Here is a 230,686-nt window from a genome sequence, read left to right on the forward strand (position 1 = left end):
ACTCGTCCAATATCGCTAAAGCCAGCCCCTTGTTTCCACAAATCAAAAACAAGATTTCTCTCATCATTAGTGAATGTGCGCTTTGGTCTTGTCATCAAATAAACTCCGCCAAATCAGTATATTAGTATAACTGTTGCGTTGTTCACTTGAATCTACAGCGGCCTTTTTTAAAATCTCGACTTCCTCCAGAAGGTTTTCGTTTTCCTGCTTAAGTTTCGAAAGATCACTTTGATCTTCTTTCTTTGGGCGCCCTCTCCCCTTAAAAGCCTGATCACCCTTGCTATCCAATTGTTCTTTCCATTTGTAGAGCTGATTGCGACGAAGACCGAGTTCTCTCGCAACTTCGCTTGGAGTCTTATCTGACTCTTCCATCAACCGAATAGCTTCTTGTTTGAATTCCTTGGTATAAGTCTTATATGGCTTACGTTTTCTTGTCATTTGAACACTCCTGTAACGACATAGTGTCGCTATTTAAAAGTGTCCGTCAAACTGGGGGAGGTTCAGTCTGACCCCATTGGTTTTTTTGTTTTCATCAAAAACGCTACTCCCCACCCAACAGTTAGCCCGACAAGAACAAATAGCTCGGGTAAGATCACCACCCAGAGGTCCTCAATTGTTAGCGAATTCCCAACAAAGGTTCTAAATAAAACATTTCTCTTGAATATTTCCAAAGCTCCAAAAATTAGAATATAAACAGACCTTTTGTTAGAAAGAAAAATTATAACAATCCCTGCCAAGCCATAATTTAGAACTAACGGAATTGCTTGTATCCACAACATGTCGTAACCAGAAAAAGGTCTATCTAATATAAATAGTTTCGTAAAAACCATTTCCGTGAAAGAACAAAAAAATGACAAAATAATAAATATAATTATCCATAAAAAAATATTCTTTAAAAAAACCACAATACGCATTTCTATGTTTCTTCCATTTTAACGATTCCACCGCCAAACATAGGACTATCGATTAGACCACCATTCAAATGCGTCTCGACAAGCCAATTCAGCTAGCAATTCATTATACGCTCTAAGCCCTCTAGACATGGAACCTTCAAAAGAAGTAGTTTTATGCTCCTTTTCCCATCGTTCCAAAATCACATCTTCTTCCTTACCATAAAAATCAACAACACCACAATCTACACAATAACCCCAGGACACTTCTTTTCCATGTAACTCATATTTAACAAGCTCAGTAATTGTTTTATGAAAATAACAGTTAGCTTTGGCAGGCGTATAAATCATTAATGGTATACTCCAAGGCTTCGCCGCGCTCTGAAGAATTAGTTCCACTCTAATATTCCACTCCTCATTTATTTTTTCGCGAGAGACTTTCTGTGAAAACAGATCAGGAATAGTAATCCCACCTATCTCCTCGCAATACAAACCCAATCTATCTGTTAAAGTGAGGGGATTTGCAAATGCATAAGCATAGGTATTCAACCCTCCTTTTAGACCGATCGGATCACTTTGTAAATATCGGCCTAAACTAGGATCATAATCTCTAAAATAATTTTGATGTAACTTAGTCTCTTGATCATAATACTGGCCCGGGAACCGTAGGTTATTTATTACTTGATTAGTCAAGACATGCGCTTGACCAAAAACCTCGTAGCGAGCCTCCCATACGACTGAACCATTAGCAGCTAACAGTCGAACAGGTGTTCCTATTTGATCATTCTGATAATAATAGTACTTACCTTCGACAGTGCGCTGAAACAACGGAGCCGACCCTTGTTTTCCATAGGGGCCATATTGGTATTCTTTAATTAGGGAACCATCAGCATCATATTCAGCGGCAAGCCCCTGCTCCGTGTATAAGTAAAAAACCGTCGTATTCATAGAGTTTTTTCGGATTCGTCGACCATATGAATCATAGGCATATTGTGCCACTGTTATGCCATCCTGATGAACCTCTATCAAACGCTCCTCTCTGTTATAGGTATAGTTGGTAACTATAGGTGTATTATTCTCTGTATCAGCACCAATATATTCCTTCTTAATGACGTGCCCATTGTCATTGTAGCTCCAACGCCATTCACCCCCTTTTTCAATCAACTGGTTTCTAGCGTTATATGTCCCGGTTACTGTCTTTGAGATCTCGGAACCAACCGCAATAGTTTCGTGACTGACACGGTTACCAACGCCATCATAAGCAAACAATTCCGAAGTTGAATTAAGCCCTACGCCTTCAGGGTAGCTAGAAGTAGTTATCCTGCGCTGTTTATCGTAGCTAAAGCTATAGTCACCATGCTCAGTTTCGATTGATATGACATTTCCTTGAGTATCGTAACCATAGAGCGATTTTCCAAGTCCATTGCTCGCTGCATCAAAAATATTCTGTTGTTTCTGGCGTTGGAGGTCATCATATTGATACCGAACAACTGTGCCACCTGGAAGGGTCAATGTTTGAGGTAGTATCCAATCAAAATCACTATAAGCTACAGAACCTATGCCCGGTATAACAACTGCTTCGAGCTGATTATTTTTATTATAGTGATAGCTATAAGTTATTCCTTCAGGATTGGTATAGCTCTTTTTTAGCCCGTTGGGATAGTAACTATAACTGTAATTTTTCTGAAAACTTCCATAATCAACAACAACATTAATTAATTGGTCAATATCATTATATTTATATATTTCACTATGAGCAGATATATCAGAAGTCAACCCACTAGAAGCACTACCTACTCTCTGACTGTAGCCTGTATATTGACCACTTTCATTATAGGAATACTCAACCACTTTTATTGGGGAAGAGTTATCCTTATGTGCGTAAAGCTTACTTCCAACTAGTCGATTAGCATTGTCATAATTATAAGAAATTTTTTCGTCACTAGGATTAATTTCAGCTATTAAACTACCTAGCTTGCTGTATTGATAAGTACGTGAAACAGTATTTCCACTATCTCCATTCCTAATTTCCTCAGCTATCTGATTATTAAGAGTGTAGGAATAATCAGTACGACCTTCTTCGGGGTCAATAACACGAATAATATTATCTCTAGAATCATATTTATAAGAAGTAATTCCTCCAGACACATCCGTAAACCGAATTAACCGATTAAATATATCATACTGTCGAGAATCACTATTTTCTTTCTCTCCACTACTCCCGATCAAATTATTATTAACGTCATAGCTAAAGTTATTAGTTACATCTATTTCTTCGGCTCGAATAGTTCTATTTATAATGCGATTACGGCTATCATATGTAAAAAATTCATCGTAACTTGGTGTATGAATAGCACTTAAGCGTTCGTTCTGATAACTATATTTAAACTGATTTCCCATGCCATCAGTATGGCTGGCCAAACTGCCTTGGTCATTATAGCCTATAAGACTAGAATTAGAATTTGCATCAATAAAAGCAGTAAGACGATTACTCGAATCATATTCCAATATAGTACGCTTGCCTGCCATATTGGTTATCATAAGAGGAAAACCTGCCGCATTGGTAGTGAAAGAGCTAGTACTGCCATTAGCTTTAGTCAACTGTTCCAAATTACCGGCCTTATCATAACGGTAGTGCTGCCCTTGAGAGAGTGGATTAACATCGCTAAGCCGATTTCCTACAGCATCGAAACTTCGTAGCCAGTAATTGGTTTCTGCATCGGTTATTCTAAAAGAGTTTCCCAGTGCATCAAATTCTGAATAGCTGGTCACATTGTCTAAAGGATCCGTTTCCTCAACCATATTCCCCCGATCATCATACTTCCACCGAGTAACCGCCAACTCGGTCCCACCCGCAACAGACTCCCCTGTAATCATTTTGATAAGCTGCCCATACCCATCATACTCATACCGAGTAGTCCGCTGCTCAGGCAACCCCTTAGCCTCAATCAGCGCCAATAAATTCCCGGAATCATCATACTGGTACTCAGTAACAACTCCCCGAGCATCCGTTTCTGTTAAAGGAAGACTGAAACGAACGTCATAGGTAGTACTTTCACTACTCCCATCCGGATAAGTCTTACGAAGCACATTCTTAAACTGATCATACTCAGTAACGGTCTTGCCACCCCGCGGATCGGTATCCACGGTCTGGGCCACATAGGTCAGTGCCCCACTACCCACCTGAGACTGCACGCCACCACTTTCCGTCGCATAACAATTTTTGCTCACCAATCCACCACTTAAGGTAGTGACAACGGTAATCCCATAGGAGTAGCTGTAGTTATCAACTAGGTTGGCAACGCCAATTGAACCGTCGGATAGGATCACATCTCGGGTAGTCCGCGCATCATTGCCCAGTCCAAAGGAAACCAGGGTTCCGTGCTCGTCATACTCTTTTTCCTTAACGACCCCAGTAGCATCGGTTTCACGGTGGATAAAGACCCGTTTATCTTCATTAAATGAGGTTTCGTAGGTGCTTCCGGCGCCATCGGCGTTGGTCATTCCTTTCAGTTCGCCACCCTGATCCCGAGAAAAAGTACAGGTCTGACCCCCTGCTGAAATGCTGACAGCATCAGCTGCAGCAATACTGGGGCTCATGTTATAGGTGGTAGCTTGCCCTTTGGCATCACTAAAGCTGCTCAACTGACCGTTGCTGTCGTAGGTAAAGCTGTAGCGCTTACCTCTGGGGTCATCGATACCGATCAGCTTGTCTTCGCCGTCGTAGTGGTAGAGCACATTACGACCACTGTAATCGCTGACTTTTGCTATTTGGTATTCACCGGGTTTTGAACCGGGTTCCCAATCGAAGTTAACGACAACATTACCGTGATAATCGCGGACAGCGCTGATTTCACCTTGTTCATTACGATCTACACTGACGGTTACTCCATTGCGGTCGCTGTAGCGCACCATAGGAATACGGGTTATCTTGCCGTTATCATCTCGCTCTACGGCGTAGTCGATCACATTACCTTTGCGATCTGCCCAGCGATATTCGTCCTGCTCTTCCCGGTAAGTGATGGTGTAGATCAGCTGATTTTCATAGGTGGCGGTTGATTCCCCGACAATACGGGGATAATAGGAATCGATCCGGCGAAAGGACGATGGATGCTGATCTTCAACATTGATCCATGCCGGTTCCAGATCAGCCCAGCGCCGGTTCCAGATCCACTTGCCATCCTCCCAGTAACGAGTCGTGCGGACAGTTCCACCCAATACCTTTACAGTTAGATCGGTAAAGGTCTCATTGATCTTGCCGGTGGCAAAATTGGGCGGTGCATTATCGGATGTAATACCGCCCACAGCTAACGCCTCCAGGCTCAGCAACCCAGTAATGATTACTGTAGCTATGCGGATCAATGTCTGTTTTATCATAGGTTTTGAAACTGTCCTTGTAGTTGGCTATCCGGCAATACTGGTGCCGTCAATAGAGGGGCTTAAAAAAAGAGGGGTTAACGCGGCAACAAAAGAAATACTCATAGCGATCAGCCAAAACTCCATGGCAAGTTTCCAATTAAGGCAAGTATCGAAAAGTGCATCCCGTGCAGCAAACGCACGACAAATGTATCTAAATTAATCGATTTGTCAACAGACTGAAGGGACTTTAATGTCTCTTACAAGAGAAAACAAGGCTCCGCTTAGATAAAAGTTAGAAAACTTGGCGACAGGTTTAAACGCTTGGTGTTTGCTCTCTGAAGTATGTGTATTGATCGCTCTGCTGCTGATTAGCACCGCCACCTCAGCTTACAGTTGTCGCTCGCCAATTACCCAGGTATGGCGCAGGGTTCCGTTATTTAAAAGAGAGTAGAGGCAGGACTAATATTGGTAAACCGCAACTTAGCTTGTTTTACCAGTGTGTAGATTTTTCAAACGAACCTGTGATTTTTTTATGTGTTATTGACAGTTCTCTTATGGGATTTTTTTAACTTGTTGATAAATATCAAATTTATTTTTTGGCATGGCTTGTGCCTTACCAAAGTAAGGTCGCTGCAAGTTCTGTCATGCTTAAATGGGTTTGTTATGACGACCGGGTAAGGCTAAGGAACCTATGAATAAGTCCATTGTGTTCTCTGTTCAGAGGTCCCCTGATGCCGATCATCTGGCAGAGGCTAACTGTCTATTAAGGAGAGCGTTATGGGTGTTGAAGTCAGTGGTGTTTTAGGAATTCTGATTCTTATTTTGGATATTTGGGCGATTATTCAGACGTTACAAAGCTCCACAACAACCGGGCGTAAGATACTCTGGGTACTATTGATCTTGTTGCTGCCTTTTGTTGGTCTGATCCTGTGGTTCTTCTTAGGACCAAGGGGGATGAGGGGGGCTTAGCCGCATAAAACCGGCAGCAATATACAGGGTAAGCTCGACGCGATATGCTGTTATTCCAATGAAGGGGTTGTTTTTCCCCTACCGATTTTCTCACACATGGAGGCTGGATAGAGATGATTGAACCGACTCATTCCATTAATACATTGTTCGAGCAGCTGGGTTTACCGGCTGAATCTGATCAGATTGAAGCGTTTATCAGTAGCCATCAACTACAAGACGGAACCCTGTTGCATGAAGCACCATTTTGGACGCCTTCTCAATCCTCATTTTTACGGGAGGGGCTGACGGCTGATGCTGACTGGGCCGAAGTGATTGATGAGCTTGATGCCCGGTTACGAGCTTAGTTTTTATGTGCCAGTCCATTCTGCTGATTTACAACCCAGCATCAGGATATCTAATCAGCAATATGCCTGACAATGCAAAGTTCTTCTTTGAAGAACAGCTGGTCCAGCATTGTCAGGCGAATAAGATTTCATTGACCCTGCTGAGGTTGGATTCGGCGACTACTGAATCGATAGCTGGCTGCCTGCAACGCTTAAAACCTGATCAGGTATGGGTGGCCGGAGGAGATGGTACGGTCCTGAGTGTGGCAAAGGAGACGGTCCTGCTTGGTATTCCGATTGGGGTAATACCTTGCGGAACCATGAATCTTCTAGCCAGAGATATGGGTATGTCTCTCGATGTAGAGCAGGCCATCAAGCAGTTATGCAATGCTGAAGTACGAAAGATTGATATGGCAGAGCTCAATGGTCAGCCGTTTTTATGCCTCTCAAATATAGGTATGTCGACCCGATTAACAGATCAGCGAGAACGATTACGCAAGAATCCTGGGTGGATGCGATGGCCCTTAATGCTTTGGTATATGATTAAATTTATGTTCGCATACCCAACTCTGTGTGTGCATATCAAGTTGGGGGATCAGGTCCATAGTGTGCGCACCCGTTCCATATCAATCAGTAATAACTTATTGGCTCCACAAAGCTCATTGGTTCCTGAGCGGAAGAGACTTGATTGCGGAATACTGGGGATTTATGTTGCCAAAGATAGTTCAATTTGGTCGTTACCCCGACTGATCCTCCGCTTATTCAGCCGAAACTGGCAGCATGATAAGGATCTGGTGATCTTCAAAGCCGATAAGGTCCGGATTAACTTCCTTAAGCCAAAACAGCGCATTAAGGTAATGAGCGATGGAGAGCTGCGTTCAGAAATCCCTCCTTTAGAATACGAGTTAAAACCGGCTGCGCTGAAAATACTGCGACCCATTGAGCAATTATGAGTATCATCGCGCATATATCCGATCTTCATTTCGGTCGAGAGCAAATGCCTGTGATTCAGGCTCTGCTGCGCTCCTTGCGAGAGCATAGCCCTGATTTGGTTATAATAAGTGGTGATTTGACTCAGCGAGCCACCCATCGGGAGTATCAACAGGCTAAAGAGTTCCTGGATAACCTGTCGTATCCCTATATGGTCGTACCTGGAAATCATGACCTTTCAGCCCATCATATTATTGAACGTTTTATGTACCCTTGGCGAAAGTGGCGGCGTTATATCTCAGAACAGCTGGAATCGGTGGTGGAGAAACCGGAGTTTGTTGCCGTCGGAGTCAATTCTGCTCGTCGTCTGGGGTTTTACTTTGACTGGTCGAGAGGTCGTATCAATCAGACACAGGTTCGTCAGGTATTAGAGAAGTTTAAAAACACCGCTGACCCGTGTTTACGCATTGTGGTTGCACATCATCCATTCTGGTTGCCAAGCGCCAGTTTACGTCGACATTTGATCGGTGGGCGCGATGAAGCGCTGGAAGCATTTAGTCATGCCGGAGTTGATCTGGTACTGGGCGGACATATTCATCTGCCATTTATGAAAATACTGAACGGTGTATTGGTCTCCCATGCCGGTACAACGGTTTCTAATCGACTGATAACCGGTCAGCCTAATAGCTTTAATATGATCTATGGGAACCATATATCATTGCAGTTGGAAACCCTGGAGTGGGATGGTGATGAATTCAGCCTCCGCCAGCGGCAGTGCTTTAATAAAAAGGCAGAGGGGTGGGCCGCTGGAGCCACCCAGTAAATTGCATGATTCCGCCCTGTCTGCGCCACCTCTGCCACCTCTTCAATAGTCATTGTTCGACCACTGCTGACGGTATAGCGCTATGGCTGGTCTTGCTGAGTCTGATGGCAATCGGTAATCATTTTGACAGTACTAATTTTGGCAGTTAGGATTCTTGCGCACTTCCAATAGTTGATACGTTGTTGTCGTCAGGATCCGTTCTTTGAGTCGTTCATAGAATCGGTTAAGTACAGGTTACCAATTGAAGGAAGCTTTAATGTTTTTCCGTATCTTTGTCATGCTTTTCTTTGCTGTAACAGGCTTGTTTTCCAGTCTGTCATTGCAGGCACAGCCTCGGGACTATTGGATGGTTGATGAGTTTCTTTCGACGCATCCTGGTCAGCGGGCCATCAGTCAGCACTTTGCTGATCAGGTTCGTAATGCAGCCCAGCCGCTGAGGGCTAATTCAAACCGGCCAATCAGAGTCTCTGTGATTTATCCGGGGGAGCAGGTTTCAGATTATTGGCGACGCAGTGTCAGCTCATTTGAGGCGCGGATGCAGGAGTTGGGCATTAAATATACGTTACGCAGTCATTACACCAAACCAGCGGTTGCCTTAAGAGAACAGGCAGAGCAAATTATCGGGGCATTGGAGGAGGAAGCTGATTTCCTGATCTTTACTCTGGATGCCCGTCGTCATCGTAGTATTGTTGAACGTATTATTGCGGCAGGAAAACCGAAACTGATTCTTCAGAACATAACTACGCCGATTAAAGCCTGGGGCGAACAGCAGCCTTTTATGTATGTGGGTTTTGATCACGTAGAAGGGACCCGGCTATTGGCTGACTGGTATCAGGAACGCCTGCCTAAGGCTGAAAACTATGCCCTTGTTTACTGGGCGCGAGGTTACGTCAGCGAGGCGCGCGGCGATAGTTTTATCGACTTTATGCGAAAAGGATCAAACATTCAGTTGTCCAGTGCCTATTACACAGATGCTTCCAGAGCCAGTGCCTATCAGGGGGCCAGCAAGGCTATCACAAAAGAGCCTGATCTTGATTTTATTTACGCCTGCTCTACCGATGTCGCCTTAGGGGTCAGTGATGTTATCAACGAATATGGCAAGCAGGGGCAGATTCTGGTGAATGGATGGGGAGGAGGCAGTGCTGAGCTGGAGGCCTTAAAGGCAGGGCGTTTGGATGTGACGGTTATGCGGATGAATGATGATAATGGTGTTGCCATGGCTGAAGCCATCAAGCTCGATATTATTGGACTCGGGCATCAGGTACCGACAATCTACTCGGGAGACTTTGAACTGGTGACCAAGGATACCCCGGCCAAAGAGATTGAGCGTCTTAAGCAGCGTGCGTTTCGCTATTCCGGTGTGAACTGATCATGCCCGTTCAACAGACAATGCCAGTACCAGTGCGACAGATAATGAAAGAACAGCGAATGGCGTTATCGCGACAATGACAACTGTTTTATCTAAATTAAAGCTGCCGCTATTCCCTGTTATATTGTTTCTTACACTGACCTCCTTTCTGGCGGCGGCAGCGATTCAGTTATGGTCCACATCGAAAATTGCCGAGCAGACCATTGATAATGAGATCCGCAATCTAACCAAGCAAACCCACACCAGCCTGCAATTGTTTTTTGACAATCAATTGGGGCGTGCTGAGTTGCTGATCGGGCATTTTGCCAGTGATATGCCGCTGACTGAGTCTGTTTTTAACCTGCAGCGCCTGGATGCTGCTGATAACCTGGACCGACTCTATAACTCCAGGACCGGAAGCAATCTGGAGTTGCTGTTCCTGATGCTGGACGATAACCAAGTCTGGGTGGATGCCAGCTCACCTTTCTTTAGTAATTTAGAAGCCTTAGAGGCGTTACATCTGAATCGATTCAGTTTTGGTCGCTGGTATCTGTTCGAGCTGCCGGTGGCTAATGAGCCTCAGATTATTGCCTTGCGTAAAGAACCGATGATCGATACTGAAAGCGGTCAGGTCATCGGCTCGTTAGTAGGTGGATTGGTATTGTCAGGAAATTTACAGATGATTAATGAAGCCCGGCGTTATATCGGTCTTCCTGGAATTGCCCTGCGTTACCGAAACAACTTATTGGCTGAAAGTACCGATAGCGCCTTAGGATTGGAAAATCATTTCCAGAAGATAGGAGGGAATGTTGTAGAGGCCTTCAGTCGCCAAGGACAGTTTGTCGTTGGCAGCTATTTTCTTCAGCTGGGGAATGAGCTTTCTGAGCTGGAATTTCTGACTTTAATTTCCTCAGACTCCTTTCAACAACTTAAAGACAGCTATATCGCCAAGGGACTGACCCTGACTGTAATGATTCTGATTATTTCGCTGATCACCAGTTATTTGATCATAGTAATAGCTGTTCGTCCTCTGTTAAAACTGATAGGTCAGGCGAAGAATACGATCTATCACGGAAAGGACATGCATGCGGAGCAAGGGCTGATTAATGAATACAACACCCTGGGACGTACCCTTAGCCAACTGATTAACTCCTTTCATCGTCAACGAGCCTCCTTGCAGGTTGTCAATGATGAGTTGGAAGATCATGTTGATCAGCTAAAGCGCAGTAACCGTGAGCTTGACAGTTTTGCCTATGTCGCCTCCCATGATTTGAAATCGCCGCTGCGGGGAATAGAGCAGTTGGCCAGCTGGATCGAAGAGGATCTTGGTGAAAACGCACCGACAGATACGGTTCAGCACCTGAAGTTAATGCGCAGTCGTGTCGATCGAATGGAGCGACTATTGGATGACTTGCTGACCTATTCGCGGGTCGGGCGAGCCAAAGCCGGATTAACGCTGGTTGATACCGGAGCTATCGTACAGGAGAGCTTTGCTTTCCTGGCTCCGCCTCCCGGGTTCAAACTGCTATGTGAAGGGGATTTTCCGACCCTTAATACCCTGCGGGTACCGTTTGAGCAGGTACTGCAGAATCTGATCGGCAATGCCATCAAGCACCATGGTGGCGAACAGGGGCTTATTCAGGTTGAAGTAGTGACAACCGACAAAGGCTATCAGTTTACGGTGACAGATGACGGACCAGGTATTGATCCAAAGCACCATGACCGGGTGTTCGGCATGTTTCAGACATTACGCCCGCGGGATGAAGTGGAGGGCAGCGGTATCGGTCTGGCGCTGGTCGAGAAAATAGTGAATTTGTACGGAGGTGAAATCACTCTCTCCTCCGATGGTGAGCGTGGTACCCGCGTTCGTTTTACCTGGCCCAACGAAGAAACCCTAAGGAAACAGTTAAATGAGTAGTACTGTTGAAAAATACAACCAAGCATCGATTTTATTGGTTGAAGATGATGATGTCGATGCGATGGGCGTAGAGCGGGCGTTAAAAAAACTTAAGATCCTCAACCCCCTGTATCGGGCACGTAATGGCGTTGAAGCACTTGCCTTGTTGCGCGAGGAGGATGCCATCCCACGTCCTTATCTGGTGTTACTGGACCTCAATATGCCAACCATGAACGGGCTTGAGTTCCTCAGCGAGATTCGCAGTGACGAAGCGCTGACCGATTCAGTTGTGTTTGTATTGACCACTTCCAAAGCCGATGAAGATAAGACCGCTGCGTACCGTAAACATGTGGCTGGTTATATCCTCAAAAAACAAGTAGGTGACGGATTCATCGAAATGATTAAAATGTTGGACCATTATTGGCGGGTAGTGGAGCTACCCCATTCACAACCAAAAGAGATTTAAAATATATGAAGCTGCTACTCATTGATGATGACCAGCTTGACCGGATGGCCGCTATCAGGGTGCTCAGACAGTCTGCGCAACCGATTACAGTCGTTGAAGCGGCTACAGCAGAGGAAGGAATCCAACAGTTAGAGGACCATCATTTTGATGCCATTCTTCTCGATTACCGGCTGCCGGATACCGATGGCCTGGACGTGCTGCGATTGTTGCGTATCAACCGTGGTACCTCGATTATCATGCTCAGCGGCTGTGAGGATGAAGAGCTTGCTGCCCGCTGTATCGAAGCTGGGGCTCAGGACTTTCTCTTAAAACAAGAGCTTAACTCCAGACACCTGTTGAGGTCTATCGCCCATGCCCGACAGCGCCACGGGTTGGAAATGGAGCTGCGCAAAAGCCATGAAAAGCTGCGGGAGCTGGCTCAACAGGACCAGTTGACCGGGCTGCATAACCGCTATTACTTTGAGAAGCAGCTGCGGGAGACGATTTCCCGAGCCTATCTCTGTAGTGAGGAGCTGGCGCTGCTATTGCTCGATCTCGATAATTTTAAAGTCGTCAACGATACGCTTGGGCACGATGCAGGAGATCAGTTACTGCGGATCGTTTCTTCTCGATTGGCCAGTGTTGTTCGGGAAGGGGATCTGTTGTGCCGGTTAGGAGGTGATGAATTTGCTATATTGGCACACCACATTGATGAAGATGAGGATATTAATCACCTTGCCCATCGACTGATGGAGGTATTGTCAGACCCCATTGAATTACGCGGATCTGAAATTCACGTGACCACGAGTATTGGCGTTGCCAGTCTGTCCGTTTGCAGTGAAGGGACCGAAGGGCTGATGAAATGCGCCGATATTGCCATGTACCGTGCCAAAGATACGGGTCGTAATCAGATTCATCACTATACCTCCATGTTGCATCGAGATATTCAGCAGCGAGTGCAGGTTGAAAGGGATCTGAGAAAGGCGGTAGAAGAACAACAGTTTGTCATTCATTATCAGCCCCAGGTGACGGTAAGCGGAATGATTGTCAGCGTCGAGGCCCTGGTCCGCTGGCAGCATCCTCAGCGAGGTTTGCTGTATCCCGGGGACTTTATCGGAATTGCTGAGGATTCGGGACTGATTGAACCGATTGGTCGCTGGGTGCTGCAAAATGCCTGTCAGCAACTGGCCAGTTGGAAGCACCGTTTGACTGCATCGGGGCAGCAGTTGAGCCTGGCGGTTAACCTCTCTTCAGTACAGTTAAGAAAAGATAACTTGCTGCCGGCGGTGAATGAGGCACTGGCTACCAGCGGACTGGCTCCTGAAAACCTGGAGCTGGAGCTGACGGAAAACATGCTTATTGAGGAACCGGAGAAAGCGGCTGTCGTGCTGGAGCAGTTAGCTGGCCGAGGAGTCACTATCTCGGTGGATGATTTTGGCACCGGGTATTCCTCCCTGAGCCATCTGCGAGTATTCCCGATCAGTACCTTGAAAATTGATCGATCATTTGTTCAGGAGATCGAGCATCGAGAACAGGATGCCCGGTTCTTTAAAGCGGTGACATCATTGGCGAAGACGATGGAACTGACCGTGGTGGCGGAAGGTGTCGAAACCACCTCACAGGCGAAACTCTGTCTGCAGGCAGGTTGCGACCGTCTTCAGGGCTATCTCTTTTCAAAACCAGTTCCCCCTGCACGGCTGGAAATGCTGCTCTTTTCCGAAGAAGAGGCAGATAGCATGTTCGAATTGGCTCCGCTTCCCTGTTGATTCTGCCTTTGTGTTGATACTGTCTTTGTTGATAGCGGCTTATGGGTAATTATAGGCGCGTTTTAGTATCGTTAAGCCATCCGTTGGCTGCTGTGAGAGTCGTCGGACAAGCATCGTCGGAACAGATAAAGCACTATTGTGAAGACAGATAAAGCACTACTGTGAAGACAGATTAACGCATTATAGTGAAGACAGTTAAAACAGTGGAACAACCGCAGCAAAGTGCTGTCCACTGGTTTTAGAACTCTGTTTAAATCATGCTGTTAAGTCGATAAATTGAAATCAATAGCGTTGAATCCGTTGCGTTACATCGGTTGCACTCAATAAACGGATCCTTATCAAGGATCCTGTTATCAGCTGCGTTGTCTGTAACGGACTTATTAAAATGGCGACTGATTGAAGCTGTTGAGCCAGAAAGTAAGGGGAATATCTATGAAGTGTCCACATTGTGATGTGTTGCTGCAAATGGCAGATCGACAGGGTATTGAAATTGACTATTGTCCGCAATGTCGAGGGGTTTGGTTAGATCGCGGGGAGCTGGATAAAATTATTGATCGGGTAACGGCAGAGACAGTTAATCCATCGGTCGCCCCCCAAAACCAACAACCGCCTCAGGGGTATCAACAGCAGGGATATCAGCAGCCGCAAGATTATCAGCAAGGACATAGCCATAAACAAAAATACGATCATCATAAGGGTTACAAGCAAGGCTATTACAAGCATAAGAAACGCAAGTCTGTGATCGGTGAAATATTCGATATTTTTGATTGATCAGCGATACAGATATCGTCTGTACGACAGAAAAAAGGCTGTACATTGATGAGAATACCCACTTGGATGATTAATCGACGGTGGGTATTAACTCTTGATCAATCGACTTCCCTGTAGCAGTGCAGTGACAGGCCAAGAATGGTGAAATATATATATCATTTTTCATCTTAGTGATGTTGCTGACCGTGCCTATGTTATGATGAGGCCATCTCTGAGCGAGCGTTAGCGCTTTAAAGGTTTTCAAAAGGCACAGATTTTCAAAGGTATCGTTTCTCTGATGGCTTCCGTAGCAGACAAGAAAATACAAAAGTCGAAAAAATCAGGTTCTCTGAAACCTGGACCGAAAAAAGCAGATGCTAAACAAGAAACCTCTCTGGACCCGGACAATATACGCATTGGTCTACAGATTCGTGACCTGCGTAAATCCAAGCGTGTCACGCTGGCGTCTTTGGCGCAGCAGGTTAATAAATCAGTGGGTTACCTTAGCCAGGTAGAGCGTGGGGTTTCGGCATTACCCATTCCGGTGCTGCAAGCAATAAGCACGGCGCTTGATGTCCAGATCAGTTGGTTTTTTCATGGCGATAATGAGGCTCCTGCAGAGGAACAGCAGTATATTGTTCGCAGCGGGATGCGACGGGCGCTGAATTTTACCGGTATGGGTATCAGAGAGGAGTTACTGAGCCCTCGTCTGAGTGGTCAGTTACAGATGGTTATGACCACTATAGAGCCTGGAGCCAGTGGTGGCAGTGAACCCCGTCAACGTAAAGACGAAGAGGGCGGCTTTGTACATTCAGGCACCTTGGAACTGACGATTGGTTCGCAAGTGTTTACCCTGAATACCGGAGACAGTTTTGCTCTGTCGGGTGATGAGCCCCATTGGTTTCGTAACCCCAGTGATAAATATACCGAAGTGATCTGGGTGTTGGTTGATACCTATTAAGTCCCCCCTATAAAATTCAGAGGCTATTGGTGCGGCCTGATGTTCGGTGAGAGTCTATTCATCCAAATAACCACCACCAGTTGGCAGCGAAAATCACCTGATAATCGTAATTGCCTGAAGCCCATCGATTTTTCTGCGGGCTTCAGGATCGTTGACGGATATGTTCAGTCTTGTCCTAGCACTTGATTTTTTCCATAGCAGGGTCATAGAAAGAGCGAAGTGACGGAGTGACCCGGTAGCGCTCACACTCTACTTCGATTTCGAATGTTGTGCTCTCCAGCCAGTCTTTGGTGACTCCTTCTTGATGTTCTACATATCCCATTGCTACGGTTGCGCCCAGAGTATGGCAGAACATACCGGCTGTCGTTCGCCCAACTATTTTGCCGTTAGCAACAATGGGTTCCTCGTGATAGCAAAGAGGCTCTGGGTTTTCGAACAAAAACGCAACAAAGCGTTTTTTCAGAGGCCCTTCTGCTTTCTGAGCCAGCAGTGCTTCCCGGCCAATAAAGCCGCCTTCTTTGTCAAAATCAGAGGCGAACCCTAATCCGGCCTCCAGCGCCGTATCCTCGTCGGTGATATCATGTCCCCAGTGACGGTAGCATTTCTCCATCCGCAGTGAATTCATGGTGTGATAACCATAGGGCTTAATGCCGTATTCTTCACCGGCTTCCATAATGGCTTCATAAACACTCGGGGCATATTCCGTCGGGATGTAGAGTTCCCAGCCCAGCTCACCTACATAAGTAATGCGCGACGCCCTGACAATGGCGTAATGAAGATCAATCTCCCTGGATGTTGCGAAAGGGAAGGCATCATGAGACAAATCAGCTTTGCTTAGTTTGCCAAGCGTGTCTCGTGAATGTGGTCCCATTACCGTGATGACTGCATAGGCGGATGTCATGTCTGTGATTGTTACCAATCCATGCTCAGGTTTATTACGGCGCAGCCAGTCCAGGTCCCGATTCTGACAGGCGACACCGGAGACAACCAGAAAGCGATCCTTCGCCAGCCGGGTGACCGTCACATCGGCTTCGATACCACCGCGATCGTTTAGCCACTGGGTATAGACCATCCTGCCCACGGGGACTGAAACGTTATTGGAACAGACTCGATTCAGGAAGCTCTCGGCATCTGGGCCTTCCAGCTGATACTTTGAAAATGAACTCTGGTCGATAACGCCGACAGCATTGCGCACCGCATCGTGCTCAGCTTTGTTGTTCTCAAACCAGTTCTGTCGCCCGAAGGAGTATTCGTATTCAGCTTTTTGACCTTCGTTAGCGAACCAGTTCGCTCGTTCCCAACCATTTTCAACGCCAAATACTGCCCCTTGCGCTTTTAGTTGCTCGTGCAATACAGAACGCCGCACGCCGCGAGCCGTCTTAAACTGTTTAAAGGGGTAGTGTGTTTCATAGAGCAGTCCCAGTGATTCAGTGGTTCGCTCGTAGAGGTAATTCTGAGTACCCTGAAATGGCATATTACGGCGAATATCCACATCCCATAAATCTCTGGGGGCATGGCCTTTCTTGATCCATTCAGCCAGCATTTTACCTGCTCCACCAGCAGACTGAATGCCTACTGAGTTAAAGCCCGCAGCAACAAAATAGTTGCGCAGTTCGGGAGCCTCTCCGAGGTGATAACGGTCATCAGGGGTAAATGATTCCGGACCATTGAAGAATACCTGCAGACCGGTACGCTCCAGGATGGGAAGGCGATGCATGGCCGCTTCCAGATAGGGCTCAAGGTGTTCGAAATCATCCGGTAACTGATCAAAACAAAAGTCCTCGGGAATACCGTTCATGCCCCAGGGCTTGGCGCCAGGTTCGAACATTCCGACCAGAAGTTTTCCTGCATCTTCTTTGTAATAGCAGTATCCATCCATATCCCGCAGGGTGGGCAATCCGTGCTGCAAGTCCGGCATGTTTTCGGTGACAACGTAAAAGTGTTCCGCACCATGCAGCGGTACGTTGATGCCAGCCTTTTTACCAAACTCCCGTGCCCACATCCCGGCGCAGTTGACGACGTATTCGGCCTCGATATCACCCCGTTCGGTGATCACTCCGGCGGCCTTGCCATCCCGGACTTTCATGTCCAGAACTTTGGTATTCTCGAAGATTTGAGCACCGCCCAGCTTGGCACCCTTAGCCAGTGCCTGGGTGACGTCGACGGGGCTGGTCATACCGTCCATCGGCAGATGAATTGCGCCGATAACATCGTCGATATTGAGCAGCGGCCACATTTCCTTGGCATGCTCCGGGCTGATCACATCACAGGGAAAGCCTGCAACCTTAGCCATGGAGGCACCGCGTTTTATTTCCGCCAGACGCTCCTTGTTGGTAGCGATGGTCAAGGAGCCATTGCGGACAAAGCCGGTTGCCTGACCTGTCTCCGCCTCCAGTTGCTCATAAAGGCTGGCGCTGTAGTTGGCCAGCATCGACATACTGTAGGTGGCACGTAGCGTCGGTACCAGGCCCGCCGCGTGCCAGGTGGTGCCACAGGTGAGCGTTTTACGTTCCAGCAAGACTACATCGGTAAAACCGAGTTTTGTCAGATGATAGGCGATGCTGCAACCGATAACGCCGCCGCCAACAATGACGACCTGGGCAGAGGAGGGTAGTTGTTTGGACATTCTGCTTTCCCCTTTTCGGGTGTTCTTAAAAATCTGAATGCTGTTCTTAATCATCTAAGCGGTGAGCCGGTGGCAAAACCGTTACAGCGGCCAGCGAATATTGTTTAGAGTATGAGTATTCTAGAAGACGACAGTTTTGTTGCCGTGTATCAGGACCCTGTCCTCAAGATGGGCACGTATTCCTCGCGCCAATACTGTTTTTTCCACGTCTTTTCCAAGCCGGACAAGATCCTCCACACTGTCACTGTGACTGACTCTGACGACATCCTGATCAATAATCGGTCCTTCATCCAGCTGCTCAGTGACGTAGTGACAGGTTGCGCCAATCAGCTTGACCCCTCGCCGGGAAGCTTGATGATAGGGCTTGGCTCCGATGAAAGAAGGCAAGAAACTGTGATGAATATTGATGACCTGATGACGGTATTTTTCACAAAGTGCCTGGGGTAAGATCTGCATATAACGCGCTAAAACGATATTGTCCGCACTGTATTCCTCGACCAGACTCTCGACTTTTGCGAATCCGGGTGCCTTGTTGTCTTTTTCGATCACTACATGATGAAAAGGAATGCCGTACCATTCCACCAGCCCTCGCATATCGTTGTGATTTGAGATCACGCAGGGTATTTCACAATGCAGATCTCCACTTTTCCAGCGATCCAGCAAATCAGAAAGGCAGTGAGAGCCCTTACTGGCCATGATGATCATTTTCTTTGGTTGTGCACTGTCGGTAATCTGCCAGTTCATCTTCAGCTCTTCTGCCAGAGGTGTGAATTTGTCCCGCAGGGAGTCAATGTCGAACGGCAGGGAGTCCGCTCTGATTTCCAGTCGGGAGAAAAACCAGTTGCTCTCTTCATCCGAATGGTGCGCGGCTTCTGAAATCCAGCCACCACTGCGGGTAATGACCTCACCGACACGGGTAACAATGCCTACACAGTCAGGGCAGTCGAGGGTCAGGCGATAGGTATGATTCATCTTGGTTTCCTCTGGATCTCTGTCAACCACAGCCGCAGAGATCCTGTTATCAGGGATGTTGTACTGGGATTGTTGTACTGGAATTTTTGTATTAACGTTTTTTATCAGGGGCGAGAGCTGAGTGTTAGTTCATCTGGGTCAGCTCAATGCTTTCGAGCTCAGGCAGTGCCGTGAATAGATCCTGATGTAGGTTGTAATCAGCCACGTTGAAAATAGGCGCTTCATCATCATTTTTAATGGCAATAATGACAGTGGTTTCAGGCGCCAGAAGATGTGTTATCTGCTGCTCAGTGGTTAGTTTGGCTAGCACCGGTGCCAGGTTTTCAGGAAGCTGATGAGCCAATGCCGGGATTTCGGCTGCCACAACACGGCTGACCTCTTCAAGGGCGATTTCATCGAATAGATTCATTGCCATTTTTACATTTGTCAGCTCAACGTCAGAATTATCGGCCTTTACACGCACCTTGAGGTTGGCGTCTACCACCCTCTTTACTGCTACCTGTTCTTTCATTTCGACCTCAGTGAGATGCTTTTTATAGGTATTAGTTTATCGAAATTAGTTCAATTATGAAAAAATAGAAATAAATTTCATTTATGTATATTTATATAAATATTATGCCTGTGTCAATGAATTGTTAGCATGGGTCTATCAGTATTCTGCCAGTTATCACTGGTGAGATATGCAGGAAACGGTCTGAAGACACTTTATGGCGCTACCAAATAATAACGGGATCGATGATCTACTTTTTGTAGGTATTTGTTACCGAAAAGTTACTTATTTAATTGTTTAATAAGATTTTTGTTGAGGGTGAAGGTCTGCTGTTAAGGTCTTCCTTATTTTAAAATCGAACAAAAAGTAGACAATTTTTGCCAGATTGATTGCTAATCAGAATACCATTATGCAGTGATGTGAAAAAATTATAATAAAATTCACAATAGTGTATAAGTATCCAGTCTACTACCCTTTGTTGAACCTAATGAGTTGCTGGAGTACTCCGTGGTTTACACTGAGCGGTCTGTAAACCACATGTCAAAAGCTTTCCAGCAGGCAATGAAAGATATCTCCATGACGTTGAAAGTCGGTTTATAGTGTTGGCTCAGTGGCGCTCATTCCAGGTAGTGGTACCTTTGGAATGGAAGCTGTTGCCAGGCAAGTCGCCAGCAATAAGCAGTGTCCTGTTATCCGAAACGGTTGGTTCAGTTACCGCTGGAGCCTGATTCTGGAAACGGGGAGCATCCCTTCAGCCTGTACTCTGAGGAAGGATCGGCCGGTGGAAGCTGTTTTGTTGTTTTTGGGCTGGGGCGTTTTGAGCTGGTTCCTTTAGGAAAGGGCAACTCGTAGTTACCAAGCTTCAAGTATTACTTTAATAATTGGTCATTCATACGCTGTGAGTATTGGCCTTGTGCTGGTCCTTATGGCAACATTGCTGAGGTATCAATAGAATATCAGTGTGCTGACGGATATATCGCGCATACCTCGGCATGGAAACACGGATGCGTGCTATTCCGCAGAAGGGAGGCTGTTAATATCTAAAGCAAACCTCATAATTTCAACTTGTTATACTGATATTTGCCGATGCTATAGATTGGTGAAGCGCATGTGCGCGATATAAAATTATTATGAATTTAATTCGATGCATAGGAAGGGAGATATATGCACATACTAATCGGACTAATTACAGCAATAGGCGGCTTAATCTGGGCTTTTCACAGCCTTCAAAGATCCGGCGTTGATCTCAATTCTTTCAATCCATTTTTTTGGATTCGTCGCCGACGTTGGGAAAAACAACTAGGTACGAAGGCTGCCCACAATCTGGAAAGGCCAGTTGAAGCAGCTGCGCTTCTTTTGATTGGTGTGGCCAAAATTGAAGGTGAAATAACTAGAGAGCAAAAAAGAGAAGTTATTTCAATATTTGAGAATGAATTCAACATGGACAAAGAAAATGCTGCTGAGCTATTTTCTGCTTCATCATATTTATTACAAGACGTCACTGATATTCAGGTTGAGGTCAAAGCTATCCTAGCCCCCTGCAAAGATAGGTTTCAGAACGAGCAGTCTACCTCCTTTATTTCTATGCTTAAACAAGTAGCAAGCATTGACGGAGCTCCAAATGAGCAACAAAACATGTTAGTGAACACGGTGAAGCAGGAGCTATTTACTAAACCAATGGATGTTAAAGGTTGGTGATAACTACTTCTTTATATTTGATGAAAAATTACGAATGGTAATGCATCCAATAAAACCCTCATTTGAGGGGAAAGACTTCTCCTACGTTTAAGACTCAAACGGAAAGCCCATTTTTGCACATTTTTATCAGCTGTTGCTTCTACAGATTCTGGAACTTCGATCTACTGTTGGCCTAGTCTCAGATGTAAGAAACCAACAAAAAATCGCTGTCTTCAAACGATATGACAACTGGGATTGGATTATTGGTACATCTGTATATGTTGATGACAAGTGCTAAATGACAGACTTGGCTGAGAGCTCTATGATTATTGGAATTTAAATAACCATTGGCGGTTTGTACGAGTGTTGCTTTACTCAGGAAAAAGTCTAGCAAGAGAGCAATTTATGCTGATAGTTAGTACACTAGACACAACTGCTCTTTGATTCCAGTACCTTCTATAATTAAAGGAAGCTTCTCTATGAAATATGAATCAGATGAAACAACCTCTTCAGTTGATGCTGTTCATTTTTTTCTTATTGTTTTGGGGACTGTCTGTCTTACGCCTGGCGTACTAGCGATATATCAACCGGAGCTATTGCCTCGTCAGCTTGGTACAATGTCAGAGTTGGTTATTGATAATAGTAAGTTGTTAATAATATTGGGTGTTGTATTTTTTGCTATTAATATTATACGTTCTTCACTGTGCAAAAAATTAAATAAATAGAAGGTTAATTAGTTTTTTAATAAATCACTCTCTGAGATTGATACACTGCATCCCGGTATCAAGCTTATCTGCGATAATAGGGGGCTTCGACAAACTTTCGGTGAGTGTCTAAGCCAATGAAAACTATGCTACTGTTACTTATACTGAACGCTGACTGGTAATGGATTCAGTATCACCCTGGTTTTCAGTTAAGCTAACCCAAGAAATGAAGGTTAGCGCGAATTCAACTCCCAAGTGCGACACTCTCCTGTGCAGCTTGAAGCAACTCTCGAAAGACTACTTCTGGCTGCCTAAATCCCAGGCATTTCCTTGGCCTCAAATTTAATTGTTTTTCGGGGGGATTACCCAATGGTATTTTGTACTTTTTAACGCTAATCCTGCGCTCTCGAACCTTCTTTTGGGCATGAAAGGATCATAGCCATTACCCGTACCGTTTCGTCCAAGCTCCCGATAGACGGTTGAGCGATGAACATTAATGGTTTTGGCAATAGTGGCAGGCCGATAACCCTGCCTAAGGAGAACGGATATCTGGTATCGTTTACCTTCGGCCAACTGCTGATAACTCATGGTGATACACTTTTACTTTGGCGAGAAGAAGCGTACCACTGTCAGAAGTTGGCTACCTCTTACCGTTCAACCATGAGTGTCGCACTTATTATCTGAATCCCCGCTTAGCTATCAAATAAAAGACAATTGTTAGAATTATAGATGAGACAGCGTATGCAGGGAGAGTGGTTTTTAGCATCAATAAGCCACTTTCTACTCGCTGTTCTTCATGAAGAAAAGGGGTCGCTTGCAAATTAAACGAATAGTTAAAAATAGCAAAATTTATTGTGAAAGTTATCACAGCTAAGACTACATAAATTAGAAAAGTTTTCATATAAAGTAGCCTATTTAACTTCTCAAAACCAGATTTCATGGGAATTATTTAAATCACTAACTCTACCAAAAAATTCAAGAATACTTCTTGTAAACATTGATGAACTAGTTATTTCATCTTTATTCCAGAGATCTATATGATCTCCACTTCTTTGGTCGAAAGATTCATTTCCTCGTTGCCAATAATTCTTGAAAAAATTATTCCCGTTCGACCATTCAACTTTTCTTGAAACGAACTAGAGTTAATTTTTTCAAGTTTTCCTAACCAACTAAAATTAGACGTCTTCAACCAGTTTGCCATTTCTTCTGCAAGCAGAATATGTCTCATTCCCGGATGTGACCAGCATTTTTTAACTTTACTTCCCGAAGTAGAAATTCCAGACTTTATTAAAGCGTCACTTAAAGAAATCGCACAGTAGTTTCCAAACGGCCTGGTACTTGTAGCTTGTTTGTTTTGACACCTGGCCTTTATTAGGGTTTTGTCTGGAAAATTATTCCATAGCTTGTCGAACGTAATCACTTTATTCCCTTAAACTGAGCCAATTGTAGGCTTCTTAGCTTGTCTATATAAATGCTCGCCTAACAATCTCAAAACGAATTTAATAAGTCAATAGCTATCAATAATATACTCTATGGTATTAAAGTTACGCGAATATGAGCAGCCCTGACCAACAGTTGTTGAAGAAAAAATCGAGCCATAGAGCAATTAACGCCAATATTAATACATTAGAAACAATTGCTTTATGACACCGGTATACTGCGTCTAGGTATCAAGGTTATCTGTGATACAGGCGACTTCAACAAACTCTTTGCGAGTGTCTAAGCCAGTGAAAACTATGCTATTGTTACCTATACTGACCTCTGGCCAGCATGCTAATAGAAGGTGCGGTATGGCCTTGGCTTCCAGTTAACTCAAGTATTGAGGAGATCTATGCGAAATTCCCGTTTTTTTGTAATGGTAATACTTTTCATATTTATTGCTGGCTGTGCAGCTAAGAAGAATTTCCGGGTGACCTGTGCATCTGAACTGGATGTAGCTTGGAAAGAGCTTGATATTGCAAAAGCAAAAGGATTCTCAGGAACTGTAAGCTATACAAAGGCTGCGGGGCTTCTTTCGCTAGCTAAGTCAATGCAGACCGTAGAGAATTTTGATAATTGTGTAAGGCATGTCAAAGATGCAAGATACTATATCAAGCAATCTCGGCTGGGGCGTTGATACTAAATAATTTATGGTGAGTTTGTGTTTGGCAAGCTCACCATATGGGCATAGTAAAGCTGTCACTTTGTTTGTAAAAAGGCCGCAAACAAATCGTTCATTTCACCAAACCATTGAGTAAGGCGTCGAAGCTGTCAGAAAAGCTTTCCAGCTCTTGGTGAAAGGGGACTCAGCTTCGCTAGACTCGACGAAAAGAAGTAAGCCTCAGCCGGTCGAGGAAACAGCTGTTCTTTGACCTCGATACTGATGGTATCACCGTACAGTATAGTAAGCTTAATATGTTCGTTCTTTATACCAAACTCCTTTTTGGGCTGGTTGGATTTTTTGAAACTCAATAGGAAACTCTTGTTTGGTTATTGAGCATTCATCAAGGCATCGTTTAGAGTCAACGCGATAGGTTGTACTCGCATATTTTGGTTTCCATTGTCGATTTTTAATTTTTCCTACGGCTCCATCGTTATCCCAGACTTTAAATGCAGTCTTAGCTGATACGGGATGACACAGTTTTAGCGCTGTAATTTTTTCGATCTCTCCAATCCCAATATAAAAGCCAATAAGGTTAGATATTAAATCTTCTTGGCTAAATCCACTGTCAGTTGCAAAGCTAAGTACGGTTTGGAAGTTTTCAAATCGGTGCGATACTTCCATAAATATTGATAGTGCTACTCGCTTTTTCTGTTCAATAGTTAGGCCTTTCTTTACGAAATAGCGACCTTCTCTTCCAGGCTTTCCTATATAGCCAGCATGATCCTGACGAAACCTTACTTCAAAGCCAGCTGAACCATCTGCGAACTTGAAGCGAGGATCTGTTTTACAACTGCCAGGCATCCCGAAGTAATGGGCCATTGTCATAACACTATTAGCACCATAGGGAGTGCGTCCACAGCGTGGATCTATTGCTTCAGAACTTTCATTTATTAGTTGTTTCCAAAGGTTTTCTGCTCCAATCTCCATTCTTGCATTTGTAGGATCAAGATGCCCTAAATCTATCCAACCAGCTTTACAGGTATATATCAGCCCGTACCGACGTTCCAGGTTACTAGTGATAGTTCCATCTAAAATATCCTTCCGTGAACTCATTTCAAAATCCTATAAATGTTATATTAGCTTTTAGATTGTCTGTGCCCTTTTTCTTTGAAAATATTGCAGAAATAACCCTTTTCTGTTTATCGGTTTTTTCGCAGATGAAATAAGCTTCTTGAGGAGGAAATCTGCATATAAAATCAATAAATTCAAGTTCTTGGGTCAGGTGTTTTTCAGAATATTTGGTAGGGTAGTCAACTATGACAGCTGTACGTTTAAGCCCGTCAGCTGCTCCGACCTTATACAATGGTTCTTTAATTGCACCAAGTATTGGAAAACTTTTTACTTCATTATCTACCTTAAGAAAATACGCTAAGGAGTTTTGATTGAATCCTGAAGGTTCCCAAAAGTAATAAACTGAATAGCTCCAAATTATGCATATAGCTAGTGCTATACTTGAGCCGACTATTTTAGCTAAATTCATATGTCTCTTTAAGCAGAAAAATTATATGTGCATTTGATGATAGCCCGTGCATCTATCGCTTTTACTCAGATACCTATAAAGATCTGGGTCAAGAGTCCCGAGATAAGAACACTATAGTATTTAGCTACGTTAGAGTCAGTTGGGGGATGATTGGTTTCAAATGAGCTATGCATAGGATCTATCCATTGATTGCAAGGGGTTAACTTCCGTGATTAGATGGATTGCGAGCTAAGCTATCAGTTGCCCGCGTTACTTGCAAGAGACTGAAGATATTTTATACAGAAAGTATTGTAACAAAATTGAAGGAATTTATTGTTGGATACAGCGTTCTATGAGATAGGTAAATTTAAATTTCATGTAAAAATATAAATGAATAGCCAGGTTTTTATTAAAGTAATTAAGTTTTACAATGTATAAATTAATCATTACAGTTTTTGTCTGCTGTAGTCTGTAAGTATTAGCGTAATACTCTATGAATATCGAGCAAAAGATAATTAAGGCATTCGGTCTATCTTCAGATATTGTTGTTTCTGATGATTTTATTGAGAAAAATGATGATCTCATGTGGCTAGAGCGAGAAATTGATTATCTAATCTATGTGCCTAGTTACATGTTGTGGTGTGTAAGGCATAAAGAGTATAAAGGGAATATAGTCTGTGACAGAACAATTAGTGCCCTTGCAGAGTTTGGCCGCTGTAAGAAGTCGGATATAGCTCATTTAAACTTTAAAGATCTCTGTAATGAGAGGCAGAAATCTGTGGTATCGGAGTTTTTAAGTTGGGCGCTTGTTCATTTGAAACTTTGTAATGAGGATACAATAATTAGGTCTCTCAAATATTGGTAGCGATCTGTCAGATCGCTGAAATTGGCATGTGTGATATATAAGTGTTAACGCTAATAAGGATGATCGAGTGAGTACGATACCGATAGAAACATCAGTCGTATCAGGTGTAGTGATTTCAACTTCAGGAAACGAAACCAAGATTTTACTCATGAAGCGAGCAAAGGAAGGGTTTTGGTGTCATGTTGCGGGAAAGATTGAGAGCAATGAGGCGGCTTGGCAGGCTCTGGTCCGAGAACTTAAAGAAGAAACCGGACTGATGGCGGAGGAGCTGTATACAGCTGAATACCTCGAACAATTTTATGAATCCAAAAAGAATGTGATAACGCTTATTCCGGTATTCGTTGTCAAAGTGTCGTCAGATAAAAAAATAACTCTCAATGAAGAGCATAGCGAGTTTCGTTGGTGCTCCTTGCAAGAAGCAAAGTCTCTTGCGCCTTTCCCGAATCAGAAAAAACTATACGATCACGTATGGCAGTACTTCGTGGAAGAAGAGCCTTCAGAGCTTATGAAAGCAGGTGGAGAGTTAACACATATAAGCACTGGGGCACAGTAAAGCTGCGCGGGTGTTTGAAGCGTTAGGGCTGCGCGAGTATGATTCGAATTGCTCTGTTCAACAGACAGTTGGACCAATGGCTGCAATCGTCATTTGAATGGCTGTTTCTTTGCAGGTTTCTTAAGCACGGCGGACATACAAGGAGAGTTGATGAATCTTAATCAAGTTACCTTAGCGGTACAGAATATGGATAAAGCAACTGAGTTTTATCGGGCTTTAGGCTTCACCCAAATTGTTGACACAGAACATTATGCTCGTTTTGAGTGTCCAGAAGGAGAGTCAACATTTTCACTGTATCTAGAGACAGAAGAGTTTAAAAATAGCAGTGTTATCTATTTTGAGCACGAACAACTTGATGACTGGGTCATGGAACTAAAATCAAAGGGCATCAAGTTTGAACAAGAACCCACAGATCAACCTTACTTATGGCGTGAAGCTGTTTTAAGTGATCCGTCAGGTAATAAGATAAAACTCTATTGGGCTGGGGATAACCGGCTAAATCCTCCCTGGCGAGTAGAAAAAGGGCCTGATCATAAAGGCTGATGATTCGATGAAACTTCGGCTATTGAGCTCTTGCGATATTTACGAATTACTTCAATTTGAAGTCAAAAATCGATTGTGGTTTGAATCACATATAGAAAAGCGAGATCCCGATTTCTATTCGATAAAGGGAGTTTCTGCACATGTTCAAGAGTATATAAGCTATTGTGAGTCAGCTAGGATGTATGCCGGAGTGGTGGAGGAAGGAGGAAAAATCATTGGGCGGGTCAATTTGAGAAACTTGGATTCTAAGGGCGCTGAAGGGATGCTTGGCTATCGGGTTTCGCAGCAAGAAAGTGGCAAAGGTGTTGCCAGTTTTGGTGTTGAAAATATTCTAAATATCTCTAGAGAACAGTTAATGCTACGCAGTATTAGAGCAAAAGTTTCTGTTCATAACACAGCATCTCAACGGGTCTTGGAGAAGTTCGGCTTTAAAGATATAGGAATCCACCTAAATTCAATAAATGTGGGGGCAAGAAGGTTAGACACCATTGAATACCTACTTAAACTCGCTTAATAAGTACCGCTAGGAATGATGTCTGCTTTGACCTTTGTTTCGGTACTAAATCCGCTGTTAATGATCAAAAATCTAAGGACTTCTGGATGAGTAAAGAAAACTATCGGCAGGAGCTGATAGAGAAAATTGAAGTTCCTGTTCAGCAAGGACAGATAATGGCTGGTTTGGTGAAAACCACTTATTTGTCTGCAGGTGAAGGACCTGTTGTCATATGTTTGCATGGAGCGGGGGCTGGAGCTGTGACCTGGTATCCGTCAATTAGTGTTATCGCACAAAATTTTCATGTAATTGCGCCGGATATAGTCGGCTATGGTGAATCTGATAAACCTGATGGGGCTTATGACCGCCCTTACTTTTCAGCCTGGCTAAAGGAATTTATGTCGGCACTGGAAATCTCTAAAGCACATATCGTCGGCTTATCTCAAGGAGGAGCCGTTGCTCTCCAGTTTGCTCTGGATAATCCTGAGATGGTTGATAAGCTTGTCTTAGTTGATTCCGGTGCACTCGGCGCCCAGCCGTCTGTTTTACCCTTTATTGGCATGATTTGGTTGAACAGCTTTCCGTCCCTGCTTGCAAATCGGTTTTACTCTCGCTACATATTACATAACCCAGATAACCGGGATCCGAATCACGGATATTATTCTGTTGAGGTGATTAAGCGTGAGGGCGGTAAGAAAGCCTTCACTCAGGGCAGGGGAGCTGCCGTATCAGCAATATCAGAAGACTCCCTTGGGCAGATACAAAGCGATACGCTAATTATCTGGGGAGAAAAAGATCGATTGTTTTCAATCGAGCATGGTGAAGCAGCAGCTCGCATGATACCAAATGCGACATTCCATCCAATTCAGGATGCCGGGCATCTACCGTTGATGGATCAGCCTGAAGCCTTTAATAAGGCTCTCCTTGAGTTTTTGAAAGAGAAAAGACAGGCCCTGTGAAAAGCCAAGGTATCAACAAACAAAGTCTGTGTAACCATGGCTGTATACTTCTAGCTGGATCATAGGGACTTACTTGCCGGTTTTCTGGAGTTATTCAAAGCTGCTGCTAAGCGGATAGAAATCAATAGGCTATACTGTGTGTTGCCTTGGTTATGGTGTAAAACCTGATATAAAGAAAGCCCAGCGGCTGTGTACTCATCTTTTTTTTGTTTTCCTGAAAGAATGATAGTGCTTCTGGCTAAGTTGATTGGATGATAAAACTATTACAGGATGTTGCTATGTTAAAATATTGCTTGATTCCATATGGTCGATTGATTTTCTGCATATTAACTCTTAGCTTGTTAGCGGGTTGTCATTCGAGACATTCAACGATAAAACCGCAAGAAACCCCTGATAAATTCTATGCCGCATACAGTCTGTTTGCACCGGCTTCGAACGGTGACACTCTTTTGTATGCCCGAGTTATCGTTGGTGGTATTAATGTGAGCTGTCCTGAATTAGTGGGTAGCGACAACAGCAATATAACCATGTCGGTCAGGGGCTTTCATCCAGACCTGAATGCTCATAGCCAAAATTTTCCTGTAACTGTATGTGAGGCGATTATCGTCTCTGATGTCTCATATTCGGTTGCTTCAAGTTCTTTACAGATTGATGCTGTTACTTTAAACCCTTCTTCAGTGCTTGTTTATGGTGATACCGGTTGTAAGGCATCGGTTTGTAAAAAGGGAGAGTCGGCCAGTCCTTTCGATCAACTGGCCCAGTCAGGGGCAAATGCCAATGCAGACCTTATTTTGCATATGGGAGATTATAACTATCGTGGAACCTCTGGCAGTATAAGAAAAAAACCAACCGAAATTTATGCTTACGATGCCGGTGATGGTGGATATGAAGGCGCAGCCTGTGGTTTCGTGCAGAGTGACTATTACAGTCAAAATGCCAGTGATAGTCCTAAGCCTGATCGTTGGCAATATTGGCAAGATGACTTCTTTGAGCCTGCGAAAGAGTTGCTGTCGACTGCACCCTGGGTCTTTACCCGGGGGAATCATGAGCTTTGCAGTCGGGCCGGTGTTGGCTGGTTTTATTTCCTGGGTCCCGGTTCTTCTCTTGACGGTGGTATTCCGCAGCTAACCTGCCCTAATCAGGGCCTTTTGGATTCTCCGGCCAATGGGGCTGTGAACAATATTTCGATGATTCAACCCTATTCTGTTTCGCTTAAGCCGGTGGATCTATGGGTGATTGACAGTGCCAATGCCTGTGATGCGAGCGCTGGCAATCCATTAACGGCACAGTACAGCATGCAGTTTGAGCAGCTTCAAAAAGGGGTTGCCACTAGCGCTAAACCAGTTTGGATGCTGACACATCGGCCAACTTGGGGGGCTTCGGTTGCAAGCGTCAAGAATGGTGAGTCAGCGCCAGCAATAACAGCAATTAACATCATGATGCAGGAAGCATTGCGAAATACATCTTCTGCTCAATTTCCTGAAGCGCTTCAGCTTCTGCTATCGGGCCATATGCATCTCTTTCAATCCGTAAGTTTTCTGGAAAAAAGCGCTGAAAGACCTGCGCAAATAATAGTAGGTAATAGTGGCGTCAGTTTAAATAAGTCACCCAAAGGAAATTATCAGTCGGTCATTGATGGCGAAGAAGCGAACATTAACCAGCTGAATGAATATGGGTTCCTGTCAATACTGTTAAACCCCGATGGCTCTTGGGCAGGTGATATTCTGAATCTTTCTGGTAGCTCCATTGCTCGTTGTAACAGTGAGAATAGATTAGAGGGTAAACCCGTTTGTAGCATTAATGATTAGTGACAACAGAGAATGAAAAAGGGTGTCACAGTGCAATTTCACCGGCTTCAGCAAGCTTGACCGGTGAATACCACTAGCATGTATGTACTGCGAGGAGTTATGGCGATATAGAAGGCTTTGTCGCGACTAAATTAACCAGGGTTTCTTCTCTTATCGGCGATGGCTTAATGCCGAACCAGTTTTCCATGATCCCCAGATCTTCTCGGCTCCACCATAAATAGGGATATGAGATAGATGAGTCTGGCAAATCAAAACCGGCCTCTCTAATCATTTCTAAATATTGTACGGCAGTTTTCTGTACATCCATTGGATGGCGAAATAACAAGCGTATTATCCATGAATGAATATATCTTCGGGTAGACTCGGCAAATAGCATTACACCACCCGGCTTAAGGACGCGGAAAAACTCTTTAATAGCTGATTCCTGATCGATAAGGTGGTGAAAGGTTTGGTGACAGAATAGTAAGTCCACGCTGTTATCTTCCAAACGCAGACTTGAACTTGAACCTTGAATGAGATGGACCTTGATACCTTCTATTTTGGCCTCTTTATCCGATCTTTCCAGCATCTCTGGGTCAATGTCCATTCCAACTAATTTATTTGGGCAAAAACGATCATGTAGTTTTTTGAGAGAGCGGCCATATCCGCAGCCAACATCAACTACAACATCATAAGACTCTTTACGTTTTGGAATGAGTCGTTCCACATCTTTTAATGCTCGTTCCAAAACTTGCTGTGTCCAAACATCTGTCCGTAAAAACCACTTACCAAACTCTGTTTCTGGTACATAGGGTTCTACTATTTTTTCTGACAGGGATGTGTTCATGTCATCTCTTAGGGCAACTGAGTAATTTATAAAAAGGCAAGAAACATGAAGCACTTCTTGCCAGATAGAAAAGCCGCACAAGCATTAAATATACTTTCGAGCGTATTTTGCGATCTTGGAGTGAGGTGTTTCCGCTGCTACTTCAGTGAGCAGGGTCTGGTAACTTCCATTTCCATTCTGACCAATTACTTTGCAGAGCCAGGCAACGGTATCTTGTTCCTGTGCATCTAGTGGTTTTTTATACGATTCATGAATCAGTTCAGCCGACTTCTCTAAAAGCTGAGAGGTTGATCTGCGTTCGTGAAACAAGGCTCGGGCAGCCATCCTTTGGACAAAGTGGTCTCTGTTATTGAGCATCTTTAGGTAGATGGCTTCATCAATTCTTAAGCCTTCTGTACTTGTTTGGGATTGTTCAATTGCATTATGCCAAATGCCGTAGTTAGGCAAGTCTGTTAGTGCTTTCCTGGCGTGTTTTTTTACTTCCCAGGGCTCGGATATATGAGTCAGTTGGGTAATATAGTCTCGGTACTTTTCATTACCGCTGTATCCCAGAGCACGGACATAGTAGGTTGCCAGTTTCTTCTGACGAGGTGACAATTCCTCTTCTGGTGAAAGCAGCTCGACTAATCTCTGCTCAATGACGTCATATAATGCTGGGCTGGAAATGCCGCTCCATTGCAGTCTTTTCAGAGCGACAAGCTTTGTTTTCTCATTTTGCGATGATACTTTATTCAGCAGGTAGTCAACGTATTCAGCCTCGGTACTCATGGCTGAGACAGTTCCCACCCATAGCAACGAAAGCGTTATTGCCATCCATATTTTTTTGATCATTATTCAGGTTTCTCCTTTTAAACCCAGTGTTTAAATATCAGCGACGTATTTATGCCACCAAAAGCGAAATTGTTACTCATAACGTATTCAGTACTGATCTCACGACCTGATCCCATAAGATAATCCAGCTCCGCGCACTCTGGATCGGGGTTGAGCAAGTTTGCTGTACCATGAAACCAGCCCTGATTCATCATTTCTATAGCTGTCCATGCTTCCAAAGCTCCGCAGGCACCTAGAGTGTGGCCAGTGAAACTCTTTAAAGAACTTATAGCTATCGGCTTACCAAACACCGCAGCGGTTGCATGGCTCTCTGCAATATCACCACGCTCTGTTGCTGTACCATGAGCACTTACATAGCCAATTTCGCTTGGTGAGATTCTGGCCTCTGCCAGTGAAAGGCGCATTGCCTTTTCCATTGTTTCAGCGGATGGTTGAGTGACGTGACTGCCATCGGAATTGGTACCGAAGCCAACAATCTCTGCATGTATTTTTGCACCGCGTGACAGTGCATGTTCCAGTTCTTCCAGAATCAGCGTACCGCCACCTTCTCCGATCACCAGTCCATCTCGGTCTTTGTCGAATGGTCGAGGAGAAAGATGGGGCTCATCATTGCGTATACTGGTCGCATAGAGGGTATCGAATACGGCTGCTTCTGTTGCGCATAGACCTTCGCAGCCCCCTGCTACCATTATTAACTGTTGTCCATGTTTGATTGCTTCATAGGCATAGCCAATACCCTGACTGCCTGAGGTACAGGCGCTGGAAGTTGTAATAACGCGTCCTTGTAAACCAAAATAGACACCAATATTCACCGGGGCGGTATGGGCCATCATCTTAATATAGGAGTTTGCGTTCAGGCCATCAGAAGACAGATTGAGCAGCATGTTGCCGAACTCACCGAACGCATCGGTGTCTCCCACAGAAGATCCATAAGCGACTCCGACTGCACCGCTGTGGAGTATATCCTCTCCCAGTATCTCAGCATCCTTTAGCGCCAGTTCTGTACTCCGTACACCAAACTGCGCAACTCGTCCCATGCTACGTAATTCTTTGCGTTTATAATGGGCGGGCATTTCAAAATCGGTTATCTGGCCACCCAGGCGAGTATTCAATCCATCGTATTTATCCCAGCTGTCTATACGGGATATTCCCGTGACTACACTCCTCAAAGCGCTTTGCATTGAATCCCAGTCATTACCAATCGGCGAGAAACCGGCCATTCCGGTTACAACTACACGCTTCATTAATACATTCCACCATTAACAGAAATTACTTGTCGAGTAATGTATGCAGCATCCTCAGACATCAGAAAACTGACAGTTCCAGCCACTTCTTCAACCTGACCAACACGCTGCATAGGAATCATTTTTAGCGCTTCATCTAGCGGCAGATCATCTGTCATTTCAGTATCAATCAGCCCTGGTGCAACACAATTCACGGTAATCTTTCGCTTGGCCAATTCAACCGCTAGTGCTTTGGTCGCCCCAATAATCCCGGCTTTTGCGGCGCTGTAATTTACCTGTCCCCGATTCCCCATTTCCCCGGAAACGGATGAAAGAGTAACGATTCGACAGGGCGTCCGACGCCTGATCATTGGCATAATGACGGGGTGAAGTACGTTGTAGAATCCATCAAGGTTGGTTCTTAAAACCAGATCCCAGTCTTCACCTGGTATAGCGGGGAATGCGTTATCTCTGGCAACTCCGGCGTTACAAACTACTCCATAATAGGCTCCGTGCTGCTCAATATCTTTTTCAAGAACATCACAGCATTGTTTGCGATCAGATATATCGAATTGTAATATGCGTGCTTTGCGTCCATACCCTGTAATTTCCGAAGCTACTGTCTCTGCGCTATCACGATTACTGCGGCAATGTAGTGCTAGATCATACCCTTCTCTTGCCAGACGCAGGGCTATTGCTTTTCCGATACCTCGGCTGGAACCTGTTACCAAAATTGTTTCTGTCATGAATTCGCATCCTGTAAAAACTGATCAGCATCGTCAGGCTGAAAAACATTAAGGTTTGCTGAGGCTTCTATACCTTCACCCTGTAGCAGGCAGCTAAACGCACTGAGGCCATTATCTCCCTGTAACTCGCGTCGTACTTTTATTGACAGTGTTTGTCCTATAGGGAAATAATCGGTTGTACAGCGATATTTACGTGTACCTAACAAGAATCCAAGTTTTGGCTGATCTCCACTTAAACGCTCCTTGGAACCAGAAAAAGCACCGATTGCCTGTGCAAGGTATTCAAGCCCTATCCATGCGGGGACCCCCCTTTCATCAACAAACATTGAGTCAGTTGTAATCTGAACCTCAGCGTGCAGCCAGTCTTCGCCATATTCGACAATAGTATCTAAAAGACTCATCTTTCCTGAGTGTGGAACGAGTTCTTCTACGCTAAATTTCGGCATCATTGAATACGTCCCAAGAGCAAAGAGATATTATTTCCACCAAAGGCGAAGGAATTACTTAAGGCATATTGCGGGGGAGCTGTTAGTTTGGTTTTTGGGGTTATTAAATTAAGGGGGGGAAGTTCAGGGTCTTTAACACCATCCCAAAGGTGGATGGGTAGTAAAGAATCAGTCTTAGTGCTATTCAGTGTCAACCAGCATATGCCTGCTTCTACGGCCCCTGCTGCACCCAGAGTGTGCCCTGTAAAGGGTTTGGTTGAACTGCAAAGGGTGTGTTCGCCAAAAACCTGACTGATTGCTATGGATTCCATTTGGTCATTCAAAGCTGTTGCAGTGCCATGCAGGTTGATATAGTCGACTTCAGCGGCAGAAATAGAGCCGTCTTTCAATGCCGCTGTCATGCATCGTATAGCTCCGGCTCCTGTAGGGTCGGGTGCTGAAATATGATGGGCATCGGAGCCTTCGCCAACGCCTGTCAGTTCGATTCCAGAGGCTTCAGTGGTGATTAGAAATAATGCCGCTCCTTCGCCAATATTGATCCCATCTCTGTTTTTGCTGAATGGATTGCAACGATTTTCACTGACCGCTTCAAGTGATGAAAATCCTTGTACGGTCAGATGACATAAGGTATCAACACCTCCAGCAATGACGGCATCACAAATACCTGCACGAATTAAGCGTCTTGCTGTTGCCAGCGCTTTTGCTCCGGAAGAACAGGCTGTCGATATGCCATAAGCAGGCCCTCGTACATCAAGTATCTGAGCGATGAACTGTGCGGTTGCTCCCATTTCTTGCTGACTGTAATTGTAGTCAGGCGGCAAATTTCCGGTCTGTATCCACTGTTTGATAGAAGACTCACATTCGGCAATGCCGGAAGTACTGGTACCAATGACCACGCCAACTCTATGGGGGCCAAAGTGCTGGATGGCTGCGCTAACGTCGACATCCATTTGCCTGAGAGCCGCCAAAGCAAACTGGTTGTTGCGGCTGTACCACTTATTATCTGGCAGAGGTATCGGTGGCAACTCTCCATTGTACATCCCGAGAGGGAGAGGCCTGCCTGCACTATAGTTGTCAGTTATCGTGAGTTTGGCCTCCTTTGCCATGAGGTTATTTTTAACGGATGCAGCCGTATCACCTGCAGAGCAAAGCATTCCCAATGTATTGAGGTAACATTTTTCGGCGGTCATAAATCCATTTTCTCCAGCATATGGATCTTCACGGAGTAATCACGAAGATAGTTTTTTACGTCTATCTTTTTCGATTGATAGCTGACTGTCAGCACTGTCCCGGCTGAAGTCAGAAGTGTTCGTTGATATTCAGTAAAATTCAGATCCCAGCCATCACTTTCCAGATAGTGACTTTTAATCGAAAGCTCAGGCCAGAGTGCGAACTGAATAACAGCAAGAATTTCTTCACCGGGAAGATCAAAAGCTGCAAGACTGTCTTGTGTCAGTTTTTTGCCGTCATACTCCAAGGAGAATAGCTGTTGTCCCGTCGGCAGGACAGCGATTAATTTCAGTTGATGTGACAGTAATCTTGTAACGACCAAGAACTGCTGTTGCCTCCCGCGGGACTCCATTGTAACTGCTTGTTTAATCAGCATCGCTCCAGGGCCTTCTGTCGTGGGCAGTAGCTTTAAGTGTTCTGGCGCAGGTGCTTGATAACCAATAACACTGCAGCCATTGAGGCTGAGTAAAAGTATCAAGGAGCAAGTCAACCAATACAGTTTTTCTGCCATCGGTTTAAAAACAACATGCTGTTTATTAAGTGTATTAGTATGTTTCTTTATTCTGATCATATTTGGCTATCTGTCCTGTTGTTTTTTCGCGCAGTCGGAGTCAGTAGCCAAACAAAAACTAACCCCAGCAGTACGGTTAATCCAAAGTGATGCAAAACCGGTGTATCGCTTAAGGCCAGTAAGCCAAACGCCAGCAAGCTTGTGTATGTAGAAAGAGATACTGCTAGCCAGGTGTGGGCTGCTTCATCTGTTTCAAATAAGAAAATTCCCATATCAAGGCCTATACCTAAAACCAGGATTAGAGCCATCAGGTGAAACAGGTTAATCCCTTGCTCTAGCTGTAACAGTATTGCAAGAGAGAATATTGATGCCAGGAATGGAGGCATTACTATGCGCCATACCTGAGTTTTATAGCGTAAGGACAAGACTAATAGAACACAAAGGTAAGCGATGATGACCCAAGTAAGAATTTGTCCACGATAATTGCCCATTAAGTCGGAGATGTTCTGGACTTGATCAACATAAAATATTTCGGGATCGACATCAGTTAATGAAACTAGCTGTTCCTTTGTCTCGTGACTTAAGTCTCCGGAAAAGCGAATAACGGTTGCTGCTGATGTTTCAGACTGTAAGACTATCAGGTCTTTCCAGTTTTTAGCCCCTCGGTGTTGTTGCCAAACTTCTGGAGTTAGTTGCTGTTCCACGTCCTGCTCAAAATTCAATCGAGCGGTGTCTAAACCCTTGTCGGAAACATTGAATATTGTGTATAAGGGTTTTAGCTGTTGGTCATACAGTTGACGAGCAAGAATGGTATTTTCAGTTTGACGTTGCAGTGACGGCAGGACTTGGGAAAGAGCTTGATAATCATTGAGTTGCCCATTTTCTTTCAAGCGATTCAACTCAATGGAGATTTGTTCCTCCTTTTGCAGACAATGTTCCAGTGAGTCGGCGGTAATCAAAATAAACTGGGAACTGCTGCTGGTTTTCAGTGCTTGCTGTATCCGTTTCTCCTGGGCTAACAGGTTGGCAGGGGAGGTTTGCAACAGGCGGATATCATCCAGGCTGCTGCTGTTCCAAAGTGCTTGAATTGCTATACCTGAAGAGGCAAGTAAAAGCAGCATCAGCAATGGATTGCCTTCAACCCGGGGAATACGTTTACGGAGTCGATCCAGTGTTAGTGCGGCCTTCAACGGTTTTAGAGGGTCTTGCTTTGTCAACAGGGGTAAACAGAGTACAACAGTAAGCCAGGATGCAGATAACCCAACTACCGAAAAAACTGCCATTTGACGTAAGCCGGGAAATGGAGCCAATGCCTGCGCTGCATAAGCTACTACGCTGGAAAACAGTCCCAGCATTAAACCGGGCAACAGTCTTCGCATTATCTGATTATGTGGTGAGACAGATCTTTCTGTTAAAAAATGCAGTGCGTAATCTATCGATACGCCAACCAAGCCTGCGCCAAAGGCAAAAGTAACCAGGTGCACCCGATCAAAAACGAGCATAGTCACGGCAGCAGCTGAGATACAGCCTATTGATACGGTAAACAGCAACAACATTAAGGGTTTAAAGCGGCGAAAAACACAGAGGATAGCGATGATGATCCCCAATAGCGAGCCCAGGCCAATCGTCGATATTTCTTTACTGGCCTGGTTAGCGCCCGCTGCTGCATGTAACAGCATCCCTGACATATCAATGGAGACTGCTGTTTTATCCAGCTGATGTTTCTGAATCGCTATTGTTTCCAATACTCTATGTTGCACGTCAGGCGCGAAGGGGTCGCTGGCAAGCGCAGCAATAAGCATATAGGAGGGTTGCTCTGCCCCTACGACTTTGAGTAATGAATCAGATACCTGTAGGTCCAGATTACTGAAGCGCTGTAAAGATAGTTCGTTGAAAAAGCCAAAAGGGTCTTCGATAATTGAACTGCCGCCTACTGAAATAGGACTATATAGTCGGTGCAGTGCTCGCTGTTTAATCTGTATATAGTCTTCTGTCAGCAACAGTTTTCTGGTGGTTTCATCGATAACTGAGAAACGAAAAGGGTATAACTCATCTTGATATTTTGAGGTCTCGCTCTCATTGATCTGCCAGGTTACTTCGGAGATATCGGGGAGTACGATTAAACTTTCTGCCAGTGATTTGATCGCAGTACGGGCAGTTTCTTCATTTTTCGCAGAAACCAGCAGAATTATCCGTTTAGAGAAGCGTTCAGCCATTTGATCTATTGCTCGCTGGATCACCGGCTGTTGTTCAGATTCCGGCAATAATGCGAGGATACTGGAATCAAATGCTGGTCCCTGTCTGAAGGCTAGAAACACAACAATAATAACCAGCAATATCCAGCTGGTTGCTGCCCAACGGTGGGAGGAAATACGTTCTTTCATTGATTCAGTCTGTCGAATCGTATGGTCGTGCGATCACCACTTTTTTCGTGAAAGATCAGTTCACGCAGCAAAGTATCACCTTTTAGTTCAACCAGGCTGATAACCTGTGCCATTGTTCTGTCGGTGGGGAGCAGTTTTGCGTACCAGTTTTTACCGTTGATCTCTCCTGACAGCTCAAAATACATCGCCAGATTGTTCCATTCGGCTGCCAGTGCCGAGAAGAATATTTCACTAAGAATTCCGGCTATCGGGTTTGAGTTTGTATCCAGCCGCAGGAGTTCTTGATCTCCCTGTTTATTGATGATGGCAGAAGGTGTCATAACCAGTTCATTTTGAATAGGCTTCAGAGTTTTCCACTGAAGCATCTGACCCTGATGATAATAAAAGAGTCCTGTTGAAATCAGCGATGTATCCAGTGCACTAAGGTATTTCTCTTGAGTAAAATGTCCGCTAAGCTGTTCTGGTGCTTCGGATACATTATCAAGTTGTTTGAATGTCAGTTCTGCGTATGAGGCTGATGACAATAACAGCAAAAAGAACAGTAGATATCGATTCACCGTGCTATCCCCAGTTTATTAAATAGGATATCAGGAGATGCGTAGAGCATTTCACCACTTGTATGATCGACGGCTACCTGAACTGTATGTGCTCTGGTCAATCGTTGACCGGTTTCCTGATCCTCAATTAGATAGTTCACCTTAAGCCTGTTTTCCCATTCTGTAAGTGTTGCCTTGACACAAACTATTTGCTGGAACCGCAAAGGTTGAGCGTAACGGATTCGAATATCAATTACTGGCCATGCGTATCCAGAATCTTCCATTTGTTTATAGTTATAATCGATTTTATCCAATAGCGCACAACGCGCTAATTCCAGGTATTTTACATAGTGTCCGTGCCAGGCCACACGCATGACATCGACATCATGAAAAGGGATCTCGATTACAACTTCAGCTTCTATCACTAGCTCATTCCTATAAAGCGCGTGTGCGCAGACTGCTTTTACTTAGTGGTTTTTTGCAGAGGCATCAGGATTACACTGCTTCGAACTGCTTCCTCTTAAGGACGGATCCGTTAAATAAGGGGATGTGTCTTCAGTCCAGAAAGGGTAGAAATTAAACCATTGTAACGGGGCCTTTATACAATAGTGTTCCAACCGATCAGTATAATCTTGTACGGCGCTATTGATCGCCTGTGAGCGTTCTCGGCGTGGAAATTTCAACTGTTCCGTGAGCAGTTCAATATAAATGTGATATCGGGTTTGCTGCTTCAGGCAGAACATTAAGTATACGGGGCACTTAAGCAATGCAGCTAAGATAAAAGCACCTTGGGGCATTGGAGCTGTTCCACCAAGGAAGGTTGCTTTTGAAACCCGATTTTGTCCAGTAACAGGTGTTCTGTCTCCGGCGATGATGATGTATTCGCCGGCTTCGATTCGTTCTGACAAAATCATTGCAGTAGCTGGAGATATTTCGGTTACCTGCAGCATTTCTACACAAGCACGAGAATTAACCTTTTTGATCAGAGTATTGAATTTGTCTGCGTGTTGGGTATGGACCAGAGCGGTGAGTCGAATATCAGGTAACTGATTGGTCAGGGCGCTACAGATTTCTGCATTGCCCAAGTGAGAAACAATAATTATTCCGCCTTTATCATCACTGCCTATTTTATTAAACACAGTGGGGGTTTCGAATACGACTTCATTCTTACCAAAGTGTCCCATCCATGCTAAAAATTTATCCAGCAATATCTCTCCAAACATCATGAAATGTTTGAATGATGATAGAGAAACTCTGGAGGCAGGTGGGATAAAGGGGGTTACCATGCTGAGGTATTGTTTTGAAGCTTTGCGAGCTTCTTTGCGGGTTAAATAGTAATAGGCCATTACTGGAACCAGAAAAACCCGGAAGCCCCGTTGGCCAAAAATTCGGTACACGGTCAGCAGTATTCTCATACCCAAAATAGTCCCTGCTTCACTTGCTTTGGACCAGTGATTATTGGTGTTATCCATTGATTCGTTCCCAGATGATTTTAGGGAAACGTCTTAGCATTCCGAAAAACAGTCGTGAGTGCATTAAGGATATGAGTAGGTTGTCGCGCCAAATATCAAAATGGGATATTCCATCAAGAGGATAATTGACTCGAGTGGGAAGGTTCTTAATGCTACCTCCACGCCATGACCAACGTACGATTACCTCTGGATCAAAATCCATTCGATTACCGCACTTTTCTTCCTCAATAAGCTGTACTACATCTTTCAGGGGATAAACTCGGAAACCGCACATGGTGTCGCGAATTTCAAAAGAGAGCGTGTTTATCCATACCCAAATATGGGTTAGATAACGACTGTAATATCTGATTGTAGGCACAGATTGATCGTATGTGGGATAGCCTGTTATCAGGCTGTCAGGGTTGTTCTTGCCAACTTCCAGAAATGTGGGAAGGTCCGATAGATCATGTTGGCCATCTGCATCAATTTGAATAGCATGATTATAACCATCGGCAAGCAATGCCTTGAGTCCGGCCTTTACGGCAGCTCCTTTGCCACCATTACACTCTAAACGAAGCAATTTAACATGGTCAGAGTGCTTTTGACTGAGTTCAATCAATAGATCCCGACAAGCAGGTCCACTACCATCATCAACCAACAAGACGGGGCAGCCGTAGCGGAGGACATTCACTACTGTTATCCCAACGGCCTCTTCGTGATTGTAAACGGGAATTAGTACAGCTGGATTAAATTCCATATTGTTCATCCTATGCCCATTTAGCCAAAGCAAATGCGACCACTGGAGTGCACACCGTTCTGTGATGCATACTGAAACCTGAGTTTATTCTGCGTTTCATCATAGGTTAAGTTTATGGAGATTTGCTGCCCAGGGGGAATAACCTTCTGAAATTTAATCGCTTCTAAACCTTCAAAACTGCCTGTCACAGACAGCAGTTGACGTCCAAAGGCTTCGGCCCAGTGTACCTGAGTAATTCCTGGTAATATCGGATTGTTGTCGAAGTGACCGTCGAAGTAAATCAGCTCAGCAGGTATATAGCATTGTATTGTTAGCTGATTATCTGAGACTTGCTGGTGAATGATTTTCGGCCATTTGACGGGTTCGTCAATAAACATGGATTGCAGTATATCCAACGGTAGCTTTCCTTGTTGGTTGTAAGGCAGCTGTTCAACAAACCGCCAGCGGCGTGGCAGGATCACTGCTTCAAAATGTTGTGCCAATATCCCTTTGAGCGTTTTGATGAGAGGTTTGCGTCCATGTGATTTCAGTTGCCGCCAGCCTTCACTGGTTAACTCGATTACTGCTGCCGTTTCTACTCGCTTACGTTCTACCGTCAGCGCTTTGGCATTTTTTACTAAGGTGTTTTCTAACAGTTGCTGCTCTATAGCCGTTAGAGAGACCCGTTTGCCTTCTATTTTAACAATGCGGTCGACTCGTCCTATGAGTTTAAATTGATTAGAACGATTGAACTCAACACGATCAGGTAACGAGAAACTATTTGCTGTACCAAGATAAGGTGAGGTTACACAAAGAGTTCCATCAGTATCAGGAGCTAAGCTGACCTTTGGTAATGGTTGCCAGAGGGCGTCAGTATGATGCTCCTGCTGGGTTCGCCACGCGATAGCTCCCGTTTCGGAGCTACCATATATTTCAAAAATCTGAGCATTCAAAAGCTGACTGACAAGCAGGCTGTCTTCTCGTTTGAGTGGTGCTGCTGATGAGATTACATAGCGGCAGTGTCCGGAAAGTGACTTCCAATTCATTGATACATTGAGCCTGCCCAAATGGGAGGGGCTTGAGATCAGAGAAAATGAACGATGTGGCTTGGCTTGGTGCAGAATGTCTTCTGGATACTGGCAAATTTGTCGTGAAAATGCTTGCCCTACGCAGAAGGGCCAAAGCAGACGAAACATCATTCCATAAATATGCTGATGTGAAACGGTGGCTAGTGTCACACTCCCGGGTAAACTTGGCCACCTTGACTCCAGAACTTCTATTTCCTGCTCTAACTGAGCAATGGTTTTCCCTATTGGCTTTGGTTCTCCTGTGGATCCTGAGGTGTAGATTTCAAGGGCTAAAAATTCAGGCATTAGGGTACGCCATGGCTTTAAATCCGATCGACCCTCAGGAATGTCACACGCCGTAATCGCCTCACCAGGAAACTCTCCAACAAAACCATCAACATGGGTGGTTAGGCGCTTCAGGGTACCTGGTCGATTATCACCGGGAGTGCATGCTGTACGTTTTAATTGCCACAATGCGAATAGAATCGCGAGAAATTCAAAAGCATCGCTGTGATACAGAGCCCAACGAGATCCTTCATGTTTGTTCAGTGTTTCGAACCAGCATTGTACGCGAAGCAGGAAATCTTCAGTTGTCACCGTACTATCAATGTGTCTCGTACTATCAATGTGTACCGCAATAATATTGTTTGGGGCGGCGGTCAGCCAATGGGACAATGGCGTTATTTTTGCCATATCAACCTCGTATTACGCGCTGGCGAAATAACCACTCACCGGCAGCTAGACTGCCAATAAGAAGGTAAGCTATAAATCCGTTGTACAGCAGCCAGGTTTTATCGGTTGCCCATAGGGCCGTGATTGCTGCAATCGTTCCGTTTAGCAGAAAAAATACGCTCCATAACCAAGTGACTTTACGGGTATAGGCCATGGCTTCAGGAGATAGATTCGGTTCCTTTATTCTCGCCAAACGTTCGACAATAGGAGGTGGAAAGAACAGGCTACTCGCAAATAAGGATAGGAAACCAAGGTTCATCATCACCGGGTAAAATTTCAATCCCAGTTGATGTCCCCATACCAGAGCAATGGCAACTACTCCTAATAGAGTTGCAATGACTATTTTTCGATCAGCGGACTTGGCTCCAATGGCCCACCTTAGACCCAGCAGGGTCAGTAGTACGGGCAGTAGTGCGCTGGCATCGTAATGTTGTAGTCCCCAATAGACTAGAAATGGGTAACTGAGAGACAGGGCAATGGCTGCTATTTTAAGCAGCTTTCTCATAAGTCGTCATTAAGTAGTTTTTGCACTTCGAGCACGACATCCTGAACGGTGCGGACGTTCTTAAAATCTTCAGGCCGAATTTTCTTACCGGTCCATTTCTTTAGTTCAACCACAAGATCTACGGCATCAATACTATCAATATCCAGGTCTTGATAGAGGTGTGCTTCAGGAGAGATCTGCTGTGGTTCAACTTCAAATAACTCTTCCAAAATAGAGACAACTCTGAGATAGATTTCTTCTGAAGTGTTCATTTATATCTCTTATTTTGAGCGGTGGGATTCAACGAGTTCAACTAAAGCATTAATGCTGGAAAAATATTGGCGTGTTTCCTCAGAATCAGACTTCAGTGTGATGCCGTATTTTTTTTGTAATGCGAGACCAATTTCCAGGGCATCAATGGAGTCCAGACCCAGTCCCTCCACAAAAAGAGGCTCATCATTGATAATTTCACTCGTATCAATGTCCTCCAGGTCCAGAGTCTCGATAATCATCTGCTTTAGCTCTAGGTGAAGATTACTCATATAGTCTGAGTTCCTTATTAAAATATTCACTTAAGTCACTGGTTAGTGCTCGTGCCCCGATGGACGGGCACATATTTTCCAAGTACGGCGCAACTTTTATTCGATCTTTTACCTGGACTTGAAACCGAACGCATTTGTCAGGAACTTTATACCAACGATCATTCTTCGTTAGGGTTGCCGGGCTGCATTCTATCAATACGGGAGTGATATCAGCATCGGTTCTTACTGCAACATTTGCGGCCCCTCTTTTGAGCTGAAGAGGTTGCATTGGGTTTGATCGAGTACCTTCTGGGAAGATGATCAATGCATGGCCTTTTTCAAAAGCTTGTGCTGCCGCTTCCATCACGTCAATTGTTCCATCGTTGATAATATAACCGGCAGCTTTGATCGGCCCTTTTGTAAATAGATTACGGACAAGCGCCCCTTTCACAATACAGTTGGCGTTGGGAACCATGGCGATTAAGAATATCACATCAATCAGCGAAGGATGATTGGCCAATATCAATTTGGCACCTTTCAACTTCTCTATATTTTCTATCTGATAGGTTAAGACCCCCAGCGTTCTCATCAACCCGATATATATTCGAAAAGAGTAATGGATGATTTTCTGCGCCTGGATTTCTCTTCGTAATTTTCCGCCCGGTAACAGACATAAAGCCGGAAGCACCAGAATGAGGACCAGGAAACCTCCCAAACCAAAGACGAGAAAACTAATCAGTGTTCCTATCCAGCGCCAGCAATGATTAATTCTTGAGAGTAACATCATTTAACCTTAGCTATTCGCCAGCTAGCTCCGTTTAGTTGTGAGTCTGTTGCGCTGGATATGTCGGTCAACAGTTGAAGAAACCTTAAAGGTTCTGAGTTTATTTGTTTTAATTCTGAGTTAATTGGTTTAGATACCGAGGGGGGCTCTATTATATCGTTTATGTTGCCGCACTGCTCAATACTGTAACTATCACCGGTTGTTTGGCTCAGAATCATTGCGATCGCATAGGGAAACTGATCTCCTTTGGTGAAGCGGGAAAATGGCTCAGGTAGCGGCATATCGTACACTACGCATAGAACTCTTGCGGATACCTGCAACTGACCAACAGCTTCTAACAGCGCTTGTAGGACAAGGGCCTCCATCGCAGAAATGGACGTGATTTCACTTGTATCTTTACGAGCTATTGAAAATAAACCACTCACCGCATTGTGGACTGCCAGGCTAAATCCTGTTGGTGACATGGGTTCATCTAATCCCATATCTTTCTGTAAGGACAATGATAACTCTGTATCTCCATGTCGAGACGCAAAAATACTGGGTATGGATTCACCGTCTTCTAATATAGGAAGTATGGCACCCATGGCACACTTTCCGAGGGGGCTAAAGCGTCGACGTAACAGGGGAGGGATCTGTTTCAAGGATACTTTGCCAAGGGGAGAGTCGATTCTCTCAGGATGCAGCAGCCAGTCTCTCCAGGCTTCTTTTGTTTGAAGTCCGGGTGCCATTGCAGCCCAGGACTCAAGTCTAAATTCTATCACTGGTTACAAACTCCTGCTTAATAACGTATTGGCTGCACCAGTGGGTCACCCGTTTCTCTGTAACGATAGCAATATATTTTTTTTGGGCAGCAAAAAAGAAGCATGAACTTCAACCAATTTAGCTAAGGAACCTGTGAAATAAGTCCATTACATTCTGTTATCGGGAAGCGCAGAGAATTTTCACCGATCATCCTTTCTTATGCAAGCGGTCCCTCCGTTGAATCAATGACTGATGACACATATAATCCGACAGGCCGAGGAACCTGCGGATAGGTTTTAAGGGGGCTATGAAGTTATCATCTCCGGTATCAAACCGTTTTTTGCGCACCTAGCCGTTTTAGAGTCAGTATGGGACGGAATGGAATTTTTTATAGGTTTGCTAATGGAAACAATAATTTAAACATGGAGTAACCAGAAGTGAGATATGTAACATTATTTTTGGCAGCAGCATTGTGTCTGATTGCACCAGAAGCGTTTAGTCGTAATACTAAACATATGCTCCCTATTCAGGAGGCTATGCAATCAGCTGATTTTAAGGAAAAACTGGATCCGAATATAAGTTTTTATTTTGGAAATCAAAAGCATCCAAAAGTGGTGCAGTCTTTTGGTAGTTTCTCTAGCAATAGGAAAACTAATGCTTTTAATAAGAGTGATGAAGAGGCCTGTCGATGGGTGTTGCTTTCTGCGTTAATTTCTCTTCAGGATCGTGTAAAAAAGGAAGGCGGTAATGCTGTTATAGAAATAGCCAGTTACTATAAGAAAAACACCTATAGTAGCAATACTGAATATGAGTGCCACGCTGGTGCTCTGATGGCAGGCGTCGCGTTGACCGGAAAAGTTGTAAGACTTGAGCGATAGAGGCATTCATCGTCAACACTCGATTCGGGTTTGGTTAGGTAGAAATTCTCCAGCCAGTGTCGACTGTTTGGAAGAGGCTTTGCCTCTTCTGTCTGAATCTGAATGTAACCGTTTTAACAGAACAAAAAGTAGGATAAAAAGGTTAGAGTATCTCCATAGCCGCTGGCTAATGCGTATGGTTTTAAGTTATACGTTCAGCAAACCTGTTGATTACTGGTCTTTTGTTGAGAGACAGGACTCCACACCCCTGATTACCAATCTACCCGGCAACTGGTATTACAGCCTGAGTCATAGTAAAGGCCTTATGGCGTTTGCTTTAGGCCAATATCCCGTGGGTATTGATGTAGAGTTAATCAAAAAACGTGATTTTGATAAATTGGCAGAGTATGCGTTTAACGCTGATGAGAGCGATCTAATTAGGTTTATTCCTGAAAAATCTCAACGACTATTCTACAGGGTTTGGTGTGCCAAGGAAGGATGGTACAAAGCGTTGCAGCCCAAACAACAGGCCGCAACAAGTATGCGAGATCTATCATACTTGGCGCTTGTTATGCGAGAGACTCCCTGGAGAGTTTACGAAAAACAAATTTTTGATTACCAGCTCTCGCTTGTTACATCCGTGAAATTACAAGATATCGTTCTGGATAGAACATTTTTGCTTGCCTGAAGTGGCAGTTATTCTCCAAGCTTATTTTAAAGCGCCTATCCTTGTCTTTATTTGCTCTGAAGATTCATTCTGAAAGTGCAGTAATATTTCTTCTGGACTTAGCTCGACATCATACAACTTGAACTCATCCAGTTGACCGGAAAAATACCTTGAGCCGGAGCGCCATTGGCCGAGTCCCAGTCTGAATTCCTGGCCGGTGTCAAAGTATAGTGGGGTGCTTGCAGGGATGGGGTACTGGTAGGTTTCGTTACCATTTAAGTATACCCTGACTGTTCTTTCTGATTGGTTATAGGTCAGCGCAAGGTGTGTCCAGATTCCGGGCTGAAGTCTGATATCTGGATTGATATGCTTTGAGTTGAGGTAAAAAAGCAGCTTACCTCTGTCATCAATGGTTAATGAAATGTCTCCCTGTCTGTTCAGGCGAGGGCGTCCAAATGCTTCGCTGCCCGCACCAAAGTCTGTCATATTAATCCAGACCATCAAGCTCAACTCACCCGTGCTTTCTATCCCGTTCATGGGATCAGGGATGATAATTTCATCACGGATATCATCAAAGGAAATCGCTTTTCCAACTTTCCCTTGGGGGAGATCTATATTGCCGTAAAGTATAGCGGAAACATTATTCATGGCATCCATTGCGGGATTGTCAGGGTTATCAAATGTTAAATGGAACAGTGGCGGTGTCAGGTCTTTATCAGTATCGTTATCTGAACTATCTCCGGTGGCAAGATTATTTTGGGTGCAATCCCACTGATTGCCTTCTGACATATGAGTGATGCCAGGGTCTGCAAGATCTACATAGGTAGGCAGTGCTGTGGAACATACCCGGTTGTTGTTGATCTGTGCCTCATCGGTACCGGTATGAAGTCTGACTAAATCTACCGGGCCATTGACGCTGGCATGATTCTGCACGACCCGGTTATTGTCAGCCTGCTCCGGTTCGTTTTTTCCCTTAGCGATGCTGATCCCGGTCCAGTTGTTGGTTGGATGGTCCTGTACTAGTTGATTGTTGCGAACGGTTGAGTGATGGGAGGCGAGTCCTATTGCAAACTGATTTAGTTCACCGCTGGCTTCTACACGATTGGATTCAAAGAGAATATGGTTAACCTGTTCTCCTACTTTGCTCGTCCCCGGACCGATACTGACGACGATATCAGTGTTTGATTTAAATAGATTCTCCCTGATGAGCACCCAGTTGGTTGGATAGTTCTCTGCCGACTGTACCGGATTTATATCGCAGTCATCAAGGATTACACAGTCTCCCTGATTATGCAGTTTAAGTGCGTGTTTGTTAGGCGCGGGTTCTTCGAAGGTGTTGTGAGCGATGACCGATTTGTGCGCCAGAGGGATTCTTAAAACATGTTCTGCTCGTTTGGTAACAGCATCGCTCATCTGAGTGCCCATGATCATATGCCGATGAGCCGGTAAATAGGCAATGTTGCCACCTGTTTTACAGTTATTATTGGTCAGGGTTTCGAGTAGTTGTAATTTATACTCAGCCCATTGTTCATTCCAAAGCGCTTCAGCTATGGGGGTGTTGCGGTCACCTGTATGCCAGTCCGGTAATACCGGTCTATCACATTCGTTACTGCCTGGATCATCGGCTGCTGATTGTCCTGCCCCCATCTTTTCAAACTTGGAATTGAAGATGCTGATCAGGTTGTGGGGAACTGTTTGTCCGTAAGTTCGGCCTATAATTGCGGTATCGAACCCCTGTATGGTTAGCCGGTCAAACAGCAGCTGGCTGGCGCTTCCGTACATATTGATTGCGCGATTTCGATCACCACATAGGTGATTGATGGATAAATCTGTGATTTTTATGTCGGTAGAGCCATCTGACAGAATCAGTAAGTCTGCGGCACTGCCTGCTCCCAGCATTTCGAGCGTCGGTGCATTGTCACAACGCTCATGGGTGTTAGAAGTACAGGTGCCGTAGGCTCCTAAAGTGGCCCCATTGGCGTTATCGAGAGAAATACTATTGAAGAAGGTGAAGGTTTCACCTCGTTTAAAAAGCAGCCGAGTATTAGTACCGATAAAGGGGGCCAGTTGCTCCGCAGAGAGTAATGTTCGACTGTGAGATTCAACTTCAGTGCGGCAGTCCCAGCTCTGTTCATAATCCAAATATTCAAATGTACTGTTGTGATCGTAACTCAATGCGTACTCTTTGTAGGGATTCCATAGCCGCTGCTGTTTGCGCTTGCTCCCCTGAAACTTTCCTGCTGCCAGCAACTGAGTTATGTCAGTGTTTGCAGTAAGCTGAACCAACTGAGCGCCGTAGGGGCAACCGGAATAATCTCCAGACCTAGAAAAGCACACTGTTTGTTCGCCAGGGTAAACCTCATCCGGATGTAAAACTTCAACTGAAACTGATTGTTCCACCGTATCAAAAGCGCTTTCAGGGCTGGAAATCTTTACTCGAATTTCATAATTGCCCGGTGACTCAAAAAGGTGGGCTGCGATAAAGCCGTTGTCAGTATTTTTGGATTGCTGGCTTGTCGACCAGTACTGATTATCGCTGTCACCGAAGTTCCACTGATAGCTGACATCACGGATAGGGTCCAGAACCTGACCGTTATGAATGACCCTTGATGCGTCAAAGTGAATGGCCAAAGGGGCGACACCTGTCGTTTGAGAAGGGATAATATCCATGATCTCTGGTGGCGCCGCATAAACCTGCCCGGCGGACGTCAATACAGAAGACATTAATACTGCCAGAGTTAAAACAGCAGGCGTTAAACTAAAGAAAGTACAACCAATAATATGCCGTATTTGTTTTGCCATTATCAGAGTCTTTTTATTCATTTGGAGTGGATCAAGAGTAGGAGAGCTCATAGCTGTTTTCAATTAAACTCACCAGAGTCATGATCTTCATCAACAAAGAAAGCCAGGGCAGCCAGTCGTTACGGGTGGTGCATACTGAGAATGCTGAAAAGTTACCGTTTTATCAGCACCTGCTGTTAACCCGGGTTACTGGGTTATTTCGTACATAAATTCTAGCGGGTTGGTGCAGGGCCGCTGGTCTCACGAATAATCAGATCGGCATCAAGCTGCATTCTGTGGATGCCTTTCTCTTGGTTTTTGATGCACTTAAGTAGATATTCGGCAGCGTATTTGCCCATTTTTTTTGCTGGTACATCAATGGTCGTTAATCCAGGGGAGAGCGCCGCGCATATCTCCAGATTATCAAAACCTGTGATAGAGAGTGATTCCGGCACGCTGATACCAAGATCCCGTGCTGCGCTGAGTGCTCCCAGGGCCAGAATATCTCCACCGCAAATGACTGCGGTAAATGGATGACCGGAATTGACCAGATCCTGAAATGCCAGTCTTGCATCATCGACACTGAAACGGCATTCGCGAACCAGTTCCGGCTTCAGTTCCAGTCCCTGCTGTTGCAGAAACTGGCGGATACCGGAAACGCGTTGAGTGGCGCGGTCATTTCGAGCCTGAAATCCTGAGATAACTGCAATGTCTTTATGTCCTTGAGCCAACAGGTATTCGGCGATTCTGCGGCCAACAAGGCTATTGTCGAAACCGATACAGCTGTATTTGGATTGCGGATCGTAAATCCACAGATTGACTACTGGAATGGAGTGTCTGTTGAGTAATTCATACACGCCTGGATGGTGTGTTTCACCGATCATGACCATTCCGTCAATTCCACGACTGATCAGTGTTCGAGCTTCGTTGAGTTCTTCATCTGAGTTGTAATTGCTGCTGGCCAGCAGCAATGTGTAATTGGCTTCTTTTAAACCTCGTTGCAGGTAGTGAATGCCCTTGGCGAAGATACCGTTGTCGATCGTCGGGACAATGGCACCGATCGTTTGAGTGCGCCTGGACGCCAGGGCGCGTGCCGCCCCATGAGGTGCGTAACCCAATTTAACGATGGCATCATTAATTTTGTTCCGGGATTTTTCTTTGACTTTATCCGGTTGATTGATTGCCCGAGAGACGGTGGCCGTTGATACACCAGCGGCCGTTGCTACATCCTGCAGGGTAGGGAGAGTTTCGTTCATATCGCTCCTATTTGTCCGGCACTATGATAGCAAAATATCTCCGCGGCAGTGAGCGGATTATCACATTTGCAGCGCAGACCGGTTTGATGGTTTTTTCCAGTCACGATGGGGTTTTCAACAACTCTCCGGCAGGATCTGTGTTGCTGTTTTTTAAACCCGTTTGTTCACAAATATAGCCCAATATATTTGGTTTTTGATTTACGCTTACAAAAAGTACAAAAAATATTTTTGTTTTTAATAACAATCATTTGTTAGTAAATATTAGAGTTTTTGCGATATTTTAGAGTTGTTGATGTTGACAGAGTGCTTTTTTTGGAAGCAAAATGTAAGCGCTTTCATTTAGAGTTGAAATTACCGGATTGGACCTGATTCCCCTAGCTGGCAAGCGATTTCGACCCTGGAGATAACATGATCATGCTGCGGTCGGGCTGGGGCTTTCAGTGCCTTCAATATTCAGCAATAACAGATGACAGACGGTTGAATGAGACTCATTTCAAGCGCAAACAATAACAAGAGGTACCGATGGAATATTTAAAGAATGCGGTTTCGGAAGCGGTCGTTGCCGGTGAAGATGAGCAGATACAGCTTGCCGTCAAATCGATGCTTGAACGAATCCAGCAAGAAGGTGAGTCAGCGGTCGCAGAGCTTGCCTTACAGTTCGACAATTGGCAGGGGGGCTTTGTGCTCTCTGAAGAGAAAAAGCAAGCCCTGATCGCAGAAGTTCCTCAAAGTGTCAAAGATGATATTGATTTTGCCCATCGCCAGATTAAGCGTTTTGCACAAGCACAACGAGATAGCCTGAAGTCGTTCGAAATTGAAACAGAAGCGGGAGTTCGATTAGGGCAGCGGGTATTGCCGGTGCAGTGTGCTGGCTGCTATGTACCCGGGGGACGCTATGCACATGCGGCTTCTGCGCTGATGAGTGTCGCCACAGCAAAGGCAGCTGGCGTACCCTTTGTTGTTGCCTGCTCACCTCCCAGAGGCAATAGTGTAAATCCGGCGGTTGCTTATGCTATGGACCTTGCTGGCGCCGATGTGATTCTGGAAATGGGTGGTGTGCAGGCGATTGCCTCCATGGCCTACGGGTTATTTACCGGTAAACCGGTGGACATTCTTGTTGGTCCCGGTAATGCCTATGTGGCAGAAGCGAAGCGTATGCTATTTGGTGCTGTGGGCATTGATGTCTTTGCTGGTCCTACCGAATCCGCCATTATCGCTGATTGCAATGCAGATCCTATGACCATTGCTGTTGATTTGGTCTCTCAGGCAGAACATGGTCCTAACTCGCCGGTGTGGTTGTTTACCGACAGCCGTGAGATTGGGGAAAAAGTTCTGGAAATAATGCCTCATGTCATCGCGGATATGCCCAACGCCGAAGTTTGTGAAGCAGCCTGGCGTGATCATGGTGTGGTTATTCTGGGTGAGAGCCGTGAAGAAGTTGCGCGTATCAGTGATCAATATGCCTGTGAGCATCTGCAGATTCTGGCGGATGATCTGGAATGGTGGAAAGAGAACCTTAATAACTACGGTTCGTTGTTTTTAGGGGAGGGCAGCACTGTATCCCACGGTGACAAATGCTCTGGTACCAACCATATTCTTCCCACTAAAAAAGCGGCTCGATACAGCGGTGGGCTTAATGTCCAAAAATTCATGAAGGTGCTGACTTATCAGGAACTGGATGAAAGCGCCAATATCGTTTTCAGTGCTGCCGGTTCACGAATATCACGTACTGAAGGGATGGAAGGCCATGCCCGGGCCTGTGACTGGCGTCTGCGTAAATACTATCCCGATACCCAGTGGGACTTTAAGGTTTACGATCAGAAACGTTATTGCTGAGGTTGAAACCGTGAAGATATTTGAAAAATCCTTTACCCAGCAAGAAGCGATTCCTGAAGAGGGAATCAATGCTGCGGTGGCAGTGATGCGCACTGGTCGCTTACATCGTTACAACACCCTGGAGGGAGAAAAGAGCGAAACGGACCTGCTTGAACTGGAGTTTGCTGATTATCTGGGGGTGCCCTACTGCCTGGCATGTTCTTCAGGTGGATATGCGCTGCATGTTGCCATGCGTGCAGCCGGTGTTAATGCCGGCGACAAGGTACTTTGCAATGCCTTTACCTTAGCGCCCGTTCCCGGGGCTATTCATAACAGTGGTGCCGTACCGGTACTGGTGGATGTTGCTGACGATTACTGTATCGATCTCGATGATCTGGCCGCCAGGGCGGAGGAATCCGGTGCCCGGTTTCTGATGCTGTCTCATATGCGTGGCCATATTGCAGATATGGATCGGGTGATGGCCATTTGTGCTCGTTATGATCTGTTCCTGATTGAGGATTGCGCTCATACCATGGGGGCGAGCTGGAATGGTCAAAAAAGCGGCACCTTTGGCGATATTGCTTGTTTCAGCGCGCAAACTTACAAGCATGTCAATTCTGGAGAAGGCGGTTTCCTGACCTGCCGGCACCCTGAAGTTATGGCCCGAGCGATTATGCACTCAGGCTCCTATATGTTGTTTGAGAAACATTTTGCCGCACCTGCCAAGGAAGTCTTTGAACAAATTCGCTTTGAGACTCCTAATTATAGTGGCCGTATGGACAACTTGCGGGCGGCGATATTACGCCCTCAGATTGCCGGTCTGGATGCTCAATGTCAGCGTTGGAACCGGCGCTACAGTATATTGGAAAAACAACTGAGCCGATGTTCAGCCATCAGTATACCTGTCCGACCTGATGCCGAACGGTATGTTGGCAGTTCTATTCAGTTTTCGCTGCCGGGGTTTAATGCTGAGCAAGTGCTGGAAGTCATTAAGCGATGTGCTGACAGTAACGTGGTGTTGAAGTGGTTCGGCGATGAGGACCCTAAAGACTATACCAGTCGCTATGACAGCTGGCGCTATATCGAAGCGATGCCGACATTGCCTAACACCGAGCTGATTTTATCAACCTTGCTGGATATGCGTATTCCGTTGACTTTTAGCGAGGACGACTGTGAACAGATTGCTCTGATTATCGATGAAGCGGTGATGGCATCCTGTCGGTAATCGATCACTAATAAAACATTCAGAGACTGCTTGGTCTTTTTGTATAACAAGCAAAAAAAACTATCACAACAACAATAAGGTGAAACCAATGAAACAAAAGAACACATTATTTAAAGCACTGTCATTGACCGCTGGATTAGTTTTTTCGGTCAGCGGTTTTGCTGCCACCAGTTGGAACATGGCAGTTGGGGACGGAGGTGGCAGTGCCCAGGAAGCTCTGGGTCTTAAGTTTACGGAGTTGCTTTCACAAAAAACCAATGGGCAGTACAGTGCAAAGCTGTTCGTTAATGGCCAACTGGGTTCTGAACAGGCGACAGTAAATGATGCCGCACTGGGAACTCTCGATCTTTCAATCATCGCCAGTAACAACCTTTCACCCTTTTCACCCTCAATGGGCATTCTGTCCCTGCCGTATATCTTTGAGAACATCAATCAGGCACAGAAAGTTGTAGAAGGGCCAATCGGAGAGCAGCTCACAAAGGATGCGATCAAGAATGCCAATGTTCGAGTACTGGCCTGGACCTATTCCGGTTATCGGGTCTTTACCAATTCCAAGCGCCCTGTTAAGAAGCTTGAGGATCTTAAAGGGCTGGTTGTCCGTGTACCCAAAAATGAGATCATGATCGATACCTATAAGTCCTGGGGTATCAATCCGACACCAATGGCCTGGTCTGAAACCTTTACTGCTTTGCAGCAGCGGGTCGTGGATGGGCAGGATACGCCTTATGCTGCAATCTACTCCATGAAGTTTGGTGAAGTGCAGAAGTATCTGACTGATATTCACTACCTGTTCCTGCTGGAGCCGCTGATTATTTCAGAATCCTTGTTCCAGGAACAGTCTGCTGAGGTTCAAAAAGCGCTAACTGAAGCGGGCAAGGAAGCAACAGCCTACAGCCTGACCTGGTTACAGGATAAGGAAGCAGGTATTAAGAAGGAGCTTGTTGAAACCTATAAGATGCAGATTGATGCCCTTACGGATGAAGCCAAGTGGATTGAAAAAGCTCAAAAAGCAGTTTGGCCAAAGTTCTATGAACAGGTTGGCGGCAAAGAGAAAGTCAATCAACTGCTTCGTTCCTTGGGACGTAAAGAAGTCTAATTTGATCAAATCAGTAGCCTTTCAGATGTGCTGATTGGGATAAGTTCAGTTAATCCTGATAACTACATTCAATCTGAAGGTACCTGTCCTATTTGACTGCTTCTCGGTAGTTTTCGTCAGGCTGAATGCGTCCAGGCGTTTCTACTGAGAAGCATCGTCTTCTCATCTTAGCTGATCTGGAACTCCGTGATGGACTCTCTCTGTCGCCGTTCTTTGTTGCTATGTATTAGTCTGCATTACCAAATGGAGATATCCGTTATGGGCGCTGTGGTACATTTTTTAGATAACGCCGAAACCTATTTATGCCGAACCCTGTTGGCAGTTTTTGTCACTCTCCTTTTTGCACAAATTGTTTCTCGTGAAGTTTTTGGCTATTCCATTGCCTGGACCGAAGAGTTATCGGTTTATATGTTTGTCTGGTTTGTTTTTTTTGGTGCCAGTTATGCTGCAAAGCTATCTGCCCACAACCGTGTCACTTTCCAATATAAGCTTATCCCTCAAAAACTCGCCACTTTATTAGAAGCCCTGTCTGATATCGCCTGGATTGGCTTTAACCTCTATTTTGTCGTGCTGAGTTACGATTTTGTGTTTAACAAAATGAACCTGTTCTGGAAGTCCCAAACATTGGGGGTTCCGATGAAATACATTTACTTGGTACTACCCATTGCTTTCACGCTGATGACCATTCGAATTATTCAGGTGAATTACCTCAAGTTCGTCAGAGGAGTTGATATACAGGATCCTGAATCTCAGGAGCTGGATGGGCTGATAGAAACCGGTCTTGAAAATAAGGCTGAGAAATCAGCGGTTTGACTTTGGGGATTCCACATGACTGAAACATCTATAGTAATAATTCTCTTTGGCTCGTTTTTGGGCCTGCTGCTGATTGGCGCGCCGATTACTGTTTCTTTAGGGCTTGCCGCACTGGCATCCTTTCTTTACCTGGACCAGAACCCGATTAAGTTTGTCCAGATTGCATTTAATTCAGTCGGCTCATTTCCGTTAATGGCTTTACCCGCATTTATTCTGGCCGGTGCTTTAATGGAAGCAGCGGGTATCTCAAAACGCTTGGTAACACTGGCTGAGAGCTTTGCCGGGCCGGTGACCGGTGGCATTTCAGCGGCGACAGTCATGGCCTGTATGTTCTTCGGCGCGATCTCCGGTTCGGGGCCTGCGACAACGGCGGCCGTGGGAATGTTAATGATTCCTGCGATGGTGAAACGGGGTTACGATAAAGGCTATGCGTCTGCCGTAACGGCATCTTCCGGGGGGCTGGGGATTGTTATTCCACCTTCGATACCGATGGTTATCTTTGGAATTTCAGCCTTAGGGATGACCGTTCCCGTAGAGGCTATTGCTAAACACGGTCCTTTCCAAAGTGTATCCATTCCTAAGCTGTTTATTGCCGGGTTTTTACCGGGACTGGTTATTTCGGTGAGCCTGATGGTGCTGAATTACGTACGCTGTAAGCGCCTGGGTTATCAGGGGACGGCAGAAGGCTGGTCGTTAAGTCAGATCCGAGGGGCTTTCCGCGCTGGACTTTGGTCTGTTTTGGCTCCACTGGTTATTCTTGGAGGTATTTATTCCGGGTTCTTTACTCCGACTGAATCAGCCATTGTTGCTATTTTTTATACACTGTTTGTAGGTTTGTTTATTCATAAGGAATTAAAGTGGAAAGACCTGATACATTCTTTGGAAACCACCACTTGGCTTTCCGGTCGGGTTTTACTGATCCTGTTTACCGCCACTGTTTTTGGTCGTCTGTTGGTTGAAAACCAAATACCGGCGATGGTGGCTGAATCCATGCTGAGTCTGACTCAGAACCTGTATCTGATCTGGCTGCTGATTATCGGTTTTTTGTTGTTTGTTGGTATGTTTATGGAAACATTGGCTGCAATCATGATCCTGACCCCGGTGTTACTGCCCGTTACCTATAGTTTGGGAATTGATCCAGTGCATTTTGGTATTGTTATGGTCTGCAGCCTGTCCATCGGTTTTTCGACGCCTCCGCTGGGGGAGAACCTGTTTGTCGCTTCAGGTATATCGGATACCGCCCTGGAGGAGGTGACAGCAAAAGCATTGCCTTTTGCGTTAGTCTCGACACTAGCGGTGATTGCTATTGCTTTTATTCCACAGATTTCACTTCTGTTACCGAAATTATTGGGATATTAGCGAAATTAAAATTGACGAAGAAGAAGGAACCCGATGAATCATTTTTGGAATTAATTGCCTGATAGAACTTCCTTATTATGACCAACCTCAGCCGCAGGGATCTTTAACTGGATAAAACCACTGGTTGAGGTCTAGTCTAAACATAGAGTTTGTGCTCGGTACAGATAAACTCAATGCAGATAAAAGAGCCGTAGACTGTGTAAATAATTGACTATCTAAGTGGTTGACTATCCAAGTGGCTGTCAAAAAGGGCGAGCGTATCGTTAGCGATATTCGCGAATGTGATCAGGATTCTGGCAACAATGCAAAACGACCTTTGGCTTTGAGCAAGCCCGAAAGCTCGATTGGGCGTGTTCTTATGGGGTGGTTTTCCTTTCTGTCAATTTTTCCTTTAGTTATTGTTGCGATCTTTAGTTACCAACAAACCCGAGAAAGTCTGTTGCAGCAAGCAGCTGAAATGTTGCAGCAGTCTTCAGGGTTAACAGAGCTGTATATTCGAAACTGGTTTGATTACCGAAAGACTGACCTGCTTCATCAGGCGGAGTTTCAAAGTAATGCTCAGCTTCTGCAGAGATTAATAAAAGGCTGGAAGCGAAGTGGTCTGGATTTATCGGAGTATGTTGATAGTGATGATTGGGCCCTTCAGGTTAAGGCCGGTCAGGAAACATTGGTTACGTTTACTCAACGGTATGATTATCTGTATGACCTGTTCCTGATTGATCGGGAGGGGAATATTCTCTTTACGGTGGCTCGAGAATCAGATCTTGGAACAAATCTGCAATGGGGCTCCTATTCCAAGACCCGCTTTGCCATGGCGTTCAGAAATACTCTAGCAACAGGAAAGGTGACTTTTTCTGATTTGGAACGCTACCTGCCGTCCAATAATGCTATTGATGGATTCCTGACTACCCCCCTTTTAGATCAATCGGGTGATCCAATTGGCATATTTGCCATGAAGTTGCGGTTTCATCGGGTTGATCGATTGTTATATAACCAGGAAGACAGGAATTTAACCCATTATTTGATTGGTGAGGATGGATTACTGCGAACGGCTATCGGTGACAGCCAGCAGGAAGTATTGAGTCGGCGTATATCCACGGAAATATTTAAGATGCATCGGCAGCTGCATCATGGAATAGAGGGAGTGGTGGAGACTCCAGATAAAGCACAGTCCTATCTTGGGCCAAACGGTCAGGCAGTCATTGGGTTGCATAAAGAGATTAAACTTCCGGGGACCAGCTGGATACTGATCAGTGAACTTAACGAAACCAAAGTGCTGGAGTTAGCTAATTTATTAGGCATAGTCATTCTCGGATTTGTGGTAATGGTCAGTCTGGCGGCGATTGGATTTGCTTTTTTTCAGGCTCGAAGATTTGTCCAGCCGATTGTTCAATTGGCCATTGCTGCTAATCGTGTGGCTAAGGGGGATACTGGCATGCAGGTGGCGGTCAGCAGTCGCAACGAGATCGGTATGTTGGCAGATGCTTTCAACCACATGTTATCCGAACGGCAGGGACATGAACGGATCCTTAAACAAAACCATCTGAAAACTCAACAGGCTTTGGCCAATTTGGATGAACAGAGGTACGTTCTGGACCAACATGCCATTGTTGCTGTTACGGATTTAAAGGGAACGATTACTTACGCCAACAAAAAGTTCGCGTTAATCAGTGGCTACAGTGTTGATGAGTTAATTGGTCAAAACCACCGTATTCTCAACTCCGGTAAACATACTCGACAATTCTGGAGGGAAATGTACCGAACCGCATGCGCTGGAGGGATCTGGAACGCTGAGGTTTGTAATCGGGCAAAAAATGGAGAGCTTTATTGGGTTGATACAACAATTGCAGCTTTTAAAGGTGAAGGGGGCAAACCCCAGGCCTATATCGCTATTCGTACCGATATTAGCTGTATCAAACAGTCTGAACATGAACTGATTATTGCCAAAGAGGCTGCCGAGCATGCGGCGCAGGCAAAAAGTGAGTTTCTTGCAGTCATGAGCCATGAAATTCGAACTCCAATGAACGGAGTTTTAGGAATGTTGGGGTTGGTGCGACAGAGCCGATTAAATCAGGACCAACGACGAAAGCTCAAATTGGCCCACTCCAGCGCTCAGTCTCTGCTGACACTGATCAACGATATTCTCGACTTTTCGAAAGTGGATGCAGGAAAGCTGGAGCTTGAAGAGATTGATTTTAACCTGCGTCGCCATCTGGATGAGTTCGCTGGAGCAATGGCTTATAAAGCTCATGAAAAAGGTCTTGAGTTAATACTGGATACCGCCTCGATAGGGGTTGAGCAGGTTAAGTCGGATCCGGGAAGAATTCGTCAAATCCTGACTAATCTTGTCGGCAATGCGATTAAGTTTACCGAGCAAGGTGAGATTGTCATTCGAGCGAATCTCAGCACCAAGGATCAGACGGTTATATTCAGTTGCAGTGTGTCAGACACCGGTACCGGAATTGCTGAAGAGACACTGAATGGCTTGTTTGATCCCTTCACTCAGGCTGATGCGACCACTACGCGTAAATATGGAGGGACCGGACTCGGTCTGGCTATTGTTAAGCGGCTTTGTAATCTTATGGGTGGAACCATCAGTGTTACCAGTGAGCCGGGACAAGGAAGTTGCTTTACCTTTACGCTACCCTTGCAGCTTGGTGAACAGCCGCAGCTTGCCGTTCCATCAATTGATTACAGTGGCTTACGTGTATTGGTGGTGGATGATAATGAAACTAATCGGGAGGTACTCAGAGGGCAGTTAGAATTCCTGGGTGTCCAGGTTGTGGAAGCGGCCAATGGGCCGGAGGCTTTGGCGCTGTGTGAATCCTGTGATCTGAAACGGCCTTCTCAGAGCCCTGAGCGACTTTTTGATGCCGCTTTGCTCGACTTGCAGATGCCGGGTATGGATGGTGCGGAATTGGGTAAAATTCTTCAGACGAACCCTCAGTATCGTCCCATGAAACTGGTAATGATGACCTCTCAGGCCCATCGAGGGGATGCCAAGTTATTTTCTGAACTGGGATTCAGCGCCTACTTTCCAAAGCCCGCTACAGCTTCGGATCTTACGGATGCGCTCGCCGTGGTTGTGGAAGGGGGAGAGGCGCTGCAACAGGCTTCTCCACTGGTGACAAAACATTACCTCAAAACACTGATACCGGCTGAGAACGGAGCCATCAACCGAAGCGATGATAAAAGCCCTGTTTGGCCGATTAATTCTCGACTACTGATCGTAGAAGATAATTATGTGAATCAGGAAGTGGTCAGTGGCATGCTGGAAAACATAGGTCTTTATTCGGACCTGGCTGCAGATGGTGTTGAGGCTTTAGAGTCCCTTAGACAAGCTCCTGACAGCAATCCCTACACACTGGTCCTTATGGATTGTCAGATGCCAAGAATGGATGGCTATGAAGCCAGTCGTCAAATTCGACAAGGGCTTGCAGGAAATCGTTATAAAACACTTCCGATTGTTGCGATGACAGCCAATGCCATGAAAGGGGATAAGGAGAAGTGTTTATCTGCTGGAATGAGTGACTATCTGGCGAAACCGCTGGATAGCTCTCAGCTCAAAACTGCACTGATCACATGGCTGATAACTGATTCAGCTTCTACAATGGCTGACGCAGAGACTGTATCGGCAGATAGTCAACAGATTGCTTCTGTCGATTCAGCTGATGATAAAGTTGAATTGACTCCTGTTTGGGATAAAAAGCGAGCCTTAGACCGAGTTGAAAACAATGAACAGAGTTTGCAGCGATTGGTCTTATTGTTTTTAGAGGATGTTGATCCTTATACTGAAAAACTGCGACAGCAGATTGAAAAACCAGATCTTCGATCCTTGCGTCAGTGGTTGCATACGGTCAAGAGTATTGCTGGAACCCTGTGCTGTTTGCAGGTACAGCATAAAGCTATGGCATTGGAGCAACAGATCAAGGTGCAAGAGTCCACTGATATTCGAGAGGGGTTAGTGGATTTGCTGGATGCATTTCAGCAATTGGTTAGTGTGCTTGAGCAATACCTCATGGTAGAGCCATCAACTGAGGCAGAGCAGTCAACTATATCAGAGCCGTCAAAGTCCGTGACGCCTGTTAAATCCTATGATAACAAGTCGCTGCGACAGCTGTTTTCAACGCTTGCCAGCCGCCTGCAGAAGGGGGATTATATTGATTGTTCAGAGTTGGGTCTAATGGCAGGAGATACTTTTTCTGATCCTCTTGAGCTGTTAATTCAGGATTTATTAAAACAGCTGAAGTTATTCGACTCCGATGGAGCATTAGCCTCTATTGAAAAGATACTTTTTCTGCTTGACAGGCAAGGGTCTTAGGGAACCTGCATACAAATCCCCTGATCGATAGGGCTCAAGGCACTATCTGCTGGTTCGATAAAGTGATGTTTAATCCAGGCCGCAGGAACGCTGAATGAAAGATAAATCTGTGGTTCTTATTGTCGATGACAGGCCTGAAAATATTCAACTTCTCGCCAGTTGTCTGAAGACAGACTACCACGTAAAGGTTGCTACCAGCGGTGAGAAATGTCTTGAGCTGACGAAAAATCATCCAGAACTGGATCTGATTCTCCTGGATGTAATGATGCCTGGTTTGAATGGCTATGAGGTGATCCGCAAATTAAAAGAAAACCCTGAAACAGAGCCTATACCTGTCATATTTATTACGGGTAAGGATGGGGAGAAAGAAGAAGAGCTTGGTCTGGCTCTGGGGGCCGTTGACTACATAACCAAGCCCATTCGAACTGCAATTGTCAAAGCCCGAGTCAAAACCCATACAACACTGAAACGTCAGCGTGATCAGCTCTCGATCCTGGCGATGTGTGATCAACTGACGGGTCTCTACAATCGACACTATCTGGTTGAAATGGCTGGTCAGAAAATTGCCCGTGCATTACGTCATCATCATCCATTGAGTTTTCTGATGATTGATATTGACCATTTTAAATCAGTGAATGATCGATTTGGTCATGCTGAAGGGGATCGAGTATTGCAGGCTGTAGCGACAGCCTTGCAAGAGAGTTGCCGTAAAGAAGACGTGGTTGCGCGGTTAGGAGGAGAGGAATTTGTTGTCATGCTGGATCAGAGTGACATTTCTCTGGCCATTGACAAGGCTGAGCAGCTTAGAAAGCAAGTGGAAGATTTAAACCTGGATGAGCGGTCGGTTACCGTCAGTATCGGAGTCTCTGTTTTGGAAGACTTAAGGGATACTGGTGATAAGACGGATAGTCGTCAGAAAGATACTCTTGATCGGATAATTAACCGTGCCGATAAAGCGTTGTACCAGGCAAAAGAGCAGGGACGTAACCGGGTCGCGGTTTATCAGGGCGCTGGGTCTGTTTGACAGCTAACGGACGTTGCAAGCAGTAACTCGAACTGCCATTTGTCGATTTGGCTTCACCTGAGTGTTTTATATTATATGTCTTATACTTGTAGAACGGTGGAGGCTATGCGTTGAAGGTGGTGTTGCGTTGTTTCATGCTTCCGGGGTTTTAGCTCTTCAAGCCACTGGGGCAGAATATGGGAATTGATTCGACACTGGTTCGAATGAGTGGAATGGTCTTAATGTGTTTCTGCCTGATGTTTTCCAGTGCCTGGGCAGAAGATCAACCTCTCAGAATTCTGGCTGTACACTATCCCCCCTATGAGTTTGAAAACCCTGTTGATGGACTGAAGGGGTTCGATGTTGAAGTGGTTGAAGAAGCCTTCATGCGGTTGGGAAAGACGGCTCGGGTTGAATTTTTACCCTGGGCAAGAGCGGTTGAAATCGTTTTTTCGGGGCAGGCTTTGGGATTGTTGAGCTGTGCGAGAAACGTCGCCCGAGACCCCCACCTGTATTATTCCGATCCTATCAGTTCTTCTTCTGCAGGTTATTTTTTTCGTCGGAACATGCCGGACCCTGGTTTCAAGTCGCTTGAGGAGTTACGGGGAGAAAAAATAACATCAGTGCTGGATTACTCTACTCAACAGGAGTTAGAGCAGTTAGATATTGATCATTTTGCTGTACGATCGAACAAGCTGGCGCTCAACTTGTTAGTGGGTAAAAGGGTTGATTTTTATTATGGCTCCAAAGAAGCGAATGAATTTATAGCTAAGCAGGTTGGGATACTGGACCAAGTCCAGTTTCGTCCTTTAAGAACCAATGAATTTCATCTCTGTTTCGGCAAGAAATGGCCGCGAGTTGAGGAGCTGATGAGTAAATTTAATAGTGCTCTTGCGCAGATGAAAGCTGATGGCAGTTACCAGATGATCCACGATAGATATTGATAGATCAATATCTATTATCTCTTGCCGGAGGGAGCCGATATATCCGAGCAACTACTTCTTTTTCGTCTCATCTTTTTCCGGCAAGGGTACAATCACCGTAGGTATTCGTGATCGGCGTAATACGCTTTTGGCAACGCTACCCAAAAAGGTGTGCATCAAGCCTTTCTCGTGGGCTCCCATCACTATCAATCCGCAGTTAAGTTCATTGGCTCGTTTAAGAATAGTCTCAGCAGGGTAGCTTTCGACGACCTCAATCGATGCTATTTGCTCACGGACTGCTTTTTCGGTTGGCGCCAGAACATCCCAAAAGTAATCCTGCCTTTTTTGCAGCAGTTCTTTGGCATGATCGATACGGTGGTTAAGAAATTCGTCGCGACTTTTTGAGCTCATCACATAAGACTGAAGGGTAATGCGAGCATCATTTGAAAGCTTCTCGACGACATGCAGAATATGGACTTTAGCGCCGGTTTTCTTTGCCAGGTAGGCAGCATATTTAAAAGCGTAAGAAGCGTTTTTTGAAAGGTCTGTGCAATACAAAATTGTTTCTATATCGGGCAGCATGATTGCTTCCTCATGTTTTTGATCAGAGCTTCAAGCCAGAAGAAGCACTGATCATCTTCCTGAATAATCTGGATGGCTCTATCAGGTCAGGCACAACCGATAAGCCATCCGTATGGTCAGCTAGCGAATCAGTATCCAAATAACCTTGGCAGGTAAAGAGTAATCTCTGGTATGAAAGCAATGACAAATACCGCGACTACCATTGCACCGGCAAAGGGTAACGTCTTAGAGGTAATGTCCTCCAGGGCCGTATCGGAAATCCCTGAGGCTACAAAGAGGTTTTCTCCCAGCGGAGGTGTTGCAAAGCCAATTGACAGGCAGCAGATCAGTACCACACCAAAGTGAATGGGATCAATACCGAGACTATAGGTCACTGGCAGTAATACCGGCGTCAGGATCATGATTGCTGCCAGTGTTTCCATAAACATACCGACAAACAGCAGAAAGGCTATAATCATTGTCCAGATGAGATAGGTATTCTGAGTCAGGCTTAGCATGGATTCAGCCACTATGGCAGGAATCTGGTTTTCAACCAATATGCGGCCAAACACTGTTGCGGTAAATAAAATCAAAAGGACTCGACCGGACAACCAGGTCGTTGTTTCCAATGAATGGACCAGATCTTTCCACTTCAGTTCTTTGTGAATAAACCACCCAACGACCAGGGTATAAAAAATTGCAACAATGGCTGACTCAGTGGGGGTAAAGAAGCCTGAGTAGATTCCCCCGAGAATAACCAGCGGAGCCAAGATCGACCAGAATCCCGTTTTGAAGGCCGCTTTTATCTGGCCAACCGACCAACCGTCTGAAGTACCCATATAGCCCGCTTTTTTACAACGGAAATAATTCAGCGTCAGCAAGCATCCGGATATAACCATTGCGGGCAGAAAGCCAGCAATAAATAGTTTGCTGATAGAAACGGTTTGAAAGGTGCCGAATTTTTCAATGGCTTCTGGAGGGACTGTGAGTCCAATCGCGGATATGCCAAAGATAACCATCGGAATTGAAGGCGGAATGACGATACCCAGCCCACCTGCGGATGCTGTTACAGCGGCAGCATAACCGCGGTCATAGCCGCGATTGGCCATAGCGGGGATCATTAACATTCCCACTGCTGCTGTTGTTGCTGGACCCGAACCGGAAATGGCACCGAAAAACATACAGGCCAGTACCGTTGCTGCTGCCATTCCTCCAGTGAAGGGGCCTGCAAAACTTTCCGCTAAATTTACCAGCCGTTTTGATATCCCCGCCGCCTCCATCAGGGCTCCTGCAAGTATGAATGCCGGTAGTGCCATCAATGGGAATGAGCCCACTGAGGTAAATGCAATCTGTACCATCTTGATTGGATTCTCTTCCAGATAGATGAAAGAGGCCAATGCTGATACGCCCAGGGATACGGTAATTGGCGCACCCAGTAATAACAGCGCAAGAAAGGTTCCGAAAAGGACCAATGCAATGCTTGATTCAGCCATGTGTCTACTCCGCTATATCAGCGACTTCACTCTTAATTTAGATTCGTTAACTTAGGTTCTTTAACTTAAATTCTTGACGGTTCTATTTCTTGTCGGAATCGTCGCCTTCTATGAGCGAGTCCAGTTCCATTGACTCTGGATCACGAATGTCGACACCTTTGACCAGTTTGTAGTAGTTGACCTGAATGACACGAATAGTCATTAAGCTGAAGGCGATAGGCAGAATCAGGTAGATATACTTCATGGGGACGCCCAGTGTCTGAGACTTCCAGAACAGATTCATCCTGTTGAAGACAAAATCATAGGCAAGGTAGACAAAGTAGCAGTTGAACCCTATCCAGACCAGGTCGGCAATCGCTTCGGAAATTAATGCCACCCTTGGAGGAAACAGTTTGAAATGAAAAGTTACTCGGTTATGAGCGGACAGCTTGGCTGCATAGCTGGCACCAAAGAAAACGAACCACACGAACATGTAGACGGCTAATTCTTCTGTCCAGGAAAGAGAATGAGAAAATATTTCTCTTGATACTATCTGTGCAAACAATATGCAGACAAATATCGCCAATAATGTTCTGCAAATGTAGCTCTCGATATTATCAAGAAAGTGAATGAAACCTGCTTTGGACATGATTCGGTCTCCTGTTAATCTGCGGGTCAGAAAGCTTTTCATCCGGGAGTTAACCGGCGATATCGCACTGTTTGTCGGCGCTGCCGGGAGGTATCTGAGCCTAGGAGGCTGTCCGAGAATAGACTGACCTACGTTGCAGGAAAGCACTGGTTCTCTAATTCCGGGTAAAAAAAAGCACTCTGGCCAAAGGCCCCTGTGGTCAGGAGCTTTCTTCATTACAGCTCAGAGTGCTAGATTTTGCTATGGCTATTTGAATAACAATAGTCATTTGCTTTAAGTACTTACGTTATCAGTTACAGAGTCGTTAATATTGAGCCTGTAACTGACAGGGTAAAACAACCGAAAGCAATTTATCTAACGTAAAACAGATTGCTGATTAAACTGCGTCACGACCCAGAGACTTCAGTACCGCATTCAGCTTCTCTTTACCACCGATGCTTTCGTAGAACTTAGGCCATACCGCCTTGGTTGCTTTCTCGATCCACTCCTTTTCACCGTTAGCAGGATCGTCAATCTGCATTCCACGCTTAACCAGCTCTTCTTTGATCGCTGCTTCAGATTCAGCCAGGAATTTTGCGCTGTACTTGGTAGCAGCTTCACCGGCATCTAAAATAGCTTTCTGAGTGGCGGCGTTCTGATCCTGGAAAACAGCTTCAGAAACGATCAGTGGCTCAATGGAGAACAGGTAACGAATGTTGGTGATGTACTTCTGTACTTCATCAAACTTCATGGAGTAGATAGTCATGTACGGATTGTCTTGACCGTCTACTACGCGTTGCTGAAGAGCAGTAAAGGTTTCTGACCAAGCCATTGGCGTTGGGTTGATGCCCCAGGCTTTGTAGGTGTCGATCATGATTTCGTTTTTAGGTACACGGACGACAACACCCTGTAAGTCTTCAAGGGTCTTGATTGGCTTTTTAGAATTACTCAGTACGCGGAAACCTGAGTAAGTCCAACCAATGATACGAACACCAGCATCACGAATAGTATTTTCAACCAACTCCTTACCGACAGGGCCCTGAGTCAGCTGTACGGCTTCGTCCAGGCTCTGAATCATGTAAGGTAGCGTAAATACACCAACCGTTGGTGAGAATGGAGTGACGTTGTTGATTGCTAGAATGGAGAAATCAAGGGTACCAATGGAAGCGTCATTAACCGTATCTTGCTCGCTGCCTAGTTGGCCGTTCAGGAAAAGGTTTGCAGAGTGCTTACCGCCGGAACGCTCTTTCAATTCCTCTACGAACTTTTTACCCAAGGCCTCTTGTGGGCTTCCACCGCCGTCACCTACCGCAATCTTAAACGTCTTAGCTTGAGCTTGCAGGCCGACACCAGCTGCAAACAACAGGCCTGCGGTTAGAGACAGGGCTTTTACAACTTTATTCTTATGATTCATAAGTAGCTCCGGATTTTAGGTCTATTCGCTATGGGTGCGAGGACTTTATTATTTTTGACAGCCATTGTGTCTTTAGTTGCAGGGTGTTGTTTTAACCACCTTACATTATGGCTGAGAAAGCCATCCCATACATAATGTCACTGATACGGCTTTTGAATCTGGCGTCGGTATTATGCGGGTGGCGCCAGACCACATTCAGAAACATGACAATCAATTGGTTTGATCGTGGTTTTATCTTCAACCCTGACGTGTTTGTTTTTTAGGACCACTTTGAAATCACCATTGGGGCCAGGAAATGCAGAGATTGGAACCATCTGGACCCGTGTCATTATTGAAATGTTATCCGCTCAGAGAATATTAATAAAAATCCATATAAAACATCTAATTAAAATCAGTTTGTTTGTTGGCTGCTTTGGCTTTGGGCAAAGAGCGAAGTATGGAGAAGATGCTTCTCTTTAGTTTGAAGAATGTTAAGTTTTTATCTCAGGTGGCCATCCCTGGTTTTGCTGTCTGGTTACCCATCCGGCAAATGGTTGTCATTATTTTCCAGTTCGGTAATTTTGTCCGCAATTGCCCGGAAGAAGCTTCAGATATCCGCGATCTTGGAGTTTCTGCCGGGTAGAGAATTCCAAACCTGAGTAAAATATCCGGTTCAAACCTGATCTTGATTACCGGTAGCAGTCTGTTACAGTGCGGACTGTTGGTTTGGGCTCTGGTCTGAAGTCCCGGACCGCTGGTGTAGGATCTATCTATCATAGAACATACCAGTACTACTGTGTATTAGCTGAGTGAGTGATTTCATGGTTATTGAACAGTCCGTTGAGCAGCAAGTTCGACAATGGCTTGAACAGGTTGTGGTTGGTCTGAATCTATGTCCGTTCGCTGCCAAGCCTTATAGAAATCAGCAAATTCGCTTCAGTACTACTGAAGCCGCTGATGAAGAAGCGCTATTGGTTGATTTGCAAGCAGAGCTGATGCTTATTGATCAAGCTGACCCTGAAGAGATTGAAACAACACTTCTGATCGTCCCTCGTATGCTGACTGACTTTTCCGATTATAATCAGTTTCTGGATTATGCCGATGCTCTGGTAACCCAAAGTGGTTGGGAGGGAGTGTTCCAAATTGCCAGCTTCCATCCCGATTACTGTTTTGCCGGTGTAGAATCCGATAACCCTGAAAATCTTACAAACCGATCTCCTTACCCGGTTTTGCATATTATTCGTGAAGCCAGTTTGGAGCGGGCACTGAACCACTATGCTGATCCGGAGCAGATTCCTGAACGCAACATTCAGTCTATGCGTTCTTTGACTGCCGAACAAAAACGGACACTGTTCCCATATCTGTTTAGCTGAACCTGTCTGCTAATGCCTGTTCGTCCATAGCAAAAGCATTTACCCGGCAACTGGCGAAACAGTCCAACTATTACTGGCTTTTGTGACTTTTAATATGTGACTCTTAATATGGTGCCTCAATTATAAATCCGTAGAAGAGATAAATACCTCTCTACGGATATCAGAGCTATGAATATAAAATAATCTTTATCAGTCAAACCATTGGTCTGCCCGATAGGGTTTCCTTTTCTGTCGATTGTTCTGAGCCTGATCTTCGGTTCCTGGCTCAACGCTGGTAATACAGTCCGTACTACAGAACACAATATCACCGTTAAGGATGTCAAAGACTCGCCAGTAGCGTCCAGAGCCTGCCGGCGCATTTATGGTATGGATTCGGCCATTATAATACAGAGTGACTGTTGCATCGGATGTGGCGATGGATCCGTTGCCACTAAAGTGATGAACATAATAAGTGTAATCCGTACTTGTTGAAACCTCATCGATACTTATCGTTTCAGGCCCGAAACTAGTTACATCATCGACATCCAGATTAATACCGGGTGCAGTAGGGCTGGCAAAATAGACATGTTCGCTGTCTGCCAACAGGTGCGAATCCAAATCATCAGGATCTTCTCCCCAGGTTAAAACCACCCGGGCCGCCCCATCACTGGAGAGACTGGAAAGATAGATGAACTCTTCAATAACCTGATCACCGACAACAGAAAATGATTCGTAAACAGTGGTATATCCTTGCTTGGAAACTTCCAGTGTATAATGACCTGCAGGTAACACCAGATCAGTGATTCCTGTTTCCCCGTCGGTGCTGGTAATAAAGTCTACATAATCTCCGGCCGGGTTGTTTAAACCTTCACGTATCAGGAAGCTGACATCCGAAAGGATGTTGGTGGGGTCTTGAGCATCGGCTACGGTTAATTTAATTGTGCCGATTGCTCCTTCATCCTGAGCCAACATTATCAGTACGTTAGGGAGCGTTTTGGTCACATTGGGTAATATTTCAATTCGGTAACTGGCAGGTTCATAAAAGTTTTTTGTAAAGCTAACATCATAGGCGCCGGGTGCTAAATCGGGAGTTGAGAACTTTCCAAACAAATCAGTAGTTGTTTGTTTTACCGTCGTTCCTGCGGGAGTGTTAATGTCAACCTGTACCCTATACAGACCGCTACCATCTTCCTTTATAGCGGTACCATCAAGATGTCCTACCATTTCATTAAATGGGCAGTCGGTGGTGGACCAGACAGGATCGAAGGATTCGTGTAGCTCCACAGCTTCGGAATTACTTAGCGACAATGACTGGGCAAGTACGTCATCAATAGCCAGTTCACTTGATGATCCCGCTGACAAATTGATTTGGCAGGTCATTTTGGGATCTGCTGTCCCATCGTAAGTTGCATTAATGTCAAATTGGGCATTATGGCTTAGATTGATTCCAATTCCAGGGCCTTCAATCTTAAAAGTACCAACAGCCGGTATTTCCACTTCGGCTTCGTAAAGGGAAATGAATACAGCCAAGCTGACTTCTGTCTCCCCATACCCTCCACCTGTGACCGTATATTCAGGGGTAACGTAATCAGTTACAGGTGAAAAGCTGGTGATAGGGGTAAATATAGAAGTATCATAGTTAAAACCAGCCTGGGCCGGACCATCAACTCGATATCCGTATTGTAGTTGTCCTTCCGCACTCATCCCCACTGAAGCGCCGATTACGGGTATTACTTTAACATTGAGCAGCAGGGGAATATCGCTAATTGTTAATACCGTTGTTTCATCAACGATGGGAGCAAAGGTTTTGTTAAACTGGCGGCTATAATCGTAGGGAGCATCTACCGCTAGATAAGCTTCTGTCTTGTAATCTGAAGTTGCGACAGCATTCATTTGGCTAACCGTGGCACCGCTAACATTGAGATCCAGAGAGAGATCAAACGCTGCGTCCATGGAGATATCTGCGACTGTGGTGATACTTGCGTCTAATTGATGTTCCAGGTGAGAATCAAAATGAAGTCTGCTGGTCTCATCATTCTGGCTACCTGACTCATTGAAAAGACTGATACTAAGATTCAATAGAGCATCAGGGTATGCTGCTTGAATAGATGCTAATTCGGTTGTGAGGGTTAGTTCTTCGCTTTCTTCCTCTGTTGCCTCTTCAATGTTAATAACTTTTCGAATGAAGCCTGTTTCGTTATCTGGTGTGACCCCGACAATGATATCGCCGATCGCAAACGCTGGTGCTCCTACACCGGTTACGATTAACGAGCTTGTATCAGTAGAAGGGGTAACTGTATAGCTGGTGTTGTTATCTATCACCCAAGTCGTATAGCCATGAGCAATCTGATTTGCTGGGATTAAATTAGAGCTATCGATCCCTTCAACCACCATTTCCACGTCGGTAAGTTGATCGGGGGCAATATTATGATCATATTCCAGAAATATTAAGATTCCGGCAATAATATCATCAACCTGTTCTTTAGCAGCATTGATTGAAGAACTTGTTGTGTCGACGGTAGCCAGAACATTTTCACTGCCCTCTAAACTGTTTTTATTTTCAACTTCCAAGGCTTCCAGTATGTATTGTGAAACAGTGACGCGATTATTGACGATGTTCTCGTCAGTTCCACTTGCACCATTTAGAATGTCGACGGCTATGCTTTGGAGTGTTCGTTGCTGAGTTTCCAGTAGTTGCTCGTAGAAAAGAAGGCCATCCTCTTCAGGATCCCGATTAAAAAGCTGCTGATAAAGGTTTGTAACCAACTCACTACTGGTTAGTCGTCCATAACGAGTCTCAAATTCGTTGGAATTACCAAAAGCCTCAATGATGGCCTGTAAATTACCATTTTCATCATTCAGACGCTGTGACCAGTAATTGAGGCCTTCAACATCAGGTGCTCTACCGTAATAGGCAATATAGGCCTCAATGACTTGAATATCGTTATCTGAAAAGTCTCTAGCTTCGGCAATTGAAACTACTGAGGCAGATATAAGGCAGAAAATACCAAATACCAGACGGATCAATGTGGACATGACTTTTCCTCTGTCAGCTAATACTCCTGTTTTAGCGTTTGAGCTGCCGTAAAGCAAGGACCTTGATCAATGATCTTGTTGAAAAAGTGGGTAATGGTACGTCTGCTTAGCAGGATGGAGCGGTAGGGCTTCTCGTTTATGATAAAACTCGTATATTGGTAGGGAGATATTAGTCAGAAAACAGATATTTACTACCTGGGGGCGTATTAAGTTGCTGTGGATATTCAGTCAGTTTTTTTGTTAGTTGGAGAATATCCACTTATCGCAGTCAGGAAGTTTCTATTTTGACATAATGGGTGGTTGGTTTATTTATTCTCTGGCTCATCTGCCATTGCTAACCTTGCAGTGCCGGAATACTGATATTAACGGCCTGCGCGAGGATCTGTTCGACAGATTGCCCGGCAATAGGAATCTCGATGCAGTGAAACTGGTTGTTTCCTTGATTATCTTGATACTCAATATAGACAAATCGCGTGCGGTGAGGCACTTTTTCCCCGTCTTTTCGTTTACCTTCTGCAAACCAGATCCTTAGCGGTCTCAGGCTATGTCTGTGACTGCGGCAATAGGTTTTTTGCCAACAGGGGGCTGGAACAAATAACTGCTCAAAATCCTCTGCTGAAAGGTTATGTGCTTCAAACATGAATGGCTCCCATCATCATTGACTGACTATTGTGTGATGAGAACTGACGTAAGTGGGATTCACCTGATTGGTTGTCTGAATCGACCACATCGCTTAATAGAAGATAGGTTACAGGTATCTTCTTGAGCAAACCACCTTACCCAGGCGGGCAGGTTGGTGAGGACGTCAGCCCTACTCTCGATGTTACTGTCTGGAGTGTACTCTAGTGAGTTTTTACCCAACTTTCAACACTAAGATAGAAAAAAATCCACTATGCCGTCTTTTTGGTGTTTTAATAAAACTCGCTGAAGTAAATCTCCTGCCGTCTTTTGTTATTGAGTCGTTTCAGCGGCTCAACCGTTCCATCAACGGGTAAAAAAACGAAATTGTTTGCAGGTTTCTAACGATTAAGGTGCATGACCAGGTACAGGACAGTGCAAGGCAGCTGAGTTGAGGCTGAGTGACTGAACGGCTAATTAGTGAAATTTGCCCTGTAACCAGCTCGGCAGTGTAAGAAAGGGTTATATACACTAATTTTATGGCAATCTTTGATGGACGCAGAGAGACTAACGGCGCTAGTCTAAAAGTAAGGCACCTCTGAATATCTGCTGTTAGCACCTGTCAGATATAGCAGGAGGTCAGTAATAGTTTCAGGGTTTTAGAAAGGGAATAAATATGTTTGAGAAGCTTGATGAACCCCGTCTTGATCCGATCATCAGTTTGATGAGTGCGTATAGGGAAGACCTGCGTGCTGAAAAGATGGATTTGGGGATCGGGGTTTACCGTAATGATGAAGGTATCACTCCAGTAATGAGCGCGGTTAAAAAAGCTGAACAGGAGCTGATGGATAATCAGTTAAGCAAAGGCTATGTGGGATTGGCGGGTGATGAAGCTTTTAACCAGAGCATGATTGATTTATTGCTCGGCGGGACTGCCGCCGAGATGCGGGCATCTGCTCTGCAAACTCCCGGTGCCAGTGGAGCCTTAAGGCTATTGGGTGAGCTGATGTATCAGGCTAATCCCAAAACTACTATTTGGGTAAGTAATCCCAGTTACGTTAATCATCAGCCGGTCATGGAGGCTGCGGGGTTAAAAGTTGCTTTTTATCCTTACTTTGATCCGGTCAGTAAACAGCTGGACACTGAAGGAATGATGTCCTGTGTAGAAAAACTGGGCCCTGATGATGTTCTGTTGTTGCATGGCTGTTGCCATAACCCCACGGGGGTGGATATCGAGCTGTCCCATTGGCAGATGATTGCTGAAATGTCGCAAAAACAAGGTTTTTTGCCTTTTGTTGATATTGCGTACCAGGGTTTTGGAGATGGCTTGGAGGCGGATCGTGCAGGGTTGAAGATTCTGGCAGATAACGTTGATGAGCTTTTGGTTGCTACCTCCTGTTCGAAAAATTTCGGGCTTTACCGGGAGCGCACCGGTGCAGCTGTTCTGGTCGGAAAAACCAAATCTGAGGCGGTTAAAGCACGAGGGCTTATGTTTGAAATTGCCCGTGCTACCTATACTATGCCACCTGATCATGGTGCTGCAGTAGTTACCAAAATCCTTAGTCAGCCTGAACTGAAAACTCTGTGGGAGGCTGAGTTAAACCAGATGCTGGCGCGTATAAAAGATCTGCGAACAGGTTTAGTGGAAGCTTTTAATCAAGCCACTGGAGACAACCGGTTTGATTATTTTGGCCGTCACCGAGGGATGTTTTCCATGACCGGGCTGTCTGCCGCTCAGGCCAATGCATTGCGAGAAGATCACGGTATTTATATTGTCGGGGATGGTCGGGTTAATGTAGCAGGATTACAAAAAGATCAGATCGACTATCTGGTTAAGTGCTTCTTGGCTATTGGAGCCTGATCACAGGAACGAGCAGAGGGCAAATCGTATGTCGGTTTGCCCTGCATCTGACCGCTCTGGAGCCCACAGAGAACTTATTCATCGGTTTCCTACAGGAGAGCAAAGGCTCTAGCGCTATTCCCGTTCCGCTGCCCGTTCGAAATAATCCAAACCTTCAACAAAATCAGGCAATGTCTTTAATATGTGCAAAAGGGCAAAGAGGATGGCCCCATGATGGGCGCCTAGCTTAAAATCTTCAACCGATTGTAGTTCTCGTATTGTCTCTGAAACACCTGTGTAAAGAAAAATCAGGCCAACAGCAATATTAATGTATGGGTTTTCGACAATACGCTTAAGTATTCTCAGGGCTTTATAAGGCACGTTATTTCCCTATTAATTTGATTTCCAATGTTTTTCTGGTCTCAGGAGTACAGGGACAATTATAGTGGATAGTTTGACTCAGTGGGATAGCTGTCGTGGAATAGCTGGGCCTATTTCTGCTGGCTCAAAGCTTCGAGCATTCCACTAGTTTAAGCAGTCAAGGATATCCAAAGGGTTGTTAACAGCATATACCTGGACAGCCTTCTCTTTCCCTCGCAGAGTCACCTGTTGGGTGGGAAAGCGACTGAAATCAATGTCCGTATGTTCGATTACAGCAGTCGAAACCACCAGCGTACAGTTCAGGGTTTTAGTCTGGCCTTCGAGCCGAGCTGCCGCATTAATATTATCACCGATTGCAGAGTAGTTAGGGGATGAGGGGGGGCCCATTGTACCAACAATGGCTTCTCCACAGTGGATGCCAATACCGATACGAAGAGGTTCTTTAAGCTCATCAACCAGCTCTTGATTGAGTTTATTTATCCTGACTTGCATATCGATGGCGCCCCGCAACGCATCCCGGCAACCCTGACTTATTCCCCGATCGAGACCATAAAGGGCCATAAGTCCATCACCCGCAAATTGTGCGTAATGTCCATGGCTGGCCTGCAGGGCATCGGACATTTCCAGGAAGAATCGATTGAGGATAAAAAGTACGTCATAGGGCAAACGTTGTTCACCCATTTTGGTGGAACCGCGAAGGTCAACAAACATCGCCAGTACCTCACGCTCATCCCCATTGACTCCTCCCATTTGGGTTGTATTTTCTATGCCCAGCTGGGGGGGCAGCAATGGAGTAATCTTAATATCCTGCTGTGGCCGAGTTTGACAGGCGAGTCGAACATTCGGCGCCGCCGCGATTCGGTCCAGTGCATCTTGCTCCAGTGCTGTCGGTTGCTGCAGTTCGTTGTTTCCGGCGTCGATTCTTACTCTGCAGGTAGTGCAGCGACCGCGACCGCCGCAGATTGATGCATGAGGAATGGAATTCTGCCTGATGATTTCCAGAATACTTTGTCCGGGGGTTCCTTTGAGTATTTTCCCGCTGGGGTGTTTGATTAGAATGGATCCTGACTCTGGACCAGGACGGTCTCTGATCAGCCGAGCCATCAGTGTTATAAACAACAGGCTGTAAAACGTGATCAAAATCCCGTTATGTAACAATTCCCTTGGTGTCCACGAAGGGGATGTTGAGCTGTCGTAATTATCGCTATAGCTTCCGTTATTGTAACCACTGCTGTTGTTACTGCCATAGATGTCACTATAGCCAGAGGTATTTTCTGAATCGTAACTGCTTTCGTAGTCGTTCGGGTAAGTTAAACCATATCCTGAGGTGGTTGCTTGTGGTTGCCATAGATTCAGTTCAACGCCTGCACGAGCTAAGGAAAAAACAACCAACAGAGGGATGACTATGACCAGAGGATAAAGATAGAAGGAGCTCTTTCGGTACCATGATTTGAGTCGAAAGAAAAAGTGTAATCCAATCAGTACATGGCTCCAGACAATAATTAGTAAAATAAACTGTCTGGTAGACAACCAGGGGTCCGTTAAGATGCCTGAGAGAATTGATTCATAGTTCACATCCTTGTTCATCAGTACTCGTGAGCCCCAGGTAGCGGCTACATGTCCGGCCAACAGCGGTATTATCGATAATCCCAGAATGAGTTGACTGAGCTCCCAGGCCGGGATTCGTAAAGTTGTTCGTCGGTACAGTGAGATTAAACCCAAGCTGAAATGTGTCAGAATTGACGTGTATATCAGCAACCCTCCCAGCCAGCTGCGCCAAAAGGTTGTAACCACTTCACGCATCGATTCCATTGCCCCCAGGGAGATTAAGCCAAGCGTATGGTTGCTCAGGTGAACAATGACATAGGTGGCCATTATCAGTCCGGTGGTAATGCGTAAGCGTCTTTCCAGTAATGTCAGTCGATTTATCTGTGCCATCTATCACCTGTAAATTCCACCGTCTGTAAATCCGCAGTGTACGAATATCTTCCTGATGATTGTCTGGAATCATAGCGTAAATACACAAGAGTAGAAGTGCTTAACCTGAATGCTGAGGATTCGAGCAGCCTGTTCAAGACCAGACTCTCTGGTTTTTCGACGGAGTATGATGCGTTTTTTTGAATGTGTCGGATACAGTGCTCTTGGTGTCTTTTGCAGATAAATACAGGTTGCTTGTTTTTGGCTTACTTAATTCAGGCCTGAAAGTGCTCGCTGTGAGTTATCTGCATGACCTGGGGCTTCCAGTCAGTGGAATGTGAGAATCCAGATAACTGTGGAGTACTTCATACCTTTGTGCTTTACACACTTGCTTTGACGAGATTGCCTGGTACGAAGCGATTGCTACGGAGAGAATAATCAATGAATAAAACGCTTGTATTGACTCTGATTGGTGAAGATCGACCCGGGCTGGTTGAATTGGTGTCACAGTTAATTGCTGAACGGCAGGGGCAGTGGCTGGAGAGTCAGTTTTCACGTCTGGGTGGAAAGTTTGCCGGTATTCTTCGGGTGTCGGTGCCGCAAGAGCATGGGGCTGAGCTGGAGAAGGGGCTTCGTGCTTTGGTTGGTCAGGGATTACGGATTGTCATCGAAGAAGGGCAACAGTCGGCGGTTGAACCCAGCTATCCTCTGCAGTTACGTTTTGTTGGCATGGATCGCTGTGGTGTTGTTGCAGAAATCAGCGAGATGCTTAACCGTTATGGTGTCAGTATACTCAGCCTTAACAGTCATTGCTCTCCTGCGCCTATGAGCAGTGAAGTTCTGTTTCATGCCGATTTTGATGTTCAGGTGCCTGTTTCTGTCAGCTGTGAGCGATTAAGTGAGGCATTGGAAGCACTGACACCAGAACTCATGGTTGATCTTGAACTTCCCGAGGCTGTTTAGTCTTCAATTATTCTGGCTGTATTCGTCATTTAGCTGTTGTCGGGAATGACGAATACTGAGTTCAAGTGCAACTCCCTGGTTTTATAGACTCGGATTTACAACATAGGCTGGGAGTAACAACATCAGTTAGACATCGTTGTTGATCAATCGGTCGACTATCTATGCCTGGTATCTGTTAAATCCCTTTAAATCAGGTTTCTTAGGATTGCTGTTTATTGGTTTTGAAGCCGTTACAGCTCGGTAATGTTCGCTCTGATTTCCTCTATACCTTCTCGAGATATGATTATTAGCGCTTGCTTTTATTGCTGAAATGGCGGTTTATTAGTACATTGTGGTTTTGCTTTATCTCTTGGATAGCTTACGTCGACTAAGATAATAGTCATCGCTCAGAAAGGGAGAGGTTTGTTGATGAGGGTGGACTATGAGTAATTTGATGGCCGGGCTATTTCTACTGGCAGTGTCTGTACCTGCTCTTTGCCAGCAGGTTACGGTTGTTACTGAAGACTTTCCACCCTACAACTATGAAGAGGACGGCACAGCGAAGGGAGTTTCTTCAGAAGTTGTTCAGGCTGTGCTTGATGAGATAGACATGGAAGCGGTCTTTCATTTTTATCCTTGGGTTCGGGCGTATCGAATTGCGTTAAATAAAAAAGATCATCTTATTTATTCTATCGCTAGAATTCCAGAGCGTGAAGATATGTTTCACTGGGTGGGCGCTATCGCTCCTTATAATACTTCTTTGTATAAATTAAAATCCAGAAAAGATATTGAAATAAATTCTTTGGATGATGCTAAGCCCTATACTATTGGAAGCTCTCGAGCTGATGTTATTACCTCTTATCTGGAAGACAAAGGTGGGTTTGATCTGGATATTGTTACTCGTGACTCTCAAAACCTGCATCGGCTGTTGCTGGGACGAGTTGACTTGATTGCCTATGATGAGGCCTCGCTTGTATACAAGGTTCAACAGGAGGGGCTGGATATTACCTTATATGAAAGGGTTTTCCGATTAGAGGATTTGTCAGACGATTTATATATGGCATTTGGAAAAACCTCAGATATTTCATTAGTTAAAAAGTTTCAAGATGGTTTACGCTCAATAAAAGATAAAGGGATATTTGATAAAATTCGTCAAAAGTATTTTCTACAGTAAATTAATCTAAGCACATGTAAAATTGTTGCGCTGAATACTTCTAATGTCTGTGATATAACGATTTCATAAATATGTCATCTGTGACCCTTATGGTGATTGCTCCTATTTTATGAACTGGAGTCCACAGATGTTTAACCGATGTTTTCCGCCGACCATGCTGGCCCTGTTGGTTGCTGTAACAACTGGAGTACATGCTCAGTCCTTTAACCGTATCAGCAGTTTTCCAACCAGTCTCAATTTGCCTGAAAATGCGCAAAGTATGCAGGAGACGTCGGCTGAGATAATTACTGCTTCAACGGATGGTAAGACCCTTATTTACTCTGATAGCCCTCTTGGAGGAATCGGTTTAGTTGATATCAGTAACATAAAGGAACCTCGTCCGGCTGGGTTTGTGGCTCTGGCTGGAGAACCTACTTCTGTCGCTACTGCTGAGGGGGTTGTGCTGGTGGGGGTCAATACTTCCAAAAGCTAACTCAGCCTTCCGGCTTTCTTGCTGCGGTTACTCTTGAAACCTCCAGTATCAGTCGTCGTTGTGATTTAGGCGGACAGCCAGATTCCGTTGCGGTTTCAAAGGATAGTCGTTTTGCGGCGGTTGCTATTGAAAATGAACGAGATGAAGACCTGAACGAGGGAGCCATGCCGCAGCAACCCGCTGGATACCTAAGTATTATTCCGTTGCTGAAAGGGATTCCGCAGTGTGATCAGATCCGCCAGGTTGAACTGACAGGACTGGCGGCTACCGGAGCAGATGATCCGGAGCCGGAATTCGTGGATTTTAATGACCGCAATGAAATCGTTGTCACGCTACAGGAAAATAATCATATAGTCATTGTCGCTGCACAGAGCGGTGCAATCTTGAATCACTTCTCAGCTGGAAGTGTCGATCTTAACAATATCGATACGGTTAAGGACGGAGCGCTGTCTTTTAATGGTAGTCTGACAGGGGTGCTTCGGGAGCCGGATGCGGTGAAATGGCTGGATGAGAATCGATTTGTCATTGCCAATGAAGGTGATTTTAAAGGGGGGGCTCGTGGTTTCACTATATTTCACAAGGATGGCCGAGTTCTCTATGAGTCAGGAGCTGATTTTGAACATCGTATCGTACAGGCCGGACATTACCCTGATAAGCGGTCTGGCAAAAAAGGAGCAGAACCGGAAGGCCTTGTCGTTGCTGAATTTGGTCAGCAACGGTACATTTTCGTGTTGTCTGAAAGGGCTTCTGTGATCGGTGTTTATCGTGATACAGGTGCAGATCCGGAGTTCGTGCAGTTATTACCTTCAGGCATTGCGCCGGAATCTGCCGTGGCTATTCCATCACGTAACATACTGGTGAGTGCAAATGAGAAGGATTTGATTAAGGACGGTGGTGTCAGAGCCCATGTCATGCTTTACCAGTTCTCACATCAGGCTCCCAGTTATCCACAGCTTATTTCTGATCTGGGCAGTGACGGTCAGCTGATTGGCTGGGGAGCGCTTTCCGGGTTGGCTGCTGACCCTTCTATAGCCGGGAAACTATATGCAGTTAACGACAGCTTCTATAAGACTCAACCAACGATTTATACTATCGATGCAAACCAGCATCCGGCGAGAATTACCAAAGCCACCCGGGTGACGCGTAAGGGCAAACCTGCTGAAAATCTGGATCTGGAAGGGATCACTTCCGATGGTAGCGGTGGATTCTGGTTGGCATCTGAGGGCCGTACAGATCGGGCCATTCCTCATGCTATCTATCATGTGACAGCCGAAGGAGAAATTGACCGTACCGTTCCATTCCCAACTGAGCTGTTGCAGTACGAAACGCGCTTCGGCTCAGAAGGTGTGACTCTGATCGGGGATACACTTTGGCTAGCTATTCAGCGCCAGTGGAAAGATGATCCTGTGGGAACGGTTAAACTGGTTGCTTATAATCTGGTGACCAATCAGTGGGGAGCTGTCCGTTACCCGACTGAACCCGCCAGTAAGGGCTGGGTTGGATTATCAGAAATTACTGCTTACCAGGACAGTGTCTATATCATCGAGAGGGACAACCAAATAGGGGAGAATGCTCGGCTAAAGCGGCTTTATAAAGTAGCGATCAATGAACTCAGGCCTGTTTCACTGAACCAGGAATTGCCTTTGGTCCATAAGCAGCAGGTGCGGGATTTTATACCCGATCTTAAAGCGAATGGGGGTTACATTACCGATAAAATTGAGGGTTTTACGGTTGATTCAGCAGGAATCGGCTATGCGTTGACCGACAACGATGGTGTTGATGACAGCTCCGGCGAGACGTACTTTTTCTCGACCGGAAAACTATAACTTGTCGATCACAGAGCAAAGCCAGACTGGCTTTGCTCTGTTCAGCTTGTTTCGTTGGAATCGCTGTATAATTTAAAAGCGCTTTCGTTTTTCAATTGTCTGACCTACTGCTGCCGGGCTGCGGCGATAGCAGCAGCTTTATCATTGGCAGCAGTTTTGTTGCTATGTATCAGGTGATTAGTTTTCAGCGTGCCAGTCTTCTTTTTCCTCAAAGTGTTTGCGCTCAAAATAGTCATCCATACAACGACGAACGTCCAGGTGATTTTGATTACGTGTTCTATTACGAGACGAGTCAAACTCATTCTCATCACGGTTTGTTCTGGAATCAATTTCTTCAAAACGACGGTAGGTTTTACCCACTTCAACATCCTCACAGGAATGAAATTTACCTGTTACTAGATACCTGACGAAAAACGTTATGTACAACAAATCTTTTTATTCGTGACCAGTGGGTTTATTAATAATCCGTGAATACCTGACTTTTCTTCCTTAAATCAGAGTTGGTCAGTCTTTTCTATCTCAATCAGACTTGTATATATTTGATACCCTATTGATGGAAGGGTAAAGGCGGGAGTGAAGCGGTGAAAGTACTCATTGTTGAGGATGAGCAGGGAATTGCTGACAATATTATCTATGCACTCAAGCAGGAAGGCTTTTCTGTGGAGCATATTCTGTTAGGGCACCAATGCATAAGTCGTCTACGTAGTCAGCTTTTTGATATGGTGATTTTAGATGTAGGTCTCCCGGATATCGGAGGGTTTGAAGTTTGCAAACAGATACGTACCTTTTCTGAGATCCCCATTATTTTCTTAACGGCTCGTGATCATGAAATAGATCGGGTTGTTGGATTGGAAATTGGTGCAGATGATTATGTCACCAAGCCTTTCAGTCCGCGTGAGCTGGTGGCTAGAGTTAAGGTTATTCTAAAGCGTTTGTCACCCCGAAAGCATGTCCCTATAGCCGATGAAGCCGAGCAACAGACATCTGCGTTGTTTAGATTATTGGAGGAGCAAAAGAAAATTGAGTATTGCGGCCTGTCTCTTGATCTTACCCGCTATGAATTTGGATTGCTTCAAACCCTGTTGGCACAACCTGAACGGGTGTTTAGCCGAGAACAGCTAATGCAAAGCGTTTGGCCAGACTCCTACGCCAGCTTTGATAGAGTTGTTGATACCCATATAAAAGGGCTAAGGGCAAAGTTAAAGCAGGTTAACAGCGAGTTGGACCCGATTAAAACCCACCGTGGCCTGGGCTATAGCCTCTGTTTAAATGGTGGGGGTGGAAACACTAAAAAGCCCGTCCCTGTGTCAGAAAGCAACAGCAGCACCAAGCGTTGATTGTACCGAATTGATGGGATTCAGGTGTGTACAACCAGAGCGTATTGAGTGGATGGGAAGGAGGCAATGGCGTTGAGTTCAAAAATAAGCTTTCCTAAAATCAGGTTCAGTTTGCGTCTGTTTTTCTTTTTCTTCCTGTTGATTGGTATCGGGCTGTTTCTGCAAATGAATACGTTAATCAAAGAACTGAAGCCGGGTCTTCGCCAAGCTGCGGAAGATACTCTGGTAGATAGCGCCAATCTGCTGGCTGAGTTGGCGACGCCTGATTTTATTCAGGGAACTCTTAGTCAGGGGCATTTTGACCAGGCTTTCAAAACGTTCAAACAGCGGAAATTTCGAGCGAAGATATGGACTAAAACCAAAACCGATAATCCGTTAAGAGTTTATATTACCAATGCTCAGGGAATTGTTGTTTATCACAGCGAAGGTCAATATACAGGTGAAGATTTCTCTGCCTGGAACGATGTCTACAAAACCCTGAGGGGACAATACGGGGCCCGCAGTTCCTTAAGAGATCCTGATAACCCTCTTTCATCGGAAATGTATGTTGCTGCACCGATTAAAGTCGGGGAACAGATTCTTGGGGTCTTAACCTTAATAAAACCGAACCTTTCTTTACAACCTTTTCTGGAAAATGCCCAGGGTAAACTAAAAAGACAAGGGCTTTGGTTGATTGTTGCGGCCCTTGTTTTAGGGTTGGCGTTAAGCTTCTGGTTGAGTCGATCCATTAATAAACTCAGTGATTATGCGCTTAAGGTCAGCCAAGGAAAGAGTGTTGTGACCTTACCTGAAATGAATGATCTGGAATTGCATAATCTGGCTCAGGCAATGGCAAGTATGAAGTCTCAACTGGAAGGCAAGGACTATGTTGAGAAGTATATTCACAGCTTAACCCATGAAATGAAAAGCCCTGTCGCTGCGATAAAAGGGGCAGCGGAGCTGTTGGAAGATAACTTGCCTGTTGCTGACAGGCTTTATTTCGTTACTAATATTCAAAGGGAATCTCAGCGCCTGGAGGAGCTGATTTCACAATTACTGAATTTGGCTGAGTTGGAAAATCGCCAGGTCTTATCCCAGCTAACACATATCAATCTGAAAGCGCTTATCGAAGAGCTGGTGAGTGGTCTTGAACTGAAACTGTCGGAGAAACGACTTCAAGTATCTGTTGTCGGTAACGGCAAGGCTGATGGGGAAGTCTTTTTGATACAACAGGCGATTGAAAACCTGTTGTTGAATGCGATTGATTTCAGTCCTGATGGAGCAAAGATAACGGTGACCTTGAAGCAGCATGGCAACCGGGTGCTGATACAGGTTGAAGACCAGGGACCGGGCGTACCTGAGTATGCTGAGTCTCGGGTTTTTGAGCGATTTTACTCTCTTCAACGCCCATTATCGGGAAAGAAGAGCTCTGGTTTGGGCCTAAGTTTTGTCAAACAAATCTGCAATTTACACCAGGCGACTTGTCGTCTGAGCAATGGCTCAACAGGTGCTCTGGCTGAAATCAATTTACCGGTTTGGCAGAAATCACATACAAACCACACAGAACACACATAATTCTCTCAATTTCATCTTTTATTCTGCCCTTAAGTAGTCATAAGTGTGGAGAGCCAGGATGAAATCTACGTTAGCAAAAAAAATCATATTCTTAGGGTTCAGCTGTGCCTTGGCTGCCCTGGCCTTGACGGTGATTGAAAATCTGATTTCAGATCGCCTGATTTATCAGGAACAGGCAAAGGGTAGCGTGGCCAACAGCTGGAGTGGTGCCCAGCAGCTATCGGGACCGCTGTTGGCGGTCCCTTACAAATACAGAGTGACGACACAGCACTGGAACGAAAAACTCGGTAAGAATGTAAGATCTCAAGCCATTAAAAGTAGCATGCTGTATATCATCCCGGATAGGTTGGAGATAAATACTGATATGACTACACAGGAGCGTTACCGGGGAATCTTTTCGTTTCCTGTGTTTACCGGTCAACTCAAGGTGAGTGGTAAGTTTGACTTGGCTCCGTTGCAGAAGCTTAAAAACAGGCTCGACCTTGTTGAAGCCGGAGTCCCCTTTATAGCGGTGAGTGTCAGTGATATTCGAGGAATCAACAATAAGCCTATGTTGACCTGGCAGGGAAGGGAATACAGCTTTCGATCCGGTAGCCGGCTTGCCTTTAATCCCCAGGGTGTCCATGTGCCGCTGGAAAATATAGGCACCGCTCCCGTTGAGTTCAAGTTTGAATTGAGCCTGAGAGGGATGGATACCCTGTGGTTTACTCCTGTTGGTAAGGACTCTAAAGTTAATCTGTCAGCCAGTTGGCCCCATCCTAACTTTGTCGGTCAGTTTCTGCCTGCTGAACGTGTTATTGAAGATGGGCGTTTCAATGCCAATTGGCAAGTCTCTGAGTTTAGTAGCAATATCGGTCATGATGTTGATAGCTGTGAGAGAGGGAACTGCGGTGCCCTTGTTGGAAATCGCTTTGGTGTCAGTCTGAACGAGCCGGTCAATATTTATCGTCAGGCAATTCGATCAGCAAAATATGGCATGTTGTTTGTTGGTTTAACTTTCATCAGCTTCTTTATCTTTGAGGTATTAAAACGATTACAGATTCACCCTATTCAGTACACACTGGTGGGATTGGCATTGTCCGTTTTTTATTTGCTTTTGATCGCTTTGTCCGAGCATTTGAGTTTTCTCGTTGCTTACGGTATTGCAACGTCTGCCTGCGTCTGTCTGTTAACTGCCTATGTGACCGCTATTATCAAAAGTTTCAAATGGGGAGTCGGGTTTGGCGGTTTTGTTGCTGTCCTGTATGGATTACTTTACGTAATCCTCAGTTCTGAAGATCACGCTCTGTTGTTGGGCTCTTTGTTGGTGTTCTTGGCGCTAACCCTGGTTATGCTCTCCACCCGCCATCTGGACTGGTATCAGGTCAGCGGATGGGCTGCGGATAAAGCTAAAGAACAACTCAAGAAGGCAGCGCCAATATCGGTTGATTAAGGCAAGCCATCCTCTCTGAATTAGCTGATAGACCTGAATCATGATTAAGGACGGCCTATATCCTGTTTTAGGACGAAAACAGGGGGGTTGTAGAGCGACACTGGAAGCTCTTTTTCTCTGAGTAAATTACTGAGCGATGGTGTCCTGATGAGTAAAAAAAGATGGTTTCATTCCGGTGTAATAATGATCTGTTCATTGTTAGCCTGTGGGTTGTTGCTAAATCCTTATCGAATGGTTTATGGGAGTTCAGAATATAAGGCCCCAGGTCAATCTCTACACTCAAATGTAGGTATTCGAGAGATGACTTTTGTTGATCTTCATCGAGATCGGGTATTGGAGAGCTATATCTGGTTTCCGGTAGCAGTATCGCAGACCGATGAGTACAAGATTAACAAAGTCTTTCGTGGTTTTAAGGCGGTAAGAAATGCGGACATAACGGGAGAGAAGTTACCGTTGATCTTATTGCTTCATGGGACATCCGGTAACAGAAACAACTTGCACTGGCTTGCGACAACCCTTGCCAGCCAGGGTGCGGTTGTCGTCGCTGCAAACCATCCCGGCAGTACAACTGGAGATGCTTCTCCAGAAACAGTTATCAGAATGTGGGATCAGCCTGCTGATATTCGTTTCCTGATTCAGGACATTATCAAATCTGATATAGGTCGTAAAATTGATCAGGCAAAAATTGCAGTTATCGGGTTCTCGTTAGGGGGCTATACCAGTATGGCGTTGGCTGGAGCGCAGCTGGAGTTTGAGCGTTTCCCACAGTTTTGTCGACATAATGATATAGGTGCCTGTCGGTATTTCTCTGAAGTCTTGATCGCGCTGGATCATGATTTCTACTCAAAGGCCAACCAGGTGCAAAAGGATGTTCGAGTGACAGCGGCAGTAGCGATTGCACCAGGGTTTACTGAATCGATGACTGAAGATTCAGTTGCGCAATTGGCTGCTCCTGTCTTGATGATCGCTGCAGAGCAAGATAATCAGATACCTGTTATCAGCCACGCCCGTCCGTTGAGTCATAAAGTTACTGAATACTACGAAATCGCCGAGGCAGGGCATTTCAGCTTCTTGCCCGAATGTTTGCCGGGAGCTATCGAATTATTAGCGGAAGAGGGAGATGAGTTCGTTTGTACTGAACCAGGGCAGAAATCACGAGCCAGAATTCACCAGCAAGTGAGACGCCGAGTCACTGATTTCTTAAAGGCTCAAGGGTTGTTGGAAGCCAGAAATTGATCAGGCACTGAAGCTATTAGCAGTATGTTGAAACAGGCCAAGGGACTGGAGCCAAGCTCAGGGGCTTCAGACCTATGGGTCGGCTCTTTCTGTCTTTGTAATCTCCTGCTGGCTGGCGCGCCATGCACTTGGACTCATTCTGGTAATCCTCAGGAATTCCCGATTAAAGTTGGACTTAGTGAAAAAACCGACCTCCAGCATTATTTCCGTAACCCGTTGATCTGTGTCCTTTAACCGTTCACAGGCTTCCTTAATACGAAATCGATTGATGTACTGGGATACATTAAGCTCAGTAGCCTGATTAACCTGCTGAGAAACCTTACGCGGAGGAATGCCCAGTTTTCTGGCTAGTTTGGCCAGATTCAAATTTGGGTCCCGATAAAGCTTCTGGCGTAGAATCTGTTCCTCAATCCGGGGCATTAAATCTTCTTCTGCTGGCGGCTCTTTTGGTGAGTCCAACGGACCTTGGCTGTTTATTTGTGCAACGATGATTCTTTGATCTTCTGTATCTTTGTGAGACATGTCTATGGTGGAGGATGTTGCCATCGATGCTTTAGTGGATGGAGCCGGTCCGGTGTTGCTGCTAATGCTAAGGGCAATGGCTAGTATCAGTATCATCAGGGTGCTTGAAGCCGTCGCCAGAACCAGCGATGCCCCTTCGCTTTGAAGACCTCCATCGAATGCAATAACCAAGTCCACAAGCGCAAGAAGAAGGAGCATGATAGCGATTATGCGCCAGACCCATAGAGTGTACCCGGCAGCCTCTAGCCGTACGATGGTCAGTGAGTCTGCTCCGGATCTGGTTTTCCAAAAAATGAGACAACCGTAAAAGAAGTAGCTGGCGAACAATAAAGCATCTACATATTTCGGTGACAATAACAGGCTGATCAAGACCAGAGCGACAGGTATTGAGTGCAGGAAGAATATGTTAGCTGGGGCAGCAAACTTATGATGGTTACTTTGCTGACTCAGGGTTAACAGTGAAAGATAGGCCAGTATGGGGATGAGAGTAGCCGTAACCGGTTGAATCCATTTTAATTCGGTGAGTGCAAAGCTGCTGCGCAGACCTACAAGCAACGCTTGCAGTGCGCACACCGCCAGTAGAACGAGAAATAGCCTGGAGCGTGCGCCATGTTTCCAGATATTAGCGATTAGCAATAGACAGAATAGAGAAACAAAATAGTGTATGGGGACGGCCAAAAACTTATACCCTTGTGTCGAAGCGCAACTGTAGCGATTATAACTCTACGTATTATTCGCTAATTATATGATAAATATAATAAATGTCAGTATTTCCGGGGGCTGATCAGCAATGGATGTTTATTTCACGGTTCTCTATATCAACACTTAACTGTAAAATCCGTATTTTTTATCATTTTTAACGGGACAGCGTAATGGGCAGAGCCTACCAAAACCGCAAAGAATCGATGGCCAAGACGTCTGATGCCAAAGCCAAAGTCTATAGCAAATATGGCCGTGAAATCTATGTGTGTGCTAAAGCTGGCGGCGTGGAGCCAGAGGGTAATCTGGCGTTACGAGGGCTGATTGACCGGGCGAAGAAAGATCAGGTACCAACACACGTTATCGAAAAAGCCATTGATAAAGCCAAAGGTGGAGGCGGTGAGGATTTCGCCACTGCACGCTATGAAGGTTTTGGGCCTGGGAGTTGTATGGTAATGATTGAATGCCTGACCGACAATCCCAACCGTACTTTTGGTGATGTGCGCCAGTGTTTTACCAAGACCAAGTGTAAGATTGGCACTCAGGGCAGTGTCAGCCATATGTTTGATCACAGCGCTATTCTGGCCTTCAAGGGGGACGATGAAGAAGCCGCACTGGAAGCGTTGATGATGGCTGATGTTGATGTTAGTGATATAGAAAATGAAGACGGTATAATTACTGTTTTTGCGCCCAATACCGATTACTTCAAAGCCAAGAGTGCACTGATCGAAACCTTTGGTGAAATTGATTTTGAAGTGGATGAAATTCAGTTTTTGCCACAGACGACAACACCTATCAGTGGTGATGATGTTGCCATGTTTGAGAAGTTTTTAGATATGCTCAATGATGTGGACGATGTGCAGAACGTTTATCATAACGCAGAGCTTTAAGTTCCGTCGCTGGAACGCCTGATTCAGGTAAGGCCTTAGTCTTTGCTTAAAAAGCTAAGGCCTGCTCTCTGGTAGCTATTTAGGAACTTCTTCTCGCCCCACGACGAGAGCGTCGCTCCCGAGCAGCGCCGCTTAGAGATCCTCCCGCAACACTCAGATCTCCACCAAGCTGAGCTTTTGCGCCGCTGGTAACTTCTCCCAGGGTTTGTTCAAGAATGCTCAGGTCGGGTTTAGGACCCGGCTGATAGCCGTCCAAGGCGTCACGCATGGCCGCTATATGAGATGGCGTGGTACCGCAGCAACCGCCAATGATTCGAGCGCCAGCGTCCGCCACCAGGCGTGCATATTGCGCCATCAGTTCAGGTGTGCCGCTGTAAACAATCTTGCCATCGACATATTCGGGAATGCCGCAATTAGCCTTCGCCACCAATACCGGGTCAATCTGATTCTGCTCGGCGGCGATTTTCATATTCATAATTGCCGCTACAACTTCTGAGGCACCGATACCGCAGTTGGTTCCACAGGCACTGGGAGGCTGTTCGAATTGAGTCCCAAGCTGAACCAGCTCAGCGGGGGTGACTCCCATCATCGTACGACCGTTGGTATCTATGCTCATGGTGTAGACCACAGGTAAGCCTGTGCTGACTGCTGCATCGTAAGCGACTTTTGCTTCTTCGCTAGCGGAAATTGTTTCTATCCAGAGTACATCCGCACCCCCTTCCTTTAATGCCTCAGCCTGTTCTTTAAAGGCAGCGTAGGCATCATTGTAGGTAAGAGTACCGGTGGGTTCGAAGATTTCACCGGTGGGACCCATGGAACCGGCTACAACAATGTCCCGCTCACAGGCGTCAGCTTTCTGTTTAACGATTTGTGCAGCAGCGTGGTTCAACTCAGTTACGCGGTTTTCAGCGTTGTGGAGTTTCAATCGGTAACGGGTGCCACCAAAGCTGTTGGTGAGCAGAATATCTGAGCCAGCATCAATAAACTGCTGACAGAGATCTGCAATTCGCTCCGGGTGATCGATATTCCACAGTTCAGGAGCATCGCCGGTTTGTAACCCCATGGAAAACAGGTTTGTACCTAGTGCACCGTCAGCAAGTAGGTAAGCGCGTTCTTTTAACAGTCGAGTAAACAGGTTTGACATAGCATAGTTCCCGCAGTCCGGCGTTCGCAGAACCGGATACTCTATTCAGAGTGCTTTCTGAGTACTGTTCCAATAGCGTCCTGATAAGTTCTGTTATCGTCAGCTGGGCTGATCAGGGTTGCTCTCAGTTCTTGCTGCATCCTGCTTGCTGGTCGTTTCAGGGATGGGGTACCCGACAAATCGGCTCCAATCGGTCAGCATCGCTTTAAAGTCGTCCAGGCCGCATTGTGCGAAGGATTCTGAGTCGTAATAGTCCATGTTGTCAGTAAGTTCATCGTCTGAGTAAAACAGAGTATGGGCTTGAACAACGGCTTCATCTCTTGTGAGCTGGAGCCTGTATTCCGCTCCATCCAATTGATAATCCCATGATTGCTGCTGCTGGAGTTCTGTAATTGCAGTGTATAGCTTTTGAATGCGTTCCTGGTCGCCACCCAGTTCTGTTGTTAGCCAGCTTCCCAGAGCCTCATGTCCCATAGGAAAGTGAGCGACATAACTGCCAACAAAATCTTTAGTAAATTCGTAATCCATACCACTTTCCAACGATGATAATCAATGCAGTAACTCTAAGGCTTGAGTCCCTTAAGGGCGTGTCCAGGTTTCTGAAATCTGCTGGTTACAGGCAACTGTGCAGATAAATAGAGTTTAACAGTTTGTTTTCTTCTGCTGTTAATTATCGGTTCCAGGCTATCGCTGTGATGTCCGGTCAACCTCTTTTTATAGTCATTTTTTCAGGCGGCCCTGCCTCCGATCTGAGCTGTTTTATCGTCTGCTGCGAACATATCGGGTTTTGTCGGTAGTGCAGATAGCGATAGTTTGAGGTGATTGTCTGGTTCTTTGCTAAGCTCAATGTTATATGCTGAGCCTCCATGGATGGTTTTTGATCCGTCTAAAGAGAGTTTCGTATCAGTATGCGCTTCTATATACCGCAAGGACCTTACCTACCTGCCAGCAGTGTGTTGCTGTTGGGAATCAGCTTTACCTTTATTTTGGTCTGGACGGATTATCTGGCTGACAGGGACGCCAAAGATCAAATGATGCAACGGCATGTAATGATCTACAGTAATGCCACTGAGCGAGCTTTTGAACGCAGTCAGGCGGTTGTTGAAAATCTGGTGGCACTGTTTTATTCCAGCTCCACGGTCTCTCGTGGTGAGTTTGATACCTTTAGCCGTAACCTGTTTAAATATCACTCATCTATGCAGGCCTTGGAATGGATACCAAAAGTGCCTTTTAAGTTACGAGAACATTATGAAATTCTTGCTCAGCAATATTATCCTGAATTTCAGTTTACCGATAAGGATGAGCAAGGGAATCTGATTAGAGCCGGGCATCAGGACTATTATTACCCCGTATTTTACCTGGCACCCTATGCCGGCAATGAGCGGGCACTGGGTTATTCCCCGAGTAAGCTTGATGTGCGGGATATAGCTATGGAAAAGGCATTATCTACCGGGCAGACCTACAGTAGCTCTAGGGTGCAACTGGTCCAGGACGAGCAGCCGGATCAGTATAGTCTGTTATTGTTTTCTCCCGTATTTAAGACTCAATACCCGCCGGCGACGCTTTCTCAGCGTGCTGCCGAATTAAGAGGCTATATTCTCGGCATTGTTCGAATCAGCGATTTGATTGATAACGCGCTGGGCAATCACGAGTCCTATCCAATGTCGATGGCGCTATCGGATATGGACGCAGCGGAAGGTAACTCATTTTTGTACCTGTATCAGGGAAAGCAAATTTCAGTTGCTGGTTCTCAGGAAGCTGATTCTCAAGATGGCCGCCCCCCTCGTTTTTATTCGCAGTTGCCTGCTCGCCTTCAGGGATCAGATCAGATTATCACCCGAACGTTGAACCAGTTGGGTCATCGTTGGACATTGGCTTTTTATCCAAAGGAGGGGGCCTATGAAGTGAACTTGAAACATAGCTTTTTGATATTTTCCCTAGGGACTCTGCTCTCATTGGTAATAGCCTATGGGACCTGGCTGTGGAGTCGCCGTCAAATGCAGCTGCAGTCCCAGCTGACAATGACAGTCGAAGAACAGGGTCTGGCACTGAAAGTAAAGGACAAAGCGTTGTTACGCCATAATCGGGCGTTAATGGGACTTACCAGTAATCCAAAGCTGTTACAGCAAAAGCTTGATGATTCTTTATCGGATATCACTCGTATCGCTGCAGAAACCTTAGGAGTAGAACGTGCGAGTGTGTGGCTGCTATCTGACAATAAACAATCGATCCGTTGTTTTGATCTATATGAATTGGCTGCTGAACGGCATTCCAGTGGAGTAGAAATGCACCGGGAAGATTACCCCCAGTACTTCGAAGCCATATTGAAGAACTCCAGCATTGTGGTTAATGATGCATTCCAAGACCCCAGAACCCGTGAGTTTGGTGATTCATATCTAAAGATCATCGATATTAAATCGATGCTGGATGTGCCTATTCGTCGTAATGGTGATGTGGTTGGGGTTTTATGTATGGAGCATGTGCATACCAAAAGATGCTGGCTGGTGGACGAAGAACATTTTTGTCACTCCGTCGCAAACTTTGTATCACTGGCCATGGAGTCTATTGAGCGCCGGCAGACAGAGCAACAACTGCAGGAAAGTAGTGAGCGTTTAGCCATTATCAATGGGATTGCTACCAATGTCAGTGCTGGAATGAGTGTCAAGCAGGTTATTGGTGCAACCTTGGATCGTCTACATCTTCGCTTCCCCCAGCTTCGTGTCAGCTACTCAACTATCTCGGAAGGTGGGCTGCTTTCTGTAGAAGACAGTCGATCTCCATCCCATATGCCGGACATCTCTGGGGTTAAAGCAGATCTTCAACGGGCAAATCATTATCTGAAATCGCTACTTAAGCGTCAGATGGTATTGGTGACTGATGTCCGTCAGGATCCGCGCCTATCATCGCTGAAAGAGGTGTTAGCTGCAGGCAATACGCGAGCACTCCTTGATATGCCGCTGCTGCATAGCCAGGAACTGGTGGGGATGCTTTGCCTTGATTCCAGCACGACTCATTTCTGGAACGAAAATGAAATACTGACTCTGCAGGAAATTGCTGAGTACCTGGAATTTGCCGTACGTGAGGCAATGGGGCAGGAAGCCAGAGAAAAGGCCGAACATGCTCTTGAGCAACATAAGGCTAATCTGGAACAACTTGTTCATAAGCGCACACAGCAGTTGGAATATCAGGCTGAGTTTGAGCGTCTGATTGCAAACCTCTCAACTCAGTTTATACGCTTACCGGCTGATCAGTTGGAAGCGGCGATTATTGATGCCCTGCAGGTGATCGGAGAGTTCTCTCAGGTTGATCGCTGTAGTCTGGCCCGTTGGAATAATGATGATCAATCGTTAGTCAAAGATTTTGAATGGTTATCTGAAGGGATAGATTCAATTTTTCCTGAGGATAAGCGAATTAATATATCTCAGATGACCTGGCTGGTTAAACGCTTACTCCGAAAAAAACCGTTGTACTTTTCAGATTTTACCCAGATGACTGTCGATACTAAGGATGCTCAGCGGTTTTTTGAAGGGAGGGAAATCCGGTCTTTATGCATGATTCCTTTGCTTTACGGGATGAGCCTGTTTGGTGTACTGGTCTTTTCAACACAGTCCAAAAAACGAACCTGGAGTAATAATGACCTCATTCTGCTGAACCTTATTGGAGAGATGCTGGTTAACGCATTTGAACGGAAAAAGTATGAAGAGGCGCTGAAAAACTCGGAACGGTTGTTACTTCTTTCAAACAAGAAGCTCGAAGATTTGGTGACCGTTGATAGTTTGACCGGAATTGCCAATCGCCGTTTCTTTGACTTGCGCTATCGGTCTGAATTTCATCGAGCTCAGAGATATGGATCTTCGCTGGGAATCATTTTTTTAGACATTGACTACTTCAAGCAGTATAACGATGACTTTGGACATCTTGCCGGCGACAAGTGCTTAACGCGTATCGCCAAAATTCTGAGCCAGCAGTTTCAACGGGCAACTGAAGTCATCACAAGATACGGCGGTGAAGAATTTGTCGCCATTCTCAGCAATGTTAATTTTGACGAAGCTGTTAGTAGCGCTGAGCGAGCGCGTCTAGCCGTTGAAGAGCTTGGTATTAAACAAGGGCCCAGCTGTCCTCTAGATACCGTGACCCTCAGTTGTGGCGTATCCCTCATGACTCCTGATGTGAGCAATTCTAAAGAAGAGCTTATAAAAAATGCAGATTCGGCCCTGTATCAGGCGAAAAAATCTGGACGTAATTGTGTGAAAACTGCTGTGGAATGATAAACCTTTAGAGATTGGGGGTTGTTGTTGCTACCGGAAGACTTCCCGCTCTGATGCGAAGGCTGTTTCTATCTGTAAAGGAGGGTTTCTGTTAGTATCCTCTATTGTTATCAACGTTGTTTCAAATAAGGGTCATAGAGTGTCCAAGTTTTTCTTTAAAGGTCGCATTGAAAAAAGAGAAGATTATGAAGGTAAGGGGTTTAATACTAAGCGGGCCGAAAAGCTAGGTACTGAGAAATTCCCGTTGTCGCTTACAGTTGTCACTGAAGCGCGTAAAACCGAGATAGAAGCAATTCTGGAAGAAAATTCACTCTACGGTGATATCGCTGTCAACGAGGAAGCAGAAGAGAATATTGTTGAACTTGAAGTAGTGCTCAATAAGCCTAAAACCATGGTGCTTGAAAAAACACCTAATCGAAACGACCCCTGCTCTTGTGGCAGCGGCAAAAAATATAAGAAATGTTGCGGCTGATGAGCCTTTTTTCTAAGCAGTATCTTCACTCTCCAATCTGATTTAGTTTTTCCATCCGAACTCCTCTGGATTCAGTTTAGGTTTATAAACTGAATTCAGTGCTTTATGCCGTTAGTATAGGTCCAGATGAAGGCTTTGTTTTATTAAACATTCCAATTCAAGGTCTATTTGATTTTTTTGAGTAAAGTATAAGCTGAATTCACAGCGTGAAATATATCTATTTATCCTCTGGTTTTTCAAATTTATTTCTTATTGTTTTCTGAATACGATCTATATTTAATAAAAACCAGAATGTTAATCCGATCATAAATCCAACAAATGAAAATAGAGGAAATGCTGTTGAAAGGCTATAGGTTTCACTTCCAAAACCACGGAAAAGAGAAATCATAAACATAGGAATATCCGCGATTAATATGCCTCCGATTGTCAGTGAAAATATATTTATTTTGTTTTTCTTTAATAATAATCGATAAAAGCGATAGCCAATAAAAAACTCAAAAAGGTATACAACGGGAAGACCAAATATAACAATAGCCAACACTAAACCCATATAGTTTGCAAAGCCGGATTCCATATTGAAGCCAGATATATCGGCAAAGAATGCATAAAAAATAAATGCGAATGGCATGACCAAGGGGGCTAGAAGAAAAGCTCTATTTTCACGAGTCATAACGTTATATCGTCACCTATTGCTAACAGGTTACACCTGTCTATAAATACGGGTCGAAGTTTTCGGTGCTTATAATCAAGCCCTTGTGGACCATTGTATATTATTGTCAGCGGGCTTGGCCATAATATATGTAAGGGTAAAGGTCATTCTGTGAAGTAGAAACGCCAGCCAGGGCTGTTTCCTCCCGTATCGGCTGGCATTGCACTGATCGTTGAATTAACTTAGGTACCTTATAGGACCTGCAAATAACCAGGGCTGGTTACTCTGCAAGAGGTTCTTGCTGGGTTGCACAATGGATACTTCCACCGCCGCTGGCAATGCCGTCGATCGCAATTTGTTCTATTTGATGATTGGGGAATGCTCGAGCCAGCTTCTGCCTTGCTGCACTATCTGCTTGTTTGTCACCAAATTTTTGCATAATGATGGCACCGTTACAGACATAGTATCCAACATAACCTGCAGCAAAATCTTTTGTTCCAAATTGGGTGTTAATATCCCAGGGGGTATCTAGAACTATAAGCTCAAATGCATTGCCATTGGCATCGCTGGATGATTTAAGTATCTCTATGTTTTCCCGAGTGATTTGATAATCATAGGAGGAGCTGTCCATATCTCGGCTGACCGCAACTACGCCAGGTCTGATAAAGCGAGCATAAAAATCGGTATGCCCATCGGTAATGTCTTTGCCTTTGATTCCTTTCAGCCAAATGATTTTTTCTAAACCGAGGAGTGTCTTTAGTTCGTTTTCGACTTCTACCTTCCCCTTACCCGGGTTGCGGTTATCATTAAGAATACAGCTTTCGGTCATGATCGCTGTACCCGCACCATCCAGCTCAAAACATCCGCCTTCTAAAATCAGATTGGATTGAATACTCTTTACCCCTGCGGTTAAAGCAACGAAGTCAGCCACTTTGGCATCTTGTTCGTAGGCTTGATCTTCGCCCCAGCCATTAAAATTGAAGTTAACCGCTGACTTTTGGCCTTTTCCGTTTACTACGAAGGCTGGACCAGTATCTCGCATCCACAAATCATCCATGGTGAACTCAATCAGCTCAATGGGATAAGGGTGGCTGTCCAGGCCATTAAGAAGTTTTACCGCGGTAGCGTAGTCCTGCTTTCTGACGAGTAAGGAAACCGGTTCATACTTGGCAATAGATCGGGCGATTTCAGCCAGGTTTCGTTGAACTTCAGAAACCTGCCTGTCTTCCCAGATATCATAACTGGCTATAAATGACATCCAGGTTCGTTTATGGGGCGCGCTTTCATCAGGCATATACCAGTTGCCGGAATCGATTTTTGTTTGAGTTTTTCCGTTGGCATGACTGATGTATACACCGCTGGCCATCAGCGTCAGGGACTGAAGAAAAAAACGTCTTGTAAACATATCACTTACTCTATCAGAAGCAACTGAGTGCCGGTTCTCTGGTATCTTAGTCTCGTCGACAACATAAGAAAAGCGGGGCGTAAGAACGATTTATTCGACATCCAATGCTGTTGGGAATGAAGCTATGGGCAGTTGGACATTTATTCGCCAATGGTGATCTGCGTTCAATGATTTTGTTCTTGAATTTTTTGATTTATTCAGTTAATGCCGTTGTTATGGCAAGTAGAAGAGGAAAAATTAAAGAACACAAGCCAGTATCCATCATCTATGATATAGGCGTTTTGATAGTAAGTTTGGTGGGTTATAGTGCATTTATGCATTTTTATGGCGACTTACTTTGGGATGCCGGTTATGTAGTATTTTGTTGGAAGTTGATATCGGCCATTGCATCTATTGTCGCAGGTTCCTTAGCCCAGTGCGCTTTTTCAGCTGACCATTTTCTAATAAAATTCAGATTTAAGAGTGAGTTTTTTATTAGCTGCTGGATTAAGATTAATGGATATAGGTCACCAATATAGAGAAGACATATGGATTTGGTTTTGATACACGGAATGGGAAGAACACCGCTGTCGATGCTTCTTCTACGTCATCGCTTAAATCGCTTGGGATTTAATCCTCATTTGTTTGGTTATATCCCCGCACTCGAATCACTACAGCGTGCGACGGATAGATTAGTCGACATGCTTCACTGTAAAATAAGTCACAGGCGATATGCTTTAGTGGGTCACTCTCTTGGAACAGTGATCATAAGAAATGCGCTGCCTCATCTTATAGATAACCAGCCCTCCGCTTGTTTCTTTCTGGCTCCACCAATGGTTGCCTGCAAAGCTGCTAAATTTTTCTCCAAATTCTGGTTGTATCAGGTTCTTACTGGTGAGATGGGGCAATTGTTAGCTCAGGAAACGTTTATGGTACAACTGGAACTGCCTCGAAATGCCAGAATCTATGTAGGTACAGGTGGCCCAAGAGCCTCATGGCTGCCTTTCGGTCAGGAGGTCAATGATTGTATTCTTTCTGTTGGCGAATCCTGTGGACCATACACCGATGGTGTGGTTAAGGTTCCATCGACTCATACCTTCATTATGTCTTCACCAGTCGTTGCAAAAGATATAGCTGCTTCATTAAAGAATCTAGCCTGTTAAAGCTGGTCACTGATCTTGTTACCAACTTAGCATTATTCCCACCGCTGAATTTCAGGGATGCTTATCGTAATGCTGAATGGCATCCATTTAATCATTCTATTTTGCATCATCAGAGATCCTACCTTACTCCTTAGCTGGCTAAAAAACTCTGCGATTATAGGGTGTTAGTACCTAGTCAGGGATGTTCGGCAGTAAGGTGATTCTGATGGCTGATCAATCAATATTTATCGTAAGTGTTTCAAAAATTTCCAATAGGAAATTTTTGTTGACTGGTATTTCCTGTTGATATAACCTGACTCTACTGGTCATAGCAGTAACAATTGCAGGTTATCGATCCATTTTTTCCGGGATAGAAGCTGTCGTATTAAGAATATTGCACCGAAATCATCGAAACAGGACTATAAGCCAGGAGTGTGTCCATGACAGAACAGCAAGACCAAACTCTTAGCCTATCGAATGCATACGGCGACTGTTATCGCGTTGGTTTCTTGCTGCTGTCTAACTACTCAATGGCCAGTGTTTCTTCAGCTATTGAGATACTTTGTGTTGCGAACCAGTTGAGTAAAGAGCGTCTTTACCAATGGCAAATACTTTCCAGTGATGGTGAAAGAGTCTGTGCAGCTAACGGACTGGGTATTCATGCAGATCAGTCTGTATATGATGTTGATCTAACTGCCTTAGATGTCATTATCGTCTGTGAGGATGGACCTGGCTCTGAGGATCGCAAACTGATTGATTGGCTAAAGCAGGCGAATCGCTATAAGGTCAAGCTGGGCGCTTTTGGTACCGGCAGTCTCTTATTGGCCCGTGCTGGATTACTGGATGGTTACCGTAGTGCAATACATTGGGACTACCTTGTTTCCATGTGTGAACTGTTCCCAAAGATAAAGGTTTCTCCAACTCTCTTTGTTATCGACAGGGATCGTTTTACCTGCTGTGGTGGTAATAGCTCTCAAGACCTTATGTTGGAAATTATTACCCGTCGACAAGGTGTTGAACTCGCTTCGGCTATATCAGAACAAGTGGTATATGAACGGGTCAGAGGCCAGGAGGAGGTGCAGCGCATCCCGCTTCGTTCTCAATTAGGTAATACGCAACCGAAACTTACCGAAGCACTTACCTTGATGGAAGCAAATATAGAGGAACCGATGAAAGTGGGGGACTTGGCAGGTTACGTCGGCATTTCATCCCGGCAGCTGGAGCGAATGTTCCAGAAATTTCTGAATTGCAGTCCGTCTCGATACTATATGGAGTTGCGGCTGTCGCGTGCCCGGCAGCTGTTGGTGCAGACAGATAAATCCATTGTGGAAATAGCCATTGCGAGTGGTTTTGTCTCTCCCCCCCGGTTCAGCATCAGTTTTCGTGAGTATTTTGGAATTACACCTCGCGATGCTCGGAAGGCTTTTCTGCAAAACAGCAGTGCAAATTTGGAGCAGAATGCAATTCTTTCTTAAATTGTTGCACTGATTTTTCTAGTCCAGCGCCGTTGCTTGATTAGGTCTGGTAATAAGTGGTAGCTGAGCTGGGGGATTGATTACAAACAATCCCACCCTCATGTATCTGCTTTATTCTTTCATCTCGATTTCCCACTGATATAATTTTTTACTTCTTCTGATGAATTAAAATATTTTTCGTCGAAGTAATATTCCTCATTGTTGTGTCTAATTAAATTATCCATATAGTTGAATGAGTAAGGATATTTGTTGTTGTCGATTTTGATTTTATCCTTAATTAAGTTTTTGTTTTCTTTTTGAAGAGCATTCAACTCATAGGATATGTTAGACAGTTTTTCATTGTAGGAAATCATTAGAAAAATTGGCCCCGTAGTTACTATTGCTGCAAATATACCAGCTACAATGCCAGCCAAGGTACCGGTTATTATACTATGCTCGAATCCTTCATATGTAGCAGTCGCTATTATTACAAAAAATATAAATGAAGTTGCAAAGTTTAATTTATCTATTACGAAATTTTTAATCATTGTTGATAGCCCTATCTGTGATATTTTTTCACTAAATAAACATAGGAGTTAATATTATAAATACGAAAAAAAATGTTCCAATGAAATTAACACCTCCTTTTTTTCGTAGATAAGCTCGTTGCTTTTCATCTTCATCTGATGCGTATTCTGACCATGTGGAGATTTTTTTAAATTTCTTATAGTACCAATAATTTCCAAATTTTCCTATTAAAAAACCATATATAAAGTGTGATGTGACACGCCACCTAACCAACTCTATGTCTGATATATGGGCGGTGTTGTTTAAATAATAAACAGCTATCACATCGGAAAAAAATATAAAAATAACAAATAGTAGTGGTTTATATAATTTTCGGTATATTAACCATGCAGGCCCAAAAAAAGCTGCTGACCAATTAAATCTAAAAGATTTATGTCCATCACTGCCACAAACTTCCCAGGTTTTAAGATAATAATCTTGATTTTTAGAAACAAATGCAGCTATTCGCGAACCTTCCATATTTTCCCTTAGAATAAAAGCGAGATTAATGTTATCTTTTTTACGCTAGCAGATTTTTCTGTGGTCCGATTAAATTTCAACTAGTGGGTTAGTTCCGCATAAACTCTTCGTCCCGTTTTATTATTGAATAAAATTTCAGTATATTTAATAAATTTAAATATCGGGGTTTAGGAAGCATAAATCATATAAATAAACTGGTGATTTGTATAAGTCATCAAGCTGAACGGTTTTTTTCGGTTGCTGAGATGGTAAAGAAAAATTATTACTTATTAGAATGCAGGAAGTAATATTTTCAGATATCAGTTTTTTAGCGATAGAAATCATTCCTTCAGGGTATAAATAGCATACTATTACGGAGGCACTGGATAAATCTGCTTTAAAGAAGTTTTTCCGATAGATCTTAAGGTTGTTGAGACTAAGAATTTCTTTAATTAACGATGCTATCAGCCAGGGAATTAACGATAGTTCATAACCCACAATTTGTCTCTCTGGGTATTCTTTCGCCAAGGGTATGAGTAAGTTACCCCAGCCACTACCCAAATCAAATATGGGACCGGTCCCGGTATCCTTGGTTAAGTGAATTATTGCTTTGCGTGCTTTCTTTGAGCTTGGCATGGGTGATATACCCAAGGTCAGAGTACTCCAAACGATGGAAGTGCCTGTAAGTATTGTGACGGCGACTATTACTATTTCGAATGTTGACAAAAGGATGTTCTCTTCACTTGTGACTGTTGTATAGGAATTCTTGCATAAGGTTCAAAATAGAAGTTTCTATATGTAATCAATTTTCTTTCTACTGTACATTTATGTCAATGGAAAGACCCTATTTTGTTCTTAAAACTTGAAGTAGTGAATAATTTTTTTGCTAAACCCCTATGATTATAGATCTTGAAACTTTTGATGGGATCTGATTTCTTTGGTTTTTTGCTGGTATGTTTGAAGCAAAAATTAATTACCGTGTTCTGTTGATAGCTTTATTTTGCCTTGTCGGGCGAGTAACTTTGCTCAGCGCTGCAAAGTAACTAAAACGTGCTTTCGTCGTAACTTGTAGCGAAACAGCCTCTTGTTATTTGCAGGTGCCGATATTTTGGCTGTTTTAGAGCGAACGTGTTTGTAATGATCGACTAGTGTTGCTCCGTGGTAGACGTAGACTACGATGAAAAGAGGAAGGACATTAATCAAAAACTATCCTTCCGTTCCGTTTTCAAGAATCATTTATAAGCTAATATTGTCATCTGATAGTGTTTGAATAAGCACCTCCAGTGAAGGCTGCCCACTCCACTCACTGATTGATCCAAATGGCAATAAAGTTTGATTTAAGTTGGTTATTCGATATTCCCAGCCACTGGAGTATGGATATTTTTTTTCATATTTATCTCCTCTATAAGTACCAACTGTAGTTATAAAAACCATCCTAACACTTCCATTAACTTCAGAATTTTTCGTATTGTAAGTTGCTAAAATACGTTTAACTACGCCATTAGTTATATAAGTTGGTGGCATGCGGGTACTTAAATTTCCATAAGGTCCTATGGGGCCAGAGCCACCCATTACATGTGCTGCTGTTAGTGTTGTTTCTTCAACTCGTTCTCCAAAATTATTTGCTTGAGAAATTCCTTTCATTGCTGTGTTAGCCATCGAAGCATGGATAGCACCTGCAATAAATCCAGAGGCTACATTAGTTATTATTTGCGTAGTCATAACCTGTGTCGTTCCACTAGGTGTTAATTGCATACCCACTTGTGAAGCTTGTTGATTGATTGCACCGACTGATGCGACACCCATGGCAACGCCGGTTGTAGCTCCTAACGAAATTCCTTGGGAAACAGCTTCCTCCGTTCTATACGATACTTTTCCAGTAATTGATAAAGGTTTTCCTGAAGAGTCTTTAAGAAAACCTGCTGTTCGAGGAGAAAAATCAGCACCTAGAGCAATGGCTTGACCAATCCTAATATTATGGTTATGTGAAACTAATGCATCTAAGGCCCGTGCATTGGCTTCTACTATAGGGTATTCGGCTTCAAAAGTTATTCTATCTGGAGATCTGTCCAGAGGAATGAATCCCGTTTTATCAGAACCCACTATTGATGCTATCTCCTCCAGTTCAGTAGGTGTGAGTGGTTTATCGGAAATTTTTTTATAATCGTATTTATTTTCTTGAAATAACGGTGGTCCGCTATATCCTTCGGGAGGTCCCATAGTGCCACACGCTGAAACGATAATAGATAAACCAAGCATGACATATACTTTCATTATTTTTAGATCCGAAAAGTAAAGTTGTTTAATTAAAACCCAGTGAGATATTGTAATATTATTTAATCAATAGTAAATATTCGAACAAATATATTCTAGTTTGTTGATTTTGCGCCGTAGAAAAATATAAACTAATTTCGATGGGGTCTGACTCAATCAGGATTCTATGTTTGCAGCTCATTAATGCTTAATCAGTTTTTAGTCGAGATAAGATCAAAAATATGTTCTATACGCAATACAGAAGCCTTTTCATAGACGACTCCATAATTCGTGTCTACTTCATATATATGGGCAGATTTTCGACCCAGCATAGGCTCATACAATCTATACGTGAGGCCATGTGCAACAGGATTTCGGACTTCAGTGTAAAGCGTGTTAAAAACATTCTTTTCTTCAGCAGTTAGTACACTCTCTGACACAAGATCTATGTTTATTATATGATCTTCTCTATCCATTAGATTTTTTAGCTACTCCTCGACATTGCTTGAGCCAGGAACAAAACCTTCAGGATTTGATGTCTCCCGCATAGGCTGGCACAAGTATTATATTTCTTGTCCATGAAAAACATTAGCGAATCACGAAAAATATCCGTTTCGATAGCTTTATGAAATATTACATTCCCCAACAAAATAACACTGAATAGATTTTATTTACCGGATTCAATATAAACTCCTAAATACATAACAGTATATTCAACGTCACACTGACGTAATAAAACACATCAAATTTGCAAGCTGACATGATCTAACCCACACTTCACAAGGTAATAAACCAACCAGCTATGACAAAAAACTGAGAAGAGAAAAACAAAAGAAAACAGCAGTACTCCCTTCCACCTAATTCAACCAACCAGAACAGCAAACCAAAGCAACCAATACACCCCATAGGTTACTAACACATATAAATCATGCAGGAATTTAGCCCCGTAAACCAGTCCTTAATCGAAAGTTTCTAATGTAAACAACCGTTTTCTTGATATGACTCAAGCAAGGCAATAGGGAATTGATAGAGAAAATATCTACGCCCAATAACCATGGAGCAACTCAAGCCTTGCAGGATAAACAGGTTCGCTCTAAAACAGCCAAAGTATCCACACCAACAAACCACACCCATATAAAAGGCTGTTTTAGCCATAAGCAAAGACACTTACCCACAGGTCGGAGCAGCTTCAAAACTCGCCGTCATAAACTCGTTCGCTCGAGAACAGCCCCTCTAACAAAACTATCCACAACTCATTTAATCAAGGGGCTGTTTCGCAACAAGTTACGACGAAAGCGCGTTTTGGTTACTTTGCAGCGCTGAGCAAAGTTACTCGCCCGGCAAGGCGAAAACCAAAACCTCAACAAAACTAGGTAATCCAGAATGACTCAAAACTAACCAGCAACACCAAAAACCAAAACACCAAAAATCAGTGCTCCCGAAAATACCGATAAGCCAAAACCCCAACCCCCAAAGCAACCACCATAGAAGCCAAAGAAACCCCATAAACAACAACTTCATACCAGAGCATATGCCTAACCTCCCTCAACCCCAGAGCGACTACCAGCAACCAAACCCCCAGTTCCCCCAAAACACCGATAAACCAAAACAAACACCACCAAGTTACTCACAACCCCCACAATTAACCCTGTAATCCCGGTCAATTCCTGCAATGGAAAAGGTCCCCAGTTCCAAAATCCCGTCACCAAAGCCCCAACCAACATGGCCCAAAGCGCCGCCTTAGAACAGTACACCTCAAAAAACACCCCTAGCACAAAAGGAATCAATATCGTCGGGGCCCAGAAGGCGTAACTCATCAACAACGCATCGACAATGGAAGTAGCATAGAGTGCAAACAAAACCGCACCCAAGCCAATTCCCAGATTAACCCCACGCTCCAACCAGAGCCGATGCTGTTCTGTGATATCCGGGTTAATAAAACTTTGATAAATATCCCGAACAAAAACCACCGCTGATGAGTTCAGGTAAGAATCGGCAGTAGACATTACCACCGCCAGTAATGCTGCCAGAACCAGGCCCGTTATACCCACAGGTAGGGCGCTACGTATCAATGCCGGTAAAGCCTGATCAGCGGAGATGTTGGGATAGAGCACCAGAGCTACCAGACCAATGGTGGAAGTGATGAAGTAGAATAAAAAGCCAAAGCCACCGGCGATGGTATATCCGATACGCGCATTGCGGGCATCCGGTGCTGCCAGGGCTCGCTGTGTATAAGGAGGCACCAGGGTTTCACCCAATAAAAAGGCAACAAACAGGCCGAAAAACAAAAGTGGGCTGTAGTGGCCCATGAAGGAAAAGTGAGCCTGGGGTAACTGTTTAATCAGGGCGCTGGGACCACCGGCTAATTGGATGCCGATAATCAGGGTAAGAGGCATAAAAAACGCTAACATCAGAAACTGGATAACGTCTGTTTGAATGACTGCCCAGATGCCGCCTACGGTGGAGTAGAGCAATACCAGAGCCATGCCGATGATAATACCGGTACTAACCTCGACACCGAGCACGGCATTAAACACGGTGCCGATGGCCAGTGCCTGTGCACCAAGGATACCGATACAGTAAACCATTGAGAAAATACCGGTGATCAATCGTGAGGGAGCACCGTAGTGATGGGCCATAATATCCCCGACGGTATGGGCTCCGGCATAACGTTTCAGTTTTGGTGCGATATAGAGTCCTGCTAACACGGTGGCGATGGGAAATGCAGCGGCGGCAAACATAAAGGCATAGCCTTCAGTGAAGGATTTTCCGGCTCGTCCTAGTGAGGCTCCTCCCCCCAGAAATGAGGCTGCCAAGGTAGCGAACAAGATTGGCCAGGTGATGCGGTTTCCTGCTACTGCAAAGTCGTCACTGGTTTTTACCCGTTTGGCGCTACGATAACCAATAAAGATAATCAGTAAAAAATAGGCGGCCAGACCGAGTAGATCCAGTGTGTGCATTGCTTAACCCCGGTTATCTAGTATTGATTTAAGATCAGCAGTTTTTGCCTTAGTGTAACTGATGGGGGAGGGCTTTGCTGGATAGCGATGGAGAATGATACGGATTATCAGTGAGTTGGCGAATTTTCACCAACTCACTTGATGGTATTTCTGGCTAGTTTTACAAAGGATGGTTTGTGGATAAGTCCAGGTATTGTTATTACCAAATGTGGTTATTAACTGCCAGATGAGAGCCTGAGCCGCTAAAGTTTAACAATCAGTTTCCCGGTGTTTTCTCCAGTGAATAACATATTTACACCCAGTTTTGCGCTTTCCAGACCCTCAAGGATATGCACTTTGCTGTTGATTCTGCCTTTGTGCAGATAGGGTAAGATCCCTGAAACCAACTCCGGGGTACGGTGAAAATGATCAGTGATGGTGAAGCCCTGAACTTTAGCTCTGCGTTTAATCAGTGGAATCCAGTTTGGTCCCGGAGCTGGTGTTTCACGGTTGTAGTCAGCGATCATGCCGCAGACAGCGATACTGGCAAACTCATTGAGACGTTCCATCACATGTTGCTGTGTTTCACCACCGGTGTTCTCAAAAAACAGATCAATACCATTCGGTGCCATTTTATTCAGCTGCTCCGCGATATTGTCAGTCTTGTAGTTAATTACCCCATCCAGACCAAGATCCTTGCTTAGCCAGTCACATTTGTCCTGGTGGCCAGCAACACCTATTACCCTCAGGCCGTCGGCTTTTGCCATCTGAACCACGACGGAGCCCACTGCACCTGCCGCTCCGGTAACAACCAGAGTTTGACCGGGTTTGGCATCGAGTATATCCCTATAACCCAGATAGGCGGTTAATCCTGGCATGCCGAGTACTGATAGTGCTTGCTCAGGGGAGACAGATGGATCAATAGGGCTTAGTCCTTCGCCGCTGGATTTTAGTAACTCTGTCCAACCTGTCATTCCGGAAACTTTAGTGCCTACTGGGTATTCATTATGTAAAGACTCTATTACCTCTCCGTAGCCTAAGGAGCGCATCACCTCACCAATAGCAACGGGTGGGATATAGCTGTTGGGGTCAGGGCTGACCCAACCCCGCATAGCAGGATCCAGGGACAGGTGGGTGACTTTAACCAGAAACTCACCATCTTTCAGCGCTGGTTTTTCCAGTGACTGGGTGCTGAAGGTTTTTTCATCAATTTGTGCACTGGGGTACTGATCCAGAATGATTGCTTGATAGGTCATATGCTCGTCCTAGGTAAAATTTTGGATAAAACCTTGTGGATAAATATTAAGAACAGTATATAGATTGCAAAATTGACAATATATTGGTCAAAATAAGAAACATATTTGTGATAATTGCAATAATTGGTGGGTTTGATGATTATATTGCCCAGCCAAGTTAAAGGGTTGTACTGACGCAATAGGAACAGATAAGCAGGATGAACTTAATGGATATCTTCAAAGCGATGACTACCTTTGTCCGGGTTGTGGAAGATGGCACCTTTAGCGCTGCTGCGGACCGGCTACAGACTCCCGTATCCAGTGTTTCCAGGCAGGTTAGGGCGTTAGAAGAGCATCTGGGAACGGAGCTGATGTTACGCAGCACCCGAAGTTTACAGTTGACTGAAATCGGTAAACTTTACCTCAATGAAACTCGTCAGATACTGGAAGGCTTGTCTCTTGCCGAGGATTTGGTGGCAAATTATCATCAGGTACCCAAAGGGGTTCTAAGAATCAGTGCAATGCCTAGCTATGGAGAGCAGGCAGTTGTACCTCTGTTGGCGGAATTTGAGCAGTTATACCCTGAAATTGTTATAGATCTGGAATTGACAGATCAGCTAGCCGATTTTAATCAATCCAATATTGAATTGGCTTTTCGTGGGGGAACCTTGCCGGATGAGCGGCTTGTCGCTCAGCAATTGGATGATAATCGTTTCTATCTCTGTGCCTCTCCGTCCTATCTTGAATACAACGGAATACCGCGTCAGGTCAGTGATCTTCAATATCATAAAGCGCTGCTGTATCGGGCACCTCATCAGGTTATGCGCTGGCTTGCGATAGACAACAATAATTTTCAGACCGTATCGATTGAGGAAGTACTGATTACCAATTCAGCTTCGCTGCTGATGCAGTCGGTATTGGCAGGAAAGGGACTGGCTATGTTACCCCTGTGGGGAATTCGTGAGTCCTTGCGCCAGGGCGATATCCAATTGGTTGAACTTGAGCAATCAATAACTGCGTCGCAAATCGGTACTGCTGGTATTTATATGCTATACCAGCGGCTCAGATACGAAGTGCCTAAAATCCGAGCCGCTGTGGATTTCTTTAAAAAACGATTAACCGCCAGCTGTGACTAGTTTAAGGAACCTGCGAATAAGTCCGTTATGTTCTCAGGTTCCTTAGCTTTCTTGGTGCCGCAGGGTAGATCGACCACTCATACCCTGTACTTATTAGGGGATTCCTTATTCACAATTTCCGGGGGTATGCCTGTTTACAACTTGGGTGTAATCCTCCGTACCCTTTGATCAGCGGGGCTTTCCGCCATTTGTCCAATCTCGCAGCATTAAATAGTTTAAACCAGCTCCTGAGCTTGTTTTCTATAATACTGAGCTTTGACAACGAGTTCTTGTGGGTATAGATGACAGTTATCCCCAGCAATAGTAACAGCGTGACAACGGCGGAAAGCTTGTCGTTATTGTTCACATATTTCGGGGGCAGGATTGTGAGCAACTTGGGTGTAATAGGCTGTATCCCTTTATTCATAAGGCTTTCAAAGGATTGATTAAATTACATCCAGCCTCTATTTGGCGGTATTTCAGTTCCGCTTAATCTCAAATGTAAAGAGCAAAATAAGCTGTTTTTGACCTTTTAATCAGGCGCTGACTGATAGTTTGGAGTTTATCAACATGTCTTTGAAATATTGGCTGAGCGATTGTGTTTGAACTGTTAATTCATATGCACTCTGGAGATAGTATTGTTGTGTTTATACACAAATACCGGGAGCAGTCGTGTTGGTAACCTGGGTGTAAACCTTTCAATCCCTTTAACCATAAGGCCTTCCGGCATTTGTTCAGAATTGAAGCAGGTGATAAGTATGTTATTTCCTTTATGCACAAATGTCGGGAGTAGGAGTGTTGGTAAGTTGGGAGTAACCGGCTGAAGCCCCTTAATCATGGGGCTTTCCAAGGTTTGTTCAGAATTGAAGCAGTATCTGGTTAGTCCCTGTTCTTTACACACAGAGGTTGTCAGTGGAAGTCTGAATAACTGCCAGACTACCTCTTTAACAACTGGATGACTTCGTCAAAGACTGCGTTATCAAGCGATCGATCGATATCAATGGCCAAATTATTGCGGTAGTAGGTACTTAGATCCAGTCCAACCCCCAGAGCGTAGAGCTCTACCTCGCCCCGGGCTTCTATCAGTCCAGCAACCTGTTGCAGATGGTTATCCAGGTAATGTTCGCCGTTGGCTTTATGGCTGGCGCTTTCCATCGGACAGCCATCGGAAATGACAAACAATATACGCCGTTCTGCACTGCCTTCCATTAGTCGACGATGAGCCCATTGTAACGCTTCGCCGTCAACCCCTTCCCGAAACAATGCTGATTTCAACATAGCAGCGAATTCTGTCCGCCCTCGTCGCCAGGGTGTTTTAGCATCCTTATAAATCATGTGAAGGGTTTCGCACAAGCGGCCAGGGTTCTCTGGCAGTCCTCGTCCGAGCCATTGTTTTGCCGGTTTCCCACCATTCCAGTTATTAGTGGTAAAGCCTAATACTTCAGTGCTGGCACCAGCCTGTTCCAAGGCACGGCAAAAAGTATCGACCATCATGGCTATGGATTCGATATGTTCTTTCATCGATCCTGAGCTATCTATCAGAAAGCTTACCTGACAGTGATTTTGCGGTGTAATCAGTTCCTGTCGAAACAGTCGGCGTTCGGAAGGGGAGGTAACTAACTGGGATAAACGCTTTGCGTCAAGATGGCCTTCTTCGTGACCAAAGCTCCAGCCCCTTCGATGGGGTGTGGATAACAATCTTGAGAGCTGACGGGCGAGTCGCGGTACATTAAGCCCCTGATCGTTAATACGAAGATCAAGTTGTTCACGCAGTTCCTTTAACTGATCGTTGCGGACCATCGATGCGGCGATGACTTCGCGATCAAATTCACGGCTATACACCTGATAAGAATCTACCTGCTCTTTCAGCAGACGTTCATCTCGGTCGGTCCAGCGATTGCCGGGGGCTTGAATATCAGTGGAGTCATCCATTGGATCGAGCATTAACCGAAAACGTGACTTCTTTTCGTCATCTTCCTTAGTGTCCGGCTTATCTGGATTATGTTTCTGCTCGGCATCAATGGCATCGTTGATAGCGATAATGATGTTGGCAATATTCAGCGCGTGATGGGCAAACTTTGCCTGATTATAGCGTTCTCGGCGTAATCCAAGCAGGTCGGTTCCAATTGCCGGTGCCAGTACAGCACGCTGTTGTTCAATCAGGTCCTCTGTTTCTTCTATGGGAGGGTTGCCGGTGAGGCGAGACCAGACCATCTGAGCGACGGTATAAATCATCATGCCAAGCTGATTTTCAGTCATCCCTGTGTTGTGAAAATCACTGCACCAGGTACAAAATCGTTGTTCTACGTTGCGCTTCATTCCCGGGTGAGAAAGGTCAACCAGTGATTCGACTCTAATCTGTTCCATCAATTCAAACAGTAGTTGCGAAGCGTCTCCTTCCGGCATTTTTTCCAGATGGAATCGATGATCGCTGTACTTCAGACGCAACGCCATCCCGTCAGCGGCACCTCGATGCTGGCCAAAACCGGATTCGCTGTCAGGTTGCAAGTGAGGCGCGCGAAGAGGAGCCAGTTGCCCGTTAAGTTCGAGGCGATGGCCGCGGAAACGAATTCTTGCTTGTCCTGAGAAGGCTCGGATACTGGCAGCGCAAAGCTCTTCTATCTGTTGTTGGCGTTTCTCCAAACGAGGGGAAGGGGGACGACTGGCAACAGCCGCAGCGTGAGGCGGTTGTTCCGGGTGCCAACGTTGAGGTGCAGGATTTGCCTGCGACTGGCTGTTTGCTGTCGCAGGGGAGGTGTCTGAAGGGGTCGTCATCAGACTGCTTTTAGCTGGTGAGACTCTGCCAGCTCCTGGTCAAAGCAACGTTGGAAATATTCGGCAACAACAGGGCGTTCTGCTTCATCACACTTGTTGAGGAAGCTGAGGCGGAAAGAGAGCTCTGCGTCTTTAAATATCTCATTATTTTCAGCCCAGGAAATCACCGTACGGGGAGACATCAGTGTGGATAAGTCTCCGGCTGCAAAACCATTTCGGGTCAGTTCTGCTACTGCGACCATAGCATCAATTAGTTGCTGGCCTTGATCGTTGTTGAGTGTCGGCACACGAGCCTGGACGATATTTATTTCGTCCTGACGAGGCAGGTAATTAAGGGTCGCAACAATGTTCCAGCGATCGATTTGAGCCTGGTTAAGTACCTGAGTACCGTGATAGAGGCCATTCAAATTGCCCAAACCAACCGTATTGGAAGTGGCAAAAAGACGAAATTGTGGATGAGGTCTGATAACTTCATTCTGGTCTAACAGGGTAAATTTTCCATCCCGTTCCAGGATTCGTTGAATAACAAACATAACGTCGGGACGGCCCGCATCGAATTCATCAAAAATCAGCGCCACGGGACGACGCAATGCCCAGGGTACAATCCCTTCCTGAAATTCGGTTATCTGCTTACCTTCTCGTAATACGATGGTGTCTTTCCCAACCAAATCCAGTCGACTGATATGGCCGTCCAGATTAATGCGAACGCAGGGCCAGTTCAATCGCGCAGCCACCTGTTCGATATGGGTCGATTTACCTGTTCCGTGCAAACCCTGGATCATCACTCGGCGATCCTGGGCAAAGCCTGCCAGAATCGCTAAGGTGACTTCGCGATTGAAACGATAGGCGGTGTCAATTTCGGGAACATGATCATCCCGTTCACTGTAGGCCGGTACTCGAAGGTCTGAGTCGATGTCAAAGATCTCCCGAACAGAGACCATTCGATCAGGTTGTTGAAGCTGAATATCGGACATCAAGATTTCTCCGGAGCGGGAACGAATAATTAGTCAGCTCTGAATAAACGCTTCGTTTATTTGACAGAGATAGCGTTGCTTATTCTAGGTGTATTTGGAACCCGCTGAAGGGGCCAGATGGAGGGAGGTTATATGGCCAGTGGGCCAGATTCCGCACTCAGGTGTGTATGACGCGAATAATTGCAATTGAGATTGATCACTTTTGCTACTGCTTTTAGCCCGCGGGGAAGATAGGCTGCAACGAGAATGCTTCAGAGATGCTAGTTATCCATGATTATTTTTGCCCGCTGACTCTGATCGGAGTTGTTGGATGAAAAACCGGTGCCAGGGGAACCTAACCGTGAGTAGTTTAAAACATACCTTAGAGCCTTGGAGTCATGAAGAAGAGGGTATATGCCTTAGGGGTTGGATGACTCCTGACTGTGGGCGAAATGATCGACCGGTGATTCATTTCCTCCATGGAACGGGTTTGTCCAACTTAACCTATTGGCCATTCTTACAACACTTTGAAAAAGACTATGATCTTTTCCTGAATTCAATTGAAGGTCATGGTGACAGTGACACCGGCTCCAGAAGAAATTCCCATGAATGGAATAGACTGGCAGATCGATGCTTCAGAGCCTATCAATCTCAGCGGGCAAACTGGGGCTCCGTGCCTGTTATTGGAATGGGGCATAGCCTGGGAGCGATACTGACACTGCTAATGCAGGAAAGATCGGTAATCCAGGATAAATCGGTACTGCAAGACGAGGCCACAGTGCTGAAAAGGCCTGCCCGTCATTTTGACCAGTATATTTTGCTGGACCCGGTGATTTATCCTAAACCACTGATTGCGACAATGAGGATGTTGAGCGGCCTGCGGATGAGTAAACATGTTCCCGTCGTGCGTAAGGCCCATCAACGTCGTCATCAGTGGCCGAGCCGGGATGCGGCCTTAGATAATCTCAGGGGGCGTGGTGCCTTCAAAAACTGGTCGGAAGAATCATTGGTTGCTTATATAGATCACGGCCTTTGCGCCTCTACGGACGGTAGCTGGCAACTCCGTTGCTCTCCGTGGTTAGAGGCCCGTCTGTTCGCTGGTTATCCAAAAAAACTCTGGTCTGCTATTACCCGGTTACCTCAGGGTACAGAAATTATTCACAGTGAAGATACCTATTCCTTTATTCCACCCACTGTGCGTAAAGCTGAAAAAGCCAACCCTAACATTCACTTATCCGTCTCTGATGGAGGTCACTGCTTTATGCAGGAATTTCCTAAACGGTCCTATCAGCAGGTTGTTGATCTTATACGTTTCTGACCTGCTTGCTCTGATTAAAGGTTTCTCAGGCGCTCATTTACTGAATAAAACTATCCAGAAATTCAGCGACTAAGCGGAATGTGATTAGAGAGTCAGTTAGGGGATTGAAACCAGTGATCCTCTATTTTTTTTAATTCACCGGTTTTGATCAAATGTCTTTTACCCTCGTCAAAGTCATTGAGAATCTCTTGTGCTCGAGGATTACTTTTAAGGGCCACCAGGTACTCAGCGGTAGAGTCAAAGACCGGTAGCTTCTTATAAGTGTTTTTCCAACCGGCATTTTTAAGAGCATAATCAGTAATAAATTCATAACTGACGATACCATCGACTCGACCGGCATCCAGCATCTTGAAGCCCTGTAAGGTTGAATTAAGTTTTAACTTATGGACCTTCTTAAGGTTATTCCACTTGTCCCCGAAGTTAAAGCCGCGTCTTTGGCCGATGGTGAGACCCTTTATCGATTCCAGACCGCTCCACACAATAGGGCTATCCTGCCGTACATAAATGCGGAAGTTCGCCTGATTTATGGGTTCTTTTGAGTAGAGAAATATTTTTTGTCGCTCGCTGTTTTTACCGGTAGGAAATAAAATATCTTTGTTGCCAGCACTGACTAATTTTATTGCTCTCGCCCAGGGGGATACGTTCAGTTCGATGCTGTAATTCATCCGGTGAAAGCTGGCCCTGAGTACATCCCAGCTGTAGCCCTTTAGAGCGGCAGAATCACTTCCCGGTGGGATCTGTTCCAGGGAGTTTATTGGCTGAGTAGTAAAACAAAAGGGGGCGTAGTCTTCGAGTGTTGCTACCGAAACAGTCTTTTCCTGAGCATGAGCCAGGGAAAATAGAAGCGGAAATATCGACAAAACAATAAAGGTTTTGTGGAGCAAAATGGCTTTCCTTTCTTAGTCAGTCGTTCTTTGTGGCCGCGATCTTGGAAAATGCCACAATTCTCTGCTTACTATAGGAGACGCTGTTTTCGCTTGTCAAAACCAATGTTATCAATCATGGTAGCGTCAAAGCTCCTGTTGCAGTGTACGGCTCTGATGTGAGCAGGAGCATGGCTCTGAGATTATAAACAAAGAAAACCCTAACTTTTAGCCATGGCGTTTATCGGGATCTGCTGCTGTGGTCGAATCGGCAAATGGACTACAGCGGCAAAGATACCTAGACCAGCGCTGATCATCAGGGCCAGGTCGTAATTACCGTTTAAATCAAAAAACCAGCCTCCTAACCAGGCCCCAAAAAATGCACCGATCTGATGACTGAACATGACCAACCCAAACAGGCTTGCCAGTTTTTCGGTGCCAAAATACTGGGCCAGAGCGCCACTGGTTAACGGGACGGTAGATAGCCAGAGCATGCCCATCAATACTGAAAAAAGGTAGAAACTTGTGGCTGTCTTTGGCATCAGCATGAAGATGATGATCGTTAGTGCCCGGGCTCCATAGATGCCCGATAGCAGATAGGGCTTGTGATAGCGTCCACCGAGCCACCCAGCCAGCAAGGTTCCCGCCACGTTGATCAGGCCGATCAGGGCCATGGAATTGGATGCAATGTTGGCGGGTAATCCACAGATAGCCACCAGGTTAGGCAAATGAACGGAGACAAAAGCCACATGAAATCCACAGACAAAGAAACCCAGTGCCAGCAGAACGAACCTGTGATCACTGAGTGAAACAGGTTCAGGCTGAACACTTTGTTGATGTTCAGGTCGAGAGCGGAGGACTGGGCTGAGAGCAATCATCAACAGGGCTATCAGGGCGAACAGCCATATTGCAGCGGTCCATCCGAACAGAGCGCTGATTTTTTGAGCGATCAGAGCGAATATAAACTGACCGAAAGAACCCCCAGCGCTGACGATTCCCAAGGCAAATGAGCGTTTTCGTTCACTGACATGGCGGCTGACGGCAGCGAGTACCAAAGGAAAAGTGGTAGCTCCGGTGCCTATCCCAATCAGAATTCCATTACTCATGTGGTATAGCCAGGGGTCCTGAGTGATGGCAAGTAAACCCAGACCAAGTGCATAAATGAGTCCGCCTACTGCTAAAACCCGAGCTGTTCCATAGCGCTCAGCGGCGAGTCCGGCAACGGGAGATACCGCTCCCCAGATCAGGTTTTGAACAGCAAAGGCCAGTGACAGTTCGCTTAATGATAAACGTAGGTGAACGGCCAGATCTGGCAGAAATAATCCCAGCGATTGGCGTACTCCCATATTAATAGCCAGTAAAGAGAGTCCGGTCAGGATTATCAGTGCCACCGAAGATGAGGGCTTGTTTCTGTCTGGGGTTGTGGATGTGCTCATTATTGAAACCGTCAAATGGGGGCAATTTTACGAATTCTTCTGGAAAAGGATTTGTGATACAACTGATTTATTCTGCCTTATAAGATAGAAAAACTATTTTATGAATATAAAAGATCTTCCACCATTAAGGGCTTTGGTGATTTTTGAGGCTTCCGTTCGCCATAGTAGTTTTAAGCTTGCGGCGGATGAACTCCATTTAACTGCCGGTGCTGTCGGCCAGCAAATTCGTAAACTGGAGGAATCTCTTGGGTTATCCCTGTTTAATCGTTTGCCAAGACAGGTTCAGGTTACCGATTCAGGAATGATTTATTACCGGCAAATCGTGCCGGCGCTGGAACAAATCTGTAGCGCCAGTCGTAGTATTCGGACTCAGCGTCGCAGAGGGGTCTCGGTGACAATGGTGCCTTCGATGGCGGCCAAGTGGTTAGCACCGCGGCTTAAGGATTTTGTCACTCGTTATCCGAATGTGGATGTGCATATCAATGCCACTCAAGTCCCCGTAAGCTTTGAGCAGGAGGGGGTGGACCTGGGCATTCGCCATTTTGATGGAAAAGACCCGGGTTTTGAGTCGGTGTTGTTATTGGCGGATGAGGTTCGAGTGCTTTGCTCTCCCCGTTATGCGGCTGAACAAGGTTTAAGGCAGGCGAATGATCTGAGTCGAACAACCTTGCTGCATACCAGTATCCATCAGAGCTGGAGTGCCTGGTTTGATCGTTTTTCAACGCTTGAGCCGAAGGATTATGAGCAGATCCATGGAATCTGGTTTGACCAGGGGATGTTAGCTATAGATGCTGCCTGTCGCCATCAGGGGGTTGTCCTGACTAACGAGTTACTGGCGCGGGATGAACTGCTATCGGGGGATCTTGTTGAGCCCTTTCAGGCGCGTATGCCGCTTAATAGGGGCTATTACCTGATTTATCCAAAGCGCAGGAAACTTTCAGATGCTGCTATTGCATTTCGAGACTGGCTGTTAGAGGAATTTCACTGAGAGGCCATTGATCAGCGGTGTTGCTCAAGCCCATCCCCCATTGTCGCGTAATGAGGAATGGGCCTGTGTGGTCAGCAGGTATCAGCTAAATACGCTGCAGGTAAGAAAGCCCTTAGTGTTTGTGTTCATGACTGGTAACCAGCTTTAGTTGGGGGGCTGGTCTTTTCAGATCGTGGCTGTCTTGACCGGGAGCAGGTATTTGCGTCCAGGAATTTTCCCCTTTAACGCACTCCTGGGTGGTACTCAGGTGCAATACCTGATCTGCTTCACCGGCAACTTTTCCACGAAAGACGAATTCGTCATAGTGACCGTCTTCCAGGTTGCCACCGCTCCAGATAATTTCCCGAACATCTTCTGTGATAGTCTTGCCGTAATAGTCGAATGGTGTATCGAGCTTTTTGGATACCGTTTCTAACTTCCAGCCGGGTTTCGGCATTGGTTTTACACGACGTAATTCCAGCGGCAGCTCGATCCGAACCACCTGTGTAGCGCTGCCCTCGCAGCCATGACCAATCCGCATCACCCCTTTATAGGTACTTCCTACTTCTGCTGACGGGGTCTCCAGAGAAGCGTGGGCAGAAACAGAACCGGAAAAACTCAGGCCCATAACAGTGGAAGCCAGGATAGCAGTAGTTAGCTTTTTCATGTGTTATTACTCGTCCAGTATTCATCAGTGGCAGACTGTTGCCAGTCCAGCCGGTAGCAACTGATAAGGAGGCTGCCTGACAGTCGCGCAAGGCAAACTTGTCCTGATAAAGCAGTCGTTATCAGATTATCGAAATTATTCCTGTCGATGTTTGATGTGCTACTAACTGAAGGGTGGTGCTCGTACCCGAACCGAGCTGACCCGATGATAGGGCTGAGCACTCCTAGGATTCGGGGGGAAAGGAGCGCTGCTACCTTTTTCCAGAGCAGCCAGGTCTGTATCAGGAGGTATAGCGGAAGCGAATGCCTGTCCAAGAGAGCATACAGGGCACTGAAATGAGTTTTGTTTTGAATCAGTGTCCTGCTGTTCTGAAGAATCTATCAGAATCTGTTGCAGCCCTTGCAGGGTACAAACCCAAACAGTCTTGCCGTTACTGTCGGTTTTTTGAATGGGGGCCGTCAGCAGTGGCAGTCCGGCCTGCACCAGGACCAGCAATAGAACAAGGGTAAGTGCCTGCTTTGCGTGGTTACTGAGGGTCACTCTGTGTATTGCCGACGGTCGGGGCATCTGCTTGGCTATAACTCGGTGTCAAAAAGTAATGGAAAACGCATACTGGGAAATAAACGCTACAATATTAATGCTTTAGTTATTTGATAAGCAACTGAATAATCTTGGCGGATTGAGTCATGTCATCTGACTGTTTTGTTGGCTGGTTGCTTATCTGTACTCAACTATGCTCTGGTCGGGTTCTCGTTGGACCTATAATTTTCCATTCATTGGCCTTTGTGGACCCATCGCTGGCTCCCTAGCATTGATACTCTTATTACTAACAAAAATAATGGTTCGCTCGAGGCCTTTCCAGGGACTTTCGCCTGGTGATGCTTGGCGAGTGCAGGACAGGTTGGTGAATTACGCATGAATACCCTGAAAACCGGTATGCCTTTGACAGATGTCTATGATCCCTCTGAGGGGCTTCAATCTCGGCAGCAATCTGGCTCACAGCCTCTGCCTCAGTTCGAAGATCACGACGGCCAGCAGACCAAATACACCACCTGTTATATGTGTGCCTGTCGTTGTGGTATCAAAGTAACGGTGGAGAACAATCAAGTCCGTTTTATCCAGGGCAATCCTGACCATCCAGTGAATAAAGGTGTTCTCTGCGCCAAGGGTAATGCCGGTATTATGAAGCAGAACTCTCCGGCGAAGCTCAGCAAGCCGTTGCGCCGTAAACCCGGCAGTGAGCGCGGTGCGGGTGAGTTTGAAGAAATTTCCTGGGATGAAGCTCTGGATGTGTTAGAAAAACGTCTGTCTCATATTCGTGCTACTGATCCTAAGAAGCTGGCCTATTTTACCGGCCGTGACCAGATGCAGGCATTGACCGGCATGTGGGCATCTCAGTTCGGCACGATTAACTGGGCGGCTCACGGTGGTTTCTGTTCCGTTAATATGGCGGCAGCGGGACTCTATACCATGGGACATGCTTTCTGGGAATTTGGAGACCCGGATTGGGATAACACCAAGTACTTTATGATGTGGGGAGTGGCGGAAGATCACGCTTCAAACCCGATCAAACTGGGTATTAAAAAGCTTAAGGAACGGGGTGCCAAGTTTGTTGCGGTGAATCCGGTTCGTACCGGCTACCAGGCGGTGGCCGATGAATGGATCGCTATCCGTCCCGGAACCGATGGGTTGCTGGCCCTGTCCATGATCCATGTGCTGCTTAAGCATCAATTGGTGGATGATGAGTTTCTGATTCGTTATACCAATGCTCCTCAGCTGGTAGTGAACACACCGGGACAAAAAGGCGATGGGTTGTTTTACCGCCGTGCTTCAGAGGATGAGGACGCTGTTCAGGTCTGGGACCTGCAGAATGAAACCTTTGGTGATGCGAATGTGGCGGATATCACTCCCGCCTTGTTTGGAGAGTTCAAGGCTCCGGATGGCACGCCCCTGCGAACCGTTATGAGCATCTTAGTGGAGAAGTACCAGGATGATCAATATGCCCCTGAAAACGTAGCCGAGGAAGTTGGCGTCAGCGCAGCAGATATTGAGCGTCTGGCGCTGGAAATTGCTCATGTTGCCTTCAAAGAAACCATTACTTTAGATGTGGAGTGGACTGATTGGGCTGGCCGTAAGCAAACCCAGTTTGTCGGCCGTCCGGTCTCCATGCATGCAATGCGTGGTATCTCCGCTCACTCCAACGGTTTTCAAACCTGTCGTGCCATTCATCTGTTGCAAATTTTACTAGGAACTATCGACTGTCCGGGCGGGCATCTGGCCAAACCTCCTTTCCCCAAGCATATTCCACCGGGCATTAAACCGGCTAAAGAGATGGCTCCGAACACACCGTTGAAATCACCACCGCTGGGTTTTCCTACCTGTCCTGAAGACTTGGTGATCGACGCCGATGGTAAGCCGTTGCGGATTGACAAGGCCTATTCCTGGGATGCACCGATTGCCAACCATGGGCTGATGCATATGGTGATTAAAAATGCCGTGATGGGTGATCCCTATAAAATCGATACATTGATGCTGTTTATGGCGAATATGGCCTGGAACTCCAGCATGAATACCGCTGAAACCATGGAGATGTTACGGGCCAAAGAGGACAATGGCGATTACAAGATCCCGTTTATTGTCTGCTCTGATGCTTTCCATTCAGAAACAGTCAATTTTGCCGATTTGGTGTTGCCGGACACGACCTATCTGGAGCGCTTCGATACGATTTCCATGCTCGACCGTCCGATATCTGAACCCCATGCGGCTTGTGATTCCGTGCGAATTCCTGTGATAGATCACAACCAGACGTCGGGTCGGGATGTTCGCTCCTGGCAGGAAGTGATGATCGAAATGGCTGGACGACTTAATTTCCCAGCCTTCACCAAACAGGATGGCAGTCGTAAATATAAAGGTTATAAAGATTTTATTATCAATTTTGAGAAAGAGCCGGGAATTGGTTTTCTGGCAGGATATCGTGGTAGCAATGGTGAAAAATCCCTGCGAGGTGAACCCAATCCCAGGCAGTGGGAAGCCTATGAAGAAAACCACGGCTTTTTCGAACACCATTTGGAACCTTCGCAGCGTTATTACCGTCATGCCAATCGGGATTATCTGGAGCTGGCGAAAGAAGCGGGCTGGGTAGGTTCTACTAATCAGATTGTCATCGAACTCTACAGCGAAACGCTGCAGCGTTTTCGTTTGGCCGGGCAAGGACTTTATGAGGGCCCAATGCCTTCTGAGCCCCAGCACAAAGAGCGTTTAAGTACCTACTTCGACCCATTGCCGTTTCATTATGTGCCGCTGGAGGAGCAACGGATTAATACGGCAGAGTATCCGTTCCATGCGGTCAATCAGCGGCCGATGTTTATGTACCATTCCTGGGACAGTCAGAACGCCTGGCTGCGTCAAATCATGTCTCAGAATTTTTTGTTTATGAGCCGTGTTGCCGCTGAGCAGCAAGGAATCAAAGATGAAAGCTGGGTCTGGGTGGAGTCCCACAACGGTAGGATCCGGGTTCAGGTCAAGCTGATGGAAGGCTGCAATAACAGCACCGTCTGGACCTGGAACGCTATTGGTAAACAGGCCGGTGCCTGGGGATTGAAGAAGGATGCCAATGAATCCCAACAGGGTTTTTTGATGAACCATCTGATCTCTGAATCCTTACCGCAAAAGGGCGACAACCTGGACGGTATTACCAACTCTGACCCGGTTACCGGTCAGGCGGCCTGGTATGACGTACGGGTAAAAATTACTCCGGCCGCTGATGGTGATACCGGGAGCTGGCCGAATTTTGAAGCCATCAAACCACTGCCGGGGGCAGAGCCTTCACCAGAGATGATCAGTTACAGCAGCCATAAGAACGTTAATTTGTTGCGCTCGCTGAAGGATATTTTGACGCGGGGTGAAAAATAGCGCGTCCGGGCTGAAACCGTAGCGTTTTGGTCCGTTTTAAATACTCGGTAAGCCTGGCTCATTAGGCGAATAATAAAATCAATCCCGTGGCCATTTTCATGTCGCGGGTGAGGATAATAAGTATGAAACTTGGTCTTGTCGTTGATCTTGATACCTGTGTCGGTTGCCACGGCTGTGCCACGGCCTGCAAGCAGTGGAATACCTCGGGTACTATTGGCCCTTTGTCCGATGAAAATCCTTATGGCAGGGACCCTAATGGGGCCTGGTTGAATCGTATCCGTACTTATGAAGTGGATGACAGCCCTAACAGTAAAACTGTCAATATGCCCCTTTCCTGTATGCACTGTGAGGACGCTGCCTGTGTCACGGTTTGTCCGACCGGTGCTTCCTACAAGCGTGAAGAGGACGGTATTGTATTGGTGGATCAGGACAAATGTATGGGTTGTAATCTGTGCTCCTGGGCCTGTCCTTACGGCGCCCGTGAGCTGGACCCTGATCAGGGAACGATGAAGAAATGCACACTCTGCGTTGACCGTATCTACGATGAAAAACTGCCGGAACAAGAACGTAAACCTGCCTGTGTATTGACCTGCCCGACGAAATCCCGATTGTTTGGTGATTTCGATGATCCTGATTCTGAAGTCAGTGTGGCGGTACGTGAGCGCAGTGGTAAGGCATTGATGCCGGAATTGGGTTACAACCCCACCAACAAATACCTGCCGCCACGCAATAAGGCGGTAGTGCAGACCTATGAAGTGGATAAATCGGTGATAGGGACGTTGAAGTCCTGGGCTAACCGGGTTATCGCTCGCTAGCGCTCAATCACACAGAATAGCAACGTATTTGTGGAGTAAGACATATGCATCCGGCATTTTCAGTATTGATTTTTACCGTGGCCTCCGGGGCCGGTTATGGCCTGCTTGCGCTATTGATCATGGGTCATTTGATGGGCATGACCCAGTTGCAAGACAACACTGTGGTACTTACGGCTGGGAGTTTATCCCTGGCCCTGATTACAGGAGGATTGTTGACATCCACCTTACACCTGGCCAATCCCAAAAACGCCTGGCGTGCTTTCAGCCGCTTTAAAACTTCCTGGCTATCGCGGGAAGCGGTGTTTGCGATACTGGTTTACCCCTTTGCATTGACCTATCTGCTAAGCAGTTGGGCCAGCGAAGAACTGAATTTGCTGACTCAGTTGGCGGGTATTCTAACGCTGATTTTATCGATGATGACGCTCTTCTGTACCAGTATGATTTATGCCAGCCTGAAAACTATCCGTCAGTGGAATACTTCATTGACACCGTTAAATTATCTGGTACTGGGTTTGATGTCGGGCTCCTTGTTGCTGGTAACGGTTCAGGGGCTGGTACAGGGCAGTGCGGCACAAAGCTTACAAAGTCTTGCGTTGCTATTAGTGGTGTTGGGAGCCTCAGTTAAACTGATTTACCTGTTCTGGATCGGTAAGCCTGCTGGATCAACGATTAATACGGCAACAGGTTTTACCCAGGCTAAAGTTCGGTTGCTGGACGCGGGTCATACAGCTGACACTTTTCTGACCAATGAGTTTGGCTATGAGGCGGGAGCAGATAAACTGTTGCGGCTGCGAGCTGCGATGTTGGTGCTGGCCTTTGTTGTGCCCTTTATCCTGATGACACTGACTAGCACCGTGATGATGTTGATAGCAGCTTTGCTGGCACTGGCTGGGTTGCTAGTTGAACGCTGGTTGTTTTTCGCTGAGGCGCGTCATGTGGTGCGATTGTTTCATGGGGATCAAGCCACCTGATCGGACGGCTGTCTTATCAAGACAGCCTGGGGTTATCATCAATAGTCCCTGGCAGTGTTATTTCTTCCTCTGGCTTTTCTTTGCGTAACTCTCTACATTTATAATGAGTTCATGAAACTTTTTAGTCCGCTATATTAGGGCTAAAGAGGTCAGGCTAGAGTTTATAGGTACAGATATGAGGACCCAGCTTAGCGTTCAGGGTACTTTACTTAGACGCATTGTAAAGGCGGGATTGCTGATATTGGTGTTGTTATCGGCGATAGCTCCAGCTTATGCGGATAAGCTTGTTGCTGTACAGAACCCATGGCCTCCCTATCTGGGGCCAGAGCTGGAAGGTCAGGGGTTATCTGGACAAATTGTTCGAGAGGCTTTGCGTCGTCAAGGTCATGAGCTGGAGATTCGTTTTCTTCCCTGGGCCAGAGCCCTGCGTATGGTCAAGAATGGTGGGGCTGATTTGCTGGTGGCGGCCTGGTGGACACAGGAGCGATCTGAATACCTGCGATTCAGTGAACCCTACGTGCAGAATAATCTGAAATTCATTAAACGAAAGAGTGATAGTTTTGAATACGCTGGACTTCAGAGTCTGTCCGGAAAGCGTTTGGGGTTGATTAGAAGCTATGGTTATGGGGATGAACTGACCAATGCCAAAAATTACCATAAGGTTGTGAATCTGGATCTGGTAAGCAATATCAGGATGCTCCTGGCTGGCCGTATCGACTTGACTTTGGAAGATGAACTGGTAGCTCGATATACCATGTATCAGGAAGACCCTGTCTTGTTGAATACAGTGTCTTTTACCGAAAGGGCGTTAAACTCCAAGTGGCTTTATGTTGCCTCAGGGCTTCGCCATCCCAAGAACAAAGAATATGTTGCCGCATTTAATCGCGGGTTAAAGTCGATGCAGGAGGACGGCACCCTTGAGCGGTATCTGCAGCAGTTAACGCCCGCCCAATAGTTGCTTTACGTCCAAACTGCTAAGTAAGCTTGTCTGCTGTTATTTCAATGCACTCGTTACCACTGCTGCAGGTTGGCGCGAAGCTCTTCTATTTTAGCAATCACCACAGTTTCAAACTGGTTGAGCTCATTCATCAGCTGTTCTTTATTATGGGGATCAGGTTGTTTGTTGCGGGTCAGGTTGTCCAATTCTGATATGGCGCTTAGCAACGTAGTATCGATGGCGGGGCCGTCATTGGCTGCTGTTGAATCAGTTGTGGGGGAAGTGAAGCTAAATTTTGTGCTTTGGGGAAGAATTGAGTTTTCGTTGCGCTGGAAGTAAATCTTTAGCTCATCCGCGCCTTGGTTCTGCTTTAGCGTATAGCGTGTCACTTCATCCAAACAGGTGATACCCATTGCCGTTAATGTTGGGAATAGAGACATAATAGATTCCTTACTTTGGGGCATATTGTTTTGTTGTTTTGAGAGAGCGGTTTTTTGACAACGTCAAGCTTTGAAAACATCAAGCTTTGACAACATCGAGCTTTGAAAATCTGGAGTTCCTGAGTCTGTTTTCATCGGTCAGAATAGGGCGGCTTTAATTCTGGCGATAGCACCAGTTCAACAGAAAACATTAAGCCAGATCTCTTAACCTGATCGAAGGGGCTTTCAGCTTGGCTCCAAACTGTCAGGTTGACTGGACCTAGCAGAAACTGCAACTATCCGCCTATATTGGCCGTTATCAAGGTCGGTATGAATTCGGCTTCGTACTAATAAATGCTCCCATGAATCAATGTCGCTACGAACAGTATTCGTAGTGATAGGTGTCAAAGGGACCCGCAGTATCAGGAGGACCATCCCATGTCAGAAAAGAGCACCGTCGAGATTCAGTTAAGCGAAGAAGCTCAGCAACTTTTTGACGCCTATCAGCGCTATACCAATACAACTCCAGAAGCCTATATCGACGCCCTGGTGGTGAAAACATTACCTACATTAAGGGCAATGGTGGAAGCATTTGATGAAGCTGAAGAGCCGGAGGCTGTGATGGAACTGTTTGGTAAAAAAATGGCCGCCGAAATGCTCAGGCAAAAAGAGGCTGCACAGCAGGGAGTTGTCAGCAGCTGATTCAGACTAAAGTGTTTGTAAAGAAAGGGATTGCAAAAAAGGGACTGTAAAAAAAGAGTGTAAAAAGAACCTGCAGAAGTACCAACCTGAACGACCTTGGCCCAGTCGTTCAGGTTTTTTCAGGGATCGCTGACAGATCTATTCGCTGCCGATAACCCGTTACCTATTTGAGCGCTTCTATCTGATCGCGAATCTCGCTAATCTTCGATTGAACCACTTTCTCAAGATGATCAAGGTTTTCGATGAACTGTTGTTTCTGATCAACCACCGTTGGTGTTTCAGGCTGTGTGAGACGCGTCAGTTCGGCAATAGCCTGTTGTAGTTTCGGGCTGCTGTCTTTAAGTTGATCCCAGCCAGCCAAACCACGAGATTGCATCGGTACTGCAGAGCGGGCCCGCACGAAGGTGAATTTTTTACTGCGTGATAACAAAGAGGCTTTCGGGCGTTTGTAATAAACTTTGAGAACGTCAGCTTGATGCTCGCGGCGAACGCTAAAGCGCTCGACATTTTCAAATGAAGTGATGCCCATATCAGTGAGCGTCGGATAATCGGACATATCTAGATCTCTCTTCTATAAGTTAGCGCTGGTTCAAGTCAGCGAACAAATCCCCAAAAATAACCAAAATGGCATAAAAAAAACCGGCGGCAAATAATCTTGTCTGTCGGTGATTGCATCTGTTGTAATTATTTTGGAAAGAGGTCCAGCCGCTTGTTGCCGAGCCTACAGAGAGATGCCTGTGCGGGCATGCTACGCCTGACCCTGTAAGGGAGTTCCTGCTATCAGTTTAACTCCTCATTCACATTAGCTCTTCATTCATCGAAAAGCCAGATTTCTGGAGTTTGAATTCAGGGCAGGCGGCGATTATAGCGGTAAGTTTTACCCTTGTTAGAGCCAGGCTGGGTGGTTGTCTGGTGCCAGAGCATTTTGATGCTTCAGGTCATTTCAGCAGGAATACAAGAGACCTCGTTATTTTTTATAAAGGTAATTATGTTGTTGTAGAGCCTGATTAAGCATACCTGTGGGAACTAATTCAAAAGTAGGTTTGTCAGAAGTTGATGTGTTTTGAGCTGGATGCCAAAATAGGGAACGGGAGCGCTGATCAATCGCAGCGTTTTGTAACACTGCTTGATCAGATATTTATCAGGAATCCATGTCTATAGCCCTGAATAAGCAATTGCCGATATTTTTGGCACTTCTTTTAACCACCCTTTTTTCGATTGGTGTGGTTAAGGGTGCAGATCTTGTCGACGTTCGGGATCATTGTGCTTCAGCGCAAATGAAGCATGAGCCAGTGTATGGTCATGGCTCGCCTGAAAATATCAGTGCTGACAAAAAGGAGTTGACCGCATCAGGTTATTGTAATCACAAAGACCTGCACAGCTGTGCGTTGCAGTGTGCAGCCAGTGGTAGTGTTACAGCTGTGTTAATAAAGGAGCTTCATGAGTTACCCCCTCAATCGGGGATCTTTACACTCGATCTTGTGGCTGCTCTCCCTGAGCCCCTGCCGGAATCTATTCATCGACCACCCCTCGTTTAGACTCACCCGCTGAACTCTATGGTCCGAAGTTTGTTGTACCCATAAAATCTAAACGAGATTAATCTGATGTTTTTTCGTCTGTATTCCCGTCCGCTTTTTTGTCTGCTAGGGGCAATTGGTTTTCCAGTTATTGCATTATTTTCGATGCCTCTCAGTGCCGCCCCGTTAGAGGGCATAAGTGATGCATTGCCAAAATCAATTGTTTCCGCCAAACCCTGGTATAGCTTCAAGCAACTCAATGAAGGGGCAAAAATATACCGTAATAATTGCGCCAGTTGCCATGGAAACCAGGCACAGGGAGCGCCTGATTGGCAATCAAGAGATAGCCTTGGCCGAACTCAGCCACCGCCTTTAAATGGTAGTGGGCATGCCTGGCACCATCGAATCAACGAGTTGTTTGAAACGATCAAATATGGAACGGTAAATAGAGGAGGTGGTATGCCTGCATGGGGAAAGGTTCTCTCGGATCAGGAAATAGTATCAGTTATGGCTTGGTTTCAGTCCCGTTGGCCGAAGCAGCTCTATAAAAACTGGGTTGATCGCCCCCACCATTAATCACTTCCCGAAAGAAAGCTGGCCAGCGCTGGCAGATATCGGAATAAGTGTCAGATACAGGTTAGTTTTATGAAATGCACCTCAGGTTTTGTTCTTCAGTCTATAGCGCTTACGGCGCTGTTATCTTTAGCGTTGGTTTCCTCATGGGCCAGTGCACATAGCGGCGCCACCGGTATAGTCAAAGAACGCATGGACGCCATGAAAGATATGAGTGATCAGATGAAGGTTATGGGAGATATGATCAAGGGTAAACAAGCCTTTGATGTTCAGGCCTTTATAGATGGCTCAGCCATTGTTGCTAAACATAGTCCTGAAATACCGGGATTATTTCCGAAAGGCTCAGGAGGTCATCAGTCTGAAGCCCTGGCTAAACTTTGGAACGAGTGGGAACGGTTTGAGGTCAAAGCGAAAAGAACTGCCGAAGAGGCTGATAAGCTGAGTGAACTATCAAAAAGTGGCGCAGATCAGAACGCACTTAGAAAGCAGTTTGTAATGTTAGGAAAAAGCTGTAAATCCTGCCATAAGGACTATCGTAAGAAAAAGAAACAATGATATCTAAGCTCAGTAACTGGTAATGAGTAGTAAATATTCAGCCAGTATCCACGAAGACATGGAATAAATGATGATAAACAGATTTGTAGATAGGTTTTCCCTGGCCAGGAATAGACGGCTGGTTGCTGTAGGGGTGATTATTTCCTCACTTGTTGCATTTGTGACAAGCGCTGGGGTGGTAAGGGCGGATCAGCTTTCCCCTGAGATGGAACGTCTGATTGAGCAGCGTGTGGAGCAAGGTATAGATGATGCCCTAACAGGGGAGTCCTTTGACCTGCGTGTTGAACAGGCTATTTTAAAGTTTATTGAAAAGCAGAATCGTGCGCGGGCGCAGCAACAGCAAGGCGCTGCGCAGCAAGCAGCGCAAAATGTTGCTAAAGTGGATGCCAGTACCGACTTTATTCGAGGAAATCCAGATGCCGAATTCAGTCTTATTGAATATTCTGATTATGAATGTCCTTACTGTAAACGGTTTCATGTAACTGCCACTCAGTTTATCCAAAATAATCCTGAGGTTAATTGGGTCTATCGGCACTTCCCGCTGGATTTTCATAATCCTGGTGCACAAAAAGAAGCCGAAGCGGCAGAGTGTGCCGGGTACCTTGGAGGGAATGATGCCTTTTGGAATTATTCTGATCAGATTTATCAGCGCACTCGTTCTAACGGCAAAGGATTCCCTGTGTCTAACCTGGTTCCTTTAGCCGCTGAGTTTGGGCTGGATCGTAGCAAATTCGAAGCCTGTCTGGAGTCTGGTCAATTTCGTGACAAGGTGTTGGCCCAATTAAAAAATGGTCAACAGTCTGGCGTAAGTGGTACGCCGGGTAACTTCTTGCGTCACCGAGCAACGGGCTTGACGATCCCGATCCAGGGTGCACAACCACTGGAAAATCTTCAGCGAGCATTGGCCCTGCTAAAGTCTCAGGTTGATGCCTAATGGGTATTTACTGATCTTTGATTAATACATCTCTTTTGAGCGAGCATGCGTTTGACGGCGAGTCTTGCGTAAGCCCGTTCAAGTGGGAAGTTTCCTAACAGCTCCATTGTCTGCTGCATTTAACCGATGCCCATGCTGTTATAGCTTGACTCGAATATCAAAATTGGTGAGTATTTGATCCATGCGTTTGGTTGTATGTAAAAGTCCACTTCTTATCATGGTTATGATTGCTGCCATGCTATTCCCCATACTTATGGTGGAAGGGGTCGTGGTACTTGAAAATCAACCGCTCCATCAACACAGAGCTGGTGATTCTCTGCTGGCTTCGGACGATTTCCATCATTTAGTCCATGCCGATGTTCTCGAATCCACAGAAGACCGGTCGACTAATGTGGAAGATTGTCATCACGTCACATCTCTAGGTGATTGTACGACTCATTGTTCCACCAGTTCCTGCGTTTCTCTGTTAATGGGCTTTGGTACTGGCTTGGTCGCAAAGCCTAAAACCGTTCCTATTACCCTTAGGGCATCGCGAATCCCCGATCCACTCCCCAATTCAATTCTTCGCCCACCACTCGCTGCCGTCTGAGTTTGCGGTATTGTTTCTGCACTCATCGATCTGCGAATTAAATCTCAGCGAGATCGACATATGACTGTTCGATTCGGTGTGGTGGGAGATATCCCTCATATCAGCCTACAGTTGTTTGTTTACCGTAACTATGGTGATACTTGGCATAAGGGTTAATGATGCGTTATCACCGACCAGACAAATAGTTAGTCATACACTACAAAAAAATTATAGATATTAGAGAAATTTAATATGAAAAAACTACTGTTCTATGTGATCCGTACTCTTAGCGTTTTTTTGTTACTTTCCGTCACCGTAGTTCCTTCCTGGGTATATGCTCATGGTGGTGCTACCGGTGTCGTCAAAGAGCGAATGGATGCTATGAGTGCCATGGGTGATGCAATGGAAATTATGGGAGACATGGTCAAAGGTAAGCGGCCATTTGAATCTTCGGCATTCTTAGAGGGAGCAAAAGCAGTCATTGACCATAGTGCGAAAATAACAGTCTTGTTTCCTGAAGGAAGTTTAAGCGCCAAGTCCGAAGCGTTGCCTAAACTCTGGACCGAATGGGATCAGTTTGTGGTTATGGTTAAACGAACCGAAAAGGAAGCTGACAAACTGGCGGCTTTGGCTGAAAACGGAAGTGACAGTCGAGCCCTGAAAAAGCAGTTTGTGAAGCTGGGTAAGAGTTGTAAATCATGCCACACCGACTATCGGAAGAAGAAAAAAGAGGAGCACTGACAGTGAAAAATAGACTTTTTTCAGTTCTGTTGTTGATTTCGACAATACTCCTGTCAGTCACTGTGATGGCAGAGTCTGAATCTGAGCAGGATTCTGTTAAACGAGGTGAGTACATCTTTGCCCTGGGGGGCTGTGCATCCTGTCATACCAATACTGAGGGGGACGGAAAGCCGCTAGCAGGTGGCTTAAAAATGGAAACTCCTTTTGGTGTTTTTTATACACCCAATATTAGTTCTGATTCGAAACTAGGTATCGGAAGCTGGTCAGAGCAGGATTTCATTAAAGCAATGAGAAAAGGTATTAGTCCGGAGGGTGACCATTACTACCCTGCCTTTCCCTATACGTCTTATGCCAAGATGACTGATCAGGATTTGCTTGATCTAAAGGCCTTTTTGGATGTACAGCCTGCTGTCTCCGAGCTGTCCAAGGAGCATGAACTCTCATTCCCTTTTAATCAACGTTCGCTAATGGCTATTTGGAAATGGTTAAACTTTGATAATAGTGAATTCAAATCGAATCCAAAGAAAAGCACTTCCTGGAATAGAGGCGCCTACATTGTTAACGGTCCGAGTCACTGTGTCGAATGTCATACCCCTAGAAACCTGATGGGTGGCTTGGATACAGATGAAGGTCTGGCGGGCAATGAGGACGGTCCTGATGGTGAAGCAGTACCCGCATTAATAGCGAGTAATAACAAAGAGTTTGGTGATTGGGACGTATCCGACATCATTTTCTCATTGGAAGTGGGGATGAAGCCTGATGGTGATTTTCTCGGAGGATCCATGGGGCACGTGATTGAAAACACCACGTCCCGGTTATCGGAAGAAGATCTGAAGGCGATTGCGGAATACTTGAAAAGCCCGGAAGGTTAACAATGGAGTCAGGAGGGCCTGAGGCATCAGCCGCCAGCCATTCTAGCTATTCATGGCGGTGTTTTACAGATAATTGCGGTGTTAGTTACAGCGGGTGAAGTTGAGCAAAGTTGGAGATCAGGGATCATATGAAAGAAAAATTCAAAATACTGAACAATTCAAAATTTTTATTTGCTGTGCTTGCCAGTACTTTGTTATTGGCGGCCTGTAGCCCACCAAGCGAGGAGGAACGGTTACAGAATATGGGCTTACCCCCCAGTGATTTTGTCGCTGATGTCAGGAAAGGAAAAAAGCTGTTTGAAGCCAACTGTGCGGTATGTCATGGCAAAAAGGCGTCGGGTACTACTCAAGGGCCACCGCTGATTCATAAAGTCTACAATCCTTCGCACCATTCTGATCTGGCGTTCTATCGGGCGGTTAAAGATGGTAGTCGGTCACATCACTGGAACTTTGGTGATATGCCAGCGCAACCGCAGGTGTCACCTGAACAGGCGGGTCATATTGTTGGCTATGTACGAAAAATTCAGAGAAGTGCCGGAATTAAGTGAAACTGAATAGGACTAATTGGGTCTATTTGCTGTAACTGAAGAAAGAGGCCGTCGTGGTATTGGTTGGTCTCTCCAGTGAACTGCTGTCTACTTCAGCACATTGCAGACGGACATGAAAACCGATTGCTTAATAGAATGCCATTGTTGATAGAAAACAATATGCTCAATAGTATGAGAAAAAGATTAGGTGTGAACGTAGTATTGCTGATGGCATTAGTCATCGGCAGCACTAATCTATTTGCCTCTCATTTGTTGATGTCTCCCCTGATAGAATCTCAGAGCCTGGAGCTTGAATACGATCAGTTTGATAACAGTACTGTGACGGGATCCGCTGAAGGTCAATGTAACAGTGATGCTGATAGTCAATGCAGCAACAGCAATGATAATCATTGTCTCAGTGGTTGCTTTGGTAATACTCTGTTCAGATTTACGGTTGATAGCAGTTGGTATCAACCCCGTGTTATTCATGAAATTTCAGTGGTCAACAACACTCATCCCGCGTATAGCGCTCCTACCTACCGACCTCCAATTGCTTAGTCGACCATCCGTTATTTGAAGACAGTTTCCAGCAGTGCTGGCGACCGTCTGTTATTACGAGTACTCCTCAAACGACTTATTTGATGTCGTTTGCGACCAAAGCATAAAGGGATCGATCCAATCTAAGAGTCTGTTCAATATGGCTGGCTTATTGTCATGATTGGTCCTGTTAGGAGATGTATCTATGTCTTGTTGTGACAAGAAAAACCATTCTGATAAACAGGTGAGCGGCTCTCAAGCCGACCATAACGAATCTAAACCCTGGTGGCGCAGTGGCCATAACCTGATGATGGTGGGTTGCGTGGCAATTATGGGCTACGTCATATTCAGTTCCGGCCCTGAAAAGACCAGTTGGTTCAGCTATCTGTTATTGCTGGCTTGCCCTCTAATGCACCTATGGATGATGAAGGCTGGTGTCGGGTGCCATGACGACAAGAAGCACAGCAAAGAGGCGATGACCAAAGAGAAGCCTGAAGCCGGCCCCCTTCCTGATACGGATACCGATGGAAGAGCGGGTGATTCCGTGAAAGCTTTGCAACCGGCCAGAGTCGACGTTGCAAAACCTCAACAGATTCGACGCGAATTCTAGGCCAGGGAGGAAATCATATGAAATTCGTAAGAACTAAACTTGAAAGTAGTAATACCACCGTCAAACATTCAGCGTATCGCTATATCGCATGGGGTATAGCTACAGGATTGCTTGCTGGCTCTGTACAGGCTGCCCCAATCGTCTATATTCCCACCGGTTCTGGCAATAGTGTTGCCGAAGTGGATGCAGCGACGGATTCTGTCATCAGGCAATATCCTGGAGTAGATAATCCTCATGGGTTAGTTGCTACGCCTGATGGCGAATATGTGATTACCGCGAGCCTCAAGGAGGCAACTGAAGGGACGGAAAAGGGCAAAAGTAATTTGTTTATGGTTCACCCTGCCCATGGACATGTGATGCAGACTGTAGAGGTGGAGGGCTGGTCTCATCACCAGGCAATCACTCCGGATGGTCGTTACGTATTGTCCACTCATCCCACCAGAAATCAGGTCAGCGTACTGGATGTTGAAAGCAGTGAGATTGCAGCAACAGTGAAAACAGGAGCTGGGCCATATTATCTGGTCGTTACTAAGGATGGCAGTAAAGCCTACGTCAGTAATGCAGGAGCGGGCACTGTCGATGAAATTGATCTCAGCAACTGGTCGATCAGCCGTACTCTGGAGGCGGGACCTGGACCCAAGCATATGACGCTGTCAAAGGATGACAAAATCCTCTATGTCAGCAACAGTGCTCAGGGCAGCATATCAGCGATTACGCTGGATGGAACACAGCCGCGCCAGCAGCAGCAAGTTGGCAAAAACCTGCATGGTCTGGATATCAGCGATGATGGACGTAAGCTGTTTGTTACCAGCCAGAAAGAAGACAAACTGGTGGCTCTCAATCCAGACTCTGGAGAAATTCAGAAAATTTCCTTATCCCCTCGGCCCTATCATCTGAACAGTGTCGAGGGGACAGGCAAGGTCTATGTCACCAGTCGCTCCACGCCCCAAGTGTGGGTGATTGATCAACAATCGATGGAAGTCATTCGGACCTTTGAATTGCCCGCGGGTGAAGGACATCAGATGGCTATCGTTAAAGAGCAATAGGTTCACTACAAACAAACTTTGATGGGAGCACCAGGGGTGCTCCTGTTAACGGCATCCATGAAATGCAACCAATGAAATGCAAGAGGAGGTAGTCATGCACGATTACGGATTTATGGATAATGGTTGGGGTATGGGGATTGGAATGATCCTTATGCTGGTGATCGGAGGGCTGGCCATAGTGGGGGTCTTCGCCATACTGAGGTGGATCACCCAGTCATCACGAAATGAGGGTAGGCAGTTATCTGAGTTTGCCGAAGCCAGTCTGAAAGAACGCTATGCCAAAGGTGAGATTGATCAGGCCGCCTATCATGAACAGCTTGGTGAGATACGAAAGGAGTGACTGAGCGGCTACTTAATACTGATAAGTGAGCTAAGTCAAAACGCATCAGCGTTGCGCTGGTAACCTCAAACCGAATGCATAGAATCGGAGCAGGTGGCAACGATAGCTCTGCATCTATTTAGTCAAAAGTTTTTCTCTATGTGGAGATACGATGATGAAGCACTCAACTGGAATGACTAAGCGCAATCTGTTGAAACTTGCGGGTTCCAGCTTGCTACTTTCCGCCTGTGGTAAGCAGACGGACAAAGTGGCTGGCATCCAAAATGTCACTAAGATTGAATACGGGGATGAGTGCCGGCTCTGTGGCATGCTAATCAGCAATTTTCCCGGCCCTAAAGGCCAGCTTTTTGAACGGGGCTATGATCAGAATATGAAGTTCTGTTCCACCAGGGACATGTTCGCCTACTGGCTTGATCCAGAGCACAGTCATAATATTCAGAGTGCTTTTGTCCATGATATGGCAGTGACCCCCTGGGATCTTGCCGATGGAGACCGCTATATTAATGCCCGAACGGCTATTTATGTAGTCGGGCATAACCGCAGGGGAGCCTTAGGGCCGACACTTGCCAGTTTTTCCGATGAGGCTGCGGCGCGAGTGTTTTCCGATCAGTTTGGAGGTCGGCTCCATTTGTTCGATCAACTGAATTTGGCGCTGGTTTCTTCGATGATGAGTTAATCTCATTCATTCAGATCAGGTTCTACGCTATCGCTTTAAGGGTTTCTACAGAGGAAATAGTTCCATGAGAATATCAACGGTTTTGACACTTGTTTTCACGCTGCTGGTCAGTGGCTGGAGTTTCGCTGAAAGCCGAGAAGACGTTGCTTGGAAAATGATTAAACAAGGGGCACTGGTTGTTGATGTAAGGACTGATCAGGAGTTTGTAGGAGGTCACTTGGATGACGCTATCCTAATTCCTCATCAGCATTGTGCGTCAGTTTGCTAATCTGGAAATTCGCAAAGATCGACAGATCGTATTGTATTGCCGCAGTGGTCAGCGGGCTGGTATTGCTGAAGCCGCATTGCGACAGGCCGGTTATACAAACCTGCTCAATGGCGGTGGTTATTCTATGTTGATCAGTCACTTGAATTAACGTTAATGAGAATTCGTATGTTGAGAAAAGCAACCGTCCTTTTGCTTGCAATAAGTCTATTGCAAGCCTGTTCTGACCAATTTGATCCTTGGCGTCAGGATTCGGATACCGGGCGTTGGTACAGCAAAGAACAAGTGGAACTGGGGGCGAAGGTCTATCAAGCAAACTGTGCCGTGTGTCATGGCAGTAATGCCGAAGCTACCCCGGAGTGGATTAAACCGGATGCAAATGGATTGTATCCACCACCGCCTCTAAACGGCACCGCCCACGCTTGGCACCATCCGTTTCCCATACTGAAGAAGACAATTGAAGAAGGTTCCGCAGGCCGTATGCCCGCTTGGAAAGGAAAGTTGAGTGAACAGGAAGTTGAATCGGTTATCGCCTGGTTCCAAAGTCTTTGGCCCGATCGGGGATACCAGTTGTGGCAGCAACGGCATAAAAAGTGAGGACATGCTGGAACATTAGATCAAACTCGATTCATCGATTCAAATACGGTTAATTCTCCATGCTCTGTTTTGAATCTACAGCCTGAAGTCGACTTCAGGTTAAGCGATACAAAAAAGTTCCTGCAGTATTCGGCCCAGGCAATCATAGTCGGTTTATATGTTGCCTCGTTGTTGTTGCTTCGACAAATAACTCCAACTCAGCATAAAGGCCCCCAGCAGAATCATCGGTGTCGACAGCAATTGCCCCATGGTGATCCAATCCGCCAAAACAAAGCCGATATGGGCATCCGGTTGCCGGAACTGTTCAACAAAAAAGCGGAAGCTTCCGTATCCCAGCAGGAACAGTCCTGATACTGCCATTCTGGGTCTTGGTTTTGATGAGAACCACCAAACAATGGTGAACAGTAGCAGCCCCTCAAGGGCAAATTGATAGAGTTGTGAGGGATGCCGAGGTAGTGTTCCTGCTCCAGGGAAAACCATAGCCCAAGAGGCATCTGTTACCCTCCCCCAGAGTTCGCCGCCAATAAAATTGCCGATGCGACCGGCTGCCAAACCCAAAGGTACCAACGGAGCGGTGAAGTCGGCAACTTCGAAGAAGCTCTTGTTAATCTGACGTCCATACAGGAAGAGCGCCGTAGTAACTCCTAAAAGACCACCGTGAAATGACATACCCCCCTCCCAGATCTTGAATAGCCACAGGGGATTGGCCAGAAACTGCTCGAAGTTATAGAACAGCACGTAACCGGCTCGACCGCCGAAGATAACACCGACTGCGGACCAGAAGATCAAGTCTGAAACCTGCTGCTTGCTCCAGGTGGCGTCAGAGCGACCGGCACGATAGTTAGCCAGCCACCAGGCGGCTCCAAAACCGACCAGATACATCAAACCATACCAGTGGATTTTGAGAGGCCCGATAGCCAGCGCTACCGGGTCGATATTGGGGTAGGTCAACACAGAGTATGCTCCTTACATGGAATAGCAATGGATTAAGAACGCGCAACAATCTATTTTCCGGGTGGTGGTTTGCTGCAACAAGCGGGTACATGCCTGGCGTTGTCGAATATGTTCTGGTCGAGAAACTCGTAGTAACTCACTTTGTTGCGGGTCCACCAGTCATTTGTGATGAAAGTATCAAAGTGGGAAAGAACGGCTTTTATCTCCTTCAGGGGACCGGTTTTGATCGACGCGTCGTAGCTGATGTTCAGAATGCAGATAGTTTTATTGAACGAAAAGAATGCGTCGTCTACTTCGGCAAGCTCCATTAGCTGCTCAACAATCTGTTTTGTTTCTGACTCTTTCACGCTCTGCAGTTTCAGAGATCGTTTCACCAAATAGTTTTCGTGGATGCCGGTTTTGTGAGTCTTGATCGCCATAATGGTCACTCCTCGAATTTGTGTATCTGTTTTACTCTGCTGTTACTAATTATGCTTAAGCTCTTAAGGGGACCTGTAGTACAGGAACTATATCTTCTTCAGATGGCTGACAAAGTCAGCCACCTCCGGTACGCCGATCAGGGTTTGGTTGGCTCGTATCTGGCCGGTGTTATCATAGAAAATCAAAGCAGGTGGGCCGATGATGTTGTAATAATCGTAAAGTGTTTTGGCAGCATCGTCGTTGGCGGTTACGTCGACCTTAATCAGGCTGAAACGGCTGAACTGTTGTTGAACTTGGTCATCGACGAATACAAATGCCTCCAGCTCTTTGCAGGTAATACACCAATCGGCGTAGAAATCCAGCATCACCGGCTGTCCCGCCAGTTTCGCGGCGTCTAGTCTGGGTTGTAGCTGCTCCAGTGACGTGACTTTGGCAAAAGGGGCTTGCGGTGTCCGCTGTCTGGTGCCGCTGGTAATACTGTTACTGTTACTGTTGCTGAAACCTGTGCTGAGCACAGCCAATGGTCTGATTAAACTACTGCCGCCTGCGGCCAGTCCTATCAAGAGACTGAGGCCGTAAACCAGCAGCAATAAACCGGTGCCCTTGCCCAATCGAGCGGCAATTGAGCTGCCTATCGGTAACGAGTCCAGTGCTTTCATAAAGATTGCAGTGAAAGTTAGCAGTGCACCCAAGAGTCCCATGATGACTGCCGGTGGTAGAATTCGATCGAGCATCCAGATTGCCATCAGTAACATCATTACCCCAAAGGCAGCCTTTATTTGTTCCATCCAATGTCCGGCCTTAGGGAGTATTTTTCCAGCGGAGGTACCAATCAAAATTAATGGAATACCCATTCCGATACTGAGACTGAACAGAGCGGCTCCTCCCAGATAAGGGTCACCGGTCTGGCCGATGTAGATCAGCGCACCGGCAAGGGGGGCTGCGACACAGGGGCCAACAATCAGTGCTGACAATACGCCCATAGAGGCGACTCCGGTAAAGCGTCCGCCACGTTGACGACGGCTGAGATTCGCTAGCTTATTTTGCAGGGCAACCGGTACCTGAAACTGAAAAATACCGAACATCGATAGGGCGAAGAGTATAAACATCAGACTGAATAGACTGATAATCCAGACATTCTGAAAGGCGGCCTGGATATTGGCACCGAATAGGCCGGCAATAACCCCGGCAATGGTGTAGGTCAGCGCCATAAACAGCACGTAGACGCAGGAGTAGAAAAAGCTCCTACGAGTATTCGTGCCCTGATTTGCGCTACTTGTTGCAGCCGCACCTGCCTGATGGCCGACAATCACTGATGAGAGGATTGGTATCATCGGAAAAATGCAGGGTGTTAGCGATAGGGCTAGACCGGCAAGAAAAAATAGCCCTAGTGTGACCAACAGGCTGCTGGATTTCAGGGCATCGGCGAAACGGCTTTGATCGGTTAGGGAAAGGTCAAATCCGGCGTTGTTGGACCAGAATGAGTTCGATTGAGGCGCTGACAGTTCCGACGTTGATAAAGAGTTTTGTAGCAGTGGCGCTTTGCCTGGGATACCGCTGAGGGTTACCGTCTTTTTCTCCGGTGGGTAGCAGATTCCTCCCTCCCAGCAGCCCTGATACTCGACCTTAAAAGTCACATCGGTATTTTCACCATTGAGTGACTGTAATGCCACCAGTACCTCCGCACCGTTAAAATAGACCCAACTGCGGCCGTAAATGGCATCTTCCTTTTCAACGGCCTCGGCTTTTAGAATATCCACTACCTCAATAGTGTCTCCGGTATGGATCTTGATTTTGTCGCGGTACAGATAATAACCGTCCTCCGGCATCTGCCAGATTAGCTTTAGCAGCCCCGGTTTTGGTTGGCTATAACTGAATTGATAAGCCTCATCGACCGTCAATGGAGTCACGCCGCCGACGCTGGTGCTCTGGAGGTTGCTATTGCCGAAGCTGCTGACGAGATTGTCCCACCAGCCCGCTTGAACTGGAGCTGCGACGAAAGCAATTATCAACAGCAACAACGGGAGACACTTGGCTACGGGTCTTTGAAGAATGGTGATAGTCAATTGTTTATCGTGCCTCATTTAATTTGAACCTTTTTTACATCACTTTTTGCTGACTCTGCATTTCTTTGATCCCGCTCAGGATTGCTGGTTTCAGATTCACCGGATACATCACCTGAATTCTTGGCCATCAGCCACATACCCAGGATAATCAGTACTATGATCAATCCGTTTAACCACAGTGACTGGTCCAAGGTTGATTGGCCCAAGTGAGCGAGCATAAAGCTGGCTGGGAGAATGCCAATGGCGGTGGCTAATAGAAAACGCCAATAAATAATTGGGGTGATCCCCGCTGCATAACTCACCAGATCAAAAGAGATAAATGGAATAAGTCGAGACACCATAATGGCCAATAGTAGACGGTTTTGATTCATGGTTTCCCAGTGTGGGAATCGCTGCTGCAACCAACCTCTGGCGGCGTTGTAACCGAGTGAACGTGCTATCCAGAAGGCTACTGAAGAGCCCATAAGTGATCCGAGAAAGACATATAGAGTGCCTTCGTAGTGACCATAGAGAGCTCCAGCCGCCATGGCAATAGGAGCGCTGGGTAGTGGACTGAATACTATCGCCAGCGCCAATATTCCCATCAGAAGCAGTGGTCCAATCATTCCGGCATCTTTTACTAATGCAGTTACTTTTTGCTGATCAAATTCGGCGAGAAAAGTGCTAAGGGACGCGAATGACAAATCTCCCCAGAGCGTAATCAGCAGCGTAACTACAATTGCCGGCAGTAACCATAAGCTGGTGGTGAGGGTGATAGTGCGGATACTCATTATTTTCTCTTGATCTGTACAGGGGGTTTATTACAGCAGTGGACATCTTTCCGACGAGCATTTGCTTGAGAGTTTTTGTCGACGAATCGGTACCAACCGATCCGAAATTGCCGCCAGCGGTTGTTATCTAACGTTGCTCCCATTTTTTCCAACACAGATAAAACTTGTTCCATCTGCAGTTGGGCCGTGTCGTAGCGCATAACCAATTGGCGATCATTTTTCAAATGGACCTGTTCCATTCCGGGCAGTTCTTTTAACTCCTTGACCAGGGTTTCGGCATGTTGCGGCGAAAGTAGTAGCTGCAGTTTTCTGCGATAACTAAAAGCTGATGAACTGGAGGCCGTGTTTTTGGTGTCGTTCATAGTGTGAGTTCATTTTAAAAACGAGTTTAAAGAAAGCCGTATTACTGAAATAGGGGGACATTGAGTGGTTATCAACGAGCGCGGCTATAGACCCATTACTTGTCAGTGGAGGCCGTTGCTGGCGTCACAAATACAATGTCAGCGCTGATTAATGGGTCTTTTTCGGAGGATGATAGGGGCGTGACAGCAGCGTTTCTGCTACCGCTAGGAGCTGAACGCCGTAGGCTGGCTGCTGGGGTATGAATACCTGGTTTGGCTGCACTATCAATGAGAACAAGGTGTTACAGCAAACCGAACAACCGGAATCCGCTGCTGTGCAGTCGGTCTGTAATAAAGTGAAGAAAGGGGGGGCGTAGGGGGCAATGCCATCATCAATGATAGTATTTTGCACAACGGGTACACTTTTATCCATGGTTGTGTCCATGGCCAACCCATGGGCTTGCGCAGCGAGGAAAAACATCGCTGTCAGCCAGATGGTTAATAACCGGCTCAGGGCTGTCCGAAAACCTCGCACCTTCATGGTTGCCAATACTCTCGTGTACCAATTGTTGCAAATGAGGCAAACAATTATGACTAAAGTTCCGTCTATTAGGAATATTTGTCCGATATGTGTTCTCTGATGTAGTGTGCCCCAAACTAAATTTTTAGTTCATGAGTTTGATCAATTTGTAACAAAAAAGAACAGGTGGTCTCATAAATACTGAATGTTCTCGTCAGATTGTTAGTGTACAGGCTGCTTATGAATGAAGAATCTTTGGCCATCCGGACAATAGTGCCGCTTGGCTAATTGAATAGTGATTCCATGTTGGAAAAATCGATCCTTGAAATTCTGATTTTATCACTGCTGTTTGGCGTTGTTGGTTCAATCGAGCCTTGTGCTCTGAGCTTGCATAGCTTATTTGTGCGCACAGTCAGCAGTATGGGTCGGTTATCGAAAATTCGTGAATTACTGATATTTTGTACTATTCGGATATTTACTTCAGCATTGCTGGGAACTTCCGTGGCCCTAATCGGATATGGGTTGTATCGTTTTCAATATGGGCTCTTCAAACTGTTGGGTATGGTTTATCTGGTGGTCGGGATGTTTATGTTAAGCTCCGCGCTACGGAAGAGGCTACGCCTGTTCCGAATGCTCCCGTCACACTTCCCGGAAAAATATCTGAGCACGGTTACAATTGCGATTCTTGCGGGAGTATCCATACCGGCTTGTGCACTGCCACTGCTTGCGCTGCTCCTGGGGCAAGCTCTGCTTCTGGGGGACATTCTGCTTGGATTCAGCTCCTTGGTGTTGTTCGGTGTCGGATTATGTCTGCCGTTGGTTTGGCTGCTGGTGTCGAAGCGAGGGGAGTTCCTGGCTAGCAAACTAGCCCAATGGAGCAGCCGATTCAGAGGACTGGTTGCAGTGCTGGTGATAGTGTTGGGAATCGGCATGCTGTGGAGTGCTGGTTTTTGGGTTGCTGGTTGATACGGACGTTTCAACTTCTGTCAGAGTCACAGACCTCTCTATTATTGTCGGAAAAAGCACTGCCAGCTTGGTGCTTTGCTCTGATGATTCCAAGGTTTGAATCTGAGCTTCAGTCCTTGCTTTCTGGAATCAAGCCAATTTACTAGGTTTGATCTATGTTAAGGCTCAACTTATTCAAAGAGGTTTACTCTTAACTTAGAAGATGCTGGATTTTTGTTTGAACTTACCTTCGTTGCGCCGTTCTAACCAAAGCGAAGCCGGAAAGAGGATAAAATGAAAAGCAAAGCGGCCGTAACACTGTCGATTTTGTTTACCAGCATAATGATGGTGGTGGCGCTAGTCGCTGTTCAGGTGACTATACCTGCTCATTTTATACTGTCAGCAGAAGGAACGGTTCAAGCTCAAGTGTTGGGGCCAGAAATTGTCGGATCGAATGTAACCGATGATGTAAAAAGTGATCCTGCTTGTGTTGGTTGTTGTATCGACAATTGTAGCTCCTGTTCTGGAATGCACCCGGCTCCAACAATCCCGTCTGGGTCTTTATCCGCCAATCCCGCTGAAAAACAGCGGCTATTGTTGCCCTCAAACAACTGCCCTTATTCTTTCCATCAACCTAGTCTACGACCCCCTATAGCTTTCGTTTAAGGGCAGGCCGCTCTTTGCATAATTCGCTGGTGCTCAAGTACCTGCGTATTGAGCGCTTCCTGTCGTTTAGTGATCCTGTGTTCTGGTTTTTCGTCGTACAGAGCCAGGAGCCACCAATTAGACACATTATTCGGAAGTTTTCGAGGGCAAAATGGACAGTAAATCCTATCAAGTCGAGAGCCATTGTGATGACAGCGTGGCTAGGTCAGTCATCAAGGCTCAGGAACTGATCATTGAAGGCGCAGGCTGTGCCAGCTGCGTTGGCAAGATTGAAGGGGCATTAAAAAAGGTGAGTGGTGTTGAAGATGCGGTGATGAATTTTACCCAGCGAACAGTGACCGTGACCGGAAGTGCCTCAATGAATACCTTGATCAAGGTGGTTGAAGGGGCTGGGTACATCGCCAAAAGCAGTGATTCAGAGTCAGAAAATGACCTGCTGGAGGAAAAAGAAAAAGCCGATTGGGCCTATTACAAGCGTTTGATGCGGGAGATGACGATTGCGCTGTCACTAGGTGTCCCGTTGATGATTTATAGCATTGTCGTCGGCGAAATGACTGTCACCACAACCCTTGAAAGACTCGCCTGGTTAACCGTAGGCTTATTGACTCTAGGGGTGATGTTTTTTTCCGGCAAGCATTTCTATATAGGGGCCTGGAAGTCCTTTGTAAATCATAGTGCCAATATGGATACGCTGATTGCTTTGGGAACCGGAACAGCTTGGATTTATTCTATGGTGGTTGTGTTCTTCCCTCTGGTTGTGCCGGAGATGGCTCGGCACGTCTATTTTGAAGCCACTGCTATGATTATCGGCTTGATCGACCTTGGGCTGGCGTTGGAAGTCAAGGCCCGGGGCAGAACCTCTGATGCGATCAAGCGTTTGATCGGATTGCAAGCAAAAACCGCGCGGGTGATTCGAGACGGTAAAGAACTGGACATCGCTATTGAGCAGGTTCTTCTGGATGATTTAGTTCGAGTAAGGCCCGGTGAAAAGATGCCGGTTGATGGTGTTGTAGTTGAAGGCCATACCGCCGTTGATGAATCGATGCTAACTGGCGAGCCGATGCCGGTGGAAAAAACTGAAGGAGATGAAGTGGTTGCCGGCACACTCAATAAGAGTGGGAGTATTTTGTTCCGGGCAACACGGGTCGGAAAAGATACTGCGCTGGCCCAGATCATCAATATGGTCAAGCGGGCGCAGAATTCCAAACCGCCGATCGGTCGCCTGGCGGATATTATTTCTGCTTACTTTGTTCCGGTGATCATGATCATTGCAGTGTCCAGCGCTCTGATGTGGTTGAACTTCGGACCCAGTCCGGCGGTAGCCTTCGCCATCGTCTCGGCCACCACAGTGCTAATTATTGCCTGTCCCTGTGCCTTAGGGCTGGCAACGCCGATGTCGGTGATGGTAGGAGTGGGCAAAGCTGCTGAGGCCGGGGTGTTGATTCGCAACGGTGAAGCGCTGCAAACCGCCTCCAAAATTACCGCGATGATTCTGGATAAGACCGGCACCATTACCGTTGGTGCGCCCAAGGTCACCGCTGTCCACTTGGCTGGGGCAGATAGTGAGGATCAAGTTCTGCAGTTGGCGGCCAGTCTGGAGGTTGGGTCAGAACATCCGCTGGCGCTCTCTATCATTGAATCGGGACGGGAACGCGGCCTGGAGCTTGCTTCAGTCGATCAGTTTCGAGCTATTGCTGGCCATGGGGTCGAAGGTATGGTCGGTGGTCAACGTTTGTTATTTGGCAATCAGAAGCTGATGGATAACGAACAGATCGACATCAAAGGGTATATCTCTGTGGCTCAGGCCATGGCAACAGAGGCGCAGACACCGATGTACTTTGCCATAGATGGTTCCCTCGCTGCGATTATCGCAGTATCAGATCCAATCAAGAAGGATTCCATCTCTGCGATCAAGCGTCTGCAAAACAATGGTATCCGTGTGGTGATGCTTACCGGTGATAATCGTGCCACAGCCAAGGCGGTCGCCCAGAAAGTGGGTATAACAGAATTTTTTGCCGAGGTACTACCGGAGCACAAGTCCGATAAGGTGGCTGAATTACAGATGGCCGGCGAAATTGTCGGTATGACTGGCGATGGTATCAACGATGCGCCGGCTCTGGCTTTGGCCAATGTAGGTTTTGCCATCGGTACCGGTACTGATGTCGCCATCGAAAGTGCGGATGTCACATTGATGCGGGGATCACTACATGGGCTCGCCGATGCCATCGCCGTCAGTAAAGCCACCTTGCGAAATATCAAGCAAAACCTGATAGGCGCTTTCATCTACAACGTTGCCGGGGTGCCCTTTGCGGCTGGAGTGCTTTACCCATTCTTTGGGGTATTGCTGAGTCCCATCATCGCAGGAGCGGCGATGGCCTTTTCATCTCTCACGGTGGTGAGTAATGCCAACCGTTTACGGTTGTTCAAAGCTGAGGAGCACTAAAGCAACGTCTTTAGGAGATAACAATATGGTGATTATTAATATTGTGGGACTGTTACTGATCGGACTGATTGTCTGGTGGTTCTGGTTATATAAGCCCGCAGAAGTACGAGCTGAGGAAGGTGTAATTACCGTCATAGTGGAGGACGGTGCTTATCAACCGTCGCGCATCAGTTTGCCCGCCGGGCTGCCTGCAAAAATTTGTTTCCTACGCAAAGATGCATCCCCCTGCGCAGGGACTGTGGTATTTGCTGATTTTAATATTAGTGAAGAGCTGCCACTGAACAAGCAAAAGGAGATTAACTTGCCGGCGATGACTGCGGGGAATTATGACTTTACTTGTCAGATGCAGATGTATCGCGGGGCATTACTGGTTGAATAGTGGCGTTGGACATGAGACGTAGAATTAAATTTTATTTGTCGAGGTTGTCATGACTAAACAACGTGAGGTTTTTTGGTTTACACCAAAGGGTATTGCTGCGATAGGGCTTATTGGCGCAGTAAGCTATTTTCTTTTTGTTGAGCATCAACAACATATATTTTCCTTTTTACCATTTTTGATTCTGTTAGCTTGCCCGCTAATGCATATATTTATGCATCGAGGCCATGGAGGTCATGATCATAAAGATCACCGGTCAGACAAGGGATCGTTGGATGAAGCATACCGTCGTGGATTGGAAGATGGAAAGGAAAAATCAGACCATCAGAACCACGACCATAGAGGAAAATACTGATGCATGGTGAATCTGCTTATGGTCTTTGGACGCTGGTAGTTTTAAATTCAGCTATTTTTATATTCTTCGCTTTTAGTTTTGTTAAACCAAAAACAAAATCTGACTGGCGAAGCTTAGAGGCATTTTCTGCATTCATTGTTGCGTTATTTACAGAGATGTATGGTTTTCCACTGACTATTTATTTCTTGTCTGGCTGGTTGACCGAAAATTATCCTGGAGTTGATTTTTTTGGCCCATGATAATGGGCACCTTTTACATACACTATTTGGATTTGAAGGCAATCCGCACTGGGATCCACTGCATCTCGTGAGTAGTGTTTTTATCGTATTGGGATTTTTTCTTATTTCATCTGCTTGGAGTGTCCTCCACAAAGCTCAGCAGGCACATTCTTTAGCAAGTAGAGGTTGGTATTCCAGGTGTCGTCACCCTCAGTACGTTGCATTTATTATGATTATGTTTGGGTTTTTACTGCAGTGGCCAACAATTCCTACGGTGGTGATGTTTCCAATACTAGTTGTTGTTTATGTTCGTTTGGCTAAACGCGAAGAGAAAGTGGCGATTGAAGAGTTTGGACAAGAATATATTAATTATATGAATCGAACGCCAGCATGGGTTCCTAGTTTTAAACGTTTTAATAAATTTTAAGTATTTTAAATATATGAGGATATTGTTATGAAAAATATAGTAACTACCTTGGTTTTATCTGCTTTGATTTCAGTACCAGCTTTCGCGGATGAAAAACATCACCTAGGAGATGATACAAGATCCGGTGCCATGCAAGAAAGCGGCGCAGGCATGGGAATGATGGGCATGATGAGCCAAGAGCAAATGATGAAAATGCATGAACATATGCAGGAAATGGGAAAATTGATGACGGATATTAAACAGGAGGATGATCCGATAAAACATTCGGCGTTAATGCATAAGCATATGGAGAGCATGCAGGAAGGTATGCACATGATGGGTGGAGGGATGATGAGTGAACAATCAGATGTGAAGAAAGGTCAAAACATGCCGTTGATGGGCATCGAAAAGCGCATGGGTATGATGGAAGAACGGATGAAAATGATGCAGATGATGATGAACCAGATGATGGAGCATACGGCGGAAGAAAATAAATCACCAATGAAATAGCGTTAATCAGTCGACTGTTCGGCAGAGCGTATTATGCACTGCCGAAGTATGCCAGTAGTTGTTGCTTTAATCCCTGATCGCTCTGAGGGCCAGAAGATCAAAGGATCTTTTCATTGTTTCCATTGCTGTGCTGCACGATGAGCAATGATATTGCTGGTTGTCGAAAAATTGAAATATGGAGGAGAATAAAATGCAGATAGAGACCATTAAAGATGTCCTTGCGTGGACCAGAGAACTGCACCGTTATTTGCAGAAGTGTATACATCATTGTTCAGAGAAAAGTAAAAGTGATCGCCAGATGATGCTACTGAATTATCTGGCGGAGCACGAAAATACCCTTTGCGATGTTATTGAGAAGCTTGAAGCCTCTTCGGACGATAAGGCATTGAATACATGGTGCATCGAATATGTTGATAAAAGACCAATTTCACCTCATGGTGAGTGTGAAGGGTCTTTTTCAGAGATGAAGGTCGATGAAATTATGGCGGAGGTTTTCCATATGCATAATCAGGTTATTGAACTATACCGGTATTTGTACAGTCGAGCAGGGGCTTCATCACCGAAAGGGTTATTAGGAGCTTTGTTGGAGTTGGAACAGAATGAATCAATACAGATAGCACTGGAAACTGGCCGGTTAAAGGATTGATTGGAGGTGTCTTATCGACCTCTTTAACCTGTAAGTCGACAGCTCATCAAAAGAGGCTGCATTCAATCTACATTGATATTTTTGATGGTGCCTTGTTGGGCTGGTCTGATAGGGATTCAGAAGATTACGCTTTTTAAGAGGGGGTGATTCTAGTCCCCCTCTTAACAGCCTGAATTTTGCTACTTAAGCAATATTAGGGATAAGCTGATTTAATTATGGTAAGACTCTTTTCTTTAACGGGCGCTGACATCCAGCGTACCTCGATACATCCGCATCTGGCAGCCGAATGTGTAGTGGCCGGGTGTAGTGGGAGTGATAATAATCTCCTTAAATTCGTCAAAGGGTAGCTCAGCGCTGATATCAAGGTTGTCGAAGATGACTGTGGCGGCGCAAGATGACCGGTCTTTGCGTAAAAAACGTAGTGTTGTGGGCTGGTTGGCCGGTATGCTGATACGATCAGGGGTGTAAACACCGTTTTCGACGATGATCTGTACTGCACCGGTGTCTGGCTGGACTGCTGGCGCGGGGCGATAGAGCCAAAACCACCAGACGATTCCTGCCATAAGCATTAGTCCCGATAAGTTGACCATAAGCGCTGTCATGACTGCACCTCCAGGGTAGTTTCAGCATTATTTGCTGTTGTTTCATTTTGACGGGCTTGAAAAAAACGCAGGCGATTGGCATTGCTCACTACCGTCACTGATGATAAGGACATCGCTACCCCGGCAATCACGGGACTGAGTAACAGGCCGGTAAATGGATAAAGTAAGCCGGCAGCAATAGGAATACCTAATGAGTTGTAGGCAAATGCGCCCCAGAGGTTTTGTTTGATGTTGGTCAGCGTTGCTCTGCTGAGCTCGATGGCATCAGCAATCCCGTGTAGGGAACCGCGCATTAGGGTAACATCGGCGCTTTCGATGGCTACGTCGGTGCCGGACCCAATGGCAAAGCCCACATCAGCCTGCGAGAGGGCAGGAGCGTCGTTGATGCCATCTCCAGCCATTCCTACGACTTCGCCCTCTGCTTGCAATCGACGAATTTCAGTTAGCTTGTCTTCAGGTAATAGTTGTGCGCGGTAGTCATCAATGTCTGTGGCCCGAGCCACAGCAGCGGCGGTTGCAGGGTTGTCACCGGTGAGCATCAACACTTTCACCCCATCACGCTTGAGACGTTGGATCGCAGACAGGGCATCGGGCTTGAGTGGATCGGCAATGCCAAACAGGGCACTGAATTGTCCATCTACAGCCATATAAACCACAGTGCGAGCTTGTCCCTCCCAGGTGGGTGCCAAGGTCTGGGCCTGCTGAATGTCAATATTGGCTTGAGCCATCAGGCGAGGGTTGCCGATCAAGACTTTTTTCCCTTCTAGGTCGGCCTGGAGTCCCATGCCAGACAGGGCTTCGAAATGGACAGGGTTCAGATCGGTCGCCTGAGGCTTGGCGAAAGCTGCCAGTGCTTCACCGAGCGGGTGTTCTGAGCGGCTTTCCAAGGCGTGGGTGATTGCCAGTAACTCTGTTCGATCGAGTGTGCCAAAGGTTTCAAAGTCAGTGACACTGGGTTGGCCGGCGGTAAGGGTGCCGGTTTTATCGACGACTACGGTAGTCAGACGGCTGGCTTTTTGCAGGGCCTCGCCGTTGCGGATCAGAATGCCATGTTCAGCTGCCTTGCCAACGCCAATCATGGTGGAAATCGGGGTGGCCAGGCCCAAGGCACAGGGACAGGCGATGATCAGTACCGTAGTAGCGGAGACAAGCATATATACGACTTGTGGTTCGGGGCCGAAATTGTACCAGATTAACGCGGTCATCACCGCGATCAATAGGACCACCGGCACGAATATCGAGGACACCTGATCGGCTAGACGGCTGATCGGTGGCTTGGTGTTCTGCGCCTTGCGTACCATTTCAATAATTTGAGCCAGGACGGTCTCCTTGCCCACTCGGGTGGCTTTGAAAGTTAACGCGCCGCTACGATTCAGCGTGCCCGCAGCAACGTCGTCTCCGGTGGTTTTTTTGACCGGCATCGGTTCGCCAGTCAGCATTGACTCGTCCAGGGTACTCTGACCTTCGGTGACGACTCCATCCACTGGGATTTTTTCACCGGGACGCACCTGAATCAGATCGTCTTCACGGACTTGATCAACGGGTAACTCTCGAAACTCACCTTCACTGAATACGCGGGCGGTTTTGGTGCGCAGGTCCAGCAGTCGCTTGATAGCCTGACTGGTGCGTCCGCGAGCCTTGAGTTCCAGGGCCTGACCGAGATTGATCAGACCAATGATCATCGCAGCAGCCTCAAAATAGAGACCGCGAGCCGTTTCCGGCAGGATCTCCGGCATCACCACCACTACCATGGAGTAGAGCCAGGCGGCACCGGTTCCACTGGCGATCAGGGTATCCATACTTGCGTTATGGTGCTTGAAAGCTTTCCATGCCCCGATATAAAAATGACGGCCGGCGGTGAGGAGCACGGCTAGGGTTAGCAATCCTACCAGGCCCCACAGACTGCGTTCCCCTGTTGAAGTGATGCTCATTTCGTGCACCAGGCTGGCAATCATCAGCGGCACGCCCAGGGCCAGACCTATCAGCGTATTGATTATCTTTTGTCTGTACTCCGCCGCTTCGTTGGCTTCCTTCTGGCGCTCTGCCTGCTCGGGGTCCACCACTTCACTGGCTCCATAGCCTGCATCTTCGACAGCCTGAATCAGCTGTTCGGCTTGCAATTTTCCGGCAACAAGGGCACTGCGGCTGCCAAAGTTGACATCCACTCGGGTTACGCCCGGCACTGCATCCAGCGCATCCTCTATGCTCTTGACGCAGCCGGCACAGGTCATCCCCTGCAGAGCCAGGTGGACCTGTGGGCCTTTCTGTGTCGGCACTGCTTCTTTTTCTTTGGAAGGTTGTGTCTGTTTTGGGCTTTGTGAGTTCGGAGACGCTTCCTGTTGAACCGGCTCTTCATTAGCAGAAGGGTTCTGGGGGGTGATGCCATAGCCTAAGCCACCAATGGTTTCGATCAGTTGCTGAGAGCTCAGCACGCTGGAGACAGTCAGGGATCTGGTCTCGAAATTGGCATCAACTTCAGATTGGGCATCATGCTCCACCAGGGCCTTGCGGATCTTGTTTAGACAACCGTTGCATTTGATGCCTTCTGTCTTAAACTGCTGCTGAGTTGGGATGGCCGGGTGAGCCTGGTAGCCGAGTTCCTGAATCAGCACGATTACCTCGTCCAGTGTCAGTGATGAGCGTACTTGGGCGGTTTTACTTTCCAGGTCGATACTGATTTCGGCTTCAGGATCAGATGACAACAGCAACTTACGGATTCTATTTACGCAGCCGTTGCAGCTGACGCCCTCAAGACTGAGTACGAATGATTGGTATGCTGCAATGGTTTCAGCCATGTTTTTGTTCCTCCAGATCGTTCCAGTGCTCAATTAACTGGCAGATGGTATTTCCGTCCGGTGTACCGTCCGGCATCTCTTCCCAAGCCGCTAAAGCCCGTTCCATACGTTCCAACTGTGCCTGCAGCTCGGTGATTTGCTCACGAACCTGCGGTAAGTGTTGTTTCATCAGGTCGCGAACCATGGGGCAGGGCGATGTTCCACTATGCTCGTGGTGCACAATGGTCTGAATCTCGCTCAGGCCAAAACCCAATAGACGCGCTTTCTGGATAAAGCGAAGATGCTTGAGGGCGTCGCCATCATAGATTTGGTAGCCATTAACGGGATTGCGCTTGGGTTTGAGCAGCCCTATCCGTGTATAGTGTCGCACCGTGTCCGCAGTAACACAGGCCTGTTTGGCTAGATCGCTGACTTTCATCACAACTGCTGAATCCTCACCATCAATTTATATGGGTTATACCTGAGTGTAAAACATAGGTGTTACACACAGGTCAAGCGATGGTTATGGTTTTTTGACAATTCAGTAGCAGGGCTTCGAATTGTTGATCAGAGACAGGATTTAGCTCGGACTTTTATCACCGGGCACTTCTTCAAATTTCTGCTGATGTCGGCACTTTGACAGCTTTAACGAAGAACTAGCGGGAGCACACTAATACAGCGCAGACCTTATTAGCAATCGTATTGATCAGCCATTGGCTCGAGTTATCATTGCGTAGATGGTGATGCAGAGGAAGATTCCGAGCGTCGGGAGTAAGACATAGTCCAGATAGCCGACCAGAGACGATAGACCCACTACTCCAAAAAGTATGATGAGAATTGGAGTAAAACAACAAAGAGCGGCTATAACACTGCCGACAATACCGGTTTTCAGTAAAGTTGTGGATTTCTTCATGACTTGATGGACTCCTTAACGGACTTAAAATATGAACATCGGTCTGGGTGTGTTTACACGCCGATTGAGTCGGTGGGCAAGGTATGGTTCCGTAACGACAAAATACGCAACAGTCACCTCTTTTGGGCTTTAGCAATATGTGACAGTGGTGACACTGGTCATAATATTGACTGCTATCGGTCGGCATCAGCTCTGCTGTCTTGCCTCCACACTCTGGACAACTGAGTACGGACGTATTGACTATTTTTTTGATCACTTGGGGAAATCCTTGAGGCAGCATCTCCCCGATGGATTTCTAACATCACAGGCGCAGTTTTTAAGTTTAGTTTGCTCAACAACAAAAGCTTTACTTGCACTTTCTCCTGTCTGTCCAATTTCTTCCAGCACTCTGGCCTGAGTGACATCAAAGCAATAACACAGGGTGATCGATGTGTCTGATAAGCCTTTATTTGTATTTTTACGGACTTTTGTATGGTCAAAAACAGTTCCGGTTTTGGAAAAGTAGACGATGCCACAGCTGATATTGGCACAGAAAAAATACTCATCGCAGGGCAACTGTTGATTTAGCGGCGCAACCACATGATGTAAAAGGGTTATAAGCTGTACAGGTTTTGCCAGCTTGCCACAATGGGGACAATCCATTTGTTGCTGAGTGCCTGTGTCTTTTTTAGCCGGACTGGATGTACAACAACTGCTCATTTTAATAGCCGCTCAATGGGTAATTTTATTCGGAATCTTGATGGCTCTGTTTAATGCTACTATTGAGTATAAAACCTGTAGTAACTACAGATTCAAGGTTTAATGCGGAGAAACTTCAATGAACAGCAAAGCTGCGGCTTTAAGTATTGGTAAACTGTCGAAGAAAACAGGCTGCCACATTGAGACTATCCGCTACTACGAAAAGATCTCTTTGCTACCCTCTCCTACTCGAACGGAGGGAGGACACAGACTTTATTCAAAGACATTGCAGCAACGACTCATCTTTATCTGCAAAGCTCGTGGACTAGGATTCACGCTTGAAGAAGTCAGGAATTTACTCTGCCTGACGGATAGCAGTTACTCTTGTGACGAGGTTAAACAGGTCGTACTCGGACATCTTGATGTAGTAAAGAATAAAATCAGTGAGCTGGTGCGAATGCAAAATAGCCTGGAGTCGATGGCTGGACAGTGTACGGGTGGAAGTTTACCTCAATGTGCTGCGATTGATAGTTTGTTCGACGGGGCTGAGTCCTAGGCTGGTTTGAAATAACTTACTGCTTGGAATACTCAGGCAAGAGAACAATTGTGTCCGGTTGGCGCTGGATAAGCCTTAACTCCTCTAGTCGCTTTAAACTACGATAAAGGGTCTCATGAGCGAGTCCTAGTTCAGAGGCTATGCTTTTGAAGGAACGGTCAATGGTCAGGGTATCTGTTTGAGGGGGGAGCTGTAGTTTAATCCAAGTCAACAGCCGTTCGTCTGCCGACTGTATATTCGCCAGCTCCAACTTAGTTCTTAATGACAGAATTTCAGCGGATAATTGAACACTTAGACTTTCGGAAAAACCAGGCTGTGAGCGCAATTGCTGCTGTACTTTTTGGCGATTGTAACAGAGCAGTCTTGAATTACACTGGGCTACAGCATCACAATGATAATGAGGCGCGAACATAGAGGCTTCAGCCAGTATGGAATTGGCCAGTGCCCTGTGTATAGTCAGTGTGCTGCCATGGCTTAAGGGGCGTACCAGATGGATTTCACCGTTTAGCACCAAATAGAGTTTGCTCACGGACTGCCCTGCTCGAAATAGTAGCTCTCCTTTCGCCAGGTCTCTTTCTTCATCAGGCTTAAGCTGCTCGGTAAGCCATTGAGTGAACGGTTTCTGCATGAAATGCTCTTCAGTGTGACTGTAATTTCAATCTTACGGGTTCAAGGTTTAGGCCGCTAGAGTGAAATAAACTGGTCATTAGGTAACTCCGATGGAATCAAGTTCACAGTTATTGCAGGGAACTCTGATTTTGTTGGTTTTTATTTCAATTTGAATGTAAAGGTTGTATAAATCTCATGGGGTTCTATTTTGTACTAATCTCTCTTCATTTATAATTCATATTGTCATCATATTATATTTACACTTAAAATTAGTAGCGACTATGTCTTGAAGTTTTATTCTTTATAGAATAATCTTGCCTCGATTCGATAGGCTAAGAAAAAATGAACTTTTCCTTCAGGTAAATCTCAAAGTACCAGAATTTAGTTGAAATCTATTTCCTTGGACATAACTAAGATGTTGAATATAAACCGGATTACAGCGTGGACGCTAACGCTTGCTCTGTTCTTAGGAACAGCGGCCCCGGCTTTGTTCGCCTCGGAGCACAGTCTTGGCCAGGAATATGCCACTACTCACTCAAACAGTATTGATGGTATTGCGACAGAACAGACTGATTTATCAGCAGAAATTTCTGATATGTCAACAGATTCAGATAGCTGTCAAGACTTGAGTTGTGCGTCAGCCATATGTTCATCGATGCACCTGTTCGATCTGAAAGAATCGATCTTTTCCAATTTGGTCGTTAACCCTCCTTTATGGATTGTCGACCTTTTCCAGCGCCCGCCCAGGCAGACTCTCAGTTAGCAGGGATGGTGGTTTCTTATCACCGGATTTCTTGCTAAACGCTCAATTTCATAAATAAATTTTTTATTGTCGTTTTTTTGGCAGATCTTGCTATGAAAAGATTTAGAAACGAATAAAAATTATTTATATGAACTTATATCACTGCTCGATTATTAAATTCTAATACGCAGTGTGTGGTTTTACTTGCCCCAAGAAAAGTGAATAAAAATAGTATTTCCTTTTTACTATGGGGTTATTCTAAGCTTAAGGGTGTTGTTATGGACTTATTTGTATTTGCGTTCTTGACGTTATTTGTGACTGGGGTTACGGCTGCTGAAAATAGCCAGGAAAATATGATGAAACATGAAATGTCCTCTATGGGAGGGCAAATGAAGATGGAATCCAGGCATGAAATGATGAAGCAGCACTCAGAGGAACAAGAGGAAGAATATTCTGAATCCGCTGTGGGGTATCCCGGTCGTGCCACCCAGGTAAGTCGTACCATTCGAGTTGATGCAAGCGACAAAATGCGTTTTGCAGCTGATAGCTGGCAGTTCAAAGCCGGAGAGACAGTTCGTTTTGTTGTCACTAATAGTGGCTATCTCAAACATGAGTTTGTCATCGGTGATCAAGGAAAGATGCGTGAGCATGCTGAAGAGATGGCCGCTGCTGGAGAGTACGGAATGAAGCATGATAGTCCTAATGCCATCTCGCTGGAAGCTGGAGAGACTGGTGAATTGCTTTGGACTTTCACTGATCAAGGGCGTTTTGAAGCAGCTTGCAATGAACCTGGACACTATGAAGCGGGAATGAATATGGCTTTGGTCGTGCAGTAGCAGGGACTCTGTCTTAGAGGAAATTGAAATGTACAAAAAAGAACAACCGCTAAATCTATCGCAGCTTCTTCCAAGGCGACAATTTGTCAAAGGGCTTGCACTGGGTGGAGTTGTAGCGGGACTGGGGATACGGGCAGGGGGGCTGATAGCTGCCCCTCGCATCGGCTCCGCTATGTCGCAACTCCAGGGAAACCGGTTCGATCTGACGATTGATCAGCAGGCCGTAAATTTAACCGGCACACCGGCTATGGCCACCACTGTTAACCAATCACTTCCTGCTCCTGTGTTGCGAATGAAGGAAGGGGAACGGGTGACGATCAATGTGACTAACTTATTGTCTGAATCCAGTTCCATACACTGGCATGGTTTGATTTTGCCCTACAAGATGGACGGTGTGCCAGGCATAGCCTTCCCTGGAATAGCACCGGGTGAAACCTTTCGTTATAGCTTCGATCTTGTTCAGTCTGGGACCTATTGGTACCACAGTCACTCTGGTTATCAAGAGCAAACGGGAGTCTACGGGGCGATTGTTGTCGATCCCAAAGAGCCGGAGCCTTTCTCTTACGATCGAGACTATGTGGTGATGCTTTCGGACTGGTCAGATGAGGATCCGTCAAAAGTCTATGCAAAACTCAAGAAGATGAGTGATTACTACAACTTCAGCGAGCGCACGGTAGCTGAAGCTTGGCGGGAGATTAAGGAACGGGGTGTCGGCGAAACCTGGCGAGCCCGGGAAATGTGGAACAAGATGCGGATGAGCGATCGGGATATTTCCGATGTCACCGGATATACCTACACCTTCTTGATGAATGGTCAAACTCCTTCCGAGGGCTGGAAAGGCCTGTTTAGAAAGGGAGAAAAGGTCAGGTTACGGTTTATCAACAGTGCTGCCATGACGTTCTTCGACGTCCGCATACCGGGGCTGAAAATGACCGTAGTAGCAGCAGATGGACAGTACGTAGAACCGGTTTCTGTCGATGAATTCCGCATCGGTGTTGCCGAAACCTTTGATGTGATTGTCGAGCCCAGTGATGACCGTGCCTATACTTTGTTTGCTCAGGCAATGGATCGCTCGGGATATGCCCGGGGTACATTGACCCCCGACTATAGTCTTGAGGCTCAGGTACCGGAATTAGATCCAATGCCGATCTTGTCCCATGGGGATATGGGAATGTCGATGGATAATATGGAGGGTATGGGTCACTCAATGGCGTCGATGAAGGGCATGGAGCACCCTAAAGATCAGATGCAGGGCATGAATCACTCGATGGCCTCGATGAAGGGCATGGAGCACCCTAAAGATCAGATGCAGGGCATGAGTCACTCGATGACCTCGATGAAAGGCATGGAGCACCCCAAAGATCAGATGCAGGGCATGAATCACTCGATGGCCTCGATGAAGGGCATGGAGCACCCTAAAGATCAGATGCAGGGCATGAATCACTCGATGACCTCGATGAAAGACATGGAGCACTCCATGGGGCAGATGCCAGGAGCGTCAAAAATCAGTCCTGCTACAGATTCTAAACCGCTGATTCATGCCGCAACCGAATATGGTCCCCATGTTGATTCTCGCGCTGATAATCCTCAATATCGATTGTCCGATCCGGGCGTTGGCTTGCGAGGCAACGGTCGCAGAGTTCTCTCCTACGCGGATTTACGGAATCTGACGCCGACTGTTGATAGGCGAGAACCGTCAAGGGAGATTGACCTGCATCTGACCGGCAATATGGCGCGTTATATGTGGTCAATCAATGGAGTCAAGTATTCGGAGGCTGATCCGATACGCCTCAAATACGGTGAGCGGGTCAGGATTAATTTTGTTAACGATACGATGATGAACCATCCGATGCATCTCCACGGTATGTGGAGTGAACTTGAAACGGGAGATAATCGTTATCTACCACGCAAGCACACCATTGTGGTCCAGCCGGGTGCACGAATCAGTTATCAGGTGACGGCGGACGCCATGGGGCAGTGGGCGTTCCATTGCCATCTTATTTACCACATGGCCGGTATGTTCCGCGAAGTGCATGTGAGTTGAGGAGAACTAGATGAATAAAAAATGGGTACCCCCATTACTGTTGCTAAGTGGTCTTGGGCAAACAGCCTTTGCTGCGGAATCTGACGATCCCTTGCTGTTCTCCTTGCAGTTTGATGAGCTGGAAATCCGCGATGCCGAAGACAATGAGCCGTTTGCATGGGACGTTCAGGGTTGGTTAGGCTACGATTTGGATAAGTTTTATTTCAAAACCGAAGGTGAGCGTGCGGACGGCGAAACAGAATCTTCTGAACTTCAGTTGTTGTACAGCAAAGCGGTAGCTCCTTTCTGGGATATGCAAATAGGTCTTCGACAAGACTTCAGTCCAGGTGATAGTCAGAGCTGGGTTGTCTTTGGAGTACAGGGGTTAGCACCCTACTTCTTCGAAGTCGATACTGCTTTGTTTATCGGGGAATCCGGGCAAACCGGATTACGACTGTCTGCAGAGTATGAGCTTCTGTTGACTCAGAAGTTAATTTTATCACCGAGCCTAGAGGTCAATCTTTATGGCAAAAATGATCAGGAGCGGGGAATCGGATCTGGACTGTCTGATTTAGAGGCGGGGTTGCGTCTGCGCTATGAAATTAAGCGCGAGTTTGCTCCTTATATCGGCCTGAACTGGGAAAAGAAATACGGTGATACTGCCGACTTTGCTTCGGAAGACGGAGAGTCCAGCGATGACTTACAAGTGGTTTTGGGAGTGAAGGCCTGGTTCTGATGCAGGTTTGGGAGGGAGAGAATCCTCTCTCTCCTGGCACAACGCTTAAAATGGAGTGATTACAGGTCACTGCACTGAGCAGATAATTAAACTTGGTTCCCTAATGGTAAACCAGAAGTATCGAAGAGGTAGGAGGTGTTGGTGGACGTTAATTTTATATTACTTCAAAGTATTAATAACTAGAGTAGAGTGAGTTCTCGTTTGTTTATGGAATATTTTCATGTCTTGGTCTTTTTATTTACTGAATGATTCAGGTTGAGTTTTGACTTCGGTTTTTGCTTGTTTTATAAACTTTATTTCGTGCTTAGTGAAATATTAATACATAATGAAAATTGGATGATAAACATTAAAATTCTGTTGTTCGGTTTGTTATTTGTGTTATTTGGTTGTGATAAAATATTTATTCACGCTTATATATAATTTAAGTGATATTATGAATTTCTCTCAGAAAGTAAAAAGCACCATAGCTCGCTTGCTAACCATTTGGTTACTTGTGATCTGTGTGCTTCCCTGCTTTGATGTGAGAGATTATTTTGATGAAAACCAATTACTTTCAATTGGTTATAATGAATTTGTTGAGTCTTCTAGCTTAGATGATTGCGATGCTACTCAGGATAAATGCAGTTCAGAAAGTAACTATTTTCTAGATATTGTAGTAAAAATTGCGGCCTCTCTAGTAGCCGTTTTATTCATTCCAATGATTTCTGTTTCTCGGATTTCGAAAATATACTTGTCATTATTTAGACAACCTGCAACTCGTTATCATGTCATTTATTGTTCTTGGTTAAATTAGATTTGTATTTACGGAAATATCTAAATATTTAAAAATCTATAGCCAGGTGAATTATGTACACTAATCACAGGATTGGACTGTGTGGACTTTTATTGTCCGTTGTTTTTATCAGTAGCTCTGTTCAAGCGAAGGTCGATGATACTGCGCTTACTTTAATAGAAGCTCAGTACCTTGCTCTTCAGAATGAGCCAGGGATCCAAGCCAGACTACTTCGAGCTAGGGCTCTTATCGATCAAAGTGTAGCTGATTCGCAATTGCCAGACCCTAAACTCATTTTGGGTATTCAAAATCTGCCGACAGATAGCTTTGATCTTGATCAGGAAGCCATGACCCAGCTACGCCTGGGTATACGGCAGCAGATTCCTCGAGGAGACTCACTATCAATAAAAGGAGATATTGGCAGAACCAAATCGGCAGTTTGGAGACTGGAATCAGAGATTCGTCGTCGTAAAGTGAAGCTTGATGTCGGTATGCTCTGGCTTGATTCCGCTTATTGGCAGGAATACATCCAAACTCTTGATCAGGACCGCTATTTGTTCGAGCAATTAATAGAGGTAACGGAGTCTCTTTACAGCCTAGGCCGTAAAGATCAGGAGGATGTACTACGAGCTCAGTTGGAGCTCAGTAAGCTGGAGCAAAAAAGGTTAATCGCCTCCGAAAATATCAATGTAAGCCATGACAGTTTGTCGCAGTGGATTGGGGTAACCCAGGCTCAGCGCCCGACTGCCACTATGTATTCAACCCGCCGTAAAGATCTGCAAAGGACCACTAAGGGAATACATGCTCTTGAAAAACACCCAGAGGTTCTCAGACTTTCTTCTGAATTGCAGATCTCTCGTGATCGTATAAAGCTGGCCGAAGAAGCTTATAAGCCTCAGTTTGGAGTTGAGCTTGGTTACGGGTTTCGGGCTGATGGTGATACGGATCGAAGTAATCTGATGTCAGCAATGGTAACGCTGGATATGCCGCTGTTTTCTGGTAACCGACAGGATCGACGTCTCTCCGCAGAGCAATACCGAGCCTTAGCCGTCGAGGAAGAGCGTCAGGCGTTGATGCGAAAATTACAGGCGAAAACGACCTCTCTCCGTAGCCGTTGGGCATTTCTAGATCAACAGATCGAACACTATAAGACTTCACTGTTACCGCAAGCGGAACAGCAAGCAGAAGCGGCTCTTTCTGCTTATCAATCTGATGTTGGCGACTTTGCCGATGTGATGCAAGGCTACATTACGGTACTCAATACCAAGCTGGAATTTCTACGTGTTTCTGTCGAGAAAAACCGCGTTGGAGAACAACTGAGCTACTACTTGCCAGTCACCGCAATATAACGATTCAACGAATAGGAAACAAAGTGGAATGAAAATATGGTTGATAACAATTCCAGCTATGGTGATCGCCTTTTCCGGCGGAATTGTCCTGAATGACAGAGAATGGCATTCAGAAGTAGCTAGTGAGCCTAAAGTGGCAGAAGCACCACTTTATTGGCGGGCACCCATGAATCCGAATTTTAGAAGCGACAAACCCGGCAAATCTCCAATGGGTATGGATCTAATACCGGTATACGCAGCGGAACAACAAAAACAGCAAGAAGCTGGAATCGTCACTATAACCCCGGCTGTTGAAAACAACCTGGGTGTAAGAACGGCGGAGGTTAAACGCGGCCAGTTGGTCCAACAGATAGAAACAGTGGGTTATGTGGGTTATGACGAAAATAAACTGACGCAGGTGAATACTCGAGTTGATGGATGGATAGAAAAACTCTACGTAACGGCTGAGGGAGATCCAGTAAAGCGGGGGCAGCGGTTGTTTGAGCTGTACTCGCCGACACTGGTTAACGCACAGGAAGAATACCTCGCTGCATTAAAAAGTAGAAACAAAGGATTGTTAAGGGCATCGAAAGCTAGGTTGTCAGCTTTGGGGATTTCTGCGAAGGCTGTTCAGCGATTAGAGCAGACTTTGAAGGTCAAACAGCGCATTAGTATTTATGCACCACAGGATGGCTACGTTGCCAACCTGAATGTCCGACAAGGGATGTATATCAAACCCAGTGTGACCGTTATGAAGCTAGTGCAATTGGACAGCGTTTGGGTTATGGCCGAAGTCTTTGAGCGACAGGCTGGTTGGTTAAAGGAAGGACAACCTGCAACGATGACACTGGACTACCTGGCGGGACGTGAATGGTTGGGCAAGGTAGATTATGTCTATCCAACACTCGATAGCAAAACACGGACGTTGCGAGTACGCATCCGGTTTGAAAACAATGATGGCATGCTCAAGCCGAACATGTTCACACGTATAGCCATACAAAGCCGCGGTAAGGACAATATTCTGATGATTCCTCGTGAAGCTGTGATTAGAACAGGAAACCAGAATCGCGTAGTCAAGGCTTTGGGAGAGGGGCGGTTTAAGTCGGTTCGCGTAAAAACGGGTCTGGAGACGCCCGAACATATGGAAATCTTGCGCGGGCTGAGAGCTGGCGAACAGATAGTTACTTCTGCGCAGTTTCTTATTGATTCTGAGTCTAGCGTAACCAGGGATTTTGAACGGATGAATTTTGATGATGGTCAGCAGAAGGTCGTGATCGTCGAAGGTCGTGTTAATACGGTCATGGTCGAACACCGAATGTTGACAGTAGCCCATCAGCCGGTGGATATCTGGCAATGGCCGTCGATGACGATGAATTTCACTGTTGATACCAACGTAGATCTTGCTTTGATCAGTGAGGGTGACGAGCTTAGGTTTGAGCTTCGGGATATGGGGGAGCAGAAATACCAGATCTCCAAAATTCTGGATCATCGCCACGAAGAAAAGTCGGCGGCCGCGCACCAGCACGAAAGCGCAACTGACTACCCGGCACCGGATACGGTTTCTAGTAGGAATCTGGAGGGTAGTCATACCGGCATGTTGATGGGTTCAGATAGCTCCGAAGCCGCTCCTACTCATTCGTCTATGCAGGGGGGGAGCAAATGATTACGAATGTCATTCGTTGGTCACTAAATAATCGTTTTCTGGTGTTACTGGCGTCAGTGTTCATTCTGGCTTTGGGGCTCTATTCGATTCGGCAGACCCCAATCGATGCGATCCCGGATCTCTCTGATGTTCAGGTGATTGTCAAAACCTCGTATCCGGGACAGGCTCCTCAGGTGGTAGAGGATCAAGTGACCTATCCTCTGACCACCGCTATGCTGTCGGTGCCTGGGGCTGTGACCGTACGGGGCTATTCTTTCTTTGGTGACTCCTACGTTTACATTATCTTCGAAGAGGGAACAGACCTTTATTGGGCCCGGTCGCGGGTATTGGAATACCTCAGCCAAGTGGCTGGCAGTTTACCAACGGAAGCACGGCCTAAATTGGGACCGGATGCCACCGGGGTTGGATGGGTCTATGGTTATGCGCTTGTGGATCGTAGCGGAAATCAGGATCTTGCTTCGTTACGCAGTTTGCAGGATTGGTTTCTCAAGTATGAGCTGCAATCGGTGCCCGGAGTTTCAGAAATTGCCACCATTGGCGGAATGGTTCGCCAGTATCAGGTGATTGTCGACCCAGAAAAACTGAGAGCTTATGATATTCCACTCAGCCATATTCAAAATGCCATCAAACGTGCCAATCAGGAGTCGGGTGCTTCTGTTGTTGAAATGGCTGAAGCCGAATATATGGTTCGGGCAACCGGCTATCTCCAAGGTAAAGATGATCTGCGTGAGGTCCCCTTAGGACTGAATATCAACGGTACTCCGCTGATGTTGACTGATGTTGCTGACATAGTGGAAGGGCCGCAGATGCGCAGAGGCATTGCGGAGCTTTCCGGTGAAGGGGAGGTGGTTGGTGCCTATGTGGTAATGCGTTTCGGTGAAAACGCGCAGAAAACCATTGAGGCGGTAAAAAATAAGCTGGAAATTCTGAAGAGCAGTTTGCCAGAAGGGGTGGAGATAGTTACTACCTACGATCGCTCTTCGTTGATTACTCGGGCAGTCAATAACCTCTACGAAAAACTGCTGGAAGAGTTTCTCGTCGTGGCGCTGATTTGTGCGCTGTTTCTGTTCCATATTCGTTCTTCGCTGGTGGTGATTGTCAGTCTGCCGATAGGCATATTGGTTGCGTTTATTGTCATGTACCAGCAGGGGTTGAACGCTAACATCATGTCCCTGGGAGGTATCGCTATTGCGATTGGTGCCATGGTGGATGGTGCCATCGTAATGATAGAAAACGTCCATAAGCATATGGAGCGCACTCCATTAACTGACGAGAATCGCTGGCAGGTGATTTTTGAGGCCACTAAGGAGGTTGGTGCCCCTCTGTTTTTCTCTCTGCTAATCATTACTTTGAGCTTTCTGCCGGTTTTCACCTTGGAGGCCCAGGAAGGTAAATTATTTGCTCCACTGGCGTTCACTAAAACTTATGCCATGGCGGCGTCTGCCGGGTTGGCGATTACATTGGTGCCGGTGCTGATGGGCTATTTCATTCGTGGAAAAGTGCTGCCTGAACACAAAAATCCGTTGAATCGTTTGATTTCTGCGCTCTATCGGCCCGTCATCGGGGCGGCATTGCGTTTTCCGAAGGCCACAGTGGTGTTAGCGGTTGTGATACTTGTCGGAGGTCTCTGGCCGATTGACAAACTGGGTAGCGAGTTTATGCCGCCATTAGACGAAGGCGATCTGATGTATATGCCTAGTGCCTATCCCGGAATCTCTATTGGTAAGGCTCGTGAACTGTTGCAACAAACGGACAAGCTAATTGCAACCTTACCGGAGGTGAAAACGGTGTTCGGGAAGATCGGTCGAGCTGACAGCGCAACCGATCCAGCGCCCTTGACTATGGTTGAGACTGTCATTCAGTTGAAACCGCGCTCTGAATGGCGTGAAGGGTTGACGCCTGAAAAGCTGCGGGAAGAGCTTAATAGTCTGATCCAGTTTCCCGGTATTACAAACGCCTGGGTGATGCCGATCAAGACCCGGATCGACATGCTGGCAACGGGTATTAAAACGCCGGTAGGAATCAAAGTGTCGGGTCCTGATCTCAAACAACTGGAGAAGATTGGCAAGCGTTTGGAAGAAATCATAAAGGATATTCCGGGAACCACTTCCGTTTATTCCGAGCGAGTGGCTGGTGGTCGTTATATCAAGGTGGATATTGATCGCAATCGAGCAGCTCGCTATGGGCTCAATATTCAGGATATCCAGATGGTGGTCAAAACTGCTATCGGTGGAATGGATGTCACCCAGACAGTAGAAGGTCTTGAGCGTTATCCTGTCAATGTGCGTTATCCGCAGGCTTATCGTGATTCTCTAGAGAAATTGCGATTGTTGCCCGTCGTAACAATAAGTGGCCAAAAGATCGCCCTGGCAGATGTTGCAGATATCTATATCGAGAACGGACCACCCGCTATTAAGAGTGAAAATGCTCGTCTAAATGGTTGGACTTACGTTGACATCGGGGGAGTTGATCTTGGCTCCTACGTCCTCACGGCGCAACAGGCGGTGGCTGACCAGCTTGAGTTACCGGCGGGTTATGCCTTGGCTTGGTCAGGACAATATGAATATATGATGCGTGCCAAAGAGAGGCTGATGGTGGTGGTCCCTCTAACCCTGCTGATCATCATATTGCTGCTTTACCTTAATTTTCGCAGTCTGGTTGAAGTCCTGATCATTATGGGAACACTGCCTTTTGCGCTGATTGGCGGTATTTGGCTGATGTATCTCTATGGTTTTCAGATGTCTGTAGCCGTGGGTGTCGGGTTTATCGCTCTGGCCGGTGTGACCGTAGAGATTGGTGTGCTAATGCTGGTGTACCTGAATCAGTCGTGGCAGCTGTGTTTGCAACACAGCCAAGGGCCGTTAACTCGACAAGACATTATTAGTGCCGTTCGTGATGGTGCTGAGCAGCGGGTACGTCCGATCATGATGACCGTTGCGGCGATTGTCGCTGGTCTTCTACCGATCATGCTTGGAACAGGTACGGGATCGGAGGTGATGCAGCGGATTGCAGGGCCTATGATCGGAGGCATGCTTAGTTCAGTGGTACTTACGTTGATCGTTATCCCTGCGTTATTTCTACTTTGGAAAAACAGGCAGTTGACCGATTAACATGTAAAACAAAGGCTGTCGTTTTGTCGGCAGACTTTTGGAGGAATCATTCATGAGAATCTTATGGATTGAATCGGATGCTGTTTTTAGCAAGCAACAAGCAAAACGATTATCCGGATACGACTACTTTGTCGACACAGTAATTGATGAGCAAAAAGCAGTTGGCCAGGCGAGAGAAGGGCGTTATGAGCTGGCCGTTTATGACTTGTCGTTCCAAAAGGAAGTTTCCTGGGAGCTAATCAAAAGTTTATTGGAATTTGATATCCCAGTGGTTTTAATCATCGACAGAAAAGATACACAACTGCAGATAAATGCCGTTGAACAGGGGGTGGAAGAGATTATTTTACGACCGGTTCGGGGAGAAGATCTGGTTGCTCGATTACGTGCCGTTATTCGCCATCGCGTTCAGATCAGTCATCACCGACTAGAAAGCAGCGGATTGATTCTGGACGAAAGTCGTTATGAGGTTATTGATGAACGGCAACGGATCATCGCTTTAACTCGCACTGAGTTGGTCCTTTTGCGATTTCTGATGACCAATTCTGATAAGGCCGTATCAAAAGAAGTGTTGCTTAAAGTGCTGTATCAAAGTGGCCAAGAACGGGTTAGCAATGTGGTTGAAGTTTATATTCGCATGTTGCGTAAAAAATTGGGACGTGATCGAATTCGCACAGTGTGGGGGAGGGGATATTTGCTTTGTGCAGGTGGGAGTACGGAATTGAAAGTTTCTGATACTCTTATTGATGATTGACCTATTGATGTAGAGCATTTCCTGTCGGAAATGAAGTATTTCGGGTTCAGGTTTAGCTGAACCCGATTCCCTTGTTCGTAGGTTCCCTAACTTTATAGCTGAACTTAATGGGGGATTTTTGTTTTTTATATTTAAGTAGTAAGGCTGTATTCTTGAATTCTTGATCCGATACAGACCCTTCTTTTAAAACAGGGATACAGGTTAATTCCGCTGCCTTTAGGGTCAAATACTCCTGTACCGTATACAGTTCAAGCTCTCCGATACCTTCTGATAAACTAAGCAGTATAATTTTCATGAATTTTACGAAATTTGTTTTTATGTTTTATTATGGTTTTTACGTGTCTTTAATAATGTGAATTTTTTTCTACTAAATATTATTTAGTACTGAATGAAAAATTAAAAACGTGGCGGTAGTTGTTATTAAACACTTGAGGTGGAGAGTATGATTTAGTACTTTGGTTTCATGGATGTAGTTGGTAGTTGGTAAGATAGTGGTCAAGAATTAGGTGGACTTAAGGTGATCAATAATCAAACAAGTCTTAGATGTTTATTGATGAATATAGATCTGAATATTTTGTTATCAAATGTAACTGCAGAAAAATTTGTTCTGGCTTTTATTTTCAGTATTCTTTTTGGTTTTGGTTATTCCGTCCTGGTGTCAGAAAGGATTATATTTGGGGTTGTAAATGGTGCATTTCTCGGGGTTGGAGTTTTTTTATTCGAGTCTATGTCAGAATGTAGTAAGTATATAAAGAGAATTAAACAAGGTCCATTGTTATCGTATATGGCCTTTCAGTCCTTTGTTTGGACGTTGATAGTAGGATTAAGTTTATGGATATCTCACAGTTTACTTAGGGCTCTTGATGTTAGTCTTATCAATGAGTTACAGGATAAGCACTTTCTACGGCATCTGCTTTTCTGCTTTTTTGTCGTGTTGGTTATTAACTATCAAATAAGGCTTGCGCAATTTTTTGGATATCGAGTGCTAACGAACATACTTTTAGGACGATATAACAATCCTAAACATGAAAATAAAATATTCATGTTTATGGATATTAAAGATTCCACTCGCTTAACTGAGACGATTGGTGATTACGCTGCTCAAAATATGATATCAAGTTTCTTCTTTGATATATCTTCAATTATTGTTCGAAATGGTGGTGAGATCCATCGCTATATTGGTGATGAGGTGGTTGTTATCTGGGACTACAATGAGCATGGAATTAATGTGGATTACCTTCGTTGCCTTTCTGACATTAATGATTATGTTAATTCGAAGAAAAGCTATTATCAGAAAAAATACGGGGCTTTCCCTGAATATCGTGTAGGAATGCATGCAGGTAAAGTCATTGCGAGTGAAGTAGGGGATCATAAACGTGAAATTGTCTACTTCGGAGACACGATAAATACAGCGTCAAGAATTCAGAAAGCCTGTAAAGAGGTAGAGAAGGATTTTTTGATATCCAAAGAATTGTTGAATAGGTCACAGATTCCAAGTGATATGTGTTCTCAATATATCGGTCGTCTCCCACTTGCGGGAAAGAAGAGCTTGTTGGATGTTTTTTCACTGAGTTGATTGATGACTTGTTTAAAATTTTTAATTTATTAAGGAGGTTTTTATAAGAATAGACTGTTCGTAAATAAGCTCTGATAGGCTTGTTGATTATTGAATTCCCCTTCAAGTCGTTTGTCTATTGGATCTTTTTTGTGGCTTTGGTACTTGGACTTAACACAAAAATTATTAATCTATTTTTAGTAATGACAGAATCCTTCAATCTGTTAGAAAATAATATAGATAGTCATTTTTTGATGAAAATCTATTTGTGCTGGGTTTAAGTATCGAAGCCCTTTTCTAAATAAATTTAGCAGTATTCTTACCGCTATGTATTAAAAAATTACTGGGAATTTGGCGACTGTTATATTCGCCGAATAGAGTTGCTTCATGCCAAAAAAACGTCGAGCAATTCTTTCGACTAAACATTGAGGAAGTTTTAATGAAAAAACGTGCTATTTCTCTCGCCATCGCCCTCGCCGGATCGGTGGTGTCAGGACAGACAGTATTGGCCAACGAGGTTGGCGATCTAAAAATTCAGATTGACGAGCTTCAGAAGCGCTTGGAAATGGTGGAACAAGCTGATGAAAAGGTGGTGAAGTCCAAGAAAAAAGGCGTAACGGTACAGATTTCCGGCCAGGTAAACCGAGGTATACAGTTGGCGGACGATGGAGTCGAGAATTACACGAACTTCGTCGACAGCGACAACTCCTCAACCCGAGTTCGCTTTATTGCTGATGCTCCTCTGACTGATGCCCTGTCTCTGGGGGCCGCGATAGAGATGCAGGTCGAATCAAATAGCACGTTTAATATGAATCAGACTAACTCAGAAAGTAGTTCTGGGTCGGGAACTGCCTCCTTTACTGAGCGCCGTTTGGAAGTGATGTTGACTCATAAGGATTTGGGTAAACTCTGGTTGGGCCAGGGTTGGAGCGCTTCCGATGGTACGGCCGAGTCTGATCTATCGGGTACGGCTTTGGCAGCGTCCAGTTTCCAGGGGCATGCTGCGGGATTTTATTTCCGCGATGCGGCTGGAAATGTGGCCAGCGATGATGCTGGTGATGGCACTATAGACAGCGTCTACTACCTGGGTGACAGTTTTGACGGTTTAAGTCGGACTGACCGTTTGCGTTACGACACCCCTTCCTTTGGCGGTTTTTCCTTGGCAACCAGTTTAGCGCAGGGCGATCGTTGGGACTTGGCGGCTCGGTATAACGGCAAGGTAGGGGGCAGCAAGATAAGCGCTTCCTTGGGCTACGCCGATGCTGAAAGCAATGATAGCTCTGGTTATGATAGCTCCCTATCGGGCTCTGTCTCTGTTCTCTTCCCCAGTGGTTTTAACGTCACTTTGGCGTCTAGCTCCAAAGACCTGCGTGAGGGTTCTGCGCTGGCCAATAACAATGCCGATCCACAGTTCTACTATACCAAACTGGGCTACCAAGCAGATCTCTTCAGTATCGGTAAAACGTCGTTCTCAGTTGACTATGTTTTGGGTGATGAACAACAGGAAGCTGGCGAGGAAATGAAAGGTTACGGTTTCCAGGCGGTGCAAAAAATCCAGCAATACGGTACGGAGCTTTATTTCGCACTGAGTCGTTATGATCGTGAAAGTATGGATACTGAATATCAATCATTGACTGTCGGGATGCTGGGTGCACGCGTCAAGTTCTAAGAGCTTAAGGTAATGATGAAGCTAATTTCCCGAATGACAATGCTGCTTGTTTTGTTGTTTTTTTTGTTGGCGTGCGCCAGCCCAGGAGAGGTCCCCGATACTGCTCCTCCTGGCGATGAAATTCCTGAGGGACCGGGCATATTGACCGGAGAAAAGGGAGCCTGGGAAATAACTTTCTGATCTCAGTAAGACGTAAAGTCGCTTCAACCACGGCAGCGGAACCCGCTTCCAATGCCGTTTTTCTGATCATATCGGTTCATATTATCGATATGTTTTTATCTAGGAAGCTTGGCTAGATTACCGATGAAGGGCGATCCAGATCTATGTTGTGATCATCAATGTCCCTGCTGAAAATCTAATAACAATATTACTAATACGCTGGTTGGCGGAGGACCTCATTATATTCTTCAGGAATAAACCTATGTACAAGACCATCAAAAACTCGACCGGTTTCAAAGTAACGATACTCTCCGTTAATACTCTGTTGACGCTCAGTATTGGCGCTGTAGAGGCTGCGGTAGCAGGAAACTCTGTTAAGGAGGGGACTCATAAGCAGGTATCGACTTTAACCGAAGCTTTACGACAGGGGACGCCAACTCTCAACTTTCGTTACCGGTTTGAAAATGTCGATCAGAACGGTATTGCAAATGATGCCAATGCATCGACGCTGAGGACGCGATTGAGTTACCAGACGTTACCTTTCCAGGGCTTCAGTGGTCTGGTTGAAATGGATAATGTGACTGAAATACACAGCGGAGACTACAACGATACCTTTAATGGGCAAACCAGTTCACCGGTTGTTGCTGACCCCACTTATACGGAGGTTAATCAAGCTTACCTTGACTTTAATACCACAGATACGCTATTTCGCTTTGGTCGTCAGCGAGTGAACCTGGATAACCAACGTTTTATCGGAGGTGTGGGGTGGCGTCAGAATGAACAAACCTATGATGCGTTTTCGATTATTAACCAAACTATTCCAGATACCACTGTACTGATCTCCAACGTTACCAACGTAAATACTATCCTGGGTACAAATGTCAATGGTAATGATCACCAGTTAATTCATATCAACAACAAAAGTTTACCTGCACTTAATATCAGTGCTTACGGTTATCTTCTCAATGACTTCAGTGATACCTATGGCATTCGTATGAGTAACGGTAAAGCAGGAACACTCGGTGGTCTGCTGTATACCTTGGAGTACGCTCATCAGAAGGCTGATTCTCCAGTGGCCAATAAAGCTGAATACATGTTGATGGAAGCAGGCATCAATCTGTCAGGAATCACCGCTAAACTGAGTTACGAAGTTCTTGGGTCTGATTCGTCCAATTATGGCTTTCAGACGCCGCTCGCCACCAAACACGCTTTTAGTGGCTGGGCGGACAAGTTTCTAACAACTCCTGATAGCGGTTTGGTTGATCGCTATTTGACTCTGTCTACGGCGCAATTTGGTCCTCAGCTAAAACTGGTGTACCACGATTTTGAAAGTGATGACACAGGTACGGACTTAGGCGATGAGATCGATTTCTCTATCGGCAAAAAGATCGATGATAACTACAGTATGTTGTTGAAGTTTGCCCGCTACCGGGCTGGCGATGACAATTCTATCAAGGACACAGATAAGCTTTGGTTCATGATGGGAGCCAGTTTCTAAGGAAATTAGGGCTGGTGGGTTGATGCTTTCGCCATAAATTCAATTGTTTTTCCGAGGGAGGTGGAAAGCCTCCCTTCAAATACCCTTTTTTTAGGAGTTCTGTACAATGTCGCGTCTTGATAGTGTAATACGCCGTCTTCAAGCTCAGAAATTATGCCTGAATTATGCGTCTAAAATACTTTCCGGGCGGCTGGTCAAAAACATTGTCATGTTCGAAATAGGGTTGGGAAATGGTCGAACTTACGATCATCTTCTAAATCTTTTCCCTGGCTATGAAATCTATGCTTTCGATAAGCAAATCCAGGCTCATCCTAATTGCATTCCAGATGTCGATCACCGGATTGTCGGTGATATTCGGGATACATTGCCGAGAGCTGTTGCTCGTTTTAAGGGGCAATGTGTGCTTGCGCATATTGATATTGGTAGCGGCGATTCAGATTACAATTGTATGATTGCTGAGTTTTTAGGTAGCTGTCTGAAACCTGTGCTTGCTAAAGATGCGCTGATCATCAGCGATCAACCCCTGAATATTTCTGAATGTGTGTCGCTTAAATTGCCCCCTGGTGTTCAGGATGGGCGATATCATATGCAACACTTTACTCCCTGAGCAATACTCCTTGATTGAGAGCGACAATAGTATTTCCTTTTTTAGGATCATTTTATCTTCATTTGATTCCATCTGTTGGGTAGGCCAGTGGGTGTAGGTTTTTGCATGGAATATTGCTCGGTACGATTATGATTCGAATCATAGGTATTCAGTGTTTAGGTCGCTAGACTGAAGGAACGCTGAATATTTGGAGTTCTTATGAAACGACTACAATTCCTGCTGCTCATTGCAGTATTGTCCTCCCCCAGTTTTGCTACCGAGTACCGCTCTGACTATAGTGGCCAGCAAAATCGTGAAATAAAGAGTTTGTCTATTGATGATATCCAGCAGATTCAGGCAGGAAAAGGCTGGGGATTGGCCAAGGCTGCTGAGCTCAATGGTTATCCTGGTCCTCGGCATGTATTGGACATGGCTGAAGAATTGGGTCTTACCAGCGATCAGCAAGAAACTGTTAAAACTCTTTTTGAGTTGATGCAGACACAGGCTGTTGTTGTCGGCGAACGTTATCTAAAGATAGAGAGACAGATTGATCTGGCATTTAATAATAAGAATATAGATTCCAATTCTTTAAAGAAACTTATCGATAACAGTGCAGAAGCGCTGGCTGAGCTCAGATATGTTCATCTCGAAAAACACCTTGCTGTTATTCGGCAACTATCCCAACATCAGGTTGTTACTTACAACAAACTTAGAGGGTATGACAGCGGAGATGCGCAACACAAACAGCACTGAGCTTATCTGGAAGTCTGTTGTGTGCCGAGCCTACTTTGGGACTATTTTCCCCCTATGCAGGCTCTATCCATATGCTTGGGGCCTTGGCAGCGTTTTTGTGTTTCCCCCCATAGGGATTTCAGGTAGGCAATGGCATCAAGAGCGTCATCTTTGCTCAGGGTTGCTTTCCAAGCGGGCATTTTGGAAGTGCGGGGTGATCCTTCCATAATGGTCTTTAGTAATTGATCGTCTGTGTGGTGCCAGGCATGAGCGGAGCCGTTCAGGGCCGGTGCAAATATATAACCCTTGGTCGTTAATCCCTCAGTGCTGTAGGTTTCGCCCACCCCGGCAATACCGTGGCAGCTTTGGCAATTAGTCTGAAATATTATCTGGCCGTTTTTTTCTTGGACTGTAACAGGTAGTGGTTTTGCTGGAAGCGATTGCCAGTTACGTCCTTGATCTACGCTCTCAAGCAGCGCTCCGTATTGGCTCAAACCAACAAGCCGGTGTCCATCAGCAGTGATCGCAAAATCAAGCAAAACTTGGCTACCAAAGGTGTTGTTAATTTCACGCCATTGCATTTCTTCAGCCTCCTCAGCGACAACCAATCCTTTCCCGACGACGAAGGCAAAAATGCTACCTTTGTTTACCAACACACTGGTGGTTGGGTAGGATAATATCCTTTGCCAGCTATCTCCGTTGTTATCGCTGACGAAAAGGCCTTGTTCACTGGCGGCGAAGAGTTTATTGGGCTTGATATCTGAAGCCGCTAGTTGTAGCAATTTTGGTGGTAACTTCCCTCCTTCTTTCCAGTTGATTCCACCATCTGCACTAACCTGTAAACCATCGTGTACGCCGTAGACGATTTTTGGATCAACGGAGCTGACTGCAAGCTGGTGGAAGTCCACTGGGCCGTTTATTCCTTTGGATATGGATCTAAAAGTCTTTCCTTCATCATCAGAGCGTAGCAACCCTAGATTCCCTCCTTTGGCAGGATGGCCACTGGCGTAAAGTGCGCCTGACACCGGCTCTCGGGACAGACCCATGACATCAAAAGATTCTTTGGATATCTGTTTGGCACTGTTTTGTTCGTAGCTGAACAATCCTATGTGGGCACCAAGAATGAGAGTTTGCTGATTCTCTCCAGCAAATGTGAGGTTATGGATATGCCCTATATTTTCAATAGGCTCAGCCTTGGTCATGAGAGGTGTCAAAGCGAAGGAAAGTAACAGTGATGGTAGTAAGTATTTTGGTTTCATTGGTTCAGGCTCTTTCTAGGTAAAGGACTGCTACGCAGGTGCTTAGTTGCCTTGGCAATCCCATTTAGTTGAATAATGGCAGTCTGGTTAATGTCGGGTATAGGTCTTCGGGGGTCACTTATAACACTGGTCAGAATGTCAGGAATATACTGGCCTGCGGAGTGACATGGAGTCGGGTGGCTAGATCAGAAGAGCACAATTCGATAGGAAAACAGGTGGCAAGCTGAGGATAAATTCCCTGTTGGCACCGGATTTGTACTCCGGAACACTGTAAATCCTTCCTAGACTAGCCTGGAGTATAGATGACCATAGCAGTGAAGGTTCCCAGATAGGTTTTTGATCTCTGGAAGTCGGATCTGACCCGGATAGGGCGACCATCGATCCGCTGCTGCAGCACGCATGCTGTTGCAGGTTGTTGTCTTGATTCTCTTGGTTAATGTCAATCAAATTGTGGGAAAGATGATTGGATATAACCTCTGTGACATTGGCAGAACTTGCTGCCATCACGGTTTGACAGCCAGCAAAGGTCCACATCAGCAGTAATAGCAACGTCAGCGGTGGTACTATTTTTCGGTGCCAGGAGATCAATTCCACACTTTTTAACTATCTACGTTTATCCATGAATAACGAAATATCAATGACCTGAATCCTCCCATATAAATCGGAGGCTGTTCAATAGGTTGAATAGAATAACCTGGCTGAGTGCTTAATCAGGGTCAAGATCAGGTGATTCAGATGGGTACGGCGTCGGCCATTGTGAGAGTTTGTCTGAGTTGGACCCAGGGGCAGCCCATTTTTCATCTATTTCGTAACATCCCTCGGCGCTGGTGGGTCTACAGTTACTCTTAGGAAAGAACAGACGAGGAGTAATGGTAATGAGCAATAGTGATGTTTTCCAGGACGCTCTGAATAGAGTACGGGAAATAGGAGCGGATGCGGATATCAATCCTGAAGTGGTTGAATCCCTGTTATACCCCAAGGCAGTTATTAAAGCGTCCTTGCCGGTACGTATGGATGATGGCTCGACCAAATACTTTACCGGTTATCGTTGTCGTTATAACGATGTGCTTGGACCGACCAAAGGTGGTATTCGCTACCACCCTCAGGTGACCGGGGAGGAGGTTCAGGCGCTAGGGCTTTGGATGACGATTAAATGCGCATTGCTGAGACTGCCTTACGGGGGAGCTAAGGGCGGCGTTATCGTTCAGCCTAAAGAGTTGTCCCCGATGGAGCTGGAACGTCTCTCACGTGCCTATGTCAGGGCGATGGCTGATTTTATTGGTCCGCAGGTGGATATTCCTGCTCCGGATGTCTATACCAACGCCCGGATTATGGGCTGGATGATGGATGAATATGAAGCAATAAAACGGGTCCGTTCCCCTGGTGTAATTACCGGGAAACCTGTCAGTCTTGGCGGAAGCTTGGGTAGAGATGAGGCCACTGGGCGAGGAGCCTATATTTGTATTCGTGAGCTGGCCCTGAAGCAGGACTGGCAGCCAGAAAAGACTCGGATTGCCGTGCAGGGCTTTGGTAATGCTTCTTACCATGTTGCCCGATTGTTACAAAAAGATGGGTTTAAAATCGTTGCAATCAGTGATTCTCAGGGAGGGATATATTCAGACTCAGGTTTTGATATTGAAAGCCTATGGAAGGAGAAGCAATCGTCCCGTCAGGTCAGGGCTGTATATTGTGAGCAATCGGTCTGCCAGCTTGTTGAACATAAAGAGATTACCAATGAGGAATTGTTGGCGCTGGATGTGGATGTGTTGGTCCCAGCAGCGTTGGAAGGCGTGATTACCAACGATAACGTTAAATCTATCCGGGCAAAAAACATTGTTGAAGTGGCCAATGGTCCGATTCAAACTGAAGCTGAGGCTGAGTTGGAAAAGCAGGGAGTGTCTATCTTGCCCGATGTTTTGGTTAACGCCGGTGGTGTGACGGTCAGTTATTTCGAGTGGGTACAGAATAGGGGCGGTTATCCCTGGGATCTGGAGGAAGTTCGTAGCAAGCTGGAAGTCCAGATGACCAGGGCTTTTGAGCAGGTCTGGAAATTGGCAACCACTGAAAACCGCACATTTAGGAACGCAGCCTATACAGTGGCTCTGCGGCGTATCGGTGAGGCCGTCACCTCCCACGGTACACGTGAGTATTTTCGAGAAGACGAATAATTAAGCGATTCCATCGAATTCAGATAATAGCTGTTATGATAGGCGACTTTTTACTCTGAAAACTACGTTCGGATTTATTTAACGGTCTCTGATGTGATTGCGGTTTGTCAGGGGGGCGCGAATAAATCCATTATATTCTCAGGGAATCTAAGGTGCTTGTCTGTATGCTCCTTAGATAAGTCGATAGTTATTTGAAGATGGATTTGCTGTGCTTGAAACGCTGTTTTTCTGGAAAATTTTGGTGTCTATCGGTGCTGTTGTCGGCCTGTCGCTTGTTGCAGAGCATGTCAGCCCAAAAGTTGCCGGGATTCTATCCGGTTATCCTTTGGGTTCTGCTATCGCTCTATTTTTTATCGGTTTAGAGCAAAGCCCTGAATTTGCCGCTACGGCGGCCGTACATACCTTGGCCGGATTTACTGCCAGTCTTGTGTTAGCCTGGGGATACTATGTGGCTGCCAAAACGCTGACGCGAGCTCATTTGGCTGCTGGTGCTATTACCGGGATTGTCGGGTTTATGCTGGCATCGGCTTTCTTGAAGCAGCTTTCTCCTGGGTTATTAGGGGGGACGCTCATTACGGTTGCCGCAATCTTTCTGTTCTCCCGGTTATTCAGGCAGATCGAGAATCTGGCCATCAAACAGAAGGTTCAATTCACCCGTGGGGTATTGTTGTTTCGAGCCGGAATGGCGGCGATGACTATTTTGCTGATAACAGCCAGTGCTGATTGGTTTGGACCGGTCTGGGCTGGCTTGTTTTCTGCTTTTCCCATTACTTTCTTCCCCTTCATGCTTATTCTCCACATGACTTACGGTAAGTCTTTGGTGTTTACCGTTATTAAAAATTACCCGTTGGGGCTGGGGGCATTAATGTGTTATGCCCTGACGGTTTCACAAACTTATGCAATCATAGGTGTTGTTTGGGGAACTATCGTGGCTTTTGGGGTCGCTACGGGTTATCTGATATTGCTTTCATTTATGTTGAATCGTAAACAACGAATCGGGGCGAAGCTGTAATGCGATTAGATGGTTTTGTGGCCAAGGCAACAGGATTGACACGCTCCCAGGCGCGCAAGGCCATTAAAAGTGGTGATATCTGCCTTGATGGTGTCGTTACTAAAAAAGCGGCAATCAGCGTCGCTGATAATCAACAGGTGACTTTGGATGGACGGTCATTGTCACTACCAGAGTTTCAGTACTTAATGCTACATAAGCCGAAAGGGACGGTTTGTGCCACCGAGGATGCGGAGCACCCGACCGTTATTGACCTGTTGCCCGATGAGGTCTTGGCCAACCCTAAGGGAGAGCTGCACCCTGCTGGTCGTCTCGATAGGGATACAACGGGGCTGGTCCTGATCAGCGATAATGGACACTGGACTCATAATGTCACTTCTCCCCGTAAAAAGTGTAGAAAGCGTTATCGGGTCACATTAGCTGAGGCCGTTTCTGATGATGCAGTTGAGGATCTTTGCCGACGTTTCCAGCAAGGTGTGATGTTAAAAGGAGAGGACCGGCCTACATTGCCGGCGGTGTTAAGGATAGAAACGCCCAATCAGGCTACGGTGGAAATCAGTGAGGGAAGGTATCATCAGGTGAAGCGGATGTTCGCTGCAGTGGGTAACCACGTAGAAGAATTACACCGGGAGCGAATTGGCCTGATAACACTGGATAAAACCCTGGAGCCTGGTGAGTACCGGGAATTGACCCCAGAGGAGATAGAAGCATTCTGTTAACCGACCTGGTTATTGCCATAGGGTGGTGTCTTCACAGAGTTATGGCCATCGGGCATTTTCATAGAACATCTGATGGCAGCACGAGACAATCCTGAACGACAGTTTTAACCCGAAAACTTCAGCCCGGTAGTGACTAAACGCAATTAACTGATTAGCTGCCTGTCGATTAAAAAATTTTAGTGTGGAACCCTTATGAGCTCTGTCGAAGAGATTTTATACCAACAATTGCAACAGTATCTGCTCGACCACCGAGGGGATGGTCTTTGGGTACTGGATGAAAACCTGGCCAGCTTTGCACCTTCATCACCGATGCCTGCTCTGTCGCTGCTAACCAATCGCTTTGATATTTATGTAGAAATGAACAGTAACAACTGGGCCGTTGAGTACAGTGATTTTGATTTCAGTCCCTGGGCCGATAAGTCGCTGGATCGAATCTACTATCGTGTTTCCAAGGAGAAACCGGTGGTTCACCATATTATTAACCAAGCCGTTCGTTGCCTGAAGGAAGAAGGGCAGCTGATACTGCTGGGAGCCAAAAATGAGGGTGCGAAAACCTACTTTGACAAGGCTCGTAAGTTATTCGGCGAAGGTGAGCTGATAAAAGCGGGTAAGGGGGCTTTCGTTGGTATTGTAACGTCTTCCGGGGGAGCGCAAGACGAGCTATTGGACGATAAGGATTATGATCAAAAACGCAGCATTGCTGAGTTTGAAGACCAGCCTCTGATAAGTAAACCAGGCGTTTTTGGCTGGGACAAAATTGATTTGGGAAGTGCCTATCTGGCGAATAATCTGGACTCGGTTTATGGCCGCTTAGCCAATCCTCAGCCGAGAGTACTGGATTTGGGATGCGGTTATGGTTACCTGTCTCTTCGAACCTGGACGCAGGGTGCCAGCGAAATCATTGCTACAGATAACAATGCCGCGGCGGTGATCTCATGCCGGGAGAATTTCCAGCAATGGTCAGTAAATGGGGATGTCGTAGCGGATAATTGTGGTCTTAATCTTGAGGGTAGATTTGATCTGGTGGTTTGTAATCCTCCATTTCATCAGGGGTTTTCTGTGGACGGCGGGTTGACCGATCGTTTTTTGCACAGCGCATCTAAACGTTTGGCCGTCGATGGCCAGGCGGCTTTTGTTGTGAACCGCTTTATTCCTTTAGAGCGTAAAGCCAAAGGCGTTTTTGCTGAGATTGAAACTTTTGCTGATAACGGCAGTTTTAAGTTAGTGAGATTGGCTAAGCCTATTGGCAGGTAAGGCTGCGGAGCATTCGGGGGGATCAGCGGTATCAGGTCTTAACAGGAAGGTTTATCCTGCTGCTTCAGTGCTTTCAGGGACTGATTCCGGCAATTGGCCAACAGCTCTTTAAGATCCTCCGGGTTTTGAGGTTTGCCAAACAGGTGACCCTGCAGTAAATCACAAGACATGGTACTTAATAATTCAACCTGTTCCAGGCTTTCTACGCCTTCCGCTACAACTCTCAGGCCCAGGCCCTGTCCCATACGAATAGCGGCTGAAACCAGTGCTCTGTCATCAGGATCATCGATGATGTCACGAATAAAACTACGATCTATCTTAAGAATATGGAAAGGGTATTTTTTCAGGTAACTTAAGGAAGAATAGCCGGTACCAAAGTCATCCATGGCTAACCTGATACCCTGTTTGTCTAACTCGGCTAACAGTTGCCGGGCTTCGGGAGGGTTGCGGATAAGGAGCCCTTCGGTCATTTCCAGAGTCAACTTAGCCGCTGGAAAATGAGTTCGTTTCAGGCAGTTGCGTATAGTGGTTAACAATCGGTTTCCCCTGAACTGTCGGGGGGATACGTTAACGGAGAGACTCAGATGACTGAATCCGCTGTCCTGCCAGGCTTTAACCTGCCTGCAGGCTGTTTCAATAACCCATTCGCCGATGGGTTCAATCAATCCGGTCTGCTCTGCGATATCAATGAAACGATCCGGCATCACCAGCCCGAATTTATTGCTGTGCCAACGTAGCAAGGCTTCTACACTCACCGGCTTGCGGCTATTGGCATCGACAATAACCTGATACTGAACCTGCATTTCATTATTATTCAGAGCATGACGAAGCTCACTTTCCAGCTCCAGTTTTTCCCGCATCTTCTCCTGAATTGACCGATTAAAATAGTGATAGGTATTACGGCCGTCTTCCTTCGCCTGATACATTGCCAGATCTGCATTTCTGAGCAGCATAGAGGTGGTTTCCCCATCATCGGGGAATAGTGCCAATCCAATACTGGGTGTCACAACCTGCTCACTGCCGCCGATAGAGAATGCACTACTGAAGGTTTTTAGAATATTGTTAATGATAGGATCAACATCCGAGCGATCTGTCAGGCCTCCTGCTATTATCAGGAATTCATCGCCTCCCAGACGGGCCACCGTATCTTCCTGTCGCACGGAATGAGTGAGTCGCTTTGCGGCCTGGATCAGTAGCTGATCACCTACCTCATGACCAAGGTTATCGTTTATCCGTTTGAAGTTATCCAGGTCAATAAACATCAAAATGACCTTGTTGTCATTGCGTTGGGCCTGTGCGATGGTGTGGCTGAGCCGATCCATGGCCAGGGTTCGGTTTGGTAGATCTGTCAGAGAGTCAAACTGAGCCTGGTGGAGTATCTTCTGTTCTTGCTGACGACGTTCGGTAATATCCTGTTTGATGGCAAGAAAATGAGTTATCTGATTCTCTTCATTGTATACCGGTGAAATATGGGTGTATTCCCAATACAAGGAACCGTCTTTCCGACGATTATAGAGTTCCCCTTCCCATTCGTTGCCACTTAGTATAGCTGTCCACAGTTTTTTGAAGATTGCACTGGGGGTTTCCCCCGAACTCAGGAGACGGGGGTTTCGTCCCAGTACTTCGTTTTCACGAAAGCCACTGATCGCGGTAAAAGCTTCGTTAACGTATTCAATATCGCCGTTTGAATCGGTGATGACGATACTGACAGGGCTTTGTCTGACTGCCTGAGATAATATTCTCAGACTGTCCTGAACTTTTTTCCTTTGTTCAACTTCCTGAGTCAGGTGTTCTGCGGAGTTATAGAGTTCAAGTGTCCGCTCATGGACTCGTTGCTCAAGAAAATCCCGCGCCTGATTGAGTGCTGTTTCTCGGTTTTTTATCTGTTGCTTCATGGTGTTAAAAGCAACGGCTAAGTCTGTTAGCTCGTCATCTCCAGATATTTCTATGGTTTGATCCATTTCCCCATCTGCAATACGTCTTGAGGCGTCCCGCAGGTCTCTGACTCTTCTTGAAAGAGAGCGAGCGAACAGAAAAATGGATACTGAACCAATAACGACTGCGGCAATGGCCGTCATCACGAATAGCCGGTGACGTCTTTCGAGCGCCTGAATCGCCAGGTTGTTGGCTTTGTGGGAGGACGCATCAATCGATTCAGCCATTGTCTGTAATGTTCGGCTGATATTGACAAAACGAGTGGAGGATTCGTGCGTGCTGATACGCCGGGCTTCTACCATGTTCATGCTTTTAGCCTGTTTGGTCACCTCCAGCAGATTGGTTTTCAGTTGATTCCAGTTCAACATAAGGGCTTGAGTTTGAAGGGGGTATAGTGCCTTCATTTCAATTTCGAACTTCTCCAGGTTGCGGGTAAAAGAGCCCATCTCTGAATGTATAAGGTCAATTTCTGATACCACCGCAAAGTATCCTTCTACGCGTGGAAGGTTAATCTCTTTAAGTTGCAGGCGGTTGATCTGAGATTGAAGTCGGTTAACCTTAGCCAGGGGTTGAACTTCGGTATGGAAAATCTGAGTTAACTGAAAAGAGGCCTCCTGAATTATGCGACTACCAATAAAGATCAAGGTCACCAGCAGCAGTGCCATCAGTCCGAAGCCTGCGAATAGTTTGTTTTGGAAGGTAAAACGTCGAGTACCGTTCACTGGCTCATATTCCTGATGGAAATTCTTATGCTGGTTAGGTTCCCCTAAGCATAGACGAGGCCAATTGAGGATGAGAACTCTCAGATCGGAGCTTGCCAGGGAATTGGAACCCATCGGTTCTTTTATCTACGCTTGTTGTGATTGTTTATCTTATATGGGTCAGCGGCAGTTCAGTTCGCTGAACAACCTGGCGTAGAACAAAACTGGTCTTAATACTACGGACACCCTCAATTTTGTTGAGTTTGTTCAGTAGAAAATTCTGATAGTAAGCCATGTCTGGCATCAGTACTTTTAACAGGTAGTCGGCATCGCTACCGGTGACCAGAGCACATTCGACGACTTCTGGATAGCTTCCGACTACGTCATCAAAATTTTCCAATCGCTCTGGTGATTGATTATCCAGGCAAACATGCACGTAGATGGCTATTGGCAACCCCAGTGCCTGTTGATCCAATAAAGTGACCTGACGACTGATTATGCCTGAGTCCTGAAGCTGTTTGACCCGGCGGGAACAGGGTGAAGGGGATAGCCCGATGCGTTCTGCCAGCTCCAGGTTGCTGATGCCGCCGTCAGCCTGAATTTCCTCAAGAATACGACGATCAATACGATCCAACTTTTTTGTTGGCATAATTCACTCTTATATTGGTAAGAATTGAGACAACTGTGCCAATATTCTGAAATATGCTGGTTTACAAAGCAAGACTTCACCCGTTTTTACTGGTTAATCTGATGCCTATCAGTTCCGAAGCATTCAAACATTGAAACCTAAAAGCGGGAATTACCATGCCACAGAATAACAAACTGGCCTTCGCTACACGTTCTATCCATGTAGGATATGATTCCAAAGACTGTGAAGGCTCTCTTAATCCGCCGATTTATATGACTTCAACATTTTCCTTTGACTCTGCCGAGCAGGGTGGAGCCCGTTTTGCCGGGGAGCAGCCCGGTCATTTTTACAGTCGTATTTCTAACCCGACCCAGGCAATACTGGAAACCCGTCTGGCTGATTTGGAAGAGGGAGAAGCCGCGTTGGCCTGCGCTTCTGGAATGGGGGCAATTACGGCGACACTCTGGACCCTGGTTGCGCCCGGTGACAAAGTGCTGGTCGATAAAACCGTTTACGGGTGCACATTTGCTTACATGGAACATGGACTGAAAAAGTTTGGTGTGGAGGTCAGTTACGTAGACTGTACTGATCTGGATGCTGTTAAAGCGGCAATCACTGCAGACACCAAGGTGCTTTATTTTGAAACACCTGTGAACCCCAATATGCGGATTATGGACATTGCCGGTCTCAGCGCATTGGTGAAAGATGTCAATCCTGAAATAAAGGTGATAGTGGATAACACCTACTGCACACCTGCGTTGCAACGTCCGCTGACCTTAGGAGCTGATCTGGTTGTCCATTCTGCGACAAAATATCTGGGAGGGCATGGTGATTTGATCGCGGGCGCGGTGATCGGAGATGCAACCACTCTGGAACAGATTCGTCTGGTTGGACTAAAAGATATGACCGGTGCAGTGATATCCCCAATGACCGCATTTCTTATTCTGCGAGGGTTGAAGACTCTGGACTTGCGTATGGAGCGTCATTGCAGCAATGCGCAACAGGTTGCTGAAATGCTGGAAAGTCATCCCGCTGTTGAACAGGTCTTTTTTCCGGGACTTAAAAGTGACCCCTATCATCAGTTAGCCAGCCAACAAATGAGCCGGTTTGGCGGCATGATTGCTCTGGAGCTTAAAGGGGGTATGGATGCCGGTATCAAAATGCTTAATAAACTGAAATTAATCAAGCTGGCAGTCAGCTTAGGGGACGCTGAAACCCTGTGTGAACACCCTGCCAGCATGACGCATTCTGCATATACTCCCGAGGAACGCGCAAGACATGGGATTACCGAGGGACTGGTACGTATATCGATCGGATTGGAAGCAGCAGAAGACATCATAGCTGATTTGGAACAATCCTTGTCCGCTGCAACCGCATAACCTGATGGGGTCACTGTTTTCATTAGTAAGAAACACTATTGATCCGTAGCGCGAAATTTCGGGGCAGTGATGTCAATTCACTGCTCTTTTTTTGGATTGTTGCTCGGAATTAATGTGATCTCACCCTTCAGGGCTTTGAAACAAAGCAATCCAATATTTGCGTAATGTGTTGCGGCAGACAATCCCTATACCTGTAATCGTTGTCTTGGCCTCCAATCGCTCTGAAAGCCTGAGGTCGAACGGATTTGTTCATAAGCTCCTTAAGTTGATGAAGGTCTATTTAGATCAAAATCTGACTGTCAGACTGGTTATGTCTTTGGATAGACTACTAAAAATAACAGATATTTAGACCAGACCTACCGTTCCAGAAAAGCGAACTATACTCTCTAATATATTGGTATCTTTTCAGTTGGAGTCTCTCGCTTCAGCAGTCTCCCGAGATGGATTTTCAGGTAAGCGTTAGGCTGGTTTTTTATCGCTCTTCCAGTCCAGGTTGCCATATTCGGTTGGTGTAATTAGCAGCTTTGTTTCTGGAATGCTTGAATTCGAACCACCGGAGTTTTCCATATGTTTAATTTGTTCCAAAATCTCAAATTAGCTCAGAAACTATTGGCCTGTTTTCTTATTTTGGGGGTTTTACCAGCTGTTATCGTGGGTCTTCTCAGTAGTCGACAAGCCAGTGAGGGCCTGGAAACACTGGCATTTCAACAATTGGAGTCAATTCGAGAAATAAAAAAGGCACAGTTAAAGAGCTATTTTTCCGATCGAAAATCGGATATGGATTCAATTCTGGAGACGTCTGGTACCTTACGTCGTCTGGAACTTGCTCGTTTAGAAGCTGTTCGTGAAGTAAAGCAGGAGGCTGTTGAGCGATATCTGGAGACCGTTGAACGGCAGGTTCGTACGTTTTCTGAGGATCGTATGATTGTCGAAGCGATGAACAATTTTAAGGGGCGTTTTAACAGCTTCATAGAATATAACGATATTGATGAGGTAGCGCTTGGGGAGCAGAAAAAGGCTCTTTTTCAGTACTACGACAAGGATTTTCGTAACAGCTACCTCGACGCCAATGGAGGTAATCAACCAGCGGATCTAAAGCAGATTTTTGAACAGCTGGATGATGAAGCCATTGCTCTTCAGTATCAGTATATTATCAATAATCCAAACCCCTTGGGATCGAAGCATTTGATGGATAAAGGGGATGATATCTCTTCCTACTCTCGAACTCACGGTTATGTTCATCCTAGTATTCGTCACTATCTGGAGCAATTTGGCTATTACGATATTTTCCTGGTGGATCATGAAAGCGGAGATATTGTTTATTCGGTATTTAAAGAACTGGATTACGCGACCTCATTAATTGATGGTCCTTATGCAAAGACCAATTTTGCTGATGTTTTTCGTCAGGCGGCGGCCAGCAACGAGCCGAATAAAGTCTTTTTTACAGACTTTAAAAGTTACTTTCCTTCCTATGAAGCCCCCGCTGGATTTGTCGCCTCTCCCGTCTTTGATGGTGATCAAAAAATTGGAGTCGCAATTTTCCAATTCCCTATTGATCGACTCAATGCCATTGTTGCCCAGCGCACGGGCATGGGGCAGACCGGCGAGACCTATTTGGTCGGAGAAGATAACCTGATGCGTTCAGATAGTTATCTCGATCCGGAAAGTCGAAGTGTGGGGAATTCCTTTCGCCACCCAGAGGCAGGAAAGGTCTCCAGTTCGGCAGTCATTGCAGCGTTAAAAGGAGAATCCGGGCATGGCGTAGTACACAATTACCTTGATCGATCTGTGTTGTCAGCCTGGTCTCCATTACGCTTTGGAAATTTTAATTGGGCAATGATTGCTGAAATCGATATTACTGAAGCCATGAGCCCCGTTAACCATGCCGGAGAGGAGTACTATGACCACTACGTAAAGAAAACGGGCTATTACGATTTATTTTTGATTAACCCCGATGGCTATATTTTTTACACGGCAGCTAAAGAGTCTGATTACCATACTAATATCCTTACGGGTAAATATAGCAGTAGTAATCTGGCCAAACTGGTCGCAGAGGTTATGCAAACCAAGCAGTTTGGTTTTGCTGATTTCTCGCCCTATGCACCAAGCAATGATGAACCTGCAGCTTTTGTTGCCCAACCCCTGATTGTCGATGGGCAGGTCGAGATGGTCGTTGCTTTGCAGCTACCCCTTGAAGGTATTAACAATATTATGGGGATTCGGGAAGGGATGGGTAACACCGGTGAGTCTTATCTGGTGGGGACCGATAAGCTAATGCGTTCTGACTCTTATCTTGATCCTGAAGGGCGCACCGTCAAGGCTTCGTTCGCCGGTTCAGTGGCAGATAACGGGGTTGATACTGCTGCGGTTAGGGAAGCGCTGGCAGGAAAAACAGATACTCGAATTATAACGGACTACAATGGGCATTCCGTATTATCAGCCTATACTCCTGTGGATCTGGAGGGGAAAACCTGGGCGCTACTAGCTGAAATTGATGAGACTGAAGCTTTTGAAAAAGTGAATGCACTCCAGTGGGGAATTGTTTGGGTCATTGTTCCGAGTATTTTGATCATCATCGTCATTGGCTTGTTCTTGGCGCGACGTATCAGTGCTCCTTTATCCCAAGCCTCCGTGGTTGCAACGCAGGTTTCAGAAGGAGATCTGACCGCTGATATCGAGGTAACATCCAGTGATGAAGTGGGTGATTTGCAGGAGGCTCTAAAAAAGATGAGCGAGGGGCTGAGGTCGATGGTTACACGTATTCGCCATTCTTCAGACCAGCAAGCTGCAGCAGCTGAAGAGCTTTCGGCGATAACTGATGAGACGCTACAACATGTTCGTCGACAACATCAGAGTACCGATCAGGTCGCTACGGCAATTAATGAAATGGGTATGACCGTTCAGGAGGTTTCTCGAAGTACCAGTGCGGCCGCTGAAGCGGCAACCGCTGCGCAAACTCAGGTTGAAGAAGGTAATGTTCAGGTAAATAAAGCCATTGAGTCAGTTCACCTGTTTTCAAAGGAAGTGGAAACCATGTCCTCGACATTAAAAGAAGTGGCCACCAGCGCTGATAATATCGGCGGTATTGTTGATGTGATCAATGGTATTGCCGATCAGACCAACTTACTTGCGCTGAATGCTGCTATCGAAGCTGCACGGGCGGGGGACCAAGGCCGCGGCTTTGCTGTGGTAGCGGATGAAGTTCGTTCTCTGGCTCAGAGTACTCAGATGTCTACTAAACAGATTGCCGATATGATTGCTCAGTTGCAGCAGGGGGCTCAGGCTTCAACGGCTTCCATGCAACGGGGTCAAGGGCAGTTGGAACAGGTGGTCACTCAGGCCGAACTTACTGGTGAAGCCTTGGCCAGAATTCAGCAATCGATCCTCAGCATTACGGATATGAGTACTCAGATTGCCAGTGCAGCAGAGGAGCAAAGTGCTGTTGCAGAAGATATCAATAAGAATGTTACGGATATTTCCGAGCTATCGGCCAGTACCGAATCCAGTACTCAACAGATAACCAACGCCAGTGAAGAACTGGCGCGGTTGGCGGCTGAACTTCAATCTGAAGTCCAGCGCTTTAAGATATAAGCACTGTCGCTTATCCGTAGGTATGGATGTGACAGGGAATCGGCTATGCAGTTTCGACTCAGCTGATCGATTCCTTAATCTGTGGCCGAAGGTTCTTTACTATGAAGAATTTTCGGCCAGTAATTGGTGACATCAAACTTAGGGCTGTGCTCCGGAACATGGCACTGGGTGCAGATTTGTTCTTTGGCCAGGCCGTGGTTCGGGGTCAGCGTTTGACCTGCGCTTTTAACGTGTTCCTGCCCCTGGCCATGGCAGTTTTCGCATTGAACGCCCGCCAGTTGGCTGCTGAGTTCTATAGACAAGAAGCCTCCGGGCTTTTTATAGCCAACGACATGGCAGCTTACGCAGTGCGGGTCGTAGGCCTTACCCACTTCTTCCAGATCTTCGAATGCTTTTGCATGTTCACTGTCCTGCCAACGGTCATGACTACTTTGGTGGCAGGTTGCACAGACCTGTTCTCCCACGTAGGGCGTTTCACCTTTACTCAGTTCTTGTTGTAGCTTCATTTCTTCTTCAAAGGCTACCTTGAGAGCCTCATTATAATCGTCATACCAACTTAACAAGCGAGGGGCATCCGGGACCGTTGCGGATAGTTCAATGACCTGGTGAGACCAGTCCGACAGATCGCCCTGGGCGTTGATGTTAAGTGCCAGTTGACCCAAACGCTGGCCACGAGAGCCAGGCTGGAGAATCAGGGTCCCATCTGTAAACTGAGGGACTCCAAACTGCTCGTAGGCTGACTTGATCAGCAGTATATCGACGACATTCAGGTTCAGTTGCTGTTTAATCTCTTCAAGGGGTAAGGTCGTTGCCAAAATTGTCAGTTGTCCGGCCTTGTTTGCCTTTGCCAGCTCAGCCTCTAAGGCTTTTATATCGGTACTGATTGGTGACAGCCCTGGCATGGACTTATAGGGAGATTCTTCAGGATTTAACCACTGGGTAAAAAACAGTGTGTTTTGACCTCGTTTAATAGTCTGGCTTCGGGGTAATTGATCTGAACTCCAGTTACTGGCAGTAAATGGCAAATCGACCTGATTTAAGAAGTCGACTCCCAGTGTTAAATCAGCCCACTGTACACCAATGGCATCATAGTTCAGTTGCGCAAGACCGGTCAGAATGTAGTTATTTTTTATTTTGTCGCCGGCAAGTTCTTTGGAGAACAAACCGCCGGAAGAAATCAGAACCATAGTGTCAGGAGTATTTTCTCTGACGGTGTCGATATAATAGGCTCTGCGCAAGATTCCGCCAAAATCAGTATCCAATGTGCAACCACAGGGTTCCAGCTCTCCGTCCAGGTTACCGGAATAGATCAGCGTCAGAGGTGCTGCCTGAGTGGTTGTTGCCAGAAACAGGAGGTAAAACAATACAATAAAAGGGCTGCGCATAGCTTTGTCCTTGAACGGAAATCTCGTCTTTTGAGAAAGTAAAGGAGTCGAAAATTGCTGATAAGTTCCGGTAATCACTTGGTTCTCTAAAGAAATTTTTTAAAGAAAACAGCTACAGAGGGCTCCTGCTGAGCTTTTCCAGTATATTTGGTATTTTTGAGTAACTGCAAAAACAGGGAGGGTAAACGAATTTGGAGGAAACACAAGTTGAGGTCAACTGTCACAGATTTAATGCCAGAATGATAAGGCGTTTATTGAACTAATAGTTTAAGGTTGCGCTTGTACCGAACCATATATAAGGGAGTTGTTATGCCGTTGAAAGTCAGCAATTTTATGACTTCAAAAGTTCTGGTGGCCCATCCTGATGACGGGATTCGCAGGACGTTTTTCAGAATGCGGGAAAATGAAGTACATCATATGCCGGTAGTGGACGATAATCGCCAGCTCATCGGGGTTATCAGCGATCGTGATTTACGTCGTCCTGAGTGGGTGGATGAAGCTCCTGATCTTTCTCACATTTATGAGTTAGATGACGATATGTCAGTTAAAGACCTGATGACTTCAAACGTTACGGTAACCCATACTTATGACACTATAGCTAAAGCCACCAAGGTTCTGCTCAACAATCGGTTTGGCGCGATGCCGGTACTGAATAAAGATCAAGAGCTTGTCGGTATGCTGGCATCTCATGATTTGCTGAAAGCTCTGGATTTATTGCTTGATGAGCAAAAAGCCGCTAAAAAGCAGCGTTAGTGAGGAGCATCCAATGGACCAGCAGCTACTTGATGGCGTGCAACAGCTTGTTGAAGAAACCGGGGCTTATCAATGCTCCAGGTTTCGCGTTTTACCACCGGGCAAAGGTACCCGGAAACAAGTTCATGAGTACGTTTCTGAGGTGGATCTTCACAGTGAAGAAATGTTGCTGAGCGGATTACACAAGCTGTTACCAGACGCTGGGACGCTGGCTGAAGAGACCGGTCAAAGTGGCAACGAATCGCTTTATTGGATTGTTGACCCCCTGGATGGTACAACTAATTTTCTCAGTGGCTTGGATCAGTTTTCTATTTCAGTCTCCTTGGTGCAGGATGGGAGTCCTGTGCTGGGTATCGTTTATCGGCCTCAGAGTCGTGAGATTTATCGTTCAATAAAAGGCAGTGGTCTTTATTTGAACGGCAAGAAACTGCTTAAGGCTAATCCCCAGTTGGCACTTCACCAAGCGCTTATCGGCACCGGATTTCCATATCGTTCAGCGGATCTGGCTTCAGCATTTTTCCCATGTGCTCAGGAAGTGTTAACCCATTGTCGAGGTATTCGACGGATGGGATCGGCAGCGCTGGACCTCAGTTATGTCGCCAGTGGCTTCTTGCAAGGGTTTTGGGAGACGGATCTTAAATCCTATGATGTCGCTTCAGGTCTGCTTTTTCTTCAGGAAAGCGGTTGCCTGGTTACCAATGGTCAAGGAAAACCTTATGACATGCACAGAGATCGGTTGTTGGTTTGTGGTTGGCCAGCCGTGCAGCCTGAACTGTTAAAAATAGTAAAAGAGTACTACCAGCCAGTATTGGAGGCAGAGTAGGTTGTGGTCTCTATTGTCGACCTACTCTTACTTGTCCACTATTCTGTCCCCAGCAGAAACCTTGTTAATACTTAGGTGCTACAAACTTTAAATCTTTATCAATCATTAAAGATCTGTATTTTTCATCGGTAGTCAACGTTTAGCGTTCGAAAAGCTCTGGATCAATGTTGTAAGGGAGAGGCAGCAATTCAACCTGCGGACCTTCTTGAGTGTCCAGATGCAGCAGGTTGCCTTCAGCTGCACTCTTGCTGATTACCGCCTGAACTTCATAGCCGGGGATATCTGAATCGGCTTTAGTTGCAGGGGCGAATGACAGGATTTTGCCCACATTTCTGCGATTGGGGCTGTGTAAATTCATTCCAGCGGTGGGGGGCAGAGTTGAATCGACCCAGCCTCTCATCAGATATTTCTTCAACTTTCCCCGATGTTGCAACCGCGCAACTACTTCCTGACCCGTATAGCAGCCCTTACTGAAGCTGATACCTTCCAAGGCCTGCAAGTTCAGCATCTGTGGGAGGTAGACTTCCACTGAATCCAGATCAAGTTGAACCAGACCTGCCTGAATTTCCGCCAGTTTCCACAGATCAGTACCACCAGCCTGAGATTCAGCGATGAGTTGTTCCCATACAGAAGCTGCTTTAGCGCCCGGTACCCAGAGTTCAAAACGCTCAGATAGCCCAGGCACCCGCACGATCACCAAATCATCAGTTACCAGTTGTGCGTTGATAGTGTCTGGAGCTTCACCAAAGGTTTTCTTGATCAGTGCTTCAGCTCCGGCTCCCTGTAACCCCAATCCAGTATAACTGTCACTGGCATCCGTTAACTCTGCTTTTGAAAAGACGATGTACTTGCCAAGGTTTGCTAATGCTGGCTCCCTTATCGCTTTTGGCATGCGCAACAATATTTGTTCGTCTGTTGGCCTGATTAGACGAAAGGCACTGATTACGTTGCCCTTGGGGGTGCAGTTGCTACCCAGCAGACTGTTTGCTGAAGAAACCTGCTTCAGGTCGCAACTAAGCTGCCCCTGTAAGAATTTTTCGGCATCAGGGCCCTCGACCTTAAGTAAAGCCTGATCGATAAGCGGAACTAAAACAGGTTGATCGGACGCTACCGTCGTATCAGCAAAATTCAGCTGAGTTTTTTCTTCGTTAACCTTGGCGCCCTGACTTTTCAGAAACTCGATCCAGTTAGGGTTGCTCATAATGTAATCCTGTAGGTTGGTGGTCAGCTGGCAGATGCCAGAGTATGCGTTGACGCACCTTCAAAGTTTTGGCGAAACGGCATTCGTTGTTAGCTTGTCGCCGTATTTTAACTTTCTGCTAATTGTTCATCTACAAGTTCTGCCAATGGTTCTCCCAGTCGTGTTGTAGAGCCGGGGCCATACGTCTGATCCCAGTTGATAGCGTTATCGCCAAAAAGAAGGATCACCGTTGAGCCCAGTTTAAAGCGTCCCATTTCGTCGCCCTTGGCTAAAACTACAGGAGTGCTTTCCTTAGGCAGGTATGAAGTCCGTTTGATTGTTCTCGGCGGAGGAGCTATCTGGCCGGCCCAGACTGTCTCGATACTGGCGACAATCATTGCACCAACAAGAATCATGGCCATAGGGCCTGCCGGGGTATCAAACAATGCGACCAGCCGCTCATTACGGGCGAACAGGTTTGGAACTTCCCTGACGGTTGCGTCGTTAACAGAGAACAGTTGACCCGGCACATAAATCATTTCCCGGAGACGGCCCTCTATGGGCATATGGACACGGTGATAATCTTTGGGTGAAAGGTAAATTGTGGCATAGCGGCCATTGATAAACGGTGTGGCCACAGTGGAATCACCGCCAAGGAGTGTTGTCAGGCTATAACTGTGTCCCTTGGCCTGGAACACACGCCCGTGATCAATCACGCCCAATTGGCTGACAGCACCATCGGCAGGACAGACGATGCGTATTGGGTCCGGGTGAATCGGACGAACATCGGGCTTTAGTGCACGAGTAAAAAATGCGTTAAAACTGGGGTAGCGGGTGGGTTCCTCGATGACTGCTTCGTCCATATTAATCGCGTATAGACGATTGAATATTGTGATAAAACTGTTCTTTATCCAACCTACCTGGCTGTCAGCCAGATAGCCAACGAGTCTGGAAATAAGGTGTTGAGGTACTATGTACTGCAATAGAGCAAAGAGTCTAGCTTTATTCACGTTGATTATCTTTTTGATCAGAAGTTAGTGGGAATTGACTAGCCTACCGGCTAGCCGACAGAGGACTCCACAGGTGTATCCGGGTGGTTACCCCATTCAAACCAGGAGCCATCATAGCACCGGATGTGCGGGTAGCCGAGAGATTTAGCGACAACGTAGGTGAGTCCGGAACGGCGGTGAGTCTGGCAGTGAGTAATCACTTCTTTCTCAGGTAATATTCCTTTGGATTCAAGTAACTGTCTCAGTGCCTGAGGCTCTTTCAGGCGCCAGTCGTCCGTGCTGATGAGGGTATCAGTCCACTCCAGGTGTTTGGCACCGGGAATATGTCCTGCTTTGGTCGCGTTGATACGTTTTTCGCCGCGAAATTCCTGTTTGGAACGGGCATCCCAAATGACTCGCTCGGGGGTTTTCAGGTTTTGGAAAATATCCTCCAGATCAGCCACCAGAGAAAAATCAGCAGATGCTGAAAACTCAACTGCTGTAGGTTGATTGGCCGTTGTTTCCAGCTTCCCTCCATTGTTGACCCAGGCTTTCAGATGCCCATTCAGAAAGGATGCTTGATGATGGCCAACAATATCAAGTGTCCAGATCATACGACCAGCCCAGGGCCCCATTTGATCATCATAGAGTACTACCTGAGACTTGCTGGTCAGGCCGAGCTCTGAAAAGAGAGTCGAGAGCTGCTCAGTACTGGGCAATTTATTGGCTATAGGTGGTGTTCCCGCCAGAAGACGGGTCGGGTCAACATTAATGGCGCCGGGAATATGACCTTGCTGATAGGTCTCGGGCTTGGATAAATCAATAATAAGCAGATTGGGATCATTTAGGTGAAGAGCCAGTTCTGAGGGCTCCAAAATCAGAGGTAAGGTGGTCATTTCAAGTCCTGGATTGGGGGCTTATGTTGATAATCCCGGCTGACTATTCGGTGCGATGGGGTTATCAATGATTTGTTCAGATTGTTTAGATTCCTTAGATCAGCCACATGCGCCTGATAGCCAACCGTATCAATTGGCCCTTTAAGTGAGCACAAGTCATTTGGCTGCTGATATACGGTTGAGGCAACGATTGGCTGCGGCACATAAATACTTAAAGTATTTAAAGTAGAATTCGCTGATTTCCGCCTGCTCGGTATCATGATCGCCATAAACAAAGGCTATCAGTGTTTTTTCTCGGAACAATGGAATCAAAATAAAACTGCGTTGATTTGAGCAAGCCTTGAAGCGTTCAGGAAGCTCCGCACGAATCTGTTTACGATTCTCATCGGTCATCCTAACGGCTTTTGGCTTATGGCTGAGTTTTTTAAAAAGGCTTGGAATTTCAAGGTTCACAGAAAAGCGCCGCATGGGGTCATTCTCAGTGTAACCGGCATGGAGCAAAGAGGATAGCTGGCCTTGTTGATCAACCTTGAATAAGCTGACACGTTTTATACCCAAGCCTGATTTTAGCCCTCGGAGCAAATCGGAGTATACATCCAAATCATCCTTGAATAACTGGGTATCCTTTAACATCTTATTGGCAAGTTTCTGGAAACCGGCCTTATTTGCAAACTTGTCCTGTAAAGTTGTATCTGCAGAATGCTGAACAGTTACTGACTGATTAGCTGTTTCCTGCACTGTGTCAGGAATTATCTTTTTAGGGACTGTTTGGCTTGGGGGAGTGTTTAAAGGAATTTTTGCGGTAGTTGTGTGCTGTTTTTTAACTTCTGTCTGGCCATTATCACTCAGCTTGGGTTGCTTGCCGTCCATTCGGTAGCTGAGTACCTGATTGGAAGGTAGCAGCAACATTAATGCGGCTGGACTTAAAATGCCTTCAACTCGAAAAGTTCTGGAGCTGAGAGCACAACGCTGATGCAATAGAGCCAGCGCCTCGTCCTCTGAGTTTTTCATAAAATCACTGATAATTCCAATGAGTCGCAACGCTTTGATTTTGTTCCAGCCATAAGGAACTGTCAGGGCCAACCAGTTGGCCAGTTTAACGGGATAGAATGTGGCATTTAGCAGTTGCTTGATTTCCCGATGCTCGGCCTCCTCTATGGAATCATCACCCTGTGCATAACAGTGGAGCCTTTCCAGCATTTCCGCATCTGGAGAAGTACTGTGTTTAAGCGCCTGGGTGCCTAGCCTGGACAGGTTCCATGATTCCACCAGAGACTCGGATATTTGTTGAATGGTACAGCCCAGGACATCGTTTTCCGCCATCACAACATCATTGTTTTTTTCATAAATGTGGATATTAATCTCGCTCATTTCCTGGGGAGCGTAGCGCCAGAGAGCCCAATGCCCAACCCCGTAAAACAGAGCGGCGATTCGACTGTCATTGATTACTGACCGATTGGTACTGCGACAGAGAAACTGCGCTTGAACGGAGGCATGAGCGCTGTTGGCAACGGCGTGGAAGTATTTTCTGTGGGGAACACTGGCATGATTGATTTTTATCACGGGCAGTTGACGGCAGAGATTCTGTATGTGGTCGAGACCGAGTGTCGATACAGCCAGCTCGACAGTGTTGGCCTGAGTTTCTGTATTCTTATTGAGGCTGTTGGCCAAGCGAACCAAATGAAGAGTAAAAATAGGATCCTGTTCAATGACTGGAACCAGCTCTTGTAGGGAGAGGTCCGGATTTGCAAACAGGTGCTCAAGCCGCTGCACGGTTTTCACTAAGACCGGTAGCTGCTTATCCTTAAGAAAGGTGGTCCACTCATTGATTCCGAATGGTCTGGTAGATTGCCCCATGAATTAGTTAGTTCCCATCCACGACTGAAAATCCTTAATGCTTGACTAGACTATAGCATTGGAATCAAAGGGTTCCTAGACCAGCAGAGGCCTTGGCTCCGCTCCAGACCGCTTTGCTCAGGCTCCGGGATATTTCACTCCAGACAGATATGGCATTGTTTCAGACTTTTTAACTATTGTTCCACTAACTGCTTTTCCAGATCTGACTACTGTTCTAGGCTAAAGAGTATATTACGATAACTGGCCATACGCTCAGGACTAATATGTCCATCGCTTAATGCCTGTTGTAATGCACAGCCAGGCTCTTGCTCATGACTGCAGTCCCGAAAACGACAATGTCCTAGGAACGGACGAAACTCTCGAAAACCGTCTAATAAGGTGAAGCGATCAATATGCCAAAGACCAAATTCACGAATTCCCGGAGAGTCGATTAAATCCCCACCGTCTGGAAAATGATAGAGCCGTGCTGTGGTTGTGGTGTGGGTGCCTTTCAGGGTGTTTTCCGAGAGTGCCCCGACTCTTATATCAACTCCCGGCAATAACACATTAATCAGCGATGATTTACCAACGCCGGACTGACCAACAAAGACACTGATACGATTGTCTAGATTGTTTTTCAGCAGTTCGAGACCATGGTCGGTTTTGGTTGATGCCCGAAGAGTGCGATAGCCCAGTGCTTGGTAGCTCTGTAGCATCTGTTCCAGATCTTCGCGGTTGTCGTCATCGACCAGGTCCATCTTATTGAGCAGAAGGACAGGTTCAATCTCAACGGATTCTGCTGCGACCAGATAGCGATCGATCAGATTGGCGTAAGGTGTTGGTTTGGGAGCAATGGTAATAACGATAGTGTCTATATTGGCGGCTACTGGTCGTAGTTCTCCCTGAGGATTCGGTCGCGATAACAGTGACTGCCTGGGAAGGTTGGCCACGACGACACCTATCGGGTCGCCATCTCTCCAGACCACTCGATCCCCGGTGACAATGGATCCAAGATTAGCACGCATATGGCAGCGCTTGATCAGTCCCTTGTTTGAGCCTTCTATCGCTTCGATATCCACCTGGCTGCCAAAGTGAGATATCACCAGCCCTTCTTGCTCTTGCCCTAACTCGCCAGATAGAAGCTTCTGGTCAATACTCTGGTCTTGTTTGCTGATACGGGACGCACGCTCATCCTGTATTTTCTTTATTCGCCAGGACTGGCGACGTGTGAGCTTGCGTTTTGCCATGCGGGTGTCTAATAAATACCTAGGTTGTTAGAATATTACTTATCTTGCACTTCGTTTTCGTCATAGGGTTGCACTCTGACGACGAAAGGGCAAACATACCACACTTTTGAAAGTCAGACTGGGCAAAGAGGAGCTTATGTCACGGGATACTAACCTGATATGGATTGATCTAGAGATGACCGGCCTGGATCCGGACAATGATGTGATCATTGAAATCGCCACCATAGTCACTGATGCACAGCTTAATATTCTTGAAGAAGGACCAATAATTGCCATTCATCAGTCTGATGAGGTGTTAGAGGGAATGGATGAGTGGTGTACCAACCAACATGGTAAATCCGGCTTGACCCAACGTGTGCGCGAAAGTACTTATACGGAAGCCCAGGCCGAACAAGAAACACTGGAGTTTCTCAGTAAGCACCTAAATGCGGGGGTATCGCCTATCTGTGGTAATAGTGTTGGTCAGGATCGACGTTTTTTATATCGCTATATGCCTGACTTACAGGAATTCTTTCATTATCGTAGTATTGATGTCAGCACTGTTAAAGAATTATCCCGCCGCTGGGCTCCTGAAGTCTTGGCCGGAGTGAAAAAGTCAGGTGCCCATCTGGCGATGGATGATATTAGAGACTCTATTAATGAGTTGCGTCATTATCGCCAGCATTTTTTTAAGGTTTGAAAGTTTGCATTCAGAGCAGGTGCCTTACTTTACGGGGGTGCTTTTCAGTTAAAGGTAGTGGGGCTATAGCAGCTGAGGCAGTCAATTGCCTCAGTGCCCAGTCGATGTGTTCTTTAACCATTTCAGAACACTGCTCTCGTTTTGCTGACAGTGCCTGAATCGCCGGTTCTCCAGCGCCACTGTTGCCAATGCCAACGGCTAAATTCCGCAGCCAGCCTTGATAGCCGCTTCTGCGAATAGGGGAGCCTTCGGTTTTTTTCAGAAATTCCTCTTCATTCCAGTTAAACAACGCTATCAGCTCTGCTTTATCCAGAGAGTGTCGGGGTTTAAAGTCGGTTTCATCAGAAAAATGGCAGTAACGGTTCCAGGGGCATACCAATTGGCAATCATCGCAACCAAATACTCTATTTCCGATTAATGGGCGTAATTCCTCAGGGATTGATCCTTTTAACTCAATGGTCAGGTAGGAAATGCAACGTCTTGCATCAAGTATATAGGGAGCTGGAAACGCATTGGTCGGGCAGACATCCATGCAGGCAGTGCATCGCCGACAATGGTTTTCGGAATAAGGAAGATCGGGAATCAGTGGAAGATCTGTCAGCAATTCACCAATAACGAAATAGCTACCGGCCTTGCGGTCAATAATAAGTCCATGCTTTCCCTGCCAGCCAAGGCCCGCTTGTTGAGCCAGCGGTTTTTCCATCACCGGAGCGCTGTCGACAAAAGGTCGAGAATTAAAGCTGCCATAGTCCGCCTCGATACGTTTGGCGAGCTGAGCCAGTCGCTTGCGCACGACCTTGTGATAGTCTCGTCCCAATGCATACCGGGAAATGTAAGCTTGCTCTGGATTCTGTAGAACTTTTACCGTTTCTACATCAGGGGGCATATATTCCATACGCACACAGATAGCGTTTAAAGTGCCTGGGTGTAGTTGACTCGGATCTGTACGCAGATCAAGGTGGCGTTCCATAAATTGCATTTCACCCTGATAACCTTGCTTTAACCAGTCTTCAAGCGGTTGGCGATGACGGCTTAAATCAATATCACCGATACCAACGGCCTGAAAACCGAGTTCGTGGGCCCAGTTTTTAATTGATGTTGTCAGTTGGGCTGAATCCAGCCGGGATTCTTCACTTGAGGCGCTGTCGGTGCGCTGTCGAGTGTTTTGGGAATGGCTCCCGGGTGACTTCATCGGATTATCCTGAGGCATGGCGTTGCAGCGGGTGCTGGCTTTATAATCTACGGGTGTAACAAGTTTCTATCATATCAGAAGATAATGGTATTGATCTTATTCATAACTTGATCTTACTTAACAAACAGGAGTCATCGCTTTTGGAGCAACAGAAGCTATTGCCTGCAGGGCTGGATAAATCCCAACCGCGAACGCTCTATACCGCCGAGCAAACCCGTATGCTCGACCGTCTTGCGATTGATAAATATGAGATTCCTGGCTTTGAATTGATGTTGCGGGCGGGGAAGAGTGCTTATCTGGCGTTACGGCAACACTGGCCAACTGCTCAGTCTCTCAGCATTTTTTGCGGGCCTGGAAATAATGGTGGTGATGGCTTGGTCATGGCTGGACTGGCTATTGAACAGAGTGGGGATTGTTCCCAGGTTAGTGTGTATTTGGTCGGTGGTGAAGATGCTGTCAGGCGATTGCGAGGTGAGGCGCGTCAAGCCTACGATTGGGCAATTGCGAAAGGTGTTGTTGTTCAGGCTTTTGATCCTAAGGTGCAGATTGCCAGCGATGTTGTCGTTGATGCGCTATTAGGGACCGGCTTGAAAGGAGAGGTGAGAGGGGGTTATGTCAAGGCTATTGAGCTGATAAACAAAGCCTCGGTTCCGACTCTGTCAGTAGATATTCCCTCAGGCTTATGCAGTGATACCGGCGCTGTTTTGGGCAGTGCTATTGTTGCTGATCTGACGGTCACGTTTATCGGTTTGAAGCGAGGAATGTTAACCCACCGCGGTGTCGATCATTGCGGAAAGCTGTTGTTTTCCAGTCTGGAGCTGCCAGAAGCGGTTTATAGAGAGTTTGCTCCCTCGGTAAAGTTGATCGATCCACAATCGGTTCGTAATCATGTACCACCAAGAGCCCGAAGTGCTCATAAGGGTAATTTTGGTCATCTGCTGGTGGTCGGTGGTGATAAAGGAATGGCCGGAGCGGCGTTGATGGCTGCACAGGCTGCGATTCGCTCTGGTGCTGGTCTGGTTTCGTTAGCAACTCGTCCAGAGAATGTTGCCAGTTGCAATATTCGTTGTCCTGAGGTCATGGCTCAGGGGGTACGCTCTGGGTTGGAGCTAAAGGAGTTAATGGGACGAGCGACCACGGTTCTGATTGGGCCAGGTCTTGGAACAAGCGCCTGGTCTGGTCAATTACTTAATAGTATTCAGTCTGTGGATATGCCCATGGTCTGGGATGCTGATGCTTTGAATCTGCTCAGTCAAATAACCTCAGATGAAACAAGCAAGGCTGAGACGATTGCAGGAGAACAGGATAGCAACCGAAAAAAACCTGAAGAGTTTCATGAGGATGATTTTCTTCAGGATCGTAGTCATAACCATAACGGCCTCAGGAATAACCCTCAATGGAAGAAAAGAGTGTTGACACCTCACCCTGGGGAAGCCGCCCGTTTGCTGGGGGTTGATACCGGAGTAGTTCAAGCTGATCGTTTTTCCGCCGCTAGGTCTATACAGAGGCGCTTTGGTGGAGTGACAGTGTTAAAAGGAGCGGGAACGCTGATCAATGACGGCAAAGAGTCATTACTTTGTCATCAGGGCAATCCAGGAATGGCCAGTGGTGGGATGGGGGATGTTCTTGCAGGAGTTATTGCGGCTTTGATGGCGCAGGGACTGACGCCTATGATTGCGGCCAGTGTTGGTGTCAGCGTTCATGCTCAGGCAGCCGATGCTGAGGCTGCTGAAAATGGGGAGAGGGGGATGCTGGCAACCGACCTGATTACTCGTTTAAGAAAACTATTGAATCCTCCTTTAACTGGAGAAAACCGGCAGGGCGGACTAAGTGAATCTCCGGATGAATAACCCTATGAATGATAGCAGTGAATATCAAATAGAGCTCAACAGCGAAAGCGAAATGGTGTCCTTCGGGCAGCGCTTGGGAGTCGCTTGTGAAGGGGATGCAACTCTGTTTTTAAGAGGTAATCTGGGCATGGGCAAGACGACTCTCTGTAGAGGGGTATTGCAGGCGCATGGACATTCAGGAGCTGTTAAGAGTCCGACTTATACGCTGGTTGAACCTTATGAACTGCCGACGACGTTAATTTATCACTTTGATCTGTATCGGCTGGCTGATCCAGAAGAGCTGGAGTATTTGGGAATTCGTGATTATTTCTCCGAGCCGGCCATTCGATTGATTGAGTGGCCGGATCAGGGAGCCGGGGAGCTTCCTGAGCCAGATCTTGCGTTGCAGATAGAGCGCAATGATGAGGGTCGCATAGTTGTCTGTGAAGCAAAGTCACTGACCGGAAGGCAAATACTGAACAGGTTGCGGGGTAATTCGGTTGAGGATATCTCTGGTGCACAGTATTCGGGGTAATCTGTCATTTGTCTTAAGGTAATCAGGATAAAATGGCAGCTAGAATTGAAAGTGGATTAGATAGTTGATCTATAGCTTTGATAGCCTAAGAGATTAATAGACGATAGTATTGATTGATCATCCTTGGCAAAATAGCGTTTGTTGGTAGATGCTCCCTAACAGGGATTAATCAAATTGGCTTGAATAATACTCAGAACCGGAGTGGGAATTTGAAGTTTAGACGTTGGGCTCTGGCTGCGACAGCTTTGCTATGTATGGCAGTGAGCAGTTTGAGTTGGGCAGGGGATATAAAAAACGTGAGGCTATGGTTGGCGCCAGACCACACTCGGTTGGTGTTTGACCTGTCCGGCCCTATTTCCCATAAGCTGTTTACTCTGTCAAATCCCAGCAGAATTGTGCTGGATGTCCCTGCCAGCAAGATGAAAGCTTCCCTGTCTCAGCTTGATCTCAAGGGAACTCCGGTTAAAAGTATTCGTAGTGGCCGTCGTAATAGCCGTGACTTGCGTATTGTTCTTGACCTTAATACAAAAGTGAAGCCTCGTAGCTTTGAGCTTGCTCCTAACAAAAAATACGGCCATCGTCTGGTGGTTGATTTGGTTAAAACCAGTAAGCCGAAAACAACCACTGTGCCCAGCAGTATTAGCAAGAAGCAGAAGGATCCACGGCGAAACATTATTGTTGCTATTGATGCCGGTCATGGGGGAGAAGATCCTGGGGCTATTGGTCCGGGGCGACTACGGGAAAAAGTCGTGGTCATGTCCATCGCCAATGAACTTTCGCGATTGCTCAAAAAAGAACCCGGGTTTACACCTGAGCTGATCCGCAAAGGGGACTACTACATCCCGTTGCGCAAGAGAACTCAAGCTGCTCGGAAAAAAGAGGCAGATCTGTTTGTTTCTATTCATGCGGACGCGTTTAAGGATCCCAGAGCTAAAGGAGCTTCTGTCTGGGCATTGTCTCAGCGAGGGGCCAGCAGTGAGATGGGGCGATGGTTAGCTGGACGAGAAAACAATACTGACCTGGTCGGTGGCGTTGGTACACTTAGCCTGGGGGGAAAAGATGAGGTGCTGGCTGGTGTGTTGCTGGATATGTCCATGACAGCGAGTCTTACAGACAGTCGAGAGATTGGGGGCTACGTCCTTAAGAATCTCGGCCGTGTGGCTCACTTGCATAAGCGAGCCGTCCAGCACGCGGGGTTTGTCGTGCTTAAATCTCCCGACGTTCCTTCTATTCTTGTGGAAACCGGATTTATTTCCAATCCTCGTGAAGCAAAGCTGCTGAGTACTCGTAGCTACCAGAACAAAATTGCTAAAGCTGTTTTTGACGGCGTTAAGCAGCACTTCACACGTAAACCGCCGGCAATGACCTATTTAGCGTGGAAAGCAAAAGGAGGCGCCGCATCATCACGTTATAAGGTTGTTCGCGGTGATACTCTGTCAGTTATTGCCAATCGTAATGGCGTAACGCTTAACAAGTTGAGAAAATTTAATAAGCTGAAGTCTGACACTATTCGTATAGGTCAGGTGTTGCAAATCCCCACCTCCTGATAAGCTATTGCTGAATACCTGTGGATCTTTCCTGATGAATCGTATCGAACTGTTAACTCCGCGTTTGGCCAACCAAATTGCAGCGGGAGAGGTTGTTGAGCGCCCGGCATCTGTGGTTAAGGAGCTGCTGGAAAATAGCCTTGACGCTGGTGCAGATCGTATTGATCTGGAAATCGAAAAAGGTGGCGTTAAACTTATTCGTCTGCGGGATAATGGTGGGGGGATTCTTAAAGATGATCTTGCTTTAGCACTAAGTCGGCATGCTACCAGTAAGATCAAGATTCTGGATGATCTGGAAGCTGTTTCTACGTTGGGATTTCGTGGAGAAGCGCTGGCCAGTATCAGCTCAGTTTCCCGGCTGACCTTATCATCTTGTAGTGAAGGGCAGGATAGTGGCTGGCAGGTGGCCAGCGAAGGGCGTGATATGCAAGCGGTAGTGACTCCGACTGCACACCCTCGGGGAACCACAGTGGAAGCCCGCGACCTTTTTTTTAATACTCCTGCCCGGCGAAAATTTTTACGGACAGAGAAAACTGAGTTTAACCATTTAGAAGAAGTGGTTAAGCGTATCGCATTAAGTCGTTTTGATGTCGCTTTATCCTTACGCCATAACGCCAGAACGATTCATCAGTTGCGTCCGGCAAAAACTCTTATCGAAATGGAACGTCGCGTGGCAGCTGTTTGCGGTACGCCATTTATGGAGAATGCGATTTCTCTGGATGTTGAAGCATCAGGGTTGAGGCTATGGGGCTGGGTGGGATTGCCCACATTTTCCCGCAGTCAGGCAGATCTTCAGTACTTCTTTGTCAATGGCCGATCTATCCGCGATAAGCTGGTAGCACATGCGGTGCGACAGGCATACCGGGATGTCCTATATAACGGTCGGCATCCCACGTTTGTCCTTTTTTTGGAACTTAATCCCGCCGATGTTGACGTAAATGTTCATCCTACCAAGCATGAAGTGCGTTTCAGAGACGGGCGCTTAGTGCATGATTTTCTGTTTCGGACACTCCATCGTGGGCTTGCAGAAGTAAAACCTGCCGATCAAATGGTTTCCTCTGGGAATGAGTCGGCCAATGCAGCAACGACATCGTCTGAACAATCAGATGGAGTTGCGCTATCGGGAGCACGGCAAGGCTCGAATCAAGGCTTTATGTCATCATCACGGGGGCCTCTGACGACTGGGGTTGAGGTGGGAGAGTTTCGTGGACAGCATCAAATGTCTTTGGCTCCGCAAAGGGATATGGCTTCCGCATCCGATCGTCCGTCTGGTAACCTGATTCAAGAGCAGATTTCTGTCTATGGACATCTCCATCCAGATGGCAGCGAACAGAGAAGCAGTGGTCCGGGTAGTAGTAACCAGAATGGCCGTAACGATAGCGGCGATAATTATGAAAGCGGGGAAGGGAATGTCTCTTCAACCGACGAGCATTCTGCGATACCGCCGCTCGGGTTCGCTTTAGGGCAATTGCACGGCGTTTATATTCTTTCTCAGAATCAGTACGGTCTGGTGGTTGTTGATATGCATGCCGCCCATGAACGCATCGTTTATGAGCGATTAAAGCAAACTTATGCGGAAGAAGGGGTTCGCTCTCAGCCTATGCTGGTTCCGCTCTCAATAGCCGTGAGTCAGCGCGAAGCTGATTGTGCTGAATCTTCAGCAGAGTTGTTTAAGCGCCTTGGTTTTGATTTCTCCCGTATGGGGGCAGAAACAATCGTTGTGCGAGAGATTCCCGCGTTATTGAAGAATGGTGATAGTGAGCAGCTGGTACGAGATGTATTGGCTGACATATTAGCCCAGGGCAGTAGTGATCGTATAGAAGCTGAGCAAAACACGTTGCTGGCGACCATGGCGTGCCATGGATCAGTAAGAGCCAATCGTCAGTTGACGTTACCGGAAATGAATAATTTACTACGTGATATGGAGCAGACGGAGCGTAGTGGTCAATGCAATCATGGTCGGCCAACCTGGACTCAAATGGATATGAAGGCGTTGGATAAGCTGTTTTTGAGGGGGCAGTAATGGCTACAGTTTCCAGCAATCGTCCTTATCCCTTGGCTGGCAGGCAAAGGTCAGCTAAACCGCTGGTTATTTGCCTTATGGGAGCTACCGCGGTTGGTAAAACTGATTTGGCAATTGAGCTTGGTGAGAAATTGCCGTGCGAGCTGATCAGTGTTGATTCTGCATTGATTTACCGAGGGATGGATATTGGAACAGCCAAGCCCTCCGCTGATGAGCTGGTAAAGGCTCCCCACCGGTTGATCGACATACGTGACCCGGCAGAGAGTTATTCGGCGGCCGAGTTTCGAAGTGATGCTCTTAGAGAAATTGAGTCTATTCACCAGCAAGGGCGGATTCCGCTTTTAGTGGGTGGAACCATGCTCTATTACAAGGCTTTATTAGAGGGGCTGGCTGAATTACCTAAGGCAGATGAAGACGTTAGACGAAGGCTTATTGAAACTGCTCAAGCGCAAGGTTGGGATTCACTCCATCGCAAGCTGCAGGATATTGATCCGGTTTCAGCAGAGCGAATTCATCCCAATGATCCCCAGCGTTTGCAGAGAGCTTTGGAAGTGCATGAGCTAACGGGTAAGTCGCTGACTGAGCTTTGGGCAGAGCAACAAGAGCAAGCTCGGTTGCCCTTTGATGTAATTCAGTTTTCAGTTGATCAGCCTGATCGAAAAATTCTCCACGAACGGATCGCACGTCGATTTCATCTTATGCTGGAGGCTGGATTTGAAGAAGAGGTGCAAAAACTCTACCAGCGGGGCGATCTGAATAAGAGCATGCCATCTATTCGTTGCGTCGGCTATCGCCAAATGTGGGAGTATTTTGATGGTGATTATGATTTCGAACAGATGGTCGAGCGTGGTATTATCGCTACCCGCCAGCTAGCGAAGAGGCAGATGACCTGGCTGAGAGGGTGGCAAGGGCTACATCAAATGCCCGCAGGATCTCCTAATTTGATCGACGAGGTCTTGAAATTAATGGATGACTACCTTATATAGGTGTTAAGTTGTTTAGTAAGGTGTGTGAAAATTGCCGGAACGCCTTTTTGTTCAGACAGTTATTTGTCTGTTCAATTTTTTGTTCTCATTGCTGGTTGCAGAATTGAACGCAGATCTGCAATGTAAGTTGGTGTGCAGTCGAACCATTATCTTTTAAATTTTTTATACTAATGAATATCAGTACTTCTGAGGAATGCATAATGTCAAAAGGGCAAACGTTACAAGACCCTTATTTGAATGTTTTACGTAAGGAAAGGGTTCCAGTTTCCATCTTTTTGGTTAATGGAATTAAGCTTCAAGGACAGATTGAGTCCTTTGATCAGTTCGTTATTCTACTGAAAAACACCGTCAGCCAGATGGTGTATAAGCACGCCATCTCAACTGTCGTTCCTTCTCGTCCTGTCAAGACGCCGATAGTTGCACCTGAAGGTGAAGCCTAAGCGAGCTTGACCGTTGTTTTTTGAGCGGCCTGAATCAGGCGAAGTTGCTGTACTTGTTCATCTGGATCTTGCCAGTGAAGAAGACCGGGAAGATCCGAAAGAATTCGAAGAACTGGCGTTGTCCGCAGGTGCGGATCCGGTAGCCTTAGTATCGGGTTCCCGTCGTGGGCCCAGTCCTAAGTTTTTTGTTGGACAGGGAAAAGTTGCGGAAATTGCTGAGTTAGTTCGTACTCAAAGCGCAGAGTTGGTGCTTTTTAATCACGCCTTATCACCGGCTCAGGAGCGTAATCTTGAGCAGGAGCTTAAGTGCAGGGTTCTTGATCGCACTGGACTGATATTGGATATCTTTGCACAACGGGCTCGGACCTATGAAGGTAAGTTGCAAGTAGAGTTGGCTCAGCTTGAGCACATGTCTACCCGGTTAGTACGTGGCTGGACTCACCTGGAACGCCAGAAAGGTGGTATTGGTCTGCGTGGTCCGGGTGAAACTCAGCTGGAAACGGACCGGCGATTGTTGCGAGCCAGAATTAAGTCAATTCTTCGACGTTTGGATAAAGTGCGTAAGCAGCGAGATCAGGGGAGGCGTTCCCGGCGCCGTGCTGAGGTGCCAACCTTGTCTTTGGTTGGCTATACTAACGCCGGTAAATCAACCTTATTTAATCGAGTCACGGATGCTGGTGTTTACGTGGCCGATCAATTGTTTGCGACGCTTGATCCAACCCTGAGAAGGCTGGAGCTGCAGGATGTGGGTCCGGCTATCCTTGTTGATACGGTTGGTTTTATCCGGCATTTACCACATAAGCTTGTTGAAGCATTTCGTGCCACATTGCAAGAAACCAGTGAGGCGTCGTTGCTTTTGCACGTGATTGATGGTGATTCCGATGAGCGTCCGAGTAACGTGGACCAGGTGCAGAAAGTCTTGCAGGAAATCGGTGCTGATACGATACCGGTGCTTGAGGTCTACAATAAGATTGATCTTATGCCGGGTGTTAGACCACATATTGACCGGGATGAGGATGGTAAACCAGTAAGGGTATGGTTGTCGGCACATAGTGGCGAGGGTGTCGACCTGCTGATGAAGGCAATCACGGAACTGGTTGGAACTGAAGTTGTCCATCGATGGTTGAAGATTGAACCTCAAGAAGGATTTTTTCGCTCACAGTTGTATGCCCAGGGTGCTGTGTTAAATGAGCGGGCTGATGACAAAGGGCATATGGAGTTGGAAATTCGGCTGCAAAAACGCGATTTCTTGCAGCTGCTGAGTCGGGCTGGAATCGAGCCAGAACGCTAGATGATGGCTACGTATTAGTGGCGTCTTTTCTTGCAAGCCTAGGTGGAGCTGCCTACAATGCGCAAGCACTTTCAAAGTATTGACAACGGAGATAGTTATGGCCTGGAATGAGCCGGGTGGAAACGGAAACAATCAGGATCCCTGGGGTGGTGGTAAACGGGATGGCGGCAAACGAGGAGGGGGTGATCAAGGACCTCCAGACTTGGATGAAGCGCTGAAAAAACTCCAGGATAAAATGAACTCTATTTTTGGTGGCGGAGGCGGTGGTAGTAAGTCCTCAGGTTCCGGTCAGGGTAATTCCGTAGGTATCGGATTTATTGCCTTGTTAGCGGTGGTGTTGCTCGGTGGTTGGGTGGCTATGGGATTTTATACCGTTAATGAACAGGAACGTGTCGTTATTCTGCGATTGGGGCAGTATCACGATACCGTGATGCCTGGATTGCGATGGAATCCGAGACTGATTGACAAGCGCTATACGGTAAACGTTACGCGAGTGGAATCAATCGATCACCGTGCGTTGATGCTGACAGAGGACGAAAATATCGTCGATGTAGCGCTCAAGGTCCAGTATAAGATTTCTAATCCTGAAAACTACGTGCTAAAAGTTCGGGATCCTGAAACAAGTTTAGCTCATGCGACTGAAAGTGCTCTCAGGCATGTTGTCGGTACGTCTGAAATGCATTTTGTTTTGACCGAAGGTCGTGCCGTGCTTGGGTCAGCTGTGCAGGAGCGTCTCCAGGGTTATATGGATGATTATGGAACGGGATTGCTGATCTCTAAGGTGAATATTGAAAGCACCTCTGCACCAAGTCAGGTTCAGGCGGCATTTGATGATGTAATTAAAGCCCGAGAGGATGAGCAGCGAGTAAAAAATGAAGCTGAATCTTACGCTAACGGTATTGTTCCTGAGGCGCGAGGTCAGTCGCAGCGGTTGCTTGAGGAAGCAAACGCCTATCGTGAGCAGGTTACGGCCAGATCCGAGGGTGAAACAAACCGTTTCTTACAGCTGCTGTCTGAATATAAGGCGGCTCCGGAAGTAACTCGAGAGCGCCTGTATCTGGATGCTGTGGAGTCAGTGATGGAAAGCTCCACTAAGGTTTTGCTGGATGTTAAAGGTGGTAATAATATGATGTATCTACCACTGGATAAAATAGTACAAAGTGGTGGCGGTAGTTCGCAACGTCTGTCTGGTTTCTCGTCAAGCCTGGATGAAGCTTCGGTTCAGGAAGTGGCGGATGAGGTGATTGATCGTCTCCGTCGCCGTCAGGCTGCGAGAAGGGAGGAACGTTAGGATGAATGCGAAAACCATTGCGATAATGGCCGGTATTCTGGTTGTCTTGATTGTTGGTTCCAAGTCGCTTTATATTGTTGATGAGAAAGAGCGGGCCGTTTTGCTGCAGTTTGGTGAGGTGGTAGATGCTGATGTGGGGCCCGGGCTTCATTTTAAGCTCCCTGTGGTAAACGAAGTCAGAAAGTTTGACGGTCGTGTGCAGACTCTGGATGCCCGGCCACAGGATTATCTGACGCTGGAAAAGAAGCGTCTTATCGTAGATTCTTTTCTGAAGTGGAAAATATCCAATGTCAGGAGCTACTATACCGCTACCTCAGGTGATGAGTTCCGTGCAGGGGATATTCTTTCTTCCCGGGTTGATACCGGGTTGCGTAATCAGTTTGGTCAGCGGACGCTTAATGAAGTCGTTTCTGGTGAGCGTGAAGAATTGATGCTTGAGTTGCGTAAGACGTTAAGCAGCGCCACAGAAGAAGAGCTTGGTATCGAGGTTATTGATATCAGAGTTAAGCGGATTGATCTTCCTCCGGAAGTGAGTCAGTCTGTTTATGAGCGGATGCGCGCAGAGCGAGAGCGTGAGGCTCGTGAGCTTCGTTCAAAGGGTAAGGAGCTTGCTGAGGGTATCCGGGCTGACGCTGATCGTCAAAAAACGGTACTTTTAGCGGAGGCTTACCGGGAGGCTGAGACGACTCGTGGTCAGGGTGATGCGGCTGCTGCGGCTATATATGCTAAAGCCTATAATCAGGATCCTGAATTCTATTCTTTCTACCGCAGTCTGAATGCTTATCAGAAAACCTTTAGCAATAAAGGGGATGTCATGGTGGTTGATCCTGAAAGCGACTTCTTTAAATACCTGAAAAACGCTACAGGAAATTGATACTGAGCTGATTCCAGGTAGTCGCTAGATTGGTCAAAAAGAGGCGTAGTTCTTAACAGCTGCGCCTTTTTTGGACTCTTTTTAGACTCTTTTTCAAAAACCATGTTAGAATTCATCAACCGGGACTTTTCCCGGTTTTTTTTGGCTTGCTTGGTAAGCAGCGGCGTTCCTGTAGTCACTTTCGTGACTTGTTAGGGAGTCTGGGCTTGCATGGTTATCCCAGAAGTTTTGGTTGATGGATTATTGACTGATAGATTGTTGGTGGAAGGCTAATTAGTGGAATTTTGGCGAGAGATGGCGATCGCCTTTTGCTTGATGTTGGTGTTGGAGGGGGTGTTGCCTTTTCTTTATCCGCAACGTTGGCGAAAATTGGTGGCTCAGCTGGCAATTACTGATGATCAGACTCTCCGTTTAATCGGGTTTGCGAGTATGTTGGCAGGTACCGGGGCTCTTTATCTGATTCACTGAACCCGGTTCTATCTTTGCTTGCTTTTAGATGGAGTGCCAATAATGCGGAGCGTTGCGAGGTTTAATTTTAGTGCGATTGTTGTGTTGCATTTTTTAGAGGGCTGATTGGCCGAGGTTTGGTCGCCTTGGTGGGTTGTCTCCAGAGTTTTGCGTGTTTCCAGAAGAACCCTGAACCGTAATTTCGTTTACTCATAGATCCAACATGTTGTTGATGAGCGAGGAGTTTGAGTCACAATGTCCATAGCAGATCGCTGGCTATTGCCTGATGGCGTGAAAGAAATACTGCCACCGGAAGCACGGAAGGTTGAACAGTTGCGCAGGCGGCTGCTGGATCTGTTCCATAGTTGGGGGTATGACCTGGTTATGCCTCCTTTGATTGAATATCTTGATTCATTGTTAACGGGAACAGGTAATGACCTGGCGTTAAGCACCTATAAAATTACCGATCAGCTTACTGGGCGGTTGATGGGGTTGCGGGCGGATACCACACCGCAGGTCGCGCGTATCGATGCTCATAGTCTCCCCCGGGAAACCACCGCTCGTTATTGTTATGTTAATTCAGTTTTGCATACTGTTCCGGAAAATATGCTGGCAGGTCGCTCTCCAATGCAGATAGGGGCTGAGCTATACGGACACTGTGGTGTTGAAAGTGATATTGAAGTTATCTGCCTGATGCTTGAAACGCTGAAAGCAGCCGGTGTTACATCCACGATTACTTTGGATCTCGGGCATGTTGCTTTCTACCGGGCGCTAATCGAAGAAGCTAAATTAACCGCAGAGGATGAGGCTCAGTTATTTGAGTTGCTGCAAGGAAAGGCAATAACAGAGCTAGAGGTCTTGTTGGATTCTCTTGAGTTGTCCAGTGAGCGAACAGAGCAGTTTAGGCAGTTGATCCACTTGAGTGGGGACTGTTTGGTGCTTGATCGGGCAACAGAATTATTGGGGGGGCTATCCCCAGCTACAGATGCCGCGTTACAGGATCTAAAGCGGATTGCTGATATGGTTTCAGCCTGCTATCCGCAGGTACAGCTTTATTTCGATCTGAGTGAATTGCGTGGTTATAACTATCACACTGGTGTCGTTTTCGCGGCATATGTGCCTGAATATGGTCAGGCGCTGATAAAGGGTGGGCGTTACGACCAGATTGGTAAAGATTTTGGGCGTGCTCGTCCTGCAACCGGGTTCAGTGGCGACCTAAAAGTCTTTGCTGAAGTTACCGGGCTGGCTGGAGTTACGGAAGGCGCCGTGTTTGCTCCTGCTGAGGAGGATGTTGAGCTTCACAGGAAGGTGGCTGAATTACGTAAAGCCGGCATGCGGGTTGTCTGTTCGTTACCTGGCGAGGAGGCTGGCGCGGCGGCGATGAATTGCGATAAGCAGCTGGTTCGTGGAGCTGGCGGGTGGGAATTGTCCGACGTTTGATGGAACTGTACGCCTGCTTTTTCTCGTACTGACTGATTTGTACCGGCTTTTTTTGTCGTCGGCTCAGTGGGCCGTCGCTTTTGAAATTTGAAGATTAGAGATTATCGATCTATGGGCAAGAATGTTGTTGTTTTAGGAACTCAATGGGGTGATGAAGGCAAGGGCAAGATTGTTGACCTGCTGACTGAAGAGGCGGCTGCTGTCGTTCGTTTTCAGGGAGGTCACAATGCTGGGCATACACTGGTGATTGATGGAGAGAAAACTGTTCTTCATCTGATCCCTTCCGGAGTATTGCGTGACAACGTAATGTGCTTGATCGGTAATGGTGTTGTACTGTCTCCAGAAGCACTGCTTAAAGAGATTGCCGAGCTGGAGGAGAAGGGAGTTCCTGTTCGTGAGCGTCTACGCTTAAGCCCTGCATCGCCTTTGATTCTGCCTTATCACGTTGCTTTGGATCAGGCACGTGAGCTTGCTCGCGGGGATGCGAAAATTGGCACTACTGGGCGTGGTATTGGTCCCGCTTATGAAGATAAAGTAGCTCGCCGTGGACTACGTCTAGGGGATATGCTGGACCAGCAACGCTTCGCGACTAAATTGAAGGAAGTTCTGGAATACCATAATTTCGCTCTGGTGAATTACTACAAGGTTGAAGCAATATCTTACGAGGAAACATTGGCTCAGGCTATGGCTATGGCTGAAGAGCTCAAGCCGATGATTGCCGATGTTACTGCGATGCTGCACGAGTATCGTAAGAATGGTGACAATATACTGTTTGAAGGTGCCCAGGGTTCGCTGCTGGATATTGACCATGGGACTTATCCCTATGTGACTTCTTCAAACACGACGGCTGGTGGTGCAGCAACCGGCAGTGGTTTTGGTCCTCTTTACCTGGATTATATTCTTGGGATTACCAAGGCTTACACAACTCGTGTTGGCTCAGGCCCTTTCCCTACCGAGCTGTTTTGTGAAACAGGTGCTCGTTTGGCTAAACAGGGGCATGAGTTTGGTGCCACTACCGGGCGTGCTCGTCGTTGTGGATGGTTTGACGCGGTTGCGTTGAAGCACTCTATCCAAATTAACAGTGTCTCTGGCATCTGTCTGACCAAGCTCGACGTTTTGGACGGTCTTGAGTCAATCAAGATATGTACAGGGTATCTTGATCAGGATGGAAATGCGGTTTCTTCGCCTTCTGATAGTGAGGGTTATGAAGCTGTTACGCCCGTGTATGAAGAAGTTCCAGGTTGGTCTGAATCTACAGTAGGAGCGCGGTCGTTAGAAGCATTGCCAGAAGCAGCCCGTAGTTACATCAAGCGTTTGGAGGAGTTGGTTGGAGCACCGGTTGATATCGTATCTACTGGCCCTGATCGTAATGAAACCATTGTCTTGAGAAGTGCTTTCTAGTCTTGTGGAATTTTCCGTCTAGATCAATGGACGGTGAGATTTAAAAGGCGGTCAGATGACCGCCTTTTTTTTGTGTTTGAAATCTGTGCTTGTAATCAGTAATCAGCAGATTGGAGAGATAGCGCTTGAGCTGCAGCCTCTCTCCATAGGTGCTCTATAGTTGTCAGGAGCGGTTAGCCTTGCAGGCCAGGGGGAAGCGCAGGCCTGATGGCTTGTAGTAACTGCTTGAAAAGGCGTGGGTTACCGGCAACCAGGTTTCCACTTTTCATGCTGTTGTTGCCACCAACAAAATCACCCATCAAGCCTCCAGCTTCCTGGATGATAAGCATACCCGGGTCCAGTTCCCAGCTACTGAGATTCATAAGGCAGCAGGCATCGATGCGGCCGGCGGCCAAATAAGCCAGTGTTAAACCGCCAGAGCCATAGCTTTTGACTTGAGAGCCCTGAGTATTCAGGCGCTTGTATATATCCAGATAGGCTTCCAGATGGGGGTGTTGATCGCTGTTGTTTTCGTAATCGCTTCCGACCAGGCTGCCTTTCAGTTCTCGTAATCCGCTGACGCGGATGCGCTTACCGTTCAGTTGTGCGCCGCGTCCGCGGCTGGCGGTGAATTCTTCCCCCGTAATAGGATTAATAACTACAGCATGTTCTGTGCGACCTTTCTCTTTGCAAATAAGCGTTAGTGCAAACAGTGGGATCCCGTGGGCGAAGTTGGTTAGTCCGTCAATAGGATTGATGTGCCATTCTGTTTCGCTTTTTGACTCTTCTGTGTCATAAGACCCTCCGTGCTGGCCTATAACGCGATGCTGAGAGTTGGCTTTATGAATGTGATAGGCAGCGGATTTTTCAGCAGCTAGTACCGTTTCGGTAATAAACTCGCTCACGCCCTCTTGTTCTGATTTGATGATGTCCAGGTGCTCGATTGCGCGTGCGATCTGTTCACTGGCTATGCGTGCGGCCCTGAGGGCGATATTTAACGTGGGTTGCATGTTAGTCGCTATGTTTTCCGAAAAGTGGTGGGTTGCCGCAAAATTAGCTGCGCTCGCTACATTTTGCGACCCTCTCGTTGAGGACGAGAGAAATCAAAGCGGAAGTATAGCAAAGTTGTATTTACCCGCCTAAGGTTTTAGCTGCTGTAATGCTATTCTGTTAGAATACGACGCTTTTTCAGGCATGAGGGTTGTTGGATGTTGAAGTCCGTTAGGGTCGTTTTGGTCAATACCAGTCATCCGGGTAATATTGGTGGTGTTGCCAGGGCTATGAAGAATATGGATTTCTCGACCCTTTATCTGGTTGATCCTAAAGAATTCCCCAGTGAAAAAGCGGTTGCTCGTTCGTCAGGAGCTGTTGATCTGTTAGATCAAGCTAAAGTGGTTGGCACTCTTGATGAAGCCTTGGCTGGATGTAATTACGTCGTTGGTGCTAGTGCCCGCGGTCGTCATATTCCATGGCCGGTGCTGGACCCTCGTGAGCTGGTCGAGCAGATTCTGCAACCGTCGGTCACTCAGGAATCGGCACAATCAGCAGGAAATGAGTCCGTTTGTTCATCTATGGGTCTCCCGCAGGCTCTTGATGTGGCACTGGTGTTTGGGCGAGAAGATAGAGGCTTAACTAACGAAGAGCTTCATCGTTGTCATCGTCATGTCCATATTCCGTCAAACCCTGATTTCAGTTCTCTTAATTTAGCGGCAGCCGTTCAAGTGATCTGTTATGAGTTGCGCATGGGCTTGTTGGCACAATCAGATAAGCAGCAGTCAGAAGCGGGAGAGGTTTTGGAAAAACCCCGTTGGGGTACTGAGTGGGATATTGATCTGGCATCAGCAGATGAATTGCAGCGGTTGTTTGAGCATATGGAGAAGACGCTGATTGATATCGATTTTCTTGATCCCGGCAACCCGCGTCAGTTGATGACCCGATTGAGGCGCCTCTATCTTCGCAGCCTTCCGGATAAAGTAGAGGTGAATGTGCTGAGAGGAATATTGACCGCAACGCAAAAATTACTTAAATCCACAGATTAGGCTCGATTATGTTTAAACAGCTGAGAGAGGATATTGGTTCCGTCTTTGATCGAGATCCGGCAGCCCGTAACGCGTTTGAAGTGCTTACAAATTACCCCGGTCTGCATGCGCTGCTTTTCCATAGGATTAATCATAAACTTTGGAAGCTGGGCTTGAAGTGGCTGGCTCGCACCGGTTCAACAGTTTCTCGTTGGCTGACGGGGGTTGAAATTCACCCGGGTGCGAGAATCGGTAGAAGGTTTTTTATTGATCACGGCATGGGGGTTGTTATTGGGGAAACCGCGGAAATAGGCGATGATGTGACTCTTTATCATGGGGTTACACTGGGTGGAACCTCCTGGAATAAGGGCAAGCGACACCCGACTCTTGGGAGAGGTGTGGTTGTGGGCGCTGGGGCTAAAATTCTCGGGCCTTTTCTTGTTGGGGATGATGCCCGAATCGGTTCCAATGCTGTTGTAACCAAAGAAGTTCCTGCCGGCGCTACGGTGGTTGGTATTCCTGGCAGGATTGTGCGCCGCCAGGGGGATGAAGAAAAAGAGGCACAAATTAAGCAGATGGCTAAAAAGCTTGGTTTTGATGCTTATGGTGTGACCAGTGAGTTGCCGGATCCAGTTGCCCACTCAATCAAAGCGCTGTTAAATCACATGCAGGCGGTTGATAACAAGATAGATACTATTTGCAAAGCTATGGAGGAGATGGGGGTTGATAACTGCAGTGAGCAGTTGCCTAAGCTGAAATCTGAGGATTTCGAAGGGGTTGAGGAAGATCAAGTTATTCCTTCAAAGAATGAATTAAAGTCCTAAAGTTTTTAAGCGTTCGGAGCGGTGTTATAGTAGTCTCCTCTTCAAGGTTTCTTTACTCCTCTCTTATCCGACTATTTTACTAAGGTATATACTTGACTGTTATGGTCGGGTATCGCATAATCCCTTCAGAAGTAAACAAGGGGTGAGTCTATGCGTTTAACAACAAAAGGTCGCTATGCCGTAACAGCAATGCTGGATTTAGCATTGCACGAGGGTCGGGGTCCGATCAGTTTGGCGGATATATCCACTCGACAGAAAATTTCTTTGTCTTATCTTGAGCAGCTGTTTGCAAAACTGCGCCGGAATGATTTGGTCAAAAGTGTACGTGGCCCTGGCGGCGGATATCAGCTAAGCCGTTCGAAAGACAGTATTTATGTGGTCGAGGTTATAGATGCTGTTAACGAGTCTGTAGACGCTACAGGCTGCAACAGTAATGGTGATTGCCTCGATGGCGATGCTTGTTTGACGCATCACCTCTGGTGCGATCTCAGTAGTCAAATTCACCAGTTCCTGAGTGGAATAAGCCTGGAGGATCTGGTCGCTCGAAAAGATGTGCAGGAAGTTTCCAAGCGTCAGGATCGAGCACACCAATTGTTGAACACCATCGAAATGGAGGCAGTTGTTTAGGTTATCAGCCTAGGCGAATTGGCCTCGGAGATTTTTTAGATGAAATTGCCGATTTATTTAGATTATTCAGCCACAACTCCTATCGATCCCCGGGTGGCGGAAAAGATGTCGCAATGCCTGACAAGTGAGGGTAATTTCGGTAATCCTGCATCCCGTTCTCATCAGTTTGGCTGGAAGGCAGAAGAAGCTGTAGAAAACGCTCGTCGCCAGGTTGCTGATCTGATTAATGCCGATCCGCGTGAGATCGTCTGGACTTCTGGTGCTACGGAGTCCGATAACCTGGCAATCAAGGGTGCTGCTCATTTTTATAGCAAAAAGGGCAAGCACATTATCACCTCTAAAGTTGAGCACAAAGCTGTGCTTGATACTTGTCGGCAGCTTGAGCGGGAAGGGTTTGAAGTCACTTATCTGGACCCAACTGACAAGGGTATTATTACTCCTGAAGCAGTTGCCAATGCGCTACGTGAAGATACGATTCTTGTTTCCATTATGCATGTCAATAACGAGATTGGGGTGATTAATGATATTGAGGCGATTGGTGAAATAACCCGCGCTAATAAAGTGTTGTTCCATGTGGATGCTGCTCAAAGCGCAGGTAAGATAAATATCGATCTGGAACGGTTTAAAGTCGATTTGATGTCATTTTCCGGTCATAAGGTTTATGGTCCTAAGGGAATTGGTGTTCTTTATGTTCGTCGTAAACCTCGTGTCCGACTTGAAGCACAGATGCATGGCGGTGGCCATGAGCGTGGAATGCGCTCTGGAACGTTGGCGACCCATCAGATTGTTGGAATGGGTGAAGCCTTTGCAATTGCCAAAGAAGAAATGCACGACGAAAACAAACGTTTGTTGAAGTTGCGTCAGCGTCTGTGGGACGGTGTGAGTGAGATGGACGAAGTTTTTGTTAACGGCGATATTGACCAGCGTGTTGCCGGTAATCTGAATATAAGTTTCAACTATGTTGAGGGCGAGTCGCTGCTGATGGCCCTTAAAGATCTTGCTGTTTCTTCAGGTTCAGCCTGTACCTCAGCGAGTTTGGAGCCCTCTTATGTGCTGCGTGCGCTCGGTATGAATGACGAGTTGGCTCATAGCTCTATTCGATTTAGTTTTGGACGTTTTACAACCGAAGAAGACGTGGACTATGCCATTGAGCAGATTCGCACCGCAGTTGGTAAGCTGCGGGAGCTTTCTCCTTTATGGGATATGTACAAAGATGGTGTTGATCTGGAAAAAGTGGAGTGGGTGCATCACTAAGCCCCTGCTCGGAGGAAAGTATCATGGCATATAGTGAAGAAGTACTTGATCACTACGAAAATCCTCGTAACGTCGGCAAGATGGACGATAAGGACAATAATGTTGGCACAGGTATGGTAGGAGCACCTGCTTGTGGCGATGTTATGCGTTTGCAGATCAAGGTAAGTGATGAAGGCGTGATCGAAGACGCTAAATTTAAAACCTACGGATGTGGTTCCGCCATTGCTTCCAGCTCTTTGGTTACTGAGTGGGTAAAGGGAATGACACTTGATGAGGCGGCAGATATTAAAAACACTTCCATCTCACAGGAACTGGCATTGCCACCGGTGAAAATCCACTGCTCGGTATTGGCGGAAGATGCTATCAAGGCAGCTATCGACGATTATCGTAAGAAGCAATAGCAAACGATCACAGTTGGCTGCCGCAAAGCGGTGGCCGCTATCTGGAGTAATATTCAAATATGGCCATCACCATGACAGATGCTGCTCTCAGTCATGTGAGCAAATTTCTTGAAAATCGCGGTAAAGGCGCAGGTATCCGTGTTGCTGTGCGCACAACGGGCTGCTCTGGTATGGGGTATGTGCTGGAGTTTGCTGATGACGTTGAGGCCGATGATGAAGTGTTTGAAGTCAGCGGAGTGCGAATCATTGTTGATCCTAAAAGTCTGATTTATCTTGATGGCACAGAGCTCGACTTTGTAAAAGAGGGGCTCAATGAGGGATTCAAATTTAGTAACCCTAACGCCCGCAGTGAGTGCGGCTGTGGTGAGAGCTTCAGTGTTTAACCTTTGATCCGATTGCTTGGCTGGTCATTTTTTTGAATCCAGTGGGTCGGATCCCTGTTGAGAAATTACTGAATGCAACTCGATCAAAATTTCTTCGTTCTGTTTGATCTGGCTGAAAGTTTTCATCTGGATCTTCATCAGCTCTCTGAGCGCTATCGTAACCTGCAAAAAGAGGTGCATCCCGATCGTTATGCTCATGCAAGTGAGCGAGAGCAAATGCTGGCGGTTCAATATGCCGCTCACCTGAATGAAGCCTTAAATACCCTTAAGGTGCCTCTCAAACGAGCCCAGTACTTATTAAAGCTGCGTGGCCGGGAGCTTTCTCCTGAGGCTGGTGGCCCAATAGACCCCTTGTTTCTGATGCAGCAAATGGAATTGCGCGAACGGCTGGAGGCTGCTTCCCAGCACCCGGATCCCGAATCTGAGCTGGAACAATTACAGGCGGAAGTTGAGGGCAGCTGGGATGATTTACTCAATCAATTTGTCCAGGCGTTAGAGAGTGATTCTGAGCAAGGATTAGATCAAGCAACTGAGTCAGTTCGAAAGCTGCAGTTTCTTGATAAGTTGTTGCACGAAATTGAGCAAGCCGAAGACCAACTAACGGATTACTGAAAATATCATGCTATTGCAGATTGCAGAACCGGGGCAGAGTGCTAAACCCCATCAACACAAGCTCGCTGTGGGCATTGATCTGGGAACTACCAACTCTCTGGTTGCTTCCGTTCGCAGTGGTGACGCCCAGACGCTTCCTGATGAGCAGGGGCGCCACTTGCTCCCCTCTGCTGTTCGTTATGGCAAAGAGGGGGTGTTGGCTGTCGGCGATGAGGCCAAGGCTAAAGCCAGTGAGGACCCTTTGAATACCGTGCTGTCAGTGAAGCGCTTGATGGGACGCGGAGTGGAAGATGTTCACCAGTTGGGGAATCAGCTCCCCTACGAGTTTAGTGCGGGTGATGGTGGCATGCCGTTCATTCGCACTGTTGCAGGAGATAAAAGTCCTGTTGAGATTTCTGCTGACATCCTTCGTGTTTTGACAGAAAGAGGGAGCAAGAGTCTTGGTGGTGATTTGGTAGGGGCGGTTATAACAGTGCCAGCCTACTTTGATGAGTCTCAGCGTCAGGCGACTAAAGATGCTGCAAGGCTGGCAGGTATTAATGTTCTGCGTTTATTGAATGAGCCGACAGCTGCTGCCGTGGCCTATGGTCTGGATAAAGAAGCAGAAGGGATTTTTGCTGTTTATGACCTGGGCGGGGGGACTTTCGATATTTCTATCCTGCGTCTTAACCGAGGGGTATTCGAGGTACTCTCTACAGGAGGGGACAGCGCCCTGGGGGGGGATGACTTTGATCATGCGGTTGCAGAGTGGATAATTGAACAGCTGGGTGACAGAGAGTTGAGTCGAGGTCAGCTGAGATCGATACTCGATGTTGCATGTAATGCCAAGGAGCGGTTGAGTGACAGTTCCACGGCAAGCATCTCGTTGCAACACGGTGATTTGAGTTGGGAGGGAACTCTGACTCTTGATGCATTTAATCAACTGGCCGAGCCATTGGTGAAGAAAACTCTGCGGGCCTGCAAGCGAGCGCTAAAAGATGCCTCGGTAAAGGCCAGCTCTGTTCGTGAAGTGGTCATGGTTGGTGGCTCGACGCGAGTGCAGTGTGTGAGGAGCTTAGTGGGTGAATATTTTGGCCGCAGGCCTCATGTAGAGATCGATCCCGATCGTGTTGTTGCGATCGGTGCCGCAATTCAAGCCGATGTTCTGGCTGGAAATAAGCCTGATTCCGATATGCTTCTTCTGGACGTGATTCCGCTCTCACTGGGGTTGGAAACCATGGGGGGGCTTGTTGAAAAGGTTATTGATCGGAATACGGCGATTCCTGTTGCCAGGGGTCAGGAGTTTACAACCTATAAAGACGGGCAGACTGGAATGGTCATCCATGTCTTGCAGGGTGAGCGTGAGCTGGTTGAAAGCTGTCGTTCATTGGCTCGTTTTGAGTTGCATGGTATTCCGCCTATGGCAGCTGGAGCTGCTAAGGTTCGAGTCACGTTTCAGGTGGATGCTGACGGCTTGCTGAATGTGTCTGCGAGGGAGTTAAACAGTGGGGTTGAGAGTGCTATCGAAGTTAAGCCTTCATACGGTTTGAGCGATAGTGAAATCACTCGAATGATCAAGGATTCTTTTTCAAATGCCCAGTATGATCATGATTCCCGGACACTACGCGAACAGCAGGTAGAGGCCGATCGTTTGGTTGAAGCACTGGAAAGTGCGCTTGCTGCTGATGGCGAGCGATTGTTAACAGTAGAAGACCGTGAAGTTCTCTCTCAGGGTATAGCTCATCTCAAGCGCTTGCGTGAAGGTGATGACCATAAGGCTATTGCCAAGGGTATAGAGGTTTTAAGCGCGGCTAGTGACGAGTTTGCTGCCCGCAGGATGGATGACGGAGTGCGTAGAGCGCTATCGGGTCATTCGGTTGATGAGGTTTAAAGAATGCCGCAGATAATATTCCTGCCCCATGAAGAGCTCTGTCCGGAAGGTCAGGTTATAGAAGTTGAACCAGGAGTTAGTGTCTGTGATGCTGCTCTCGCGCATGGTATTGAAATTGAGCATGCCTGTGAAAAGTCGTGTGCGTGTACCACTTGTCACGTTGTTGTACGAGAAGGTTTTGACTCGCTCGAAGAAGCCGATGAGCTTGAAGAAGATATGTTGGATAAGGCCTGGGGGCTTGAACCGGAGTCTCGTCTTAGCTGCCAGTCAATGGTGGGTGAGGAAGACTTGGTTGTGGAAATTCCGAAATATACAATCAATCAGGTATCTGAAAGTCATTAGATGATTCTGCCGGAGGTGAGTCATGGGGTTGAAATGGGTAGATAGTCTGGATATTGCTATCGAGTTATCTGAAAAGCATCCGGATGTAGATCCTCGTTATGTCCGATTTACCGATCTGAGTGAGTGGATTATGGATTTGGATGAGTTTGATGATGATCCGAAACACTGCGGTGAAAAAATTCTGGAAGCAGTGCAGGCCGCCTGGATAGCAGAGATGGATTAGGCTGTTGCTGAATAATCAAGAATAACGCCGCTAAAAGCGGCGTTTTTTTTTGTTTGCAAGACAGGGAAAGCGATAAAGATAAATGGGTTGGTGTCAGATCATGCCTTGTGGATAAAAGGATATTATACAAGACAGATTGGTCGATCCTGAAACTTACTGGTTGATGTGCTTGTTTGGCCTCCTCCTGAGCTATATAATGCTCCCTTTTTTCCTTTGACCGGAGAAGGCTCAAAGTCATGCTGCGCGTTGCCCAAGAAGCTCTTACTTTCGATGATGTTCTACTGGTTCCTGGCTATTCAGAGGTGCTGCCCAAGGATGTCTGTCTTAAGACTCGTCTGACCAAATCTATAGAGTTGAATATTCCTTTGGCCTCGGCTGCCATGGATACCGTTACAGAGTCCCGCTTGGCTATTGCAATGGCGCAAGAGGGCGGTATAGGAATAATTCACAAGAATATGACAATCGAAGAGCAGGCTAAAGAAGTGCTTTCGGTTAAACGCTATGAGAGTGGTGTTGTAAAGGATCCGATTACCTGCTCTCCTGATATTACTGTTGGTGAATTGCACCAGTTGGCTGAGAAACATGGTTTCTCCGGATTCCCGGTAGTGGATGGTGACGATCTGGTCGGTATTGTCACCAGTCGGGATATGCGATTTGAACATCATTTACATGCCAAAGTCGCGTCGATAATGACACCTAAGGATCGTCTGGTTACGGTTGAAGAAGGTGTCGATGCCGATAAAGTCCGTAATTTGTTGCGTAAGCATCGTATTGAAAAAATCCTGGTTGTTGATGCTGACTTCAAACTGAAGGGGATGATGACCGTTAAGGATATGAACAAGGCGAAAGCCTATCCTGATGCTGCCAAAGATGCCGAAGGCCGTTTGATTGTTGGTGCTGCTGTCGGAACGGGTCCGGAAACACCTGACAGGATTACTGCACTGGTTAAAGCTGGAGTTGACGTGATCATCGTTGATACGGCACACGGTCATTCCAAGGGAGTTATTGATCGTGTCCGCTGGTCTAAGGAAACCTTCCCTGATGTGCAGGTGATTGGTGGTAACATCGCCACTGCTGAAGCGGCTATTGCGCTGGCGGATGCGGGAGCAGATGGTGTGAAAGTTGGTATTGGTCCAGGATCAATTTGTACTACACGGATTGTCGCCGGAATCGGCGTTCCCCAGGTTACGGCGGTTGCAAACGTCGCAGCAGCCCTGGCTGATCGTGGTGTTCCTCTGATCGCTGATGGTGGTGTGCGTTTCTCTGGTGATTTGTCAAAAGCGATCGCTGCCGGAGCTAACGCGGTGATGATGGGTAGTATGCTAGCCGGTACTGACGAAGCACCGGGAGAGGTTGAGCTGTATCAGGGGCGTGCTTTTAAGGCTTATCGTGGTATGGGCTCAATTGGTGCTATGGCTCAATCTCAAGGATCATCTGATCGTTATTTCCAGGATGCGGATGCAGGGGCTGAGAAGCTGGTTCCTGAGGGGATTGAGGGTCGCGTTCCCTGTAAGGGGCCAATGGCTGCCGTTGTTCACCAGCTTATGGGGGGCTTGCGCTCCAGCATGGGGTATACCGGTAGCAGCAATATTGAAGACATGAGAACCAAACCTCAGTTTGTTCGCATAACCGGGGCCGGAATGAAAGAAAGTCATGTGCATGACGTGACGATCACTAAAGAGGCTCCGAACTATCGCGTCGGATAACCTCAACAAAATATTAAGGGGGCTGTCGTAGGCAGCCCCTTTTTCGTTTTTGAAAGAGCAAAAAACAAATGCCCAGAGTACCCATTTAGGGGATCGTGGCAATGCAGCGGAGAGAAACCGTGACTAAAGACATTCATGAACAACGTATTTTGATCCTGGACTTCGGTTCCCAGTACACTCAACTAATTGCGCGTCGGGTACGTGAGTGCGGGGTGTACTCCGAAATTCGCGCCTTCGATATGACTGATGACGAAATTCGGGCTTATAATCCTAAGGGGATTATTCTTGCCGGCGGACCTGAATCTGTAACAGGAGATGATACGCCTCGTGTTCCAGAGATTGTTTTCGACCTTGGGGTTCCGGTGTTGGGGATCTGCTATGGAATGCAGGCCATGGCAGCGCAGCTGGGAGGAAAGGTTGAGTCCTCTGAGCAGCGGGAATTTGGTTATGCTCAGGTTCGCATAGAAGGAAGCAGCTCTTTATTGGACGGCATAGAAGACCATGTTGCCAATAATGGTGTGCTGTTGCTGGATGTGTGGATGAGTCACGGCGATAAGGTCGCCGAGATGCCAGAAGGTTTCCATTTGATGGCGTCGACAGAAAGCGCACCTATTGCCGGAATGTATCACGAACAAAAACGACTTTATGGTGTTCAGTTTCATCCTGAAGTTACTCATACCAAACAGGGACAGCGAATTCTGTCTCGTTTTGTTCGTGATATCTGTGCCTGTGAGGGGCTTTGGACACCCAGCAGCATCGCTAAAGATGCGATTGAAAGAGTTCGTGAGCAGGTCGGTGATGATCATGTTTTGTTAGGGCTTTCAGGTGGTGTTGATTCGTCAGTGGTTGCTGCGTTGCTGCACAAAGCCATTGGCGATCAGTTAACCTGCGTATTTGTAGACAATGGTCTTTTGCGTAAACATGAAGGCGATCAGGTCATGGACATGTTTGCTAAAAACATGGGCGTGAAAGTGATCCGGGTCGACGCTGAAGATCTGTTTCTTGGCAAGCTGAAAGGTATCAGCGATCCAGAGAAGAAGCGTAAAGTCATCGGCAATACATTTATTGAAGTCTTTGATGATGAGTCCAGTAAGATCGATAACGTTAAGTGGCTGGCGCAGGGGACTATTTACCCGGATGTTATCGAATCTGCTGCTGCCAAGACGGGCAAGGCTCATGTAATCAAGTCTCATCATAATGTTGGTGGGCTCCCGGATGATATGGCATTGGAGCTGGTTGAGCCGTTGCGAGAACTGTTTAAGGATGAGGTTCGTAAGATAGGTCTGGAATTAGGGCTACCTTATGACATGGTCTATCGTCATCCATTTCCCGGGCCGGGTCTGGGTGTTCGTATTCTTGGTGAAGTCAAAAAAGAGTATGCTGAGATTTTGCGTGAAGCCGACGCAATTTTTATCGAAGAGTTGCATAGAGCGGGTTGGTACCATAAAACCAGCCAAGCGTTTGTGGTCTTCTTGCCCGTCAAGTCAGTAGGCGTTGTAGGAGATGGTCGTCGCTATGAGTATGTAGTGTCTCTTCGGGCTGTTGAAACCATTGACTTTATGACGGCTCGCTGGGCTCACTTACCTTATGAGCTGCTTGAGACAGTTTCCAGTCGGATTATTAATGAAGTTTCATCGATTTCACGAGTTGCTTATGATGTATCCAGTAAACCGCCTGCAACCATCGAGTGGGAATAGCCTTTTACCGAGTTAATCGGTTTGGCTATTTTAGATGTTAGCTAGAGCCCGCAACTTGCGGGCTTTTATTTGCCTGCGATTTGGCAGATATAGATATCTGGTGATGGTGTTGCATCTTATACCTGGATTATCTACTCTCGGTAATTCAAACCTAAGGTCCTTTTGACGAGACAAAGCTATGGTTAAGCGGTTTGTTCTTGCAGCGTTGCTTAGCATTCAGGTTGCTGCCACTTCTGCAGCAGAGGTGGCAAGTATTGTGGCCTGTAAGGAGGATGGAGAGGTTTGGCTATGTGCGGCTTTTGAAAATGATACCCTTCAGGTGTTTCGTTCAGAGCGTTATATTTCCAAAGTCGAATTTAAAGGTATTTCAAAAGCCTCTGTGGCGATTCGCGTTCCTGTTACTCCAAAAAAAGCTATGTCAGCTGCTAAAGCTTTGCCCGTTGCTACAGGCGCTTCAGCCGGTGCTCTGCCTTCTGGCAAATATACGTTGCAGTTATTGGCTTGTAATGCTCAGGTTTGCCGTCAGAGAATGAATGATTTGAAAATTATACCGGGCAGTCAGGTTGTGGAAATAATAAATCAGGGGAAGCTCTGGGATATTGTTATTGTGGGAGGGTATCCTTCGAAAAAAGCAGCACAAAAGGCTGCGTCTGCACTGATCAAACGCTATAACTTAACGGATAGACCTTGGGCGCGGTCAATTGAGTCGATCCAAAGTCGGTTGGTTAATAGCTAGCGATAGCCGTACTTTTTTTAGCAAAAGTGTGTTTGTTTGGCGGTTTTAACTGAGCCTATTGTTTATCTACATCAGATAGATAATCAGTGTAAAAAAGCAATTCCATTTCGTTAATAAATGTGAGAAATTTGCGCGTCTTTTTTTGACGTCGAATATGTGTCCCACGTTATTGGTTTTGTCGCCATGTTTCCAACTAGAGGCCGGTTGCTTTGAATACAGATATTGAAACTCCCTGGACAACCGAAGACTCGGCTCAACTCTATGGCATACGGGAATGGGGGGCCGGCTATTTTGATCTTTCTGAACAGGGCGATGTGACTGTAAATATTCGCTTTGATTCCGGTGATGTCAGAGTTTCGTTAGTTGAAATTCTCTCCGGTATTCGTGAAAGGGGAGTGCCGTTACCCGTTATTTTGAGAATCGAAAACCTGTTGGATTCTCAGTTGGCTCTGTTGAATGAGAGCTTTAATCAGGCTATCAGCGCCTGCGAATATAAAGGCTCCTATCGTGGTGTATTTCCTGTCAAGGTAAATCAGCAATGTCAGGTTATCGAAGAGCTGGCGCAATTTGGTGAACGCTATAATCATGGACTGGAAGCCGGCAGCAAGGCCGAATTGATCATCGCACTATCTTCTTTAAAGCCGGACGGCCGGCTCATTATCTGCAACGGGTATAAAGATGAAGAGTTTATAGACCTGGCGTTAAGGGCTCAGCGTCTGGGTTACCATTGCGTCTTTGTTATTGAAACTCCCACTGAGCTTCCAATCATTATCGAACGAAGCAAGGCTTTGAATATAAAACCAAAAATTGGTGTGCGGGTTAAGCTTTCCTCTAAGGTGACTGGACTCTGGAACGATACCAGTGGTGATCGAAGTATTTTTGGCCTGACTTCCAATCAGCTGGTTGATGTACTTGATAGACTTAAAGAGCATCAGATGCTCGACTGTCTGGAACTTTTGCACTATCACCTGGGTTCTCAAATACCTAATATTCGCGATATCCGTAATGGCGTCATGGAGGCTTGTCGCTATTACGTAAATCTGGTGAAAGAAGGTGCCTCCATGGGATACCTGGATCTGGGTGGTGGTCTGGCTGTGGATTATGTTGGATCAAAAAGTTGCCATGTGCACTCTAAGAACTACTCACTGGATGAGTACTGCACCGATGTGGTTGAGGTGGTGAAGAGCACACTGGACGCTCACGAAATTGCTCATCCGACCATAGTGACTGAATCGGGACGGGCAACTGTAGCCTATTCGTCGATGCTGCTTTTCAATGTTCTGGATGTTACTCACTTTGAGCCAGCACCGTTGCCGAAGCCGTTTCCTGTCGAGGTGCATGAGTTGATTGGCAATCTGCATGAGGTTCTGGGCAGTATTTCCCCGACAGATCTGCAACAGTGCTATAACGATGCTATTTATTACCGAGAAGAAATTGGTGAATTGTTCAAACGTGGTCAAATTGATTTACGTGATCGTTCTTTGGCAGAGAATGTGTTTTTAGAGATATTGCAGAGAATTAAGACAGAGTTGGAACAATGTCAAAGAATCCCGCATGAACTGGAAGGGCTGAAAGAATATCTGGCCGATATTTACTATGGAAACTTTAGTGTTTTCCAATCTTTGCCCGATATCTGGGCGATTGACCAGGTCTTTCCGGTGATGCCCTTGCACAGGCATCGTGAAAAGCCCTGCCGCGAAGCGATAGTGGCAGATATTACCTGCGATTGTGATGGCAAAATAGATAATTTTATCGACACCGAAAATCAGGATGTCAGATCAACCTTACCACTTCATCCCTTAAAGGATGATGAGGACTATGTTCTAGGAGTGTTTCTGGTAGGAGCTTATCAGGAAACACTGGGTGATCTGCATAACCTGTTTGGGGATACGGCCGTGGCCAGTGTTCGCATTAGTGAAGACGGTAGTTTTGACCTGGTTAAGGAGTTGGCTGGGGACAGTATTTCAGATGTGCTTAGCTATGTTGAATATCAGCCTCAATCGATACTTGAGAACTTCAGGAGAACGGCTGAAAAGGCGGTTCGACAAGGGACTATTTCCGCTGTAGAGCGGCGGGAGTTGCTGGATTCGTTTTCAGATAGTCTCCGCGGTTACACTTATTACGAAAGTTAGCCTCTTTGTTTTGGGCTTTTTATCAGATCGATTTATCGATTGAACATTATAGAAAGAATGGAAAAGTGGGGTGTTGATCATATGTCTAAAGTGCTGATTATTGGTGCCGGTGGCGTGGGTTCAGTGGTTGTGCACAAATGTGCCCAGGTGTCTGATGTATTTTCTGAGATAGTGCTGGCTAGCCGTACTGTGGAAAAGTGTCAGAAAATTGCCGATCAGGTTAAAGAACTGACCGGACGCCATATAGAAACTGCGCAGGTTGATGCTGACAACGTTCCCGAATTGGTCCAATTGATCAATCGAGTTGGTCCGGAATTGGTGATTAACGTAGCACTGCCGTATCAGGATCTGACTATTATGGATGCCTGTTTGGAAACCGGTGTTCACTATATGGATACTGCTAACTATGAACCCGAAGATACAGCAAAGTTTGAATATAAATGGCAGTGGGCATACCAGGAAAAATTTGAGAAAGCGGGGCTGATGGCGCTACTGGGATCAGGATTTGATCCAGGGGCGACCAACATGTTTACTGCTTATGCTGCTAAACACTATTTTGATGAAATTCATTACCTCGATATTGTAGATGTGAATGGTGGCGATCATGGCTATCCGTTTGCCACCAACTTTAATCCTGAAATTAATATTCGTGAAGTGACGGCGGAATGCCGACATTGGGATGACGGTCAGTTTGTAACCACTCCTGCCATGTCGATGAAACAATCCTTTAGCTGTCCAGAGGCTGTGGGTACCTATAATATTTATCGTATGTATCACGAAGAGCTGGAGTCTCTGACTCTGCACTACCCAAGTCTCAAGCGAGCGCAGTTCTGGATGAGTTTTGGTGACAGCTACCTAAAGCATTTAGAAGTCTTGGGTAATGTCGGTATGACGGGTATTGAACCTGTTGATTTCAATGGTCAGCAGATTGTGCCTATTCAGTTTCTAAAGCAACTCTTGCCAGATCCAGCGAGCCTCGGTCCAAGAACGACCGGAAAGACCTGTATTGGTTGTATTGTTCGAGGCATTAAAGATGGTGTAGAGAAAGTGGTTTATGTTTATAACATCTGTGATCACCAGGCTTGTTATCAGGAGGTGCAGTCCCAAGCAGTTTCCTACACGACAGGTGTTCCTGCGATGATTGGCGCCAAGATGATGCTTGAAGGGAAGTGGATGAAGCCTGGTGTATGGAACATGGAGCAAATGGATCCCGATCCTTTTATGGATGACATGAATCGGTATGGTTTGCCGTGGAAGGTCATTGAAGATCCCGACTATCAGTTGGCTCATTAACAATATCTTTAGAGCATTCTCTTTAAGGCTTTTTAAAACACCTTTATGTGATTTCTAGAGCCTTGTTCTGTAGAGAATGCTCATCTCCTTTTGAGTATTTGGATTTGAACAGTAAGACTTTCTCTCGTTTTGACCCGTCCCGGGTTCCGTCCCCCTGCTTCGTTATCGATGAGGTGGCAGTGGAGGAAAATTTGAAAGTGCTAAGACGGGTACAGGATGACAGTGGTGCTCGGGTCCTGGCGGCGTTAAAGGCTTTTTCTTGCTGGAGCCTGGGCTCGTTGACATCCCGCTACCTAAGTGGGGTCTGTGCCAGTGGGTTGCATGAAGCGCGGTTGGGCAAAGATGAATATTGCTGTAACAGGAATGCGCTTGGCGATGAGGCTAACGGAGAGCTGCATGTGTTTTCAGCCGCCTATTCTGAAGCAGACCTGCGGGAAATTCTGGATATAGCCGATCATGTGGTATTCAATTCTTTTAGTCAGTGGCAGCGCTTTCAGCCATTGTTAATTCGGGCTCAAGAAAAACGGCCGCAGTTAAAGTACGGCTTGCGAGTGAATCCCGAACACTCGGAAGGGGAGGTTGCTATTTATGATCCTTGCGCTCCTGGATCTCGCCTGGGTATTCCTTCCTCTCAATTTCAAGGGCAGGATCTCCAGGGTATCAGTGGTCTGCATTTTCATACGCTTTGCGAGCAGGGGCTTGATCCTCTTAAGAGAACCTTGGCTGTCATCGAGAAAAAGTTTGGCCAACTGTTACCAGAGATGCAATGGATTAACTTTGGAGGAGGTCACCATATCAGCCATCCAGACTATGATGTTGAAGGTCTGATTGAACTGATCAAAGACTTCAGTAACAGGTATGACATACAGGTATATCTGGAGCCAGGGGAGGCCGTTGCGATTCATACCGGTGTTATGGTGGCAGAAGTGTTGGATCTTATTTGGAATCAGTGCGATCAGGCCATTCTGGATACCTCGGCAACCTGTCATATGCCTGATACATTGGAGATGCCTTATCGTGCTGATATCTTTGGTGCGGGAAAATTGGATGAGAAAGCCTATAACTATCGTCTTGGAGGCATGACCTGTCTGGCGGGGGATGTGATTGGCGACTATAGTTTTGAACAACCACTCGTTCCAGGACAGCGGCTGATGTTTGATGATATGTCTCATTACACGATGGTTAAAACGACGACTTTTAACGGCATTGGGTTGCCAGCGATTGCTATTTGGAATTCCCGCAGTGATGAGGTGCGTATTGTTAAGCAGTTTGGCTATGAAGATTTTCGATCTCGACTGTCTTAATCAGCGCCTCTCTTTTCTCAAAAACTATATAAATTAATGTCCAGTAACAGGGTAGGCTGCTGTGGAAGATTATGATCAGTTGGTTGCATTGGATTATCCGGTTTTTTTGGGATCTGAGATACGGCAACCGCTGCCCGAAAATGCTCGTTTCCATATTGTGCCGGTGCCTTATGAAGAGAGTGTCTCCTATGGTGGAGGTACAGCTAAGGGCCCTTCATCAATTCTAAAAGCATCTTGGCAGTTGGAAACCTGGGATGGGCTGAGTAGTCCTTGTGACGAGGGGATTTACACCAGGTCTCCGGTTTCTGTAGAGGGTAGCGCTGAGCAGGTTATTGATAATATAGCAAAAGCAACCCAGGAAATTCTGGCATTAGGTAAGATGCCAGTGGCTTTGGGTGGAGAACATACGGTGACTTATGGACTCATCAAGGGATTCCTTGATGCCGGGGTTTCTGATTTTGGTGTTGTGCAAATTGACGCCCATGCGGATTTACGTGATGCCTATGAAGGAAACCCCTACAGTCATGCCAGTGTCATGAAGCGTATAGTGGATGAAAATGTTCCATTATTTCAGTTAGGTATAAGAGCATTCTGTCCTGAAGAAATCAGTACCAGGGAAGAGTTTGGCGTCTATTATCTCGACGCTGATCAGTTAGTACCTCAGCGCATTCACAATATCGAATTACCAGAGAGTTTTCCCAGTAAGGTTTTTTTTACTGTTGATATCGACGGTCTGGACCCTAGTGTGTTTCCGTCGACGGGAACACCTGTCCCAGGCGGCTTGGACTGGTATCAGACACTAAACCTGTTTGAGTCTGTTGCACGTCAGCGCAAAATTATTGGTTTCGATTTGATGGAGCATGCTCCTATTTCCGGATTCCATGCTTACGATTTTGCTGCCTCTATGCTGGTTTACAAACTAATGGGAATTATACAGCGAAATAGCCAGTGGAGCTGATCAGAACTTTGGCATCAGGGCTAGCGTTGATAGTATTATTGTCTGTCTAATGCACAATATACATGAGAGTTGAGAGATAATCTGTATGTCGGAACGCTATAGCGATGAGTACTGGATGTACTATGCCCTGGATTTGGCTAATAGAGCTGAAGCTTTGGGGGAAGTGCCGGTAGGGGCTGTCGTAGTAATGGATAATCGGGTTGTTGGCGAAGGTTGGAATAGGCCTATATCAGGAAATGATCCTACCGCCCATGCTGAAATCGTGGCGTTAAGAGATGCCGCCGCGCAGATTGAAAATTATCGACTGGTCGACGCCACTATTTATGTAACCATTGAGCCTTGTTCCATGTGTGCAGGTGCGTTAATCCATTCTCGTGTTAGTCGACTGGTTTTTGGGGCTGCTGAACCTAAGGCTGGTGCGGTAGGAAGTGCTAGTAATCTTCTGGACAGTCCTTGGGTTAATTACAGTATCGAATATGAAGGCGGTGTGCTTGCTGAAGAATGCAGTCACCGGATCAGCACCTTTTTTGAGAAGCGTCGTGAGCAGAAGCGATTGCTTAAACAGTCTTCCGATCAGTCTGGATCTTAAACGCTGCAGTTACAGGGTTTCCGGTAGCGTTTCAGGTGCTTGAGTGGGTGCTTCTGAAGCTGCTTCTGACTCTGCTTGCTGAATAGCCTGGGCGGCTTGGACTGCTTGAATGCGAGTCTCCAGTTTCAGTTGTTTTATATAGCGCCGAATATTCCTGACATAGGTTACCGGCTCTCTGCCTCTGGCGTACCCGTGCTTGACAGTCTTATACCAACGCGCCTGGCTTAGCAGTGGCAGGTGCTTTGCGACATCATCCCATCTGTCAGGATTCATTCCGGCTCTTTGCGTCAGGATACGAGCGTCTTCAAGGTGTCCTCGTCCGACATTATAAGTAGCCAGGGCAAGCCAGGTACGATCAGGTTCTTGTATACGTTTGGGAAGCCGGGATTTTTGCTGCGAGAAATAGCGAGCGCCACCCATAATGCTCTGTTGTGGGTCGGTACGCTTTTTGACCCCTACTTCTTTAGCTGTATCTCGGGTCAGCATCATAATACCACGCACGCCGGTAG

At 46.2% G+C, this 230,686-nt stretch carries 214 protein-coding genes, 3 pseudogenes and 1 riboswitch (1 of these 218 cut by a window edge); of the genes and pseudogenes, 134 read left to right on the forward strand and 83 right to left on the reverse strand.

What is annotated here, in order from left to right; genetic code table 11:
• Nucleotides 1-66 precede the first annotated feature (66 nt).
• The 3 genes from BGP75_RS15835 to BGP75_RS15845 all read right to left on the reverse strand — a co-directional run bounded on the left by BGP75_RS15835 (nucleotide 67) and on the right by BGP75_RS15845 (nucleotide 5,267).
• The gene (locus tag BGP75_RS15835; protein ID WP_076719816.1) at nucleotides 67-438 is read right to left on the reverse strand and encodes a transposase; all 372 of its coding nucleotides are present in this window, start codon (nucleotides 436-438) and stop codon (nucleotides 67-69) included.
• Between the two features lie 62 nt (nucleotides 439-500).
• Nucleotides 501-914: a hypothetical protein gene (locus tag BGP75_RS15840; protein WP_076719817.1), complete on the reverse strand. Its 414-nt coding sequence runs from the start codon at nucleotides 912-914 to the stop codon at nucleotides 501-503.
• Nucleotides 915-959: 45 nt separating this feature from the next.
• On the reverse strand, nucleotides 960-5,267 hold the full coding sequence (locus BGP75_RS15845) for an RHS repeat-associated core domain-containing protein (protein WP_076719818.1): 4,308 nt from the start codon (nucleotides 5,265-5,267) through the stop codon (nucleotides 960-962).
• Nucleotides 5,268-6,026: 759 nt separating this feature from the next.
• On the opposite strand from BGP75_RS15845, the gene BGP75_RS15850 reads away from it, so the two are divergent.
• The 10 genes from BGP75_RS15850 (at nucleotide 6,027) to BGP75_RS15895 (ending at nucleotide 15,461) form a co-directional block, all read left to right on the forward strand.
• Nucleotides 6,027-6,218 (forward strand): PLDc N-terminal domain-containing protein, encoded by a 192-nt coding sequence (locus BGP75_RS15850; protein ID WP_076719819.1) that lies wholly within the window; start codon nucleotides 6,027-6,029, stop codon nucleotides 6,216-6,218.
• Between the two features lie 113 nt (nucleotides 6,219-6,331).
• Complete coding sequence (locus BGP75_RS15855; protein ID WP_076719820.1) at nucleotides 6,332-6,562, forward strand: DUF2789 domain-containing protein; 231 nt, start codon at nucleotides 6,332-6,334, stop codon at nucleotides 6,560-6,562.
• A 5-nt stretch (nucleotides 6,563-6,567) separates the two neighbouring features.
• Nucleotides 6,568-7,494: a diacylglycerol kinase family protein gene (locus tag BGP75_RS15860; RefSeq protein WP_076719821.1), complete on the forward strand. Its 927-nt coding sequence runs from the start codon at nucleotides 6,568-6,570 to the stop codon at nucleotides 7,492-7,494.
• Nucleotides 7,491-8,294: a metallophosphoesterase gene (locus BGP75_RS15865; RefSeq protein WP_076719822.1), complete on the forward strand. Its 804-nt coding sequence runs from the start codon at nucleotides 7,491-7,493 to the stop codon at nucleotides 8,292-8,294. Before BGP75_RS15860 ends, BGP75_RS15865 begins: the two co-directional genes overlap by 4 nt.
• A 256-nt stretch (nucleotides 8,295-8,550) precedes the next feature.
• A complete protein-coding gene (locus BGP75_RS15870; RefSeq protein WP_076719823.1) occupies nucleotides 8,551-9,663 on the forward strand; it encodes a substrate-binding domain-containing protein in 1,113 nt (370 codons plus the stop codon).
• Between the two features lie 76 nt (nucleotides 9,664-9,739).
• Nucleotides 9,740-11,560 carry an ATP-binding protein gene (locus BGP75_RS15875; RefSeq protein ID WP_076719824.1) on the forward strand — a complete coding sequence of 607 codons (1,821 nt, stop codon included), beginning with the start codon at nucleotides 9,740-9,742 and terminating at the stop codon, nucleotides 11,558-11,560.
• On the forward strand, nucleotides 11,553-12,005 hold the full coding sequence (locus BGP75_RS15880) for a response regulator (protein WP_076719825.1): 453 nt from the start codon (nucleotides 11,553-11,555) through the stop codon (nucleotides 12,003-12,005). The genes BGP75_RS15875 and BGP75_RS15880 overlap by 8 nt, the downstream gene beginning before the upstream one ends.
• Before the next feature lie 5 nt (nucleotides 12,006-12,010).
• Nucleotides 12,011-13,750, forward strand: a complete 1,740-nt coding sequence (locus BGP75_RS15885) for a bifunctional diguanylate cyclase/phosphodiesterase (RefSeq protein WP_076719826.1) — start codon at nucleotides 12,011-12,013, stop codon at nucleotides 13,748-13,750.
• A gap of 432 nt (nucleotides 13,751-14,182) precedes the next feature.
• On the forward strand, nucleotides 14,183-14,521 hold the full coding sequence (locus BGP75_RS15890; protein ID WP_076719827.1) for a zf-TFIIB domain-containing protein: 339 nt from the start codon (nucleotides 14,183-14,185) through the stop codon (nucleotides 14,519-14,521).
• Nucleotides 14,522-14,798: 277 nt separating this feature from the next.
• Nucleotides 14,799-15,461 (forward strand): helix-turn-helix domain-containing protein, encoded by a 663-nt coding sequence (locus BGP75_RS15895; protein WP_083704860.1) that lies wholly within the window; start codon nucleotides 14,799-14,801, stop codon nucleotides 15,459-15,461.
• A 175-nt stretch (nucleotides 15,462-15,636) separates the two neighbouring features.
• On the opposite strand, the gene BGP75_RS15900 is transcribed toward BGP75_RS15895, so the two are convergent.
• The 3 genes from BGP75_RS15900 to BGP75_RS27755 all read right to left on the reverse strand — a co-directional run bounded on the left by BGP75_RS15900 (nucleotide 15,637) and on the right by BGP75_RS27755 (nucleotide 19,570).
• Nucleotides 15,637-18,087 carry an FAD-dependent oxidoreductase gene (locus BGP75_RS15900; RefSeq protein ID WP_076719828.1) on the reverse strand — a complete coding sequence of 817 codons (2,451 nt, stop codon included), beginning with the start codon at nucleotides 18,085-18,087 and terminating at the stop codon, nucleotides 15,637-15,639.
• A 120-nt stretch (nucleotides 18,088-18,207) separates the two neighbouring features.
• Complete coding sequence (gene purU, locus BGP75_RS15905; RefSeq protein WP_076720049.1) at nucleotides 18,208-19,059, reverse strand: formyltetrahydrofolate deformylase; 852 nt, start codon at nucleotides 19,057-19,059, stop codon at nucleotides 18,208-18,210.
• A 124-nt stretch (nucleotides 19,060-19,183) separates the two neighbouring features.
• The gene (locus BGP75_RS27755) at nucleotides 19,184-19,570 is read right to left on the reverse strand and encodes a hypothetical protein (protein ID WP_076719829.1); all 387 of its coding nucleotides are present in this window, start codon (nucleotides 19,568-19,570) and stop codon (nucleotides 19,184-19,186) included.
• Nucleotides 19,571-20,159: 589 nt separating this feature from the next.
• Between BGP75_RS27755 and BGP75_RS27760 the strand changes: the two genes are divergently transcribed.
• From BGP75_RS27760 to BGP75_RS15935, 4 genes are all read left to right on the forward strand, one after another.
• A complete protein-coding gene (locus BGP75_RS27760; RefSeq protein WP_143821084.1) occupies nucleotides 20,160-20,384 on the forward strand; it encodes a hypothetical protein in 225 nt (74 codons plus the stop codon).
• 329 nt (nucleotides 20,385-20,713) lie between these two features.
• On the forward strand, nucleotides 20,714-21,247 hold the full coding sequence (locus BGP75_RS15920; RefSeq protein WP_076719830.1) for a TerB family tellurite resistance protein: 534 nt from the start codon (nucleotides 20,714-20,716) through the stop codon (nucleotides 21,245-21,247).
• The gene (locus BGP75_RS27765) at nucleotides 21,231-21,338 is read left to right on the forward strand and encodes a cache domain-containing protein (protein WP_076719831.1); all 108 of its coding nucleotides are present in this window, start codon (nucleotides 21,231-21,233) and stop codon (nucleotides 21,336-21,338) included. Before BGP75_RS15920 ends, BGP75_RS27765 begins: the two co-directional genes overlap by 17 nt.
• A gap of 367 nt (nucleotides 21,339-21,705) precedes the next feature.
• On the forward strand, nucleotides 21,706-21,951 hold the full coding sequence (locus BGP75_RS15935; RefSeq protein ID WP_076719832.1) for a hypothetical protein: 246 nt from the start codon (nucleotides 21,706-21,708) through the stop codon (nucleotides 21,949-21,951).
• A 434-nt stretch (nucleotides 21,952-22,385) separates the two neighbouring features.
• Here BGP75_RS15935 and BGP75_RS15940 read toward each other — a convergent pair.
• Both BGP75_RS15940 and BGP75_RS15950 read right to left on the reverse strand, forming a co-directional pair.
• Nucleotides 22,386-22,518: pseudogene (locus BGP75_RS15940) on the reverse strand (helix-turn-helix domain-containing protein); the annotation flags it as partial.
• 445 nt (nucleotides 22,519-22,963) lie between these two features.
• Nucleotides 22,964-23,350 (reverse strand): T6SS effector amidase Tae4 family protein, encoded by a 387-nt coding sequence (locus BGP75_RS15950; RefSeq protein ID WP_233152949.1) that lies wholly within the window; start codon nucleotides 23,348-23,350, stop codon nucleotides 22,964-22,966.
• Between the two features lie 411 nt (nucleotides 23,351-23,761).
• Between BGP75_RS15950 and BGP75_RS15955 the strand changes: the two genes are divergently transcribed.
• A complete protein-coding gene (locus BGP75_RS15955; protein WP_143821085.1) occupies nucleotides 23,762-24,046 on the forward strand; it encodes a hypothetical protein in 285 nt (94 codons plus the stop codon).
• A 273-nt stretch (nucleotides 24,047-24,319) separates the two neighbouring features.
• Here the strand turns inward: BGP75_RS15955 and BGP75_RS26645 are convergent, their stop codons facing one another.
• Both BGP75_RS26645 and BGP75_RS15965 read right to left on the reverse strand, forming a co-directional pair.
• The gene (locus BGP75_RS26645) at nucleotides 24,320-25,126 is read right to left on the reverse strand and encodes a hypothetical protein (RefSeq protein WP_083704861.1); all 807 of its coding nucleotides are present in this window, start codon (nucleotides 25,124-25,126) and stop codon (nucleotides 24,320-24,322) included.
• 1 nt (nucleotide 25,127) lies between these two features.
• A complete protein-coding gene (locus BGP75_RS15965) occupies nucleotides 25,128-25,553 on the reverse strand; it encodes a hypothetical protein (RefSeq protein WP_076719834.1) in 426 nt (141 codons plus the stop codon).
• A gap of 911 nt (nucleotides 25,554-26,464) precedes the next feature.
• Between BGP75_RS15965 and BGP75_RS15975 the strand changes: the two genes are divergently transcribed.
• The 5 genes from BGP75_RS15975 to BGP75_RS15995 all read left to right on the forward strand — a co-directional run bounded on the left by BGP75_RS15975 (nucleotide 26,465) and on the right by BGP75_RS15995 (nucleotide 30,753).
• Nucleotides 26,465-26,950, forward strand: a complete 486-nt coding sequence (locus BGP75_RS15975; RefSeq protein ID WP_233152950.1) for an NUDIX pyrophosphatase — start codon at nucleotides 26,465-26,467, stop codon at nucleotides 26,948-26,950.
• A gap of 150 nt (nucleotides 26,951-27,100) precedes the next feature.
• Nucleotides 27,101-27,493, forward strand: a complete 393-nt coding sequence (locus BGP75_RS15980; protein ID WP_076719836.1) for a VOC family protein — start codon at nucleotides 27,101-27,103, stop codon at nucleotides 27,491-27,493.
• Nucleotides 27,494-27,500: 7 nt separating this feature from the next.
• Complete coding sequence (locus BGP75_RS15985) at nucleotides 27,501-28,007, forward strand: GNAT family N-acetyltransferase (protein WP_076719837.1); 507 nt, start codon at nucleotides 27,501-27,503, stop codon at nucleotides 28,005-28,007.
• Between the two features lie 86 nt (nucleotides 28,008-28,093).
• Nucleotides 28,094-28,945, forward strand: a complete 852-nt coding sequence (locus tag BGP75_RS15990) for an alpha/beta fold hydrolase (protein WP_076719838.1) — start codon at nucleotides 28,094-28,096, stop codon at nucleotides 28,943-28,945.
• A gap of 278 nt (nucleotides 28,946-29,223) precedes the next feature.
• A complete protein-coding gene (locus BGP75_RS15995; protein ID WP_076719839.1) occupies nucleotides 29,224-30,753 on the forward strand; it encodes a metallophosphoesterase in 1,530 nt (509 codons plus the stop codon).
• Between the two features lie 97 nt (nucleotides 30,754-30,850).
• On the opposite strand, the gene BGP75_RS16000 is transcribed toward BGP75_RS15995, so the two are convergent.
• From BGP75_RS16000 to BGP75_RS16085, 18 genes are all read right to left on the reverse strand, one after another.
• Nucleotides 30,851-31,579 (reverse strand): class I SAM-dependent methyltransferase, encoded by a 729-nt coding sequence (locus tag BGP75_RS16000; protein WP_076719840.1) that lies wholly within the window; start codon nucleotides 31,577-31,579, stop codon nucleotides 30,851-30,853.
• Nucleotides 31,580-31,663: 84 nt separating this feature from the next.
• Complete coding sequence (locus BGP75_RS16005) at nucleotides 31,664-32,410, reverse strand: hypothetical protein (protein ID WP_076719841.1); 747 nt, start codon at nucleotides 32,408-32,410, stop codon at nucleotides 31,664-31,666.
• Nucleotides 32,411-32,427: 17 nt separating this feature from the next.
• A complete protein-coding gene (locus BGP75_RS16010; protein WP_076719842.1) occupies nucleotides 32,428-33,654 on the reverse strand; it encodes a beta-ketoacyl-ACP synthase in 1,227 nt (408 codons plus the stop codon).
• Nucleotides 33,654-34,379, reverse strand: coding sequence for a 3-ketoacyl-ACP reductase FabG2 (locus BGP75_RS16015; RefSeq protein ID WP_076719843.1), 726 nt, complete (start codon nucleotides 34,377-34,379; stop codon nucleotides 33,654-33,656). The genes BGP75_RS16010 and BGP75_RS16015 overlap by 1 nt, the downstream gene beginning before the upstream one ends.
• Nucleotides 34,376-34,828 (reverse strand): hotdog family protein, encoded by a 453-nt coding sequence (locus BGP75_RS16020; RefSeq protein ID WP_076719844.1) that lies wholly within the window; start codon nucleotides 34,826-34,828, stop codon nucleotides 34,376-34,378. Before BGP75_RS16020 ends, BGP75_RS16015 begins: the two co-directional genes overlap by 4 nt.
• Nucleotides 34,825-36,015, reverse strand: coding sequence for a beta-ketoacyl-[acyl-carrier-protein] synthase family protein (locus BGP75_RS16025; protein WP_076719845.1), 1,191 nt, complete (start codon nucleotides 36,013-36,015; stop codon nucleotides 34,825-34,827). Before BGP75_RS16025 ends, BGP75_RS16020 begins: the two co-directional genes overlap by 4 nt.
• A complete protein-coding gene (locus BGP75_RS16030; RefSeq protein WP_076719846.1) occupies nucleotides 36,012-36,626 on the reverse strand; it encodes a DUF3261 domain-containing protein in 615 nt (204 codons plus the stop codon). The genes BGP75_RS16025 and BGP75_RS16030 overlap by 4 nt, the downstream gene beginning before the upstream one ends.
• Entirely contained in the window at nucleotides 36,623-38,950 is a 2,328-nt protein-coding gene (locus BGP75_RS16035; protein ID WP_076719847.1) for an MMPL family transporter, read from the reverse strand. Before BGP75_RS16035 ends, BGP75_RS16030 begins: the two co-directional genes overlap by 4 nt.
• Nucleotides 38,947-39,507 carry an outer membrane lipoprotein carrier protein LolA gene (locus BGP75_RS16040; protein WP_076719848.1) on the reverse strand — a complete coding sequence of 187 codons (561 nt, stop codon included), beginning with the start codon at nucleotides 39,505-39,507 and terminating at the stop codon, nucleotides 38,947-38,949. Before BGP75_RS16040 ends, BGP75_RS16035 begins: the two co-directional genes overlap by 4 nt.
• Nucleotides 39,504-39,911, reverse strand: a complete 408-nt coding sequence (locus tag BGP75_RS16045) for a thioesterase family protein (protein ID WP_076719849.1) — start codon at nucleotides 39,909-39,911, stop codon at nucleotides 39,504-39,506. Before BGP75_RS16045 ends, BGP75_RS16040 begins: the two co-directional genes overlap by 4 nt.
• 42 nt (nucleotides 39,912-39,953) lie before the next feature.
• Complete coding sequence (locus BGP75_RS16050; RefSeq protein WP_076719850.1) at nucleotides 39,954-40,958, reverse strand: lipid A biosynthesis acyltransferase; 1,005 nt, start codon at nucleotides 40,956-40,958, stop codon at nucleotides 39,954-39,956.
• A complete protein-coding gene (locus BGP75_RS16055) occupies nucleotides 40,951-41,694 on the reverse strand; it encodes a glycosyltransferase family 2 protein (protein ID WP_198939382.1) in 744 nt (247 codons plus the stop codon). The genes BGP75_RS16050 and BGP75_RS16055 overlap by 8 nt, the downstream gene beginning before the upstream one ends.
• A gap of 20 nt (nucleotides 41,695-41,714) precedes the next feature.
• Nucleotides 41,715-43,433, reverse strand: coding sequence for an AMP-binding protein (locus BGP75_RS16060; RefSeq protein ID WP_076719852.1), 1,719 nt, complete (start codon nucleotides 43,431-43,433; stop codon nucleotides 41,715-41,717).
• A 1-nt stretch (nucleotide 43,434) separates the two neighbouring features.
• Entirely contained in the window at nucleotides 43,435-43,977 is a 543-nt protein-coding gene (locus BGP75_RS16065; RefSeq protein WP_076719853.1) for a hypothetical protein, read from the reverse strand.
• Entirely contained in the window at nucleotides 43,974-44,228 is a 255-nt protein-coding gene (locus BGP75_RS16070) for an acyl carrier protein (RefSeq protein ID WP_076719854.1), read from the reverse strand. The genes BGP75_RS16065 and BGP75_RS16070 overlap by 4 nt, the downstream gene beginning before the upstream one ends.
• Before the next feature lie 9 nt (nucleotides 44,229-44,237).
• A complete protein-coding gene (locus BGP75_RS16075) occupies nucleotides 44,238-44,498 on the reverse strand; it encodes a phosphopantetheine-binding protein (RefSeq protein ID WP_076719855.1) in 261 nt (86 codons plus the stop codon).
• Nucleotides 44,491-45,261: a 1-acyl-sn-glycerol-3-phosphate acyltransferase gene (locus BGP75_RS16080; protein WP_076719856.1), complete on the reverse strand. Its 771-nt coding sequence runs from the start codon at nucleotides 45,259-45,261 to the stop codon at nucleotides 44,491-44,493. Before BGP75_RS16080 ends, BGP75_RS16075 begins: the two co-directional genes overlap by 8 nt.
• Complete coding sequence (locus BGP75_RS16085; protein ID WP_143821086.1) at nucleotides 45,261-46,022, reverse strand: beta-ketoacyl synthase chain length factor; 762 nt, start codon at nucleotides 46,020-46,022, stop codon at nucleotides 45,261-45,263. Before BGP75_RS16085 ends, BGP75_RS16080 begins: the two co-directional genes overlap by 1 nt.
• A gap of 417 nt (nucleotides 46,023-46,439) precedes the next feature.
• On the opposite strand from BGP75_RS16085, the gene BGP75_RS16090 reads away from it, so the two are divergent.
• Both BGP75_RS16090 and BGP75_RS16095 read left to right on the forward strand, forming a co-directional pair.
• Entirely contained in the window at nucleotides 46,440-46,880 is a 441-nt protein-coding gene (locus tag BGP75_RS16090; RefSeq protein WP_076719857.1) for an excinuclease ATPase subunit, read from the forward strand.
• 169 nt (nucleotides 46,881-47,049) lie between these two features.
• Entirely contained in the window at nucleotides 47,050-47,547 is a 498-nt protein-coding gene (locus tag BGP75_RS16095) for a 4'-phosphopantetheinyl transferase superfamily protein (RefSeq protein WP_076719858.1), read from the forward strand.
• A 21-nt stretch (nucleotides 47,548-47,568) separates the two neighbouring features.
• Here the strand turns inward: BGP75_RS16095 and BGP75_RS16100 are convergent, their stop codons facing one another.
• Both BGP75_RS16100 and BGP75_RS16105 read right to left on the reverse strand, forming a co-directional pair.
• On the reverse strand, nucleotides 47,569-50,328 hold the full coding sequence (locus BGP75_RS16100) for a LamG-like jellyroll fold domain-containing protein (protein WP_158070123.1): 2,760 nt from the start codon (nucleotides 50,326-50,328) through the stop codon (nucleotides 47,569-47,571).
• A 212-nt stretch (nucleotides 50,329-50,540) separates the two neighbouring features.
• Nucleotides 50,541-51,563 (reverse strand): LacI family DNA-binding transcriptional regulator, encoded by a 1,023-nt coding sequence (locus tag BGP75_RS16105; RefSeq protein WP_076719860.1) that lies wholly within the window; start codon nucleotides 51,561-51,563, stop codon nucleotides 50,541-50,543.
• 522 nt (nucleotides 51,564-52,085) lie between these two features.
• Here BGP75_RS16105 and hisD point away from each other — a divergent pair.
• The 8 genes from hisD (at nucleotide 52,086) to BGP75_RS16145 (ending at nucleotide 64,139) form a co-directional block, all read left to right on the forward strand.
• Nucleotides 52,086-53,399, forward strand: a complete 1,314-nt coding sequence (gene hisD / locus BGP75_RS16110; RefSeq protein ID WP_076719861.1) for a histidinol dehydrogenase — start codon at nucleotides 52,086-52,088, stop codon at nucleotides 53,397-53,399.
• Between the two features lie 10 nt (nucleotides 53,400-53,409).
• Nucleotides 53,410-54,603 (forward strand): DegT/DnrJ/EryC1/StrS aminotransferase family protein, encoded by a 1,194-nt coding sequence (locus BGP75_RS16115; RefSeq protein WP_076719862.1) that lies wholly within the window; start codon nucleotides 53,410-53,412, stop codon nucleotides 54,601-54,603.
• An 88-nt stretch (nucleotides 54,604-54,691) separates the two neighbouring features.
• Complete coding sequence (locus BGP75_RS16120) at nucleotides 54,692-55,699, forward strand: TRAP transporter substrate-binding protein (protein ID WP_076719863.1); 1,008 nt, start codon at nucleotides 54,692-54,694, stop codon at nucleotides 55,697-55,699.
• 258 nt (nucleotides 55,700-55,957) lie between these two features.
• Nucleotides 55,958-56,512 carry a TRAP transporter small permease gene (locus BGP75_RS16125; RefSeq protein ID WP_198939383.1) on the forward strand — a complete coding sequence of 185 codons (555 nt, stop codon included), beginning with the start codon at nucleotides 55,958-55,960 and terminating at the stop codon, nucleotides 56,510-56,512.
• A 15-nt stretch (nucleotides 56,513-56,527) separates the two neighbouring features.
• Nucleotides 56,528-57,871 (forward strand): TRAP transporter large permease, encoded by a 1,344-nt coding sequence (locus tag BGP75_RS16130; protein ID WP_076719864.1) that lies wholly within the window; start codon nucleotides 56,528-56,530, stop codon nucleotides 57,869-57,871.
• Nucleotides 57,872-58,106: 235 nt separating this feature from the next.
• Nucleotides 58,107-62,192, forward strand: coding sequence for a response regulator (locus tag BGP75_RS16135; RefSeq protein ID WP_083704865.1), 4,086 nt, complete (start codon nucleotides 58,107-58,109; stop codon nucleotides 62,190-62,192).
• Between the two features lie 94 nt (nucleotides 62,193-62,286).
• The gene (locus BGP75_RS16140; protein ID WP_076719865.1) at nucleotides 62,287-63,216 is read left to right on the forward strand and encodes a diguanylate cyclase; all 930 of its coding nucleotides are present in this window, start codon (nucleotides 62,287-62,289) and stop codon (nucleotides 63,214-63,216) included.
• A gap of 176 nt (nucleotides 63,217-63,392) precedes the next feature.
• Nucleotides 63,393-64,139 carry an ABC transporter substrate-binding protein gene (locus BGP75_RS16145; RefSeq protein WP_076719866.1) on the forward strand — a complete coding sequence of 249 codons (747 nt, stop codon included), beginning with the start codon at nucleotides 63,393-63,395 and terminating at the stop codon, nucleotides 64,137-64,139.
• Nucleotides 64,140-64,190: 51 nt separating this feature from the next.
• Here the strand turns inward: BGP75_RS16145 and BGP75_RS16150 are convergent, their stop codons facing one another.
• The 4 genes from BGP75_RS16150 to BGP75_RS16165 form a co-directional block, all read right to left on the reverse strand.
• Entirely contained in the window at nucleotides 64,191-64,700 is a 510-nt protein-coding gene (locus BGP75_RS16150; RefSeq protein WP_076719867.1) for a universal stress protein, read from the reverse strand.
• Between the two features lie 128 nt (nucleotides 64,701-64,828).
• On the reverse strand, nucleotides 64,829-66,172 hold the full coding sequence (locus BGP75_RS16155; protein ID WP_076719868.1) for a TRAP transporter large permease: 1,344 nt from the start codon (nucleotides 66,170-66,172) through the stop codon (nucleotides 64,829-64,831).
• A gap of 82 nt (nucleotides 66,173-66,254) precedes the next feature.
• Nucleotides 66,255-66,800, reverse strand: a complete 546-nt coding sequence (locus BGP75_RS16160) for a TRAP transporter small permease (protein WP_076719869.1) — start codon at nucleotides 66,798-66,800, stop codon at nucleotides 66,255-66,257.
• 376 nt (nucleotides 66,801-67,176) lie between these two features.
• Nucleotides 67,177-68,193 (reverse strand): TRAP transporter substrate-binding protein, encoded by a 1,017-nt coding sequence (locus tag BGP75_RS16165; protein WP_076719870.1) that lies wholly within the window; start codon nucleotides 68,191-68,193, stop codon nucleotides 67,177-67,179.
• 436 nt (nucleotides 68,194-68,629) lie between these two features.
• Between BGP75_RS16165 and BGP75_RS26835 the strand changes: the two genes are divergently transcribed.
• Complete coding sequence (locus BGP75_RS26835; protein WP_143821087.1) at nucleotides 68,630-68,815, forward strand: hypothetical protein; 186 nt, start codon at nucleotides 68,630-68,632, stop codon at nucleotides 68,813-68,815.
• 178 nt (nucleotides 68,816-68,993) lie between these two features.
• Nucleotides 68,994-69,545: a DUF1415 domain-containing protein gene (locus BGP75_RS16175; RefSeq protein WP_076719872.1), complete on the forward strand. Its 552-nt coding sequence runs from the start codon at nucleotides 68,994-68,996 to the stop codon at nucleotides 69,543-69,545.
• Between the two features lie 189 nt (nucleotides 69,546-69,734).
• Here BGP75_RS16175 and BGP75_RS16180 read toward each other — a convergent pair whose 3' ends face one another.
• Together BGP75_RS16180 and BGP75_RS16185 are read right to left on the reverse strand one after the other, a co-directional pair.
• Entirely contained in the window at nucleotides 69,735-72,560 is a 2,826-nt protein-coding gene (locus BGP75_RS16180; protein WP_076719873.1) for a DUF4214 domain-containing protein, read from the reverse strand.
• A gap of 334 nt (nucleotides 72,561-72,894) precedes the next feature.
• Nucleotides 72,895-73,200: a hypothetical protein gene (locus BGP75_RS16185; protein ID WP_076719874.1), complete on the reverse strand. Its 306-nt coding sequence runs from the start codon at nucleotides 73,198-73,200 to the stop codon at nucleotides 72,895-72,897.
• A gap of 57 nt (nucleotides 73,201-73,257) precedes the next feature.
• Nucleotides 73,258-73,389, reverse strand: a riboswitch (SAM-I-IV-variant riboswitch).
• A 465-nt stretch (nucleotides 73,390-73,854) separates the two neighbouring features.
• On the opposite strand from BGP75_RS16185, the gene BGP75_RS16190 reads away from it, so the two are divergent.
• Nucleotides 73,855-75,039, forward strand: coding sequence for an amino acid aminotransferase (locus tag BGP75_RS16190; protein ID WP_076719875.1), 1,185 nt, complete (start codon nucleotides 73,855-73,857; stop codon nucleotides 75,037-75,039).
• 114 nt (nucleotides 75,040-75,153) lie between these two features.
• Here BGP75_RS16190 and BGP75_RS16195 read toward each other — a convergent pair whose 3' ends face one another.
• Complete coding sequence (locus BGP75_RS16195) at nucleotides 75,154-75,399, reverse strand: hypothetical protein (protein ID WP_076719876.1); 246 nt, start codon at nucleotides 75,397-75,399, stop codon at nucleotides 75,154-75,156.
• 144 nt (nucleotides 75,400-75,543) lie between these two features.
• Nucleotides 75,544-77,337, reverse strand: a complete 1,794-nt coding sequence (locus BGP75_RS16200) for an adenylate/guanylate cyclase domain-containing protein (RefSeq protein ID WP_076719877.1) — start codon at nucleotides 77,335-77,337, stop codon at nucleotides 75,544-75,546.
• Nucleotides 77,338-77,757: 420 nt separating this feature from the next.
• Here BGP75_RS16200 and BGP75_RS16205 point away from each other — a divergent pair, with 420 nt between their 5' ends.
• The 4 genes from BGP75_RS16205 (at nucleotide 77,758) to BGP75_RS16215 (ending at nucleotide 81,730) form a co-directional block, all read left to right on the forward strand.
• Nucleotides 77,758-78,279, forward strand: a complete 522-nt coding sequence (locus BGP75_RS16205) for a glycine cleavage system protein R (protein WP_076719878.1) — start codon at nucleotides 77,758-77,760, stop codon at nucleotides 78,277-78,279.
• Nucleotides 78,280-78,700: 421 nt separating this feature from the next.
• A complete protein-coding gene (locus tag BGP75_RS16210) occupies nucleotides 78,701-79,432 on the forward strand; it encodes an ABC transporter substrate-binding protein (RefSeq protein WP_083704866.1) in 732 nt (243 codons plus the stop codon).
• A 127-nt stretch (nucleotides 79,433-79,559) separates the two neighbouring features.
• Nucleotides 79,560-79,904 carry a hypothetical protein gene (locus BGP75_RS27460; protein ID WP_233152951.1) on the forward strand — a complete coding sequence of 115 codons (345 nt, stop codon included), beginning with the start codon at nucleotides 79,560-79,562 and terminating at the stop codon, nucleotides 79,902-79,904.
• A 164-nt stretch (nucleotides 79,905-80,068) separates the two neighbouring features.
• A complete protein-coding gene (locus BGP75_RS16215) occupies nucleotides 80,069-81,730 on the forward strand; it encodes an esterase-like activity of phytase family protein (protein ID WP_233152952.1) in 1,662 nt (553 codons plus the stop codon).
• 177 nt (nucleotides 81,731-81,907) lie between these two features.
• Here the strand turns inward: BGP75_RS16215 and BGP75_RS16220 are convergent, their stop codons facing one another.
• Nucleotides 81,908-82,090, reverse strand: a complete 183-nt coding sequence (locus tag BGP75_RS16220) for a hypothetical protein (protein WP_143821088.1) — start codon at nucleotides 82,088-82,090, stop codon at nucleotides 81,908-81,910.
• A gap of 221 nt (nucleotides 82,091-82,311) precedes the next feature.
• Here BGP75_RS16220 and creB point away from each other — a divergent pair, with 221 nt between their 5' ends.
• The 4 genes from creB (at nucleotide 82,312) to BGP75_RS16240 (ending at nucleotide 87,289) form a co-directional block, all read left to right on the forward strand.
• A complete protein-coding gene (creB, locus tag BGP75_RS16225) occupies nucleotides 82,312-83,067 on the forward strand; it encodes a two-component system response regulator CreB (protein WP_076719880.1) in 756 nt (251 codons plus the stop codon).
• A 72-nt stretch (nucleotides 83,068-83,139) separates the two neighbouring features.
• The gene (gene creC, locus BGP75_RS16230) at nucleotides 83,140-84,621 is read left to right on the forward strand and encodes a two-component system sensor histidine kinase CreC (protein ID WP_158070124.1); all 1,482 of its coding nucleotides are present in this window, start codon (nucleotides 83,140-83,142) and stop codon (nucleotides 84,619-84,621) included.
• A gap of 58 nt (nucleotides 84,622-84,679) precedes the next feature.
• Nucleotides 84,680-86,053, forward strand: coding sequence for a cell envelope integrity protein CreD (gene creD, locus BGP75_RS16235; RefSeq protein ID WP_076719882.1), 1,374 nt, complete (start codon nucleotides 84,680-84,682; stop codon nucleotides 86,051-86,053).
• 147 nt (nucleotides 86,054-86,200) lie between these two features.
• Nucleotides 86,201-87,289 (forward strand): alpha/beta fold hydrolase, encoded by a 1,089-nt coding sequence (locus BGP75_RS16240; RefSeq protein WP_076719883.1) that lies wholly within the window; start codon nucleotides 86,201-86,203, stop codon nucleotides 87,287-87,289.
• A 72-nt stretch (nucleotides 87,290-87,361) separates the two neighbouring features.
• Here the strand turns inward: BGP75_RS16240 and BGP75_RS16245 are convergent, their stop codons facing one another.
• Nucleotides 87,362-88,489 (reverse strand): AraC family transcriptional regulator, encoded by a 1,128-nt coding sequence (locus BGP75_RS16245; protein WP_143821089.1) that lies wholly within the window; start codon nucleotides 88,487-88,489, stop codon nucleotides 87,362-87,364.
• Between the two features lie 194 nt (nucleotides 88,490-88,683).
• Here BGP75_RS16245 and BGP75_RS16250 point away from each other — a divergent pair, with 194 nt between their 5' ends.
• Nucleotides 88,684-89,400 (forward strand): YebC/PmpR family DNA-binding transcriptional regulator, encoded by a 717-nt coding sequence (locus BGP75_RS16250; RefSeq protein WP_076719885.1) that lies wholly within the window; start codon nucleotides 88,684-88,686, stop codon nucleotides 89,398-89,400.
• 79 nt (nucleotides 89,401-89,479) lie between these two features.
• On the opposite strand, the gene bmt is transcribed toward BGP75_RS16250, so the two are convergent.
• Both bmt and BGP75_RS16260 read right to left on the reverse strand, forming a co-directional pair.
• A complete protein-coding gene (bmt, locus tag BGP75_RS16255; protein WP_076719886.1) occupies nucleotides 89,480-90,544 on the reverse strand; it encodes a betaine--homocysteine S-methyltransferase in 1,065 nt (354 codons plus the stop codon).
• A gap of 99 nt (nucleotides 90,545-90,643) precedes the next feature.
• A complete protein-coding gene (locus BGP75_RS16260) occupies nucleotides 90,644-91,072 on the reverse strand; it encodes a YacL family protein (protein ID WP_076719887.1) in 429 nt (142 codons plus the stop codon).
• A gap of 380 nt (nucleotides 91,073-91,452) precedes the next feature.
• On the opposite strand from BGP75_RS16260, the gene BGP75_RS16265 reads away from it, so the two are divergent.
• Both BGP75_RS16265 and BGP75_RS16270 read left to right on the forward strand, forming a co-directional pair.
• The gene (locus BGP75_RS16265; protein WP_076719888.1) at nucleotides 91,453-94,812 is read left to right on the forward strand and encodes a diguanylate cyclase; all 3,360 of its coding nucleotides are present in this window, start codon (nucleotides 91,453-91,455) and stop codon (nucleotides 94,810-94,812) included.
• A 139-nt stretch (nucleotides 94,813-94,951) separates the two neighbouring features.
• Nucleotides 94,952-95,284, forward strand: coding sequence for a PBPRA1643 family SWIM/SEC-C metal-binding motif protein (locus BGP75_RS16270; protein ID WP_076719889.1), 333 nt, complete (start codon nucleotides 94,952-94,954; stop codon nucleotides 95,282-95,284).
• Between the two features lie 217 nt (nucleotides 95,285-95,501).
• Here the strand turns inward: BGP75_RS16270 and BGP75_RS16275 are convergent, their stop codons facing one another.
• Together BGP75_RS16275 and BGP75_RS16280 are read right to left on the reverse strand one after the other, a co-directional pair.
• On the reverse strand, nucleotides 95,502-95,954 hold the full coding sequence (locus BGP75_RS16275) for a hypothetical protein (protein ID WP_076719890.1): 453 nt from the start codon (nucleotides 95,952-95,954) through the stop codon (nucleotides 95,502-95,504).
• Between the two features lie 259 nt (nucleotides 95,955-96,213).
• On the reverse strand, nucleotides 96,214-97,338 hold the full coding sequence (locus BGP75_RS16280) for an agmatine/peptidylarginine deiminase (protein ID WP_076719891.1): 1,125 nt from the start codon (nucleotides 97,336-97,338) through the stop codon (nucleotides 96,214-96,216).
• A gap of 92 nt (nucleotides 97,339-97,430) precedes the next feature.
• Here BGP75_RS16280 and BGP75_RS16285 point away from each other — a divergent pair, with 92 nt between their 5' ends.
• From BGP75_RS16285 to BGP75_RS16295, 3 genes are all read left to right on the forward strand, one after another.
• Nucleotides 97,431-97,856: an NnrU family protein gene (locus BGP75_RS16285; RefSeq protein WP_255395944.1), complete on the forward strand. Its 426-nt coding sequence runs from the start codon at nucleotides 97,431-97,433 to the stop codon at nucleotides 97,854-97,856.
• A gap of 9 nt (nucleotides 97,857-97,865) precedes the next feature.
• A complete protein-coding gene (locus BGP75_RS16290; RefSeq protein ID WP_076719893.1) occupies nucleotides 97,866-98,480 on the forward strand; it encodes a triacylglycerol lipase in 615 nt (204 codons plus the stop codon).
• Nucleotides 98,481-98,899: 419 nt separating this feature from the next.
• Nucleotides 98,900-99,934 (forward strand): GlxA family transcriptional regulator, encoded by a 1,035-nt coding sequence (locus BGP75_RS16295; protein ID WP_076719894.1) that lies wholly within the window; start codon nucleotides 98,900-98,902, stop codon nucleotides 99,932-99,934.
• A 119-nt stretch (nucleotides 99,935-100,053) separates the two neighbouring features.
• Here the strand turns inward: BGP75_RS16295 and BGP75_RS16300 are convergent, their stop codons facing one another.
• From BGP75_RS16300 to BGP75_RS16330, 6 genes are all read right to left on the reverse strand, one after another.
• Nucleotides 100,054-100,461: a hypothetical protein gene (locus BGP75_RS16300; RefSeq protein ID WP_076719895.1), complete on the reverse strand. Its 408-nt coding sequence runs from the start codon at nucleotides 100,459-100,461 to the stop codon at nucleotides 100,054-100,056.
• Between the two features lie 31 nt (nucleotides 100,462-100,492).
• Nucleotides 100,493-100,960: a DUF2628 domain-containing protein gene (locus BGP75_RS16305; protein ID WP_076719896.1), complete on the reverse strand. Its 468-nt coding sequence runs from the start codon at nucleotides 100,958-100,960 to the stop codon at nucleotides 100,493-100,495.
• 153 nt (nucleotides 100,961-101,113) lie between these two features.
• Nucleotides 101,114-101,665 carry a hypothetical protein gene (locus BGP75_RS16310; protein WP_076719897.1) on the reverse strand — a complete coding sequence of 184 codons (552 nt, stop codon included), beginning with the start codon at nucleotides 101,663-101,665 and terminating at the stop codon, nucleotides 101,114-101,116.
• 510 nt (nucleotides 101,666-102,175) lie between these two features.
• Entirely contained in the window at nucleotides 102,176-103,213 is a 1,038-nt protein-coding gene (locus BGP75_RS16315; protein WP_143821090.1) for a hypothetical protein, read from the reverse strand.
• 1,514 nt (nucleotides 103,214-104,727) lie between these two features.
• The gene (locus BGP75_RS16325; protein WP_076719900.1) at nucleotides 104,728-106,152 is read right to left on the reverse strand and encodes a sodium:solute symporter; all 1,425 of its coding nucleotides are present in this window, start codon (nucleotides 106,150-106,152) and stop codon (nucleotides 104,728-104,730) included.
• Between the two features lie 242 nt (nucleotides 106,153-106,394).
• A complete protein-coding gene (locus tag BGP75_RS16330) occupies nucleotides 106,395-107,387 on the reverse strand; it encodes an NADP-dependent oxidoreductase (RefSeq protein ID WP_076719901.1) in 993 nt (330 codons plus the stop codon).
• Between the two features lie 206 nt (nucleotides 107,388-107,593).
• Between BGP75_RS16330 and BGP75_RS16335 the strand changes: the two genes are divergently transcribed.
• Entirely contained in the window at nucleotides 107,594-108,502 is a 909-nt protein-coding gene (locus BGP75_RS16335; protein WP_076719902.1) for a LysR family transcriptional regulator, read from the forward strand.
• A 915-nt stretch (nucleotides 108,503-109,417) separates the two neighbouring features.
• On the opposite strand, the gene BGP75_RS16345 is transcribed toward BGP75_RS16335, so the two are convergent.
• Nucleotides 109,418-111,256 carry a cobaltochelatase CobT-related protein gene (locus tag BGP75_RS16345; protein WP_083704869.1) on the reverse strand — a complete coding sequence of 613 codons (1,839 nt, stop codon included), beginning with the start codon at nucleotides 111,254-111,256 and terminating at the stop codon, nucleotides 109,418-109,420.
• Complete coding sequence (locus tag BGP75_RS16350) at nucleotides 111,256-112,230, reverse strand: AAA family ATPase (RefSeq protein ID WP_076719904.1); 975 nt, start codon at nucleotides 112,228-112,230, stop codon at nucleotides 111,256-111,258. Before BGP75_RS16350 ends, BGP75_RS16345 begins: the two co-directional genes overlap by 1 nt.
• Before the next feature lie 340 nt (nucleotides 112,231-112,570).
• Here BGP75_RS16350 and BGP75_RS16355 point away from each other — a divergent pair, with 340 nt between their 5' ends.
• The gene (locus BGP75_RS16355) at nucleotides 112,571-113,527 is read left to right on the forward strand and encodes an alpha/beta hydrolase (protein WP_158070126.1); all 957 of its coding nucleotides are present in this window, start codon (nucleotides 112,571-112,573) and stop codon (nucleotides 113,525-113,527) included.
• A gap of 92 nt (nucleotides 113,528-113,619) precedes the next feature.
• On the opposite strand, the gene BGP75_RS16360 is transcribed toward BGP75_RS16355, so the two are convergent.
• Both BGP75_RS16360 and BGP75_RS16365 read right to left on the reverse strand, forming a co-directional pair.
• Complete coding sequence (locus tag BGP75_RS16360) at nucleotides 113,620-114,411, reverse strand: ABC transporter substrate-binding protein (protein WP_076719906.1); 792 nt, start codon at nucleotides 114,409-114,411, stop codon at nucleotides 113,620-113,622.
• 200 nt (nucleotides 114,412-114,611) lie between these two features.
• A complete protein-coding gene (locus BGP75_RS16365; protein ID WP_076719907.1) occupies nucleotides 114,612-115,826 on the reverse strand; it encodes an MFS transporter in 1,215 nt (404 codons plus the stop codon).
• Nucleotides 115,827-115,926: 100 nt separating this feature from the next.
• On the opposite strand from BGP75_RS16365, the gene BGP75_RS16370 reads away from it, so the two are divergent.
• On the forward strand, nucleotides 115,927-116,814 hold the full coding sequence (locus tag BGP75_RS16370; RefSeq protein WP_076719908.1) for a LysR substrate-binding domain-containing protein: 888 nt from the start codon (nucleotides 115,927-115,929) through the stop codon (nucleotides 116,812-116,814).
• A gap of 112 nt (nucleotides 116,815-116,926) precedes the next feature.
• On the opposite strand, the gene BGP75_RS16375 is transcribed toward BGP75_RS16370, so the two are convergent.
• Together BGP75_RS16375 and BGP75_RS16380 are read right to left on the reverse strand one after the other, a co-directional pair.
• Complete coding sequence (locus tag BGP75_RS16375) at nucleotides 116,927-117,460, reverse strand: YcnI family protein (RefSeq protein WP_076719909.1); 534 nt, start codon at nucleotides 117,458-117,460, stop codon at nucleotides 116,927-116,929.
• Between the two features lie 162 nt (nucleotides 117,461-117,622).
• Nucleotides 117,623-118,000, reverse strand: coding sequence for a DUF2946 family protein (locus tag BGP75_RS16380; protein WP_076719910.1), 378 nt, complete (start codon nucleotides 117,998-118,000; stop codon nucleotides 117,623-117,625).
• Between the two features lie 375 nt (nucleotides 118,001-118,375).
• Between BGP75_RS16380 and BGP75_RS16385 the strand changes: the two genes are divergently transcribed.
• The 4 genes from BGP75_RS16385 to BGP75_RS16400 all read left to right on the forward strand — a co-directional run bounded on the left by BGP75_RS16385 (nucleotide 118,376) and on the right by BGP75_RS16400 (nucleotide 124,113).
• Nucleotides 118,376-121,372 carry a molybdopterin oxidoreductase family protein gene (locus BGP75_RS16385; RefSeq protein WP_233152953.1) on the forward strand — a complete coding sequence of 999 codons (2,997 nt, stop codon included), beginning with the start codon at nucleotides 118,376-118,378 and terminating at the stop codon, nucleotides 121,370-121,372.
• Between the two features lie 122 nt (nucleotides 121,373-121,494).
• Nucleotides 121,495-122,187, forward strand: a complete 693-nt coding sequence (locus BGP75_RS16390) for a 4Fe-4S dicluster domain-containing protein (RefSeq protein WP_076719911.1) — start codon at nucleotides 121,495-121,497, stop codon at nucleotides 122,185-122,187.
• A 44-nt stretch (nucleotides 122,188-122,231) separates the two neighbouring features.
• Nucleotides 122,232-123,158: a DmsC/YnfH family molybdoenzyme membrane anchor subunit gene (locus BGP75_RS16395; protein WP_076719912.1), complete on the forward strand. Its 927-nt coding sequence runs from the start codon at nucleotides 122,232-122,234 to the stop codon at nucleotides 123,156-123,158.
• Between the two features lie 175 nt (nucleotides 123,159-123,333).
• Nucleotides 123,334-124,113 (forward strand): ABC transporter substrate-binding protein, encoded by a 780-nt coding sequence (locus BGP75_RS16400; RefSeq protein ID WP_083704870.1) that lies wholly within the window; start codon nucleotides 123,334-123,336, stop codon nucleotides 124,111-124,113.
• A 56-nt stretch (nucleotides 124,114-124,169) separates the two neighbouring features.
• Here the strand turns inward: BGP75_RS16400 and BGP75_RS16405 are convergent, their stop codons facing one another.
• Nucleotides 124,170-124,535, reverse strand: a complete 366-nt coding sequence (locus BGP75_RS16405; protein ID WP_158070127.1) for a DUF3461 family protein — start codon at nucleotides 124,533-124,535, stop codon at nucleotides 124,170-124,172.
• A 417-nt stretch (nucleotides 124,536-124,952) separates the two neighbouring features.
• Here BGP75_RS16405 and BGP75_RS16410 point away from each other — a divergent pair, with 417 nt between their 5' ends.
• Nucleotides 124,953-125,216 carry a hypothetical protein gene (locus BGP75_RS16410; protein ID WP_076719914.1) on the forward strand — a complete coding sequence of 88 codons (264 nt, stop codon included), beginning with the start codon at nucleotides 124,953-124,955 and terminating at the stop codon, nucleotides 125,214-125,216.
• 163 nt (nucleotides 125,217-125,379) lie between these two features.
• Here the strand turns inward: BGP75_RS16410 and BGP75_RS16415 are convergent, their stop codons facing one another.
• Nucleotides 125,380-125,772, reverse strand: coding sequence for a DUF3461 family protein (locus BGP75_RS16415; protein WP_076719915.1), 393 nt, complete (start codon nucleotides 125,770-125,772; stop codon nucleotides 125,380-125,382).
• A gap of 595 nt (nucleotides 125,773-126,367) precedes the next feature.
• Between BGP75_RS16415 and BGP75_RS16420 the strand changes: the two genes are divergently transcribed.
• From BGP75_RS16420 to BGP75_RS16485, 16 genes are all read left to right on the forward strand, one after another.
• Nucleotides 126,368-126,754, forward strand: coding sequence for a hypothetical protein (locus BGP75_RS16420; RefSeq protein WP_076719916.1), 387 nt, complete (start codon nucleotides 126,368-126,370; stop codon nucleotides 126,752-126,754).
• A gap of 66 nt (nucleotides 126,755-126,820) precedes the next feature.
• Complete coding sequence (locus BGP75_RS16425; RefSeq protein WP_083704872.1) at nucleotides 126,821-127,309, forward strand: cytochrome c; 489 nt, start codon at nucleotides 126,821-126,823, stop codon at nucleotides 127,307-127,309.
• Nucleotides 127,310-127,378: 69 nt separating this feature from the next.
• On the forward strand, nucleotides 127,379-127,861 hold the full coding sequence (locus BGP75_RS16430) for a cytochrome c (protein ID WP_076719917.1): 483 nt from the start codon (nucleotides 127,379-127,381) through the stop codon (nucleotides 127,859-127,861).
• Between the two features lie 67 nt (nucleotides 127,862-127,928).
• Nucleotides 127,929-128,795, forward strand: coding sequence for a thioredoxin domain-containing protein (locus tag BGP75_RS16435; RefSeq protein ID WP_083704873.1), 867 nt, complete (start codon nucleotides 127,929-127,931; stop codon nucleotides 128,793-128,795).
• A 181-nt stretch (nucleotides 128,796-128,976) separates the two neighbouring features.
• Complete coding sequence (locus BGP75_RS26840) at nucleotides 128,977-129,384, forward strand: hypothetical protein (protein ID WP_143821092.1); 408 nt, start codon at nucleotides 128,977-128,979, stop codon at nucleotides 129,382-129,384.
• 231 nt (nucleotides 129,385-129,615) lie between these two features.
• Nucleotides 129,616-130,104 carry a cytochrome c gene (locus tag BGP75_RS16440; protein ID WP_076719919.1) on the forward strand — a complete coding sequence of 163 codons (489 nt, stop codon included), beginning with the start codon at nucleotides 129,616-129,618 and terminating at the stop codon, nucleotides 130,102-130,104.
• Between the two features lie 2 nt (nucleotides 130,105-130,106).
• A complete protein-coding gene (locus BGP75_RS16445; protein WP_158070128.1) occupies nucleotides 130,107-130,976 on the forward strand; it encodes a cytochrome c in 870 nt (289 codons plus the stop codon).
• A 128-nt stretch (nucleotides 130,977-131,104) separates the two neighbouring features.
• Nucleotides 131,105-131,524, forward strand: a complete 420-nt coding sequence (locus BGP75_RS16450) for a cytochrome c (RefSeq protein WP_076719920.1) — start codon at nucleotides 131,105-131,107, stop codon at nucleotides 131,522-131,524.
• Nucleotides 131,525-131,713: 189 nt separating this feature from the next.
• Nucleotides 131,714-132,061, forward strand: a complete 348-nt coding sequence (locus BGP75_RS16455; protein WP_143821093.1) for a hypothetical protein — start codon at nucleotides 131,714-131,716, stop codon at nucleotides 132,059-132,061.
• A gap of 184 nt (nucleotides 132,062-132,245) precedes the next feature.
• Nucleotides 132,246-132,650 carry a DUF2933 domain-containing protein gene (locus BGP75_RS16460; RefSeq protein ID WP_076719922.1) on the forward strand — a complete coding sequence of 135 codons (405 nt, stop codon included), beginning with the start codon at nucleotides 132,246-132,248 and terminating at the stop codon, nucleotides 132,648-132,650.
• Between the two features lie 17 nt (nucleotides 132,651-132,667).
• Nucleotides 132,668-133,696: a YncE family protein gene (locus BGP75_RS16465; protein WP_083704875.1), complete on the forward strand. Its 1,029-nt coding sequence runs from the start codon at nucleotides 132,668-132,670 to the stop codon at nucleotides 133,694-133,696.
• 94 nt (nucleotides 133,697-133,790) lie between these two features.
• Complete coding sequence (locus tag BGP75_RS16470; protein ID WP_083704876.1) at nucleotides 133,791-134,036, forward strand: SHOCT domain-containing protein; 246 nt, start codon at nucleotides 133,791-133,793, stop codon at nucleotides 134,034-134,036.
• 151 nt (nucleotides 134,037-134,187) lie between these two features.
• Nucleotides 134,188-134,712: a nitrous oxide reductase accessory protein NosL gene (locus BGP75_RS16475; protein ID WP_233152954.1), complete on the forward strand. Its 525-nt coding sequence runs from the start codon at nucleotides 134,188-134,190 to the stop codon at nucleotides 134,710-134,712.
• A 64-nt stretch (nucleotides 134,713-134,776) separates the two neighbouring features.
• Nucleotides 134,777-134,980, forward strand: coding sequence for a rhodanese-like domain-containing protein (locus BGP75_RS27240; protein ID WP_198939384.1), 204 nt, complete (start codon nucleotides 134,777-134,779; stop codon nucleotides 134,978-134,980).
• Nucleotides 134,964-135,128, forward strand: coding sequence for a rhodanese-like domain-containing protein (locus BGP75_RS27775; RefSeq protein ID WP_198939385.1), 165 nt, complete (start codon nucleotides 134,964-134,966; stop codon nucleotides 135,126-135,128). The genes BGP75_RS27240 and BGP75_RS27775 overlap by 17 nt, the downstream gene beginning before the upstream one ends.
• 17 nt (nucleotides 135,129-135,145) lie before the next feature.
• Nucleotides 135,146-135,574, forward strand: coding sequence for a cytochrome c (locus tag BGP75_RS16485; protein ID WP_076719924.1), 429 nt, complete (start codon nucleotides 135,146-135,148; stop codon nucleotides 135,572-135,574).
• A gap of 153 nt (nucleotides 135,575-135,727) precedes the next feature.
• Here BGP75_RS16485 and lgt read toward each other — a convergent pair whose 3' ends face one another.
• From lgt to BGP75_RS16515, 6 genes are all read right to left on the reverse strand, one after another.
• Nucleotides 135,728-136,528 (reverse strand): prolipoprotein diacylglyceryl transferase, encoded by an 801-nt coding sequence (gene lgt, locus BGP75_RS16490; RefSeq protein WP_076719925.1) that lies wholly within the window; start codon nucleotides 136,526-136,528, stop codon nucleotides 135,728-135,730.
• Between the two features lie 50 nt (nucleotides 136,529-136,578).
• Nucleotides 136,579-136,947, reverse strand: a complete 369-nt coding sequence (locus BGP75_RS16495) for a hypothetical protein (RefSeq protein ID WP_076719926.1) — start codon at nucleotides 136,945-136,947, stop codon at nucleotides 136,579-136,581.
• A gap of 87 nt (nucleotides 136,948-137,034) precedes the next feature.
• The gene (gene dsbD / locus BGP75_RS16500; RefSeq protein ID WP_076719927.1) at nucleotides 137,035-139,032 is read right to left on the reverse strand and encodes a protein-disulfide reductase DsbD; all 1,998 of its coding nucleotides are present in this window, start codon (nucleotides 139,030-139,032) and stop codon (nucleotides 137,035-137,037) included.
• Nucleotides 139,029-139,784: a TVP38/TMEM64 family protein gene (locus BGP75_RS16505; RefSeq protein ID WP_076719928.1), complete on the reverse strand. Its 756-nt coding sequence runs from the start codon at nucleotides 139,782-139,784 to the stop codon at nucleotides 139,029-139,031. The genes dsbD and BGP75_RS16505 overlap by 4 nt, the downstream gene beginning before the upstream one ends.
• Nucleotides 139,784-140,146 (reverse strand): hypothetical protein, encoded by a 363-nt coding sequence (locus BGP75_RS16510; RefSeq protein ID WP_076719929.1) that lies wholly within the window; start codon nucleotides 140,144-140,146, stop codon nucleotides 139,784-139,786. The genes BGP75_RS16505 and BGP75_RS16510 overlap by 1 nt, the downstream gene beginning before the upstream one ends.
• 148 nt (nucleotides 140,147-140,294) lie before the next feature.
• Nucleotides 140,295-140,666: a hypothetical protein gene (locus BGP75_RS16515; RefSeq protein ID WP_076719930.1), complete on the reverse strand. Its 372-nt coding sequence runs from the start codon at nucleotides 140,664-140,666 to the stop codon at nucleotides 140,295-140,297.
• 282 nt (nucleotides 140,667-140,948) lie between these two features.
• On the opposite strand from BGP75_RS16515, the gene BGP75_RS16520 reads away from it, so the two are divergent.
• The 8 genes and pseudogenes from BGP75_RS16520 (at nucleotide 140,949) to BGP75_RS16555 (ending at nucleotide 147,210) form a co-directional block, all read left to right on the forward strand.
• Nucleotides 140,949-141,611 carry a hypothetical protein gene (locus BGP75_RS16520; RefSeq protein WP_076719931.1) on the forward strand — a complete coding sequence of 221 codons (663 nt, stop codon included), beginning with the start codon at nucleotides 140,949-140,951 and terminating at the stop codon, nucleotides 141,609-141,611.
• Nucleotides 141,612-141,884: 273 nt separating this feature from the next.
• A complete protein-coding gene (locus BGP75_RS16525) occupies nucleotides 141,885-142,256 on the forward strand; it encodes a hypothetical protein (RefSeq protein WP_076719932.1) in 372 nt (123 codons plus the stop codon).
• A gap of 151 nt (nucleotides 142,257-142,407) precedes the next feature.
• The gene (locus BGP75_RS16530) at nucleotides 142,408-144,699 is read left to right on the forward strand and encodes a heavy metal translocating P-type ATPase (RefSeq protein ID WP_076719933.1); all 2,292 of its coding nucleotides are present in this window, start codon (nucleotides 142,408-142,410) and stop codon (nucleotides 144,697-144,699) included.
• Between the two features lie 25 nt (nucleotides 144,700-144,724).
• Nucleotides 144,725-145,078: a cupredoxin domain-containing protein gene (locus BGP75_RS16535; RefSeq protein ID WP_076719934.1), complete on the forward strand. Its 354-nt coding sequence runs from the start codon at nucleotides 144,725-144,727 to the stop codon at nucleotides 145,076-145,078.
• A 49-nt stretch (nucleotides 145,079-145,127) separates the two neighbouring features.
• Nucleotides 145,128-145,430 (forward strand): DUF2933 domain-containing protein, encoded by a 303-nt coding sequence (locus tag BGP75_RS16540; RefSeq protein WP_076719935.1) that lies wholly within the window; start codon nucleotides 145,128-145,130, stop codon nucleotides 145,428-145,430.
• Nucleotides 145,427-146,075: pseudogene (locus tag BGP75_RS16545) on the forward strand (methyltransferase family protein). The gene BGP75_RS16540 and the pseudogene BGP75_RS16545 overlap by 4 nt, the downstream one beginning before the upstream one ends.
• Before the next feature lie 27 nt (nucleotides 146,076-146,102).
• On the forward strand, nucleotides 146,103-146,564 hold the full coding sequence (locus BGP75_RS16550; protein WP_076719936.1) for a hypothetical protein: 462 nt from the start codon (nucleotides 146,103-146,105) through the stop codon (nucleotides 146,562-146,564).
• Nucleotides 146,565-146,754: 190 nt separating this feature from the next.
• Nucleotides 146,755-147,210, forward strand: a complete 456-nt coding sequence (locus BGP75_RS16555) for a hypothetical protein (RefSeq protein WP_076719937.1) — start codon at nucleotides 146,755-146,757, stop codon at nucleotides 147,208-147,210.
• Nucleotides 147,211-147,443: 233 nt separating this feature from the next.
• On the opposite strand, the gene BGP75_RS16560 is transcribed toward BGP75_RS16555, so the two are convergent.
• The 6 genes and pseudogenes from BGP75_RS16560 to BGP75_RS16580 form a co-directional block, all read right to left on the reverse strand.
• Nucleotides 147,444-147,812, reverse strand: coding sequence for a cupredoxin domain-containing protein (locus BGP75_RS16560; protein ID WP_076719938.1), 369 nt, complete (start codon nucleotides 147,810-147,812; stop codon nucleotides 147,444-147,446).
• Entirely contained in the window at nucleotides 147,809-150,607 is a 2,799-nt protein-coding gene (locus tag BGP75_RS16565) for a copper-translocating P-type ATPase (protein ID WP_076719939.1), read from the reverse strand. Before BGP75_RS16565 ends, BGP75_RS16560 begins: the two co-directional genes overlap by 4 nt.
• Nucleotides 150,600-151,025: a MerR family DNA-binding protein gene (locus tag BGP75_RS16570; RefSeq protein ID WP_076719940.1), complete on the reverse strand. Its 426-nt coding sequence runs from the start codon at nucleotides 151,023-151,025 to the stop codon at nucleotides 150,600-150,602. Before BGP75_RS16570 ends, BGP75_RS16565 begins: the two co-directional genes overlap by 8 nt.
• Nucleotides 151,026-151,292: 267 nt before the next feature.
• Nucleotides 151,293-151,499 carry a mercury resistance system transport protein MerF gene (gene merF, locus BGP75_RS16575; RefSeq protein WP_076719941.1) on the reverse strand — a complete coding sequence of 69 codons (207 nt, stop codon included), beginning with the start codon at nucleotides 151,497-151,499 and terminating at the stop codon, nucleotides 151,293-151,295.
• Nucleotides 151,500-151,572: 73 nt separating this feature from the next.
• Nucleotides 151,573-151,779: pseudogene (locus BGP75_RS27665) on the reverse strand (GDCCVxC domain-containing (seleno)protein); the annotation flags it as partial.
• The gene (locus BGP75_RS16580; protein ID WP_143821094.1) at nucleotides 151,752-152,198 is read right to left on the reverse strand and encodes a putative iron-sulfur cluster-binding metallochaperone; all 447 of its coding nucleotides are present in this window, start codon (nucleotides 152,196-152,198) and stop codon (nucleotides 151,752-151,754) included. The pseudogene BGP75_RS27665 and the gene BGP75_RS16580, both read right to left, overlap by 28 nt.
• 118 nt (nucleotides 152,199-152,316) lie before the next feature.
• On the opposite strand from BGP75_RS16580, the gene BGP75_RS16585 reads away from it, so the two are divergent.
• On the forward strand, nucleotides 152,317-152,733 hold the full coding sequence (locus BGP75_RS16585; RefSeq protein WP_076719943.1) for a helix-turn-helix domain-containing protein: 417 nt from the start codon (nucleotides 152,317-152,319) through the stop codon (nucleotides 152,731-152,733).
• Between the two features lie 16 nt (nucleotides 152,734-152,749).
• Here the strand turns inward: BGP75_RS16585 and BGP75_RS16590 are convergent, their stop codons facing one another.
• The gene (locus BGP75_RS16590) at nucleotides 152,750-153,361 is read right to left on the reverse strand and encodes a Crp/Fnr family transcriptional regulator (RefSeq protein ID WP_076719944.1); all 612 of its coding nucleotides are present in this window, start codon (nucleotides 153,359-153,361) and stop codon (nucleotides 152,750-152,752) included.
• A gap of 396 nt (nucleotides 153,362-153,757) precedes the next feature.
• Between BGP75_RS16590 and BGP75_RS16595 the strand changes: the two genes are divergently transcribed.
• The 15 genes from BGP75_RS16595 to BGP75_RS16665 all read left to right on the forward strand — a co-directional run bounded on the left by BGP75_RS16595 (nucleotide 153,758) and on the right by BGP75_RS16665 (nucleotide 171,523).
• A complete protein-coding gene (locus tag BGP75_RS16595) occupies nucleotides 153,758-154,105 on the forward strand; it encodes a hypothetical protein (RefSeq protein WP_076719945.1) in 348 nt (115 codons plus the stop codon).
• A gap of 257 nt (nucleotides 154,106-154,362) precedes the next feature.
• Entirely contained in the window at nucleotides 154,363-154,920 is a 558-nt protein-coding gene (locus BGP75_RS16600) for a plastocyanin/azurin family copper-binding protein (RefSeq protein WP_076719946.1), read from the forward strand.
• 28 nt (nucleotides 154,921-154,948) lie between these two features.
• A complete protein-coding gene (locus BGP75_RS16605; RefSeq protein ID WP_076719947.1) occupies nucleotides 154,949-156,964 on the forward strand; it encodes a copper resistance system multicopper oxidase in 2,016 nt (671 codons plus the stop codon).
• Between the two features lie 10 nt (nucleotides 156,965-156,974).
• The gene (locus tag BGP75_RS16610; RefSeq protein ID WP_076719948.1) at nucleotides 156,975-157,679 is read left to right on the forward strand and encodes a copper resistance protein B; all 705 of its coding nucleotides are present in this window, start codon (nucleotides 156,975-156,977) and stop codon (nucleotides 157,677-157,679) included.
• Between the two features lie 433 nt (nucleotides 157,680-158,112).
• Nucleotides 158,113-158,472, forward strand: a complete 360-nt coding sequence (locus BGP75_RS16615; protein WP_076719949.1) for a hypothetical protein — start codon at nucleotides 158,113-158,115, stop codon at nucleotides 158,470-158,472.
• A gap of 53 nt (nucleotides 158,473-158,525) precedes the next feature.
• Entirely contained in the window at nucleotides 158,526-159,800 is a 1,275-nt protein-coding gene (locus tag BGP75_RS16620; protein WP_076719950.1) for a TolC family protein, read from the forward strand.
• Nucleotides 159,801-159,828: 28 nt separating this feature from the next.
• Nucleotides 159,829-161,442 (forward strand): efflux RND transporter periplasmic adaptor subunit, encoded by a 1,614-nt coding sequence (locus BGP75_RS16625; RefSeq protein ID WP_076719951.1) that lies wholly within the window; start codon nucleotides 159,829-159,831, stop codon nucleotides 161,440-161,442.
• A complete protein-coding gene (locus BGP75_RS16630; protein ID WP_076719952.1) occupies nucleotides 161,439-164,552 on the forward strand; it encodes an efflux RND transporter permease subunit in 3,114 nt (1,037 codons plus the stop codon). The genes BGP75_RS16625 and BGP75_RS16630 overlap by 4 nt, the downstream gene beginning before the upstream one ends.
• Nucleotides 164,553-164,604: 52 nt before the next feature.
• A complete protein-coding gene (locus BGP75_RS16635; RefSeq protein WP_076719953.1) occupies nucleotides 164,605-165,303 on the forward strand; it encodes a response regulator transcription factor in 699 nt (232 codons plus the stop codon).
• Nucleotides 165,304-165,856: 553 nt separating this feature from the next.
• Nucleotides 165,857-166,879: an adenylate/guanylate cyclase domain-containing protein gene (locus BGP75_RS16645; RefSeq protein WP_076719955.1), complete on the forward strand. Its 1,023-nt coding sequence runs from the start codon at nucleotides 165,857-165,859 to the stop codon at nucleotides 166,877-166,879.
• A gap of 418 nt (nucleotides 166,880-167,297) precedes the next feature.
• Nucleotides 167,298-168,527 (forward strand): hypothetical protein, encoded by a 1,230-nt coding sequence (locus tag BGP75_RS16650; RefSeq protein ID WP_076719956.1) that lies wholly within the window; start codon nucleotides 167,298-167,300, stop codon nucleotides 168,525-168,527.
• A 12-nt stretch (nucleotides 168,528-168,539) separates the two neighbouring features.
• Nucleotides 168,540-168,707: a hypothetical protein gene (locus BGP75_RS27075; protein ID WP_158070129.1), complete on the forward strand. Its 168-nt coding sequence runs from the start codon at nucleotides 168,540-168,542 to the stop codon at nucleotides 168,705-168,707.
• Between the two features lie 241 nt (nucleotides 168,708-168,948).
• Complete coding sequence (locus BGP75_RS16655) at nucleotides 168,949-170,184, forward strand: alginate export family protein (RefSeq protein ID WP_083704878.1); 1,236 nt, start codon at nucleotides 168,949-168,951, stop codon at nucleotides 170,182-170,184.
• 106 nt (nucleotides 170,185-170,290) lie between these two features.
• Nucleotides 170,291-170,791 carry a class I SAM-dependent methyltransferase gene (locus BGP75_RS16660; protein ID WP_076719957.1) on the forward strand — a complete coding sequence of 167 codons (501 nt, stop codon included), beginning with the start codon at nucleotides 170,291-170,293 and terminating at the stop codon, nucleotides 170,789-170,791.
• Between the two features lie 198 nt (nucleotides 170,792-170,989).
• Entirely contained in the window at nucleotides 170,990-171,523 is a 534-nt protein-coding gene (locus BGP75_RS16665; protein WP_076719958.1) for a hypothetical protein, read from the forward strand.
• Nucleotides 171,524-171,564: 41 nt separating this feature from the next.
• Here the strand turns inward: BGP75_RS16665 and BGP75_RS16670 are convergent, their stop codons facing one another.
• Entirely contained in the window at nucleotides 171,565-172,761 is a 1,197-nt protein-coding gene (locus BGP75_RS16670; protein ID WP_083704879.1) for a c-type cytochrome, read from the reverse strand.
• Between the two features lie 875 nt (nucleotides 172,762-173,636).
• Here BGP75_RS16670 and BGP75_RS16680 point away from each other — a divergent pair.
• The 4 genes from BGP75_RS16680 (at nucleotide 173,637) to BGP75_RS16695 (ending at nucleotide 177,911) form a co-directional block, all read left to right on the forward strand.
• Complete coding sequence (locus tag BGP75_RS16680) at nucleotides 173,637-174,929, forward strand: Glu/Leu/Phe/Val dehydrogenase (RefSeq protein ID WP_076719961.1); 1,293 nt, start codon at nucleotides 173,637-173,639, stop codon at nucleotides 174,927-174,929.
• Nucleotides 174,930-175,137: 208 nt separating this feature from the next.
• Nucleotides 175,138-175,941, forward strand: a complete 804-nt coding sequence (locus BGP75_RS16685) for a hypothetical protein (protein ID WP_076719962.1) — start codon at nucleotides 175,138-175,140, stop codon at nucleotides 175,939-175,941.
• On the forward strand, nucleotides 175,941-176,657 hold the full coding sequence (locus BGP75_RS16690) for a pseudouridine synthase (RefSeq protein ID WP_076719963.1): 717 nt from the start codon (nucleotides 175,941-175,943) through the stop codon (nucleotides 176,655-176,657). The genes BGP75_RS16685 and BGP75_RS16690 overlap by 1 nt, the downstream gene beginning before the upstream one ends.
• 192 nt (nucleotides 176,658-176,849) lie before the next feature.
• Complete coding sequence (locus BGP75_RS16695; RefSeq protein ID WP_076719964.1) at nucleotides 176,850-177,911, forward strand: methyltransferase; 1,062 nt, start codon at nucleotides 176,850-176,852, stop codon at nucleotides 177,909-177,911.
• A gap of 38 nt (nucleotides 177,912-177,949) precedes the next feature.
• On the opposite strand, the gene BGP75_RS16700 is transcribed toward BGP75_RS16695, so the two are convergent.
• Both BGP75_RS16700 and BGP75_RS16705 read right to left on the reverse strand, forming a co-directional pair.
• The gene (locus tag BGP75_RS16700) at nucleotides 177,950-180,568 is read right to left on the reverse strand and encodes an EAL domain-containing protein (protein WP_076719965.1); all 2,619 of its coding nucleotides are present in this window, start codon (nucleotides 180,566-180,568) and stop codon (nucleotides 177,950-177,952) included.
• Nucleotides 180,569-180,713: 145 nt separating this feature from the next.
• Nucleotides 180,714-181,196 (reverse strand): Lrp/AsnC family transcriptional regulator, encoded by a 483-nt coding sequence (locus BGP75_RS16705; RefSeq protein WP_076719966.1) that lies wholly within the window; start codon nucleotides 181,194-181,196, stop codon nucleotides 180,714-180,716.
• 155 nt (nucleotides 181,197-181,351) lie between these two features.
• Here BGP75_RS16705 and megL point away from each other — a divergent pair, with 155 nt between their 5' ends.
• On the forward strand, nucleotides 181,352-182,554 hold the full coding sequence (gene megL / locus BGP75_RS16710; protein ID WP_076719967.1) for a methionine gamma-lyase: 1,203 nt from the start codon (nucleotides 181,352-181,354) through the stop codon (nucleotides 182,552-182,554).
• 567 nt (nucleotides 182,555-183,121) lie between these two features.
• Complete coding sequence (locus tag BGP75_RS16715; protein WP_076719968.1) at nucleotides 183,122-186,145, forward strand: methyl-accepting chemotaxis protein; 3,024 nt, start codon at nucleotides 183,122-183,124, stop codon at nucleotides 186,143-186,145.
• A gap of 74 nt (nucleotides 186,146-186,219) precedes the next feature.
• On the opposite strand, the gene BGP75_RS16720 is transcribed toward BGP75_RS16715, so the two are convergent.
• Entirely contained in the window at nucleotides 186,220-187,530 is a 1,311-nt protein-coding gene (locus tag BGP75_RS16720; RefSeq protein ID WP_076719969.1) for a multiheme c-type cytochrome, read from the reverse strand.
• Nucleotides 187,531-187,839: 309 nt separating this feature from the next.
• Here BGP75_RS16720 and BGP75_RS16725 point away from each other — a divergent pair, with 309 nt between their 5' ends.
• Nucleotides 187,840-188,283, forward strand: a complete 444-nt coding sequence (locus BGP75_RS16725) for an HPP family protein (RefSeq protein ID WP_076719970.1) — start codon at nucleotides 187,840-187,842, stop codon at nucleotides 188,281-188,283.
• A 13-nt stretch (nucleotides 188,284-188,296) separates the two neighbouring features.
• Nucleotides 188,297-189,106 (forward strand): inositol monophosphatase, encoded by an 810-nt coding sequence (locus BGP75_RS16730; protein ID WP_076719971.1) that lies wholly within the window; start codon nucleotides 188,297-188,299, stop codon nucleotides 189,104-189,106.
• Nucleotides 189,107-189,245: 139 nt separating this feature from the next.
• On the opposite strand, the gene BGP75_RS16735 is transcribed toward BGP75_RS16730, so the two are convergent.
• The 5 genes from BGP75_RS16735 to rsgA form a co-directional block, all read right to left on the reverse strand.
• Entirely contained in the window at nucleotides 189,246-190,307 is a 1,062-nt protein-coding gene (locus BGP75_RS16735) for a folate-binding protein YgfZ (protein WP_083704881.1), read from the reverse strand.
• Between the two features lie 107 nt (nucleotides 190,308-190,414).
• On the reverse strand, nucleotides 190,415-191,296 hold the full coding sequence (asd, locus tag BGP75_RS16740; protein WP_076719972.1) for an archaetidylserine decarboxylase: 882 nt from the start codon (nucleotides 191,294-191,296) through the stop codon (nucleotides 190,415-190,417).
• Between the two features lie 50 nt (nucleotides 191,297-191,346).
• Nucleotides 191,347-192,171 (reverse strand): sulfurtransferase, encoded by an 825-nt coding sequence (locus BGP75_RS16745; RefSeq protein WP_076719973.1) that lies wholly within the window; start codon nucleotides 192,169-192,171, stop codon nucleotides 191,347-191,349.
• Between the two features lie 156 nt (nucleotides 192,172-192,327).
• Nucleotides 192,328-194,028 (reverse strand): HDOD domain-containing protein, encoded by a 1,701-nt coding sequence (locus BGP75_RS16750; protein WP_076719974.1) that lies wholly within the window; start codon nucleotides 194,026-194,028, stop codon nucleotides 192,328-192,330.
• Between the two features lie 206 nt (nucleotides 194,029-194,234).
• Nucleotides 194,235-195,254: a small ribosomal subunit biogenesis GTPase RsgA gene (gene rsgA / locus BGP75_RS16755; RefSeq protein ID WP_076719975.1), complete on the reverse strand. Its 1,020-nt coding sequence runs from the start codon at nucleotides 195,252-195,254 to the stop codon at nucleotides 194,235-194,237.
• A 136-nt stretch (nucleotides 195,255-195,390) separates the two neighbouring features.
• Between rsgA and orn the strand changes: the two genes are divergently transcribed.
• Complete coding sequence (orn, locus tag BGP75_RS16760; protein WP_076719976.1) at nucleotides 195,391-195,933, forward strand: oligoribonuclease; 543 nt, start codon at nucleotides 195,391-195,393, stop codon at nucleotides 195,931-195,933.
• Between the two features lie 10 nt (nucleotides 195,934-195,943).
• Here orn and queG read toward each other — a convergent pair whose 3' ends face one another.
• Nucleotides 195,944-197,125 carry a tRNA epoxyqueuosine(34) reductase QueG gene (gene queG / locus BGP75_RS16765; RefSeq protein ID WP_076719977.1) on the reverse strand — a complete coding sequence of 394 codons (1,182 nt, stop codon included), beginning with the start codon at nucleotides 197,123-197,125 and terminating at the stop codon, nucleotides 195,944-195,946.
• 140 nt (nucleotides 197,126-197,265) lie between these two features.
• On the opposite strand from queG, the gene BGP75_RS16770 reads away from it, so the two are divergent.
• The 12 genes from BGP75_RS16770 to BGP75_RS16825 all read left to right on the forward strand — a co-directional run bounded on the left by BGP75_RS16770 (nucleotide 197,266) and on the right by BGP75_RS16825 (nucleotide 211,229).
• Nucleotides 197,266-198,975 (forward strand): NAD(P)H-hydrate dehydratase, encoded by a 1,710-nt coding sequence (locus tag BGP75_RS16770; RefSeq protein WP_198939386.1) that lies wholly within the window; start codon nucleotides 197,266-197,268, stop codon nucleotides 198,973-198,975.
• 4 nt (nucleotides 198,976-198,979) lie between these two features.
• Nucleotides 198,980-199,489 (forward strand): tRNA (adenosine(37)-N6)-threonylcarbamoyltransferase complex ATPase subunit type 1 TsaE, encoded by a 510-nt coding sequence (gene tsaE, locus BGP75_RS16775; RefSeq protein WP_076720069.1) that lies wholly within the window; start codon nucleotides 198,980-198,982, stop codon nucleotides 199,487-199,489.
• A 254-nt stretch (nucleotides 199,490-199,743) separates the two neighbouring features.
• Nucleotides 199,744-201,036 carry an N-acetylmuramoyl-L-alanine amidase gene (locus BGP75_RS16780; protein ID WP_076720070.1) on the forward strand — a complete coding sequence of 431 codons (1,293 nt, stop codon included), beginning with the start codon at nucleotides 199,744-199,746 and terminating at the stop codon, nucleotides 201,034-201,036.
• Nucleotides 201,037-201,070: 34 nt separating this feature from the next.
• Complete coding sequence (gene mutL / locus BGP75_RS16785) at nucleotides 201,071-203,059, forward strand: DNA mismatch repair endonuclease MutL (protein ID WP_076719978.1); 1,989 nt, start codon at nucleotides 201,071-201,073, stop codon at nucleotides 203,057-203,059.
• Nucleotides 203,059-204,045 (forward strand): tRNA (adenosine(37)-N6)-dimethylallyltransferase MiaA, encoded by a 987-nt coding sequence (miaA, locus tag BGP75_RS16790; protein WP_076719979.1) that lies wholly within the window; start codon nucleotides 203,059-203,061, stop codon nucleotides 204,043-204,045. Before mutL ends, miaA begins: the two co-directional genes overlap by 1 nt.
• A 200-nt stretch (nucleotides 204,046-204,245) precedes the next feature.
• The gene (hfq, locus tag BGP75_RS16795; RefSeq protein WP_076719980.1) at nucleotides 204,246-204,485 is read left to right on the forward strand and encodes an RNA chaperone Hfq; all 240 of its coding nucleotides are present in this window, start codon (nucleotides 204,246-204,248) and stop codon (nucleotides 204,483-204,485) included.
• Between the two features lie 13 nt (nucleotides 204,486-204,498).
• Nucleotides 204,499-205,776 (forward strand): ribosome rescue GTPase HflX, encoded by a 1,278-nt coding sequence (hflX, locus tag BGP75_RS16800; RefSeq protein ID WP_076719981.1) that lies wholly within the window; start codon nucleotides 204,499-204,501, stop codon nucleotides 205,774-205,776.
• Nucleotides 205,777-205,873: 97 nt separating this feature from the next.
• A complete protein-coding gene (gene hflK / locus BGP75_RS16805; RefSeq protein ID WP_076719982.1) occupies nucleotides 205,874-207,067 on the forward strand; it encodes an FtsH protease activity modulator HflK in 1,194 nt (397 codons plus the stop codon).
• 1 nt (nucleotide 207,068) lies between these two features.
• A complete protein-coding gene (hflC, locus tag BGP75_RS16810) occupies nucleotides 207,069-207,941 on the forward strand; it encodes a protease modulator HflC (RefSeq protein WP_076719983.1) in 873 nt (290 codons plus the stop codon).
• Nucleotides 207,942-208,217: 276 nt separating this feature from the next.
• Nucleotides 208,218-208,409, forward strand: coding sequence for a DUF2065 domain-containing protein (locus tag BGP75_RS16815; protein ID WP_233152956.1), 192 nt, complete (start codon nucleotides 208,218-208,220; stop codon nucleotides 208,407-208,409).
• A gap of 234 nt (nucleotides 208,410-208,643) precedes the next feature.
• Entirely contained in the window at nucleotides 208,644-209,828 is a 1,185-nt protein-coding gene (locus tag BGP75_RS16820; RefSeq protein WP_076719984.1) for an ATP phosphoribosyltransferase regulatory subunit, read from the forward strand.
• Nucleotides 209,829-209,939: 111 nt separating this feature from the next.
• A complete protein-coding gene (locus tag BGP75_RS16825; RefSeq protein WP_076719985.1) occupies nucleotides 209,940-211,229 on the forward strand; it encodes an adenylosuccinate synthase in 1,290 nt (429 codons plus the stop codon).
• A 173-nt stretch (nucleotides 211,230-211,402) separates the two neighbouring features.
• Here BGP75_RS16825 and BGP75_RS16830 read toward each other — a convergent pair whose 3' ends face one another.
• Complete coding sequence (locus BGP75_RS16830; protein ID WP_076719986.1) at nucleotides 211,403-212,218, reverse strand: inositol monophosphatase family protein; 816 nt, start codon at nucleotides 212,216-212,218, stop codon at nucleotides 211,403-211,405.
• A 198-nt stretch (nucleotides 212,219-212,416) separates the two neighbouring features.
• On the opposite strand from BGP75_RS16830, the gene BGP75_RS16835 reads away from it, so the two are divergent.
• The 18 genes from BGP75_RS16835 (at nucleotide 212,417) to tadA (ending at nucleotide 230,177) form a co-directional block, all read left to right on the forward strand.
• The gene (locus BGP75_RS16835; RefSeq protein WP_076719988.1) at nucleotides 212,417-213,247 is read left to right on the forward strand and encodes an RNA methyltransferase; all 831 of its coding nucleotides are present in this window, start codon (nucleotides 212,417-212,419) and stop codon (nucleotides 213,245-213,247) included.
• An 8-nt stretch (nucleotides 213,248-213,255) separates the two neighbouring features.
• Nucleotides 213,256-214,050: a serine O-acetyltransferase gene (cysE, locus tag BGP75_RS16840; protein WP_076719989.1), complete on the forward strand. Its 795-nt coding sequence runs from the start codon at nucleotides 213,256-213,258 to the stop codon at nucleotides 214,048-214,050.
• A 150-nt stretch (nucleotides 214,051-214,200) separates the two neighbouring features.
• Entirely contained in the window at nucleotides 214,201-214,677 is a 477-nt protein-coding gene (gene iscR / locus BGP75_RS16845) for a Fe-S cluster assembly transcriptional regulator IscR (protein ID WP_076719990.1), read from the forward strand.
• 39 nt (nucleotides 214,678-214,716) lie between these two features.
• Nucleotides 214,717-215,931, forward strand: coding sequence for an IscS subfamily cysteine desulfurase (locus BGP75_RS16850; protein ID WP_076719991.1), 1,215 nt, complete (start codon nucleotides 214,717-214,719; stop codon nucleotides 215,929-215,931).
• 23 nt (nucleotides 215,932-215,954) lie between these two features.
• Entirely contained in the window at nucleotides 215,955-216,332 is a 378-nt protein-coding gene (gene iscU / locus BGP75_RS16855; RefSeq protein ID WP_076719993.1) for a Fe-S cluster assembly scaffold IscU, read from the forward strand.
• A 59-nt stretch (nucleotides 216,333-216,391) separates the two neighbouring features.
• Nucleotides 216,392-216,715, forward strand: coding sequence for an iron-sulfur cluster assembly protein IscA (gene iscA, locus BGP75_RS16860; protein WP_076719994.1), 324 nt, complete (start codon nucleotides 216,392-216,394; stop codon nucleotides 216,713-216,715).
• 72 nt (nucleotides 216,716-216,787) lie between these two features.
• Nucleotides 216,788-217,327, forward strand: a complete 540-nt coding sequence (gene hscB, locus BGP75_RS16865) for a Fe-S protein assembly co-chaperone HscB (protein ID WP_076719996.1) — start codon at nucleotides 216,788-216,790, stop codon at nucleotides 217,325-217,327.
• A gap of 7 nt (nucleotides 217,328-217,334) precedes the next feature.
• On the forward strand, nucleotides 217,335-219,197 hold the full coding sequence (gene hscA, locus BGP75_RS16870) for a Fe-S protein assembly chaperone HscA (RefSeq protein WP_233152957.1): 1,863 nt from the start codon (nucleotides 217,335-217,337) through the stop codon (nucleotides 219,195-219,197).
• 3 nt (nucleotides 219,198-219,200) lie between these two features.
• Nucleotides 219,201-219,539, forward strand: a complete 339-nt coding sequence (fdx, locus tag BGP75_RS16875; protein WP_076719999.1) for an ISC system 2Fe-2S type ferredoxin — start codon at nucleotides 219,201-219,203, stop codon at nucleotides 219,537-219,539.
• 22 nt (nucleotides 219,540-219,561) lie between these two features.
• On the forward strand, nucleotides 219,562-219,762 hold the full coding sequence (iscX, locus tag BGP75_RS16880) for a Fe-S cluster assembly protein IscX (protein ID WP_076720000.1): 201 nt from the start codon (nucleotides 219,562-219,564) through the stop codon (nucleotides 219,760-219,762).
• A gap of 236 nt (nucleotides 219,763-219,998) precedes the next feature.
• The gene (gene guaB / locus BGP75_RS16885; protein ID WP_076720002.1) at nucleotides 219,999-221,468 is read left to right on the forward strand and encodes an IMP dehydrogenase; all 1,470 of its coding nucleotides are present in this window, start codon (nucleotides 219,999-220,001) and stop codon (nucleotides 221,466-221,468) included.
• Nucleotides 221,469-221,569: 101 nt separating this feature from the next.
• The gene (gene guaA, locus BGP75_RS16890) at nucleotides 221,570-223,165 is read left to right on the forward strand and encodes a glutamine-hydrolyzing GMP synthase (protein ID WP_198939387.1); all 1,596 of its coding nucleotides are present in this window, start codon (nucleotides 221,570-221,572) and stop codon (nucleotides 223,163-223,165) included.
• 178 nt (nucleotides 223,166-223,343) lie between these two features.
• Nucleotides 223,344-223,901: a hypothetical protein gene (locus BGP75_RS16895; protein ID WP_076720004.1), complete on the forward strand. Its 558-nt coding sequence runs from the start codon at nucleotides 223,344-223,346 to the stop codon at nucleotides 223,899-223,901.
• 209 nt (nucleotides 223,902-224,110) lie between these two features.
• Complete coding sequence (gene speA / locus BGP75_RS16900; protein ID WP_076720006.1) at nucleotides 224,111-226,033, forward strand: biosynthetic arginine decarboxylase; 1,923 nt, start codon at nucleotides 224,111-224,113, stop codon at nucleotides 226,031-226,033.
• A gap of 81 nt (nucleotides 226,034-226,114) precedes the next feature.
• Complete coding sequence (locus BGP75_RS16905) at nucleotides 226,115-227,326, forward strand: saccharopine dehydrogenase family protein (RefSeq protein WP_076720073.1); 1,212 nt, start codon at nucleotides 226,115-226,117, stop codon at nucleotides 227,324-227,326.
• Nucleotides 227,327-227,430: 104 nt separating this feature from the next.
• Nucleotides 227,431-228,630 carry a carboxynorspermidine decarboxylase gene (gene nspC / locus BGP75_RS16910; protein WP_076720074.1) on the forward strand — a complete coding sequence of 400 codons (1,200 nt, stop codon included), beginning with the start codon at nucleotides 227,431-227,433 and terminating at the stop codon, nucleotides 228,628-228,630.
• A 61-nt stretch (nucleotides 228,631-228,691) separates the two neighbouring features.
• Nucleotides 228,692-229,588 (forward strand): agmatinase, encoded by an 897-nt coding sequence (gene speB / locus BGP75_RS16915; protein WP_233152958.1) that lies wholly within the window; start codon nucleotides 228,692-228,694, stop codon nucleotides 229,586-229,588.
• 85 nt (nucleotides 229,589-229,673) lie between these two features.
• The gene (gene tadA, locus BGP75_RS16920) at nucleotides 229,674-230,177 is read left to right on the forward strand and encodes a tRNA adenosine(34) deaminase TadA (protein WP_076720008.1); all 504 of its coding nucleotides are present in this window, start codon (nucleotides 229,674-229,676) and stop codon (nucleotides 230,175-230,177) included.
• Between the two features lie 9 nt (nucleotides 230,178-230,186).
• Here tadA and mltF read toward each other — a convergent pair whose 3' ends face one another.
• On the reverse strand, nucleotides 230,187-230,686 hold the end of the coding sequence (gene mltF / locus BGP75_RS16925) for a membrane-bound lytic murein transglycosylase MltF (protein WP_076720011.1). The gene runs 985 nt beyond the window's last position; the window shows 500 of its 1,485 coding nt (coding positions 986-1,485); its start codon lies beyond the right edge, outside the window; it ends in the stop codon at nucleotides 230,187-230,189.

The organism is Motiliproteus sp. MSK22-1 (assembly GCF_001968815.1).
Classification (GTDB): Bacteria; Pseudomonadota; Gammaproteobacteria; order Pseudomonadales; family Balneatricaceae; genus Motiliproteus.

What these genes read in the sequence shown, in the direction of transcription:
- BGP75_RS16735 (WP_083704881.1), bottom strand. Translation starts at nt 190,307, where the DNA reads ATGAGCAACCCTAACTGGATCGAGTTTCTGAAAAGTCAGGGCGCCAAG.
- BGP75_RS15845 (WP_076719818.1), bottom strand. Translation starts at nt 5,267, where the DNA reads ATGATAAAACAGACATTGATCCGCATAGCTACAGTAATCATTACTGGG.
- BGP75_RS15955 (WP_143821085.1), top strand. Translation starts at nt 23,762, where the DNA reads ATGCGAAATTCCCGTTTTTTTGTAATGGTAATACTTTTCATATTTATT.
- BGP75_RS16130 (WP_076719864.1), top strand. Translation starts at nt 56,528, where the DNA reads ATGACTGAAACATCTATAGTAATAATTCTCTTTGGCTCGTTTTTGGGC.
- BGP75_RS15835 (WP_076719816.1), bottom strand. Translation starts at nt 438, where the DNA reads ATGACAAGAAAACGTAAGCCATATAAGACTTATACCAAGGAATTCAAA.
- BGP75_RS16665 (WP_076719958.1), top strand. Translation starts at nt 170,990, where the DNA reads ATGAAACGACTACAATTCCTGCTGCTCATTGCAGTATTGTCCTCCCCC.
- BGP75_RS16205 (WP_076719878.1), top strand. Translation starts at nt 77,758, where the DNA reads ATGAATAAAACGCTTGTATTGACTCTGATTGGTGAAGATCGACCCGGG.
- BGP75_RS16670 (WP_083704879.1), bottom strand. Translation starts at nt 172,761, where the DNA reads ATGAAACCAAAATACTTACTACCATCACTGTTACTTTCCTTCGCTTTG.
- BGP75_RS16580 (WP_143821094.1), bottom strand. Translation starts at nt 152,198, where the DNA reads ATGAGCAGTTGTTGTACATCCAGTCCGGCTAAAAAAGACACAGGCACT.
- BGP75_RS16655 (WP_083704878.1), top strand. Translation starts at nt 168,949, where the DNA reads ATGTACAAGACCATCAAAAACTCGACCGGTTTCAAAGTAACGATACTC.
- BGP75_RS16470 (WP_083704876.1), top strand. Translation starts at nt 133,791, where the DNA reads ATGCACGATTACGGATTTATGGATAATGGTTGGGGTATGGGGATTGGA.
- BGP75_RS16075 (WP_076719855.1), bottom strand. Translation starts at nt 44,498, where the DNA reads ATGAGTAATCTTCACCTAGAGCTAAAGCAGATGATTATCGAGACTCTG.
- BGP75_RS16145 (WP_076719866.1), top strand. Translation starts at nt 63,393, where the DNA reads ATGGGAATTGATTCGACACTGGTTCGAATGAGTGGAATGGTCTTAATG.
- BGP75_RS16695 (WP_076719964.1), top strand. Translation starts at nt 176,850, where the DNA reads ATGAGCTCTGTCGAAGAGATTTTATACCAACAATTGCAACAGTATCTG.
- BGP75_RS16385 (WP_233152953.1), top strand. Translation starts at nt 118,376, where the DNA reads ATGAATACCCTGAAAACCGGTATGCCTTTGACAGATGTCTATGATCCC.
- BGP75_RS16055 (WP_198939382.1), bottom strand. Translation starts at nt 41,694, where the DNA reads ATGGAATTTAATCCAGCTGTACTAATTCCCGTTTACAATCACGAAGAG.
- BGP75_RS16595 (WP_076719945.1), top strand. Translation starts at nt 153,758, where the DNA reads ATGTTGAATATAAACCGGATTACAGCGTGGACGCTAACGCTTGCTCTG.
- BGP75_RS16350 (WP_076719904.1), bottom strand. Translation starts at nt 112,230, where the DNA reads ATGTCCGATATTCAGCTTCAACAACCTGATCGAATGGTCTCTGTTCGG.
- BGP75_RS16570 (WP_076719940.1), bottom strand. Translation starts at nt 151,025, where the DNA reads ATGAAAGTCAGCGATCTAGCCAAACAGGCCTGTGTTACTGCGGACACG.
- BGP75_RS16185 (WP_076719874.1), bottom strand. Translation starts at nt 73,200, where the DNA reads ATGTTTGAAGCACATAACCTTTCAGCAGAGGATTTTGAGCAGTTATTT.
- BGP75_RS16895 (WP_076720004.1), top strand. Translation starts at nt 223,344, where the DNA reads ATGGTTAAGCGGTTTGTTCTTGCAGCGTTGCTTAGCATTCAGGTTGCT.
- bmt (WP_076719886.1), bottom strand. Translation starts at nt 90,544, where the DNA reads ATGTCAAACCTGTTTACTCGACTGTTAAAAGAACGCGCTTACCTACTT.
- BGP75_RS15855 (WP_076719820.1), top strand. Translation starts at nt 6,332, where the DNA reads ATGATTGAACCGACTCATTCCATTAATACATTGTTCGAGCAGCTGGGT.
- BGP75_RS16730 (WP_076719971.1), top strand. Translation starts at nt 188,297, where the DNA reads ATGGACCAGCAGCTACTTGATGGCGTGCAACAGCTTGTTGAAGAAACC.
- BGP75_RS16280 (WP_076719891.1), bottom strand. Translation starts at nt 97,338, where the DNA reads ATGTTTACAAGACGTTTTTTTCTTCAGTCCCTGACGCTGATGGCCAGC.
- BGP75_RS15900 (WP_076719828.1), bottom strand. Translation starts at nt 18,087, where the DNA reads ATGTCCAAACAACTACCCTCCTCTGCCCAGGTCGTCATTGTTGGCGGC.
- BGP75_RS16155 (WP_076719868.1), bottom strand. Translation starts at nt 66,172, where the DNA reads ATGGCTGAATCAAGCATTGCATTGGTCCTTTTCGGAACCTTTCTTGCG.
- miaA (WP_076719979.1), top strand. Translation starts at nt 203,059, where the DNA reads ATGGCTACAGTTTCCAGCAATCGTCCTTATCCCTTGGCTGGCAGGCAA.
- dsbD (WP_076719927.1), bottom strand. Translation starts at nt 139,032, where the DNA reads ATGAGGCACGATAAACAATTGACTATCACCATTCTTCAAAGACCCGTA.
- BGP75_RS16530 (WP_076719933.1), top strand. Translation starts at nt 142,408, where the DNA reads ATGGACAGTAAATCCTATCAAGTCGAGAGCCATTGTGATGACAGCGTG.
- orn (WP_076719976.1), top strand. Translation starts at nt 195,391, where the DNA reads ATGTCACGGGATACTAACCTGATATGGATTGATCTAGAGATGACCGGC.
- BGP75_RS16000 (WP_076719840.1), bottom strand. Translation starts at nt 31,579, where the DNA reads ATGAACACATCCCTGTCAGAAAAAATAGTAGAACCCTATGTACCAGAA.
- BGP75_RS15870 (WP_076719823.1), top strand. Translation starts at nt 8,551, where the DNA reads ATGTTTTTCCGTATCTTTGTCATGCTTTTCTTTGCTGTAACAGGCTTG.
- BGP75_RS16835 (WP_076719988.1), top strand. Translation starts at nt 212,417, where the DNA reads ATGTTGAAGTCCGTTAGGGTCGTTTTGGTCAATACCAGTCATCCGGGT.
- BGP75_RS15985 (WP_076719837.1), top strand. Translation starts at nt 27,501, where the DNA reads ATGAAACTTCGGCTATTGAGCTCTTGCGATATTTACGAATTACTTCAA.
- BGP75_RS16725 (WP_076719970.1), top strand. Translation starts at nt 187,840, where the DNA reads ATGCCGTTGAAAGTCAGCAATTTTATGACTTCAAAAGTTCTGGTGGCC.
- BGP75_RS16150 (WP_076719867.1), bottom strand. Translation starts at nt 64,700, where the DNA reads ATGCTGCCCGATATAGAAACAATTTTGTATTGCACAGACCTTTCAAAA.
- BGP75_RS16630 (WP_076719952.1), top strand. Translation starts at nt 161,439, where the DNA reads ATGATTACGAATGTCATTCGTTGGTCACTAAATAATCGTTTTCTGGTG.
- BGP75_RS15850 (WP_076719819.1), top strand. Translation starts at nt 6,027, where the DNA reads ATGGGTGTTGAAGTCAGTGGTGTTTTAGGAATTCTGATTCTTATTTTG.
- BGP75_RS16535 (WP_076719934.1), top strand. Translation starts at nt 144,725, where the DNA reads ATGGTGATTATTAATATTGTGGGACTGTTACTGATCGGACTGATTGTC.
- BGP75_RS16720 (WP_076719969.1), bottom strand. Translation starts at nt 187,530, where the DNA reads ATGCGCAGCCCTTTTATTGTATTGTTTTACCTCCTGTTTCTGGCAACA.
- BGP75_RS16600 (WP_076719946.1), top strand. Translation starts at nt 154,363, where the DNA reads ATGGACTTATTTGTATTTGCGTTCTTGACGTTATTTGTGACTGGGGTT.
- BGP75_RS27460 (WP_233152951.1), top strand. Translation starts at nt 79,560, where the DNA reads ATGTTTAACCGATGTTTTCCGCCGACCATGCTGGCCCTGTTGGTTGCT.
- hscB (WP_076719996.1), top strand. Translation starts at nt 216,788, where the DNA reads ATGCAACTCGATCAAAATTTCTTCGTTCTGTTTGATCTGGCTGAAAGT.
- BGP75_RS16330 (WP_076719901.1), bottom strand. Translation starts at nt 107,387, where the DNA reads ATGACCTATCAAGCAATCATTCTGGATCAGTACCCCAGTGCACAAATT.
- BGP75_RS15895 (WP_083704860.1), top strand. Translation starts at nt 14,799, where the DNA reads ATGGCTTCCGTAGCAGACAAGAAAATACAAAAGTCGAAAAAATCAGGT.
- BGP75_RS27755 (WP_076719829.1), bottom strand. Translation starts at nt 19,570, where the DNA reads ATGAAAGAACAGGTAGCAGTAAAGAGGGTGGTAGACGCCAACCTCAAG.
- BGP75_RS16305 (WP_076719896.1), bottom strand. Translation starts at nt 100,960, where the DNA reads ATGGAAGGTTCGCGAATAGCTGCATTTGTTTCTAAAAATCAAGATTAT.
- BGP75_RS16450 (WP_076719920.1), top strand. Translation starts at nt 131,105, where the DNA reads ATGAAAGAAAAATTCAAAATACTGAACAATTCAAAATTTTTATTTGCT.
- BGP75_RS16705 (WP_076719966.1), bottom strand. Translation starts at nt 181,196, where the DNA reads ATGCCAACAAAAAAGTTGGATCGTATTGATCGTCGTATTCTTGAGGAA.
- BGP75_RS16215 (WP_233152952.1), top strand. Translation starts at nt 80,069, where the DNA reads ATGCCGCAGCAACCCGCTGGATACCTAAGTATTATTCCGTTGCTGAAA.
- BGP75_RS27075 (WP_158070129.1), top strand. Translation starts at nt 168,540, where the DNA reads ATGATGAAGCTAATTTCCCGAATGACAATGCTGCTTGTTTTGTTGTTT.
- BGP75_RS16165 (WP_076719870.1), bottom strand. Translation starts at nt 68,193, where the DNA reads ATGAATCATAAGAATAAAGTTGTAAAAGCCCTGTCTCTAACCGCAGGC.
- BGP75_RS16175 (WP_076719872.1), top strand. Translation starts at nt 68,994, where the DNA reads ATGGTTATTGAACAGTCCGTTGAGCAGCAAGTTCGACAATGGCTTGAA.
- BGP75_RS16180 (WP_076719873.1), bottom strand. Translation starts at nt 72,560, where the DNA reads ATGTCCACATTGATCCGTCTGGTATTTGGTATTTTCTGCCTTATATCT.
- BGP75_RS16605 (WP_076719947.1), top strand. Translation starts at nt 154,949, where the DNA reads ATGTACAAAAAAGAACAACCGCTAAATCTATCGCAGCTTCTTCCAAGG.
- hflK (WP_076719982.1), top strand. Translation starts at nt 205,874, where the DNA reads ATGGCCTGGAATGAGCCGGGTGGAAACGGAAACAATCAGGATCCCTGG.
- tadA (WP_076720008.1), top strand. Translation starts at nt 229,674, where the DNA reads ATGTCGGAACGCTATAGCGATGAGTACTGGATGTACTATGCCCTGGAT.
- purU (WP_076720049.1), bottom strand. Translation starts at nt 19,059, where the DNA reads ATGAATCATACCTATCGCCTGACCCTCGACTGCCCTGACTGTGTAGGC.
- BGP75_RS26840 (WP_143821092.1), top strand. Translation starts at nt 128,977, where the DNA reads ATGCGTTTGGTTGTATGTAAAAGTCCACTTCTTATCATGGTTATGATT.
- merF (WP_076719941.1), bottom strand. Translation starts at nt 151,499, where the DNA reads ATGAAGAAATCCACAACTTTACTGAAAACCGGTATTGTCGGCAGTGTT.
- guaA (WP_198939387.1), top strand. Translation starts at nt 221,570, where the DNA reads ATGCAGCGGAGAGAAACCGTGACTAAAGACATTCATGAACAACGTATT.
- BGP75_RS16375 (WP_076719909.1), bottom strand. Translation starts at nt 117,460, where the DNA reads ATGAAAAAGCTAACTACTGCTATCCTGGCTTCCACTGTTATGGGCCTG.
- BGP75_RS16850 (WP_076719991.1), top strand. Translation starts at nt 214,717, where the DNA reads ATGAAATTGCCGATTTATTTAGATTATTCAGCCACAACTCCTATCGAT.
- iscU (WP_076719993.1), top strand. Translation starts at nt 215,955, where the DNA reads ATGGCATATAGTGAAGAAGTACTTGATCACTACGAAAATCCTCGTAAC.
- BGP75_RS16025 (WP_076719845.1), bottom strand. Translation starts at nt 36,015, where the DNA reads ATGACCGCCGAAAAATGTTACCTCAATACATTGGGAATGCTTTGCTCT.
- BGP75_RS16610 (WP_076719948.1), top strand. Translation starts at nt 156,975, where the DNA reads ATGAATAAAAAATGGGTACCCCCATTACTGTTGCTAAGTGGTCTTGGG.
- BGP75_RS16200 (WP_076719877.1), bottom strand. Translation starts at nt 77,337, where the DNA reads ATGGCACAGATAAATCGACTGACATTACTGGAAAGACGCTTACGCATT.
- BGP75_RS16335 (WP_076719902.1), top strand. Translation starts at nt 107,594, where the DNA reads ATGGATATCTTCAAAGCGATGACTACCTTTGTCCGGGTTGTGGAAGAT.
- BGP75_RS16620 (WP_076719950.1), top strand. Translation starts at nt 158,526, where the DNA reads ATGTACACTAATCACAGGATTGGACTGTGTGGACTTTTATTGTCCGTT.
- BGP75_RS16300 (WP_076719895.1), bottom strand. Translation starts at nt 100,461, where the DNA reads ATGATTAAAAATTTCGTAATAGATAAATTAAACTTTGCAACTTCATTT.
- BGP75_RS16390 (WP_076719911.1), top strand. Translation starts at nt 121,495, where the DNA reads ATGAAACTTGGTCTTGTCGTTGATCTTGATACCTGTGTCGGTTGCCAC.
- BGP75_RS16560 (WP_076719938.1), bottom strand. Translation starts at nt 147,812, where the DNA reads ATGACAGCGCTTATGGTCAACTTATCGGGACTAATGCTTATGGCAGGA.
- BGP75_RS16370 (WP_076719908.1), top strand. Translation starts at nt 115,927, where the DNA reads ATGAATATAAAAGATCTTCCACCATTAAGGGCTTTGGTGATTTTTGAG.
- BGP75_RS15990 (WP_076719838.1), top strand. Translation starts at nt 28,094, where the DNA reads ATGAGTAAAGAAAACTATCGGCAGGAGCTGATAGAGAAAATTGAAGTT.
- BGP75_RS16035 (WP_076719847.1), bottom strand. Translation starts at nt 38,950, where the DNA reads ATGAAAGAACGTATTTCCTCCCACCGTTGGGCAGCAACCAGCTGGATA.
- BGP75_RS16410 (WP_076719914.1), top strand. Translation starts at nt 124,953, where the DNA reads ATGTCAGAAAAGAGCACCGTCGAGATTCAGTTAAGCGAAGAAGCTCAG.
- BGP75_RS16290 (WP_076719893.1), top strand. Translation starts at nt 97,866, where the DNA reads ATGGATTTGGTTTTGATACACGGAATGGGAAGAACACCGCTGTCGATG.
- BGP75_RS15885 (WP_076719826.1), top strand. Translation starts at nt 12,011, where the DNA reads ATGAAGCTGCTACTCATTGATGATGACCAGCTTGACCGGATGGCCGCT.
- creD (WP_076719882.1), top strand. Translation starts at nt 84,680, where the DNA reads ATGAAATCTACGTTAGCAAAAAAAATCATATTCTTAGGGTTCAGCTGT.
- BGP75_RS16435 (WP_083704873.1), top strand. Translation starts at nt 127,929, where the DNA reads ATGATGATAAACAGATTTGTAGATAGGTTTTCCCTGGCCAGGAATAGA.
- queG (WP_076719977.1), bottom strand. Translation starts at nt 197,125, where the DNA reads ATGAAGTCACCCGGGAGCCATTCCCAAAACACTCGACAGCGCACCGAC.
- BGP75_RS16315 (WP_143821090.1), bottom strand. Translation starts at nt 103,213, where the DNA reads ATGAAAGTATATGTCATGCTTGGTTTATCTATTATCGTTTCAGCGTGT.
- BGP75_RS26835 (WP_143821087.1), top strand. Translation starts at nt 68,630, where the DNA reads ATGGAGAAGATGCTTCTCTTTAGTTTGAAGAATGTTAAGTTTTTATCT.
- BGP75_RS16415 (WP_076719915.1), bottom strand. Translation starts at nt 125,772, where the DNA reads ATGTCCGATTATCCGACGCTCACTGATATGGGCATCACTTCATTTGAA.
- BGP75_RS16275 (WP_076719890.1), bottom strand. Translation starts at nt 95,954, where the DNA reads ATGACTCGTGAAAATAGAGCTTTTCTTCTAGCCCCCTTGGTCATGCCA.
- cysE (WP_076719989.1), top strand. Translation starts at nt 213,256, where the DNA reads ATGTTTAAACAGCTGAGAGAGGATATTGGTTCCGTCTTTGATCGAGAT.
- BGP75_RS16050 (WP_076719850.1), bottom strand. Translation starts at nt 40,958, where the DNA reads ATGGATAACACCAATAATCACTGGTCCAAAGCAAGTGAAGCAGGGACT.
- rsgA (WP_076719975.1), bottom strand. Translation starts at nt 195,254, where the DNA reads ATGGCAAAACGCAAGCTCACACGTCGCCAGTCCTGGCGAATAAAGAAA.
- BGP75_RS16515 (WP_076719930.1), bottom strand. Translation starts at nt 140,666, where the DNA reads ATGAAGGTGCGAGGTTTTCGGACAGCCCTGAGCCGGTTATTAACCATC.
- BGP75_RS16095 (WP_076719858.1), top strand. Translation starts at nt 47,050, where the DNA reads ATGCGTATGGTTTTAAGTTATACGTTCAGCAAACCTGTTGATTACTGG.
- BGP75_RS16420 (WP_076719916.1), top strand. Translation starts at nt 126,368, where the DNA reads ATGTCTATAGCCCTGAATAAGCAATTGCCGATATTTTTGGCACTTCTT.
- BGP75_RS16395 (WP_076719912.1), top strand. Translation starts at nt 122,232, where the DNA reads ATGCATCCGGCATTTTCAGTATTGATTTTTACCGTGGCCTCCGGGGCC.
- iscA (WP_076719994.1), top strand. Translation starts at nt 216,392, where the DNA reads ATGGCCATCACCATGACAGATGCTGCTCTCAGTCATGTGAGCAAATTT.
- BGP75_RS16400 (WP_083704870.1), top strand. Translation starts at nt 123,334, where the DNA reads ATGAGGACCCAGCTTAGCGTTCAGGGTACTTTACTTAGACGCATTGTA.
- BGP75_RS16475 (WP_233152954.1), top strand. Translation starts at nt 134,188, where the DNA reads ATGATGAAGCACTCAACTGGAATGACTAAGCGCAATCTGTTGAAACTT.
- BGP75_RS16590 (WP_076719944.1), bottom strand. Translation starts at nt 153,361, where the DNA reads ATGCAGAAACCGTTCACTCAATGGCTTACCGAGCAGCTTAAGCCTGAT.
- BGP75_RS16585 (WP_076719943.1), top strand. Translation starts at nt 152,317, where the DNA reads ATGAACAGCAAAGCTGCGGCTTTAAGTATTGGTAAACTGTCGAAGAAA.
- BGP75_RS16645 (WP_076719955.1), top strand. Translation starts at nt 165,857, where the DNA reads ATGAATATAGATCTGAATATTTTGTTATCAAATGTAACTGCAGAAAAA.
- BGP75_RS16635 (WP_076719953.1), top strand. Translation starts at nt 164,605, where the DNA reads ATGAGAATCTTATGGATTGAATCGGATGCTGTTTTTAGCAAGCAACAA.
- BGP75_RS16905 (WP_076720073.1), top strand. Translation starts at nt 226,115, where the DNA reads ATGTCTAAAGTGCTGATTATTGGTGCCGGTGGCGTGGGTTCAGTGGTT.
- BGP75_RS16680 (WP_076719961.1), top strand. Translation starts at nt 173,637, where the DNA reads ATGAGCAATAGTGATGTTTTCCAGGACGCTCTGAATAGAGTACGGGAA.
- tsaE (WP_076720069.1), top strand. Translation starts at nt 198,980, where the DNA reads ATGAATGATAGCAGTGAATATCAAATAGAGCTCAACAGCGAAAGCGAA.
- BGP75_RS16240 (WP_076719883.1), top strand. Translation starts at nt 86,201, where the DNA reads ATGAGTAAAAAAAGATGGTTTCATTCCGGTGTAATAATGATCTGTTCA.
- BGP75_RS16140 (WP_076719865.1), top strand. Translation starts at nt 62,287, where the DNA reads ATGAAAGATAAATCTGTGGTTCTTATTGTCGATGACAGGCCTGAAAAT.
- BGP75_RS16690 (WP_076719963.1), top strand. Translation starts at nt 175,941, where the DNA reads ATGCGATTAGATGGTTTTGTGGCCAAGGCAACAGGATTGACACGCTCC.
- BGP75_RS16120 (WP_076719863.1), top strand. Translation starts at nt 54,692, where the DNA reads ATGAAACAAAAGAACACATTATTTAAAGCACTGTCATTGACCGCTGGA.
- BGP75_RS15875 (WP_076719824.1), top strand. Translation starts at nt 9,740, where the DNA reads ATGACAACTGTTTTATCTAAATTAAAGCTGCCGCTATTCCCTGTTATA.
- hflC (WP_076719983.1), top strand. Translation starts at nt 207,069, where the DNA reads ATGAATGCGAAAACCATTGCGATAATGGCCGGTATTCTGGTTGTCTTG.
- BGP75_RS16405 (WP_158070127.1), bottom strand. Translation starts at nt 124,535, where the DNA reads ATGTCTCTATTCCCAACATTAACGGCAATGGGTATCACCTGTTTGGAT.
- BGP75_RS16715 (WP_076719968.1), top strand. Translation starts at nt 183,122, where the DNA reads ATGTTTAATTTGTTCCAAAATCTCAAATTAGCTCAGAAACTATTGGCC.
- BGP75_RS16615 (WP_076719949.1), top strand. Translation starts at nt 158,113, where the DNA reads ATGAATTTCTCTCAGAAAGTAAAAAGCACCATAGCTCGCTTGCTAACC.
- hscA (WP_233152957.1), top strand. Translation starts at nt 217,335, where the DNA reads ATGCTATTGCAGATTGCAGAACCGGGGCAGAGTGCTAAACCCCATCAA.
- BGP75_RS16065 (WP_076719853.1), bottom strand. Translation starts at nt 43,977, where the DNA reads ATGAGAAAGCTGCTTAAAATAGCAGCCATTGCCCTGTCTCTCAGTTAC.
- BGP75_RS16425 (WP_083704872.1), top strand. Translation starts at nt 126,821, where the DNA reads ATGTTTTTTCGTCTGTATTCCCGTCCGCTTTTTTGTCTGCTAGGGGCA.
- BGP75_RS16295 (WP_076719894.1), top strand. Translation starts at nt 98,900, where the DNA reads ATGACAGAACAGCAAGACCAAACTCTTAGCCTATCGAATGCATACGGC.
- iscR (WP_076719990.1), top strand. Translation starts at nt 214,201, where the DNA reads ATGCGTTTAACAACAAAAGGTCGCTATGCCGTAACAGCAATGCTGGAT.
- BGP75_RS16525 (WP_076719932.1), top strand. Translation starts at nt 141,885, where the DNA reads ATGAAAAGCAAAGCGGCCGTAACACTGTCGATTTTGTTTACCAGCATA.
- BGP75_RS15865 (WP_076719822.1), top strand. Translation starts at nt 7,491, where the DNA reads ATGAGTATCATCGCGCATATATCCGATCTTCATTTCGGTCGAGAGCAA.
- BGP75_RS16465 (WP_083704875.1), top strand. Translation starts at nt 132,668, where the DNA reads ATGAAATTCGTAAGAACTAAACTTGAAAGTAGTAATACCACCGTCAAA.
- BGP75_RS16250 (WP_076719885.1), top strand. Translation starts at nt 88,684, where the DNA reads ATGGGCAGAGCCTACCAAAACCGCAAAGAATCGATGGCCAAGACGTCT.
- hisD (WP_076719861.1), top strand. Translation starts at nt 52,086, where the DNA reads ATGGAATATTTAAAGAATGCGGTTTCGGAAGCGGTCGTTGCCGGTGAA.
- BGP75_RS15880 (WP_076719825.1), top strand. Translation starts at nt 11,553, where the DNA reads ATGAGTAGTACTGTTGAAAAATACAACCAAGCATCGATTTTATTGGTT.
- BGP75_RS16440 (WP_076719919.1), top strand. Translation starts at nt 129,616, where the DNA reads ATGAAAAAACTACTGTTCTATGTGATCCGTACTCTTAGCGTTTTTTTG.
- BGP75_RS15980 (WP_076719836.1), top strand. Translation starts at nt 27,101, where the DNA reads ATGAATCTTAATCAAGTTACCTTAGCGGTACAGAATATGGATAAAGCA.
- iscX (WP_076720000.1), top strand. Translation starts at nt 219,562, where the DNA reads ATGGGGTTGAAATGGGTAGATAGTCTGGATATTGCTATCGAGTTATCT.
- guaB (WP_076720002.1), top strand. Translation starts at nt 219,999, where the DNA reads ATGCTGCGCGTTGCCCAAGAAGCTCTTACTTTCGATGATGTTCTACTG.
- BGP75_RS16540 (WP_076719935.1), top strand. Translation starts at nt 145,128, where the DNA reads ATGACTAAACAACGTGAGGTTTTTTGGTTTACACCAAAGGGTATTGCT.
- BGP75_RS15840 (WP_076719817.1), bottom strand. Translation starts at nt 914, where the DNA reads ATGCGTATTGTGGTTTTTTTAAAGAATATTTTTTTATGGATAATTATA.
- BGP75_RS16510 (WP_076719929.1), bottom strand. Translation starts at nt 140,146, where the DNA reads ATGAACGACACCAAAAACACGGCCTCCAGTTCATCAGCTTTTAGTTAT.
- megL (WP_076719967.1), top strand. Translation starts at nt 181,352, where the DNA reads ATGCCACAGAATAACAAACTGGCCTTCGCTACACGTTCTATCCATGTA.
- BGP75_RS16650 (WP_076719956.1), top strand. Translation starts at nt 167,298, where the DNA reads ATGAAAAAACGTGCTATTTCTCTCGCCATCGCCCTCGCCGGATCGGTG.
- fdx (WP_076719999.1), top strand. Translation starts at nt 219,201, where the DNA reads ATGCCGCAGATAATATTCCTGCCCCATGAAGAGCTCTGTCCGGAAGGT.
- BGP75_RS16080 (WP_076719856.1), bottom strand. Translation starts at nt 45,261, where the DNA reads ATGTTACTCTCAAGAATTAATCATTGCTGGCGCTGGATAGGAACACTG.
- BGP75_RS16015 (WP_076719843.1), bottom strand. Translation starts at nt 34,379, where the DNA reads ATGACAGAAACAATTTTGGTAACAGGTTCCAGCCGAGGTATCGGAAAA.
- BGP75_RS16625 (WP_076719951.1), top strand. Translation starts at nt 159,829, where the DNA reads ATGAAAATATGGTTGATAACAATTCCAGCTATGGTGATCGCCTTTTCC.
- BGP75_RS16660 (WP_076719957.1), top strand. Translation starts at nt 170,291, where the DNA reads ATGTCGCGTCTTGATAGTGTAATACGCCGTCTTCAAGCTCAGAAATTA.
- BGP75_RS16260 (WP_076719887.1), bottom strand. Translation starts at nt 91,072, where the DNA reads ATGGATTACGAATTTACTAAAGATTTTGTTGGCAGTTATGTCGCTCAC.
- BGP75_RS16820 (WP_076719984.1), top strand. Translation starts at nt 208,644, where the DNA reads ATGTCCATAGCAGATCGCTGGCTATTGCCTGATGGCGTGAAAGAAATA.
- BGP75_RS26645 (WP_083704861.1), bottom strand. Translation starts at nt 25,126, where the DNA reads ATGAGTTCACGGAAGGATATTTTAGATGGAACTATCACTAGTAACCTG.
- BGP75_RS15860 (WP_076719821.1), top strand. Translation starts at nt 6,568, where the DNA reads ATGTGCCAGTCCATTCTGCTGATTTACAACCCAGCATCAGGATATCTA.
- BGP75_RS16565 (WP_076719939.1), bottom strand. Translation starts at nt 150,607, where the DNA reads ATGGCTGAAACCATTGCAGCATACCAATCATTCGTACTCAGTCTTGAG.
- mutL (WP_076719978.1), top strand. Translation starts at nt 201,071, where the DNA reads ATGAATCGTATCGAACTGTTAACTCCGCGTTTGGCCAACCAAATTGCA.
- BGP75_RS16020 (WP_076719844.1), bottom strand. Translation starts at nt 34,828, where the DNA reads ATGATGCCGAAATTTAGCGTAGAAGAACTCGTTCCACACTCAGGAAAG.
- BGP75_RS16125 (WP_198939383.1), top strand. Translation starts at nt 55,958, where the DNA reads ATGGGCGCTGTGGTACATTTTTTAGATAACGCCGAAACCTATTTATGC.
- BGP75_RS16825 (WP_076719985.1), top strand. Translation starts at nt 209,940, where the DNA reads ATGGGCAAGAATGTTGTTGTTTTAGGAACTCAATGGGGTGATGAAGGC.
- BGP75_RS16555 (WP_076719937.1), top strand. Translation starts at nt 146,755, where the DNA reads ATGCAGATAGAGACCATTAAAGATGTCCTTGCGTGGACCAGAGAACTG.
- BGP75_RS27765 (WP_076719831.1), top strand. Translation starts at nt 21,231, where the DNA reads ATGTTAAAGGTTGGTGATAACTACTTCTTTATATTTGATGAAAAATTA.
- BGP75_RS16325 (WP_076719900.1), bottom strand. Translation starts at nt 106,152, where the DNA reads ATGCACACACTGGATCTACTCGGTCTGGCCGCCTATTTTTTACTGATT.
- BGP75_RS16105 (WP_076719860.1), bottom strand. Translation starts at nt 51,563, where the DNA reads ATGAACGAAACTCTCCCTACCCTGCAGGATGTAGCAACGGCCGCTGGT.
- BGP75_RS16830 (WP_076719986.1), bottom strand. Translation starts at nt 212,218, where the DNA reads ATGCAACCCACGTTAAATATCGCCCTCAGGGCCGCACGCATAGCCAGT.
- BGP75_RS16005 (WP_076719841.1), bottom strand. Translation starts at nt 32,410, where the DNA reads ATGATCAAAAAAATATGGATGGCAATAACGCTTTCGTTGCTATGGGTG.
- BGP75_RS16160 (WP_076719869.1), bottom strand. Translation starts at nt 66,800, where the DNA reads ATGTCCAAAGCAGGTTTCATTCACTTTCTTGATAATATCGAGAGCTAC.
- BGP75_RS16430 (WP_076719917.1), top strand. Translation starts at nt 127,379, where the DNA reads ATGAAATGCACCTCAGGTTTTGTTCTTCAGTCTATAGCGCTTACGGCG.
- BGP75_RS16265 (WP_076719888.1), top strand. Translation starts at nt 91,453, where the DNA reads ATGCGCTTCTATATACCGCAAGGACCTTACCTACCTGCCAGCAGTGTG.
- BGP75_RS16505 (WP_076719928.1), bottom strand. Translation starts at nt 139,784, where the DNA reads ATGAGTATCCGCACTATCACCCTCACCACCAGCTTATGGTTACTGCCG.
- BGP75_RS15920 (WP_076719830.1), top strand. Translation starts at nt 20,714, where the DNA reads ATGCACATACTAATCGGACTAATTACAGCAATAGGCGGCTTAATCTGG.
- BGP75_RS16520 (WP_076719931.1), top strand. Translation starts at nt 140,949, where the DNA reads ATGTTGGAAAAATCGATCCTTGAAATTCTGATTTTATCACTGCTGTTT.
- BGP75_RS16485 (WP_076719924.1), top strand. Translation starts at nt 135,146, where the DNA reads ATGTTGAGAAAAGCAACCGTCCTTTTGCTTGCAATAAGTCTATTGCAA.
- BGP75_RS16010 (WP_076719842.1), bottom strand. Translation starts at nt 33,654, where the DNA reads ATGAAGCGTGTAGTTGTAACCGGAATGGCCGGTTTCTCGCCGATTGGT.
- BGP75_RS16365 (WP_076719907.1), bottom strand. Translation starts at nt 115,826, where the DNA reads ATGAGCACATCCACAACCCCAGACAGAAACAAGCCCTCATCTTCGGTG.
- BGP75_RS16060 (WP_076719852.1), bottom strand. Translation starts at nt 43,433, where the DNA reads ATGGCAAAAATAACGCCATTGTCCCATTGGCTGACCGCCGCCCCAAAC.
- BGP75_RS16745 (WP_076719973.1), bottom strand. Translation starts at nt 192,171, where the DNA reads ATGACCACCTTACCTCTGATTTTGGAGCCCTCAGAACTGGCTCTTCAC.
- BGP75_RS15890 (WP_076719827.1), top strand. Translation starts at nt 14,183, where the DNA reads ATGAAGTGTCCACATTGTGATGTGTTGCTGCAAATGGCAGATCGACAG.
- BGP75_RS16460 (WP_076719922.1), top strand. Translation starts at nt 132,246, where the DNA reads ATGTCTTGTTGTGACAAGAAAAACCATTCTGATAAACAGGTGAGCGGC.
- hfq (WP_076719980.1), top strand. Translation starts at nt 204,246, where the DNA reads ATGTCAAAAGGGCAAACGTTACAAGACCCTTATTTGAATGTTTTACGT.
- BGP75_RS16495 (WP_076719926.1), bottom strand. Translation starts at nt 136,947, where the DNA reads ATGGCGATCAAGACTCACAAAACCGGCATCCACGAAAACTATTTGGTG.
- BGP75_RS16070 (WP_076719854.1), bottom strand. Translation starts at nt 44,228, where the DNA reads ATGAACACTTCAGAAGAAATCTATCTCAGAGTTGTCTCTATTTTGGAA.
- BGP75_RS15935 (WP_076719832.1), top strand. Translation starts at nt 21,706, where the DNA reads ATGAAATATGAATCAGATGAAACAACCTCTTCAGTTGATGCTGTTCAT.
- BGP75_RS16345 (WP_083704869.1), bottom strand. Translation starts at nt 111,256, where the DNA reads ATGACGACCCCTTCAGACACCTCCCCTGCGACAGCAAACAGCCAGTCG.
- BGP75_RS16210 (WP_083704866.1), top strand. Translation starts at nt 78,701, where the DNA reads ATGAGTAATTTGATGGCCGGGCTATTTCTACTGGCAGTGTCTGTACCT.
- BGP75_RS16750 (WP_076719974.1), bottom strand. Translation starts at nt 194,028, where the DNA reads ATGGGGCAATCTACCAGACCATTCGGAATCAATGAGTGGACCACCTTT.
- BGP75_RS15995 (WP_076719839.1), top strand. Translation starts at nt 29,224, where the DNA reads ATGTTAAAATATTGCTTGATTCCATATGGTCGATTGATTTTCTGCATA.
- BGP75_RS16780 (WP_076720070.1), top strand. Translation starts at nt 199,744, where the DNA reads ATGGCAGTGAGCAGTTTGAGTTGGGCAGGGGATATAAAAAACGTGAGG.
- BGP75_RS27240 (WP_198939384.1), top strand. Translation starts at nt 134,777, where the DNA reads ATGAGAATATCAACGGTTTTGACACTTGTTTTCACGCTGCTGGTCAGT.
- BGP75_RS16100 (WP_158070123.1), bottom strand. Translation starts at nt 50,328, where the DNA reads ATGGCAAAACAAATACGGCATATTATTGGTTGTACTTTCTTTAGTTTA.
- BGP75_RS15965 (WP_076719834.1), bottom strand. Translation starts at nt 25,553, where the DNA reads ATGAATTTAGCTAAAATAGTCGGCTCAAGTATAGCACTAGCTATATGC.
- BGP75_RS16030 (WP_076719846.1), bottom strand. Translation starts at nt 36,626, where the DNA reads ATGATCAGAATAAAGAAACATACTAATACACTTAATAAACAGCATGTT.
- BGP75_RS16550 (WP_076719936.1), top strand. Translation starts at nt 146,103, where the DNA reads ATGAAAAATATAGTAACTACCTTGGTTTTATCTGCTTTGATTTCAGTA.
- BGP75_RS16190 (WP_076719875.1), top strand. Translation starts at nt 73,855, where the DNA reads ATGTTTGAGAAGCTTGATGAACCCCGTCTTGATCCGATCATCAGTTTG.